At 36.9% G+C, this 230,686-nt stretch carries 207 protein-coding genes, 2 tRNA genes and 5 pseudogenes (2 of these 214 running past the window's edge); 78 read left to right on the top strand and 136 right to left on the bottom strand.

Features of this window, described 5'->3' with window-relative positions:
* Both tyrS and BELBA_RS14665 read right to left on the bottom strand, forming a co-directional pair.
* Positions 1 to 50, bottom strand: partial view of a tyrosine--tRNA ligase gene (gene tyrS, locus BELBA_RS14670; RefSeq protein WP_014773470.1) — the beginning only. It extends 1,243 nt beyond the left edge of the window; 50 of the gene's 1,293 nt are visible here — the first part of the coding sequence; the start codon lies at positions 48 to 50; its stop codon lies beyond the left edge, outside the window.
* Between the two features lie 339 nt (positions 51 to 389).
* The gene (locus tag BELBA_RS14665; RefSeq protein WP_014773469.1) at positions 390 to 2,231 is read right to left on the bottom strand and encodes a gamma-glutamyltransferase family protein; all 1,842 of its coding nucleotides are present in this window, start codon (positions 2,229 to 2,231) and stop codon (positions 390 to 392) included.
* 108 nt (positions 2,232 to 2,339) lie between these two features.
* Between BELBA_RS14665 and BELBA_RS14660 the strand changes: the two genes are divergently transcribed.
* The 3 genes from BELBA_RS14660 to BELBA_RS14650 all read left to right on the top strand — a co-directional run bounded on the left by BELBA_RS14660 (position 2,340) and on the right by BELBA_RS14650 (position 5,400).
* The gene (locus BELBA_RS14660) at positions 2,340 to 2,684 is read left to right on the top strand and encodes a DoxX family protein (protein ID WP_014773468.1); all 345 of its coding nucleotides are present in this window, start codon (positions 2,340 to 2,342) and stop codon (positions 2,682 to 2,684) included.
* Between the two features lie 13 nt (positions 2,685 to 2,697).
* The gene (locus BELBA_RS14655; RefSeq protein WP_014773467.1) at positions 2,698 to 4,113 is read left to right on the top strand and encodes a DEAD/DEAH box helicase; all 1,416 of its coding nucleotides are present in this window, start codon (positions 2,698 to 2,700) and stop codon (positions 4,111 to 4,113) included.
* 195 nt (positions 4,114 to 4,308) lie between these two features.
* On the top strand, positions 4,309 to 5,400 hold the full coding sequence (locus BELBA_RS14650; RefSeq protein WP_014773466.1) for an AI-2E family transporter: 1,092 nt from the start codon (positions 4,309 to 4,311) through the stop codon (positions 5,398 to 5,400).
* 18 nt (positions 5,401 to 5,418) lie between these two features.
* Here BELBA_RS14650 and BELBA_RS14645 read toward each other — a convergent pair whose 3' ends face one another.
* Together BELBA_RS14645 and BELBA_RS14640 are read right to left on the bottom strand one after the other, a co-directional pair.
* Positions 5,419 to 6,105, bottom strand: a complete 687-nt coding sequence (locus tag BELBA_RS14645) for a LytR/AlgR family response regulator transcription factor (protein ID WP_014773465.1) — start codon at positions 6,103 to 6,105, stop codon at positions 5,419 to 5,421.
* Between the two features lie 307 nt (positions 6,106 to 6,412).
* Positions 6,413 to 7,819 (bottom strand): sensor histidine kinase, encoded by a 1,407-nt coding sequence (locus BELBA_RS14640; protein ID WP_014773464.1) that lies wholly within the window; start codon positions 7,817 to 7,819, stop codon positions 6,413 to 6,415.
* A 393-nt stretch (positions 7,820 to 8,212) separates the two neighbouring features.
* Here BELBA_RS14640 and BELBA_RS14635 point away from each other — a divergent pair, with 393 nt between their 5' ends.
* Positions 8,213 to 9,253: a formylglycine-generating enzyme family protein gene (locus tag BELBA_RS14635; protein ID WP_014773462.1), complete on the top strand. Its 1,041-nt coding sequence runs from the start codon at positions 8,213 to 8,215 to the stop codon at positions 9,251 to 9,253.
* 150 nt (positions 9,254 to 9,403) lie between these two features.
* Here the strand turns inward: BELBA_RS14635 and BELBA_RS14630 are convergent, their stop codons facing one another.
* The 3 genes from BELBA_RS14630 to BELBA_RS14620 form a co-directional block, all read right to left on the bottom strand.
* Positions 9,404 to 9,601: a hypothetical protein gene (locus tag BELBA_RS14630; RefSeq protein WP_041779399.1), complete on the bottom strand. Its 198-nt coding sequence runs from the start codon at positions 9,599 to 9,601 to the stop codon at positions 9,404 to 9,406.
* A gap of 296 nt (positions 9,602 to 9,897) precedes the next feature.
* On the bottom strand, positions 9,898 to 11,289 hold the full coding sequence (locus BELBA_RS14625) for an ArnT family glycosyltransferase (protein ID WP_014773460.1): 1,392 nt from the start codon (positions 11,287 to 11,289) through the stop codon (positions 9,898 to 9,900).
* Complete coding sequence (locus tag BELBA_RS14620) at positions 11,276 to 12,010, bottom strand: glycosyltransferase (protein WP_014773459.1); 735 nt, start codon at positions 12,008 to 12,010, stop codon at positions 11,276 to 11,278. The genes BELBA_RS14625 and BELBA_RS14620 overlap by 14 nt, the downstream gene beginning before the upstream one ends.
* A gap of 280 nt (positions 12,011 to 12,290) precedes the next feature.
* Between BELBA_RS14620 and BELBA_RS14615 the strand changes: the two genes are divergently transcribed.
* The 5 genes and pseudogenes from BELBA_RS14615 to BELBA_RS19745 form a co-directional block, all read left to right on the top strand.
* Entirely contained in the window at positions 12,291 to 13,127 is an 837-nt protein-coding gene (locus tag BELBA_RS14615; RefSeq protein WP_280956314.1) for a tyrosine-type recombinase/integrase, read from the top strand.
* A pseudogene (locus BELBA_RS14610) lies at positions 13,117 to 14,130 on the top strand (IS91 family transposase); the annotation flags it as partial. The gene BELBA_RS14615 and the pseudogene BELBA_RS14610, both read left to right, overlap by 11 nt.
* A gap of 62 nt (positions 14,131 to 14,192) precedes the next feature.
* Positions 14,193 to 14,486, top strand: a complete 294-nt coding sequence (locus BELBA_RS14605) for a transposase (protein WP_014770860.1) — start codon at positions 14,193 to 14,195, stop codon at positions 14,484 to 14,486.
* Positions 14,483 to 15,319, top strand: a complete 837-nt coding sequence (locus BELBA_RS14600) for an IS3 family transposase (RefSeq protein ID WP_014771031.1) — start codon at positions 14,483 to 14,485, stop codon at positions 15,317 to 15,319. The genes BELBA_RS14605 and BELBA_RS14600 overlap by 4 nt, the downstream gene beginning before the upstream one ends.
* Positions 15,320 to 15,446: 127 nt before the next feature.
* Positions 15,447 to 15,590: pseudogene (locus BELBA_RS19745) on the top strand (IS91 family transposase); the annotation flags it as partial.
* 350 nt (positions 15,591 to 15,940) lie between these two features.
* Here the strand turns inward: BELBA_RS19745 and BELBA_RS14590 are convergent.
* The 3 genes from BELBA_RS14590 to BELBA_RS14580 form a co-directional block, all read right to left on the bottom strand.
* Positions 15,941 to 16,555 carry a hypothetical protein gene (locus BELBA_RS14590; RefSeq protein ID WP_014773457.1) on the bottom strand — a complete coding sequence of 205 codons (615 nt, stop codon included), beginning with the start codon at positions 16,553 to 16,555 and terminating at the stop codon, positions 15,941 to 15,943.
* Between the two features lie 183 nt (positions 16,556 to 16,738).
* Complete coding sequence (locus BELBA_RS14585; protein ID WP_014773456.1) at positions 16,739 to 17,419, bottom strand: ABC transporter ATP-binding protein; 681 nt, start codon at positions 17,417 to 17,419, stop codon at positions 16,739 to 16,741.
* Entirely contained in the window at positions 17,412 to 18,332 is a 921-nt protein-coding gene (locus tag BELBA_RS14580) for an ABC transporter permease (RefSeq protein ID WP_157466104.1), read from the bottom strand. The genes BELBA_RS14585 and BELBA_RS14580 overlap by 8 nt, the downstream gene beginning before the upstream one ends.
* A gap of 691 nt (positions 18,333 to 19,023) precedes the next feature.
* Between BELBA_RS14580 and ltrA (BELBA_RS14575) the strand changes: the two genes are divergently transcribed.
* Entirely contained in the window at positions 19,024 to 20,097 is a 1,074-nt protein-coding gene (ltrA, locus tag BELBA_RS14575; RefSeq protein ID WP_245531079.1) for a group II intron reverse transcriptase/maturase, read from the top strand.
* 389 nt (positions 20,098 to 20,486) lie between these two features.
* On the opposite strand, the gene BELBA_RS14570 is transcribed toward ltrA (BELBA_RS14575), so the two are convergent.
* The 5 genes from BELBA_RS14570 to BELBA_RS14560 form a co-directional block, all read right to left on the bottom strand.
* Positions 20,487 to 21,686 (bottom strand): carboxypeptidase-like regulatory domain-containing protein, encoded by a 1,200-nt coding sequence (locus BELBA_RS14570; RefSeq protein WP_014773454.1) that lies wholly within the window; start codon positions 21,684 to 21,686, stop codon positions 20,487 to 20,489.
* 61 nt (positions 21,687 to 21,747) lie between these two features.
* Positions 21,748 to 21,918, bottom strand: a complete 171-nt coding sequence (locus tag BELBA_RS19740; RefSeq protein ID WP_014773453.1) for a hypothetical protein — start codon at positions 21,916 to 21,918, stop codon at positions 21,748 to 21,750.
* 97 nt (positions 21,919 to 22,015) lie between these two features.
* The gene (locus tag BELBA_RS19735) at positions 22,016 to 22,180 is read right to left on the bottom strand and encodes a hypothetical protein (protein WP_014773452.1); all 165 of its coding nucleotides are present in this window, start codon (positions 22,178 to 22,180) and stop codon (positions 22,016 to 22,018) included.
* Positions 22,181 to 22,407: 227 nt separating this feature from the next.
* Complete coding sequence (istB, locus tag BELBA_RS14565; RefSeq protein WP_014770947.1) at positions 22,408 to 23,151, bottom strand: IS21-like element helper ATPase IstB; 744 nt, start codon at positions 23,149 to 23,151, stop codon at positions 22,408 to 22,410.
* A 15-nt stretch (positions 23,152 to 23,166) separates the two neighbouring features.
* Complete coding sequence (locus BELBA_RS14560; protein WP_052307640.1) at positions 23,167 to 23,931, bottom strand: Mu transposase domain-containing protein; 765 nt, start codon at positions 23,929 to 23,931, stop codon at positions 23,167 to 23,169.
* A gap of 122 nt (positions 23,932 to 24,053) precedes the next feature.
* Here BELBA_RS14560 and BELBA_RS14555 point away from each other — a divergent pair, with 122 nt between their 5' ends.
* The 3 genes from BELBA_RS14555 to BELBA_RS14545 all read left to right on the top strand — a co-directional run bounded on the left by BELBA_RS14555 (position 24,054) and on the right by BELBA_RS14545 (position 27,901).
* The gene (locus tag BELBA_RS14555; protein WP_280956311.1) at positions 24,054 to 24,890 is read left to right on the top strand and encodes a tyrosine-type recombinase/integrase; all 837 of its coding nucleotides are present in this window, start codon (positions 24,054 to 24,056) and stop codon (positions 24,888 to 24,890) included.
* The gene (locus tag BELBA_RS14550; RefSeq protein ID WP_014773451.1) at positions 24,880 to 26,034 is read left to right on the top strand and encodes an IS91 family transposase; all 1,155 of its coding nucleotides are present in this window, start codon (positions 24,880 to 24,882) and stop codon (positions 26,032 to 26,034) included. Before BELBA_RS14555 ends, BELBA_RS14550 begins: the two co-directional genes overlap by 11 nt.
* 319 nt (positions 26,035 to 26,353) lie before the next feature.
* Positions 26,354 to 27,901, top strand: a complete 1,548-nt coding sequence (locus tag BELBA_RS14545) for an IS1182 family transposase (protein ID WP_014773450.1) — start codon at positions 26,354 to 26,356, stop codon at positions 27,899 to 27,901.
* A 251-nt stretch (positions 27,902 to 28,152) separates the two neighbouring features.
* On the opposite strand, the gene BELBA_RS14540 is transcribed toward BELBA_RS14545, so the two are convergent.
* The 4 genes and pseudogenes from BELBA_RS14540 to BELBA_RS14530 all read right to left on the bottom strand — a co-directional run bounded on the left by BELBA_RS14540 (position 28,153) and on the right by BELBA_RS14530 (position 31,811).
* Positions 28,153 to 29,403 carry a hypothetical protein gene (locus BELBA_RS14540; RefSeq protein ID WP_014773449.1) on the bottom strand — a complete coding sequence of 417 codons (1,251 nt, stop codon included), beginning with the start codon at positions 29,401 to 29,403 and terminating at the stop codon, positions 28,153 to 28,155.
* 318 nt (positions 29,404 to 29,721) lie between these two features.
* A pseudogene (locus BELBA_RS20515) lies at positions 29,722 to 30,375 on the bottom strand (IS91 family transposase); the annotation flags it as partial.
* A gap of 186 nt (positions 30,376 to 30,561) precedes the next feature.
* Positions 30,562 to 30,786 (bottom strand): annotated as a pseudogene (locus tag BELBA_RS20510) (phage integrase N-terminal SAM-like domain-containing protein); the annotation flags it as partial.
* 329 nt (positions 30,787 to 31,115) lie between these two features.
* Positions 31,116 to 31,811: a DUF6624 domain-containing protein gene (locus BELBA_RS14530; RefSeq protein WP_014773447.1), complete on the bottom strand. Its 696-nt coding sequence runs from the start codon at positions 31,809 to 31,811 to the stop codon at positions 31,116 to 31,118.
* A gap of 735 nt (positions 31,812 to 32,546) precedes the next feature.
* Here BELBA_RS14530 and BELBA_RS20225 point away from each other — a divergent pair.
* Together BELBA_RS20225 and BELBA_RS20220 are read left to right on the top strand one after the other, a co-directional pair.
* A complete protein-coding gene (locus tag BELBA_RS20225) occupies positions 32,547 to 33,329 on the top strand; it encodes a reverse transcriptase domain-containing protein (RefSeq protein ID WP_342626374.1) in 783 nt (260 codons plus the stop codon).
* A gap of 41 nt (positions 33,330 to 33,370) precedes the next feature.
* Positions 33,371 to 33,646 carry a group II intron maturase-specific domain-containing protein gene (locus BELBA_RS20220; protein WP_245531080.1) on the top strand — a complete coding sequence of 92 codons (276 nt, stop codon included), beginning with the start codon at positions 33,371 to 33,373 and terminating at the stop codon, positions 33,644 to 33,646.
* A gap of 416 nt (positions 33,647 to 34,062) precedes the next feature.
* Here BELBA_RS20220 and BELBA_RS14520 read toward each other — a convergent pair whose 3' ends face one another.
* Positions 34,063 to 34,713, bottom strand: coding sequence for a hypothetical protein (locus BELBA_RS14520; RefSeq protein ID WP_014773446.1), 651 nt, complete (start codon positions 34,711 to 34,713; stop codon positions 34,063 to 34,065).
* Positions 34,714 to 35,505: 792 nt separating this feature from the next.
* Here BELBA_RS14520 and ltrA (BELBA_RS14510) point away from each other — a divergent pair.
* Entirely contained in the window at positions 35,506 to 36,579 is a 1,074-nt protein-coding gene (ltrA, locus tag BELBA_RS14510) for a group II intron reverse transcriptase/maturase (RefSeq protein WP_245531079.1), read from the top strand.
* Positions 36,580 to 36,909: 330 nt separating this feature from the next.
* Here ltrA (BELBA_RS14510) and BELBA_RS14505 read toward each other — a convergent pair whose 3' ends face one another.
* Positions 36,910 to 37,314 (bottom strand): PIN domain-containing protein, encoded by a 405-nt coding sequence (locus BELBA_RS14505; RefSeq protein ID WP_014773443.1) that lies wholly within the window; start codon positions 37,312 to 37,314, stop codon positions 36,910 to 36,912.
* Positions 37,315 to 37,317: 3 nt separating this feature from the next.
* Positions 37,318 to 37,557, bottom strand: a complete 240-nt coding sequence (locus BELBA_RS14500; protein WP_014773442.1) for a hypothetical protein — start codon at positions 37,555 to 37,557, stop codon at positions 37,318 to 37,320.
* A 690-nt stretch (positions 37,558 to 38,247) separates the two neighbouring features.
* Between BELBA_RS14500 and ltrA (BELBA_RS14495) the strand changes: the two genes are divergently transcribed.
* Positions 38,248 to 39,321 (top strand): group II intron reverse transcriptase/maturase, encoded by a 1,074-nt coding sequence (gene ltrA, locus BELBA_RS14495; protein ID WP_245531079.1) that lies wholly within the window; start codon positions 38,248 to 38,250, stop codon positions 39,319 to 39,321.
* A gap of 338 nt (positions 39,322 to 39,659) precedes the next feature.
* Here ltrA (BELBA_RS14495) and BELBA_RS14490 read toward each other — a convergent pair whose 3' ends face one another.
* On the bottom strand, positions 39,660 to 40,136 hold the full coding sequence (locus BELBA_RS14490) for a hypothetical protein (RefSeq protein WP_014773441.1): 477 nt from the start codon (positions 40,134 to 40,136) through the stop codon (positions 39,660 to 39,662).
* Complete coding sequence (locus BELBA_RS14485; RefSeq protein ID WP_014773440.1) at positions 40,090 to 41,613, bottom strand: hypothetical protein; 1,524 nt, start codon at positions 41,611 to 41,613, stop codon at positions 40,090 to 40,092. The genes BELBA_RS14490 and BELBA_RS14485 overlap by 47 nt, the downstream gene beginning before the upstream one ends.
* Positions 41,614 to 42,303: 690 nt before the next feature.
* Between BELBA_RS14485 and BELBA_RS20215 the strand changes: the two genes are divergently transcribed.
* Together BELBA_RS20215 and BELBA_RS20210 are read left to right on the top strand one after the other, a co-directional pair.
* Positions 42,304 to 43,017 carry a reverse transcriptase domain-containing protein gene (locus tag BELBA_RS20215; RefSeq protein WP_342626373.1) on the top strand — a complete coding sequence of 238 codons (714 nt, stop codon included), beginning with the start codon at positions 42,304 to 42,306 and terminating at the stop codon, positions 43,015 to 43,017.
* Positions 42,959 to 43,378, top strand: a complete 420-nt coding sequence (locus tag BELBA_RS20210; protein WP_245531078.1) for a group II intron maturase-specific domain-containing protein — start codon at positions 42,959 to 42,961, stop codon at positions 43,376 to 43,378. Before BELBA_RS20215 ends, BELBA_RS20210 begins: the two co-directional genes overlap by 59 nt.
* Positions 43,379 to 43,716: 338 nt before the next feature.
* On the opposite strand, the gene BELBA_RS14475 is transcribed toward BELBA_RS20210, so the two are convergent.
* The 9 genes from BELBA_RS14475 to BELBA_RS14440 all read right to left on the bottom strand — a co-directional run bounded on the left by BELBA_RS14475 (position 43,717) and on the right by BELBA_RS14440 (position 51,653).
* Positions 43,717 to 45,288 (bottom strand): phospholipase D-like domain-containing protein, encoded by a 1,572-nt coding sequence (locus tag BELBA_RS14475; RefSeq protein WP_014773439.1) that lies wholly within the window; start codon positions 45,286 to 45,288, stop codon positions 43,717 to 43,719.
* A 1-nt stretch (position 45,289) separates the two neighbouring features.
* The gene (locus tag BELBA_RS14470; RefSeq protein ID WP_014773438.1) at positions 45,290 to 46,177 is read right to left on the bottom strand and encodes a DUF4231 domain-containing protein; all 888 of its coding nucleotides are present in this window, start codon (positions 46,175 to 46,177) and stop codon (positions 45,290 to 45,292) included.
* Positions 46,177 to 46,680: a TIR domain-containing protein gene (locus BELBA_RS14465; protein ID WP_014773437.1), complete on the bottom strand. Its 504-nt coding sequence runs from the start codon at positions 46,678 to 46,680 to the stop codon at positions 46,177 to 46,179. Before BELBA_RS14465 ends, BELBA_RS14470 begins: the two co-directional genes overlap by 1 nt.
* 125 nt (positions 46,681 to 46,805) lie before the next feature.
* On the bottom strand, positions 46,806 to 47,228 hold the full coding sequence (locus tag BELBA_RS14460) for a tyrosine-type recombinase/integrase (protein WP_041779396.1): 423 nt from the start codon (positions 47,226 to 47,228) through the stop codon (positions 46,806 to 46,808).
* Positions 47,186 to 48,073 (bottom strand): dienelactone hydrolase family protein, encoded by an 888-nt coding sequence (locus BELBA_RS14455; protein WP_014773436.1) that lies wholly within the window; start codon positions 48,071 to 48,073, stop codon positions 47,186 to 47,188. Before BELBA_RS14455 ends, BELBA_RS14460 begins: the two co-directional genes overlap by 43 nt.
* Positions 48,074 to 48,217: 144 nt before the next feature.
* On the bottom strand, positions 48,218 to 48,559 hold the full coding sequence (locus BELBA_RS20205) for an amidohydrolase family protein (protein ID WP_052307639.1): 342 nt from the start codon (positions 48,557 to 48,559) through the stop codon (positions 48,218 to 48,220).
* A 23-nt stretch (positions 48,560 to 48,582) separates the two neighbouring features.
* Complete coding sequence (locus BELBA_RS20200; protein ID WP_052307638.1) at positions 48,583 to 49,230, bottom strand: amidohydrolase family protein; 648 nt, start codon at positions 49,228 to 49,230, stop codon at positions 48,583 to 48,585.
* A 117-nt stretch (positions 49,231 to 49,347) separates the two neighbouring features.
* Positions 49,348 to 50,565: an Nramp family divalent metal transporter gene (locus BELBA_RS14445; protein WP_014773435.1), complete on the bottom strand. Its 1,218-nt coding sequence runs from the start codon at positions 50,563 to 50,565 to the stop codon at positions 49,348 to 49,350.
* The gene (locus BELBA_RS14440; protein ID WP_014773434.1) at positions 50,562 to 51,653 is read right to left on the bottom strand and encodes a DUF2891 domain-containing protein; all 1,092 of its coding nucleotides are present in this window, start codon (positions 51,651 to 51,653) and stop codon (positions 50,562 to 50,564) included. Before BELBA_RS14440 ends, BELBA_RS14445 begins: the two co-directional genes overlap by 4 nt.
* Before the next feature lie 95 nt (positions 51,654 to 51,748).
* Here BELBA_RS14440 and BELBA_RS14435 point away from each other — a divergent pair, with 95 nt between their 5' ends.
* The 5 genes from BELBA_RS14435 to BELBA_RS14415 are packed head-to-tail and all read left to right on the top strand — an operon-like array spanning position 51,749 to position 57,549.
* On the top strand, positions 51,749 to 52,846 hold the full coding sequence (locus BELBA_RS14435) for an alpha/beta fold hydrolase (RefSeq protein ID WP_014773433.1): 1,098 nt from the start codon (positions 51,749 to 51,751) through the stop codon (positions 52,844 to 52,846).
* On the top strand, positions 52,752 to 54,002 hold the full coding sequence (locus tag BELBA_RS14430) for a DNA recombination protein RmuC (protein WP_041779395.1): 1,251 nt from the start codon (positions 52,752 to 52,754) through the stop codon (positions 54,000 to 54,002). Before BELBA_RS14435 ends, BELBA_RS14430 begins: the two co-directional genes overlap by 95 nt.
* A 34-nt stretch (positions 54,003 to 54,036) precedes the next feature.
* Positions 54,037 to 54,696, top strand: a complete 660-nt coding sequence (locus BELBA_RS14425; RefSeq protein ID WP_014773431.1) for a tetratricopeptide repeat protein — start codon at positions 54,037 to 54,039, stop codon at positions 54,694 to 54,696.
* 51 nt (positions 54,697 to 54,747) lie between these two features.
* Entirely contained in the window at positions 54,748 to 56,094 is a 1,347-nt protein-coding gene (gene trkA, locus BELBA_RS14420) for a Trk system potassium transporter TrkA (RefSeq protein WP_014773430.1), read from the top strand.
* Positions 56,095 to 56,097: 3 nt separating this feature from the next.
* Positions 56,098 to 57,549 carry a TrkH family potassium uptake protein gene (locus BELBA_RS14415; protein WP_014773429.1) on the top strand — a complete coding sequence of 484 codons (1,452 nt, stop codon included), beginning with the start codon at positions 56,098 to 56,100 and terminating at the stop codon, positions 57,547 to 57,549.
* On the opposite strand, the gene BELBA_RS14410 is transcribed toward BELBA_RS14415, so the two are convergent.
* The 3 genes from BELBA_RS14410 to BELBA_RS14400 form a co-directional block, all read right to left on the bottom strand.
* Complete coding sequence (locus BELBA_RS14410) at positions 57,546 to 59,474, bottom strand: tetratricopeptide repeat-containing sensor histidine kinase (protein WP_014773428.1); 1,929 nt, start codon at positions 59,472 to 59,474, stop codon at positions 57,546 to 57,548. The genes BELBA_RS14415 and BELBA_RS14410 overlap by 4 nt on opposite strands.
* Before the next feature lie 81 nt (positions 59,475 to 59,555).
* Positions 59,556 to 62,006 carry a ligase-associated DNA damage response DEXH box helicase gene (locus BELBA_RS14405; protein WP_014773427.1) on the bottom strand — a complete coding sequence of 817 codons (2,451 nt, stop codon included), beginning with the start codon at positions 62,004 to 62,006 and terminating at the stop codon, positions 59,556 to 59,558.
* The gene (locus BELBA_RS14400) at positions 61,996 to 63,588 is read right to left on the bottom strand and encodes an ATP-dependent DNA ligase (protein ID WP_014773426.1); all 1,593 of its coding nucleotides are present in this window, start codon (positions 63,586 to 63,588) and stop codon (positions 61,996 to 61,998) included. The genes BELBA_RS14405 and BELBA_RS14400 overlap by 11 nt, the downstream gene beginning before the upstream one ends.
* A 142-nt stretch (positions 63,589 to 63,730) precedes the next feature.
* On the opposite strand from BELBA_RS14400, the gene BELBA_RS14395 reads away from it, so the two are divergent.
* Positions 63,731 to 64,246: a hypothetical protein gene (locus BELBA_RS14395; protein WP_014773425.1), complete on the top strand. Its 516-nt coding sequence runs from the start codon at positions 63,731 to 63,733 to the stop codon at positions 64,244 to 64,246.
* 72 nt (positions 64,247 to 64,318) lie between these two features.
* Here the strand turns inward: BELBA_RS14395 and BELBA_RS14390 are convergent, their stop codons facing one another.
* The 3 genes from BELBA_RS14390 to BELBA_RS14380 form a co-directional block, all read right to left on the bottom strand.
* Entirely contained in the window at positions 64,319 to 64,750 is a 432-nt protein-coding gene (locus tag BELBA_RS14390; RefSeq protein WP_014773424.1) for a hypothetical protein, read from the bottom strand.
* Positions 64,751 to 64,845: 95 nt separating this feature from the next.
* Entirely contained in the window at positions 64,846 to 65,463 is a 618-nt protein-coding gene (locus BELBA_RS14385) for a hypothetical protein (RefSeq protein ID WP_014773423.1), read from the bottom strand.
* A 28-nt stretch (positions 65,464 to 65,491) separates the two neighbouring features.
* Positions 65,492 to 67,792, bottom strand: a complete 2,301-nt coding sequence (locus BELBA_RS14380) for a TonB-dependent receptor (protein ID WP_245531077.1) — start codon at positions 67,790 to 67,792, stop codon at positions 65,492 to 65,494.
* Positions 67,793 to 68,139: 347 nt separating this feature from the next.
* Between BELBA_RS14380 and BELBA_RS14375 the strand changes: the two genes are divergently transcribed.
* On the top strand, positions 68,140 to 69,312 hold the full coding sequence (locus BELBA_RS14375) for a S8 family serine peptidase (protein ID WP_014773421.1): 1,173 nt from the start codon (positions 68,140 to 68,142) through the stop codon (positions 69,310 to 69,312).
* 54 nt (positions 69,313 to 69,366) lie between these two features.
* Here the strand turns inward: BELBA_RS14375 and BELBA_RS14370 are convergent, their stop codons facing one another.
* Entirely contained in the window at positions 69,367 to 69,585 is a 219-nt protein-coding gene (locus BELBA_RS14370; protein WP_041779393.1) for a DUF3820 family protein, read from the bottom strand.
* Positions 69,586 to 69,674: 89 nt separating this feature from the next.
* Here BELBA_RS14370 and BELBA_RS14365 point away from each other — a divergent pair, with 89 nt between their 5' ends.
* The gene (locus BELBA_RS14365; RefSeq protein ID WP_041779692.1) at positions 69,675 to 71,075 is read left to right on the top strand and encodes an alpha/beta hydrolase family protein; all 1,401 of its coding nucleotides are present in this window, start codon (positions 69,675 to 69,677) and stop codon (positions 71,073 to 71,075) included.
* Positions 71,076 to 71,285: 210 nt separating this feature from the next.
* Here the strand turns inward: BELBA_RS14365 and BELBA_RS14360 are convergent, their stop codons facing one another.
* From BELBA_RS14360 to BELBA_RS14345, 4 genes are all read right to left on the bottom strand, one after another.
* The gene (locus BELBA_RS14360) at positions 71,286 to 71,588 is read right to left on the bottom strand and encodes a DUF3784 domain-containing protein (RefSeq protein ID WP_014773418.1); all 303 of its coding nucleotides are present in this window, start codon (positions 71,586 to 71,588) and stop codon (positions 71,286 to 71,288) included.
* 333 nt (positions 71,589 to 71,921) lie between these two features.
* Positions 71,922 to 73,622, bottom strand: a complete 1,701-nt coding sequence (gene ggt / locus BELBA_RS14355; RefSeq protein ID WP_014773417.1) for a gamma-glutamyltransferase — start codon at positions 73,620 to 73,622, stop codon at positions 71,922 to 71,924.
* A gap of 1 nt (position 73,623) precedes the next feature.
* Complete coding sequence (locus BELBA_RS14350; protein ID WP_014773416.1) at positions 73,624 to 75,987, bottom strand: S9 family peptidase; 2,364 nt, start codon at positions 75,985 to 75,987, stop codon at positions 73,624 to 73,626.
* An 83-nt stretch (positions 75,988 to 76,070) separates the two neighbouring features.
* Positions 76,071 to 76,403, bottom strand: coding sequence for a hypothetical protein (locus tag BELBA_RS14345; RefSeq protein ID WP_014773415.1), 333 nt, complete (start codon positions 76,401 to 76,403; stop codon positions 76,071 to 76,073).
* 109 nt (positions 76,404 to 76,512) lie between these two features.
* Here BELBA_RS14345 and BELBA_RS14340 point away from each other — a divergent pair, with 109 nt between their 5' ends.
* The 4 genes from BELBA_RS14340 to BELBA_RS14330 all read left to right on the top strand — a co-directional run bounded on the left by BELBA_RS14340 (position 76,513) and on the right by BELBA_RS14330 (position 78,447).
* The gene (locus BELBA_RS14340) at positions 76,513 to 77,082 is read left to right on the top strand and encodes a rhomboid family intramembrane serine protease (RefSeq protein WP_014773414.1); all 570 of its coding nucleotides are present in this window, start codon (positions 76,513 to 76,515) and stop codon (positions 77,080 to 77,082) included.
* An 87-nt stretch (positions 77,083 to 77,169) separates the two neighbouring features.
* Positions 77,170 to 77,331, top strand: coding sequence for a hypothetical protein (locus tag BELBA_RS19905; protein ID WP_169315108.1), 162 nt, complete (start codon positions 77,170 to 77,172; stop codon positions 77,329 to 77,331).
* Complete coding sequence (locus BELBA_RS14335) at positions 77,324 to 77,794, top strand: DUF2452 domain-containing protein (RefSeq protein ID WP_014773413.1); 471 nt, start codon at positions 77,324 to 77,326, stop codon at positions 77,792 to 77,794. Before BELBA_RS19905 ends, BELBA_RS14335 begins: the two co-directional genes overlap by 8 nt.
* A 5-nt stretch (positions 77,795 to 77,799) precedes the next feature.
* Positions 77,800 to 78,447 (top strand): DUF7255 family protein, encoded by a 648-nt coding sequence (locus BELBA_RS14330; protein ID WP_014773412.1) that lies wholly within the window; start codon positions 77,800 to 77,802, stop codon positions 78,445 to 78,447.
* Between the two features lie 320 nt (positions 78,448 to 78,767).
* On the opposite strand, the gene BELBA_RS14325 is transcribed toward BELBA_RS14330, so the two are convergent.
* Both BELBA_RS14325 and BELBA_RS14320 read right to left on the bottom strand, forming a co-directional pair.
* Entirely contained in the window at positions 78,768 to 79,385 is a 618-nt protein-coding gene (locus tag BELBA_RS14325) for a deoxynucleoside kinase (RefSeq protein ID WP_014773411.1), read from the bottom strand.
* A gap of 66 nt (positions 79,386 to 79,451) precedes the next feature.
* On the bottom strand, positions 79,452 to 80,342 hold the full coding sequence (locus tag BELBA_RS14320) for a 3-hydroxybutyryl-CoA dehydrogenase (RefSeq protein ID WP_014773410.1): 891 nt from the start codon (positions 80,340 to 80,342) through the stop codon (positions 79,452 to 79,454).
* A 154-nt stretch (positions 80,343 to 80,496) separates the two neighbouring features.
* On the opposite strand from BELBA_RS14320, the gene BELBA_RS14315 reads away from it, so the two are divergent.
* Entirely contained in the window at positions 80,497 to 81,324 is an 828-nt protein-coding gene (locus BELBA_RS14315; protein WP_014773409.1) for a CvfB family protein, read from the top strand.
* Here BELBA_RS14315 and BELBA_RS14310 read toward each other — a convergent pair.
* A complete protein-coding gene (locus BELBA_RS14310; RefSeq protein WP_014773408.1) occupies positions 81,321 to 81,680 on the bottom strand; it encodes an arsenate reductase family protein in 360 nt (119 codons plus the stop codon). The genes BELBA_RS14315 and BELBA_RS14310 overlap by 4 nt on opposite strands.
* Positions 81,681 to 81,787: 107 nt before the next feature.
* On the opposite strand from BELBA_RS14310, the gene BELBA_RS14305 reads away from it, so the two are divergent.
* The 3 genes from BELBA_RS14305 (at position 81,788) to BELBA_RS14295 (ending at position 84,055) form a co-directional block, all read left to right on the top strand.
* A complete protein-coding gene (locus tag BELBA_RS14305) occupies positions 81,788 to 82,276 on the top strand; it encodes a YkgJ family cysteine cluster protein (RefSeq protein WP_014773407.1) in 489 nt (162 codons plus the stop codon).
* Between the two features lie 49 nt (positions 82,277 to 82,325).
* Positions 82,326 to 83,255, top strand: a complete 930-nt coding sequence (locus BELBA_RS14300) for an ROK family protein (RefSeq protein ID WP_014773406.1) — start codon at positions 82,326 to 82,328, stop codon at positions 83,253 to 83,255.
* A 566-nt stretch (positions 83,256 to 83,821) separates the two neighbouring features.
* Positions 83,822 to 84,055: a hypothetical protein gene (locus BELBA_RS14295; protein WP_014773405.1), complete on the top strand. Its 234-nt coding sequence runs from the start codon at positions 83,822 to 83,824 to the stop codon at positions 84,053 to 84,055.
* Between the two features lie 165 nt (positions 84,056 to 84,220).
* Here the strand turns inward: BELBA_RS14295 and BELBA_RS14290 are convergent, their stop codons facing one another.
* Together BELBA_RS14290 and BELBA_RS14285 are read right to left on the bottom strand one after the other, a co-directional pair.
* On the bottom strand, positions 84,221 to 84,607 hold the full coding sequence (locus tag BELBA_RS14290) for a hypothetical protein (protein WP_014773404.1): 387 nt from the start codon (positions 84,605 to 84,607) through the stop codon (positions 84,221 to 84,223).
* The gene (locus BELBA_RS14285; protein ID WP_014773403.1) at positions 84,600 to 85,850 is read right to left on the bottom strand and encodes a sterol desaturase family protein; all 1,251 of its coding nucleotides are present in this window, start codon (positions 85,848 to 85,850) and stop codon (positions 84,600 to 84,602) included. Before BELBA_RS14285 ends, BELBA_RS14290 begins: the two co-directional genes overlap by 8 nt.
* A gap of 125 nt (positions 85,851 to 85,975) precedes the next feature.
* Between BELBA_RS14285 and BELBA_RS14280 the strand changes: the two genes are divergently transcribed.
* The 4 genes from BELBA_RS14280 (at position 85,976) to BELBA_RS14265 (ending at position 91,867) form a co-directional block, all read left to right on the top strand.
* The gene (locus BELBA_RS14280; protein WP_014773402.1) at positions 85,976 to 86,473 is read left to right on the top strand and encodes a hypothetical protein; all 498 of its coding nucleotides are present in this window, start codon (positions 85,976 to 85,978) and stop codon (positions 86,471 to 86,473) included.
* Positions 86,474 to 86,505: 32 nt separating this feature from the next.
* Positions 86,506 to 88,407 carry a DNA topoisomerase IV subunit B gene (locus BELBA_RS14275; RefSeq protein WP_014773401.1) on the top strand — a complete coding sequence of 634 codons (1,902 nt, stop codon included), beginning with the start codon at positions 86,506 to 86,508 and terminating at the stop codon, positions 88,405 to 88,407.
* A 111-nt stretch (positions 88,408 to 88,518) separates the two neighbouring features.
* Positions 88,519 to 91,143 carry a DNA gyrase/topoisomerase IV subunit A gene (locus BELBA_RS14270; protein WP_014773400.1) on the top strand — a complete coding sequence of 875 codons (2,625 nt, stop codon included), beginning with the start codon at positions 88,519 to 88,521 and terminating at the stop codon, positions 91,141 to 91,143.
* 25 nt (positions 91,144 to 91,168) lie between these two features.
* On the top strand, positions 91,169 to 91,867 hold the full coding sequence (locus BELBA_RS14265) for a TrmH family RNA methyltransferase (RefSeq protein ID WP_014773399.1): 699 nt from the start codon (positions 91,169 to 91,171) through the stop codon (positions 91,865 to 91,867).
* Positions 91,868 to 91,901: 34 nt separating this feature from the next.
* Here BELBA_RS14265 and BELBA_RS14260 read toward each other — a convergent pair whose 3' ends face one another.
* The 3 genes from BELBA_RS14260 to BELBA_RS14250 form a co-directional block, all read right to left on the bottom strand.
* The gene (locus BELBA_RS14260; RefSeq protein WP_014773398.1) at positions 91,902 to 93,776 is read right to left on the bottom strand and encodes a CocE/NonD family hydrolase; all 1,875 of its coding nucleotides are present in this window, start codon (positions 93,774 to 93,776) and stop codon (positions 91,902 to 91,904) included.
* A gap of 80 nt (positions 93,777 to 93,856) precedes the next feature.
* Entirely contained in the window at positions 93,857 to 94,465 is a 609-nt protein-coding gene (locus tag BELBA_RS14255; RefSeq protein ID WP_014773397.1) for a hypothetical protein, read from the bottom strand.
* Positions 94,466 to 94,543: 78 nt separating this feature from the next.
* Complete coding sequence (locus BELBA_RS14250; RefSeq protein ID WP_014773396.1) at positions 94,544 to 95,263, bottom strand: hypothetical protein; 720 nt, start codon at positions 95,261 to 95,263, stop codon at positions 94,544 to 94,546.
* A 66-nt stretch (positions 95,264 to 95,329) separates the two neighbouring features.
* Between BELBA_RS14250 and BELBA_RS14245 the strand changes: the two genes are divergently transcribed.
* Both BELBA_RS14245 and BELBA_RS14240 read left to right on the top strand, forming a co-directional pair.
* Positions 95,330 to 95,860, top strand: coding sequence for a HEAT repeat domain-containing protein (locus BELBA_RS14245; RefSeq protein ID WP_041779392.1), 531 nt, complete (start codon positions 95,330 to 95,332; stop codon positions 95,858 to 95,860).
* Complete coding sequence (locus BELBA_RS14240) at positions 95,850 to 96,515, top strand: hypothetical protein (RefSeq protein WP_014773395.1); 666 nt, start codon at positions 95,850 to 95,852, stop codon at positions 96,513 to 96,515. Before BELBA_RS14245 ends, BELBA_RS14240 begins: the two co-directional genes overlap by 11 nt.
* A gap of 54 nt (positions 96,516 to 96,569) precedes the next feature.
* Here BELBA_RS14240 and hrpB read toward each other — a convergent pair whose 3' ends face one another.
* From hrpB to BELBA_RS14225, 3 genes are all read right to left on the bottom strand, one after another.
* The gene (gene hrpB / locus BELBA_RS14235; RefSeq protein ID WP_014773394.1) at positions 96,570 to 99,056 is read right to left on the bottom strand and encodes an ATP-dependent helicase HrpB; all 2,487 of its coding nucleotides are present in this window, start codon (positions 99,054 to 99,056) and stop codon (positions 96,570 to 96,572) included.
* Between the two features lie 95 nt (positions 99,057 to 99,151).
* Positions 99,152 to 99,667 (bottom strand): DUF2911 domain-containing protein, encoded by a 516-nt coding sequence (locus BELBA_RS14230; protein WP_014773393.1) that lies wholly within the window; start codon positions 99,665 to 99,667, stop codon positions 99,152 to 99,154.
* Positions 99,668 to 99,782: 115 nt separating this feature from the next.
* Entirely contained in the window at positions 99,783 to 100,928 is a 1,146-nt protein-coding gene (locus BELBA_RS14225) for a Gfo/Idh/MocA family protein (RefSeq protein WP_014773392.1), read from the bottom strand.
* 204 nt (positions 100,929 to 101,132) lie between these two features.
* Between BELBA_RS14225 and BELBA_RS14220 the strand changes: the two genes are divergently transcribed.
* Both BELBA_RS14220 and BELBA_RS14215 read left to right on the top strand, forming a co-directional pair.
* Positions 101,133 to 101,591: a (2Fe-2S)-binding protein gene (locus tag BELBA_RS14220; RefSeq protein WP_014773391.1), complete on the top strand. Its 459-nt coding sequence runs from the start codon at positions 101,133 to 101,135 to the stop codon at positions 101,589 to 101,591.
* Between the two features lie 2 nt (positions 101,592 to 101,593).
* The gene (locus tag BELBA_RS14215) at positions 101,594 to 103,756 is read left to right on the top strand and encodes a xanthine dehydrogenase family protein molybdopterin-binding subunit (RefSeq protein WP_014773390.1); all 2,163 of its coding nucleotides are present in this window, start codon (positions 101,594 to 101,596) and stop codon (positions 103,754 to 103,756) included.
* A gap of 115 nt (positions 103,757 to 103,871) precedes the next feature.
* On the opposite strand, the gene BELBA_RS14210 is transcribed toward BELBA_RS14215, so the two are convergent.
* Entirely contained in the window at positions 103,872 to 104,222 is a 351-nt protein-coding gene (locus BELBA_RS14210) for a hypothetical protein (RefSeq protein WP_014773389.1), read from the bottom strand.
* A 204-nt stretch (positions 104,223 to 104,426) separates the two neighbouring features.
* On the opposite strand from BELBA_RS14210, the gene BELBA_RS14205 reads away from it, so the two are divergent.
* A complete protein-coding gene (locus tag BELBA_RS14205; protein WP_014773388.1) occupies positions 104,427 to 105,569 on the top strand; it encodes a cysteine desulfurase family protein in 1,143 nt (380 codons plus the stop codon).
* Between the two features lie 24 nt (positions 105,570 to 105,593).
* On the opposite strand, the gene BELBA_RS14200 is transcribed toward BELBA_RS14205, so the two are convergent.
* Positions 105,594 to 106,814 (bottom strand): serine hydrolase domain-containing protein, encoded by a 1,221-nt coding sequence (locus BELBA_RS14200; RefSeq protein WP_014773387.1) that lies wholly within the window; start codon positions 106,812 to 106,814, stop codon positions 105,594 to 105,596.
* Positions 106,815 to 106,999: 185 nt separating this feature from the next.
* Here BELBA_RS14200 and BELBA_RS14195 point away from each other — a divergent pair, with 185 nt between their 5' ends.
* From BELBA_RS14195 to BELBA_RS14180, 4 genes are all read left to right on the top strand, one after another.
* Complete coding sequence (locus BELBA_RS14195; RefSeq protein ID WP_041779391.1) at positions 107,000 to 108,241, top strand: protoporphyrinogen/coproporphyrinogen oxidase; 1,242 nt, start codon at positions 107,000 to 107,002, stop codon at positions 108,239 to 108,241.
* Position 108,242: 1 nt separating this feature from the next.
* Positions 108,243 to 109,625: an NAD(P)H-binding protein gene (locus tag BELBA_RS14190; protein WP_014773385.1), complete on the top strand. Its 1,383-nt coding sequence runs from the start codon at positions 108,243 to 108,245 to the stop codon at positions 109,623 to 109,625.
* Between the two features lie 69 nt (positions 109,626 to 109,694).
* Positions 109,695 to 110,648 (top strand): aldo/keto reductase, encoded by a 954-nt coding sequence (locus BELBA_RS14185; protein ID WP_014773384.1) that lies wholly within the window; start codon positions 109,695 to 109,697, stop codon positions 110,646 to 110,648.
* Positions 110,649 to 110,699: 51 nt separating this feature from the next.
* A complete protein-coding gene (locus BELBA_RS14180; RefSeq protein ID WP_014773383.1) occupies positions 110,700 to 111,629 on the top strand; it encodes a YihY/virulence factor BrkB family protein in 930 nt (309 codons plus the stop codon).
* Between the two features lie 79 nt (positions 111,630 to 111,708).
* On the opposite strand, the gene BELBA_RS14175 is transcribed toward BELBA_RS14180, so the two are convergent.
* From BELBA_RS14175 to smc, 7 genes are all read right to left on the bottom strand, one after another.
* Positions 111,709 to 113,442 carry a phospho-sugar mutase gene (locus tag BELBA_RS14175; RefSeq protein ID WP_014773382.1) on the bottom strand — a complete coding sequence of 578 codons (1,734 nt, stop codon included), beginning with the start codon at positions 113,440 to 113,442 and terminating at the stop codon, positions 111,709 to 111,711.
* A 213-nt stretch (positions 113,443 to 113,655) separates the two neighbouring features.
* Positions 113,656 to 114,750 (bottom strand): 4-hydroxyphenylpyruvate dioxygenase, encoded by a 1,095-nt coding sequence (gene hppD, locus BELBA_RS14170; protein ID WP_014773381.1) that lies wholly within the window; start codon positions 114,748 to 114,750, stop codon positions 113,656 to 113,658.
* A 93-nt stretch (positions 114,751 to 114,843) separates the two neighbouring features.
* The gene (locus BELBA_RS14165) at positions 114,844 to 115,845 is read right to left on the bottom strand and encodes a lysophospholipid acyltransferase family protein (protein WP_014773380.1); all 1,002 of its coding nucleotides are present in this window, start codon (positions 115,843 to 115,845) and stop codon (positions 114,844 to 114,846) included.
* Positions 115,846 to 115,881: 36 nt separating this feature from the next.
* Positions 115,882 to 116,778 carry a bile acid:sodium symporter family protein gene (locus tag BELBA_RS14160; protein WP_014773379.1) on the bottom strand — a complete coding sequence of 299 codons (897 nt, stop codon included), beginning with the start codon at positions 116,776 to 116,778 and terminating at the stop codon, positions 115,882 to 115,884.
* A gap of 60 nt (positions 116,779 to 116,838) precedes the next feature.
* Entirely contained in the window at positions 116,839 to 117,456 is a 618-nt protein-coding gene (locus tag BELBA_RS14155; RefSeq protein ID WP_014773378.1) for a hypothetical protein, read from the bottom strand.
* A 131-nt stretch (positions 117,457 to 117,587) separates the two neighbouring features.
* A complete protein-coding gene (locus BELBA_RS14150) occupies positions 117,588 to 118,997 on the bottom strand; it encodes a redoxin family protein (RefSeq protein ID WP_014773377.1) in 1,410 nt (469 codons plus the stop codon).
* A 137-nt stretch (positions 118,998 to 119,134) separates the two neighbouring features.
* Positions 119,135 to 122,674 carry a chromosome segregation protein SMC gene (gene smc / locus BELBA_RS14145; RefSeq protein ID WP_014773376.1) on the bottom strand — a complete coding sequence of 1,180 codons (3,540 nt, stop codon included), beginning with the start codon at positions 122,672 to 122,674 and terminating at the stop codon, positions 119,135 to 119,137.
* Positions 122,675 to 122,745: 71 nt separating this feature from the next.
* Between smc and BELBA_RS14140 the strand changes: the two genes are divergently transcribed.
* The 5 genes from BELBA_RS14140 to BELBA_RS14125 all read left to right on the top strand — a co-directional run bounded on the left by BELBA_RS14140 (position 122,746) and on the right by BELBA_RS14125 (position 126,643).
* The gene (locus tag BELBA_RS14140; protein WP_014773375.1) at positions 122,746 to 123,297 is read left to right on the top strand and encodes a hypothetical protein; all 552 of its coding nucleotides are present in this window, start codon (positions 122,746 to 122,748) and stop codon (positions 123,295 to 123,297) included.
* Positions 123,298 to 123,385: 88 nt separating this feature from the next.
* On the top strand, positions 123,386 to 123,511 hold the full coding sequence (locus BELBA_RS20365) for a hypothetical protein (protein WP_014773374.1): 126 nt from the start codon (positions 123,386 to 123,388) through the stop codon (positions 123,509 to 123,511).
* 3 nt (positions 123,512 to 123,514) lie between these two features.
* The gene (locus BELBA_RS14135; RefSeq protein WP_014773373.1) at positions 123,515 to 124,378 is read left to right on the top strand and encodes a DUF5777 family beta-barrel protein; all 864 of its coding nucleotides are present in this window, start codon (positions 123,515 to 123,517) and stop codon (positions 124,376 to 124,378) included.
* A 127-nt stretch (positions 124,379 to 124,505) separates the two neighbouring features.
* Positions 124,506 to 125,417: a helix-turn-helix transcriptional regulator gene (locus tag BELBA_RS14130; protein ID WP_014773372.1), complete on the top strand. Its 912-nt coding sequence runs from the start codon at positions 124,506 to 124,508 to the stop codon at positions 125,415 to 125,417.
* A 77-nt stretch (positions 125,418 to 125,494) separates the two neighbouring features.
* A complete protein-coding gene (locus tag BELBA_RS14125) occupies positions 125,495 to 126,643 on the top strand; it encodes a hypothetical protein (RefSeq protein WP_014773371.1) in 1,149 nt (382 codons plus the stop codon).
* A 157-nt stretch (positions 126,644 to 126,800) separates the two neighbouring features.
* Here the strand turns inward: BELBA_RS14125 and BELBA_RS14120 are convergent, their stop codons facing one another.
* Genes BELBA_RS14120 through pxpA form a run of 4 tightly spaced genes read right to left on the bottom strand, consistent with a single transcriptional unit; the run spans position 126,801 to position 130,665 of the window.
* The gene (locus tag BELBA_RS14120; protein WP_014773370.1) at positions 126,801 to 128,312 is read right to left on the bottom strand and encodes a DUF4301 family protein; all 1,512 of its coding nucleotides are present in this window, start codon (positions 128,310 to 128,312) and stop codon (positions 126,801 to 126,803) included.
* A 50-nt stretch (positions 128,313 to 128,362) separates the two neighbouring features.
* On the bottom strand, positions 128,363 to 129,250 hold the full coding sequence (locus BELBA_RS14115; protein ID WP_245531076.1) for a 5-oxoprolinase subunit C family protein: 888 nt from the start codon (positions 129,248 to 129,250) through the stop codon (positions 128,363 to 128,365).
* A complete protein-coding gene (locus BELBA_RS14110) occupies positions 129,222 to 129,932 on the bottom strand; it encodes a 5-oxoprolinase subunit B family protein (protein WP_014773368.1) in 711 nt (236 codons plus the stop codon). Before BELBA_RS14110 ends, BELBA_RS14115 begins: the two co-directional genes overlap by 29 nt.
* Before the next feature lies 1 nt (position 129,933).
* A complete protein-coding gene (gene pxpA, locus BELBA_RS14105) occupies positions 129,934 to 130,665 on the bottom strand; it encodes a 5-oxoprolinase subunit PxpA (protein ID WP_041779389.1) in 732 nt (243 codons plus the stop codon).
* A 230-nt stretch (positions 130,666 to 130,895) separates the two neighbouring features.
* Here pxpA and BELBA_RS14100 point away from each other — a divergent pair, with 230 nt between their 5' ends.
* From BELBA_RS14100 to BELBA_RS14080, 4 genes are all read left to right on the top strand, one after another.
* Positions 130,896 to 131,939, top strand: a complete 1,044-nt coding sequence (locus BELBA_RS14100) for a LacI family DNA-binding transcriptional regulator (RefSeq protein ID WP_014773366.1) — start codon at positions 130,896 to 130,898, stop codon at positions 131,937 to 131,939.
* 507 nt (positions 131,940 to 132,446) lie between these two features.
* On the top strand, positions 132,447 to 134,459 hold the full coding sequence (locus BELBA_RS14090) for an alpha amylase C-terminal domain-containing protein (RefSeq protein WP_014773364.1): 2,013 nt from the start codon (positions 132,447 to 132,449) through the stop codon (positions 134,457 to 134,459).
* Positions 134,460 to 134,706: 247 nt separating this feature from the next.
* On the top strand, positions 134,707 to 137,676 hold the full coding sequence (locus BELBA_RS14085; RefSeq protein WP_014773363.1) for a SusC/RagA family TonB-linked outer membrane protein: 2,970 nt from the start codon (positions 134,707 to 134,709) through the stop codon (positions 137,674 to 137,676).
* Between the two features lie 18 nt (positions 137,677 to 137,694).
* On the top strand, positions 137,695 to 139,071 hold the full coding sequence (locus BELBA_RS14080) for a RagB/SusD family nutrient uptake outer membrane protein (protein WP_014773362.1): 1,377 nt from the start codon (positions 137,695 to 137,697) through the stop codon (positions 139,069 to 139,071).
* 55 nt (positions 139,072 to 139,126) lie between these two features.
* On the opposite strand, the gene BELBA_RS14075 is transcribed toward BELBA_RS14080, so the two are convergent.
* Complete coding sequence (locus tag BELBA_RS14075) at positions 139,127 to 139,561, bottom strand: DUF6526 family protein (RefSeq protein WP_014773361.1); 435 nt, start codon at positions 139,559 to 139,561, stop codon at positions 139,127 to 139,129.
* A gap of 4 nt (positions 139,562 to 139,565) precedes the next feature.
* Entirely contained in the window at positions 139,566 to 140,135 is a 570-nt protein-coding gene (locus tag BELBA_RS14070) for a GNAT family N-acetyltransferase (RefSeq protein WP_014773360.1), read from the bottom strand.
* 40 nt (positions 140,136 to 140,175) lie between these two features.
* Between BELBA_RS14070 and arfB the strand changes: the two genes are divergently transcribed.
* Positions 140,176 to 140,595: an alternative ribosome rescue aminoacyl-tRNA hydrolase ArfB gene (arfB, locus tag BELBA_RS14065; protein ID WP_014773359.1), complete on the top strand. Its 420-nt coding sequence runs from the start codon at positions 140,176 to 140,178 to the stop codon at positions 140,593 to 140,595.
* 93 nt (positions 140,596 to 140,688) lie between these two features.
* On the opposite strand, the gene BELBA_RS14060 is transcribed toward arfB, so the two are convergent.
* Entirely contained in the window at positions 140,689 to 143,448 is a 2,760-nt protein-coding gene (locus BELBA_RS14060; protein WP_014773358.1) for a M14 family zinc carboxypeptidase, read from the bottom strand.
* 441 nt (positions 143,449 to 143,889) lie between these two features.
* Between BELBA_RS14060 and BELBA_RS14050 the strand changes: the two genes are divergently transcribed.
* Both BELBA_RS14050 and BELBA_RS14045 read left to right on the top strand, forming a co-directional pair.
* On the top strand, positions 143,890 to 144,252 hold the full coding sequence (locus tag BELBA_RS14050) for a hypothetical protein (protein ID WP_157466102.1): 363 nt from the start codon (positions 143,890 to 143,892) through the stop codon (positions 144,250 to 144,252).
* Positions 144,236 to 144,478 (top strand): hypothetical protein, encoded by a 243-nt coding sequence (locus tag BELBA_RS14045; RefSeq protein WP_041779386.1) that lies wholly within the window; start codon positions 144,236 to 144,238, stop codon positions 144,476 to 144,478. The genes BELBA_RS14050 and BELBA_RS14045 overlap by 17 nt, the downstream gene beginning before the upstream one ends.
* A 91-nt stretch (positions 144,479 to 144,569) precedes the next feature.
* Here BELBA_RS14045 and BELBA_RS14040 read toward each other — a convergent pair whose 3' ends face one another.
* Together BELBA_RS14040 and BELBA_RS14035 are read right to left on the bottom strand one after the other, a co-directional pair.
* Positions 144,570 to 145,223, bottom strand: coding sequence for an ROK family protein (locus BELBA_RS14040; protein ID WP_014773356.1), 654 nt, complete (start codon positions 145,221 to 145,223; stop codon positions 144,570 to 144,572).
* Between the two features lie 146 nt (positions 145,224 to 145,369).
* The gene (locus BELBA_RS14035; protein WP_041779690.1) at positions 145,370 to 146,935 is read right to left on the bottom strand and encodes a calcineurin-like phosphoesterase C-terminal domain-containing protein; all 1,566 of its coding nucleotides are present in this window, start codon (positions 146,933 to 146,935) and stop codon (positions 145,370 to 145,372) included.
* A gap of 461 nt (positions 146,936 to 147,396) precedes the next feature.
* Here BELBA_RS14035 and BELBA_RS14025 point away from each other — a divergent pair, with 461 nt between their 5' ends.
* Entirely contained in the window at positions 147,397 to 148,839 is a 1,443-nt protein-coding gene (locus tag BELBA_RS14025; RefSeq protein ID WP_014773354.1) for a protein adenylyltransferase SelO, read from the top strand.
* A 50-nt stretch (positions 148,840 to 148,889) separates the two neighbouring features.
* Positions 148,890 to 149,297: a GNAT family N-acetyltransferase gene (locus tag BELBA_RS14020; protein ID WP_014773353.1), complete on the top strand. Its 408-nt coding sequence runs from the start codon at positions 148,890 to 148,892 to the stop codon at positions 149,295 to 149,297.
* Between the two features lie 85 nt (positions 149,298 to 149,382).
* Here the strand turns inward: BELBA_RS14020 and BELBA_RS14015 are convergent, their stop codons facing one another.
* The 20 genes from BELBA_RS14015 to BELBA_RS19990 form a co-directional block, all read right to left on the bottom strand.
* Positions 149,383 to 149,820, bottom strand: a complete 438-nt coding sequence (locus BELBA_RS14015) for a hypothetical protein (RefSeq protein ID WP_014773352.1) — start codon at positions 149,818 to 149,820, stop codon at positions 149,383 to 149,385.
* Between the two features lie 4 nt (positions 149,821 to 149,824).
* Entirely contained in the window at positions 149,825 to 149,968 is a 144-nt protein-coding gene (locus BELBA_RS19725; RefSeq protein ID WP_014773351.1) for a hypothetical protein, read from the bottom strand.
* A 364-nt stretch (positions 149,969 to 150,332) separates the two neighbouring features.
* On the bottom strand, positions 150,333 to 150,740 hold the full coding sequence (locus BELBA_RS14010; protein WP_245531075.1) for a hypothetical protein: 408 nt from the start codon (positions 150,738 to 150,740) through the stop codon (positions 150,333 to 150,335).
* Positions 150,741 to 150,757: 17 nt separating this feature from the next.
* Positions 150,758 to 151,057: a hypothetical protein gene (locus BELBA_RS14005; RefSeq protein WP_014773349.1), complete on the bottom strand. Its 300-nt coding sequence runs from the start codon at positions 151,055 to 151,057 to the stop codon at positions 150,758 to 150,760.
* Positions 151,058 to 151,059: 2 nt separating this feature from the next.
* Positions 151,060 to 152,073, bottom strand: coding sequence for a DNA/RNA non-specific endonuclease (locus BELBA_RS14000; RefSeq protein WP_014773348.1), 1,014 nt, complete (start codon positions 152,071 to 152,073; stop codon positions 151,060 to 151,062).
* 12 nt (positions 152,074 to 152,085) lie between these two features.
* On the bottom strand, positions 152,086 to 152,868 hold the full coding sequence (locus BELBA_RS13995; RefSeq protein WP_041779384.1) for a hypothetical protein: 783 nt from the start codon (positions 152,866 to 152,868) through the stop codon (positions 152,086 to 152,088).
* A complete protein-coding gene (locus BELBA_RS13990) occupies positions 152,865 to 153,362 on the bottom strand; it encodes a helix-turn-helix domain-containing protein (protein ID WP_014773346.1) in 498 nt (165 codons plus the stop codon). The genes BELBA_RS13995 and BELBA_RS13990 overlap by 4 nt, the downstream gene beginning before the upstream one ends.
* Before the next feature lie 397 nt (positions 153,363 to 153,759).
* The gene (locus tag BELBA_RS13985; protein WP_014773344.1) at positions 153,760 to 154,302 is read right to left on the bottom strand and encodes a hypothetical protein; all 543 of its coding nucleotides are present in this window, start codon (positions 154,300 to 154,302) and stop codon (positions 153,760 to 153,762) included.
* A complete protein-coding gene (locus BELBA_RS13980) occupies positions 154,289 to 154,768 on the bottom strand; it encodes an NINE protein (RefSeq protein WP_014773343.1) in 480 nt (159 codons plus the stop codon). Before BELBA_RS13980 ends, BELBA_RS13985 begins: the two co-directional genes overlap by 14 nt.
* 3 nt (positions 154,769 to 154,771) lie before the next feature.
* The gene (locus BELBA_RS13975) at positions 154,772 to 155,215 is read right to left on the bottom strand and encodes a hypothetical protein (protein WP_014773342.1); all 444 of its coding nucleotides are present in this window, start codon (positions 155,213 to 155,215) and stop codon (positions 154,772 to 154,774) included.
* Between the two features lie 22 nt (positions 155,216 to 155,237).
* Positions 155,238 to 155,462, bottom strand: a complete 225-nt coding sequence (locus BELBA_RS13970; RefSeq protein ID WP_014773341.1) for a DUF6140 family protein — start codon at positions 155,460 to 155,462, stop codon at positions 155,238 to 155,240.
* A gap of 300 nt (positions 155,463 to 155,762) precedes the next feature.
* Positions 155,763 to 158,780, bottom strand: coding sequence for a sensor histidine kinase (locus BELBA_RS13965; protein ID WP_014773340.1), 3,018 nt, complete (start codon positions 158,778 to 158,780; stop codon positions 155,763 to 155,765).
* The gene (locus BELBA_RS13960) at positions 158,773 to 159,504 is read right to left on the bottom strand and encodes a LytR/AlgR family response regulator transcription factor (RefSeq protein WP_014773339.1); all 732 of its coding nucleotides are present in this window, start codon (positions 159,502 to 159,504) and stop codon (positions 158,773 to 158,775) included. Before BELBA_RS13960 ends, BELBA_RS13965 begins: the two co-directional genes overlap by 8 nt.
* 262 nt (positions 159,505 to 159,766) lie before the next feature.
* Entirely contained in the window at positions 159,767 to 160,513 is a 747-nt protein-coding gene (locus BELBA_RS13955; RefSeq protein ID WP_014773338.1) for a TerC family protein, read from the bottom strand.
* Between the two features lie 76 nt (positions 160,514 to 160,589).
* Positions 160,590 to 160,871: a hypothetical protein gene (locus BELBA_RS13950; protein ID WP_014773337.1), complete on the bottom strand. Its 282-nt coding sequence runs from the start codon at positions 160,869 to 160,871 to the stop codon at positions 160,590 to 160,592.
* Positions 160,868 to 161,386 (bottom strand): hypothetical protein, encoded by a 519-nt coding sequence (locus BELBA_RS13945; RefSeq protein WP_014773336.1) that lies wholly within the window; start codon positions 161,384 to 161,386, stop codon positions 160,868 to 160,870. The genes BELBA_RS13950 and BELBA_RS13945 overlap by 4 nt, the downstream gene beginning before the upstream one ends.
* Before the next feature lie 118 nt (positions 161,387 to 161,504).
* Entirely contained in the window at positions 161,505 to 161,867 is a 363-nt protein-coding gene (locus BELBA_RS13940; RefSeq protein WP_041779381.1) for a hypothetical protein, read from the bottom strand.
* 214 nt (positions 161,868 to 162,081) lie between these two features.
* Positions 162,082 to 163,764 carry a sodium-dependent transporter gene (locus tag BELBA_RS13935; RefSeq protein WP_157466101.1) on the bottom strand — a complete coding sequence of 561 codons (1,683 nt, stop codon included), beginning with the start codon at positions 163,762 to 163,764 and terminating at the stop codon, positions 162,082 to 162,084.
* An 86-nt stretch (positions 163,765 to 163,850) separates the two neighbouring features.
* The gene (locus BELBA_RS13930; RefSeq protein WP_014773332.1) at positions 163,851 to 164,216 is read right to left on the bottom strand and encodes a hypothetical protein; all 366 of its coding nucleotides are present in this window, start codon (positions 164,214 to 164,216) and stop codon (positions 163,851 to 163,853) included.
* A 283-nt stretch (positions 164,217 to 164,499) separates the two neighbouring features.
* Positions 164,500 to 164,727, bottom strand: coding sequence for a CNNM domain-containing protein (locus BELBA_RS19990; RefSeq protein WP_211208390.1), 228 nt, complete (start codon positions 164,725 to 164,727; stop codon positions 164,500 to 164,502).
* Between the two features lie 141 nt (positions 164,728 to 164,868).
* Here BELBA_RS19990 and BELBA_RS13920 point away from each other — a divergent pair, with 141 nt between their 5' ends.
* Entirely contained in the window at positions 164,869 to 165,327 is a 459-nt protein-coding gene (locus BELBA_RS13920) for a CHY zinc finger protein (RefSeq protein ID WP_014773331.1), read from the top strand.
* Positions 165,328 to 165,331: 4 nt separating this feature from the next.
* On the opposite strand, the gene BELBA_RS13915 is transcribed toward BELBA_RS13920, so the two are convergent.
* The 37 genes from BELBA_RS13915 to BELBA_RS13745 all read right to left on the bottom strand — a co-directional run bounded on the left by BELBA_RS13915 (position 165,332) and on the right by BELBA_RS13745 (position 209,506).
* A complete protein-coding gene (locus BELBA_RS13915) occupies positions 165,332 to 167,224 on the bottom strand; it encodes a tetratricopeptide repeat-containing sensor histidine kinase (protein WP_014773330.1) in 1,893 nt (630 codons plus the stop codon).
* A 500-nt stretch (positions 167,225 to 167,724) separates the two neighbouring features.
* Positions 167,725 to 168,159, bottom strand: a complete 435-nt coding sequence (locus BELBA_RS19375) for a DUF6943 family protein (protein ID WP_014773329.1) — start codon at positions 168,157 to 168,159, stop codon at positions 167,725 to 167,727.
* 708 nt (positions 168,160 to 168,867) lie between these two features.
* Positions 168,868 to 170,520 carry a mercury(II) reductase gene (gene merA / locus BELBA_RS13905; RefSeq protein WP_014773328.1) on the bottom strand — a complete coding sequence of 551 codons (1,653 nt, stop codon included), beginning with the start codon at positions 170,518 to 170,520 and terminating at the stop codon, positions 168,868 to 168,870.
* 30 nt (positions 170,521 to 170,550) lie between these two features.
* Positions 170,551 to 171,162 carry an organomercurial lyase gene (merB, locus tag BELBA_RS13900; RefSeq protein WP_014773327.1) on the bottom strand — a complete coding sequence of 204 codons (612 nt, stop codon included), beginning with the start codon at positions 171,160 to 171,162 and terminating at the stop codon, positions 170,551 to 170,553.
* A gap of 19 nt (positions 171,163 to 171,181) precedes the next feature.
* Positions 171,182 to 171,478, bottom strand: coding sequence for a hypothetical protein (locus BELBA_RS13895; protein ID WP_002978236.1), 297 nt, complete (start codon positions 171,476 to 171,478; stop codon positions 171,182 to 171,184).
* Between the two features lies 1 nt (position 171,479).
* Positions 171,480 to 171,827 carry a heavy-metal-associated domain-containing protein gene (locus tag BELBA_RS13890; protein ID WP_014773326.1) on the bottom strand — a complete coding sequence of 116 codons (348 nt, stop codon included), beginning with the start codon at positions 171,825 to 171,827 and terminating at the stop codon, positions 171,480 to 171,482.
* Positions 171,828 to 171,874: 47 nt separating this feature from the next.
* Positions 171,875 to 172,480, bottom strand: coding sequence for a mercuric transport protein MerTP (merTP, locus tag BELBA_RS13885; protein WP_014773325.1), 606 nt, complete (start codon positions 172,478 to 172,480; stop codon positions 171,875 to 171,877).
* Positions 172,477 to 172,854, bottom strand: coding sequence for an ArsR/SmtB family transcription factor (locus BELBA_RS13880; protein WP_014773324.1), 378 nt, complete (start codon positions 172,852 to 172,854; stop codon positions 172,477 to 172,479). The genes merTP and BELBA_RS13880 overlap by 4 nt, the downstream gene beginning before the upstream one ends.
* Positions 172,855 to 173,943: 1,089 nt before the next feature.
* Positions 173,944 to 174,633, bottom strand: coding sequence for a cytochrome c biogenesis CcdA family protein (locus tag BELBA_RS13875; RefSeq protein WP_014773323.1), 690 nt, complete (start codon positions 174,631 to 174,633; stop codon positions 173,944 to 173,946).
* Positions 174,630 to 175,016 (bottom strand): heavy-metal-associated domain-containing protein, encoded by a 387-nt coding sequence (locus BELBA_RS19120; RefSeq protein ID WP_014773322.1) that lies wholly within the window; start codon positions 175,014 to 175,016, stop codon positions 174,630 to 174,632. The genes BELBA_RS13875 and BELBA_RS19120 overlap by 4 nt, the downstream gene beginning before the upstream one ends.
* Before the next feature lie 28 nt (positions 175,017 to 175,044).
* Positions 175,045 to 177,441: a heavy metal translocating P-type ATPase gene (locus tag BELBA_RS13865; protein ID WP_014773321.1), complete on the bottom strand. Its 2,397-nt coding sequence runs from the start codon at positions 177,439 to 177,441 to the stop codon at positions 175,045 to 175,047.
* Positions 177,442 to 177,499: 58 nt separating this feature from the next.
* A complete protein-coding gene (locus tag BELBA_RS13860; RefSeq protein ID WP_245531074.1) occupies positions 177,500 to 177,988 on the bottom strand; it encodes a heavy-metal-associated domain-containing protein in 489 nt (162 codons plus the stop codon).
* Positions 177,897 to 178,223 carry a four-helix bundle copper-binding protein gene (locus BELBA_RS20540; protein WP_014773319.1) on the bottom strand — a complete coding sequence of 109 codons (327 nt, stop codon included), beginning with the start codon at positions 178,221 to 178,223 and terminating at the stop codon, positions 177,897 to 177,899. Before BELBA_RS20540 ends, BELBA_RS13860 begins: the two co-directional genes overlap by 92 nt.
* 81 nt (positions 178,224 to 178,304) lie before the next feature.
* Positions 178,305 to 178,571, bottom strand: coding sequence for a thioredoxin family protein (locus BELBA_RS13855; protein WP_014773318.1), 267 nt, complete (start codon positions 178,569 to 178,571; stop codon positions 178,305 to 178,307).
* Positions 178,572 to 178,703: 132 nt separating this feature from the next.
* The gene (locus BELBA_RS13850; protein WP_014773317.1) at positions 178,704 to 179,075 is read right to left on the bottom strand and encodes a metal-sensitive transcriptional regulator; all 372 of its coding nucleotides are present in this window, start codon (positions 179,073 to 179,075) and stop codon (positions 178,704 to 178,706) included.
* A 535-nt stretch (positions 179,076 to 179,610) separates the two neighbouring features.
* Positions 179,611 to 180,405, bottom strand: coding sequence for a cation efflux transmembrane domain-containing protein (locus tag BELBA_RS13845; protein WP_014773315.1), 795 nt, complete (start codon positions 180,403 to 180,405; stop codon positions 179,611 to 179,613).
* A 56-nt stretch (positions 180,406 to 180,461) separates the two neighbouring features.
* A complete protein-coding gene (locus BELBA_RS13840) occupies positions 180,462 to 181,868 on the bottom strand; it encodes a phenylacetate--CoA ligase family protein (protein ID WP_014773314.1) in 1,407 nt (468 codons plus the stop codon).
* A gap of 38 nt (positions 181,869 to 181,906) precedes the next feature.
* Positions 181,907 to 183,097 carry an efflux RND transporter periplasmic adaptor subunit gene (locus BELBA_RS13835; RefSeq protein WP_014773313.1) on the bottom strand — a complete coding sequence of 397 codons (1,191 nt, stop codon included), beginning with the start codon at positions 183,095 to 183,097 and terminating at the stop codon, positions 181,907 to 181,909.
* Between the two features lie 11 nt (positions 183,098 to 183,108).
* Positions 183,109 to 187,458: a CusA/CzcA family heavy metal efflux RND transporter gene (locus BELBA_RS13830; protein WP_014773312.1), complete on the bottom strand. Its 4,350-nt coding sequence runs from the start codon at positions 187,456 to 187,458 to the stop codon at positions 183,109 to 183,111.
* A gap of 569 nt (positions 187,459 to 188,027) precedes the next feature.
* A complete protein-coding gene (locus BELBA_RS13825) occupies positions 188,028 to 188,438 on the bottom strand; it encodes a Fur family transcriptional regulator (RefSeq protein WP_014773310.1) in 411 nt (136 codons plus the stop codon).
* On the bottom strand, positions 188,435 to 190,522 hold the full coding sequence (locus BELBA_RS13820; RefSeq protein ID WP_014773309.1) for a Piwi domain-containing protein: 2,088 nt from the start codon (positions 190,520 to 190,522) through the stop codon (positions 188,435 to 188,437). Before BELBA_RS13820 ends, BELBA_RS13825 begins: the two co-directional genes overlap by 4 nt.
* 4 nt (positions 190,523 to 190,526) lie before the next feature.
* Positions 190,527 to 193,640, bottom strand: a complete 3,114-nt coding sequence (locus tag BELBA_RS13815; protein WP_014773308.1) for a DEAD/DEAH box helicase family protein — start codon at positions 193,638 to 193,640, stop codon at positions 190,527 to 190,529.
* Between the two features lie 5 nt (positions 193,641 to 193,645).
* A complete protein-coding gene (locus BELBA_RS13810) occupies positions 193,646 to 194,086 on the bottom strand; it encodes a type II toxin-antitoxin system death-on-curing family toxin (RefSeq protein ID WP_014773307.1) in 441 nt (146 codons plus the stop codon).
* 1 nt (position 194,087) lies between these two features.
* Complete coding sequence (locus BELBA_RS13805; protein WP_014773306.1) at positions 194,088 to 195,200, bottom strand: hypothetical protein; 1,113 nt, start codon at positions 195,198 to 195,200, stop codon at positions 194,088 to 194,090.
* Positions 195,201 to 195,204: 4 nt separating this feature from the next.
* Positions 195,205 to 198,405: a site-specific DNA-methyltransferase gene (locus BELBA_RS13800; protein ID WP_157466099.1), complete on the bottom strand. Its 3,201-nt coding sequence runs from the start codon at positions 198,403 to 198,405 to the stop codon at positions 195,205 to 195,207.
* A complete protein-coding gene (locus BELBA_RS20360) occupies positions 198,380 to 198,670 on the bottom strand; it encodes a helix-turn-helix domain-containing protein (protein ID WP_014773304.1) in 291 nt (96 codons plus the stop codon). The genes BELBA_RS13800 and BELBA_RS20360 overlap by 26 nt, the downstream gene beginning before the upstream one ends.
* Positions 198,671 to 198,789: 119 nt before the next feature.
* Positions 198,790 to 200,685: a DUF3987 domain-containing protein gene (locus BELBA_RS13790; RefSeq protein ID WP_014773303.1), complete on the bottom strand. Its 1,896-nt coding sequence runs from the start codon at positions 200,683 to 200,685 to the stop codon at positions 198,790 to 198,792.
* Positions 200,686 to 200,688: 3 nt separating this feature from the next.
* Positions 200,689 to 201,546, bottom strand: a complete 858-nt coding sequence (locus BELBA_RS19985; protein WP_245531073.1) for a BT4734/BF3469 family protein — start codon at positions 201,544 to 201,546, stop codon at positions 200,689 to 200,691.
* Positions 201,547 to 201,595: 49 nt separating this feature from the next.
* The gene (locus BELBA_RS13780; RefSeq protein ID WP_014773301.1) at positions 201,596 to 201,892 is read right to left on the bottom strand and encodes a helix-turn-helix domain-containing protein; all 297 of its coding nucleotides are present in this window, start codon (positions 201,890 to 201,892) and stop codon (positions 201,596 to 201,598) included.
* Positions 201,889 to 202,188, bottom strand: coding sequence for a helix-turn-helix domain-containing protein (locus BELBA_RS13775; RefSeq protein ID WP_041779683.1), 300 nt, complete (start codon positions 202,186 to 202,188; stop codon positions 201,889 to 201,891). The genes BELBA_RS13780 and BELBA_RS13775 overlap by 4 nt, the downstream gene beginning before the upstream one ends.
* A 197-nt stretch (positions 202,189 to 202,385) precedes the next feature.
* Positions 202,386 to 203,411 carry a DUF6617 family protein gene (locus BELBA_RS13770; protein WP_014773299.1) on the bottom strand — a complete coding sequence of 342 codons (1,026 nt, stop codon included), beginning with the start codon at positions 203,409 to 203,411 and terminating at the stop codon, positions 202,386 to 202,388.
* Complete coding sequence (locus BELBA_RS13765) at positions 203,408 to 204,502, bottom strand: site-specific integrase (protein WP_014773298.1); 1,095 nt, start codon at positions 204,500 to 204,502, stop codon at positions 203,408 to 203,410. The genes BELBA_RS13770 and BELBA_RS13765 overlap by 4 nt, the downstream gene beginning before the upstream one ends.
* Positions 204,499 to 204,852: a helix-turn-helix domain-containing protein gene (locus tag BELBA_RS20355; protein WP_014773297.1), complete on the bottom strand. Its 354-nt coding sequence runs from the start codon at positions 204,850 to 204,852 to the stop codon at positions 204,499 to 204,501. The genes BELBA_RS13765 and BELBA_RS20355 overlap by 4 nt, the downstream gene beginning before the upstream one ends.
* A 241-nt stretch (positions 204,853 to 205,093) precedes the next feature.
* On the bottom strand, positions 205,094 to 206,473 hold the full coding sequence (gene mnmE / locus BELBA_RS13760; RefSeq protein ID WP_014773296.1) for a tRNA uridine-5-carboxymethylaminomethyl(34) synthesis GTPase MnmE: 1,380 nt from the start codon (positions 206,471 to 206,473) through the stop codon (positions 205,094 to 205,096).
* Between the two features lie 2 nt (positions 206,474 to 206,475).
* Positions 206,476 to 206,925, bottom strand: coding sequence for a thioredoxin family protein (locus BELBA_RS13755; RefSeq protein ID WP_014773295.1), 450 nt, complete (start codon positions 206,923 to 206,925; stop codon positions 206,476 to 206,478).
* Between the two features lie 369 nt (positions 206,926 to 207,294).
* The gene (locus BELBA_RS13750; protein WP_014773294.1) at positions 207,295 to 207,957 is read right to left on the bottom strand and encodes a metal-dependent transcriptional regulator; all 663 of its coding nucleotides are present in this window, start codon (positions 207,955 to 207,957) and stop codon (positions 207,295 to 207,297) included.
* 439 nt (positions 207,958 to 208,396) lie between these two features.
* Positions 208,397 to 209,506 (bottom strand): glycosyltransferase, encoded by a 1,110-nt coding sequence (locus tag BELBA_RS13745; protein WP_014773293.1) that lies wholly within the window; start codon positions 209,504 to 209,506, stop codon positions 208,397 to 208,399.
* A 41-nt stretch (positions 209,507 to 209,547) separates the two neighbouring features.
* Between BELBA_RS13745 and BELBA_RS13740 the strand changes: the two genes are divergently transcribed.
* Both BELBA_RS13740 and BELBA_RS13735 read left to right on the top strand, forming a co-directional pair.
* The gene (locus BELBA_RS13740; RefSeq protein WP_014773292.1) at positions 209,548 to 210,363 is read left to right on the top strand and encodes a 2,3,4,5-tetrahydropyridine-2,6-dicarboxylate N-succinyltransferase; all 816 of its coding nucleotides are present in this window, start codon (positions 209,548 to 209,550) and stop codon (positions 210,361 to 210,363) included.
* A 13-nt stretch (positions 210,364 to 210,376) separates the two neighbouring features.
* Positions 210,377 to 210,976 (top strand): tetratricopeptide repeat protein, encoded by a 600-nt coding sequence (locus BELBA_RS13735; RefSeq protein ID WP_014773291.1) that lies wholly within the window; start codon positions 210,377 to 210,379, stop codon positions 210,974 to 210,976.
* Between the two features lie 111 nt (positions 210,977 to 211,087).
* On the opposite strand, the gene BELBA_RS13730 is transcribed toward BELBA_RS13735, so the two are convergent.
* Positions 211,088 to 211,840 carry a molecular chaperone DnaJ gene (locus BELBA_RS13730; RefSeq protein ID WP_014773290.1) on the bottom strand — a complete coding sequence of 251 codons (753 nt, stop codon included), beginning with the start codon at positions 211,838 to 211,840 and terminating at the stop codon, positions 211,088 to 211,090.
* A gap of 141 nt (positions 211,841 to 211,981) precedes the next feature.
* Here BELBA_RS13730 and BELBA_RS13725 point away from each other — a divergent pair, with 141 nt between their 5' ends.
* The 5 genes from BELBA_RS13725 to BELBA_RS13705 all read left to right on the top strand — a co-directional run bounded on the left by BELBA_RS13725 (position 211,982) and on the right by BELBA_RS13705 (position 216,095).
* A complete protein-coding gene (locus BELBA_RS13725) occupies positions 211,982 to 212,434 on the top strand; it encodes a DUF937 domain-containing protein (protein WP_041779378.1) in 453 nt (150 codons plus the stop codon).
* 23 nt (positions 212,435 to 212,457) lie between these two features.
* Positions 212,458 to 212,865 (top strand): DUF4332 domain-containing protein, encoded by a 408-nt coding sequence (locus BELBA_RS13720; protein ID WP_014773288.1) that lies wholly within the window; start codon positions 212,458 to 212,460, stop codon positions 212,863 to 212,865.
* A gap of 95 nt (positions 212,866 to 212,960) precedes the next feature.
* A complete protein-coding gene (locus tag BELBA_RS13715; protein ID WP_014773287.1) occupies positions 212,961 to 214,499 on the top strand; it encodes a helicase HerA-like domain-containing protein in 1,539 nt (512 codons plus the stop codon).
* 26 nt (positions 214,500 to 214,525) lie between these two features.
* Positions 214,526 to 215,749, top strand: a complete 1,224-nt coding sequence (locus tag BELBA_RS13710; RefSeq protein WP_014773286.1) for a BaiN/RdsA family NAD(P)/FAD-dependent oxidoreductase — start codon at positions 214,526 to 214,528, stop codon at positions 215,747 to 215,749.
* Complete coding sequence (locus BELBA_RS13705; RefSeq protein ID WP_041779682.1) at positions 215,742 to 216,095, top strand: hypothetical protein; 354 nt, start codon at positions 215,742 to 215,744, stop codon at positions 216,093 to 216,095. The genes BELBA_RS13710 and BELBA_RS13705 overlap by 8 nt, the downstream gene beginning before the upstream one ends.
* A gap of 11 nt (positions 216,096 to 216,106) precedes the next feature.
* On the opposite strand, the gene gap is transcribed toward BELBA_RS13705, so the two are convergent.
* Positions 216,107 to 217,105, bottom strand: a complete 999-nt coding sequence (gene gap, locus BELBA_RS13700; protein ID WP_014773284.1) for a type I glyceraldehyde-3-phosphate dehydrogenase — start codon at positions 217,103 to 217,105, stop codon at positions 216,107 to 216,109.
* Between the two features lie 511 nt (positions 217,106 to 217,616).
* Between gap and BELBA_RS13695 the strand changes: the two genes are divergently transcribed.
* Both BELBA_RS13695 and BELBA_RS13690 read left to right on the top strand, forming a co-directional pair.
* Positions 217,617 to 217,688, top strand: a tRNA-Glu gene (locus BELBA_RS13695).
* A gap of 29 nt (positions 217,689 to 217,717) precedes the next feature.
* Positions 217,718 to 217,789: transfer RNA gene (locus tag BELBA_RS13690), tRNA-Glu, on the top strand.
* A gap of 133 nt (positions 217,790 to 217,922) precedes the next feature.
* On the opposite strand, the gene BELBA_RS13685 is transcribed toward BELBA_RS13690, so the two are convergent.
* A complete protein-coding gene (locus BELBA_RS13685) occupies positions 217,923 to 220,127 on the bottom strand; it encodes a B12-binding domain-containing radical SAM protein (protein WP_014773283.1) in 2,205 nt (734 codons plus the stop codon).
* A gap of 282 nt (positions 220,128 to 220,409) precedes the next feature.
* Positions 220,410 to 222,950: a M14 family zinc carboxypeptidase gene (locus BELBA_RS13680; protein WP_014773281.1), complete on the bottom strand. Its 2,541-nt coding sequence runs from the start codon at positions 222,948 to 222,950 to the stop codon at positions 220,410 to 220,412.
* Between the two features lie 127 nt (positions 222,951 to 223,077).
* Here BELBA_RS13680 and BELBA_RS13675 point away from each other — a divergent pair, with 127 nt between their 5' ends.
* A complete protein-coding gene (locus tag BELBA_RS13675) occupies positions 223,078 to 223,836 on the top strand; it encodes a 3-keto-disaccharide hydrolase (RefSeq protein ID WP_014773280.1) in 759 nt (252 codons plus the stop codon).
* Here the strand turns inward: BELBA_RS13675 and BELBA_RS13670 are convergent, their stop codons facing one another.
* Together BELBA_RS13670 and BELBA_RS13665 are read right to left on the bottom strand one after the other, a co-directional pair.
* On the bottom strand, positions 223,837 to 224,445 hold the full coding sequence (locus BELBA_RS13670) for a nucleotidyltransferase family protein (protein ID WP_014773279.1): 609 nt from the start codon (positions 224,443 to 224,445) through the stop codon (positions 223,837 to 223,839). It lies immediately after the preceding gene.
* On the bottom strand, positions 224,438 to 225,550 hold the full coding sequence (locus tag BELBA_RS13665) for an XdhC family protein (protein WP_014773278.1): 1,113 nt from the start codon (positions 225,548 to 225,550) through the stop codon (positions 224,438 to 224,440). Before BELBA_RS13665 ends, BELBA_RS13670 begins: the two co-directional genes overlap by 8 nt.
* Before the next feature lie 226 nt (positions 225,551 to 225,776).
* Here BELBA_RS13665 and BELBA_RS13660 point away from each other — a divergent pair, with 226 nt between their 5' ends.
* The 5 genes and pseudogenes from BELBA_RS13660 to BELBA_RS13640 all read left to right on the top strand — a co-directional run.
* Positions 225,777 to 226,235 (top strand): cold-shock protein, encoded by a 459-nt coding sequence (locus tag BELBA_RS13660; RefSeq protein WP_014773276.1) that lies wholly within the window; start codon positions 225,777 to 225,779, stop codon positions 226,233 to 226,235.
* On the top strand, positions 226,232 to 226,705 hold the full coding sequence (locus BELBA_RS13655) for a hypothetical protein (RefSeq protein WP_014773275.1): 474 nt from the start codon (positions 226,232 to 226,234) through the stop codon (positions 226,703 to 226,705). The genes BELBA_RS13660 and BELBA_RS13655 overlap by 4 nt, the downstream gene beginning before the upstream one ends.
* A gap of 229 nt (positions 226,706 to 226,934) precedes the next feature.
* A pseudogene (locus BELBA_RS13650) lies at positions 226,935 to 227,891 on the top strand (SLC13 family permease); the annotation flags it as partial.
* A gap of 69 nt (positions 227,892 to 227,960) precedes the next feature.
* Positions 227,961 to 229,145 (top strand): DUF4221 family protein, encoded by a 1,185-nt coding sequence (locus tag BELBA_RS13645; RefSeq protein ID WP_157466098.1) that lies wholly within the window; start codon positions 227,961 to 227,963, stop codon positions 229,143 to 229,145.
* A 363-nt stretch (positions 229,146 to 229,508) separates the two neighbouring features.
* A protein-coding gene (locus BELBA_RS13640; RefSeq protein ID WP_014773273.1) for a site-specific integrase crosses the window boundary here: on the top strand, positions 229,509 to 230,686 show its 5' portion. It continues 55 nt past the right edge of the window; the window shows 1,178 of its 1,233 coding nt (coding positions 1-1,178); its start codon is at positions 229,509 to 229,511; its stop codon lies beyond the right edge, outside the window.

Below are 230,686 nucleotides of genomic sequence, written 5' to 3'. Positions count from 1 at the left end.
ATGTCCTGAAGCATTCCTCTCCAGCGCAATTCTTCGATAAAGTTGTTCATTGTAATCGTTTTGTTTTTTTGAATTTGCAAATATAGAAGATTGTTTCGGAAGCCCGAAGAGGGGAGCACGCAGATTCCGCGGATTTCGCAGATTTAAGAATGATTTTAGATTTTAGAGCGTAGATTTTAGATTTATGAGAAATGTAATTGATACTTTGAAGTCATATCGACTTAAAGGAGATATCTCACTTTGTTCGATATGACCAATGATGAATTTTTCAATTTTAAAATCTTATAATTCTCAGATCCAAAAAAAAATTGAAAGACGCCATTCCTCAAGCGTCTTCCAAACTTTTAAACCTAATCAACTAATTCCCTAATCACTTGATCACCTAAAACCTACCAGGCAATTCCATAATCTTCCCCATGATTGCTGGAGCCGCCCCAGAAGGTACCGTGTTTCCAGTCAAACCAAATGGCATTGAGTGGCCCGGAAGTTCGGTTTTGGAAATCCATTTTGTAACCTCTTTTTTTCAAATTGTTGCGTACCCAAGATGGGACTTCGGTGTTGAGGGTGATGGAACCGGGTTTGCTTTCATGGGCGCCGAAAGATGATTGCATCTGATAACTGTGGATATTTGCAGCTTCAGCAGCTTCCTGAACAGTCATGTCAAATTCAACGATATTCAAGAACATTTGCAGCAAATCTTGATCCTGAGTATCTCCGCCTTGAACCGCAAAGGAAAGAAATGGTTTTCCGTCTTTCAGTGCCATGCTTGGTGTCAGCGTTACGCGAGGTCTTTTATTGGGTTCAAGGACATTGAAGGGGTTCAATTTTTCATCCAAAACAAAGCTTTGCATCCTTTGGCTTAAGCCAACTCCAGTATTTCCTGCAATCACAGCAGGAATCCAACCACCTGAAGGTGTGATGGAAACCACCCAACCTTCCTCATCCGCGGCTTGGATAGTGGTGGTACCTTTTAGGAAATGCTCCAAAAATGGATCATCTAAACCTTGGATGGGTAGCTCAGGTCTGTCATAAGCCAAAACATCATTTCTGGTTTTGAGCAAATTCATAAAAGGATTGCTTTCACCTTGGAATGGATACGGATCACCCGGGCCGATTTTGGGATCATTATTTTCTGTGATCAATTTTGCTCTTTCTTTGGCGTAAGCTTTTGAAAGCAAGCCATTCATTGGGCTCTTAGGTCCAAAATCTGGATCTCCATAATAAAAGTCCCTATCAGAAAATGCCAAGCTCATGGCCTGATAAACTGTGTTGATGTAATTAGCAGAATTATATCCCATTGACTTCAAGTCAAAGTTTTCTAATATGTTCAATGATTGTAGCAATGCCGGACCTTGGGTCCATTCCTGCAATTTATAAACATCGATTCCCTTGTAGTTTACAGATAATGGTTCTTCAATTTTTACTTTCCAATTGGCCAAATCCTGTTCAGTGAATAAACCACCTTGTTCTCTGGTACCTCGTACGATCTCTTTTGCAATATCACCTTTATAGAATCTCTCGTAAGCTGCATAAATAGCTTCTTTTCTACTTTTCCCAGCAGCTAAGGCTTCTTTTTCAGTTTCTACTAATTTTGATAAGGTTTGATACAAATCTTCCTGAACAAACACTTCTCCAGGGTATGGGGCTTCTCTTTCTTCTCCTAGATGGGGTAAAAATACTTTCTTGGAATAAGGCCAATCTTTGATTCTATTTTTTTGCGCTTCGATGCTATTGGCTGCTTGTGCTTCGATTGGATAGCCTTTGGCCATTTCCATAGCAGGAGCCAAAACTTCCGCCAATGACATCGTTCCGTATTCTGCCAACATGGTCATTAATCCTCCTGGTGTGCCAGGCGTGGTTGCTGCAAGTGGCCCGAATTCAGGTGGATAGTTCATGTCTTTTTCTTTGAAAAATTCTGGAGTAGCGTCTGTTGGAGCATACCCCATGGCATTGATGGCAATGACTTTTCCTGTGTTTGGATTGTAGATGAGCGCTTGTGTTTCTCCGCCCCAACTCAGCACATCCCACATGGTACAGACAGCACCGAGCATAGCACAAGCTGCATCAACGGCATTTCCGCCTTTGGCAAAGGTGGTTGCACCTGCAGTTGCTCCAAGTGGTTTTCCAGTGATTGCCATCCAATGTTTACCGTGTAATTGTGGTTTCTGGGTTTGAGAAAAGGAATTTGAAAAAATACAAAAGCAGAATAGAAGTGTAAATATCTGTTTCATACAAGCTTATTTATAGGGTTTTGGGAGTGATAATTGCTAATGTGAGAGTATTGTGATACATTTAGTCTCAATATATACATTGATCACCAAATAGCAGAACAATTCTACATGTATTCATTTTTTCTTTATTTAATGAGTGGATTATATGTTTTAGCTGGAGTGATGCATTTTCTAAAACCAAAGATGTATCTCCGCATCATCCCGCCTTATATACCCAATCCAAAATTAATGAATTTGTTGGCTGGTGCCTTTGAGATTCTTTTTGGTTTAGGTTTGTTGTTTGCACAAACAAGGACTTATGCAGCTTTTGGGATAATCATTTTATTGATAGCGGTATTTCCTGCAAATCTTTATATGTATCAAAAAGGAGCGAAAGGCATTCCAAAATGGGCATTACTGCTCCGACTTCCATTGCAATTTGGATTGATTGCATGGGCTTATTTATATACTTAAAATCATCACAATTTTGAATTTCAATAGTTTTAATTTTGAAGCGTCTTTACAAGAAGGTCTAGATGCTATGGGTTTCGAAAAACCTACCCCAGTACAAGAGATGGCAATTCCCATTATTTTGGAGGGAAGAGATATCATTGCATGTGCCCAAACTGGAACTGGGAAAACAGCAGCTTTTATTTTGCCTGTTTTGAATAAAATAGCTAAGTCAGGCGAAAATAAGCTGAATACCTTGGTTTTGGCACCAACTCGTGAATTGGCCATTCAAATTGATCAACAGATCCAAGGCTTCGCTTATTTTTTAGGGATTAGTTCGATCCCTATCTATGGTGGCGGTGACGGATTGGTATGGGAGCAGCAAAAACGTGCTCTTGAGCAAGGAGCGGAGATTGTTGTCGCTACGCCAGGAAGGTTGATTGCATTATTAGCAGGTGGAAAAATCAATTTGGACAGCTTACAGCATTTGATCCTAGATGAAGCTGATAGAATGCTCGATATGGGGTTCTCAGATGATTTGCTGACAATCGTGAATTACTTACCAAAGAACAGACAGACGATTCTTTTCTCGGCTACCATGCCTCCAAAAATCAGACAATTTTCCAAGAAGCTTTTGAATAATCCTGAAGAGATAAGTTTGTCATTAGGTAAGACAGCAGAAGGAGTGACTCAGACTGCATACTTGGCTTATGATACGCAAAAAGAAGATCTTGTCAAGCATATCCTGAGACAGAAAGATTATGAAGCTGTGATCATTTTTGCATCTACAAAAGATAAGGTGAAGAGTCTGTTTAAAGTCTTGAAAAAGGATTTTGAAGTAGAGGCTTTTCATTCTGATTTAGAGCAGGTTGAAAGAGAACAGATCATGTCAAGGTTCAAGAATAGAAACTTGAGAATCTTGGTAGGAACGGATATCATTTCTCGAGGGATTGATGTGGTAGGAATCGAATTGGTGATCAACTTTGACACGCCAAATGATCCAGAAGATTATGTGCACAGAGTGGGTAGAACTGCCCGAGCAGATAGCAAAGGAGAAGCGATTACTTTTATCAATGAGAAGGATAAATTCAAATTCAATAACATTGAAAAGTTGATTGGAATGGAAATAGAAAAAGTCCCTTTACCAGAAGGCTTTGAGTCTGGCCCGAGCTACTCGGCTTCAAGTAGCTCAAATTCTAGAGGAGATTTCAAAAAGGAAAAAAAATCTAGCTCTTCAGGATATAAAAAATCAAATCAACCTAAAACTGAACAAAAGCCTAATCGAAGACCAAGGGAAAATACTGCTCAGTCCCATGTTGTAAGAGATCCCGAAAACCCAGATACTCCGAGTGGATTCAAGCCAAGACAAAATCCAAAGGTTGAAAAAAGTCCAGAATTTCAGGAAAAACCAACCACGTCTAAATACGGTACTAGAAAGAATGTAATTGATTAATAATATTTTAGATTTTCAAAGTATTTGGTCTTTAAAATATGGATTTAAATACAACACTACTAGTTATTTACATTATGTAATAAGTAAAAAGCTTGAACGAAGATTCAAGCTTTTTTATTTAAAAAATGAAGAAAGATTATTTTTTTAAACTCGCCTGCATCGTATCTTAATGTCAGGAAATCATCCTGACCCACTATGAGCTCTATCGACATCAAACCCATACAAAAAGTAGCGTATTCTTTTCTTCTTTTTATTCTGATCATTGTCATCATGAAAGAAGGTTCTGTGATTTTGCTTCCGCTAGTTTGGGGAGCTTTTTTTGCATTTGCACTCTATCCCATTTCAAATTGGCTGGAAGAAAAACGTGTTCCAAGGTCATTTTCGATAGCAATAACCTTGATCTCCATTACAGCCACCGCAGTCGCTTTATTGTACATCTTGACAGATCAGGTGGTAGGTTTGATTAAAGATATACCCGAGATTAGGGCTTCTTTTGAGACCAAAATAAATTCTTACCTGAAAGAAATTGAAAGAGCGATTGGCTTGGGTTCAGATATTCCTCTTGAATTTTCTTTTTTGAGTCAAAAAAAACTTGAGTCAGCACTCTTTGGAGCAGGAAGATCCCTTGTGCTAGTAGGTATAATACCTCTTTTCATTTTTTTAATGCTTTATTATAGAGATTTCTTTGTAGAATTTTTAAAAAGAAGATCATCTAAAGAAAGCCCTTCAATTCTAAATTTCATAAAGGACTCTGGTAAGGTGATTCAAAATTATCTTTTTGGGATGTTGATTGTTACTTTTATTGTGAGTTTGATGGCGGGGGTTGTATTGTATTTACTTGGGGTAAAGTATTTTTTGCTTTTTGCTGTATTTGTGTCAGTGATGAACTTGATTCCATTTGTGGGCGTATTTTTAAGTTCATTATTGTTGATACTATATGTCTTACTGACCACAGACAGCCTTTTTTATCCTTTGGCTACCATGTTGCTTTTGTGGATGATTCAGCTTGTTGAGAATAATTTAATCACTCCTTTAGTCGTAGGTGCTAGAGTGAAAGTAAATGCTTTTGCTGTTATCTTGGCAATTTTACTTGGGGGTTACATTTGGGGGATATCAGGAATGATTTTATTTATTCCCATGGTAGGACTCTTGAAAATCATCTTCGAAAGGATACCAAGTTTGGCAGCTTACGGTTATTTGTTAGGGGATGATTACCCAGTGGTTGAGAAAAACGAAAACTTCTTCAAGAAGATTTTCAAAAGATTTAGTAAAAAAAATGACGTATAGCTCAATTATTACGCTACACTAAGGTTTATTTAATTTATCCAATAAATCATCATAAAAGCCATTGCTAACTGGAGCGTGTTTGCCTTGTAGTGAAACTTGATGTCTTTCTATTTTTTCTATTTTATCTGTATTTACCAAATAGGAGCGATGGGTTTTGATAAAATGGGAAGGAAGTAGCAACTCAGTTTCTGAAAGCGTCATTCTGCTGAGGATTTTATGTTCTTTCAGGTGAAAATTCACATAGTTTCCGTTTGCTTCGCAGATCAAGAGCTCATCAAAATTTATTTTCACTTGTTCCGAGCCTGTTTTGATAAAAATTGAGTCGGAAGATGGTTTTTGTCCGTTTTTCAAATCAAATAGTTCTTGTGCTTTTTGACAGGATTTTAGAAAACGACTTAAGTTAAAGGGCTTCAACAAATAATCTATAGCATCCAACTCAAAGCTTTTGACAGCGTGCTCGGAATAAGCTGTGGTGAATACGACCATGGTTTCCTTTGGAATCAAAATTGCCAACTCTAATCCTGAAATATCAGGCATTTTGATATCCAAAAATATCAAGTCCACCTGATTGCTTTTCAGATATTCCAGAGCCTTGATCGCATCTGTAAATATTTCCTTTAACTCAAGAAAAGGTACCTTGGAAGCATGGGCTTTCACCACTTCCAAAGCCATGGGTTCGTCGTCTATTGCGATTGCTGTTAACATTTAATTTTAGATTTTAGAAGTCAGATTTTAGATTGGGAATCGTTTTAAATGTTGGAAAGTTCAAAGGTTGTTAGAGATCGAAAGATCTGTGAAGTAGGTCGAGATTGAAAGAACTTGTCCGCTACGCCGTAGGCGCACAGGCGTGGCGGATTGTAAAATTTGAAGGGTTTTGGTGACATGAGGGTAATTTTCTCTTGGTTCTTGTCTCTTTTTTCTAATTTCTCGCTTCTAATTTCTAATGTCTCAAACCTATTTTATATTCTTATACTTCAAGACTAAGTCTCACGTCTCATATCTCACGTCTATTTCAAAGCTTCACACTCAAATGTACAAAATACTCCAATTCATTTTCTCTGATGATAAGTTCATGCTTGTCAGGATAGAGGAGTTTGAGTCTTTGTTTGACATTTTCTAAACCTATACCTGAGGATTTTTTCTCTGGATCTTCGTCATTGCTTCGGTGGATGCTGTTGTTTACATCAAGGTGTACAGAACCATCTAGGCAGCGTAAACCGATTTTGATCCATGATTTTTTCTGAAAGCTGATACCATGTTTGAAAGCATTTTCTACAAAAGGAATCAAAAGCATCGGAGCGATTTCTCCCGGACAGTTTTCTTCTGATTGGCTAAAGAGGATTTCAATATTCTCTTGCTCTTTGATCCTCAAATTCTGTAGATCTACATAGTTGACGAGGTATTCCTTTTCACGGATAACAGGGATTTTGTCCTGATTATTTTCATGGAGCATAAAGCGCATCATGTCTCCTAGTTTTTGGATACCCTCGGCGGTTCGTTCACCATTTTCCTGCAATGCCGTTCCATAAAGCGTATTGAGCGCATTGAAGAGGAAATGAGGATTGATTTGAGATCTTAAAAATGCCATATTAGCAGTACCTTGACCAACCTTGACAGTTAGGCTATCTAACTGACCTAGGTAGTTATCGTATTTTCTAAAAAAGAAGTTTGAAACAGGGAATATGATAGCCACAATGGCAATAATCAAGATCAAGCCAGCAATTAAAGCTTCGCCAGCCTGTTCTACTATCGCTATTGTAATAAATATTCCTGCAATGATACATAGCAACAAAACCAAATAGGCAGTTGCTTCACCTTTTCGATTCTGTTTTTGCATTCCATAAATCAAAAAGAAATTATAAAAAATCAATCCAATCAAAGAAGGGATTATAAACACAAACAATATGGCTACAAACTCACCAGCAATTCTTTGAAACTGTATAAGAAAAATGACTACAAAAATGTAGATCAATATAGATCTTAAGACATTGTAAGCATAGGTTAAGTTATTCTCTTTTTTAATCAATAGCTGATTGAGTATATAAGTTAGGGCTCCATATCCTGCATATATGGAAAGAGAGTTGAAATAAAAAGGTAAGATAAAATCATCTGTAAACCTTGCATTAACTGAAAATGCGCCAATACTTATAAATGATCCAAGAAATATTAAAATGGTGTAAATGATAAATTTTGCTGTTTTTCCATCTTTTATGTAAGTAGGAAACACTTTGATATGAAATAAGTAAAAAGTAGCAAGAAAGATTAAAGGGATGAAAATCTTGGCAAAATAAATGGCTCCTTGCTCATAATTTAGACTAAAAGTTGGAGAGGAAAGTACATTGGAGAGGATGATGCTCACAAAAAGGAAAGTGACTACCCACCATTCAATTTGTCTAAAAGGTAAAATTTTGTCTTTCATAGTTTTCTAAAATCATTGATTGATACTGGATTTGAGAGAGTTTCTTCAGAAATACTTTCTGTTATATTATTAGAAGGATTCTTTTGACTCCTAGCAAGTAGAATGAAATTGTAAAGAATGCCTAAGAAGATAATCCAATAATAAACTTGATGCTTTTTTTTCATGTCATTCATTTTAACATGATACAAGGATAGACATCACAGTATTTTCAGACAAAAAAATGTGATGAAATAGGCGGTTTTTGGGATGGAATTGAATCTGCACGATATTTTTTAATAATGAACCTTTCGAAGAAGCACTTTGATGGTTTTTAACCCTTGGAATATTTATTTGACCTTTAAATTTAGATTGCAAAACCTTACCTTTCGATTCGAGAATAGAAAATGATTAAAAATGAGATATTTCAATTTCTTCCTAGTATTTGTTTGCTGCGGTCTTTTGGCCTGTGAAAATAGTATTCAAAATGGAAATGTAGCTGTGGAAGTTTCAAACGAATCCAAGAAAATGGATGGAATGGTATTGATTCAAGGTGGCGATTTTTCAATGGGAACAAATGATCTTAATTCCTATCCAAGTGAAAGGCCGGCGGTCTTGCGAAAGGTTGAAAGCTTCTGGATGGACGAGACGGAAGTGACCAACAAGCAATTTGCAGCTTTCGTGGAAGCAACAGGCTATGTGACAGTAGCAGAAAGAAAGCCTGATTGGGAAGAAATGAAGCAGACTTTGCCTCCCGGAACTCCCAAGCCAGATGAATCTTTACTTGTAGCTGGTTCATTGGTTTTTGTAGCACCAGATCAAGCAGTAAGCTTAGATGACATCAGCCAATGGTGGCAATGGGTTCCTGGTGCCTATTGGAAGCAGCCTGAAGGCCCTGGATCCGATATTCAAGGAAAAGAGAATCATCCTGTAGTTCATATTGCTTTGGAAGATGCAGAGGCCTACGCAACATGGGCAGGAAAAAGACTTCCTACCGAAGCTGAATGGGAGTATGCTGCTAAGGGAGGGAACAATAGTCGATTTCCATGGGGTGATGAATTAAATCCTTCTGGTAGTTTTAGAGCAAATACTTTTCAAGGTGAATTTCCTTATCAAAATGAAGGTATTGATGGTTTTGAAGGAGCAGCTCCAGTTCGTTCTTTTGCTGGGAATGATTTTGGACTTTATGATATGATCGGTAATGTGTGGGAATTGACCTCGGATTGGTTTGATGCAGCCGCTTTTATGCGCGAAAAAGCCTTGGCGCCAGCATTAGACACCTCTATTTCAAAATGCTATAATCCAGAAAACCCTTATGCCATTGAGAAAGTCATCAAAGGAGGATCTTTCTTGTGTGCTGATGACTATTGTATCAATTATCGTCCAAGTGCCAGGAGAGGGCAAGATGTGTATTCAGGAACTTCTAATGTAGGTTTTAGATGCGTAAAGGATGTTTGATTTTGTAAAAAGTACAAAGTACCAAGTACCAAGTACGATGTACCATGAAGATTCACAAAAAAAGCGCCAATCAATTGCATTGAATGGCGCTTTTATAAATTCAGTGGTAAAGTATTAAAGGATTGTTTGTTTGTTAGATGGAATTCAATATCAATTAATATTCTTCTTCATTGGTAGCCTTGCATCTGTACTTGCTAGCCAATTTTTTAGCTTGTTTTGGAGGTAATTCGCTTTTTCAGATTCTATTTGGGACAAATCATTTCTTTCGCCTAGGTCAGTATCTAAATTATAAAGCTCGATTCTTTCATCCTCATAAAAATAGATCAGTTTCCAGCCCCTTCCTGACATGTATTCAGGATCTAAGAAAACAATGGTTGGGTCCAAGACATCTCTAAAGCAGAATACCCCAATTTTGGGTAGGGGATTTTATGCCTTTTCCACAAGGATTGGTCAAATAATAGTAGAAATCGTAACTAATGAAAAATAATTAAACCCATAAAAAGAGTACTAATACACCTAGCAAACACTTCACCCTCCAGTTGTCAGTCAACAGCCACTAGCAAAAAGCCCTGATAGATTTTACATCAATCAGGGCTTTTTTTCAAAGGGCTTTTCTCTAGTGGGCTTAATGTTGTGTGTAGGTTTTATTTTTTTAGGAATATCTTGCTGTTTGCATTTGAATCTATAACTTCTAATTTTTTAATTTGAGAAATATTATCTTGATTAATGTCATCATTTTCTATAATAATGGCAAAAGACTCTTGCTGTAAATTAATTGATTCAAAATTTTCATAGGAAATATTTTCAATTTTTCCTTCACTATAAAACTGACTGGAGTAACTTTTTTTATTCAAATAATACAATTTATATTGAGATAAAACGTCGTGTTCTAAAATATACTTGTCCGTATTCATGTAATATTTCACTCGATTTTCCAACAGAAATATTGCCGTCGCTATGACGACCAAGACTGGAAAAATAAGACTCAAGCGAAGCGCTAATCTTTTGTGCTTATAATTTGGCCAGTAATGGCTTATCAACAAAGCGATAGGCACAATAGATGGCAAAATATAAGTGTGAATTAAACTGCTTGAAAACGTAAAGAAAAACGGCGCCCATAATAACCATAGCAAAAGAAAAGACACCCATTTGTTTTTCAAAATCTCTTGTCGCAATTTCCAAAGTTTTACCGCTAAAACTTGTATCCAAGGAAAGGCGAATGCAAAAAGAAAAACCCAAATGATTCCCAAAGGCTGGGTTTTGACGAAACCATATTTATCGCCATCCCAACCGTCGGAGTCAAAAAAGCGTTTAAAATGTTCGCCAATGATAAAATATTCTAGAAATCCTTTGGTTTCCTGCTCCGCCAGATAATACCACGGCACGGCAATAAGCAACATTAATAAAAGCCCAGAAAATAAAGGTGTGTTTTTAAAAAAAGTCTTGAATTGTTTAAAATAAAGGGTGAAAATAAAAAGTGGTGGAATGGTTAAAATAAACACGATAGGTCCTTTAGCCAATAGACCAAACCCTAAAAATACATAAAATAAATAATGCCAATGATTAACTTTTTCAATAAGAATAGTTTGCCAAAAACTCAAAAAAACCATGGCCACGCATAAAGCTAAAAACGTATCTGTGGATACCACGCCAGCGTGTAATAAAAACTCTGGAATAGTCAATAACACAAAGGCACACACCAAACAAGCTCTGCGGGATTCTACAAATTTAGAGACGACAAAGAGTATAAAAATTGTGGCTAACAGATAAGGCAGACGCACGGCAAATTCATTCACGCCAAAAACTTCCATACTTAAGGCGGATAACCAAGTGGATAAAGGCGGTTTGGCCCAAAAAGGCACGCCGTAATCAATTTGTGGCGTAATATAATTATTGGTTTCCTGCATGATGCGGGCAATCTCTGCATAACGAGCTTCAGTTTTGTCCATTAACGGCACTATGGCATTGAGAAAGCCTCTCAAAACAATTAGTAATCCAATGCCAATCTCGTATTTATATCTTTTAATGAACCCCACGATATTGTTTTTTTATTAAATAAAATTCATACCACATTCTAAAAAAATAACTCAATTTGACTTTAGACCCACCAACATCTATCCAAGATTCTAAAGGAATTTCTCGGGCAATGTGTTTTAATTCTGTTTTGGAATAAAGATTGATAATGCGAAAAAAGATTTCAACATCAAATAGCCATTTAGATATAAACGGGTTTTCAAAGACCTTAAAAGCTAAATCACTTTTGAATATTTTACAACCACATTGGGTGTCATAAATGGCAACGCCTAAAATATTGGAAATCACAGTCGACACCATTCGCCCAGAATAATGTCGAAACGAAGAACGGATAATTGTATTATCAACTTTTGAAATTCGAGATCCGAAAGCAAAGTGTATCTTATCATTGAGATTTTTAGATAAGGCATAACATTCTTCTAAGGAAACTGCCAAATCAGCATCAATATAAGCGATTTTACTCGGCTTTAAATTTTGAGTTTTAAGATACAACACCGCCGATCTTATCGCCTCTGCTTTACCATGATTGCGATTAGAAACATAGACGTGAACGCAATTCTCATGCGAAGCTTTAATTTCTTTTAACACAGAAATTGTATTGTCAGTAGAACCATCGTCAGAAAAAACAAGATTGGCGTCTGGCGTGTGTTTTAAAAAGTTGATATAGGCTTGCTTGTCAATTCTTTGAACTTCATTAAAACAAGGAATAATGATTATCATCATAGGATGTAAATTTAACTTACACACAACGTTTTGGCGCTTGGCGAAGAAGCGGATTTCGAAGCACTAGACTGTCTGCCAGCACTGAACTTGATACGAAGCACAAAGCTTCTTTTAAGCACTGAACCCGCTTTTTTGCCAAACGCCTGTTGAACTGACACCCTACGGGTGAGCGATTTACCAAAATTATGCTTATTTTTATTTATATCAAAATCTTAGATCATGAAAACTCAAAAAAAACACGCTGGGCACTGTTGCCCTCAATGATTCCGCTAAGGAGTATTTGCTAAAACTATCTTCTTTCCTAGAAGCCAAAGCATATTCCCATATGACCATCCGCAACTATATGGCCGAGATGCGCTATATTTTCGCCTATTTCAATCACCTCAATCCTGAGCAGCTCACCCAAGATCACATTGCCTCTTACATCAATTACATCAAAAAAGAGCATGCTGTCGGTAGGGACAAATGCAGGATGACGGCTCAAAGCTGTAGCTTCTTTTTTAAACACATTTTACCTTCACCTTATGTAGTCCCCCACGCACTTTATCCCCGGAAAGACTTCAGACTTCCGGAAATTCTAACCCAAGATCAGATCAGCCATGTAATCCAATCCACAACCAATATCAAGCATAAAGCCATCATTGCTTTGTTTTATGGAACAGGTATCAGGTTGAGCGAACTTCGATTCTTGGAAATGAAACATATCTCAAGAGCCGAAATGCAGCTCAAAGTTGTGGCAGGAAAGGGTAGCAGGGACAGATTTACTATCCTTCCAGCTGCTGTTCTCCCTTTGCTTGAAGCTTACTACAGAGTACACAAGCCAAAAGTCTTTCTCTTTGAAGGACAGATCCCGGGAAAAGCTATGAACGACCGCTCCATACAGCACGCCATCCGTATGGCAATGAAACAGGCGGGCTTAGAACAATATGCTTTTTCTGCACATTCAATCAGGCATTCCTTTGCCACACATCTGCTTGATGCGGGAACAGATATTCATACCATCAAACAGCTTCTTGGACACTCAAAGATAGAGACTACTATGATCTATCTTCACCTTACCAAACAACGTAGGGAAAAACTAGTATCTCCACTTGATTTGCTAGCTGATGGAAACTGACTCTTCTTTCCAATCCCTATTCAGACATCAATCCATCCACAGCTTCAATACTTATAGCAAAGCTGTTTTTGCTGATCTTGTAGCATGTCATACCGCTGCTAAGGGCTATCACATTAGCAGATGCAATGATCAACAATGTGGCAACATCGCCCATCGCTACCATTGCTGCGGTAACAGACACTGTCCCAACTGTGGAAGTATGAAAAGGGACGCTTGGATTCAGGGAAGGATGGACGAACTACTACCTACAGCATACTATCATGTAGTATTCACTTTGCCCCATGAACTCAATGTTGTGATCATGGGCAACAGAAACAGGCTATTTAACTTGCTGTTTCAGGCAGCTTCCCAAACATTACTCAAACACGGTCGAATGCCTGAATTCCTGGGAGCTGAACCAGGTATTACAATGGTTCTCCACACTTGGGGACAGGATCTTTCTTTCCATCCACATGTACATTGTATCGTCAGTGCAGGTGGCTTCGACGGAAAGCGTTGGGTAGATGCCAAACGCAAAAACAACCGATTCCTTTTTCCTCAAAAAAGTCTGGCAAGTATGTTCAAAGCCATATTCATGGAAGGGCTGGAAAAAGACTGTTCACTCAGCTGGAATGGAAGTGAAAACAGCGTAATCAAAGCCGTCAGGTTCAAAAAATGGAACGTCTATGCCAAAGCTCCTTTCGGGTCGCCCGATAGGGTCGTCGAGTACCTTGGACGCTATACCCACAAGATCGCCATCACCAAACACCGAATCCTTGAGGTCAACGCAACACACATCAAGTTCAGCTATAAAGACTATGCAGACGGTTCCAAAACAAAACAGATGTGGCTTACTCATCAGGAATTCCTTAGAAGGTTTGAGCAGCATATCCTACCAAAAAGGTTTGTCAAGATCCGCCACTTCGGATACTTGAGAATACAGGGCAAAACTGAACGGTTGGCTATGATACGGTCTTCTCTCGATATGCAACCAACCAAACCCAAAGTCACAATTCCATTCCAGTATAATACTCCCCAAAATTGAGACCAGAGGTTAAGTTAAAAAAACCGTTTAAATTTAACCTTATGAACAAGCAAACAAGACGAAAGTTTTCTCCTGAGTTCAAGGCAAAAGTGGCCCTTGAAGCAATCAAGAATCAGTTTACATTGGCTGAATTGTCCAAGAAGTTCGATGTTAGCCCTGTGATTATCTCCAAGTGGAAGGGTGAGTTTTTGGATAATATGTCAGCTGTATTTGAAAAGGATCATTCAAAGAAAAAGGAAGAAGGCCCTGCCCTTGAGCAGCTCTATGCCCAGATCGGAGAGCTAAAAGTAGAGAATGACTTTTTAAAAAAAAGCTGCAAGAAACTGGGGATATGAAAGACCGGGCGACATTGGTTTGTTCCGATTATAAGGGGCTTTCTATAAGGAAACAGTGTGAAGTATTGGAGGTTCCCCGAAGCAGTCTATATTACAAACCAAAAGGGGAAAACGAGATCAATCTGAAACTGATGGGAATCATGGACAGGCATCTTACCGATCACCCTACTGAAGGCGTTGTGTCGATGGTCTATCTGTTGACAGGACTGGGCTTCGTTGTCGGCCCAAAGCGCATCAGGAGGCTTTTCAGGCTGATGGGCAGGGAAACCCTTTACAGGAGGAAGAACCTTACCAAATCCGGTTTGCGTGAATATATCAGGCCTTATCTTCTCAGGAACTTAAAGATTGAAAGGCCCAACCAAGTGTGGGTAACCGATATCACCTACATTCCGATGCAGAAGGGGTTTATGTTCCTGACCGCAGTCATGGATGTTTACAGCAGAAGGATACTGTCATGGGGTATATCCAACAGTCAGGACGCCAAATGGTGTAAGCAGGTAATCGAAGAGGCCATCAGAGAAAATGGTAAGCCAGAGATAGTCAATTCCGATCAGGGAAGCCAGTACACATCAGCCTTATGGATCAATTACCTTGAAGGGCTGGATATCAAAGTATCAATGGACGGAAAGGGAAGGGCTTTGGACAATGTATATATTGAAAGGTTCTGGAAGTCGATCAAGTATGATTACATCTATCTGAACCCAAGCGAGGACGGTTATGACCTGCTCAAAGGTGTCAAATGGTATATTGAATATTACAACCAAAAGGTTCATCATACCACTAGGGAGAAGCCTGGGGAAAGATATTATGGGCCAACCCGAAAAGCAGCATAAAGTAAAAGTTAGTTGTCCTATTTCCCAAGGGTACCCTTGGGAAATAGGACAACTAAAGAAGTATTAACAAATAAATAAATTAACTTAGCAACTGATACTTTTGGTCCAACAAATGGGGAGTGTTATACAGATCAGAATGCTCGAAAAATACGGCAGGGATATTTTAAAATGCCCTTGCTGCGATCACGGAAGAATGGAAACAATCTTTGATACAAGGGATAGATCAGCCAGAAAACAAAAATCTTTCAATCCAAATCCAGCCCCTTCCTGACATGTATTCAGGATCTAAGAAAACAATGGTTGGGTCCAAGACATCTCTAAAGCAGAATACCCCAATTTTGGGTAGGGGATTTTATGCCTTTTCCACAAGGATTGGTCAAATAATAGTAGAAATCGTAACTAATGAAAAATAATTAAACCCATAAAAAGAGTACTAATACACCTAGCAAACACTTCACCCTCCAGTTGTCAGTCAACAGCCACTAGCAAAAAGCCCTGATAGATTTTACATCAATCTGGGCTTTTTTTCAAAGGGCTTTTCTCTAGTGGGCTTAATGTTGGCATTTCGTTGTTTAATTCATTTTTTTAATTATAATCCCTCTTTTGCTATTCCGTAAAGAATTATTCAATTTCGTTTATTACCGTTTTTTCAGATAATTTTTCAAAAAACATACCAGTCCAATTTCCTGTTAATTCTAAAATTTCACCAGTAGAGTTCTCTTTAAATATTGCTAAAAAATTAGCTTTATTTTCTTTAAGGTATAAAGTATAGTTTGCGGTTAGAGAGTTATTTTTATTTAGGGTAATCGAATCTTTAAAACTTCGAGAAAATGGAAAAAAAGATTCTTCATTAGTTAAAGGTGCTTTTACTCCGCTAGAAAGATTTACATATTGCTCTGATAAAAGACTTAATTCTTTTGGGATTACAACTTGGGTTTTTGAAAAATTGAGTTTCTCAAAAGTTTGTAGGTCATCAAATTCAAATATAGAACTGCCTTCAATATTTTCAAGAGGTTTTATTACCACAGACATTGGTTTGTCGGAATCATTTTCAAAATAGAATTCAGGAATTTTTTTCTCCACAATATTTTGTGAATTTGTCGCTTCTAATTTCCATTTAATTTCGATTAAATCATATGATTTTAATTGCTCATAATCAGGGAAAGAGTCGTCTTTACTGCACGAGAAAAGAGTTTTAGTTAAAAATAGTCCGATAATTAGATTAGTGAATTTCATTTTATTTCTGTTTATTTTTCAATTTACATTTTTTCACAATGAATGCCAACGGTCTCGGCTATGAACAGTTGGGGATTTTTCGCCCTAACTTTTCAGTTTAGTACAAGCCTTTGTTTTTATGTTTATAATTTCGTTTTATCACTTTTGCCCCAATTGTTTATAGCCATTATTGCCAACCGTTATTTATTTCAATTCAAGTTTGTCAATTCTATTTCCAACTGTAAATTCTTTCATTTCATTTTCAAGTTTACTAAAATCTGCTTGGTCTACTTTTTTTATGATTTCTCCATTTTTCATTAAATATATTTCATCACAAGTGTCTGCTAAAGTTGAAAATATATGAGACGAAATAATTACTGTTTTTTTTAATTTTTTAAATCTTTTTATTACTTCAGTTATGATTAAATTACTTTGAATATCAACACCATTAAAAGGCTCGTCCAGAATAAATACATTATTTTCCTGTAAAAGTATGGCAGTTAGAGCCAATTTCTTTTTCATTCCAGTAGAGTAAGTCGAAGCATATTGATTTAATGGTAAATCAAATATATTTTTGTCCTCAATGTTGGTTATTTTTGTCTGTCTTGCATTGGCAAGTAGTTGTATATATTCTTTTCCAGTTATTTTAGAGAAAAAGTAAGGTTCTGTTAATAAAAGTCCTAAATGGTCTTTTAATTTGGTATAGTCAGATAATATGTTTCCTTTATAGCTTTCAAGTCCTGAAATACACCTGAAAAGAGTTGTTTTTCCTGCTCCATTTTCTCCAACAATTCCATATACTTTACCTTTTTTGAATTCTAAATCTATTGAATTTAGAACTTGTTTTTTACCATAAAACTTTGATATTTTTTCAATTTTAATCATTTAAAATGACATTTAGTTTTTTAATAGACTGAGAATAAAAAAGAGGAATAAATACCAATAGTATTGGTGGAAACATAAAACTAATTGCAATTAAAATTCCTTGTGACATATTCATTTCGTTTGGAAAAGACGAATATTTAGCAAAAATGATTGTCGTGAGATAAGTATAGCATAACAGAAGAAATACAATTAAAATATCGATTTTTCTAAAGAATGAAATACTTAAAGCTACTATTATTGGTAAGCTTAAAAATGTAAAATACATCAAGCACGTTTTCGTTTTTTCTATTAAAAATTCTTTAGATGATAAATTGTAATTCCAGACAAAATATTCGTTTTCTATTTTTGAATAATATGAAAAGCAAGTGAATCCAATTAATAACATAGAAAAAACACCAAGATTAAAATTTCCTACTGATACTGAAATATAAGTCAAGAAATAAGCTATTGGGAAAATAAAGAATGTCTTTCTAAAGCCAACGGTAAATTCAAATGGTTTTTTGTTAAATGGTGTTGGTATTGTTACATTTAGATTTGTGCTAAAATTGAACAGTGTGATAATTATTACACACAAATTTAAAAGAGCAGAAAAGATAAATTGTTTTTGATAAACTAAATAAAGATTAAAAGGCAAACAATAGATAAGATTTTCTGTTATTCTTAATTTTCTATACTTATCTTTATTGAAGATAGATTTTAAAAAATCATTTCGTTTAGGTTCACTTAGTTTTGAAACGAAACTTATTGCCAATAATCCATAAGCATAATTTGCAAACTCTGTTCTTTCAAATAGATAGTTAGAGAGCAAGATAAAAATAAATGGTAACAGTGTATATCCAATCAAAAGTGGCATTCCGAAATCAATCATTCTTCGGTTTAGCATTTTAAATTGAAGTTGGAAATATTCTTTCATTCGCAATTTTTGTCTAATGGTTGGCAACGTTCCGCGGCTTGGCGAGGTTGCGAACTTCGGAACCGATTATTTTCTGTTAAAGATAAAATTTCTTGCGAAATGTAAACGTGAATTTACTACAAAATTCGCAATCTTGCCAAACCGTTGTGTGTGCCTTGAATGGTGAATATAGGTCAAAAAGTTGACCGTTCCAACGGGTGAGAGTCCCTTAAGCGCGGGGGTAACGTCCCGAAGCCAAGCAAGTGGCAAGCTGGTTTGCCGTGAGGCATGCAGTGAAGTAAGCCAGACTGCGGTGTCTGTACTGACGAACAGAAACCATATACGGAGGCTATGAGGTCGGATGAGGTGACACAGCACACCGAAGTCCCAACCTTCCACAAGGAAGGAAGTACCAAAGTAGTAGATATGGCAGGGATAGACACAAGGATATTCATCTTACCGAGGGAGGTCTCTGGGTGTCGGGAACACCTAAGAGAAGTCAGCCGAGGTCGTAGTAGTTGCCGGTAACGAGCTGTAAGAGCTACAGAGGTCTCACTGGGCAGCGAAGGACTGAACATTGGATTACGTCCAAATTCGATAAGGAGCAACTTTTGGGGTAGCCTTATCTTAAGCAGGACCGAGCGTATAGAAATCTTCCTGTGGAAGATTTTAGTGAGGGGCCGGCATGCAGGGGAGGGTTAACAGTTTAACAATGATAGAAAAAGTACTCAACCGTAAGAACCTTTACAAAGCATACCGACAGGTGGTGCGGAACAAGGGTTCGGCAGGGGTGGACGGCATGAAGGTCACCGAACTGCTTTCCTTTCTGGAAAGCAACAGGGATAGGATTGCCACATCCATCCTCAACCACAGTTATGTACCCAAACCTATCAAAGGGGTCGAGATACCCAAGAGTAACGGAAAGACAAGATTGCTCGGAGTTCCCACAGTAGTGGACAGATGGCTCCAACAGGCGTTAAGCCAAGTGCTGATGACTAAATACGAACTTACGTTCGAGGAACACAGCTACGGCTTCCGTCCCGAAAAGAACATCCATAAGGCGGTAACACAAGCCCTGAAAAACATCAATGATGGCTATCAGGATATTGTGGACATCGACCTTAAGGGATTCTTTGACGAGGTTGACCACTCGGTTCTACTTCAATTGATCTACCAACGGGTAAAATGTCCGACTACCCTAAGGCTTATCAGAAAGTGGCTGCGTGCACCAATCCAGATCAACGGAAAACTGCACAGGCGTAGAAAAGGCGTTCCGCAAGGATCGCCACTCAGCCCACTACTGTCCAACATCCTTCTGGACTTATTGGACAAGGAACTGGAACGGAGAAACCTGAAATACGTCCGATATGCAGATGATTTCAGCATTTACACCAAGTCAAAGAAGGAAGCCAGAAAAGTGGGTAACGAGATCTACCTTTTTCTAAAGGAAAAACTCAGACTTCCCATAAACAGGGAGAAAAGCGGCATCCGAAGACCGTCCAATTTTGAAATGTTGGGTCATGCATTTGTTCCAACCTACCAAAAAGGAGTCAAAGGAAAATATCAGTTGGTGGTGAAGAAAAACAGCTGGGACTCACTGAAACGTAAGCTCAAGCAGATCACCAAGAAAACCAAACCCTACAGTTTTGAGGAAAGACTCAAAAAGATGGCAGAGGTATGGCGGGGATGGGTAAACAATTACCGTCTTGCCAGTATCTCCGCAAAGCTGAAATCACTCGACGAGTGGCTGAGAAACCGACTTCGATACTGTATTTGGTCCCGATAGCTATCGGGAGAAGAAACCCGAGCGGAAACGTAAAAACCTGATCAGATTGGGAGTGGACCAAGACCATGCATATGCATGGAAGGACTGAGCGTATAGAAAATGTCCAGTGGACATTTTTAGCGAAGGGCCAGGCCGCGGGAAGGCAGAAAGGGGGATGGGCTGTTGCCCAGAGTCCGATTCTGATCACTACGATAACTTTGTCACGACTAAGAAGAAAAGGTTATGAATCCATGCTTTCTTATTACCTCAAATCGCAACCTACAATCCAGTGAACCGCCGTATACAGCCTGCCCCGAACTTGATTCGGGGAGACCCGTACGTACGGTGGTGTGAGAGGCGCACCGTGAGCTTATGGCTCACGGCCGTCTACTCGATTATGTGCATACCATTTATTTAAAATAAGAACCAAAATAGTTATTTTTTTCAAAAGTTGAAATAATAGAATCTTCTTCGGGTGTTAACTTGATTATTGGATTATCTTTCCAAAATTTAGGTTTATATTTTGCCTTTTCAAATATTGATACATTTTCTAACTCGATACTAGGATTTCTTAGTTTTTTGAGTGTTTTGGAAAGTTCTTGATATATTAAAAAATTTGAATTGACTTTAGAAGGAATATGCTTGTTGTCAATAACAAGTTCATAAGTAAAATCTATTTGTAAATGCTTTAAGTTACCCTTAAATTCATCAAATTTTAAATTCCAAACATATTTTGGATTTTGAATTTTAATACTTTTTGAATCAAGTTCTTTGAACTGGTCAAAACCTAAGGAATGCTCAATAGTAGATCGATAATTGAGCAGTGTCTCATTTGAAAAATTATAAATAAAACTCCCATAACTCATGATTTTAAGACTATCAGGAAATTCAGGCTCAAAACCAATCTCAAAGATAATGTCTTCATTTTTTTTAAATTTTCTAATTAAATAAAATCTATAGTAATCAAAAAAATCAGAAGCAAATGGCCTACCAATTGATGTGGACATTGCCTCACCATAAATTTTATGACCAAAAGTAAGGTAAGAAAAGTTAGTATAATTCATAATTACATCACCTGAAGATGTTTTTTTTCTGGCGAATCTTGCCTGTGAAATAGAAATTTCCTCAACACCATTTAAATTATAAGATAAATTATAAAACGATTCAATAAACTCAGTAGGTAATGAATCTTGTTTTGAAATTTGTCTATAAAAACCCTTTCCATATGTTACATCCTTAGTGTTTTGTAATTGAGTAAAAATATTTTGGGCTATTTTATAGGGCAGGTCATTTACAACTACTTCATCTAGTAAGATAGTTGAAGGGAACATTAGAATTTCATTGTTTATATGACTGTTTAGCTGTAAAACAAGTGGTTCATAATTTATATGGGTAATTACTATAGATTTATCTAACTTTTTTTCAGGTATTTCAAATTCACCAAGTTCATTACTAACGGTTCCAAAATTGGTGTTTTCAACAAAAATATGAGCATAACTTATAGGTAATTTAGTAATAGAGTCAATTAATTTTCCCGAAAAAGATTGACCGATCAATTTTTCTGGGAAAAAAAACAGGGAAAATACAGCAATATAGAATCTTAATTTCATAATATTAATTAATTAATAGGTCTCCTACAGAGAAGGAGACCTATATAATAAATGGAAAAGGTTAAAATGTATATTTCACACCGCCTTCAATATACCCACCTTTTTCCTCACTATAGCCACCTTTTGTTTCAGCTGACCACTTACCGAACTCTACTCTTTCTTCGAGTTCTTCAACTTCGAAAAGTTGAGCTACTTGGAGAATATTCTCCATTTTTTCATCAATTTGTTTCATAAAGTTATTTGTTATTAATGAAATAGGGTGTAACTATAACACTCACTCGACACACCCTAAAAAAGCCGAGAGATTTTTATAATATTATTTCGAATAATCAATACTGCGTATCAATTGGTGGATTAGGATTTGTTGGTCCAGGTAATCCAGGATTAGTTGGAGGCTCCCATTTTCCAAACTCAACTCTTTCTTCAAGTTCTTCAATCTCAAAAAGAGTTGCAATTTTCAAATTTTCCTCATTTTTTACGTTGATCTGTTTCATATTATTAAGGGTTATAATTGTAGGAGTATCGGATATAATCTTATGGTCTACTCCATTTAAACCGAATTATTTTTAAGTAATATTTTATTAGAAAATTTACGAAAAATTGATAAACTTAATTTTATGCATATAGCGGTCAAAGTGACCCCCTATCAGCGCTGCAAAGTGACCCCCCGGAGTTAAGTAGTTTTTTTGGTCAGGAATAGTGGACTTACATCGCGTTAAAGTTATTGTTTTTCGGGATTAATATTACGTTTTCTTCTCAGGGATTCTCCCTTTAGTTCTATCCGGTGAGCATCGTGCACAATTCTGTCCAAAATAGCATCTGCAAGAGTTTGATCTCCGATTATTTCATACCATGCACTGACCGGTAACTGCGAAGTGATGATGGTGGACTTTTTACCATGTCGGTCCTCTATAATCTCCATCAGCAACATTCTGCTCTGAACATCTAGGGGTTGTATCCCAAAGTCATCGAGTATCAACACATCAAGTTTTTCGAGTTTGAGCATCTCTTTGATAGAAGATCCATCAGCCTTAGCCATTTTCAGTTGGGTAAGCAACTTAGTCGTATTCGCATAAAGGACTTTGTGTCCCTTGCTACAAGCCTGATTGCCCAAGGCACAGGCAAGATAACTCTTACCTGTGCCTGTACTTCCTGTCATCAGAATGTTTTCTCCTTTGTGGATGTATGCTCCGTCTGCGAGTCTCAATAGTTGATTTTTGTCCAGTTCACGCCCGGGACGAAAATCCAGTTCCTCGACAGTGGCTTTGTATCGGAAACGTGCACCACGAAGGCTTCGATCCATCCTGCGGTTTTGACGGTCATCCCATTCGTTTTCCACGAGCAGACTAATCAGTTCATCCGGTGTAAGGGATGACAGAGAGCCGGATTCTGTGGCATGACTGAAGCTTCGTGACATGCCGTAAAGCTTCATTTTTCTCATTTTTTCAATTGTTTCTTGTATCATTGGAATTGGTGTTTGTTAACTGAAGTATCTGTTGCCACGGATGTTGTGGTGTTTGGGCATCTGGGAAGACTCCTCCAGCTGTTCATCGGAAAAACTGATTGCGTCTAAATTTTTGGAAAGGATCTGTTCAATCATAGGATAGGTGTAAACACCATACTCTGACGCTCTTTTGCAGGCTCCAGTGATCCGCTGTGAACCCACTTTACGGGCAAGATGAAGGATTCCGGAGCAGGATCTATAACCTTGCTCCGGATGGGGAATAGATTCCATCAGGCTGGATAGGAATTTCCCTACCTCCTTGCTGATCTTATTGCCTTCACTTACAAAGAATTCATAACTCCAATCGGATACATACTTCTGGTTTCCGGCCAGATGATCCCTTAGTGTCGTGTACTTATGCTTCCTTTTATCGCGTTTGTGTTTGGCTATAGGATGATACTTGTAAAAGATCTCTACCTGGTCATCATTGAAAAGGACTTTGACTTTCTTTCCCATATACTGATGGGGAACACTGTAGTAGTGTTTATCCTCCCCAAGACATATGTGGGTGTTTTTCATTACAGTGCACACTTTGACACTCATCAGCTGATAAGGAAGTTCGGGAAGTGCCAGCAGACTGTTCCGCTCAAGTGTCTCAAACTGTTCCCTGCGACTTTCCTCACCTCTGAGTGCATAGTCATTGTAGTTGGATACCAAAGGAACAAGTGCTTCATTAAGGCTTTCTAAGGATAAAAACACCTTTCCCTGAAGAGCTACATAAATCCGTTGTTGAACTGACACCCTACGGGTGAGCGATTTACCTAAATTCTGCTTATTTTTATTTATATCAAAATCTTAGATCATGAAAACTCAAAAAAAACACGCTGGGCACTGTTGCCCTCAATGATTCCGCTAAGGAGTATTTGCTAAAACTATCTTCTTTCCTAGAAGCCAAAGCATATTCCCATATGACCATCCGCAACTATATGGCCGAGATGCGCTATATTTTCGCCTATTTCAATCACCTTAATCCTGAGCAGCTCACCCAAGATCACATTGCCTCTTACATCAATTACATCAAAAAAGAGCATGCTGTCGGTAGGGACAAATGCAGGATGACGGCTCAAAGCTGTAGCTTCTTTTTTAAACACATTTTACCTTCACCTTATGTAGTCCCCCACGCACTTTATCCCCGGAAAGACTTCAGACTTCCGGAAATTCTAACCCAAGATCAGATCAGCCATGTAATCCAATCCACAACCAATATCAAGCATAAAGCCATCATTGCTTTGTTTTATGGAACAGGTATCAGGTTGAGCGAACTTCGATTCTTGGAAATGAAACATATCTCAAGAGCCGAAATGCAGCTCAAAGTTGTGGCAGGAAAGGGTAGCAGGGACAGATTTACTATCCTTCCAGCTGCTGTTCTCCCTTTGCTTGAAGCTTACTACAGAGTACACAAGCCAAAAGTCTTTCTCTTTGAAGGACAGATCCCGGGAAAAGCTATGAACGACCGCTCCATACAGCACGCCATCCGTATGGCAATGAAACAGGCGGGCTTTGAACAGTATGGTTTTTCCGCACATTCTATCAGGCATTCCTTTGCCACACATCTGCTTGATGCGGGAACAGATATTCATACCATCAAACAGCTTCTTGGACATTCCAAGATAGAGACTACCATGATCTATCTTCACCTTACCAAACAACGTAGGGAAAAACTAGTATCTCCACTTGATTTGCTAGCTGATGGAAACTGACTCTTCTTTCCAATCCCTATTCAGACATCAATCCATCCACAGCTTCAATACTTATAGCAAAGCTGTTTTTGCTGATCTTGCTGCCTGTCATACGGCTGCAAAAGGGTATCACCTCAGCAGGTGCGATGATCAGCAATGTGGAAACATCAACCATCGCTACCATTCCTGCGGTAACAGGCACTGCCCCAACTGTGGAAGCATGAAAAGGGATGCCTGGATTGAGAGTAGAATGGACGAACTCCTACCTACCGCCTATTACCATATCGTCTTTACCCTGCCACATGAGCTCAATCCAGTATTCATGGGTAACAGGGCTAAGCTATTCGACCTTTTGTTTCTGGCAGCTTCCCAAACCCTGCTCAAGCATGCAAAGATGCCTGAATACCTTGGTGCTGAACCGGGGATCACAATGGTACTGCATACATGGGGACAGGATCTTAGTTTTCACCCTCACGTCCACTGCATCGTCAGTGCCGGAGGCTTCGACGGAAAGCGTTGGGTAGATGCCAAACGCAAAAACAACCGATTCCTTTTTCCTCAAAAAAGTCTGGCAAGTATGTTCAAAGCCATATTCATGGAAGGGCTGGAAAAAGACTGTTCACTCAGCTGGAATGGAAGTGAAAACAGCGTAATCAAAGCCGTCAGGTTCAAAAAATGGAACGTCTATGCCAAAGCTCCTTTCGGGTCGCCCGATAGGGTCGTCGAGTACCTTGGACGCTATACCCACAAGATCGCCATCACCAAACACCGAATCCTTGAGGTCAACGCAACACACATCAAGTTCAGCTATAAAGACTATGCAGACGGTTCCAAAACAAAACAGATGTGGCTTACTCATCAGGAATTCCTTAGAAGGTTTGAGCAGCATATCCTACCAAAAAGGTTTGTCAAGATCCGCCACTTCGGATACTTGAGAATACAGGGCAAAACTGAACGGTTGGCTATGATACGGTCTTCTCTCGATATGCAACCAACCAAACCCAAAGTCACAATTCCATTCCAGATCAGAATGCTCGAAAAATACGGCAGGGATATTTTAAAATGCCCTTGCTGCGATCACGGAAGAATGGAAACAATCTTTGATACAAGGGATAGATCAGCCAGAAAACAAAAATCTTTCAATCCAAATCCAGCCCCTTCCTGACATGTATTCAGGATCTAAGAAAACAATGGTTGGATCCAAGACATCTCTAAAGCAGAATACCCCAATTTTGGGTAGGGGCTTCTATGCCTTTTCCACAAGGATTGGTCAAATAATAGTAGAAATCGTAACTAATGAAAAATAATTAAACCCATAAAAAGAGTACTAATACACCTAGCAAACACTTCACCCTCCAGTTGTCAGTCAACAGCCACTAGCAAAAAGAGGCTGTCTCATAAGTCTCTTTTTAAAAAAAATGAAAGGCTACCAAATTTCTCGGGTAGCCTTTTTCTTGTTTAACTCAAAATTGTTATTTTGAGGTGTGGAAAAACAAGACCTAAATATAGTCTTTAAAGACTATGATCACAACCAGTTGATGCTCCTTCCCCACAATTTGGGTGACCTTCTTCCATCAGAGCATCCCGTCCGTGTAGTCAGCACGGTCGTAGACAAGATAAACATCCAGCCGATCTTTTCGCAGTACAGCAATATGGGAGCGAGCAGTTACCATCCCCGTATGCTGTTGAAGGTACTAATATACGGTTATCTGGAAAACTGCTATTCCTCCCGTAAGCTTGAGAAAGCTGTCCGTGAAAATATCGGTTTCATGTGGCTCTCGGGCATGCAGCGACCCGACCATAATACCATCAACCGTTTCCGGGGGGAAAAGCTCCGTGAAGTGATCCGGGAGATTTTTTCACAGGTAGTGCTCATGCTTTACGACGAAGGGCTTCTGGACATAAAAGACGTTTATACAGACGGGACTAAAATAGAGGCCAACGCCAACAGGTACACCTTTGTCTGGGGAAAGGCTGTCAAGAAGAGCAGGGAGAGGATTGCAAAGCAGCTTCAGGAGCTCTGGGATTACGCTGCCGATACGGCAAAGGAAGAACTCGGACAGCCCGAAGAGAAGTTTGAGAATCCCAGTCCCCAAAAAGTACTTGAAACCGTTGAGAAGATCAACACGGCACTACAGGGCAAAGAAGTTGATCCCAAAGTGAGACAGAAGCTCAGGTATGCAGAGAAAAACTGGCCAGGAAAGCTTGCCGAATATGAACAGAAGGAGAAGACCTTACTGGAACGCAACAGCTATTCAAAAACCGATGAAGATGCCACTTTCATGCGGATGAAGGAAGATCACATGAAAAACGGGCAGCTTAAACCCGGCTATAACCTCCAGCTCAGTACCCACGGACACTTTGTGGTCAACTATACCCTGCACCAAAAACCCAACGATACCACCACACTTATCCCGCATATCGATGCCTACCGGCAGATGTACGGAGCTTATCCCGAAACGCTGACTGCCGATGCGGGGTACGGAAGCGAGGAAAACTATGCTGCCCTCGAGCAGAACGGTACATCAGCGTATGTAAAGTATAATTACTTCCATAAGGAACTCAGAGAAGAAAACAAGAAAAACAGGGAATACAGACTACTTGAAAACCTGTATTACGACAGCCAAAAGGACAGGTGTATCTGCCCGATGGGACAGCCAATGGAAAGGAACGGTACCAGAACCAGGACAACAGCGACAGGATACAAACAAGAATACGCAAGATATACAGCATCAAAATGTGTGGGATGTCCTTTGGCTGCTTCCTGCAGGCCGGGAAAGGGAAACAAAACCATTGAAGTCAACAGGGCATTGGAACGGTATAAATCAGAAGCAAAACAAAAGCTGACCTCTCCCGAGGGAATCCAAAAAAGAAAGCAGCGGGCCACAGACGTCGAACCTGTATTCGGACACCTTAAGCAAAACAAGGGGATGAAGAGGTATGTGCTCAGGGGACTGGAAAAGGTGGAAATTGAAACAGGTCTTCATGCAATCGCTCACAACCTTTCCAGAAAGGCAGCAAAAGCAGCATAATTATCATTTTCGGGAAGATTTAAATCAAAAATATAAGAGAAACATCACCAAATCAGATAGAGTAATAAACCATGCTTTTTGACTAGAGTTCAAAAAATAAGAAGCCGATTTGTTGAAAACCGGCCTCTATTGCTAAAGTAGGCTGTTTTTAAAATTTAAATTTATTCAAATTTACTTTTGAGACAGCCTCTTTTTTTCAAAGGGCTTTTCTCTAGTGGGCTTAATGTTACCTGCTGGCATTTCTGTCGTTATTAAACTGTCCTTGCAATTTTCTTAAGTATGTTATGACTTTCTCCAAATTTGCAAAGTGCATCACAATGCTCTCTTAACTCCGAGAATAAAATATATTGAATTTTTGTTTGACTACTTTTTATTGATGGTCTTGAAAGCTGCATTACAACTTCCTTTTCTCTTTTGTTAGGTAAAACAATATATAGGTGTTGCTCACTTTCAGTAAAAGAGTATGATAAGTCTGTCAACCTTAAAATACCCGAATAAATGGAAGTGCTTTTTTCAACCTCAAACGCACAAATTGGCTTGTTTGTCCCTTTCTCGAACCAAACAACATCAATTAGTCCAACGGTGTTATACGTTTCTTTGCTGATGTCCATCTTAGGAAAATTAGATAAACTTAAAAATGAAAAATTATTTCCTTGGTGAGATTTAGATCGGTCATTCGATGCACTAATTACATCATAACCTAATGCTTGTCCAATTTTCAGTAAATGATACTGCATTTCGGTGTGTACATCAACTTCTAATTGCTCACTCTCTACTTCTTTCCTTCTTTTCTCTACTTGCTTTTCAAATTTAATTTTGTCTTCTTCTGTTATAAATTTTTCTTCGCCAATAATCATTTTCTTTGCACCTATTTCAAATAGTAACCCTGAAAACGCACCAAGGTCGTTAGAAAGTAAAGATTTATGTTTTTCATTTGTTTCAATTAATGTTTCTCGTAGTTTGAGATATTCATTCCAAGAACCTAATTTTTTGTTGTCATTGAATAGTGTGTTGTAACCATTGACAATTGCAGTGTTAAATGGTGGAATAGTAGTAGGATGCAAAAAATACAAAATGCTTGCGACCGCAGGACCAAGTCCTTTAATTTTAAGTTGGTCCAGTTTTATTATTTCTTTTAAAATCGCATCTTCTTTTGTGTTGTAATTAAAACAGTTTTCTAAAAATTGTCCGAAATCGTTTTTATTTTTTTCATTTTCATAAATGTCCGGAATTCTTAATTTTGGTTTCCAATAAAAGGGATGAGCGACACCAACAAAAACTTGCTTTTGCTCCGAAATACAAGATAAAACAAACTCTAAGGAACTTCCTTTAAAATCGTTTGGAAAATTTTTATCCTTAATGTCATTTATAACCTGCTGTACCCCTCTGCGAATTGAACGAAAAGCTTTTAGTCTTTCATCATTATTGGCGAACCAAGTATTGTAAACACTCTCGGGGTCTGCTTTATAATTTCTTATTAGTAGTTCAAACTTTTCTGTCATGGTTGTCTTTTTTATGCTTGCAGGTAACGTAAAGTGTTTTAAACGCAATCTACCTAAAAAAATAACTATAATAAATAGTTCTATCAAGATTGCGATTAAAACATAGTTGGACTAAGCCGTGCTACCTCTATGGGTATTTATATGCTTTTGTTTTGGTTTATTTTGATCAGTTATGCTTTTTCTCTTGAGGTGAGACTATTTTTTTGGTCTATTCTTTTGCTTTTTCTCTTTGAATCGGGCATATCTTTCCCAATAACATACTTTTCTGTTTTTGTTTTTACTTCAGTTTTTCAAAGAACTTCAATCTACCAATTTTATTTAAGGAGCTTCTCCTTTCTCTTCTCGGATACCAAATACCATCTTCCCCGATTTGCAACATGGACATTTGAACATTTCATCTCCAAAGATCTCTCTCAATACTTCATATGTACTCAAGCCCTGATAAAATGAAATCAACCTGGTTTTTTTTAAAAGCCGAAAGCATTCATCCATTTTTGTAGCGCTATTAGTAGAAGCCATTATGCCATAATATCTGATTTTGTAAAAACCTGAGGGAAGGATATGTTGCATAAACCTTCTGACAAACTCAGCACAGTCAAGTGTCAGTGTCTTGCTTTTGTTGTCACGGTAATCCTTCCACTGAAACCTGACCGTATGCCCATCAGTAGCCAAAATCCTGCTATTGCTTATGGCTACCCTGTGAGTATATCTTCCAAGATAGGAAACCACTTGGTTGGCTCCCTTGAACGTTTTCTTGACATAGACATTCCATGGCTTTTCATAAGCTTTGCTTTTTATGGATTTTATATCACCATACAATACATCTTGACTTTTCGGTATCTTCAACTCCTTTGACTGTATCGCTCCAATAAGTCTTTCCATAAACACTCCCCTGAAAATTGCAGACAGCGCTTTGATCGGTACAAAGAACTTTTTGTTAGCATGTATCCACTGCATCCCGTCACTGTCAATATCGGATGGTTTTAGACTAATCACCTCCCCAAGCCTGAGGCCTGATCCATACGCAAGAGCTATGAGACAGTAATGCTTCCTATTCCGAATACTATTAAGAATTTGAGATATTTCCTCTTTGGAAAAAACAGTAGGAAGAATTTTAGGACGTCTTGGACGCTTGATCTTCACAGGATCCCACTCTCTACCCAAAACATCTTTAAAAAGTATCTTGAAACCACTGATAGTCTGATTTACCGAGGATGCCGAAAGTTTATCTTGTTCGATTCTGGTGAATAAATAATGCTTTAACTCGGCTATACTGATCAGGTCAGGGCTTTTTCCAAAGTACTTGGAAACTATTGAAACAAGACCAATGTAAGTCTTGATACTTCTTGGAGAGTAATGCCGATAAGACATCTCTTCAAACATCCTTTGACGCAAACTTTTTTTTCCATGATGAAATAAATTAAAGATTTAACATGGTATAAATTTACGATAAACATCAAAAAATCAACCACTTGAAGGTAAGCTAAAAACTACCGACGAAGGAGGTTTGGTTCAACGGAAAAGGGCTTTGCGAGGTGCGGGCTACTGTAAACTGAAAGTCGGGAGGAGAACCAATCTCTAGCAAAAACCATTTTCATTTTTTCAAATTTACAAAAAAAAAATGAAATGGTTTTTTGCGGGTATTTTCTAGAATATTTCTGAGATTTCCTTCAACCCCGCATCTTGCAAAACCCATGTTATCGGCAGTTGCTTTATTTTTTTGTTAATTTCTCAATTTCTTTAAGTGTATATTTTTTTGAATAATCAATTCCCATTGATTTCGCATATTCTTCTATTGACATTTTAATATCCATAGAAGTTCTTAATTCATTTACTTTTTCAGGATTTTCAATTGGCCAAATAAAATTTGTCCATTCTTCCTTTTTGGTTTCGGGATTAACAAATAATCTTCCTGCACCTTGAGTTCCATAAATTTGTTCTTTACCTTGATACATAAGCATCCTATCTTTCATCATTGCGATTTGTTGTTTACTTAAATCTCCATTTTCTTGTGCTTTTATCATTAATGGAAAATACTTTTCAATAATTGGAAGTTTTGAATGTTGAATAACATACCAAACTGCATTACTTAGTTTCTCTCCGACAAGTTCCTTTCCTGGATAACCATATTTTTTGATTATTTTTTCCGTTTTTAACAAATTGATACTGTCATTTTTTTCTGTTATTTTCCATCCTTGCTTTTGAAATTCACTTTCGCTTATTTTATAAGTCTGTAAAATTTCATTTTTTCTTTCTGGACTTAAATCTGGTGTCCAAAGTTCTCTCAATTCTTGGTCAGATTTTAGAATTTGAGTTAATTCACTTTTCAGTTTGTCTTTCTGATTTTGAGTAACAGAGCAAGAGGTTAAAAGTGCTAAAAAAGTTATAATTGTCAATTTAATTTTCATTTTAAACATAATTTTGGTATGCAATTGCCGATAACGGGAAAGGGCTTTGCGAGGTGCGGGCTACTGCAACTGAAATTTCAAGATGTGACCGAGCACTAGCAAAAACTTTTTCCATTTTTTAAAATTACGAAAAAACTAAAAAATGGAAAAGTTTTTTGCGGGTATTTTCTACAAATTTTCTGAGATTTCCTTCAACCCCGCATCTTGCAAAACCCATGTGTGTGCCTTGAATGGTGAATATAGGTCAAAAAGTTGACCGTTCCAACGGGTGAGAGTCCCTTAAGCGCGGGGGTAACGTCCCGAAGCCAAGCAAGTGGCAAGCTGGTTTGCCGTGAGGCATGCAGTGAAGTAAGCCAGACTGCGGTGTCTGTACTGACGAACAGAAACCATATACGGAGGCTATGAGGTCGGATGAGGTGACACAGCACACCGAAGTCCCAACCTTCCACAAGGAAGGAAGTACCAAAGTAGTAGATATGGCAGGGATAGACACAAGGATATTCATCTTACCGAGGGAGGTCTCTGGGTGTCGGGAACACCTAAGAGAAGTCAGCCGAGGTCGTAGTAGTTGCCGGTAACGAGCTGTAAGAGCTACAGAGGTCTCACTGGGCAGCGAAGGACTGAACATTGGATTACGTCCAAATTCGATAAGGAGCAACTTTTGGGGTAGCCTTATCTTAAGCAGGACCGAGCGTATAGAAATCTTCCTGTGGAAGATTTTAGTGAGGGGCCGGCATGCAGGGGAGGGTTAACAGTTTAACAATGATAGAAAAAGTACTCAACCGTAAGAACCTTTACAAAGCATACCGACAGGTGGTGCGGAACAAGGGTTCGGCAGGGGTGGACGGCATGAAGGTCACCGAACTGCTTTCCTTTCTGGAAAGCAACAGGGATAGGATTGCCACATCCATCCTCAACCACAGTTATGTACCCAAACCTATCAAAGGGGTCGAGATACCCAAGAGTAACGGAAAGACAAGATTGCTCGGAGTTCCCACAGTAGTGGACAGATGGCTCCAACAGGCGTTAAGCCAAGTGCTGATGACTAAATACGAACTTACGTTCGAGGAACACAGCTACGGCTTCCGTCCCGAAAAGAACATCCATAAGGCGGTAACACAAGCCCTGAAAAACATCAATGATGGCTATCAGGATATTGTGGACATCGACCTTAAGGGATTCTTTGACGAGGTTGACCACTCGGTTCTACTTCAATTGATCTACCAACGGGTAAAATGTCCGACTACCCTAAGGCTTATCAGAAAGTGGCTGCGTGCACCAATCCAGATCAACGGAAAACTGCACAGGCGTAGAAAAGGCGTTCCGCAAGGATCGCCACTCAGCCCACTACTGTCCAACATCCTTCTGGACTTATTGGACAAGGAACTGGAACGGAGAAACCTGAAATACGTCCGATATGCAGATGATTTCAGCATTTACACCAAGTCAAAGAAGGAAGCCAGAAAAGTGGGTAACGAGATCTACCTTTTTCTAAAGGAAAACTCAGACTTCCCATAAACAGGGAGAAAAGCGGCATCCGAAGACCGTCCAATTTTGAAATGTTGGGTCATGCATTTGTTCCAACCTACCAAAAAGGAGTCAAAGGAAAATATCAGTTGGTGGTGAAGAAAAACAGCTGGGACTCACTGAAACGTAAGCTCAAGCAGATCACCAAGAAAACCAAACCCTACAGTTTTGAGGAAAGACTCAAAAAGATGGCAGAGGTATGGCGGGGATGGGTAAACAATTACCGTCTTGCCAGTATCTCCGCAAAGCTGAAATCACTCGACGAGTGGCTGAGAAACCGACTTCGATACTGTATTTGGTCCCGATAGCTATCGGGAGAAGAAACCCGAGCGGAAACGTAAAAACCTGATCAGATTGGGAGTGGACCAAGACCATGCATATGCATGGAAGGACTGAGCGTATAGAAAATGTCCAGTGGACATTTTTAGCGAAGGGCCAGGCCGCGGGAAGGCAGAAAGGGGGATGGGCTGTTGCCCAGAGTCCGATTCTGATCACTACGATAACTTTGTCACGACTAAGAAGAAAAGGTTATGAATCCATGCTTTCTTATTACCTCAAATCGCAACCTACAATCCAGTGAACCGCCGTATACAGCCTGCCCCGAACTTGATTCGGGGAGACCCGTACGTACGGTGGTGTGAGAGGCGCACCGTGAGCTTATGGCTCACGGCCGTCTACTCGATTACCCAACGTTTTTTCCGCAACCCAATTCTCAAAATTCCTCTTATATTCTTAAATTAACTCCTAATTGTATACCATAAGCATAAGGCTTATAGTCCTCTCCAAAATTTTTGTCACTATACATTGTTAACGCTGATTTAAAGAATCCTTCGACAAGAATACTCCAATTATCATTGAGATTTAAAATACCACCTATTTTTGGTTGTATTGCTAATCCACTTTTAAGTAGTGCATAATTTTGTGTTGGTATTTCGTAAATAAATTCATTTTCAACAAAGAGGCGGACTTTTCTTTCTGGATTTAAAATAAATCTATAACCTAAAGATAATCCGTAAAAGCTCCAACTTCGAACCGATTCAACGGTTACGAAGGTTATTCCGTCCCCAACATTCGATTGAGCTCTTTCCCAAAACCTGTAACTCGATGAACCAAAACCTATTTTCAAACTATTTTTACTATTAAAATCTCGATAAATACTCAAATTTACATTTGGTGAATTTCTAGGCTTTTGCTCTTCTGGAAAGCTGCCTTCAAGGCTTTGAAATAAGTTTACGGGTTGATTGTAATGTAAGGTTCTTGAAATACCCAAATTAAATTGAATGCTGTATTTGCTTTGCTCACTATCTTGACCGATTGCTATTTCAGCATTTGTAAATAGAATTAGTAATATTGAAATGTGTATATAATTTTTCATTTTCTTTGGTTTTAACCATTTTTAAGATGTTCATTTTAGATAAAGGTTGCGTCTGAGTTAAGCCCATCTGCATAAAAATTACATTCGAGTAAAGTCAATTCGTACAAGCCTTTTTCAATCCTATTTTTATCATAATTTTTTTTAATCTCGATAAACAGCCAGATTTTTTTAAATGTTGGGTAACGTTTTGGCGCTTGGCGCAGTGGCGGATTTCGGAGCACAAAACTGTCAATACACCACAAAAGTTGATGCGAGGTAGAATGTTCAATTAACCACTTCACCCGCCATTGAGCCAAACGCCTGTGTGTGCCTTGAATGGTGAATATAGGTCAAAAAGTTGACCGTTCCAACGGGTGAGAGTCCCTTTAAGCGCGGGGGTAACGTCCCGAAGCCAAGCAAGTGGCAAGCTGGTTTGCCGTGAGGCATGCAGTGAAGTAAGCCAGACTGCGGTGTCTGTACTGACGAACAGAAACCATATACGGAGGCTATGAGGTCGGATGAGGTGACACAGCACACCGAAGTCCCAACCTTCCACAAGGAAGGAAGTACCAAAGTAGTAGATATGGCAGGGATAGACACAAGGATATTCATCTTACCGAGGGAGGTCTCTGGGTGTCGGGAACACCTAAGAGAAGTCAGCCGAGGTCGTAGTAGTTGCCGGTAACGAGCTGTAAGAGCTACAGAGGTCTCACTGGGCAGCGAAGGACTGAACATTGGATTACGTCCAAATTCGATAAGGAGCAACTTTTGGGGTAGCCTTATCTTAAGCGGACAGGGTTAACAGATTAAGCTATGATAGAAAAAGTACTCAACCGTAAGAACCTTTACAAAGCATACCGACAGGTGGTGCGGAACAAGGGTTCGGCAGGGGTGGACGGCATGAAGGTCACCGAACTGCTTTCCTTTCTGGAAAGCAACAGGGATAGGATTGCCACATCCATCCTCAACCACAGTTATGTACCCAAACCTATCAAAGGGGTCGAGATACCCAAGAGTAACGGAAAGACAAGATTGCTCGGAGTTCCCACAGTAGTGGACAGATGGCTCCAACAGGCGTTAAGCCAAGTGCTGATGACTAAATACGAACTTACGTTCGAGGAACACAGCTACGGCTTCCGTCCCGAAAAGAACATCCATAAGGCGGTAACACAAGCCCTGAAAAACATCAATGATGGCTATCAGGATATTGTGGACATCGACCTTAAGGGATTCTTTGACGAGGTTGACCACTCGGTTCTACTTCAATTGATCTACCAACGGGTAAAATGTCCGACTACCCTAAGGCTTATCAGAAAGTGGCTGCGTGCACCAATCCAGATCAACGGAAAACTGCACAGGCGTAGAAAAGGCGTTCCGCAAGGATCGCCACTCAGCCCACTACTGTCCAACATCCTTCTGGACTTATTGGACAAGGAACTGGAACGGAGAAACCTGAAATACGTCCGATATGCAGATGATTTCAGCATTTACACCAAGTCAAAGAAGGAAGCCAGAAAAGTGGGTAACGAGATCTACCTTTTTCTAAAGGAAAAACTCAGACTTCCCATAAACAGGGAGAAAAGCGGCATCCGAAGACCGTCCAATTTTGAAATGTTGGGTCATGCATTTGTTCCAACCTACCAAAAAGGAGTCAAAGGAAAATATCAGTTGGTGGTGAAGAAAAACAGCTGGGACTCACTGAAACGTAAGCTCAAGCAGATCACCAAGAAAACCAAACCCTACAGTTTTGAGGAAAGACTCAAAAAGATGGCAGAGGTATGGCGGGGATGGGTAAACAATTACCGTCTTGCCAGTATCTCCGCAAAGCTGAAATCACTCGACGAGTGGCTGAGAAACCGACTTCGATACTGTATTTGGTCCCGATAGCTATCGGGAGAAGAAACCCGAGCGGAAACGTAAAAACCTGATCAGATTGGGAGTGGACCAAGACCATGCATATGCATGGAGTAGAACCAGGAAAGGGGGATGGGCTGTTGCCCAGAGTCCGATTCTGATCACTACGATAACTTTGTCACGACTAAGAAGAAAAGGTTATGAATCCATGCTTTCTTATTACCTCAAATCGCAACCTACAATCCAGTGAACCGCCGTATACAGCCTGCCCCGAACTTGATTCGGGGAGACCCGTACGTACGGTGGTGTGAGAGGCGCACCGTGAGCTTATGGCTCACGGCCGTCTACTCGATTACAGGGAGGTTATTTTCTTTCCAACCAGTTTTCCAATTTCAGGTTTTCTAAGTACCTAAAGTCTTTAATATTGTCAGTTACCAAAATCATTTCGTTAGCGACTGCAGTAACACCAATGATCAAATCAAATTCATCATGCATCGGTGTTCCGTTTTTTCTTAGCAAGACTTTGTTATTGGCATACTGGTCTACTATCCCAAAAATCGGTATGATGGTTAGCCCTTTCACAAATTTATCAACCGCTCTGTGAGATTTTTTGGGATCATCGCTGTTTTCTGCTCCGTATTTCAGTTCAAAAACTGTTATTTCAGAGATGAAACAATTCTCAAGACCTTCTTCCTTGATGATTTCATCTAGATGGAGTTTCCCTCTCAAAAAAAATACACATGTACTTGTGTCAAGCAAATATTGCATATATCAAATTTTCAAGTCTTTTGATCTGAATTTCCTGCTTTCCCTAATATCTTTTATGATTTCTTCGGCTGGCTTTTCTGAAACAAATCCTCCGAAAGAACTAAAAAAATCCTTTTCATTAGACTTTCTTCCTTTCCTAATAGATTTTGCAAGCCGTTCCAGCAGCTCTAATTTGCTTACCGAACTCAAGCTTTCAAAAAGCTCAGAATAAGTTTCAATGATATGGCGTTCTGCATGTGTCATAGCCTAAATTTTAATAAATATATGAAATTACATCATAAAACTGATTTGCTTTCTACTTAGTTCTTCTTCAACTTCCCTGTAACGGGATTCAGCTTGGAGACGGCGGGCTTTCGGAGCCGTTCTCTTCCAGCCTACTCCTAACATATTAAAGGTACTAATCTTTTTATTTACTCGGAACCGCCCGCTGTCTTCCAAGGTGATGTGTGTGCCTTGAATGGTGAATATAGGTCAAAAAGTTGACCGTTCCAACGGGTGAGAGTCCCTTAAGCGCGGGGGTAACGTCCCGAAGCCAAGCAAGTGGCAAGCTGGTTTGCCGTGAGGCATGCAGTGAAGTAAGCCAGACTGCGGTGTCTGTACTGACGAACAGAAACCATATACGGAGGCTATGAGGTCGGATGAGGTGACACAGCACACCGAAGTCCCAACCTTCCACAAGGAAGGAAGTACCAAAGTAGTAGATATGGCAGGGATAGACACAAGGATATTCATCTTACCGAGGGAGGTCTCTGGGTGTCGGGAACACCTAAGAGAAGTCAGCCGAGGTCGTAGTAGTTGCCGGTAACGAGCTGTAAGAGCTACAGAGGTCTCACTGGGCAGCGAAGGACTGAACATTGGATTACGTCCAAATTCGATAAGGAGCAACTTTTGGGGTAGCCTTATCTTAAGCGGACAGGGTTAACAGATTAAGCTATGATAGAAAAAGTACTCAACCGTAAGAACCTTTACAAAGCATACCGACAGGTGGTGCGGAACAAGGGTTCGGCAGGGGTGGACGGCATGAAGGTCACCGAACTGCTTTCCTTTCTGGAAAGCAACAGGGATAGGATTGCCACATCCATCCTCAACCACAGTTATGTACCCAAACCTATCAAAGGGGTCGAGATACCCAAGAGTAACGGAAAGACAAGATTGCTCGGAGTTCCCACAGTAGTGGACAGATGGCTCCAACAGGCGTTAAGCCAAGTGCTGATGACTAAATACGAACTTACGTTCGAGGAACACAGCTACGGCTTCCGTCCCGAAAAGAACATCCATAAGGCGGTAACACAAGCCCTGAAAAACATCAATGATGGCTATCAGGATATTGTGGACATCGACCTTAAGGGATTCTTTGACGAGGTTGACCACTCGGTTCTACTTCAATTGATCTACCAACGGGTAAAATGTCCGACTACCCTAAGGCTTATCAGAAAGTGGCTGCGTGCACCAATCCAGATCAACGGAAAACTGCACAGGCGTAGAAAAGGCGTTCCGCAAGGATCGCCACTCAGCCCACTACTGTCCAACATCCTTCTGGACTTATTGGACAAGGAACTGGAACGGAGAAACCTGAAATACGTCCGATATGCAGATGATTTCAGCATTTACACCAAGTCAAAGAAGGAAGCCAGAAAAGTGGGTAACGAGATCTACCTTTTTCTAAAGGAAAAACTCAGACTTCCCATAAACAGGGAGAAAAGCGGCATCCGAAGACCGTCCAATTTTGAAATGTTGGGTCATGCATTTGTTCCAACCTACCAAAAAGGAGTCAAAGGAAAATATCAGTTGGTGGTGAAGAAAAACAGCTGGGACTCACTGAAACGTAAGCTCAAGCAGATCACCAAGAAAACCAAACCCTACAGTTTTGAGGAAAGACTCAAAAAGATGGCAGAGGTATGGCGGGGATGGGTAAACAATTACCGTCTTGCCAGTATCTCCGCAAAGCTGAAATCACTCGACGAGTGGCTGAGAAACCGACTTCGATACTGTATTTGGTCCCGATAGCTATCGGGAGAAGAAACCCGAGCGGAAACGTAAAAACCTGATCAGATTGGGAGTGGACCAAGACCATGCATATGCATGGAGTAGAACCAGGAAAGGGGGATGGGCTGTTGCCCAGAGTCCGATTCTGATCACTACGATAACTTTGTCACGACTAAGAAGAAAAGGTTATGAATCCATGCTTTCTTATTACCTCAAATCGCAACCTACAATCCAGTGAACCGCCGTATACAGCCTGCCCCGAACTTGATTCGGGGAGACCCGTACGTACGGTGGTGTGAGAGGCGCACCGTGAGCTTATGGCTCACGGCCGTCTACTCGATTAGTGAAAGTGCTTATTATTATTCACATTGATGTTTGTTTTCAATGTCGTTGTTTGTAAAAGTGTAACTATATCTAAAATGCCTATCTGATATTTTTTCCTTTAAATAGTTGGATAAAACTACAGACTTCTCGTTTAGATGCGTTACACATAATTCATCATTAATAATTAAAACTTGTGAATTTCCTTCAGTTCCTCTGCCTCCATATACATCAATTAAAGGATCTTGACAACAAGTTTCAATCTCAAGTTTTTTGTCAACTCCTGAGATGTAATAAGTAAACATTGCACTTTCTGAACTTGGACCGATTGAAACTGTTTCTCTTTGGTTATTTGAATTTATTATTGAAAAACTAATTGTTTCATCCGTTTGATTTAAATAAAGTAAATCCATCGTCAAGCCATATTCAATTTCCTGAACGCATCCATTTAAGAATACGATGATTGCACTAATTCCAATGAGTAAATAGTGCTTGTAAATTACCTTCTGTTGCATTGTTATAATTGTTTCTTATGTTATTTTCCCAATCCTGCCAAGTAGATGTATTACTTAAAACATCTTCAATTTGTTTGATAGTATAACCAGTTACATTATCATTCCATAGACCAAAATTTTCATTTGCGAAAATACTAGGGAAATTTGGGTCAATCATATCAACCACCACTTGAGTATAGTCTGGCCTTATAGTAGGTCCTCCTCTATAATTTGGATACCTTAACCTTCCCAATGCCCACTGTACACCTCTTGCCCAGCTTTCTTTTACTTTGCTTTCGGTGTTATTGTCATTCCAGTTATTTCTTCTAAGTTCCCAATGTGATGCGTGCGCAAGTTCATGTATAGTAGTTGCATAAATTGCCATAGAATTACCTCCCACATTATTATAAATCCTTATTCTTGAAGAAATCCCTAAAAACCTGCAATCCTTACAGTGGCTGCCGTTTGCATCAGGGTTAGGTTCGTCCCAAACTGAAATTTTCACGGCTGTTTTCCAAAACGAATTTTGAGGAGGGCTCTTCAAACCTAATCTATTTCCGTAATAGTAGTTGTGACAAGCTTGAAATACAATCGCATACATTCGTGAAGCACCACTTCTTATTTCTAAGTTCCAATTACCCTCCATTTTAGGTCCATCATAGACTGCCTGCCCCAAGCTTCCGCTACGAATGTCAAAATCATATCTTTCCCAAGGAATACTGTAATTTGCATCTCTTTTAAATGTTCCGTTACAAGTGAAATTACCATTAATATCCGTAAAACCTTCATGTGTTGTAAACCATCTTCTAGCTCTTACCTTTACGCCATGAACACCTACAAGCCGACCTAATTCATCATCAAACAATTGAATTCTCCCAGCAGGTCGCCAACTGCTTGATTGAACTCTAGAGTTAGGCTTACTTTCTACATCATTGAGGTTTCCTGTAAGCCTTAGAGATTCTTCCACAAGCAAGTCTATTAACTCGTCCCTTGCAATTCTGCCATTAGAAATGTTTGAATCCTTTTCTTCATCAGGGATAAAAAGATTTTCAAGTATCTCGTATCCCACTCCATCTGGTATCTTTTTGTCTATTGGTATCGATACGTATTGGAAAGTCGGAGTGCCAATAGGAACCGAAGGATCGTGAAAATGAGTGCCTCCCTCTAATATTTCATAATCTAATGGATATTCGAACAAAATAAGTGTGGAATCCCTTTTTAAAATTGATAGTTCATCTTCATTTTTCGGCTTGAATTTAATGTAATAATGAGATGTGGTAATTTCAATTTCATTGCCACTTATCCTATTATTTGGACTTGCCGATTTTAGATTATCAAATGCCTTACGCATATTTTCTACCGAATAAGGGTTTTCCAATTGCTTCCCTAGCTTTGTCATCCCTTGAATTTCATTTTCAGAAAGAAAATTATCACTTTGAGGCAAAAAATCCTCATCCTTTTGGCAAGATAATGTAATTCCTAGAATTACAGCTGCCACAACAATTCACCGTAGTCCGTTGATTTTCATTTGCTTTTTTAATTGGTTAAAAGTTGAACTTTGTTTTTAGCATTTTCACTAACGGTCAAGTATAAGCGAAGTGCGGGTTTTCGGAGCGATTCACTGTCCGACTACCGCAAAGTTTCTTAGGAGCAAAAATGCTCAATTTCACCTACTCAGCCCGCATTACGCTTATACAATGTGTGTGCCTTGAATGGTGAATATAGGTCAAAAAGTTGACCGTTCCAACGGGTGAGAGTCCCTTAAGCGCGGGGGTAACGTCCCGAAGCCAAGCAAGTGGCAAGCTGGTTTGCCGTGAGGCATGCAGTGAAGTAAGCCAGACTGCGGTGTCTGTACTGACGAACAGAAACCATATACGGAGGCTATGAGGTCGGATGAGGTGACACAGCACACCGAAGTCCCAACCTTCCACAAGGAAGGAAGTACCAAAGTAGTAGATATGGCAGGGATAGACACAAGGATATTCATCTTACCGAGGGAGGTCTCTGGGTGTCGGGAACACCTAAGAGAAGTCAGCCGAGGTCGTAGTAGTTGCCGGTAACGAGCTGTAAGAGCTACAGAGGTCTCACTGGGCAGCGAAGGACTGAACATTGGATTACGTCCAAATTCGATAAGGAGCAACTTTTGGGGTAGCCTTATCTTAAGCGGACAGGGTTAACAGATTAAGCTATGATAGAAAAAGTACTCAACCGTAAGAACCTTTACAAAGCATACCGACAGGTGGTGCGGAACAAGGGTTCGGCAGGGGTGGACGGCATGAAGGTCACCGAACTGCTTTCCTTTCTGGAAAGCAACAGGGATAGGATTGCCACATCCATCCTCAACCACAGTTATGTACCCAAACCTATCAAAGGGGTCGAGATACCCAAGAGTAACGGAAAGACAAGATTGCTCGGAGTTCCCACAGTAGTGGACAGATGGCTCCAACAGGCGTTAAGCCAAGTGCTGATGACTAAATACGAACTTACGTTCGAGGAACACAGCTACGGCTTCCGTCCCGAAAAGAACATCCATAAGGCGGTAACACAAGCCCTGAAAAACATCAATGATGGCTATCAGGATATTGTGGACATCGACCTTAAGGGATTCTTTGACGAGGTTGACCACTCGGTTCTACTTCAATTGATCTACCAACGGGTAAAATGTCCGACTACCCTAAGGCTTATCAGAAAGTGGCTGCGTGCACCAATCCAGATCAACGGAAAACTGCACAGGCGTAGAAAAGGCGTTCCGCAAGGATCGCCACTCAGCCCACTACTGTCCAACATCCTTCTGGACTTATTGGACAAGGAACTGGAACGGAGAAACCTGAAATACGTCCGATATGCAGATGATTTCAGCATTTACACCAAGTCAAAGAAGGAAGCCAGAAAAAGTGGGTAACGAGATCTACCTTTTTCTAAAGGAAAAACTCAGACTTCCCATAAACAGGGAGAAAAGCGGCATCCGAAGACCGTCCAATTTTGAAATGTTGGGTCATGCATTTGTTCCAACCTACCAAAAAGGAGTCAAAGGAAAATATCAGTTGGTGGTGAAGAAAAACAGCTGGGACTCACTGAAACGTAAGCTCAAGCAGATCACCAAGAAAACCAAACCCTACAGTTTTGAGGAAAGACTCAAAAAGATGGCAGAGGTATGGCGGGGATGGGTAAACAATTACCGTCTTGCCAGTATCTCCGCAAAGCTGAAATCACTCGACGAGTGGCTGAGAAACCGACTTCGATACTGTATTTGGTCCCGATAGCTATCGGGAGAAGAAACCCGAGCGGAAACGTAAAAACCTGATCAGATTGGGAGTGGACCAAGACCATGCATATGCATGGAGTAGAACCAGGAAAGGGGGATGGGCTGTTGCCCAGAGTCCGATTCTGATCACTACGATAACTTTGTCACGACTAAGAAGAAAAGGTTATGAATCCATGCTTTCTTATTACCTCAAATCGCAACCTACAATCCAGTGAACCGCCGTATACAGCCTGCCCCGAACTTGATTCGGGGAGACCCGTACGTACGGTGGTGTGAGAGGCGCACCGTGAGCTTATGGCTCACGGCCGTCTACTCGATTGTGGTGCGTTATTATTTTCAAATCGGAAATCCTTCTCTCCGTAGTTCACTTTTTTCTTGTTCGTTAAAGTTCTTTTTTACCAAGTCCATTCTAGACTTCACTTCTCTTTTTTGTCTTACCCAACTGTATAAATCTCCCATAGCTGAGTATGTTGAAAACCAAACACCTTCTGGGTTTATAGCATTGTTGTATCTAAAAGCTTTCCATTCGTCAGTTCGGTCTTTTTGTCTTGTCCTAATACGTCCAAGCGGGCGTTCTTCTTCAAAAACTAGAAACCAAACATCAACTATGTCTTGTTGTACTTCGTCTGGTAGCTCGTCAATTCTATCTCTTATTGAGTGATTGAATCTATTTTGAAAAGAAGCTTTTTCAGGGTTTTCAGCTTCTAGAAGGTCATTTATAAACCTATTCGCTGTGTCAACTGGAGTCCGGCTTTTAGAAGATAAATCGAAAATCTCATTGATTTTCTCCATCACGTCTAATTTCTTGCCTGATTTATTGGCTTTTTTAATTCCTTGAATCCAAGTTCCAAGTCGGACACCTTTATACTCGTATCGCTGACTAAGTCCAATATTTTCGCCTTCGTCAACCGCTTCTTGTAGCAACTTTAGTTTAGTGCTGTCTTTCCATTCTTGCCATAGTTTATGAGCATCACCGAAATAGAAATGTTCTTTTTTGAGTAGTTCTTCGTGTTCAGGTGGTAGAGTTTTATTTTTGAAGTAAATCTTTTGTTTTAAGTACCAATTATATAAGGACGGATTTTTATAATCTCTTGGAACGACCACACTATATTTATCTCCTTTGTCCTTATTCTCTTTTTTGAACTCCTTAAATAGCTCAAAAAAATCAGGCCAAGAGTTTAAGTAATCCTGTGTTATCACAGGTATATAGTCAGAATCATTATTGTTTGAGGGCGGTTTTGATTCAATTTTACCTAATGAGCCTTTATCAAACTTAGATTTCTTTCTTTTAGCAAAGGCTTTTTTATTTGACTTTACAAATTCATATTCAGCATTTGTTTTTGATTCGGGCCATATAAAGCCTGAATCTTCCAAGTCTTTTAAAACTTCTTGTGTGAGTTTCTGTACGTTGTTATCTGTACCGTTCAGAATTGGCTCGAAATATTCTTCAAATTGTCTGACTAGTTTTTTCCCTTGCTGATTAGTCTTAGAAAACTCAAAAAAGGTAGAAGCTTCTATATTTTCAAAGAGTCCAAAACTTGTCAAGTTGGAAGAGCCTGTAATAAAGCGGTAATTGTGTTTGCCTTGAAAAAAATAAATTTTTGGGTGAAACATTATTTGGTCTTCTGTACAGAAAATCCAAGTTTCAATATTGTTGTCGATTAAAAATTGAAGAGCTTCTCTTGAAGTACCTTTTCTGACAATTCCTAGGTAGAACTTTAACGACTGAAATTTTTTAGAAGCTTCAAGTAGTTCTTCCTTAATTCGGTTAATTCCTGACATTTTCGTAAATGCAGAGAAGCCAACAAAAGAGTAGTAGTCGTCATTTTTAAAGGAGTCAATCATATAATGACCAACCGTGTTGGTATGGTCTTTATGAAGTCCGTGTCCTAGAAATTCTACTCTCATTTTATTTAAATAGTTCAATATTATCTCGTCTTGCTAGCCACAAAGTATGCTCTCTTGATATAGCTGTTTCAGAGTCGTCTACAAATTCCGAAAAGTCACTTTCGGTGTCCACTTGGTTAATTTTTGACTTTATTAGACTTAACTCTGTTGCAGTTATCAAGTAAGATTGACTCAATTCTTGATATCTTCTTAGTTGAAGCCAAGCGATAAAGGCAGTTGATATTGTTACTAAAATTGGTGCTATTGAAAACTCAAATTCAAACTTTATTTTCAGGATTAATGAGATTACAGCCAATACTTGTGCTAATATGATTACAGCAAAACTGATTTTGGTCCATTTTTTATTTTCCGTTGTCTTATCTGTGTACCATTTTTTTTGTTTTTCAAGTCGTTCTGTTTTGTAAATACTAATTCGTTCATCTTTTGACAGTTTACGAATATTCATAAGTTCAACTGGTAATTGCTCATTTTCTGCAAAATCACTACCTATGAGAGTGAAAAAGTCCTTTCTATGGCCTATTACTTTTTTGAAATTTTCAATCAGGAGATTTTGGGCTTTTGTTTCGTTTAGGTCAATTGAAAATGGCCTTGCACCTGTCATAAACTTCCAACACAATGTTTTTATGCTTTCAGCAACAGCGCGTCCTTCATACCATCCTTTCTCAAATTTCAATACCAACATTAGTGTACTCAGAATAGCAGAAACGAGGATTAGGGCTGTTGATGTCCAAATTGCCCAATTTTCTTGAGTTAATGAGGTAAGTACTGTTGCCACTACAAGAGCAACAAGAGTCCACTTGTTTAGATTTTTGAAATTATCTTGAGCCTTTATGGAGTAGTTGTCGGAACTCGTAAAAAGTGCAGGATATTTTATTTTATGAGCTTCCATTAAAGACCAAGGTTTTTATAAATGCTTTCTGAATAAACTCTAGGGCCTGTGTCCGTAGCTTTTCGACTTTTGAATTCAGCAGGAAAATTGTCTAAAGCATATTTGATAATTGCTAATTTAAACGGAATATGAACCACGTACTCGTCTCTGATAATTGGCGGTACTCTGTCATTATCTTGAGCTCTAAAATTGTTAAGATTTACAGCGATTATTGGTAAATCCAATCCTTGTGCAACTTCTAATTCCCAACGTATATATCGATAAAGGTTTTTGGTGCTGTCACCTATAAGAACTATAATTTGTTTAGCACTTTTAAATCTTTCCTTAAGCTTTCCCTTTATATACTGTTCGCTTCGAGCAATGCTTGTCAATCTATTTATGTCATGGGCATCATGAAAGTCAAAATCAATATTCTTATTGGCTTTCCAACCTTTCATAAACCGATAAGCCCAAATATCATTGTCTCCGTCAAAGACTATATATGTTTTGTTTCTATATCCCATGTTCTTTGTTTTTTAATGCACCACAACGGTTTTCTTCACGCAACCATTGCGCTTTTTGTTCCATATGGCATGGAATGCGCAACTGTTGCGTATATTTTTCAATTATCTAAACATAAAACTAATTTCTAAATATCCAATCCATCTAAAGGACTTTTAATTTGATCTAACCCTTTGGTGCACCTAATAATTAAAATATTTCTCTTACTATCGATATCCATTATTTTTAAATTCAATAACTCACCCCTTCGAAGTCCACAGGAATATATGAGACAAAGCATCGCCCTGTGTTTAAGATTCTGATGGCTATCTAATATGCTTTTAATTTCCTCTTTACTCAACACATTGGGCAATAATTTCTCTCTTTTTGGCCTATAGACTATTTCTGGATTGAATTTGATACCACTTCTGTTTTGAAAAAATAATTTGATACCATTCACCACTTGGTTTTGATAGGAAGAAGAATAGCCTCTAGATAAAATATATTCTTTATTAAATTTTCCAATCTCTACACTAGCTTTTCTCTGAAAAATTTCACTGTTCTTTCCCAAGCCAATTTTGCTCCTGCTTCATCATATCTTGGGGTAGAGTGGTTGTGGAAACCATGATTTAATCCTTCGTAAAAGTGTACTTCATAAGATTTACCATTGGCGTCTAATGCTGCTTTATAAGCTTCCCAGCCTGCATTTACCCGTGTATCTAATTCAGCAAAGTGGATTTGCAAAGGAGCACTAATCGCAGGGACTTCTTCTGCTGTTGGCTGCCCTCCATAATAGGGAACGGCTGCTTTGAGTCCAGGAACACGAACAGCCATCATATTGGATATCCAGCCACCAAAGCAAAACCCAACTACTCCAATATTTCCATCACAGTCCGGATGATTTTTCAAGGTTTCATAAGCTGCAATGAAATCTTCCAACATCTCGTCTCTGGTTCTCTTTGCTTGCATAGTTCTTCCTTCCTCATCTGTGCCTGGGTAACCACCAAAAGGCGTCAAAGCATCTGGAGCAATTGCAATAAAGCCATCTAAAGCGCACTGATGGGCTACATCTTCTATGTATGGGTTCAATCCTCTGTTTTCATGAACTACGACAATTCCTGGTAATTTCCCTGTCATTCCAGCTGGTTTGGTAAGCAAAGCTTTCATTTCTCCAGCTCCTTTTGGAGAATTGTATGTGATATACTCCGCATCAAAACGCTTATCCTCAAGATGGAATCTTTTTGCCTCCACGTAATTTGGCATCAAAAAATTCATCAAAGCAGAAACTGTAAAACCTCCTGCAGTATATAAAGAAAGCCTTTCTACAAACTGTCTTCTATCAATTTTACTATGAACATACTCATCATAAATGTCAAATACATCTTGGCTAATATCTTCTTTCTTAATGGGTTTCATCTTTTGTTGTGGTTTTAAAGTTCTTTTTATTGATAATTTGTAAGCTTAGAATCTTGAATCTAAGGAAATTGTTTTGATAAGTCTTAAGAAATATTTTAACGGAAATATCCTCATATAAAAGATCGTTAATCAGCGATCAATGAATTATTCTAAATCATTTTTAATGATCTTACCATCTTTAATAATCACAGTAAACTTATCTTGATATTGCGCTATAATTTCAATGTCCTCAAGGGGGGTTCCATCGATCAAAACCATATCAGCTAGTGCGCCTTCTTCAATTACCCCTAATTTTCCTTGATAGGGACTTCTTAATCCCGATAATGCTAATAATTGTGCGTTATCATGTGTTACCATTTTTAAGATTTCAAATGGAGTAAACCACTTTTGCAACATAACAATATAATCATTTTGAGTGTCCATCAGTGAAGGCTCGAAAAGGAAATCAGTTCCCCAGGCAACTTTCATTTTCAACTTTTTTGCCATTGGCCAAATCAATTGTTGACCCTCTAAAACTGGGGCACGTTTGATGATTCTGCTCGGGAAATTGGACCAAAAAACCTACTTGATTTTTCTCCCGGCAATCGCATGTCTCCATGACCTGAGGTTTGGCTGATTGTAGCTCCTGATGGCCAAATTCTAGGGCCAGGAATTTTTCCTTCATCAATAGCCTGTTTTAAGGGGAAAATTGGACCTCCTGCATCTCTAACTGATGTGAAACCACGAAGTAGCATATTCTTGGATTGTAAAGAAACATTGTTAAAAATTGTTTCTTCGCTTAAGTCAGGTGATGCCATCTGCGGAATAGACAATGAACCAAAAACCATGTGGACATGCACATCAATAAGACCTGGAATGAGCGTTTTCCCATTTCCATCTATCAAAATAACCGTTTCTCCAACTTCGATTGGATCACTTGAAATTTTTGAAATTCTATTTCCTTCTATGAATACATTTTTTGCTAAGAGTAAGTTTTTACTTTTTCCATCGAAAATATTTACATTAGAGATCAAAATTCCTTTTGATTCTTGGGCAAATACCGAATGAAACGAAAAGGTTAACAAGAAGACTAGCGCGAATAATTTGGATAGTTTTTGAAAAGAATTTCCCAACAGGATAAGGTTGGATCTAAAGTGTAAAAATCGATCTAAATTCATCTGTATATATTTAATGAGTACAAGACAATATAGAGATATTCATATATAAATCAAATTTGATTTTGCATTAATTATCATCAATGGGTTTATTGAACTGCTGTCACCAAAAAACTCAAATCAACCCATAAATATAACCTTATAGATACTCCAAACTCCTAATGTCAAAGTGATTAACCAGATCACACCTCCAAGAATATTCATCGATAAGGTATTGACATGGTCTTTCATTACAGATTTTTTATTGACTAGCCAAAGAATATAGGCACTTAAGAGTGGCAGGAGAATTCCATTGGAAATCTGTGCCCATGAAATCAATTCGATGGGTTTGATTCCCAGAGATGAAAAAACAAGACCCAAACCCAAAATGATCAAAATGCTAAGTCGCATTGCAGCGCTTTGGATTTCTGTGGACCAACCAAAACAGCCACAAATCACCATAGCCCCTGCCAAAGGTGCTGTAATAGCTGACGTAACTCCTGCTGAAAATAAACCAAAAGCCATAAAATATTTAGCATAACTCCCCAAGAGTGTTTCTAGCCCAACAGCCAAATCGGCTGCGGATTCTATACTAAGAATTTTCCCAGAAGATGCAGTTACTACAATTGCCATAGAAACTAATCCACCAACTACTACTGATACGACAGTATCAAATCTGATGTATTTGATATCAGTTGGTTTATTCCACTTCTTACCGACCAATGTCGAATGAAGAAATAAGTTGTAAGGGACAACTGTGGTTCCAATCAAGGCTATGATATTAAGAATATTTGCAGAAGAAACCCTTGGTACAAAACCACTTAACAATTCATATAAATTAGGATTCAGTAAAATAGCTGTGATTAAAAAGGCTAAACTCATCAAAATGACAAGCACTGTCAGGTAATTGGTAATTGTTTTGAAATTTCCTGTGAGTAGGAGCAATAAAGCAATGGAACCAATTAGAAAATTCATCAAACTGATTTTGAATTGACCAATATTCAAATTTGGGAGATGAAAGAAGAGTTCTGCTCCTAGAGCACCTCCAGATATGTTTCCAGCTTCATAAGCTGCATTTCCGATGACTATGGCCATCAAGACTAACGCAATAGAAAAATATCGAGCAATTCCTTTTTGAAGATATTCAGAAATCACTGCGGCGAGTCCTTTTTGTGTAAGAAGCCCAATTCTAGCTGCCATTTCCTGCAAAACTACAGTAGCTACAATGGATAGCGCCAAAGCCCATAGGAGTTCATATCCAAAAGTTACACCTGCAAGGGTACAAACAGTAACTGTTCCTGGACCAATAAATGCGGCTGCGACCAATGGTCCTGGCCCAATGTATTTCCTCCAAGTCATTTGCTACCTTGCTGTAAAGCATAGACGGCAAAACTGCCCAACCAATGTGTTCCTTCGTAATTGTCATCTACAATTGAGGGAAGAGAATAAGAAATATGAGCATTTGCTATCGTATTCAGATGACCATATTGATAAGGATAGGCCCTTGCTAAACCATAAATACACCAAGCTCGACTAAAATTCAATCCATCCAAATGAACCAATTTACCATCTGTTCGGTCACTGACTTCTCCAGGTTTTAATTCAAAGTCTTTATTTTTCAATTCGGGCATAAACTCAGTAATCCATAAATCAAACTCCTCTTTTTCAAGCACTTTTCTCATGATATCCAACTCCTGAAAACACGGGGAAAGAAAATCATATCCACTAGGTTCCCAATTCAACGGGCAATCCACATCATTCATAAACCAATCTTTTGACCGTTGGCGAATCATTTCTGAAAGTTCCTTTTCGTTGACTGTCTCTGCATAGTCAAATGCCAATGACATCCCAAAAGCTATATTACTATGTTCGCCTACTCGAATTGGGTAATTTAACTTAGGTAGAAAATCTAAGTATTTCTTTACCATTAAATCTGTCAAAGGCTGAAGGTTCTTTTCTAATTCTTTTGCTACAGGGTCATCCCAGAGATAGAGTTCTTCAGCCAATTTGAGTACCCAGGCCCAGCCGTAAGTTCTCTCAAAACTTGAATTTTGAGGTTGGAAAAAGTAATTGACCTCCGCTAAGATATTCGAGTAACTGATATTTTCTAGCAGCATTTTCTTGATTTCCTCTTTCTTCTCTAGCTCAGGAAACTGTCTGAGTAAACTTACTAACATCCAATGCCCATGAACACTTGAATGCCAGTCAAAGCAGCCGTAAAATGCGGGATGAAGTGATTTGGGACCTTTAAGATATGTTTCTGAAGCCAAAGTTTGATTCAATTTATTCGGATATTCTACTTGCATACAATGAAGTGGTAATTCAGCCAATCTATTAGCTTCTTCTAAAGTAAGTTGAAGCGTCTGAACTTCTTCTTGAGAATTATTAGGCTCGCATGCAGAAAAAATTAAGAGTAAGAATATTAACAAAGGTAAATTTCTTTTCATATGTTATCTGTTGAAATGAATTTCTGTTGACTAGCAAGGTGTCAAGTTAAAATTAATTTTTAATTTTTGTAAACTTGTGGAAACCATTCTTCAAAATGAAAAAAGTCCTTGTCTTTATTTTAAAATTACTTTTGGTTCTCCTTATTATTCTTGGACTCTCATTATCTCTGAGTTATAGAAGTGATATAAATCCTGAAATTTTAATAGAAAAATATGCTAACGAATCCTCTTACTTTATCAATGTGGATGGGATAAATATGCATGTCAATGTAAGAGGAGAGGGTGAACCTATATTTCTGATTCATGGGAGTTTTTCTTCTTTACATACTTGGGAAGAATGGGTGAATGAATTGTCACCTTATTTTATGACTATTAGCATGGATTTGCCAGGTCATGGGTTGACCGGTCCCGATGTGCAGCAGCGGTATGGAGTAGAAGCATATGCGGACTTGCTTTTTACCTTAGCAGATCACTTAGGGGTGGATAAATTTCACATAGCAGGGAATTCGATGGGGGGAGCCGTAGCACTGAGAATGGCATCAGTTAATTCTGATCGTATTCTTACTTTGAATTTGATAAATTCCTCAGGCGCTCCAAACCCTGCGGCATCGAAAACAAAAACTAAAAGTTCTAATTCATCAAAAGCCCCCATTTTTCAGTTAGCAAGTCATCCTATTTTCTCAAAAATACTTCTCAAGTGCACTCCAAAATTTCTTTTCAAAATGAATATGAATCAAGTGTATTATGATTCTAAAAAAATCGAGGATGGAAATCTCACGCGCTATTATGAATTGATGAGAAGGGAAGGAAATAGAAGAGCAACCTTAGAAAGATTGACAAATAAAAGACCGTTAAGAATTGATTTTGAAAAAATCGATATGCCTGTTTTGATTATTTGGGGTCGAGAGGATAATTGGATTCCTTTGGCTAATGGAGAAAGATTAGCAGCAGCAATTCCTGGCTCAAAATTCAAAGTATTCGATAGCGTAGGTCATGTTCCTATGGAAGAAATGCCGACAGAGACTGTCTTAGAATATTTATCATTTCTAGGCATTCAGTCTGATATAGATTACTTTTCACCTCCAAAATATTACAGTCATGCTTTTAGAAAATCCGATTTATCTCATTTTACTTCTTCAAACTCTTCTGCTTATTTATTTGATTTACAAGTTACACCAGAAGAGTCATACTGATTCAGGAAATAAGCTAGAATTTCAAGAACTCAGAAGAGAAATCAATCAACAAATGGCCTCTAATCGATCTGAGATTAGTAATGGTTTGATGCATCAGTTTGGTTTAGTTTTCGATTCATTAAGATCAAATTCTAAAGAGCAATCTGCTGTATTGAAGGACTTTGGTGTACTCTTTAGAGAAAATGTCAAGGAATTTAACGAGCTACAGAGAGAGAAATTTCAAGATTTGATCAACAAGCAAGAACGGATGCTACAGTCAACAGAGGAGCGATTGGAGAAAATGCGTGAGACTGTTGATGAAAAGCTTCAAAAAACTTTAGAAACAAGGTTAGGTCAATCTTTTGAATTAGTTAGTAATCAACTTCTTGCTGTGCAAAAAGGGTTAGGTGAAATGCAAACTTTGGCTACGGGAGTTGGCGATTTGAAACGGGTGCTAAACAATGTCAAAACCCGAGGAGTCCTAGGTGAGTATCAATTGCAAGCCATTTTGGAAAATGTCTTAGCTCCTGATCAATTTGAGTACAATGTTCAAGTCAAAAAAGGAAATTCTGAGAGGGTTGAGTTTGCAATCAAAATGCCTGGAAATGGTCAAGAAGGTCCTGTTTATCTTCCTATAGATGCAAAATTCCCGCAAGAGACTTACTATAGGTTGTTGGATGCTTATGACTTAGGAGAAAAGGCGCTTGTAGAAGCAGCAAAAATTGAACTCTTCAAAGCAATTAAAAAGTCAGCCCAAGATATCAGCAATAAATACATTATTCCTCCTTTTACTACAGATTTCGCAATACTTTTTCTTCCTATGGAAAGTCTCTATGCTGAGGTCATCCGCGATGGAGATTTAGCTCAGCAGTTGCAAAGAGATTATAAAATAATTCTTGTTGGTCCAACAACATTAGCAGCAATGTTGAATAGTTTGCAAATGGGATTCAAGACATTAGCGATTCAACAACGTAGCAGTGAAGTTTGGAAGGTTTTGGGAGCTGTAAAAACAGAGTTCGCCAAGTTTGGAGATTTGATCAGTAAAGCACAGAAAAAAATCTCTGAGGCCAGTACAGATTTAGATATTTTAGTAGGAACAAGGACGAGAGTGATACAAAGAAAATTGAGAGAAATAGAGGATCTTCCTGAGGAAGAAGGAAAAAAGCTTTTGGAATAAGTGGAAAATTCATTTCTTGTGAAAAAAATAGCTTATGAAATATATATTTTTCACTTTTCTCTTTTTCAGTTCCTTTTGGGTTATTGGACAAGAAATATATGAATTGGACGCAGAGGAGCGAAATAATTCCATAGTGGTTACAAAAACCGCAGAGGATATGATTTCCTCAGGAAAATACGAAAGTGCCGCTAAAATTTTAGAGACAGTATTTGAAAAAGATCCTACTTTTCACCCAGCCTATGTCAATTACTACAATGCAATTAGAAATATTCCGCAAAAAACAGATAAGTTGATCGAAGCATTGAATTATGCTCTTGATATTTTTGAAGAAGATGATGAATTGGCCTATTATTTAGGAAATATTTATCAAGAGCAAAAGGAATTTGAAAAGGCGATAAAAGCCTATTCTTCAGCCATAGCTTATAGTAAAATCAATGGAGAAGATTTTCCAATTGTTTGGGCCTATCATTTTAATAGAGGTAATTGTCATCTGAAAACAAAACAGTTTGAAAATGCAATAGTAGATTACACTTATGCTTTGAAACTCAGTCCGGATAATTCTGATATTTTGACAAATCGAGGAATTAGTAATTATCAAGCAAATAAGAAAATGGAGGCTTGTGAAGATTGGAAAGAAAGCAAAAGACTAGGGAGCAATGCAGTTGATAGATATATCAGTAATTTTTGTAATTAAATTCATTCTAAGTTTTTACATTTACACTATAATCAATTTTAATTCACCCTTATGGGAATGAAAATAGTCATTGCAGGGGCAGGAGATATGGGTTACCATCTTGCTGAGCGATTGAGTTTTGATAATAAGGATATCGTGATGATCGATACAGATAAAGATGTCCTAGATAATGTTTCCTCACATTTAGATGTTTTGACCATTGTAGGAGATGCTACTTCTCTTGAGATTCTACAGACAGCAGGTGTCAATGAAGCTCACATGGTCATGGCAGTTACTACCTCCGAAAAAACCAATATTGTTACAGCCGCTTTAGCAAAGCAACTTGGTGCAAAAAGAGTGATTGCGAGAGTGAGAACTCATGACTACCTGACACCTGATCACGAAGTGTACTTCAATCAAATCGGCATTGACAACATTATCTCACCGACGATGCTTTGTAGCACGGAGATCAAAAGAATGCTACAAAACTCTTCGTTTACTGATGTTTTTGAGTTTGAGGAGGGTAAATTAAATGTAGTTGGGATTACTTTAGACCAATACAGTTCTCTTGTCAACAGGGCAATTTCAGAAATGAGTCAAGACTTGATTTTTAAGGATATCAGAATTATTGCCATTGTTCGAGATCAGATTACGATCATTCCGAGAGGAAATACAATCATCAGAAATAACGATCATGTATTTTTCATTTCAAATAAGAAAGCAGTAGAATCCATTTTGGAGCTTCTTGGTCAAAAGAAAGTTACAATCAAGAATGTGATGATCATTGGTGGAGATGACATGGCTTATGCAACTGCATTGAAACTAGAAAATGATTATCGAGTAACTCTAGTTCACAAAGATAAAGAACGCTGTAAATGGCTTTCAGAAAGATTGGATAATACGTTGGTTATCAATGGAGACTATAAAAATATTGATCTATTGATTGAAGAGGGATTGGAAGAAATGGAAGCTTTTATTTCTGTAACTGAATCTTCAGAAACAAACATCATTACAAGTTTGACAGCTAAAAATCATGGTGTTTATAAAACCATAGCTCATGTAGATACCAGAGAATACATTCACATTTCTCACAGTATTGGGGTAGATTCATTAATTAACAAAAAGCTAGTTGCAGCAAACCAAATCACCAGATTTTTAAGAAAAGGAAATGTGGAAGCTGTATCTGGTATCTATGGTGTAGATGCTGAATTTATTCAGTATGTCATCACTAAAAATAATAGGGTTACAAGAAAGTCTTTAAAAGACTTGCATTTCCCGGAAACGGCCATTGTAGCAGGAGTCATAAGAGGTAATCAAGTTTATATTCCAGATGGAGACTTTACATTACAAATTGATGATAAAGCAATCGTTTTTGCTCTGCCAAATGCCAAATCATCCTTAGAAAAGTTATTTCACTAGGCAATGATTCACTTTAAAGCGATAGGGAAAATATTAGGAGCATTGTTGATGTTATTGGCATTACTAATGCTGCCAGGTGTAGGTTTTTCTTTTTATTTTGAAAGTAACGATGAAGTAGCTTTATTGGCATCTGCATTTATTTCCTTATCGGTAGGAGCGACGCTTTATTTTTCATTTTCAAAGCAGGATCAAAATATTAGGAAAAGAGAAGGTTATCTAATTGTTTCCTTAAGCTGGCTTTTTATGTCAATTTTCGGGATGCTGCCTTATATTTTAAGTGGATCTATTTCTTCGATACCTGATGCTATTTTTGAAACTGTCTCGGGCTTGACCACTACGGGAGCTACGATTCTGAATGATATTGAAGCCACTCCAAAGGGTATACTTTTCTGGAGAAGTATGACGCAGTGGATAGGAGGCTTAGGAATTATTGTTTTGACTGTTGCGATTTTGCCGCTTTTAGGAATTGGTGGGATTGAATTATTCGTAGCAGAATCTCCTGGACCAACATCTGATAAATTGCATCCTAGAATTCGAGAAACGGCCAAGAGGCTTTGGTTTGTTTATATGGGTTTAACTGTATTAGTAGGAATTCTTTATTATGTTGGAGGAATGACAGTTTTTGATGCCATAAATCATGCGCTGACGACCATAGCAACTGGAGGATTTTCCACAAAAAATGCAAGTATGGCATTTTATGATTCTGCATTTATTCAATATGTAGCCATTATTTTTATGTTTTTAGCAGGAACAAACTTTACCATTATCTATTTTGGACTAATTGGAAAATTCGATCGCGTTTTTAGATCAGATGAATTCAAAACCTATACTTTGACAATTATCTTTTTAGCGATTTGCTTTGCTTTCCCTATATATCATTACAGTGATCAGGAATTTGAAAAGTCTTTTAGAGATGGTCTATTTCAGATAGTTTCATTAATTACTACGACAGGATATATCACTGCTGATTATACAGCGTATCATGATGGATTAACTTTAATTTTCTTTATGATGCTCTTTTTAGGTGGATCAGCAGGTTCTACGTCTGGTGGAATCAAATTTGTCAGACATTTGACTTTTGTAAAAAATACTTGGTTGGAATTCAAAAGGATAGTTCATCCTAGAGCTGTAGTACCTTTAAAAATAAACGGTGACCGAGTGACGGGAAAAATCATCACTCATATTATGAATTTCCTTCTTATCTATTTGATGATTTTTGTAATAGGATCCATCATCTTAACCCTAATGGGCTATGATATTTTGACTTCTTTTGGTGCTGTTGCTACAAGTTTAGGAAATGTTGGGCCAGGAATTGGCTCAGTTGGTCCTGTAGATAATTTTGCTTTCTTCGGACCAGGAGCAAAAATTTTCCTTAGCTTTTTGATGCTGCTCGGAAGGTTAGAATTATTTACAATTTTAATTGTCTTTACTCCATTCTTTTGGAGAGCGAACTAAGCACGAGGAATCTCAAAATAAAAAGTCGAACCTGCTCCGTACTCACTTTCTACCCAAATGGTCCCTTTATTAATTTGAACAAGCTCTTTGGTCAATATCAGCCCTATCCCTGTTCCTCTTTCTTGGTGTGTACCAGGCGTTGAAAAAAACTCGTTTCCAAAGAGTTTTTCAAGATTTTTTCTCAAAATTCCAACTCCTTCGTCACTGATTTTGATTACTAAATTTGTTCCTTTAATAGATGAACTGATGATCACTTGATCATTTTTTTTCGTGAATTTAAGGGCATTCGATAGGAGGTTTCTGATGATAATGTCTAGCATGTTTTTATCAGCGCTAGCCATAGTTTTAGGTGTGATGTCATTGATCATCACTTGTCCCTTGTAATATCCTGAATGATAGAGATATTCTATGTTTTTTTGAACCAAAGCTTGAATGTCAATTTCTGTATTGACTACTTCTAAACCTTTCATTTGACTTCTAGACCACACCAGAATGTTTTCAAGAAGAATATTATTACTTCCTAGATTTTCTGCAATGATAGGAATATAGGACTCAAACTCTTCCTTGGTCAATCCATCCTCTTGAATTAATTTGATCAAGCCACTTAAAGAGTTCAAGGGCCCTTTGAGATCATGGGCGAGGATTGAAAAGATCTTATCTTTTACATGATTTAGCCTTTGTAATTCTTGCTGATGAAGTTCAATTTCTTCCTTTTGCTGCGATAAGAGTTTGAGATTGACTTTTTCTCTTTTCAATGCTCTATATACCAAAAGGTAGGCAATACTTATAACAAGCAAAGAAATGATCAAGCCTGCAGTTAGATAAAGCTTGAATTTTTCATTTTCCTTGATCAACGCCTTCTCTCTGTTCAAAAAATCAATTTGTTCTTTTTGATTTTTGATCGTTAATCCCGCAAGATAAACTTTCGTTTTTTCATTTTTAATGATATTTCTTTCTGCTTGAAGTAAATTTTGATACTTCTTTGACATTTCTAAGTCACCAAGATTGAAATAAACTTGATTCATCATTTGATAAATCTCAATCATAGACTCAGAAAAAGGCTTTTCTTCATGGAGTTTTTGGGCAAGCTCGGCATATTTAATAGCTTCTTCTTTTTCGCCTATTTTCACCTTAAGCTCAACCAATTTGGAGAGTGCATTGATGGCTCGAATGTAATCATTGGCAACACCATATTCATAGAGTTTCCAAATGTCCTTTTCTGCTTCATCATATATTCCAAGATCTAGCAATAGGTCAGCTCTATTGAATTTGGAAACCATGACTTGCCTCAATTCCCCTAACTCTTCTCTGATCAAGATCGCTTTATCAATCAAATCTACCGCCTCTTTATACCTTCCAAGTTCTCCAAGAACCAAACTCATTCCAGTGAAATTGTAGCCTAGGCCATTTTTATCATTGACCTCTTCAAAATATTTTCTTGCTTGTAAGTAGTAGCTAAGGGCTTCATCGAAATACTCCTTGTAATAATACATCTGACCAATATTATTTAAGGAATGACCAATTTGTGTTTGATCACCTGACTCAAGACTTAGCTCCAAAGCTTCCTCGTAAAGCTGAAGTGCTTCTTCTTGCAAGTTCATATTGCGATAGTACACACCTAACCTATTGATGTTTTGGGCTTCAAGATGTTTATTTCCCAACAGCTTTGAAAGTTCAATTGCCTCTTGATAATATTTGAGTGCTGTGTCAGAATAATGAATTTCTTGAACCAATTCTGATAGTATATACAGTTTATCCGTGTCTGAATCGACTTGATTATATAGCTTGAAGAGACTGTCAGCTTTGATTTTATGAATTTCTTGTTGTTTTGAAAAAACTTGATTTACTGAACTTATGAAGAGTAAACATAAGAAAACCAAAAATGAACCGATAAAATGGATAGAAGGAGGGGATTTTGAAAACATTATCGTAAAGCTTATAAAATAACTGCTAAAGATAATTTCTAATTATCGATTTTTATTTAAAACACTGCGATAATTTTATTTTTATGAAATCAAATTAGCCTTCATTTTTGCAATTCTATCTTCTAAAGATTCCGAAGAAAGTGAGGCTCTTAGTCTATCTACCATAATAGGAAAAGAAAATGGTGTGAACTGGCCTGGATTCTTGACTATAATCTTTTGCTTATTGATCTTTTGAATCGCTGAAATGATCTTGTTCTTTTCCATCTGCATTTCCAAAACCTCCCGATGTGCTTGTTTCAAAAGTAAATTGTCAGCATCATATTCTTCAAAAACTCCATAAAGAATTCCAGAAGTCGATTGAAGGTGTTTGAATTTCAAAGGTTTGCCAGGAAATCCCTGGAAAACCAAGCCAGCAATGGTCGCTACATCTCGGAATTTACGTTTTGCCATCTCACTTTCATTGATGCAGGTGGTGATGTCATCAACCAAGCCTTTCATGGTAAATAAATCTTCTTCAAGAATATCTTCAATTGGAATAGGACTATCTGAAAGCAGTTCAAATCCATAATCATTCATAGCAATGCTTAAGGAAATTGGATAACTCACACTAATTCTGTAGGCAATTAAAGCACCTAAAATCTCGTGAATCATTCTTCCTTCAAAAGGATAGAAAAATAAGTGATGACCTTCTTTGGAAATATTTTTTTCAATCAACAGTGTATGATTATCTGGAATCGCCGAGAGTTTTTGTTGCAAAAGTAGGAGAGGGGCTATAAAATGAATTTCCTCCGAGGGATAAATTCCATTTGAAGCATTTTCCAAAATTTCCCTTATTTTACTAGATAATTTAGAAGTTAAAGAAATTCTACCTCCCATGTAAGCAGGAACATTATTGGTTTTTTTCTTAGCGAGTTGAACCTGAACTACAAGGTCTTTGATTTTGATAAATTCCAATCCTCTCCCTGCAAAAAAGAATAGATCACCAGGCTTAAGTTTAGAAATAAAATATTCTTCAATCATTCCTAAAAAAGCGCCATTTCTAAGTTTGATTTTTAGCATTGGATCGGAAACAATCGTTCCCATGGATAAGCGATGACGCATTGCGGTGCGTTTGTTTGTTACTTTGTAAAAATCATTTTCCAAAATATCAACTTTAGAGAATTCATCATAACTCTGCAAACTTTCACCTCCTTGAGTGATAAATGAAAGAATCCAATTGAATTCATCGTCAGTAATCTCTGCGAAAGTATATGTGCGCTTGATGATCGGAAGAAGGTCTTTTGGATAGAATCCTTCGCCAACTGCAAGGGTGATCAAAAACTGAATCAGAACATCAAAGGTCAAAGTGGGACAGTGAATGCTTTCCATCTCTCCAGTTTCAACTGCATCTCTGAGTGCTGCGGCCTCTACGAGTTCCAGGGAATTGGTGGGTACAAAATAAATTTGACTTGGTAACCCTGGTTGATGTCCTGCCCGACCTGCTCTCTGTACGAAGCGTGCGACACCTTTAGGACTTCCAATTTGTATAACTGTCTCTACTGGCCTGAAATCAACTCCCAAATCTAAACTAGAAGTGCATACCACTAACTTTAATTTACCTAAATGTAAAGCCTCTTCCACCCAAGTTCTGACAGATTGATCTAATGAACCATGATGAATTGCTACCCAACCAGCCCAATCGGGTCTTTTTTCCATGATCTTTTGATACCAAATTTCGGTTTGAGCACGTGTATTGGTAAAAAGTAAAACTGAAGTTTTCTCTTCAATAATCGGAATAACCTTATCCACCAACTGAAGACCCAAATGTCCTGACCAGGGATATTTTTCCAATTCATCAGGATAAATGGTTTGCATATCTATCTTTTTATCAATATAGGCTTTGACAATATGAGCAGGAAATTGGTCTCCTAACAAAATCTTATGTGCCTCTTCGAGATTGCCGATGGTAGCTGAGATTCCCCAGATTTTGATTGGGTCTGATTTTAAATTCTTGATGTATGCGAGGGCAAGTTGAATTTGAACGCCACGCTTATTCCCCATCAATTCATGCCATTCATCAATCACTATGGCCTTCAATTCTTGGAAGAGCTTTCGGTTGTCTTTCTGTGCCAAAAGGATATGCAAAGTTTCAGGTGTAGTTACAAGACATTCTGGAGGGTTTCTTTTTTGAGCTTCTTTTTGTTTGCTGCTTGTATCTCCATTTCTAACTTCAACTTTCCACTTTAATCCGATCTGATCACAAACTTCTTGCATGGCCAGTGAAATATCTTGAGCCAAGGCGCGTAAAGGAGTCACCCAAATAATCTGAATTCCATTTTTTTGGGCTTTTTTCCAAGTATTTGGATTGTTATGAATATATTCCAAAATCACAGGCATCCAGAGTGCAAAAGTTTTTCCACTGCCTGTTGGAGCATTGAGAATCCCTGATTTACCAGCAAGGTAATCTTGCCAAGCTTCCAATTGAAAAGGAAAAGGTTTCCAATTCTTGGATTTGAAATATTGAATGGCTGGTGCAAGTTTTTTATCCACCATAAATTGAAAGTAAAGCTTTTAGATCCTCCAAGTTATTGGCTTCTTCTATTGGTTTATCTTTTCTCCATCTTTGAATTCTTGGAAATCGCAATGCAATCCCAGACTTATGCCTTGGACTTTCCTGAATTCCTTCAAATGCGATTTCAAAAACCAAAGCTGGCTTTACAGTACGAACAGGTCCGAATCTTTCTAAAGTGTTTTTCTTTACATATTGATCCACTTCTTTTATCTCAGCATCGGTAAGACCAGAATAAGCTTTGGCAAAAGGAACTAATTTATCATTTTCCCAAACTGCAAGAGTATAATCTGAATACAGATTTGCTCGTCTTCCATGACCTTTTTGGGCATATAAGACTACTCCATCTATTGTCAGTGGCTCAATTTTCCATTTCCACCAATTCCCTCTTTTTCTTCCAACTTCATAGGGAGATGTTTTCTTTTTGAGCATAAAGCCTTCGGCTAGCATAGACCTTGATGTTTTTTGTAAAATTATAGCTTCTTGCCAAGTCTGAACTTTCACAAAAGGAGAAATTTGGAAATTTGAAGCCATTATTTCTTTGTCAATTTGTTCAAGAATTTTGCGCCTTTCAAACATGGGTTTAACTCGAATATCATTGCCTTCAAACTCTAAAATGTCATAACAAATAAAACCAACTGGAGCATCTAGCAACAATTTTTTACTCACTGTTTTTCTACCGATTCGGGTTTGAAGAAGGGAAAAGGGAAGAGGTTTTCCATCTTTATAAGCGATGATTTCTCCATCTAAAACTGTTCCGCGAGGAAGCTTTGAACTAAATTCAATAAGCTCTGGAAATTTTTCAGTCACCAATTCTTCTCCTCGTGACCAGATAAAAACTTCATTTGCTCTTTGGATAATCTGACCGCGGATACCATCCCACTTCCATTCTATTTGCCAATCTTCGATCTCACCGAGAGATTCCAAATTATCTTCTAAAGGATATGCAAGGTAAAAGGGATAAGGCCTAGAAAGATCGTCAGCAAAGTTTTTTGCTAAAATCAATTTTTCAAAACTGATGTTTTCGGGAGTCCAATTCCCCATCAATCGATGCGCAACTTCTGTTTTTTCCATTTCAAAAACATTGGCAAGTGCCTGCGTAATCAAGTTTTGACTGACACCAACCCGAAAACCTCCAGTAATAATTTTGTTGAACACAAAGCGTTCTTGTTTATCTAAAATTAACCAAGCGTTTAATAAACTCGATTTTTTTGTGTCCTCAGGAAGGTCTTTCAAGTCTTTCAAAAATCTAATCCAATAAGCTAGACTGAAGTCAGATTTCGTTTTGGAATTGGGGAGAAGCAATGCAATGGTCTCTGCCAAATCACCAACAGTCTGATATGATTCCTCAAAAAGCCATTCTGGAATCTGAGCTAATTCTATGCACCAAGCTCTCAGTTCTTTAGTTGTAACTGCTCTTTTTGGCTTTTTATGTGTGAACAGTGCTAAAGTCCAAAGTTTATCCAAATCTGAAGCTTTTCGAAAGTACAATTCTAATGCGCTTAACTTATCAGATGTTTTGTTACTTTGATCTAGACTTGAGAAAAGTTCAGTGAAAAGTTTCATAAAAGAAGTGAGAATTAAATTTTCAGGCTGATGAATTGTGTGATTTTATTTACAATATCGAAAAGATAAATTCTATATTTTTAAAATCTTAAATTAACTATTTTAGAATTAATCCCGTTATTGACTTAGAAACATCAATCCTATGAAAAAGTTACTGTATTCTCTAATCATTTTCTTCTTAATCATGTCTTGTGAAGATGATAAAGGAGATCCAATTTATACAGGTAACGAACTAGCCTATACGCTTTATCAAGCATCAGATTTCAATTATTCAGGAAAGCTCATAGTCAAAGAAGCTTTTGGAGGTGAATTGATCTTGGAAATTGAACTTCAAGGAGAGAAAGACAATGAAGCTTACTTTTTTCCTGCACATTTGCATTTTGGCTCATATGATGAAGAGAATTCTCCAATGGCCTTTATGTTAGAGCCAATTGATATCCGTACTTTAAAAAGCAGTACAGTTTTACAAACTCTTTCAAATGGTGAAACACTGACATTTGAAGCATTCAAAAGTTTTGATGGACATATCAAGGTTCATTTGGCTGAAAGTGGCCCAGATTATTCAGTAATTCTTGCAGTCGGCAATGTTGGGATAAATGCTGAAGAAAATGCAGAATTTAAAAAAGATGAAATTTCTATTTGCTTACCAAGCTTTTAAATCTTTAAGGTAAACATAAGCACAAAAAAGCCCTCTCAACTTATTGAAAGGGCTTTTTTGTTGAACAGAATTTTAGGTATTCTCTTGATTCATCACCTCAGGAGCCATCAATCTTTTCATTCTGATGGAGATTTCTTCAATTTCGCTAAACATTACTTCTTGGAAAAGTTTATGTTCTTCGGGAGAAAATTCCTTCATTGTATTATGAATATGGTATTTTCGCTGTATTTCATCGTCATGTGAATGATCAAATCCAGGGACTTCACTGATGTCTTTATCCCAAGTTTTCAAGGCTTCTTTCAACTCTATATAATCAATACTTGCATCCTTCAATTGTTTTTCTACTTCCAATAATTCTTCGCGAATGTCGAGTGATTTTTCAAGGATTTCGTGAGCAGAAATTAAGTTTTCGTCAGTAACTTCTTCATGTTCATGTGAAGATTTACCATCGCATGAAAATAGAATCACAGCAAATAGAAATGAATATTGGATAAGCTTAAACATGTTTTATTTTGAGTTGATTTATAACTCAAATATATAAAAAAAGACTGCGCTATTAAATAGGCAGTCTTTTTAAAATTCTAAAAAGTAATCTTTGTTTAGTTGACTATAACAGGGAAAATGATATCTAAATCCGTTTCTCCGCCAGCATTTACAAAATCAACGAAGTTTGGATTATTAGCTCCAGTGAAGTTTTTATTTAAATCGTGTCTCAATACCAATCTAAATTGACCATTGTTCATTACTGGTATTTGTGCAACTGTGACATACCCTCTTAAACCAATTGGGTTTCCATCACCGTCGGCATCATCATAGACATAAGTTAAAATAGGAGTGTCAACAAAAGCTGATCCTAAGAAATAAAACTGATGCTCATCATCTTCTTCCTCTATCTCTTCAGTAATATTTTCATTTTCAAGGCTATTGAATAATTCAACTTCAACAAGATATCTTAATCCAGGACTCAAATTAATGGTTCCAATTGTAGGGCTTCCACCAAGTTCGAGTCCTTCCGTATCACTAGCAACTACTTCAAAAGTTGCGGCTAATGCTACACCTGTTTGATCTACTTGTGTGAATTTTAAAGTTACATCTGTAATCAACTCTTCTTCATTTTCTAGAGTAGGTTCTTCACTGGTACAAGCGAAGGTGAGTCCTAGTAATACTGGCAAAAGGAAAGCTTTGATTGAGTTTTTGATTGCGTGATTGATTTTCATTGCTTTTACTGTTAATATTAATAATTGGTTAAAATTCATAGTTGAGCTTAAAGAGAATATTTCTTCCCATCTCGTGAGTGTAATACCTGAATCTATTCATATAATCTTTGTAAGAAATATTCAATACATTATTGACATGAAGACCTATGCTCAGCGGGTTTTTGCCAACTTTTACTGGAGTTTGAATACCCAAATTCCAAAGGCTATAACCTTCAGGCGCAGCTGCAAAATCAAAGTCGGGCTCTCTGGTTTGTTTTGCTACAAGGAGATTGGATAAGAATATTTTTGAAAATGAACTGCTTTTTCCTTGAAGGAATTTAAAAGAAAGTCCAGTTTCAAGCCTATCTGATGGAATGAAAGGCAAATAATTATTATCTATAATGTTTTTTGCTCTGACGATCGACCCCCTTGTGAAAACTTCGAAATGAGAGTTAATTTCATAATTTGAATTTAGGTCAAAACCCCAAAGGAAAGCATCAGTTTGTTGATATTCAAAGACATTGAAGCTTCCTCTAAGTGAGACAAACTGTTGTTCTGTTGGATTAAGGTAGATATAATTATTTATCCTATTGGCGTAGCCGGTAAGTTCAATTTTTAAAATTTTGCCACTGTAATTCAATGTATTAACCCATTTGTAAGATTGCTCGCTGATAAAATCAGGATTTCCAATTTCTATTGCAGCGACTCCTTGCCGCAATCCTTGACTAAATTGCTCATTGATATTTGGAGGTCTCCAGGCTGTTCCAAAATTTGTATTGATAGTTAAAGTTCTGCTCAAAGCATATACACCACCAAGAAATGCAGAGAAGTTTGTGAAAGTAAAATCTCTTTCTTCCAAATCCCCATCATTGAATCGCGCAGCTTTTACATACCGGTAGTCATACCTTAAGCCACCTTCAAGTTCTAAGGAACCACTAGTAAACTTCTCTATGGCAAAGATTCCAGCATTGATCATATCATAATTTGGAATAAGAGGTACTACACCAGTTCCAGGAATATTTGAATTAGCTTGTTGAATCAAGTTCAAACCCACAGAACCATTCCAATTTTTTCTTGTCACATGGGTAAAGCTAAAATCAAGTGAATTTGTAAAAAGCTCAAGATCCAAAGAAGGTCTGGAATTCGCTTCACCTCTTCTTCTATCAAATTCTTGTCGTTGATTTCTCTGAAAACCATATTGGAGATTTAATTTAGCACCATTATTCAAGTGATAATGGCTTTTGAGCTTCACTAACTGATGTGCAACAACCTGTTTTGGATTGTTGATTTTATAGGTGAATTCAGATTCAGAGAAAGGCCGTCCATTTTGAATGATTGCTTCCAAATCGCTTAAATTACCCGTATGAGCATCTCTCAAAATACCGATGGTAGTTTGATAATGACTGAAATACAATTCAGTTCCCAATTTTTGAGAACTGTAGCCTATTGCTCCAGAAAAATTAAGTTCTCTGACACCAGTATTACCTTGGAAATAATCCGGAGATTGAATATTTCCCTGATATTTTGAAGAGCCTTGGAGCCTATATCCTAAACCTTTGATTTTCTCTGATCCACCTGAAAAGGATGCCGCACCATTAATTCCTCTACCGTTGGTAGAACCAATTAAATCTATTTCACCACTTTTTTCAGCTTTTACAGGAAGAGGAGATGGGTTCACAATGATAATTCCACCCATAGCCTCAGGCCCAAACCTGACTGTTTCGGCACCTTTTACCACAGCGATTTCTTTAGCAATAAAAGGGTCTAATTCAGGAGCATGTTCTGAACCCCATTGCTGCCCTTCTAGTCTAATCCCATTATTAAGAATCATGATTCTATTGCTATGCAATCCATGAATAACTGGTTTGGAGATATTTGAGCCAGTTGAATATGTATTGACTCCTGGAATCCTTCTCAGTGAATTTCCCAAACTTTCACCCCTTGCATATTTCAGTTCATCACCTCTCAAAGAATTAACAGAGGTAGTTGTAATAATTGCATCTTGGTGACCATGAATTTCTACTCCTTCCAAGTTGATATCTTCTGCATGTAATCTGAAAGTGAAGTTTGAATTTGCTTTGATTTCTATTTTCTCTATTATATCCGCATGACCTAAATAAGAAATCTTTAATTTGTATGTGCCTGGACAAATGTCATTGATTCTAAAATTCCCATTCAGATCAGAAATAGCACCAGTACCCAATTCCATTATCCACACATAAGCGGCTTCTATCGGCTCATTATTTTCTTCGTGTGAGATTTTACCTCGAATGGTGAGGATACAACTTTTTTCTTGTGCATTCACAATTTGACCAAGTAGAAGAAAATAGAGTAGTAGAATGTATTTCATAAATGTAACCATGTTGCAAAAATACAGAGATGAATTAAAAAAACGCTAATTAAATGAAACAAAGTTGCATTTAATTTTTTTATTTAAAATAAAATAATCAAATGCATGAAATTGTGAGAAAGTGCCTGAAACAAGATAAAATAATCCTTCTTCAAATATTTTATAAATTTAAAATTTGATTTAGAAGAAAATTATGATCAAATATTTTGTTTAATTAATTTTTTTTGATTTGATTACATCGTTCAAAATTTAATTTGGACAAAAATTTAAACTATAACCCTTAATTAATTATGTAAAAAAAAATCTACAGATTTATTGGGAAGAGCACTGGTACAGCAGTATTAGCTTTGGCAGTTGTTGCAATTTCTTGTCAGGACAATATTGAAGAGCCTGTATTAGAGAGCGATTTTGAAAGGCTCGAAAGCCAAAGAGGAACGATCATTCCTGGAAGTTATATTGTAGTATTAAATCCAAGTTCTATTAATTTCAGAAAGGATGGGAGTTATGCTGACGTTAATGCTTTTGCAAGAAAAAATGCAGAATCACTTTTAATGAAGTATAAAATTTCTTCTGATAAATTAGAATACGCTTTTGGATCTGCGCTTGATGGTTTTGCAGTTAAACTTTCAGATTCTGAATTTTCTGCTTTGTCTCAAGACCCAGCGATAGCTTATATTGAAGCAGATCAAATTGTTACCATTTCACAGGGCAGACCTGGTGGTGGTAATGGAGGAGGAGGAAGTACTTCTCCATCTCAAACCATCCCTTATGGAATTACTAGAGTTGGTGGTGGTCAGTCATTTACAGGATCTAAAAAAGCATGGGTTATTGATACCGGCATTCAATTGAATCATCCTGACTTGAATGTAGATCAAAACAATGGTTTTTCGGCATTTATTAAAGGTAAAGATGCTGGTTTTGACGATGGAAATGGTCATGGAACACACGTAGCTGGTACGATTGCAGCAATTGATAATGATTTCGGGGTTGTAGGTGTTGCAGCAGGTGCGGTTGTTGTGCCAATCAAAGTATTGGATTCAAGAGGTTCTGGCTCAAATGCTGGAGTAATTGCTGGCGTTGATTTTGTGGCGGCAAATGCAAGTAATGGCGATGTAGCAAATATGAGTTTAGGTGGTGGAGCTTCGACAGCTTTGGATAATGCTGTAATTGCTGCCGCTAACAATGGAGTTAAATTTGTGGTGGCCTCAGGAAATTCAGGAGCAAATGCGAATAATTTTTCTCCTGCTCGTGCAAATGGACCAAATATTTTCACAATCTCTGCGATGAATAATACAGATACCTGGGCATCTTTCTCAAATTTTGGAAATCCACCGGTTGATTATTGTGCGCCAGGAGTAAGTATCAACTCTACATGGATCAGAAGCGGTTACAGAGCGATTAGTGGAACATCAATGGCAGCTCCACATGCTGCTGGAGTATTGATGTGGGGAAATCCGAGCACAGATGGCTTTGTGAAAAATGATCCTGATGGAAATCCAGATCCGATAATTGTAAGATAAAATTCAAATGATCTATTTATAAATTTAAAAGCCTGGTCTCTGTAGATTGGGCTTTTATTTTGAGATTTTTTTGAGTTGATGAAGAATGTCTTCAAGACCATTCAACCTGATTTCATAAAGTGTATGTAGCCACATTCCCAATTTACCTTCAGGAAAACCTTGTCCATGCATCCAAACCAAATAATGTTCAGGGATATCACAAAGCAGTTTTCCTTTATATTTTCCAAACGGCATCCGCTTGGTCACTAAATCCATCAAAATCTCTTTATCCATAAAGTAAAAATAGAAGAACTTTTTCAAAAAGCACTTTACTATTCTATTTCGGATTAATGATTAACTTAGGTTATTCAAACAAACAAGATATGAAAACACTATTTTATTCTTTTTTAATGCTGCTATATTTTGTTCCACAAGTTGACGCACAAGACATTAAAGGAAGTTGGAAGGGAGATTTGAAAGTGATGGGACAAAGTCTTCCATTAATTGTCCATTTTGAGGAACAAAATGGAGAATGGACGGGGAAAATGGATAGCCCTAGTCAGAATGCGATCGGAATACCCATGAAAAAAGTCCTTGCCAACGAATTGATGGTAAGTTTTGAGATGAGCATGGGAAATGCATTTTATGAAGGTGTGCTTACTAATGATGAAATCAAAGGAAATTTTTCTCAAGGAGGAATGAAGCTTCCGCTAGATTTTACGCGAGCAAATCCTGAGGACATTCAGAAAAAAGAAATGCCCAAAAGACCACAAACTCCAAAAGCGCCATTCAATTATGAAATTCAGGAAGTAAGTTTTGAAAATAAAAGTGACAATATCACATTGATGGGTACATTGACGAAACCAAAAGGAGAAGGAAAATTCCCTGCTGTAGTTTTGATCACAGGTTCGGGACCCCATACGAGAGACCATGAAATATTAGGTCATAAACCGTTTTGGGTAATAGCAGATTATCTTTCAGAAAATGGAATAGTTGTACTTCGCTATGATGAAAGAGGAATTGGAGAATCTTCTGGAGATTTTAGCAGTGCAACTACTTTTGATTTAAAAAATGATGTTGCGTCGGCAATTGACTTTTTAAAGAAACATCCATTAGTAGATTTGGGAAAAATCGGAGTGATTGGACATAGTGAGGGCGGATTGATTTCATGGATGCTAGGTTCGGAAGAAAATGATTTGAGTTTTTTAGTTTCTCTTGCAGGTCCTGTAATACCTATAAAGGAATTGATGACTAAGCAAACTGAAGAATTAGCAAGAGTTTCTGGTTTACCGGAATCAGTTGTAAAATCTGAAGTAAATAAAAATAAGCAAGTATATCAAGCAGTAATAGACAGTCAGTCCGATGAAGAATGGAAAGCAGCATTAGAGCCAATTTTTGAAGCAAATCTTAAAGAGATGTATGTACCAGAAAATATGTGGGCAAGTCAAATGACCTCTCTTCGCAAGGCTTATGAAAGTCAATTGACACCTTGGATGGTAAATTTCCTAAAAATGAATCCTGAAAATTATATCAACAATATAGATATTCCAGTATTTGCAGCTTTCGGAACCAAAGATTTGCAAGTTGCAGCGAGTCAAAATGGAAATAGATTAATAGAGTTATTTGAAGACAAGCCTGACTTGCTTACACTCAAAGTTTATGAGAATCTAAACCATCTTTTTCAAACCGCTCAAACAGGTGGAGTAGATGAATACGGAAAAATAGAAGAAACTTTCAATGAAAAAGTACTTTCTGATATGGTGAAGTTTATTAAGGAACAGTAACCTTTATTGAATTGTAAAGGAAATAGAGTAGAAATAAAGTAGGTATTGAGTGGAAATTTAGTAGAAATAGGGTGGAAATAAAGTAGAAATATATTAGATATAAAATAGAAGATCAAGTGAAAATAACTTTTGACGGGGGGCCAATTTACTTCACCAGCGGGCTGTCAATTTAAATCGTTAGAAGGTACCAATTTTATCATTCTTTGCAAATCACCTATGATTTGCTAATAAATTTCCAAAAACAATAAATATCACCACTCCAACCAATGTTACGCTTAACTGTACTCCTGAAGTCAAATTGGGCATTTCGAGCCAGAGGGATACAGGATAAGAAATAATGCATAAAATACCCATCAGACTGAATAGAACAAAAGCAAAAAACGGTAATCCATTATTCGAAGCTCTTTCTTGATTTCTTTGGGACAAACTGTTATAACCAGCGATAATATTAGGAAAAATCCTTACCACAAAACCAATAATTAAATAAAGAACTCCTGCCATCAATGCATCCATAATTTTTGCTTATTATCTATCAAATATTCAGAATAGAACCAGAATTATTACGACTCCCATCACAACCTGTCTCACTAAAAACTCAGGTTAAAATAAGTGTAATTTTTGATATCTGCAATGTTTTATGGAACATTACCAGTCAAAGCAACTCTTTTCTCTTTTTCGGTATTTTAGAAAAAATAACCCATGACTAAATATGGGACTGAGGATCAGCTGGATTCCAGACCATTGATGAAGGGTTTTTATAATATTAGGAGTTGTATGAAAATAAAAAAATGGACCCAGCTAGGTCCATTCTTACTTTTGCATGTAATTATTTCGCTTCCCCCCTTATCAATACCCAACAGCCGTATCATCACCTCTAGGATCAGCACCACCTTCCAACTTACCGTCTTTTAATACCAAAATTGCATCGACTTTTCCGATGATGGGTGAAGGAGACTCATTGATCAGATAGCCTTTTGCTTTAAGCTTTTCCAAGGTTTCTTGTGTAAATACTTCTTTTTCAAATCTGATCTCATCAGGCAGCCACTGATGATGAAATCTAGCTGCATTAACGGCTTCTTGCATACCCATATCAAACTCGATTACATTGAGAATCGTCTGAACTACCGAAGTTATAATGGTAGATCCACCAGGCGTTCCCACAATCATTAATAGCTGCCCATCTTTTTCCACCAAAGTAGGTGTCATGGAGCTAAGCATTCGTTTTCCAGGTTCAATTTTATTCGCCTCAGCACCAATCAGCCCAAACATATTGGGAACTCCTGCTTTTGCGGAGAAATCGTCCATCTCGTTGTTCAAGAAAAAACCCAAATCATCACAAAACAACTTTGAGCCAAATGCACCATTGAGCGTAGTTGTGATGGCTAAAGCATTTCCAAATTGATCTAATATAGAGTAGTGTGTAGTCTCATCACTTTCCTGAAACTGAATGCTTCCCTGAGCAACTTCAGAGGAAAGCGTTGCTTTTTCCTTGGTAAAAGTTGACATGCGAGATTTCAGATAGGCTTTATCCAACATTTGAGCTACCGGAACTTCCACAAAATCAGGATCTCCTAAGTAGTAATTCCTATCTGCATAAGCTCTTCGTTCAGCTTCTACTAACACTTGGATATATTCTGGTGAATTATGCTCCATTGATTTTAGATCAAACTCTTCGATCATACCGAATATCTGTGCAATCGTGACACCTCCGCTGCTCGGAGGTGCCATTGAGATGATTTTATGACTTCTGTAATCGAAGACAATTGGTTCTCTCCATTGTGCTTCATAAGAAGCCAAATCTTCCATGGTGATGATTCCACCTTTTTCTTGAAGAAATCGAACCAATCTCTCTGCAGTTTCACCTTTATAGAATTCATCCCTACCATTTTTAGCGATTCTTCTCAAGGTCTCAGCTAAAGCAGGGTATTTGATCGTATCACCTACATTAAACTCTTGGGCAAAAAGGGAGTTTTCTCCACTAACTTCAGCAATAATATTTCTATTACTACGAAGGCCTGAAGCTTGTTTTTCTGTTACTGCTGCACCTTTTTCTGCAAATTGAATAACTGGTGCTAAAATTTCTTCAAGTGGAAGTGTTCCAAATTTTCTATGAACTTCCAGAATACCGGCAATCGTCCCCGGAACGCCAACAGCTAATGCTCCTGTAGTGCTTAATCTGGGGATTACTTCACCGCTTTCGTCAAGATACATATCTCTTGTAGCTGCCATAGGTGCTTTTTCTCGATAATCTATAGAACCGATACTTCCATCAGCCATTCTATAAACCATAAAACCTCCTCCTCCAAGATTCCCTGCAAATGGAAATGCAATAGCTAATGAAAGTTCTGTAGCAACCATCGCATCAAAAGCATTTCCTCCTCTCTGAAGGATTGAAAGTCCAATTTCTGAAGCCTCCTTTCTTGCAGACACGACCATGGCCTTTTGTGCAATCAAACCTCTTGTAACTTCCCTTTCTACAGGTTTATCGCAAGATGAAAGAAATAGAAGTACAACAAGAGCAAAACTGATTATAGATCTAATTTTCATCTTAATCTAAAAGGGTAGTATTGAATAATTTCAGAATACGCTTGTACTCATCAGTCCAACTACTTGGTTCTACAAAACCATGATCTTCTACTGGATAGACGGCCATTTCCCAATTGTCTTTTTCCAATTCAATTAGTCTCTGTGCAAGTCGTACTACATCCTGAAAGTGAACATTCGTATCAATCATACCGTGAGCGATCAAAAGATTCCCTTTCAATCCTTCTGCAAAATAGATTGGTGAAGAACGCTTGTATGCAATTGGATCATTGAAGGGTTCATTGAGAATATTGGAAGTGTAACCATGGTTATAATGTGCCCAATCTGTTACAGAACGTAATGCTGCACCTGATTTGAATGTATCGGGTTCATTGAAAAGAGCCATCAAAGTTATAAACCCGCCATAACTACCTCCATAAAGACCAACTCTCTCTGGATCTACACCATGCTGTGCAACCAAATATTTAGCACCATCAACTTGATCTGATAAGTCTTTTCCTCCCATGTGACGATAAATTCCTGTTCTCCAATCTCTCCCATAACCAGCAGAACCTCTGTAATCAATATCTAAAACTGTATAGCCCAAATCAGTCAAAAGATTATGGAACATATATTCTCTAAAATAACTAGACCACCATTTGTGGACATTTTGAAGATAGCCAGCACCATGGACAAAAATGACAGCTGCTCCATTGCTCTTCTCAGGGTTTGGTTTATAGAGTCTTGCAGGAACAGAAGCTCCATCTTGAGCTGTGAAATTAACCAACTCAGGATCTTTCCAATTATAAGCTTTAAATTCCTCACTTTGACCTGAAGTCAATTGCTTGGACTCTGCTTTAGCATTGTTTGGTTTTAGGAATAATTCCCAAGGCTTGTTGCTGTAAGAATAAAGGATTGCCATATGCTTTTCATCAGGTGAAAGGCTTACATCATTATTGCCAGTCATACTGGTTAATTTCTCCATTTTCCCGCCCATTAGAGGCATTTTATAAAAATGTCTTTCCCCAGGATGCACTTCTGAAGTCGTTAAGTACCACGATTTTTGATCCTTTGAAATAAATGGATTGAAAACTTCAAACTTTCCACTCGTCAGTGCTTTCTTGCTTCCAGTTGTCACATCCAAAATGTAAAGATGCGAGTAACCACTTTCTTCTGACTGGAAATAAATGTGCTTGTTATCTGGTAGCCAACCTAAAGTTCCTCCTCCATAAGCAGAACCAACACCAGGACCTGCCACCCAGGCTTCATCCCTTTGTCTATCCAGCACTTTAAGTTCAGCAGTATTCAAATCCAATTGCGCTATCCATCTGTCTTTGTTGTCCGAAGATCTGATATTGACAATCGCAAATTTGCCATCATTGGAAAAAATAGGAGAGGAGAAGGTTACATTTCTGTCTTTCACTTCCCAATTTTTCTCTGGATAATCCTTTGTGTAATCTGGCAAATCTTGGATTCCAGGTAGTGTACTCGCATCAATTATTGTTACTTTTTCATTTTGGATATCATAAAGTGCCAATTCAACTTTAGTCGGCTCGTCACCTACTTTTGATCTGGTATTGATATCTGTGGTGTATCCAGAGACATGGGTGTAGTCAGGAACGACGGTTCTTTTATTTTCAGCTCTAGTTATCAAATTAAAAGTAGTGAATTTTTCATCAGGGCTCAATTGGAGTGAAGAAGCTGATTTGTCTCCTAGGTAATAGGCAAAAGGCTCAGCTTCAGCAGTAGCTTCTCTATAAGCTCTTGAGCTTTCTCTATTTTCTTCTCGTTCTTTGACAACTTGTAACAATTCAAGATTTTCTTCTCTCAGAGAAATCTCTCTATCGTTGATTTTTGATCCTTCTCTAGAAATTCTTTTATTTCCGGAATTGATATTTGTTACTCTATTAATTTTCCCGCTATCAATATCAAGAACATATAAATTTCCTCCTGATTCAAAGGAAATTCTGTTTTCATTAGCTAAAAACCGTGGTGTACTGATTCTATCACCCCAATTCAGGAGCGAAGTTTTCTTCCCAGAAGAGACTTCAACTAGAATTATTTCTCCATTTCTAACATACACTTTCTTGGTTTGTGCTAGGTTGCTGTTGGCAAAAGAAGGAATAAATGCGCGCTGCTCTTCTAAAGTGACTTTCTCGATTTGATCAGTTTTGCTAACAGCGATTTTATATAAAGAATCAGATGGATTCCCTTCGGGGTTATAATTAAAAATGATATGTTTACTTTGATCATCCCATCGAATGTTAGAAGGGAAGTTTCCCATCCATTTGGGATCTTTCATAATTTTTTCAATGCTCAGTTCACTTTGAGCATATCCAATGCTGGATAAAAAGAATAAAATAAATACAATCGAAGTAATCTTTCTCATATGCTTATATTTTTTTTCAATAATAAGCATTCAAATAGAAAGAACAGGCAAAAAAGTATGGGTGGTTAAGAAATTATAAGAGATTAGAGTTTTTCAAGAAAATCATTCAGCTCCTTCTCAATTATTTCAATATTACTAATTAAAGTTTCATAGATTGGATATGAATTTTCTAAATCAGCTTCTATAGCTTCGAGCATTTTTCTGGTGTCTATAGCACCTATGTAGCTCATACTTGGTTTTGCTTTATGGCACTTTTTTTTGACTGTTACAAAATCTTTTTCAGAATAATGCACATCTAATTGCTTGAGGTCATGAAGATTTGTATCCAAAATTATTTGAATCATTTCTCTGATCATTTCTTTATCATCATCACCAAAGTATTGAAAAATTGTTTGTGCATTAATTAATTCGTACATAGATATTAGCCTGGGTAGTAAACATTAGAAAGTGTGTGGGAGTTGACTTTAAAATTTGAAAGAACAACTCATAAGCGAAAGTTAAACATTTTTTTTAATTTCAGATAAAATGAAAATCAAGAATAGAAAATATGTGAAAAACATCCGTGAAAGCTTGGTGGTATCCTCAAGACTTTCTCTTTTGATGATTCTTGTTTTTTTATTGGAGGTAAGTTTCAATATCAGGTTGAATTTTCTAGGGATTTTTCCATTGAGTTTGATTCATCTTCCAGGTATTATATTCTCCCCTTTTTTACATGGAAATCATATACATTTAATTACAAATTTGTTACCATTTTTTGTACTCACTACAATGCTTTATTTCTTTTATGATCATATTGCAAATCAAGTTTTTTTAAGTTGCTTGCTTATCACAAATAGTATCGTTTGGCTTGCTGCGAGACCGTATATTCATATTGGAGCGAGTGGTTTGATTTATGGATTGGTATTTTTTATGATCTTTTTGGGATTGTTCAAAGGAACTTATAAAACCTTAGCTATTTCAGCTTTTATTCTCCTTTTTTATGGAAGTATATTTTATGGTGTAGTTCCAGGAAGTGGCAGGGTTTCCTGGGAATCACACCTAGCAGGTGCTTGTGTAGGCGTTGTAACTGCATTTTGGATGAGTAGAAAAGTCTAAATGTGTCATTTTTATCTAATAGGAATCTAGTATTTTTGCATAAATTAAAACCGTTTACAACAAATAGCTGTTAGGATACCGATAAATATGAATAAAAATAAGCTCATCTTTCTGATAATCGCAGGTTTGTTTTTACTTGCCATGATGTGGATAGGTTATGACATATCTACTCGTACTACTTTTCCAGGTGCAAAGGGAAATTTAAAAGAAAGAATAGCTCCAAGTGATAGCATAAAAGCAAATGAGTAAAAAGCAAAAAATAGACGTTGATAAAATAGATTTAGATCGCATGAAAGAAATGACGGCAGAAAACCCTGGTCTTCTTCCTTATGCGCACACTTCTGGTGGAGCAATCATTCGTCCCGAGGACAAAGGTAAAATCACTGGAAGGGCAGTTTCAGCCATGCATTCGCAGACCGATATGCAAATGGCTCAAATCTATAAACAGATGCAATTACTCGCAGATCAAGCAAAGTTGATTCAAAAAAGAGTTGAAGTTTCTGAAAGAATTTATCAAGCAAGTATCAGCTTCGAGCCATTGATCAATCATATTTATTATTTGTATGAAAAAGAGGAAGGTACAGACTTTTTGAGCATGATTGCACCTGAAGAATGGGGAAGGAAAAAAGGTTTTGCTAGCTTTGTAGCTGAAATCAAACTTCTCGCTGACCACACTTGGGAAATCTTGCGAGAGGGCTCATCAAAACCCTAAATCAATTGCATCAAATAAAAGTCGATCATCTGATCCAAATTTTAAAAGATTCTGAATATCAGATAGAGGAAGATTTCCGTCTGGAAGTTAATTCTGAATATTTAAAGGGAAAAGGTGACGAGTTATTAACTGAAATTTTTGATTCTTTAGGAGGGAGTGTACATCACCTTCCTTTATTGGAAAGACTCAAATTTGATTTTAAAATCAATAGATTTTTATTCATCTATGACGATTCAGTTCACTTCAATAGATATAGATTATCTACTTTGAAATCTGATCTTTATGAAACTTTTTCATTTACTTGGTCGGATGCTTACAAGCGACTTTGCAGGACTTTTGAAAAGGATTGTTTGAAATCTGGTTTGCAAGAGCGGGTTTGGTATGGGCCACCAATTGCAGAAAAGGTTTTCGGTAAATCTGAGGAGCCTGGAGACTTATCTGGAAATGGAAGTTCAGGTTGGAAACTCAACGCTTACAATGACGCCCAATACGATTTGCTGACTAGACTTCATGGATATAAACTGATAAGAATTCCTGTTTACGAAAATATCATGACAGGAGGAAGCTTGAAGAAAATTGACGATTTGCTTCTCAATCCAAAAGAAGAGACCTTTCAGGCAATCAAAAATTGGTTATTTCGGAAGTTAGTTTAATGATTAATCTTTAAGCTTTGGATTAGTTTTAAAGACTTATTTTATTTAATAATTAGTTATTAGTTAATTCAGTGAAATAGTTGATTTAGTTATTGGTTAATTAAGTAAAATAGTTGATTGGTTTTTGAGTAGATGATTTAGTAACTAATCGACCAATAATTTAGACAACTATCAACTCATATAGCTCAATTTACTATTCCCTAATTGACTGATCACCCAATCCACCGATAACCCAATCCACTATTAACTAATCCACCAATAAATAAATCCACTATTCACTAATAACTAATCAACTATTAACTAATCACTGTTAAGTAATTTTAGGAAAACAAACCAAAAATCTCACGATCCACTTGCCCTACAATCGCAGAAAAATCTTCTTGATTGGCTACGAAATCCATGTCATTGACATCGACAATCAATAATTTTCCTTTGTCATAGTTTGCAATCCACTCTTCATAGTGGGCATTCAGGTTTTTTAAATAATCTATTCGGATAGCATTTTCATAATCTCTACCTCTTTTTTCGATTTGCCCGACGAGTTTTGGAATATCTGCTTTCAGATAAATCAAAAGATCAGGAGCTTTCACAAAATTGATCATCGAATGGAACAAGTTCAGATAATTATCATAATCCCTCTGACTGATCAAGTTTGATTTATACAAATTGGCTGCAAAAATATAGGCATCTTCATAGATCGTTCGATCTTGAATGATAGACAAATCACTATTTTGAATGACATTGATTTGATTGAATCGGCTATTCAAAAAGTAAACTTGCAGGTGAAAAGACCATCGCTTCATGTCTTCATAAAAATCAGCCAGATATGGATTGTTATCCACGGCCTCAAATTCGGCTTTCCAACCATAATGTTTCGCTAATTTCTCTGTAAGTGTTGTTTTTCCGCTACCGATATTTCCTGATACTGCTATATGCATTCTGATAAAAGAAGAGGAAAGAGACAAGTCAAAATTGCCTCTTTCTGATTTTTATTTGATAAACAATTATTTTTTGAATTGAGAAGAAACGACGACTTCTTTGCTTCCATGAGTGTATTTATAGAAACCTTCTCCCGTTTTTGCGCCCTTGTATCCTGCTTCCACCATATTCACCAAAAGTGGGCAAGGGGAATATTTAGGATTTCCAAAACCATCATGAAGTACTCTTAAGATAGAAAGACAAACGTCCAAACCGATGAAATCTGCAAGTTGCAATGGTCCCATTGGATGCGCCATTCCTAATTTCATCACCGTATCAATTTCCTCAACTCCTGCTACACTTTCATAAAGGGTATAAATAGCTTCATTGATCATTGGCATCAAAATCCTGTTCGCTACAAAACCAGGATAGTCGTTTACTTCAACAGGGACTTTTTCAAGTTTACGAGACAATTCCATGATTCCATTAGTAACCTCGTCAGAAGTCGCGTAACCTCTGATCACTTCAATCAATTTCATCACAGGAACGGGGTTCATAAAGTGCATTCCGATGACTTTATCCGGGCGGGAAGTCACTGCACCAATCTTTGTAATTGAAATCGAAGAAGTATTGGAAGCGAGAATCGTATGAGCAGGACAGATTTTATCCAATTCCCGAAAAATTTCGAGTTTGATATTTACATTTTCAGTAGCTGCCTCCACCACCAAATCTGCATCCTTTACTCCATCCTCTGTTTTAGTGAAAGTAGTAATATTTGAAAGTGCTTTGGATTTATCCGATTCTGAAAGTAAACCTTTAGAAACCTGTCTATCTAAATTTTTACCAATAGTGGCCAAAGCTTTTTCGAGTGCATTTTGATTGATATCGATCAAGGAAACTTTGTAATCAAATTGAGCAAAAACATGCGCAATTCCATTTCCCATCGTTCCTGAGCCGATTACTGCTATATTTTTCATGTATAATATGGGTTTATATGAACTGTATGATTAACAAGCAAAGTCAAAAATTGTCTTTTCAGCTTGAAGATTAATTGCTATTCAGCCTTCAAATCTAAATTGATTCACCCCCTTTTCCAATTTCTACTTCAAGTAATTTACTTACCTTTGCGACATGAAAGAATTGGGGAAAATCAATAGTCTGTTGATCAATAGGTTCACTGCTAATGGGGCATATTTGGCGCTTCACGATGGTGAAGAGGTCTTGTTGCCAAAAAGTTATTTGAAAGAAGAGTTTAAAGAAGGGCAAGAAGTTGAGGTTTTTGTTTATACAGATAGCGAAGATAGACCAGTGGCTGTGACTAACAGGCCGGTGGCACTTTTGGATGAATTTGCAGTGATGGAAGCTAAAGAAATCACGAGATTTGGAGCATTTATGGACTGGGGCTTGCCAAAAGATTTGTTTGTTCCTAAATCAGAGATGCATGTGGACATGGTAGAAGGAGCGAAATATCTTGTAAGAGTTTGCTTGGATTATAAGACAGACAGATTGATTGGGGTGAGTAAATATGAAGATTTTCTTGAATTAGAAACTAGGGGGTTTGAAGAAGGACAGGAAGTAGAAGCTTTAATTTTTGCTGAAACGGATTTGGGTTTCAAAGTGCTAATTGAAAATGCTTTTGAAGGGCTATTATACAAAAATGAAGTTTTTATTCCTTTAGAATTAGGTGATAAAATACGAGCTTTTGTAAAAAAACGAAGAGAAGACGGCAAATTGGATCTTAGAATTGAGCCAATAGGAAGAGAAAAATATGAAGAAGGGGCTGAAAAAATCCTTACTGTTTTAAAAGTGAAGAAATTCTTGCCCCTTCATGATAAATCATCCCCTGAGTCTATTAAAGAGTTGCTGGGAATGAGTAAAAAACACTTTAAGCAGTCAATAGGTCAATTATATAAAGCCAAACTAATTAAGATCTTGGATAATGGAATTGAACTCATCTAGTTCAATTTGAGGATTTGATTTGGAGAAGTACAAAGTACAGCTTTGTTTTTCATAATGGCAATTGGTGCTTTGATCAAATGTGGATAGCGCACCAATATTTGAAGCCAACTTTCATCATCCCAATTTTTACCTGCGATATGAGTTTGATAATCGGGATGAGCTCTATTCAACAAGTCCTTTGGTCTGAGATCTAATTTATCAAGAATTGATCTCCAACCTGTAGTGGTGATCTTTTCTTTCCCCATATTGATTTCATTGACATGATTGGCAACTGAATGTGCATAAGCCCTAACTTGCTTATCTACACTGTGATTGGGGTTGTAATAAAAAAACAGTTCGTTTGGATGCATTTTCATAGTTATCTGAGTTTAGGGACATTTAAGATAGGTAATTATCCTTAAAATCCAAATTTAGTACTTATTAAATTTACAGAATCGGTATATTTGAACAGTATTTTATAAAAATGGATATAGAAAATTTCAAATTATCAAGTAAGGCAGACTTCAAAAGTCATCAAAAGACTAAAGAAAAGCTCAGAAGGATCAAACCAAAATCTTTAGATTTGATGTTTGAAAAATCACATGATAAACAATTTGAAAATATAGATTGCTTGACTTGTGCGAATTGCTGTAAGACAACAAGTCCAATTTTTATCCAAACCGATATTGACCGACTCTCAAAGCTTTTTAGAATGAAGTCTTCAGATTTTATTGAGACCTACTTATTTAGAGATGATGATGGAGATTATGTTTTAAAAAATGCACCCTGTCCATTTCTCAATTCTGATAACACCTGTTTTGTATATGAAGAAAGACCAAAGGCTTGTAGAGAATATCCTCATACAAATAGAAAAAACATGCATGGAATTCTTAACTTAACATTACAAAACACTTTGGTTTGTCCTGCTGTGAATGAAATATTTAAAGACTTTGCTAAAGAATTTAGGAAGTAAAGCAAAGACTTTATTATTTTTAGCAATCTAAACCTATTGAAAAATTACTATGAATAACAAAGACGAACATTTTTTGGGAATCGATGTGGGAGGCACGCATTTGAAGATTGGGCTTGTCAATAGACAGGGAGAAATTGTTGCTTTTGACAAAGAAGATACAACTCCCTACAGAGATGACCCAAGAGGATTCAATCCATGTTTTGTGGATGTTGTTGGGAAATATTTAGAAAAATATCCTGAGGTAAGGAAAATTGGTATTGGTTTACCAGGACTTATTTCAAAGGACAGAACTACTACATTAGAAATTCCAGCAATTCCAGCTCTAAATGGTTTTAATCTGAAGCAAAGCTTATTAGATAAGTATCCGAATAAGAAATTTTTTCTAGAAAATGATGCTGCTGCCGCTGCCTTAGGTGAATATCGCTATGGAACAGCAAATCCACCCGAAAATTTTCTTTTTATCACCATGGGGACTGGAATAGGAAGTGCATTAATTATGGATGGAGAAGTTTTCAAAGGTTCACGTGGTAATGCCATGGAAATGGGGCATATGCTTTCTAGAGGGAATGAGGGGTTGGAAAGAATTATTGGTAGAGACGGAATACTTAGAATCATGGATAGGATGATCAGAGCATATCCTGATTTGGCAGGAAATGACTTGATTGGACAAGAACTCGGTACTCATCTTTTAGTAGATACAGCCAAAAAAGGCAATCAAGTTTCTATTATGGTCTTTGAAGAAGTAGCTAGAGTTTTAGGCGAAGCAATCGTATCGGCTATTCGGATTTTGGATGTTACACATGTTTATTTTGGAGGAGGAATCTCGGCTGGATTGGAATTTATGATGCCTGCTTTGGATAAGACAGTAAGACAATTCCTTACCAAATACTATGTAAATGACCTTAAGCTTGCCAAAGCAACACTTGAAAATAATGCCGGTACCTTAGGAGCTGCTGCGCTTTGTTTTATGGAGGAATAAAATGAGTTGAAGCTTAATAAAATCCCCTTGGAAGTATTTTCTATGGGGATTTTTGGTTTTTAGACTAAAGGTATATTTGTAATTAACTATTCTTATGGTATATTTCAAAAAATCTAATCAAAATGGAAGCTGCTAAGAAGAAAATCAGATCATTATTGATTAAAACCATACTAACGATTTTGGTAATTTTTATCGTCAATTATTTTTGACAAAAGAACTATAATGCTTTAAAAAAAAGATATGTAATTGGGGAGGTTTTCGAATTGTTCCTGCTTGGGGTCAAAGTCCAGATGTTCAGTTTAATTTTATTTTTGAGTCAAAAAAGTATGTAAATAACACTCCAAGAGGAATTTTCAAACCAAGAGTTGGAGAACTTTATATAGTTGAAGTTCCTATATTTAGGAAAAAAAGTCCAGAATACTACTTGATCATCCTGTTTCTGATTCAATTAAATCACCTATTGGAAGTTGGAAAGAAATCCCAGAGTATCTGAAGCCGAAGTGATGATTTCAAATATCTAAAAAAATCGTTAACTTTATTTTGTCAATAAAATACAATTCAAACACATGGATATCTCGGTAAAATACAGGATTATATCGGAAATTATCAACAGTAATAACGAACAGGTCTTGAATGCAGTCAAATCACTATTAAAAATTGAAGATGAGGTAGATTTTTGGGAAGGATTAACTACAGAGGATCAAGCTGCCATTGATGAAGGCTTAGAGCAGTTGGATAAAGGAAAGTACGAGTCTCGTGAATCTGTTCGAAAAGAAATTGAAAGTAAATTTAATTTTTAAGTTCTGTATAAGCTGTCCGCCATACCTTATCGTAATTTGCATCTAATTGGGACTTCATATAACACAGAGTGTTAAAGTAAAATTACTATTCAAACAAATTATATTACATAAAAAACTTGATCCAGCACTCAATTACCCAAATAACCAGTTAACCTAATAACCTTTTTATGGATCCAATCTACTGATAGTAACTTCGCTGACCTTATTGATTGCGTTAAGTCTGAACATGACTTTTAGCGGAGCTTCATCTGAATTAAAGTTTTCACACTTATCACTAGGGTCAAGGAAATAGAAGAAGAAGCTTTGACTTTTGTCCACAAGCATCACCCGATCCGGTCTTCCAAATGTTTTGATCAATTGCTGATTATTTGCTCCCAAAAAATCATTTTTCATTTTCTGAATTTCATCAAGCTGCTGAATTCTTAAGCCATTGCAGCCATATCTGTCATTTTTCCAGTTGACCAGGTCGATGTCGCCAACTTCTAATTTACCAGAGCAAGAATTTAATAAAAGTGAAAAAGCAATAAAAGCTAAGAAACAAATGCTACGCATGTAATTTTTCATTGTTGAGTGACTTTTGGAAATTTTTGACGACCGATTCGTTTTTCCAAAGCCAAAAGTAAGAGGAGATAGCATAGAGAAAAAGCACTATGATGATTATATTTTCCGGGAAGAAATTCAACCCGATATACCAAGCTGCAACTGAGAAAAGAGCAACGCGGACGATTTCTTGAACATGATACCAGCGACTTTGTTCAAAAATCCCCGAAAAGCTCACAGTACTCCAAATAATCAAAGCAGATAGAGCAACTTTCATCACCCAATCAAAAGAGTCTAAATTGAAAAGGAAATAGGCTGTCAAACCCATCAAAACCACATATTGGAAGAAAACATAGAAATTTAAAGGTTTTGGAACATTCGTATCAAACTTCCTGTAGTTTTCATCTACATCTTTCACTTCCCTCTGTCCACCCAAATATTCGGGCAGCCAACCTGGTTTGTTGAAGAGGTACTTGACTTTATCTGACCAATTTGGGATTTGCTTCATTTCCTGTTTCATATTCGCATAATGCGATAAATTGACCCAAACAGGATTCCAGCTGTTGACAGGAACAGTGATGCCATATGTTGGCTTTTCCTCTTCTTCTTGGAACGTTCCAAACCATTTATCAAAGATGATAAATGTTCCTCCATGATTTTTGTCAATATATTTTGGGTTTCTTCCATGATGAACCCGATGATGTGAAGGCGTATTCATAAATTTCTCCAGAAAACCCATTTTACCGATTGCCTCTGTATGAATCCAAAATTGATAAAGTAGATTGAGCGCTGACACCAAAACCAAAGAAACCGGATCAAAACCAATAAAAGCCAAAGGTAAATAGAAGAAAAATGTCCAAATCGTCTGCGTAGAACTCTGTCTCAATGCCACGGATAAATTATATTCTTCGCTAGAATGATGTACTACATGGCCACCCCAAAACAAATTAATCTCATGCGATTTTCTATGTGCCCAATAATAGCAAAAGTCATAAAGAAAAAACAGCAGGAGAAATGTCCAGATGTTATTTTCAATCTGGAAAAAGGCAAATTGCTCAAACAAGAAAGCATAAACTCCAATCGAAAGTACTTTGATAAATACTCCTGTAACTTGAGATACCACACCAAGATTGATGTTTGTGATGGCATCATTCATTCTATAACTCGGATTTTTTTGAAATCGAAGAACGATCAACTCTACTCCCATCAAAAGAAAATAAATGGGGATGGCTATTATTACAGGACTCAGATTCATCTTACTTTCAGGTTATTGGGTAATTTGTGTCTGAAAACTACTGATAAAAACTGAATAAAGGAAAAAAGCTATTCGATTTTGGTAAGCATAAATCTTTATATTAGCGGCTTAAAACAATCACCATTATGTATTACCGATTTGGCAAAGTATTCCATTTTATATCAGTATTAGTATTTATTCTATCGTTTCTTTATATCTATGCTTCCTTGTCTGATATTGTTGCATATCAGCTTGATGAAAATGGAGGTTTTTTGAAAAGTGTTCCTAAAGAGACTTTTTTCTATTCTGGGATGATCATATTCATCGTATTGAATGTCATAATGATCGTGCCTGGAAAGCTTATTGAAAATCAAAGCACTGCGAACTTAAAAAGATTGTTTCCGAAAGGGGAAAGGCTTAGTGATTTGATCATTGCATGGATTTATAGTTTCGTAGGAGTGATCAATATTAGTTTGACAATCATGGCATTATTCATCCACAGCATCAACAACCAAAATGAGATCAGTTCAGGTGAATTCAGTTTCTTCTTTTATCTCATTCCGATCTTTTTTGTAATTTGGATAGGTGGGTTATTTTGGATTTTAGGACAGAAATTCAAGGAAGTTCAATCAAAATCCATTTAATTTATTTCACAAATAGATAAGTAAAAATTGAAATGGCAGAACACGTTCAATATACAGAAGATAGTATCAAGTCCCTTGACTGGAGAGAACATATTAGGTTGAGGCCGGGTATGTATATCGGAAAGTTGGGTGACGGAAGTGCCCAAGATGATGGTATTTATGTGCTAGTGAAAGAAATTCTCGATAACAGTATCGATGAACACATGATGGGCTATGGTCGGACCATCGATATCAAAATTTCGGAGCATAAAGTAGAAGTAAGAGATTATGGTCGTGGGATTCCTTTGGGAAAAGTCATTGACTGTGTTTCCAAAATCAATACTGGTGGAAAATACGATTCAGGTGCTTTCCAAAAGTCTGTAGGACTAAACGGTGTAGGTACAAAAGCAGTAAATGCACTTTCTGACTATTTCAAAGTTCAATCGTATAGAGACGGTGAAACTAAAGTAGCTGAATTTGAGAAAGGGGTTTTGGTCAATGATCAAGCTGTTACTAAATCTTCAGATAGAAATGGTACTAAAATTATATTTTCCCCAGATGCTTCCGTTTTTAAAAATTATCATTTTATACCTGAGTATCTTGAAAATCAAATTTGGAATTATGCATTTCTGAATGCAGGTCTTACCATCAATTATAATGGAAAGAAATTCTTTTCTGAAAGAGGGCTCTATGATCTTTTGACAAGAAAAGTGGATGAAGAAAGCGCAAGGTATCCAATCATTCATCTCAAAGGAAATGACATTGAGGTAGCTATCACCCACAGTAATCAATATGGTGAAGAGTATTATTCATTTGTTAATGGACAATTCACCACACAAGGAGGGACGCATTTGGCGGCTTTTAGAGAGGCGATAGTAAAGACGGTTAGAGAGTTTTACAAAAAAGATTATGATGCATCAGATATCCGCCAAAGCGTAGTGGCGGCCATAGCAGTCAGAGTACAAGAACCTGTATTTGAATCACAAACAAAAACAAAGCTTGGTTCTCAAACGATTGGAGGAGACGGTCCTACTTTAAGAACCTTCGTAAATGATTTTTTAAAAGTAGAGCTAGATAATTATTTGCATAAAAACCCTGCAGTCGCAGATGCCTTATTGAAAAGAATCCTTCAATCTGAAAGAGAAAGAAAGGAAATCTCAGGTATCAAAAAACTCGCAAATGAAAGAGCCAAAAAAGCAAACCTTCATAATAAAAAGCTCAGAGATTGTCGCGTTCATTATGATGACCCGAAAGGGGATGAGGAAAAGAAGAATAACACCATGCTTTTCCTTACAGAAGGGGATTCTGCTTCAGGTTCTATCACCAAATCCCGTGATGTACAAACACAAGCAGTATTTTCATTAAGGGGAAAGCCATTGAATTGCTTTGGAATGACCAAGAAAGTAGTGTATGAAAATGAGGAGTTCAACTTACTTCAGCATGCCCTTAACATTGAAGACGGCATAGAAAATCTCCGATACAGAAAAATCGTCATTGCGACAGATGCCGATGTTGATGGAATGCACATCCGATTGTTGATCATGACTTACTTCCTTCAATTCTTCCCTGATTTGGTAAAAAATGGTCATTTGTATATTTTGGATACCCCTTTGTTTCGTGTTAGAAATAAAAAGGAGACGATCTATTGCTACACTGATGAAGAACGCCAAAGAGCCATTCATAAACTAGGTAAAACAGCTGAAATCACCCGTTTTAAAGGACTAGGAGAAATTTCACCAGGTGAGTTTGGAACATTTATCGGAGAAGATATTCGCTTAGAGCCGATCATTTTGAATAAAGAAACTAAAATTGCTGATCTTCTTGGTTTCTATATGGGTAAAAATACCCCTGATAGACAGACCTTTATCATTGATAATCTGAAGATTGAAAAAGATATCGTTCATAATGATCCGGAAAAGGATCAAAAAATAGATGAAGAGGATGAAGCTGCCTAAGATTCATCTATTAAACAACCTTTTTTAGGTTTTGAATTAGATTCTATTTGAAATAAATGTTTTTCTCTTGCATAGACAAGAGAGTTGACCGAAGAAATACATTGAACAAGAATGAGTGATCAAAATAACGATAATCTAGAAGACAAAGAAGGTTCTTTAAACGAGTCAATCCCTGTGACAGGAATGTACAAGGAATGGTTTCTAGACTACGCTTCTTATGTAATTTTAGAAAGAGCAGTTCCTGCAATAGAAGATGGTTTGAAGCCCGTGCAGCGCAGGATTCTTCATGCGATGAAGGAGATGGATGATGGGCGATTCAACAAGGTTGCCAATGTCATCGGACAGTCCATGCAGTATCACCCACATGGTGACCAATCAATCGGAGATGCTATTGTTAACTTAGGTCAAAAAGAATTATTAATTGAAACGCAAGGGAACTGGGGTGATATCCGTACTGGTGATGGTGCAGCTGCTTCGAGATATATCGAGGCAAGATTATCTAAGTTTGCATTAGAAGTTGTTTTCAACCCGCAAACTACTGACTGGCAACTTTCCTATGATGGAAGAAAAAAAGAACCGGTAACCTTACCGGTTAAATTCCCTCTTTTATTGGCGCAAGGTGTAGAGGGTATTGCAGTTGGATTATCAACGAAAATTCTTCCTCATAACTTTATCGAGCTAATTCAAGGTTCAATTCAAATTCTTCAAGGTGAAAGACCAAACCTTTTTCCTGATTTTCCAACAGGTGGTTTAGCAGACTTCTCAGAATATAATGAAGGCCAAAGAGGCGGAAGGGTAAAAGTTAGAGCAAGGATTGAAGAAGGTGATAATAAAACTTTGTTAATCAAAGATATACCTTTTGGTACAACAACCAATTCTTTGATTGAATCTATTATCAAAGCGAATGATAAAGGGAAGATCAAAATCAAAAAAGTTGTAGATAATACAGCGAAAGATGTAGAGATTCAAATTCAATTGGCACCGGGTCAGTCACCTGATATGACGATCGATGCCTTGTATGCATTTACAGATTGTGAAGTGAGTATTTCTCCAAATGCTTGCGTGATTATCCAAGACAAACCGGTATTTCTTTCAGTCAATGACATTCTTCAATACAATACCAAGCAGACAAAAGAGCTTCTAAAAAAGGAGCTTGAAATCCGCAAGGCAGAACTGATGGAGAAATTACTTTTCTCTTCTTTGGAAAAGATTTTTATTGAAAATAGGATTTATAGAGATATTGAAGAGTGTGAAACTTGGGATGCTGTTATTCAGACTATTGACAAAGGTTTGGAACCTTTCAAGCCAAGTTTTTACAGAGAGATCACGACAGAAGATATTGTTCGCTTAACAGAAATCAAGATTAAAAGAATTTCAAAATTCGATGCTTTCAAAGCAGACGAATTGATGCGAAAGTTGGAAGAGGAGCTGAAGGAAGTAAACTACAATTTGAAGCATCTCACCGCGTATGCGATCAAATACTATGAAAATCTTTTGACCAAATATGGAAAAGGAAGAGAACGAAAAACTGAAATTAGAACTTTTGATCAAATTGAAGCAACAGTTGTAGCCGCAAACAATGCCAAATTGTATGTAAACAGAGCAGATGGATTTGTTGGCTATGGGTTGAAAAAGGACGAGTTTGTTTGTGACTGTTCTGATTTGGATGATATTATCGTATTCCGAAGAGATGGAAAGTGTATTGTCAGTAGGATTCAGGAAAAGGGCTTTGTAGGAAAGGATATTCTCCATGTAGCAGTCTTCCGAAAGGGCGACGAACGAATGGTTTACAATCTAATCTACCTTGATGGTGAGTCTGGAAGAGCGATGGTCAAAAGATTCCAAGTTTTAGCTGTAACTAGAGATAGAGAATACGAATTGACCAAGGGAACAAAAGGCTCTAAAGTGCTCTATCTTACCGCAAATGCAAATGGAGAAGCTGAAATTGTTACAATTTACTTGACTCAAGGTGCAAAAGCTAGAGTAAAAGTATTTGATTTTGACTTTAGTACCATAGAAATAAAAGGAAGAGGTGCTGGAGGAAACATATTGACGAAGTATCCAATCAGAAAAATTCAACTCAAAATGGAAGGCGTTTCTACTTTAGGAGGGTTGGATATCTATTTTGACAGGTCTGTAGGAAGGTTAAACACTGACCAAAGAGGAGTCTTAATTGGGAATTTCTTAGGTGAAGACAGAATTTTAGTATTCTATAAAAATGGAGATTATGAATTGACCACATTTGAGCTTACAAATCGATATGAAGCTCAAGATGTACTTTTAATTGAAAAATTTGATGCACAAAAGGTGATCTCTGCAATCTATTATGATGGAATTTCGAAGACTTATTTTGTCAAGAGATTCTTGATTGAAACCTCCACGATCAATAAGAAATTCAATTTTATCTCAGACCACAAGCAATCCTATCTGAAACTTGTATCCACTGAAAAACAACCTCAAGTAAAAGCAAAAATTCAGAAAGGGAAGGAGCAAGAAGAAAATGAATATGATTTGGATATGCTGATCGATGTCAAAGGATGGAAATCGGTAGGGAATAAGTTTTCTTCACATCAGGTTCTAGAAATTGAATTGATCCAGCCAAAAAAAGTAGAGAAAACAGAGGAGGAAGAAGGGGATTCTGAAACTAATGGTAATGATGACGATTCCTTGGAAATCGGCTCTACAATCGATCTGAAAATCAGTAAAGATGACGAAGATCAATTGGGCTTGTTTTAGTCATTCTTCTATCGTAAAAATATAAATGGATAGTAAAGAGAAAGAATTTTTAATCTATCTAAGTGGGTACATCACACCACATAAGATGGCTTTGATGGAGGAAATTCTTGCTAAGAGAACGAGATATTTCACTGTTGTCTTAGAAGATATTTATAAACCACACAATGCATCAGCCGTTCTCAGGACGGCTGATTGTTTTGGTATTCAGGACGTCTATATCATTGAGAAGGAGCAAGAATACAAGGTAAATCCGTATGTCACCCGAGGAGCCGCACAGTGGGTTGATATTCATAAATACAGCAATTATGGAGGGAATGCGGTGACTTGCTGTGTTTCCGATTTGAAAAAAAAGGGTTTTAAAATCTATGCAACAAGTCCTAGGGCAGAAAGTATTTCAATTCATGATTTGAATGTCGATGAAAAGACGGCTTTGGTTTTTGGTAACGAACATGAAGGAGTGAGTGAGGAGATGATTTCACAAGCTGATGGCTTGGTGCATATTCCAATGGATGGATTTACGGAGAGTTTCAATATATCGGTAGCAGCATCAATTTTTCTACTTGATCTTCAGCGCAAAGCATCTGCTTTAGATCTTCCAGATTTCTATTTAACAGAAGCAGAAAAAGAAGTTCTCCGCTCCAAATGGTATAGAGATATTGTAAAAAACTCAGTCTTGCATGAAAAGGAATTTTTTAAGGATTATAAACAAAAAGGGGCATTTTGAATTCCAAAATGCCCCTTTTTGTTTGTATGAATTGTTATCTTTTCACTATTGGTAAAGTGATACTACTTGGATATTTGCTAGAATGATGGATGTTATTCGTAGCTACTACACCTTCCGTTTCATCATAGGTATTCCCACCAGTATTCATGTTTCTATCAAATCTAGGGAAATTTGATGAAGAAACTTCAATTCTGATTCGATGTCCTTTTTCGAAGAAATTAGAAGTTGACATTGGAGTCATATTAACTTCATAGACTTTCCCTTTTTCCATAAAAACTTCTTTTTCATACCCTTCTCTATACCTTACTCTTTGGATAGTTTCGTCAAGATTATAAGCACTTCCATCGGGGTAAACGTCAATTAATTTGATTGTTAAATCTGTGTCTTTTACATCTGTTGACAGATATAACTTAGACTCAATAAATCCACTTACTTCAATTCCTTCTTCCAAAACATCTGAAGTATAGACCAAAATGTCCTCTCTCAATTCCATTTCCTGTTGATCCCAAGAGCCTCCTTGTATGGCATTCCCAGTACAACAAACATTTCCACCATAGGAATTTACTGGATTCATTGGGTCATATTTGAAAGAATCAGGATTGTCCCTGTTTGGTCGTTTTGAACTTAATACGCCATCACCCAATCTGCTATTTGCTTTTCCTTTGCTGTCTAGAAAGAAAGTTGTCATTTGAGCTTCTTTTGGAGGCCAAGTGTCAGATGATTGCCATTCATTAGATCCCATTGTAAAGTAGCGAACTTTTGGCATCTCTTCTTTGATTTGACTTTCCTCGCCTTTCAGCCAAAAATCAAACCAAGCATAAGTCAATTCATTGTAATTCAATCTCGCATCTCCCATAGATCTTTCTCCCACAACCGTGTTTTCTGTAGCTCTAGTATAAGCACAATGAAGGGTAGGAGCGATCACCAAATACTGATTATCTCTAATTTTAGGATCTTTAGCACTACTTCTTACATGATTGTAAAGAGCCAAATTTGGACTTGTGGCCACATCATACCAGGAAACAAACCAAAAACTTGGTTTTTCGAATTCCATATCATCATGGAAAAGTCCGCCCTCAAACCATTTTGGGTCATTTGGTTTACGGGTGATCATTTCCTCGTAGATTCCTTTAGGTCCATTTACATTTTTGATGATATCTTGAATCGGTAAATGACTCAATCCTTCTTTCCAATCAACTCTTGGATAACGCGGAGCCATATCATAAAAACGCTGTAAACGTAATAAATCTTCTTGCTGAATTCCTTCTGGCAATCTTGGTGCCATTGGGTCATGCTGTGTACTGTAAAGCCAAGTGGTGAAAAGCATTTGACCTGCACCACCTCGATACCAGTTTCCTTGCTCGTAATAATCACCAATTCTTCCTACTCCAGCACCATAACCCTGTGGAATTAATGCTGCGTGGGCAGGATGATCCATAGCTGCTACTGCCATTTGCCATTCAGCTGTAGATGAACAACCGATAGTTCCGATTTTTCCATTACTCCAAGACTGTGCTTCCATCCAATCAAAAGCATCATAACCATCTGTTAGTGGAGTTCCTAAAATATCCCATTCTCCCTCTGAAAAAAATCGACCTCTTTCATTTTGGACTACGTAAGCATAACCTCTTTTGACAGCTTCCAAAGCGGTTTGAAGAGTTCGAGTTGTCAATTCTCCATCTCTGTAGGAATTGAAGTTGTAGGGAGTTCTCGAAAAAATAATTGGTACAGGTGCATCACCTTTCGGACGATAAATATCTGTAGCTATTCTAACCCCATCTCGCATAGGGATCATGACTTTTTGATCAATGATCGCAACTTCATCAAGCTGTTCTAAGATTGACTTTTCCTGTGCGAAGGCTGCTCCCCAAATCAAAAAGAGGAGTAACAATACTTTAAATTTTTTCATAGGTATGAATTTGGTGTTTATTCAAAACCTAAAATAAAATTTTATCCGCACATTACCCTAGTGAATTATATAAAAGGACTTTAATTCTTTTTAAATTTTTCTCTTAAGCCCTCAAAAAGTGGAGTTCTGTTTTTTCTACGCTTTTCTCTTGCGCGTTGTCTTCTTTTTTTATCTTGGACCTTACTTTTGACAATTACAGTTCTAACAGAAACACCTATTTGTCCTCGGTAAAACTCTTCTCTACCTGACATATTAAAATTTGGCTTGTAATCAAGAGCCACTGTTGTATTCAAAATTGTCATTTCAATCCCTCCAATTAAATCTATCCCATTTGTTGTGTTTCCGTAAGTGGTGATGATTTCCATGGTTGCAGGGTTTTTAATATTGCTTTCTTCCCAACCCAACGAATAACCTAGCCCATAATAATAATTGAATCTCTTAGAAATTATAGGTCTGTGTTTTTCTAAAAGTACATGAAGTGTGGTATTTCTGCTAAAATCTGATTGAGCGATTCCTTCTATTGTGATGTTTTGTAAAATGCGCTGTTGCGCAGTTATGCCGATCGTACGGCTGAAATCATTCGATCCTAACCTTAAGCCCACAGCTGTACCATAACGTTGAGCGAGTGATTGACTAACATTCAAAACAAAAAATAAAAGCAAAATGAAAGGAATAATTTTTTGAATCATATTATAAAATCTAAGTATTTAGATACTGAAATCACTTGAGTTCGAATAAGGTATTAAACAATTATTATTCCACATCATTTACCAATCCTCCTCGTTTTCTTCAGAGGAATGAGAAGTGCTGTCATTTACCTCTTGTAGAAAAGCTTGATAAAGGCCTTGTCCATCCTCTGTTGCTCTTATTTCTGCTTGCAAAAGAAACTTGTTGATTTCGGTCAACTCTTCAAACGTGGGATTTTGAATATGTTTTGGGATTTTGAAAATACGCTTATCATGTTTTTCAAATGGTGTGGATACTTTTCCACCATAGAAATAAGGAATAAGCGTTTCTGAACAACTTATACCAATTTTATCTATTCTAAATTCGTCAAAATGATCTTGTAATCGATGATTAATACTTTCAAAGAATTCCAAGGTTTCTTGTAATCTAATCCTCGATCCTGCTCTAGATTTTCCTTTCGTCTTCAAATGTTTGATTTGACTTTTCCCTTGTTTTTTCCGTGTCATGTATGCACGAAATACTTTGTGCTGATGGTTAATGTAATTTTCAAAAAAGCCAACAGAAGCGATTCCAGATCTAATCATGATTAAAACATAATTTTTGAAATCTGATTCAAAAAGCAAATTTTTATTCTGATCAAAATCAATATCCAAAGGAAGTCTTAATTTGAGAATGGATTCCTTATTTTTTAAAAAATTAAGTAGATGTTTTTTATTGTTATATTCGTAAGCAATTCCTTGGGATTGCATGAAAGTAACAAATCTGAAAATCAATCTTTTATCAAATTTTTCTATTTTCATATAAAAATTTCTCTCCTAAGACTTTAGAATGGTCTTATATTTGTAAAGTGCTAAAGTTAGAAAACCATGGAGAATAAAATACCATATTTACTAGAGAAAATGTGTGATAAATCAGAAGCAGAAGCTTTTGAATATGCAGATAAATTAGCTGTAATCGGTACTGAAGAAGTTGTTGATCAATTAATTGAAATAATAAAAGGGGAAGATCAAGATGCTGCCTATTTGGCGGCGAGAGCTTTGAGTAAAATAGAAAATAATCAAAAAGCTCTAGACCCTTTGATGGATATCATTCTTGATAATAAGAATAAAAACACTAATGGCCTTTTTGTTCAGGCTTTAGAAGGTTTTGATCTTAGTGGTAAATTTGTTGATTTATTGAGAATATACCTTTTCGGAAATTTCAAATCATCTAGTCTAGCAAAAGACTATTTGGATCATGTTGAGTTTGACCTCAGTCCAAGAACGATCAAAAAAGCTGAAAAACATTGGAATCATTACATAAACAATATTGACAAAGAAAGTGATGACTTTCTTATAAAAAAAGAAGAGGTTGAAAGTATTCTTCAAGAAATAAAACAATTATTTCTTGAAGAATGAACAACAAATGCATTCAAAAACAGGTTATAGGGATATGGAAATTAAAGAAATGATATATTTACAAGAAGATTTCTTAGAAGATTTTGGGTTTGAGCTAGACCCTTCACTTCTTCATTACACAAAATCCTTTTCAGAAGGAAAACAAATTTTATTTTTTCATCATATCCAAAACCCAGACGCAAATTATCTAGAAATTCAATTGGGAATTAGATTTGATAGAGTAGAAGAAATTATCAATCAGTTTCTTCCATCGTTAGGTAATTTTAGAGATAAAAGTGTCACTCATGTGATTCCTATTAATCAAATTGATAGAAATATGCCTAAGAGATTTTATCTTCAAAATGATTTTGAGGTAAATGATATTTTGAAAAGAATAGAAGCCTTTTTAGTAAAAGATGGCTTTCATTGGTTGGATAAATATACTGTTCCAGAAAATATGGAGTTCTTATTTAATAAAAACCCAGATCAAGAATTAACCACTCAGAATTTCACTTATAGATCTGCACGTGCAATTACACTTTGCAAACTTTACAATGAAGCTGAATATGAGGTTACAAAACGTGCTTATTTGGATAAATTGAAAGAAATGATGGTAACGCCATTTACACTTGCCAGTTTTTTAAATTTGCTCAACCACCTAGAAAATTTAGACTAAACCACATATTTCCAATATCAACAATGAATAAAGAATAGCCACCCAAAAAAGTGGCTATTCTTCTTTTCTTTTCACACCTCGAATTGCTTTTTCTTCTAGTGGTTTTTCTGGCCAAGTATGTTTTGGATAGCGCCTTTTAAGTTCCTTTTTTACTTCAAAATAGGTATTTTCCCAAAAGCTTTTTAAGTCAGAAGTTATCTGAACAGGTTTAAAACCAGGTGAAAGAAGATGTAGGAGAAGTGATGTGCGGCCTTCGTTTATCTTTGGAGTATTCAGCCAACCAAAAACCTCTTGTAAGCGAACAGCCAAAATAGGGGCTTCACCGTCTGCTGAGTAATTTATTTTAATTAAACTTCCACTTGGCACCTTGATTTTCTCTGGGACTAAGTCATTGAATTTGTGTTGCTGCTCAAAAGACAAAGAGTGATATAAAATAGACACTAAATCTAGCTTTTTAAAATCTTCAGGCTTGCGAATTTCTGTTAAATAGGGTTCTAATAACTCCTTTTGATTATTGATGATAGATTCAACAGACCAATCAGGCCAGTTTTCTTCTCTTCTCCATACTCGTAAGCTCCCCATTCTTGCCTGCAAATTTTGAACTTTTTCGGATAAATCAAGAAGTTTTTCACCTTCAAGAATCAAGGCGTTTGTTAAAGCTTCCTTCAAATCAGAGTCAGAAAGGTCTCGAATAGGAGTGGACCGAAGAACAATGCTGCCGATACTCAAGTCTATGCTTGCAAGCAATCCACCTTTTTTGCTATCCCAAATTACTTTTCTTTTTTCTTTAACAAATGGGACTAAATCCTTCGGGTTGAGTGGTGAAGCCAAAAATACTTTCCCCATACCTTCACGTGCATCTATATGGGAAATAGCTAGCCAAGATTCATGTGCCAAATCATCTTTGTGACCAATCATCGCTAATTTTCCATTAGCTAGTTGAAATTGAGCATTGTTACCCGGTCTGGCGAATGCGATTCTTTCTGGGTAAGCCAAAGCAATGATAGAGCCTGTTTCAAATGAATCTACAGGTGAATTATCAACCTCTGCTTTGAAAAGTCTTCGATAATTTGAAGCTATTTTTTCAATTTTATTTAATCCTTTAATTGATAAAGCTTCTTTTCGAGCTCTTCTTAGAGCTTCTATTCTGAGATTTATATCAACTCCTGTATCTGGGGGCAAGGGGTCTCTTTCTTCCAATAATCCCGCAATATCGGTTGCCAAAGCAATTTTATCTTCATCTTTTGAGACCACTAGCATGTGAGCGATTCTTGGATGTGAGGGGATTGCATGAATTTGCTTTCCATGTGGAGTTATCTTACCATTTTCAATAGCATTTAATTGATTCAAAATTTCAAATGCCTGAGCCAAAGTTCCTGCCGGAGGAGGAGTTAGCCAAGTGAGATTTCTAATATCTTTGATTCCCCATTGCATCATGTCTAAAACTAAAAAAGATAAATCGGCTTCTAAGATTTCTGGTGTTCTAAAGTTTGCCAAATTAGCTTGAGTGGCTTTTGACCAAAGCCTATAGCAAAATCCTGGCTGTAATCTTCCCGCTCTTCCTGCACGCTGATCTGCCGAATCTTTTGCAATTCTGACTGTTTCTAGTTTACTCAAACCTGACTTTGGGTCAAATTTTGAAGTTCTTCCAAATCCCGAATCGATTACCACTGTAATTCCTTCTATAGTCAAACTCGTCTCTGCAATAGAAGTAGATAAAACTACCTTTCTTTTTCCGAACTTATTAGGCATGATTGCCTGATATTGAGCAGTAGGAGAGAGTTGACCATATAGAGGATGGATGGAAAAATTTGATAATTGTTTTTTTAAAATTGCTTCTGTTTTTTTGATCTCTCCTTGTCCTGGTAGAAAAACTAAAATATCACCTTCATGTTTTTTACTGGCATCGATCACATTTTTAGCAACCATTTCAGGCATTAACCAGGGATCAGTATCTCCAGTGTAATTGATCTCAACTGGAAACATCTTTCCCTCACTAGAAATAACAGGTGCATTGAGTAGTGCTGCAAGTTGCGGCATATCCAAAGTGGCAGACATTACCAAAATTCTCAAATCTGACCTTAGCAACTGTTGTGCTTCACGGCAAAGAGCCATAGCCACATCGGCATGAATATTTCTTTCATGAAATTCATCAAAAATCACCAATCCCACATCTTCCAATGCATTATCTGAATGCAACATTCTCGTAAGAATGCCTTCAGTTAGCACTTCCAACCTAGTATGTTCAGATACTTGACTTTCAAATCGAATTCTATATCCTACAGTTTTCCCCAATTTCTCCCCAAGCAACTCAGACATGCGAAGAGCTATGGATTTGGTTGCCAACCTTCTTGGTTCTAGCATTAGGATTTTCTTTCCTTTTAGAAATGGCTGGTTTAATAAAGCCAATGGTAGGAGAGTACTTTTTCCAGCTCCAGGAGGAGCTTGGACAATTAGTGTATTTTTGGAATGAAGTTCTTGAAGAACTTCAGGGATGATTTCCTTGACGGGAAGGTCTATTGCAAATGGATCAAAATTCAAAATCTATCTATTTTTATCACAAAGGTAAAAAATCCGCCTTTTAGTCTTTCATATTGGACTAAAAAGCGGATTTTTATTATAATAACAACTTTGGGTTACTCTATGCTAGCAGCTGCTCTGCCATATTCCCAGCGGATTTCAAAACCAGTCTTTGTGATTTCATAAACCAATCTTTCTTCTAAAGATGATGTCTGTCCAGAAGGAACGGTCACTCTCAAGGCATCTTCTGATTCATCATAGGTATATGCACCCCACTGTTTTGCTACTTTATTGAAGATAAAAGTAGATTCTGTTTCACCAGGAATGACAAAGAAACTATACTTTCCAGCAGGTAACTCTTTTCCTTGAACCTTTACATTTTTGCTAAATTCAATTGTCGTCGCATCATTTGCGCCAGCTCTCCAGATTTCTCCCATAGGAACCAAATCACCCCAAATTGTTCTGCCTTTTACAGCTGGACTACTGTAGTTGATCGTGATTTTAGCACCATTGATTTCTCCTTTAGCAGTTTTTGCTGGACTAGGCTTTTCTCCTTGTGCATTCGCAAAAAGACTTACAGATGTGATTAAGACTGCCATTAAGCCAATTTTTTTGAAAATTGATTGTTTCATTGCTTTTAATTTAATTGAGTTTAAAGGTTATTTTTTGATATTAATCAAACAGAATTTATATGAAATATAAGTCTCTTGATAGGGATTTTTAAAGTTCTTTTGATTTTTTAGTTTCTTATATTTTTATCCACTTTTCGGTTCTGTGGCTTTCAATAATTCTTTCGCAGATAATTAATTCACGTAATCCATCTTTGAAAGTTGGAAAAGCAGGATTATCAGGTTGCTTGCCTTCTCTTACAGCAGCGTATACTTCTTTGAACATTTGCTTCGAAGTGTCAGGAAAACCTTCGTTGTGACCACCTGGAAAACTAATCAGTCCTGCTGCCTCTTTTGTAAATAAAGCAGGATCTTTCATTAAATGTTGGTTCGCTGTTTCTCTTTTTCCTATCCACATTTCATTTGGCTTTTCTGAGCACCATTCAAAATTGGATTTAGAACCCGCTATTTCAATATTTAATCTATTTTTTCTTCCTGCATTGACTTGGGAGACAGTCACTGAACCTTTATTTCCATTATCAAACCTCAATAAGACTGTAGCATGATCTTCGGTATTGATTGGAACTTCTTGATAATCTGAAGCATTCAGCATTTTTCCAGAATACGTTTCTATGGCTTTCAAAGGCTTTAATCTTGTCTTATGAACTGTAGAAAAATCAGCCAATACTTCAGTAATTTTCAGTCCAGTCACATATTCTGTTAAATCCAATAAATGTGATCCAATATCGGCGATTGCTCTAGAATCTCCTGATTTGTCTGGCTCTAATCTCCAATTGTAATCAGTCTGTAAAAACAACCAATCTTGAAGATAGGACCCCATGATACTATATATTTCTCCCAATTCACCATTTTCTCGCATGGTTTTCATTTGTCTGACCATGGGATAGTATCGCAAGTTGAAATGAACTGCATTTACAAGACCTTTTTCTTCTGCTAATGCAACTAGCTCTTCAGCCTCCTCGATTTTTGTAGCAAGAGGTTTTTCACAAATGACATGTTTGCCTGCGAGCAAAGCTGCTTTTGATTGGGAAAAATGGAGGAAATTTGGTGTGCAAATATGAACCACATCGATTTCTGGATTTTGAAGCATCTCTTCGAAAGTATAGGCATTTGGAATACCAAGTAATGCCGCTTTTTCTTTAGCTAAGTCAATATTCACTTCACAGAGTGCGACAACTTCAATATTTGGCAATCTTCTTAATGCTTCTAAATGGGCAGGGCCGATAAATCCAGTACCAACGATTGCTGCATTAATCTTTTTCATAATAGGTTTGATTGTTAATGTTTATCTTTCAAAATTAAATATAGCCCAATATCTTCTTTATAAAAACACTTTTGCATTCAGATGATTTATCCATTTATATTTCATTAATGCAGATCGTCACAATTAACATCAAAAATCCACTACAAGTCACTAAATGAATTAATATTTTGTTTAAATTATTATCTAAATAAAAAAACTTTAACCATGGCAAATTATAATCTTCGAATTAATGAAAAGAACTACGAAGTAGACGTAGAGGATGATACTCCGCTACTTTGGGTCTTAAGAGATCATCTTGGATTAGTTGGAACAAAATACTCTTGTGGAATTGCTCAATGTGGTGCATGCACTGTACATATCAATGGGGAAGCTACTTTTTCTTGTACACTTCCAATCTCTAGTATTGGCAATGATAAAGTGACCACAATAGAAGGTCTTTCTGAAGAGGGTGATCATCCTGTTCAAAAAGCTTGGAATGAAATAGATGTAGCTCAATGTGGCTATTGTCAAGCTGGTCAGATTATGAATGCAGCTTCATTTTTAAAGAAAAACCCAAAACCCACTTTAGAAGAGATTGACAATGCAATGAATAGAAATCTTTGCAGATGTGGTACTTATCATAAAATTCGTGAAGCTGTAGCCTTAGCTGCAAAAACTAAATAATCATGGCAAATATAACCAAAACGAACAGAAGAGATTTCCTTAAAATAGCTGCTACAGCTACTGGAGGATTGTTTATTGGCTTTTATTGGTCAGGATGTGACTCGCCTAAGATGCAAGTGCTCAGCACAGAAGAAATTCTTTCTAAAGCGACAGACTTCAATAGTTTCCTCTCTATAACGCCTGATGGAGACATTGTAATTTATTCTCCAAATCCAGAGTTAGGTCAAAATATCAAAACATCTTTCCCGATGGTTGTTGCTGAGGAATTGGATGCAGATTGGTCACGCGTGAGAGTATTACAAGCGAATTTGGATACCGAAAAGTATGAAAGACAGCTTACTGGTGGTTCAGGTGCAATGCCGCATTCTTGGGAAAGGCTTAGAAAAGCAGGAGCAACTGCAAGACTGCTATTGATCTCAGCAGCTGCAACTCGCTTAGAGGTAGATAAAAATACTTTGACTACGGAAAAAGGTATAATTTATCACAAAGAAAGTGGCAGGAAATTGAGCTACGGTGAAGTGGTACTCGATGCAGCACAGTTAGAAGCTCCCGATGAAGTGATTTTCAAAGATCCAAAGGATTTTAAGATCATTGGGACTCCAGTTAAAAATGTGGATAATAAAGATATTTTCACTGGAAAACCTCTATTTGGATTGGATTTTTACAGAGAAGGTATGCTTCTTGCAATGGTTCAAAGACCACCTTTTGGAATGAAAATCAAATCCGTGGATGATGCTTCAGCACGAGCTATTCCAGGAATACAAGATGTAATTGTCTATGACAATAATGTTGCAATAGTTGGGAATTCCACTTGGCCATTGATGAAAGCCAAAAGAAGATTGAATGTTTCTTACGAACCTGAAGGCGAAGTAGAGAGCAGTTTTGATCACGATCGTATATTCAAAGAATTGCTAGATAGCAAAGATGCCCGAGCAATGCGCGAAGACGGCGATGTAGATGCTGCTTTCAAAAATGCATCAAAAATCGTCACAAGCGAATATCAATGTCCATTCTTATCACATTCTCCGATGGAACCAATGAACTTCTTCGCCCATGTGAAAGAAGATCAAGTGGAATTAATCGGCCCAACACAAACTCCCGATTCAGCCAGAGTTCAAACGGCCAATTTGCTAGGAATTCCTAAAGAAAATATCAGTGTAGAAATCACAAGGCTAGGAGGAGGATTCGGAAGAAGGCTTCGTGCAGACTATGTGCTTGAAGCTGTAGAAATCTCTAAGAGAATGAATGCCCCCGTGAAAGTTACATGGAGTAGAGAAGATGACATGACTGGTGGAGCGTATAGACCTGCCGTAAGATATAGATTCTCAGCAGCTTTAGATGAAGCTGGAAATATGATTGGTTATAAATTGAGGGGAGTTGGCATGAATGCAGGTAATTCGGTAAGACAAGATAATTTCCCTTCAGGTGCTGTAGAAAATGTTTTGATTGAGAATGTCAATTACGCATCTTCCATCACTACCAACGCTTGGAGAGCGCCAATTACTAACTTCTTGGCATATGCTGAACAGTCTTTCTTAGATGAAGTGGCTTTGGAAGCACAAAAAGATCCAATACAATTTAGACTTGAGCTTTTGGAAAAAGCGAAAACCTCTCCAATTGGATCAGTGAATTATGATATAGATCGGATGATTGGTGTGATCAAAGATGCAGCAGAAAAATCAAATTGGGGTAAAGACAGCAATGTGAAGCAAGGCTTTTCTGTGTATTTCTCCCACAGATCCTATGTAGCACAAGTAGCCAACATCGAAATGGAAAACAATCAACCTGTCTTGAAAAAAATAATTGCAAGTACAGATTGTGGAATTGTAGTCAATCCAACCGGTGCCAATCATCAGGTTCGTGGTGGAATCGTAGATGGTATGGGCCATGCGATGTATGGAAATCTAACCTTCGAAAATGGGCTACCAAAACAAAAGAATTTTGATTCTTACCGTCTGATCAGAATGAAGGAGGTTCCAGAAGTTGAAGTTCATTACTTGGATAGTGGTTTTGATCCAACTGGTTTGGGAGAACCGGCATTACCACCAACTGGAGGAGCTATCGCCAATGCAATATTTGCAGCTACTGGAAGAAGACTTAGAAGTCAGCCATTTGTAGAGCAAAAAGAGTTCTCAGATATAAATCTAGAGATAAAGAGAGGGTAGGTGAGAAGTTAGATTCAAGATTTAAGAAACAAGAGAAGGATGCATTAAACAGAATAAATTTCTATAGCCCCGTGTGAAAAGCGAGGTTATTTGTATTTCTACTATTTGATGCATCTCAAATCTCGTCCATTCCTCTTTCAGGAATATATGGTCCTGTGAGTTTAAGTTCTTTCATATCTTTCGATAACTCAAAATCAACATTGATTTCGTCTCGTTTGGTATCATGAATATTCAGGCAGGCATTGAAATGGACTAGATCAAAATCTAAGATAAAATTACCTTGCAACTCAGAAGTAAAGTCGATTTCTCCTTTTAAAGCCACATTTTCCGTGACTGCACCTTCTCTTTTGAAATAATAAGAAAGGAAAATCCCAAGATCTTTCCGCTCCTTTTCCAAAACATCTTGAATAAGATTCTCTAGTGAAGATTGTTTTTGTTCTATTTTAAAGAGCCAAGTTTCTTGCATGTTTGGATCTGGGTTGGTTTGAAATATGATAGAAATATAGTAGAAATAAGATTGAAATATTATGTTGAAAGGAAACTTTACTTTTTCAAAAGACAATTTTATTCATCAATGTTTAAAAGGTAGTTTTCACTGAAAATCGACTAACATCAAATTCACCAATAATCAATCCGCTGTACTCAATCAACCAAATAATAACCTATTGAAATGAATTACCCCATTTACCTTGATTATAATGCCACAACCCCTTGTGCTCAAGAAGTAGTAGAAGCTATGATTCCTTATTTTAATGAGCATTTTGGAAATGCAGCTAGCAAGAGTCATCCTTTTGGTTGGATGGCAGAAAATGCAGTGGAAATGGCTAGGGAAAATGTTGCGAGTTTGATAGGTGCAAATCCTAAGGAAATTATTTTTACCTCAGGGGCTACTGAAGCTATCAATATTGCAATCAAAGGTACTTTAGAAAGGTATGGAAAAGAGAAGCAACATTATATTTCATGTCAGACTGAACATAAAGCAGTTCTTGATACTTTAAAGAAAATTGAAGAAAAGGGTGCAGAAATCACCCTGCTTCCTGTTGACAGCAATGGACAAATAGATCTTGTTGAATTAGAGTCAAGCATACGACCTGAAACCAAAATGATCTGTCTAATGTGGGCGAATAATGAAACAGGGGTGATTCACCCCGTTGAAAAAATCGCTCAAATAGCAGCAAAGCACGATATCATCTTTTTTACTGATGCAGTCCAAGTTGTTGGTAAAATCCCTATTGATGTAAATGGAATCCATTTGATGGCATTATCTGCACACAAATTTTATGGTCCAAAAGGAGTGGGTGTTCTTTACATCAGACATAATCATGAACTTCCAAAACCTATTTCACAAATAGATGGTGGTGGACATGAAAAAGGTTTCCGAAGTGGAACACTCAATGTTCCTGGAGTTGTGGGATTAGGGAAAGCAGCTGAGATAGCAAAATCTAGCTTGAATGAAGAGTCAAAAAGGTTAAAAAGCCTTCGAGATAAACTGGAAAAAGGAATTTTAAAAATCGAAGGGACTATCTTAAACGCTGGTCAAAGTCAAAGATTAAATCATGTATCGAATATATCATTTCAGGGAATTGAAGGAGAAGACCTACTTCGTGAGCTTAATCGTGAAGTAGCTGTGAGCTCGGGTTCTGCCTGTACGAGTATTTCACCCAAACCCTCCCATGTACTCGCTGCTATGGGAATAGAAGCTGACTTAGGTCGAGCCTCTATAAGATTCAGTTTGGGTAGAATGACAACAGAGGAAGAAATTGATAAAGTTATTAGAATCGTTAGGAATGTTATTGAGAAGTTAAGGGATTAAATTTCCATTTATTTATTATAGAATTTATTTCCCAATAGCCCGCAAAATCTTTTCTACCAATTCTGCTTTTTTGCTATTATCGATCCATCTACTAACGATTACTAGGTCATTTTCTGGGTCAACATAAATCATGTTAGTTCCTGCACCAAGATGGAAAAAAGCTGATTCTGGAGCAGCGGGTATTTCTTTTTTGTCGGTATTCAGAAAATAATTCATAAATCCATAATTGGTCTGAACGGGAGTTGGACTGAGGGATTTGTTGATCCATGCTTCGGAAATAATCTGTTGTCCATTCCAATTTCCTTTATTAAGTGTCAGATAGCCAAATCTTGCTTGATCGTATGCCGAAATGAACATCCCACCACCCCAGTGTGAGCCACCGGAAACAGACTGCATAATTTGACCATCAATGATTACAAAGGAATTTTCATAACCAGTCCATCTCCAAGTTGGGCTTCCACCGATTTTATCCATCACATTTTCTTTGAACACAACAGGAAGAGGTTTTCTCCATACATTCATAGCAGCTAAAGCCAGTACATTAACTCTAGTGTCATTATACTTATACACTGAACCGGGTTCATTTCTATTTCTTTCTAACCAAGTGGAAGAATTTCCTTGTGGACGATCACCCCAATCAGGTTTTCCCCAAAGTGTTCCTTCCCAATCTGAAGTTTGTCTTAATAAATGTTCCCAAGTGATTTTCTTATTATGATCTGTTGCAAATAGCTCCATGACATCTTCTTGATTAAGATGATCTGATTTGTTCATCTGCATCCTGTATGGATAATAGGGAATGATGGGAGCCATGTAAGGATAGACAAGATCTTTCTCGCTTTTAATCAGTCCTTGATCTACAGCCAATCCAACCGTAGTTGACAAAATACTCTTCGCAACACTAAAGGTAAGGTCAACGCGATATGGATCTCCCCACTCGGCAATGACATAACCTTTATAAATGACTAATCCTGTTGCGGGTCCTCGGTCTTTCATCGGACCGATCGGAAAGCCAAAAGGTTCACGACCAAAAGCACTAAGATAGTGAGCCATTTTTAGATTTTTATCTGCATTACTTTCTGTAGCTATTGCAATATCTACAGCTTCTTGAAGTTGCTGTGCATTTACTTTCAATTCGGCAGCCTCTTTCTTTTCCCAGTTGCCCATAGCAGGAAAATATCTGGATTGAGCCATCAAAATAATTGGACTTATGATGAAAATTGCAAGGAATATTAATTTAGCTTTCATGAGGTGTTTTTATTATAGCAATGAAAAGTACAGGCTTTTGATTTGTTATCAAAGAGTTTTTATTTGAAGGATTCGTAAATCAATCATAAAATATTTTGCTGTATAGATCAACAAATTTGTTAAATTAGAAAAAACAATTTGAGTCCAAATTGGTCTATTTGTTAAGAAACAGCACAGAAAAATATATGAATGTAATAGTTATAGGGGCGGGAATTTCAGGGCTGATTGCAGCTTATGAATTAGAACGTTCTGGAATTAATCCAATTTTATTAGAAGCCTCTGATCGTGTAGGAGGAAGAGTTGCCACAGATGATGTTGATGGATTTTTATTAGACCGTGGATTTCAAGTTTTATTAACAGCTTACCCTGAGGCACGTAGATACTTGGACTTTGAAGTTTTGAAACTCAAAAAATTCTATCCTGGAGCACTTATTCTGAAGCCTGGAAGTTCTTACACTATTTCTGATCCTTTACGAAATCCTTCCGAAATTCTTGGAATGGCTTTTTCACCTGTTGGATCCTTTATGGATAAGTTGAAAATATACAAGCTCACAAAATCTCTTCAAAAGAAAGAGATTGACGAAATTTTCAATTCGCCAAATATAAGTACAATTCAGTTTTTGAAAGATTATGGGTTTTCTGAAAAGATTATAACGAACTTTTTTAAGCCCTTTTTTAAAGGGATTTTTCTTGAAAATGAATTGAAAACATCTGCTAGAATGTTTCAATTTGTTTTTAAGATGTTTGGAGAAGGTTTTGCGGCTGTTCCGGAAAATGGTATGAAAGCCATTCCTGAATATTTAAAATCGAAATTAAAGCACACTGAATTAAAATTGAATGCTCCAGTAACCAAAATAGAAGGACATCAGGTCTTTTTGGAAAATGGAGAAGTTTTGCATGGGGATAAGATTATTATTGCAGGGAAATCGGATCACTTACTACCACAATTAAAAGGACAAATTCAGCCATACCGATCTGTTTACAATTTGTATTTTTCTTTAGAGAAATCATTTTTAATCAGGCCAATGATTGGCTTAATTCCAGATAATAAGTTTTTGATTAACAACATTGTATTTATGACTGATATCAGTAAAGCTTATTCAAAAAATGGAAAAGCTCTACTTTCAGTTTCAGTAATTAAACCAATTCAAAATACAGAAAAGTTAGAAAACTTAGTTGCTATAGAGCTTGAGGCAATTTCAGGTATAAAAGCTGAATATTTTAAACCCATCAAAACATATGAAATCAAGGAAGCGCTACCTGATGTAGAGGATATGAAAGCTGATTTGCCTTTTACTAACACTAAAATTTATGATCATATTTTTCTGGCAGGAGATTATCTTTTAAACGGTTCGATCAATGCTGCCATGACATCTGGTAGAAAAGCTGTAGAAGCTTTGTTACTTACAACCCAAGACCCCCGTTAAATTGAAAAAGACAATAGCGATTGCAGGTGCTGGAGGATATGTAGGTCGCTGGTGCATTGAACAACTCAAAGACAAATATCATATCGTTGCTTTAAGTAGAAGAGAGGCCATTGATAACTCTGATCCAGATGTAGAGTGGAGAATGGTTGAATTATTTTCAATTACATCTACTATTGAAGCTTTGAAGGATGTAGACTATGCAATTTATTTGATTCACTCTATGAGTGCTTCCACTAGGTTGAATCAAGGTAGTTTTGAGGATACAGATTTGCTATTGGCTGATAATTTTTCTCGTGCTGCTGAAGCAAATAATGTTAAACAGATTATTTATATGGGCGGCATTCTTCCCAAAGAGGTCGAAGAAATTGAAATGTCCAAGCATTTAAGAAGTCGATTGGAAGTTGAAAAGACTCTTGGAAATCGAGGTGTTCCCGTTACAGCTCTAAGAGCTGGAATTATCGTGGGTCCTGGTGGTTCTTCATTCGAGATGATTTATAATTTGGTTAGGAAACTTCCAGTTTTGGTTTGTCCCAAATGGACTCTATCAAATACTCAAGCCATATCTCTACGAGACACCTTGACCATCATTGAAACTTGCGTCGGAAATGAAGAGGTGTACGGGAAATCCTATGAAATAGGTAATCCTGAAATGCTCACTTATAAAAAGATGATTGAGCAAACGGCTGAGATGATGGGTCTCAAGCGTCTTGTTTTTTCAGTTCCTGTTTTCTCTGTTGGTTTTTCAAAATTGTGGGTAAGCTATTTTGGAGAAAGCCCAAAAACACTTGTTTGCCCTTTAGTTGAAAGCCTAAAACATACATTAACTGTAGATAAAGATTTAGAGTTTAAAATTAAAAAGATCAATTATTTGAGTTACAGGGATAGTGTCTCTATTGCTATTGATCCAAAGGATACGCTTCCACCTTTACCAAAATTTAAGAAACTTCAACAAGTCAAAAATACGGTAAGAAGTATTCAAAGATTACCTAATACAAGGCATCATAGTGCCTTATGGGTTGCGAATAGATATAAAGTTTGGCTTCCATTTTTCTTCAAATTTATCATTAAGGCAAAAGCAAATGATAGAGGTGATATAGGTTTTCATCTATTAAATTCAGAAAAACCGATGTTGCAACTGACATGGATTCCAGACAGAAGCGATATAAAGCGACAGCTATTTTATATTTCTGGAGGTTGGTTAGTAAAGCGATATGACTATGGATGGTTAGAATTTCGTGAAGTATTAAATGGAAAATATATGATTTCTGCTATTCACGAGTTTGTTCCAAGATTGCCTTGGTATGTTTACATTAATACACAAGCAAGAGCACATTTATTTGTAATGAATAATTTCAAGAAATATCTTGAGAAATTTAAAGATTAGATTAATCGAGACAAGAGAGAAAACATTTCGTAAATTAGAAGATATAAACTTGAATAGTATTTAAATATCATGAAAAAATTAACTTTTAGTAATGGCGATAAGATGCCAATTTTAGGTCTTGGAACTTGGAAATCAAAGCCAGGCGAAGTTTATCAAGCTGTCTTGTGGGCACTTGAAGCTGGATATAGGCATATTGATTGCGCCTATATTTACAACAATGAAAATGAAGTTGGCAAGGCATTAACCAAAGCTTTTAGTGATGGACTAGTCAAGCGTGAAGAACTCTTTATTACATCCAAATTGTGGAACGATTGTCATAGAAAAGAAGATGTCAAAAAGGGGCTCTTAAAGACGCTGAATGATCTTCAGTTAGAATATTTAGATCTTTATTTGATTCATTGGCCTATAAGTTTTAAAAAAGGAGTAGGCTTTGCAGAAAGTAGAGAGCAGTTTTATACTTATTCTGATGTTCCACTTGGTCAAACTTGGCAAGGGATGCAAGGATTGAAATCTGAAGGTTTAGTCAAACATATTGGAATGTCAAATTTTAACATATCCAAATTGAAAGAAATCATCGCTCTTGGGGGAGATGGACCTGAAATGAACCAAGTAGAAATGCATCCTTACTTGAGACAAGAAGGCTTGGTAGAATTTTGTGAATCTAATGGAATATTGATGACTGCTTATTCTCCCTTAGGTTCTGGAGATAGATCTTCTTCTGTCAAAAAACAAGATGAACCAAATCTCTTCGAAGATAAAGTGATTAGAGATTTAGCAGAGAAATATCAGGCTTCTCCAGCTCAAATTTTAATTTCATTCTCGATAAATCGAGGTATTGCAGTTATCCCAAAGTCTGTAAATCAAGAAAGGATTAAGCAAAACCTTGCAGCAGCCGAGATTAATCTGAAAAATGAAGATATGGATCAATTGATGAAAATTGAAAAAGAATATCGTTTCATTGATGGATCGTTCTTTACTGGGCCACAAAGCCCTTATCGCTTGAGTGATTTATGGGAAATGTAACTGACCCTTGAAGAAAGATTTAAGTAAAAAACTATTTTTGGTTAGTTTGATATGATTAGAAAATTAAAAAAGCTTACATTTTTTCAAATCATTGTAGATAGTGTAAAAGATTTTGGTAGTAGCGATTCTATGAGTTTCGCTGCTTCCACTGCATTTTATACAATCTTCAGTATGCCTGCTCTTTTGATAATTATTTTGAATATAGGGACTACATTCTACCAAGAATCAGAAATCAAGGATGAAATCATTCTTCAAGTAGAAAATCTAGCAGGAAAGGAAAGTGCTTTAACGCTCACTGATATCATGGAGAACTTTTCGATGGATTCAGAAGGTGTTATATCCAGTTTTATAGCATTTGGAATTCTAGCTTTTAGTGCCTCTACGGTCTTCGTGAGTTTACAAAATGCAATCAATCACATTTGGCATATCAAAGCTAAACCTGAAAAAGGTGTATTGAAATTTGTTATAAACAGACTTTTGAGTTTTTCAATGGTTGCTTCCATAGGTTTTATCCTGTTGGTATCACTTGTTCTAGATGCTTTGATTGTAGTCATATTCAATTACTTTGATCAATATTTAGAATCAATAGCCGTCGTTGTGGCTTCAATAGGTCATTTGATTATTGGACAAGGAATTTTGATGGCTGTTTTTGCACTGATGTACAAAATCTTACCAGACGCAAAAGTGAGATGGAAAGATACTTGGACTGGCGCTTTTGTAACAATGTTATTATTCGCCTTAGGTAAATACCTTATTAGTATTTATATGGGAAGTTCCAATCTTGGCTCCGCTTATGGAACGGCAGGTTCATTGGTTGTACTCTTAATTTGGGTTTATTATTCCGTCGTGATTTTTCTATTTGGGGCTCAAATCACCTATTACATTGCTGAAAAAGTAGGAAGAGGAATTGTTCCTTTAGCTCAAGCTGTAAAAGTAGAATTGCGTGAGATAGAAGTCGATGCTACAGGAAGAGAGAGTTAACTTATAAAAACACTGAAAATCAAAAGGGTTAAAAAATATAATAACCCTTTGATTTTCATTTGTATTAGTAGAAATATAATTAGCCAAAGAAACTCATTAATCCTTGAATTTTTTTATCTAAGGAAGCTTCCACAGCTTTATAAGCTTCTCTATTAGGCAATTTTTCATTTACAGAAAAATAGTATTTAATTTTAGGTTCTGTTCCAGAGGGCCTAGCAGAAATCTTACTTCCATCTTCTAGATAAAACTGAATAACGTTTGATTTATCCATTTCTAGTTTTTCTTCTTTATTATTGAGTAAATCGTAGATTACGCTTTCTTTGACATCCACTATTTTTACCACTTTGGTTCCATTAATTTCAGAAGGTTTGTCCTTTCTAAAACCAGCCATTAAAGCTTGGATTTGCTCAGCTCCATCTTTTCCTTTTTTAGTCACAGAAATTAGATGTTCTTTGTAAAATCCATATTTCATGTAGATTTCGGCTAAAACATCTTGAATTGATTGACCTTTGCTCTTGTAATAAGCAACCAATTCAGCAAAAATAGCTGCAGCAGAATTAGCATCCTTGTCTCTAACAAAATCACCAACCATGTATCCGTAACTTTCTTCACCTCCAGCAATGTATTGTTGTTTGCCTTCGAGTTGTTTGATGATCGCAGCAATGTTTTTAAATCCTGTAAGTACATTGTAACAAGTCACATTAAATCCGGCACAGATTGCATTAATCAATTCTGTAGTAACTATCGTGTTGACCATGAATTGATCCCCAGTAAGCTTTCCATGCTCTCTCCATTTGCTTAGTAAATAATATGTAATTAGAGAGCCACCTTGATTTCCATTGAGTAATTCAAAACCTCCATTTCCATCAGGAATACACGCCGCATAGCGATCTCCATCAGGATCGCAGGCTAAAACAAGTTCTGCATTGACCTTTTTACCCAATTCAATCGCCATGGTTAGTGCTTCTTTTTCTTCTGGATTTGGATAAATCACCGTAGGGAAAGTACCATCTGGTTCAGCTTGTTCTTTTACGATGTGAATGTTTTCAAATCCATAAATTTTCAAGGCTGCTGGTACAGTTCTTCCAGAAGCTCCATGAATTGGTGAGAAGACAATTGGCATATCCTTTTGAAGCATTATTTCATTAGGAGATAAACTCAATTTTTTAACTTCATTGAGATAAATTAAATCAAAATCAGCTTCAATATATTCTATGAGAGCATCGTTTTTATTCCAATTCACGTCATCTACAGAAGTGATTTTCTGAACTTCAGAAATGATATTCACATCATGTGGAGCGACTACTTGTCCACCATCTTCCCAATAGGCCTTGTAGCCATTATATTCTTTTGGATTGTGAGAAGCTGTTACCATTACACCACTTTTACAACCAAAATGTCTGATTGCAAAAGAAAGCATCGGAGTTGGTCGCATCTCTCGGTAGTAATAAACTTTGATTCCATTGGCTGTAAACACATTTGTAGTAGTATCAGCAAAAAGTGTATTGTTGATTCTACAATCGTGAGTAATTGCTACAGAAATTTCTTCATTTGGAAAACTTTTCAAGAGATAATTGGCTAAACCTTGCGTAGCCATGCCTATAGTATAGACATTCATTCGATTTGAGCCTACCCCCATAATACCTCTCAAGCCTCCCGTACCAAACTCTAAATCGCGGTAAAAAGAATCTATCAGTTCTGTTTTGTCTTCAGATGCGAGCAATTTCTGTATTTCAGATTTACTCTTTTCGTCTATGTTACTCTTTAACCAAGACTCTGCTTTGGCTATAATTATTGGATCTACATTGGTCATTTTGTAAAAAGTTTGAATGAATTTTCAATTTATAAATAATGGGTTTAAAGTGAAAGAATTGCTAAAAAATACTTCTTTAAATAGAAGAAACCTTTGCGATAAATCCTGAATAATAAAAATTTAAGTCTGCAATAAATGCAAAATAAAAAGAGAGTATTTTAAAAAAAGAATGAAAAAACTCCGAGAAGTACATTCCTCGGAGTTGATAGTTGTCTATAAATTTCCTCTCAGTTCTTGTTCTCTTTCAATTGCTTCAAACAAAGCTTTGAAATTACCCTTTCCGAAGGATTTAGCACCTTTTCTTTGGATAATTTCAAAGAAAAGGGTTGGTCTATCTTGAATGGGTTTGGTGAAAATTTGAAGCAAATAACCTTCATCATCTCTATCTACAAGGATATTGAGGTCTTTCAAAGGTTGTAAATCTTCGTCAATCTTACCAACTCTATCCAACAAATCATCATAGTAAGAAGAAGGTACTTCAAGGAATTCTACGCCTCTTTTTCTTAGTTCAGAAACAGTATGGACTATGTCATCTGTAGCAATAGCCATATGCTGAACACCAGAACCATTATAGAAGTCAAGATATTCTTCAATCTGAGACTTTTTCTTTCCTTCCGCGGGTTCGTTTATTGGGAATTTGATATATCCATTGCCATTTGAAACAACCTTTGACATCAATGCTGAATATTCAGTCGAGATATCCTTATCATCAAATGTGATTAAAAGCTTGAAGCCCATAACATCCTCATAGAATTTAACCCATTTGTTCATCTCACCCCAACCTACATTTCCTACACAATGATCTATGTATTTTAAACCAATTGATGTTGGTTTGTATTCGCTTTTTCTTGGTTTGTATCCCGGAAGGAAAATTCCATGATAATTTTTTCTTTCAATAAATGTATGGATCGTCTCCCCATAAGTTCTAATTGAAGCAACTACCACTTCTCCATTTTCATCTTTGATAGTCCTCGGCTCTTCATAAGAAACAGCTCCTCTTGAAGTTGTTTCAAGCCAAGATTTCTTTGCATCTTCGACCCATAAAGCCAGTACTTTTACTCCATCACCATGTTTTTTGATATGATCAGCTATAGGGTGATTTTCTTGAAGAGGAGTGGTCAATACCAAGCGTATTTTATCTTGTTTTAACACATAAGAAGCTCGGTCTTTGATGCCTGTTTCAGGACCTGCATAGGCTATGAGCTCATATCCGAATGCATATTGATAATAAAGTGCGGATTGTTTGGCATTGCCAACGTATAATTCTACATAATCTGTCCCTAATAGTGGGAGAAAATCTTGTTCCATTTTTCTAAGAATTTGGGTTTATAATTTCGCTTGTCAAAGATACAAAAATATACTTACTTGGATGGGGAAGTGCTAAGTCTGTTTTCTTTTTCACTACTTCTGTCCATTTTTATTAGAGAAGAGAAATATTATTGCAAGGAAAAGAAATGAAATAGCCCATGCTTTTTCCTCTAGTTCGCTCATAACAAAGTAAAAAGTAAAATACCAAATAGGTAAACCAACCAAACCAATTACAAATTTAAAAGTAGCTATAAAAGCCTCGTCTTTTACTTTTGGTGCCATCCAAAGCCAAATCCAATAAATGGGAAGATGAAATAGCTTCATCAATTTGTTACGCAAATAAGGTGTTTTTACAGACTTTACATTTATTGGCTTTTCATCCAAAAATTCTTTTACCGCACTGGGAGAGGTTAGGTCCACATTCTTGTTGATAAGTAATTGGAGATTATTTTCATATTGATTTTCAGGGATTTCTACTACAAGAGGTAATAGTGCCTTGTAAGTAACTGAAATTAGAGTTTCTGAATTTTGACTATATAATTTTGGATTGATTACTTCCCCAAAAGTAATCCTTACTTTCGATCCAGAATGATTGTGATTGCTGTAATTGATAGCAACTGGAAGAATAAATAGATCCAGTTCAGGGTTTACTTGAAGTGCTTGGACGGCAATTCTGGCGAAACCTTTCTTCATCGGTCTTAAATTTCTTTTTGTACTGTGACTCCCTTCTCCAAAAATCAGCATGGAACCTTTTTTTAAAAGCACTTGAACACTTTTATCAAATGTTTCTTGGTTTTTTTCCATATTCCTAACTCCATCACGAACTCGATAAATAGGAATCATTTGAATGTAATTGAGCATTTTAGCTACAAAAGGTTTTTGAAAAACAGAAGCTCGAGTGAGAAAATGAGGTTTTAAGCCAGATAATGTAGCAAGCAAAAGTGGATCAATCAAAGCGTTTTGATGATTACTGACCATGAGTATCGATTTACCTTTTGGAATATTGTGCTTTCCTTCAACGACAATTTCTTTGTAAAAAACCCTGAGAGCAAGTCTGACTAGAAAACGAAGAAACTCATTTACTAAATATTTCATTTCAATAGGCTGATCAAAAGTGATTCGAAAATGATTTTAAATAGATTTTTTCCAGAAGAATGCTAGACCCATCCCTGAAATGATGTGCCAAATACCCCACCAAGCAGCAATAATAGCCATTCCGCCCAAACCATCAAAATAGGTGAATATTAAGACTAAGCCCAACCCCGAATTTTGAATGCCTGTTTCTATTGTTAAAGTCTTTGTGTCAGCAAGGTTTAGCTTAAAAATTTTTGCTAAGGAAAATCCAGAGAATAAGGCCATAAGATTATGCCCAAAAACCCAAAGAAATATCAATCCAATAAATTTTATAAAAAGACTATAATTTCCTACAAATGCAATACCTACGAAGACTGCAAAAATAAAGATGCTAAGAGGTTTTAAGATTTTGGTTGCACTTTTACTCCAAACAGGAAATCTATTGTTAATTAGAATTCCAAGAATTAGTGGTACTCCAAGAATCAAAGCCACGGTTTGAAAAATATCAATATAATCAAGACTAATAGCGCGCATAAGGTCTGCAGATGGAGCATAGAAACCTGCCCATAAAGCAAAGTTAAATGGAGTCAAAAAAATTGAAAATAAAGTGGAAAATGCAGTTAAACTAACAGAAAGAGCTGCATTACCTTTTGCAAGATGACTGATAAAATTAGAAACATTTCCTCCTGGACAGGCAGCCACCAAGAACATGCCGAGTGCAACTGATGGGGGAGGAGTGATGATCAACACAAACACCCAAGTCAAAAAAGGCAAAAATATAAACTGACTAATTATTCCAGCGATAAAAGATTTTGGATTCTTGGCTATGGCGGTGAAATCTGAGATTTTTAAATCTAAGGCCACTCCAAACATGATGATTGCTAATGAAATATTCAATAACAAGAGGGAGTCCTGATCAAAATTTAATGTACTGCTATCAAGTCGTTCTAGCATGAATGCAATGTATTTGGTTTTGTCTTTATAAGGCTAACTTGATAGGGTAGAAAATTTTGATTAAAACCTAAAGGCAATGCCTGTGGAAATATTAAGCCGATTGATATTTTCGTTATTTCCTTCAAATTGATTTTGAAAATCAAGATTATTTATCCAAGAAAATTGTTGGTCAAAATGATATCTCAATGATACTCCAGCTTCCATTCCAAAATTGAAATTACTATTTGAAAAGGAACTTCCAAATTCATCATTAAATGTCAAAACATTAAAAAATCTACCTCCTTTAATTTTCATATCTAAAACTAGATCTTCCTGAATTTTAACCGAATACATTGGACCAATCATAAATGTTCCAAATGTAGATTTCAAAACTTTTCCAGAGGATCTAGAGACTTGTGATCCACCTTGTAATTTGAAAACAACGCCCCAATTTTCAGTAAAACTATACCCAATATCAAGCAAATTGATATTGAAACCTATCTGACCTTTTGAGATTTCTGGATCAGTTTGAGAAGTTGGTACTCCTTGATTTTGAAAATTATTTACGAGAGCTGTACCAGTATAAAAAGAAGGTCCCAAACTTATTCCAATGAAACCTTTTTTGAATTGAAAAGCTTCTTGGCTAAAGGATTGGAAACTTATTATCAAAACAAATGAAAGCAGTAAACATTTCTTCATTAGAATTTTGGATTATAATTGATAGGAAATTATTAAAGTTTGAAATTTGATACAACAATAGCTGCTTAATGTTAAAAATAAAAGAGTGAACCAAAAATGATTCACTCTTTATACTTATAAAACTTAGATTTTTATAAATATTTATCTACTGTTTTCCTTATATCTCCTGAAGGTCTGTCCGCAGAAGGGTCTATGATTTTTCCTTCTTTGTCAAGAAGTAGAAATCTAGGGATTGCATTTACCATAAAATGTTGCGCCAAATCAGATTTCCAAGCATTTGCTGAAAACCACTGTAATCCATCCATGTTTTTATCTTTAACCATTTTCTCCCATGGCTCTTTACTATCATCTATCGAAACAGTCAGGAAAGATACATCCTTGTCTTTATATTCTTCTTTCATTTTGTCCCAATGTGGATGTTCCGCAATGCAAGGTCCGCACCATGTTGCCCAGATATCTATATAAACAAGATTTCCTCGTAAATCACTTAAGTTAACTTCTTCGCCATTAATGTTGACAAATGAAAAATCAGGAACTTGTTGACCTGGCATGATAGGATCCCATTTCGCTTTTATTTTTTCTAATTTTGCTTGGAGCTCAGGGCTTTGATTTTCGGCAATAAACTTTTCATATGAAGATTTCACGTGAATGGGTCCTCTGTATTCCAAATTAGATTTGATATAATCAAATAAGAACTGATCTTTGACTGTTTGATTTTTTAATAATTTATCCATAGCAAGAAATCTTGCTTTTTCATATCCATCTTCAGATCCTCTAAGTGTTGTATCTTGCTTCATGATTTCAGATACCTCTTCACCAACTCTTCTGTCAATTAGTGCTTTATATGATCCTGATTTGAGGAGATCATCTTTTGTAAGATCTAGAGAGGCTAGCTTTTCCTTTACTTCTTCTTTTGGGAAATCTACAGAATCCTGAGGGATTTTATTAAGGTAAGCGTTATACATAGGGTATTGACTATCAAGTAGTAAAGGTTGATAGTTGATATAGGCTTCTTCTAACTTCACAAAATTCTTATCAATTTCTTCCTGTAATTCTAACTCTTCAAGTCTTGATTTTAATGTGGCAAAAAATTCATCTTTTTTATCAAAATATGCATTTTTCTCCATACCCATCAAGGTCATCATATCGCCCATACCACTTTCTCTAAAAAGCTTATCTCGCTCAAAAAGAAAGGTGTTTTCAGCAAGATGATCACCGTGAAATTTCAAAGATTCATTAAAATCATTTGTGTTTGCTTCGATATAAACACTATCACCTGGACTCAAAAATAAATTAAAACCTTCTCTACCTGCTCTTACATAATAGTTTTCAGTTGACTCAGATTCAAAATCGACTCGAAAGCTTCCATCTTCTTCAACAGAAGCAACAGCTATTTCTTGCTCTAAGTAAATATTGATTTCTTTGGCGTCCGTATTATCAAGTTTACCTGCGATGATAATTTTTGGATCAAACGTTTCTTGCTTTCCACAGCTTAATATAAAAAAAGCTAAGAAAGACCATAAAATTGAAGAATTTTTCATGTTAATGGTTTTTTAATATGGTTAATAAGCGTAAAATTTAGTCATCAAAACTTAAAAATCATAATTAATCCTTGTATTTAACAAATTTTTAAAATACTTCTACTAACACAAAAAAATAGAGTTTTGAGAAAAGTAAATTATGCTAATTCCCTCAAGTCAACTGGTACTACTCGAGACACGCCAGCTTCAATCATGGTAATTCCATAAATGATATCTGTACTTGCCATAGTTCTTTTGTTGTGAGTTACGATAATGAATTGAGATTCCTTTGAGAAAGTTTGAATAATGTTATTGAATTTATCAATGTTTGCATCGTCCAACGGAGCATCTACCTCGTCAAAAATACAGAAAGGAGCAGGTTTTAAGAGATAAATTGCAAAGAGTAGGGAAGTAGCTGTTAACGTTTTCTCACCACCAGAAAGTTGATTAATTGTTAATGGTCGCTTGCCTTTTGGCTTGGCCATGATTTCAATTGGGCTTTCTAAAGGGTTGTCAGGATCTACCAATTTTAAATCACAATCATCTTGCTCAGTAAATAGCGACCTAAAGACTTTTACGAAGTTTTCTTTAATCTTACCAAAAGCATCTAGGAAAGTATCCTTTGCAACTTGATCTATTTCATTTATAGTTTTTAAAAGGGAGTTTTTCGCTTTGATCAAATCCTCTCTCTGTTCCGTTATGAAAGTATGCCTTTCCTTAATTTCATCGTAAGCTTCCATTGCCATAGGATTGATTGGGCCAATTTTCTCCAATCTTTCCTTACATTTTTGTACAGTTTGACGGATTTCAGAGTCGTCTAAGCTGATATAAGCTTCATCTACCTCAGGGTTTTCTTCCATCAAGCTATCCAAATCAATTTCAAATTCTACACTCAAGCGCTCTTTCATGCTGTTGAGTTTGAGTTTGACCTCGTTGAGAGCGTTGAGCAACTCTTGGATGATGTTATCTATTCCTTCTTTGCTTTTTTGTAATTCTCTAATTTGCTTATCAGCTGTATCTATCTCTCCTCGAGAAGCATAATAGTCCTTTTCAGCTTCATTTACTCCTTTTTCAATACTTTCTTTCTCAGTGTACAATTCAATCAATTCATCATCTTTGATTTCATTGTTGTCTAATAAGGACTTTATTTCTTGATCTATTGAACTATGTTCAAGATGTGACTTCTCAATCCTTTCCTTGCTTGCGTCAAAAGCACTTTTCTTGAATTCAATTTCTTGTTCAAGACTGCTGACACGATTTAAGTGCTGATGAAATAGTATGTTTTCTTGATTGAAGGCAGCTGATTTATGAGAAAGACTTTCCGATTCGCTTTGTAATTGTTCAGTTAAGTTTTCTACTTCAGTTTCTAAATATTGAAACTTTGCGTTTTCTTCTTCTAGCTGAGGAATAAGTTGTGAAAGGCTCTCCTGAAGCTCATCGATTCTCTCTATAATATCCTCTCTTTTGTTAGCATTAGAAGAAAGCATCTCGCTGAGTTGCTCTTTTTTTGTCCTTACAGAAACATATTCCTGATTGATTTCATTAATCTCCTGCTGAAGTTGCTCAATTTTACTTTTGTAGCTGACTTCTTTGATTTTGAGCAAGTCACTTATTTTTTTATCTAAATTTGCTCTCGTTGAACTTACTTTTTTATTCAGTTCTTTGATTTCTTTTTCTAATTTTTCAAGATTCTTAGCTCTACCAATTCTTTTCCCTTCAAAAAGACCAACAGAACCTCCGGAGATACTGAATTTCCTTTTTGTGAATTTCCCACTCTCAGTGATAAAAATCGAATTTTGGTCAATTGGAAAGTCGTGATATTCTCCATTTACTATATAGACATCATCCAAAATAAAGCTAATCAGTTTGGAATATTTTTCATCAAATTCAATAATTTCAGTAGCAGCAATCGCATTTGAAAAAAGCTTGTTTTGTGAAGCTTGAAATTTGTCAAAATGCTCCAAAACAAAGAAATTAGCTTTTCCTCGGGCTGCATCACTCAATAAATTTACCGCCATAATGGCTTGATCCTGAGTATCGACTACATAATAGTTCATGTAACCTTCCAAGTAATTTTCAATCGTCACACGATATCTTTCATCTGTAGTCAGGATATCAGAAAGCAGAGGAGTGTCTTTTCCCCAATTGGAGTTTTTCTTTAAAAATTTGATGGCCTCTGGAAAACCTTCTAAATTTTCAACCAAAGATTTGGTAAGATTATATTCATTCTGTTTAGCATCAAGTTTACGGGAGGTTTGAGTTACTTCTTCCCTAATCATTTCAATGACCTTGTTATGCTCTTCTACTTTGAGATTTTGATCTTCTTCTTTAGCCTTAATTTTGCTTAGTTCGGAAGTTTTTTGATCTAATTCTTTTTTGATCAAATGTAATTTATCTTCAAAATCAGCAAGATTTGCTTCTTGACTATTATCGTCTGTGGCTGTTTTTTCTAACTCTTGCTTGAGTGTAGAAAGCTGAATTTGTTTAATTTCTTTATCCTTGGAAATCTGATAGACAATATCTTTTTTGAGAGTAAATTCTTTGCTTATTTCTTTCTGTTTTTCTTGAATCGTAGTTTGAGATGATTTTTGATTATCGTAAGCTTCCCGAAGTTGCTCGACGATGATTTCTTTTTCGGAAAGCATTTTATTAGCACTATCTAATTCTTGCTCAAGAGACCTGATGCTGAACCCTGCACGATCATTTGACTTCCGGTCAGAATCGATTTGTTCTCTGAGTTTTTGTGCCCTATCTTCCAAAAACCTCAGTCTTTCGTTTTTTATTTTCTTATCGGATTCAAACTGTCGTATTTTATTGACATGATCATTGAGTGTTTTCTGTCTGGAAGAAAGTAACTTTTCTTTTTGAATCAAATCTGCTTTACTAAACTCAAGAAAGGCTTCTTTTTCAGCTATTTTAGCATTGACCATGACTTTATTGTCATTCTCTGCCTCAATTTTATTATTCAATTGAATCAAGGCTTCGCTATTATTCGCTACAGATTTTTTAGCTAGATTGATACTAGCTTCCTTATATTCTTGCTTGATTTCAAAATATTTTGCAGTTTGTTTAGCTTGTTTTTCCAAGCTTTTGAGATTTTTTTCAATTTCAAAAAGTACATCTTGTACACGATCTAGATCTCCATCTGTATCTTCAAGTTTGCGAAGCGTTTCTTTTTTTCTTGCTTTGAATTTTGAAATTCCAGCTGCTTCTTCAAAAAGATCTCTCCTTGAATTATTCTTGTCATTGAGCAATTCTTCAATCATTTTCAACTCAATAATTGCATAACTATTGGAGTTGATTCCTGTATCCATAAATAGATTGGTGATGTCCTTCAATCTACAAGCAATGCCATTGAGCAAATATTCACTTTCGCCACTCCTGTAATATCTTCTTGTGATAGTGACGTGTGTATATTCTGTTGGAAGTAAATTTCTTGTATTTTCAAAAGTAAGCGAAACCTCAGCGAGGTTTGTTGGCTTCCTTGTTTTGGTCCCATTAAAAATAACATTCTCCATCTTATCGGAGCGGAGCATTCTTGATTTTTGCTCACCTAGCACCCATCTTATTGCATCTACTACATTGGATTTACCACATCCATTTGGGCCTACGACACCAGTAATGCCTTTGTCAAAATGAATGACCATTCTATCACCAAAACTTTTGAAGCCTTTTATCTCTAGCTTACTTAGTAGCATGCTTTATTCGGATTAATTCTTGAACAAGAAACAAATTTATAACTATATTAGAATCATCAAAAAGAAAAAACGTGGACGCAGGAAATATAATCTACATCATCGCTGTAATCATTTACTTTATTTATACAGCTATCAAGAAGGGTAAAAAGAATGAAGAAGAAAATCTTCCAGATCAAAGGAATGAAGAAGGACCAAATCAACGTCCGCCTAGTTTTGAAGATTTATTAAGAGAAATCAGAGGTGGGCAGCAAGAAAGAGAAAGAGATCTCGAGCAATCAGGCCAAGGAACTGTTATTGAAAACAGAAAACATGTCATTAAGACACCGAAAATAGATCAAGAGAAATATCAAACAAGTTCTGATAAGTTAGAAAAAGATAATTCAAGTTATAGCAAATACAATCAATACTCTGGTTCTGACCCAAATCTATCAACACCCAAATTACAAACTTTGGACGAGCAGGTTAGTATAAGTTCATCTTTAACTGGTCTAGGAGTCAGCGAAACGCGAAGTGGAAAGCGGAAAAAGCCTAAAAGCAATCGTTATCAAAAAATGCTTTCCAATCCTCGATCTGTAAAAGATGCAATTATTTTATCCGAAATTTTGAATAGAAAGCATTTTTAAATTTGTTTAATCTTTTGAAATAAATATTCCACAATATTTTTTGTTAAAGTTACAATCCAAAAGAAACTTTAACATCGTAATTGTGGATATGCAGCAAATAATAACCAACAAAACAGGAAAACTTTCAGATTATAAAATTGATATCCCTAAAGTTGTTTTTTATGAATTGGCAGAAGAACAGACTGTTACCCTTTCAGTAAATCTTAAGAAATAAGCTATGAAACTCAGAATTTTAATGTTTGTGCTTTTTCTTACTCAACCGGCTATGGCTCAGTTGGAAAGAAAATTAGCTTCTGAAACACAGGAAGTAGAATTAATTTTTCATGCACCTAGACACATCAATTTATTGACTGTGGAGCCACTAGATAAGAAAACACTACATTTTGCTATCATGCACACTTTTGGTCCATTGAATGGTGGAATTCAAAATTTATATGGACTAGATAATGGTGCGAACATTCAGTTCAGCTTTGAATATGCTTTGAGTGACAAATTCTCTCTTGCAGCTTCTCGTTCTAGCCGGGACAAATTTTACAATCTTTATGGTCGTTATCATTTATTGACTCAAACTCAAGATAATAAAATACCATTTTCATTGTCTCTGATGGGAGGAGCTGGTGTGAATACTTCGGATTACACTTTTTTACAAGAAGCAAATCCTAATTTTACAAATAGGACGAGCTATGCAGCTCAGATTATGATTGCTAGAAAATTCTCAGATAAAATAAGTTTTCAAATTTCACCAATGATGGCTTATTTTAATGATCCAAATCCTATCTACTTGATAGATGGAGATCAAAATTTATACTTAGCATTGGGTTTGAGTGGTAAGTACAAAATAACAGGAAAATCATCTTTGACATTTCAGTATATTCCAAACCTTAATAGCGATTTGAGAAACAATGTGGGTGTAGGTATAGATATAGAAGCAGGTGGACATGTGTTTCAAATGTATTTTGTGACCTCGCAAGCATTAAATGAACAATATCTATTAGCATCCAATAACGGAAGGATTGGTGAAGAGTTTAGAATAGGTTTTAATGTGAATCGTGTGTTTGCTACTGGAAGAAGAAAAAAATAGATTTTAATTAGTGGGTTTAATTTTAATTAAAGAAGATGTGTTTATCACATCATTTTTTTTGACATATAGTGTCATTTTTTAAAATGTTCATTTCGAAAGTTGTATATTTTGGCTTTAAAAGAGAATTATGGCTGAAGCATCACAAGTAGAACAACAAAAAATCTTAAGGATATTTAAGTTAATCAACTTATTAAGAAGCAATATTGGTAAGCCAGTTCATAAGTTAGCTGAAACTTTGGGAACTGATACGAGGACTATTTACCGTTACTTCAAACTATTGGAAGCACTTGGTTTTGATGTGGTAAAAGAACACTCCAAATTCAAAATCGTCGATAGGATAGAAAATCCAGATGAATACAACTTTGGGACATTCTCGGAAGAAGAAATCAATTTCCTTGCAGGCTTGATCAAGAAACAGCCTAAGAAAAATCTTTTGAAAGACTCCATTCTTCAGAAAATCACTATTCGATCAGATTTTCAACAAAGTATCAACCAGCTTTTTAATGCTAATTTGGGTCGCTTTGTAGATCTTTTGGTAGATGCCATAAAAAACAAACAGCAGGTGATATTGAAAGATTACTATTCACCAAGTAGTGATTCCATTATGGATAGACTTGTAGAACCCGTTTCTTTTAGCAAAAATTTTGACTCTATTCATGCCTTTGAGATAGAAAGTCAAATGATGAAAGTCTTTAAAATTGAGAGAATAGGGGATGTGCAATTGACTATAAACAATTTTGCCTATATAGATAAACATGAACATTTGGAACAAGGATTATTTGGTTTTTCGGGAAAAAACAATTTCCATATTCATTTGAAATTAAGTAAGCGAGCTTATCAGCTTATGATGGAAGAGTACCCTGATGCTAAACCTTATATTCAAACCAAAAACAGAAATCAATATTTCTTCGAAGGCGATATTCCACAACTTCCCGGAATAGGAAGATTTATTCTAGGTTTACCTGGGGAAATTCAAGTGATAGAAGGAGAGGAGCTAAAGGAATATTTGGAAGTACAGATTGGAAAGATGAGGTTTTAGTAATCAGAGACTTTACTGATTTAGATTTTAAGATTTATTATGTTTTTATATTTAGTGGTATGAAGTACTTTTCCAATATGAAAAATCAATACTTACTTTTCTTTTTACTGTTATTTGTTTTTGCCTGTGAATCCAAAAACGAAAAAGGCATTGAGGATGCTAATTTGCAATTAGCAATTATAGATTCCATACGAGTTGATTATTTAGGTAACCTCTTCTTGTTTGATTATAATTCAGATGTTGGATTGTATTTGGGAAGATGGAATTCCAATGATGATTATGTGCTTTTTGATGATTTAGGGACAATCCATAATAAATTTAAAATGCCAACAGAGGGTCCAAATGCGATTAACTGGGCAATGGGAATTGGTTTTTTAGATGGTAAATTCACTATCATGGAACAACAAAAAGGATTGATACAATTCTCAAATGATGGTGAAATTGAAAACCGAATTTCAATTCCCGAAAATTATTACTTTTTTAACGGGCTCAATTTTCCAGCCTACAGAATTGGGAATTCTTATGCTTACAGTCGACCTGAAAGAGAGGAAATCGATTGGGACGATCTTGTTGATTTATTGGAACACAACTATAAAAGTCCACTTATAGAAGTGTTTGATCCGGTTTCGGGGGAAGTTAGAAATACGATGAATTTCCCAAAAAACACGGTTTATGAAAAGGGGCTTTACTTTAATCTAATTCCTCCTACAATAATCAAGTCAAATGATGAATGGATAGTTTTCTTTATAGCCGAGATGAAATATTTTGTCTATCAAGAAAGAGAAGGGGAGATTGAATTTGTCAAAGAGGTAAACCTAAATATTGAAGATGCCATTCCAATGCCCGGTGTTCCAATGAAAGATTATCATGAATGGTACGAACAAAAAGGGAATATTATTTTTGGTAAAGTAGAAAAACTCTATAGAAGAAAAAATGATATAATTGTCATTTACACTAAAGGTGTAGAAGAAGAAATTTCAAGAATCTATAATCCTGAAAATAGAACTGAATGGATGGATTTTATATATAATATTCCTCGATACGCAGCTGTATTTGACAATGAACACCAGTTGGTTCAAAAGGACATCCTTTTACCAAAAGGATTAATATGGTCATCGGTAGTCAATAATGAAGGGGAAATTCTCGCCTTAAAAAATCAAGATTATTTCGAAGTTGAAGAGGATTTTGTGACTTTTTATAAACTAGATCTTGCCTCAAGTAAATGAAGATAATTTAAAGGATCTTTTCTTCGCCAAAAAACATTATTTTATATCTTTTATTTTTATTTATCCTAATCACAAGCCTACTGATCACTAATAACTATAAACCTCAAGTCAATTAGTAAACCCACTATTGACTTGAGGTTAATCTTATTTTATGAATCTATTGATGCTCATCTCTCAGAAGATCATTTACTGTTTTTACAGGATTGAAAGTGATCAATGGAACTTCAACGAACACTGTATTCCAACCTGCCATCGCACCATTCCATAAGCCTGGTAATTCTTGCGCTTTAAGATCTCTACCACCTTTGGATTTTTCTGTTACAAAACCTGTTCGCATATCTCGAAAAGCCAGCAAATCAAATTTTTTGCCTTTGTAGTCTTTTATAGAGCACACCAAATCTACAGGGTTAAAATGGGTAGAAGACTGCATGATTTCTTTTTGTGCTTCATCATCTAGGTTGATTTGTGCTGTTTCTGCAATTTGTAAGGTCAGCGATCCATCATCTTCTTTGACCCAAAAAGGTCCACCTCCAGGTTCCCCCGTATTTTTGACCATCCCACAGATACGAATAGGTCTGTTTAGTTTTTGGAATAAGTATTTCCCTTTCTCTTTTGCCTCAAGACTTTGATAATCTTCTCTCAATTTACCATCAAGATCTTGAGCAATCACTGTTTCAGCAAATTTCAAATCGGCTTCTGAATAACTATTTTCAAGTCTTTCTAAAGCATCGAAAACTTTTTCTTGAATTTCCAACAACAAACCACCAACGGCGATTTTATATTTCTTAGTTTCTTCTTTGAGTCGATCTGGAACTACATTATCTATATTTTTGATAAAAATCAGGTCTCCATCGATTTCATTCAGGTTTTCTAATAATGCTCCATGGCCAGCAGGTCGGAAAAGTATGGACCCATCTTCTTCCAAAAATGGCGTATTGTCCATATTGACTGCAATGGTATCTGTTGACTTTTTCTGTTGAGAATACGTCACTTCAAATTTTACATTGAATTCCTTCTCGAGAGGTCTTTTGATTTTCAGAACTTCTTCTTTGAACTTTGACTCATGCTCTGGTGATACAGTAAAATGTAACCTGACAAAATTATCTTTTCCCACAGCATATTGGATTCCTTCGATAAAATGCTCGTAAGTGGGCGTGCGATCATGATCTTCATAATGATGAAATTTCAGCAATCCCTTAGGCAAAACTCCATAGGCTAATCCATCTTCATTTAATAATCCTCCAACAATTGTTTTATAATCTTTCTTTTCAAGTGCTTCCTTGATGCTGCTGCCATTTTGCTTCAATACATCATCCAAATCTGAATAGAATGCAAAATTGGATAGCTTATCTATGAATTTTTGCGTAAAAGTACTATTGGACAAGTCTCCGTCTCCATCTAAGAAAGCAAAAAGATCCTTGAACATTCTTGAAGCGGCCCCACTCGCAGGAACAAATTTCACCACCTCAATTTGAGCAGCTTTTGCTGGATAGATTTCTTGAAAAGCTTGAATTTCAGCAGCACTTAAAACTTTTATACCATCACCAATTTTAGCAGCGGAAACAATCGGTAAAAATGGAAAACCGTTTTTAAAATTGTGAATTTGTTCTTTTACATTTTTAAGGGACATCCCTTGTTCCACAATCTGTTTTTCTAGTTGAGAATTCATATTCAGGTTTTTAGGTTTTATAATGATCAATATAAAGATTGATTTTGGTATTAGAAAATAATACTAAACTTTACTTTTTGACCAAAACTTTTTTGCGCAATTATATTTATAGAGTCATCGGAGAGTTGGAAAATCCTGGGGTAACCGCCCGTGACTTGTGCGTCCCGCATCAAGACGATCAATTTTCCAGCAGGAGTAAGCTGAACTGTTCCTGGATAGACTGGCGATGTTAGCAATTGATCCAATTGATTGGGAATAAGTTCCTCAAGTTGAATTCCCATGCGATTCGAATTTCGAGAAATTTTAAATGTGGTGAATAAGATTTGGGTTTTTAATCGATCTGGTAATGCTTTCCATTCAGGACCTTTGTAAACGTTAATTTTTTCATTTTCAAACCAAGAGTTTGTTAATTTGGGATGGGACAAGGTATTCACATTCAATTTTTCTTCTGAAAAATAACAAATAGTATCCCCCTTTTGAATTTTTGAAAAAGTACTGATACCTGCAAACCAACTTCTACTATCCATAAAAATTGGGGTTTCTAAACCTCCTTCGATTCCCATATAAAGCCATTGACCACGGATAATTTTGCCAACCACTATTTCATCTTCCGCATTCAAGGAGATGATTTGTCCTAATTGAATGGGATTTCCATTGTGGAAAATCTCGGCCTGAGCTCCAGTAAATACAATTTTAGTTGCCATTTCAAATACCATGGTTGGTCCAGCAATTGCAATTTCCAAAACTGCGGAATCTTCGGTGTTTCTCAATAGCTTGTTTGCGAGGGTATAGGAAAACTGATCCATCGCGCCTGAATATGGAACCCCTAAGTCAGCAAATCCAAATCTACCTTGATCTTGAACTGTGCAATATCCATTTGATTTTATAAAGTGAATATAAGATGGAGTTTTAAGCATTTTCCCAAGAATATTGTCCAAGTGAAACAAGATTTGCAATGTGATCAAATTCAATTTGATCTATTTTATTGAAGATAATTAGATCTCCTTGTTTTGGAATGACGGGATCTTGACTTTTTGAATCAAATAATTTGAGTGGTGTTCGCCCAATTACATGCCATCCACCTGGACTCTCCATAGGATATATCCCAGTTTGATTTCCTCCTATAGCAACAGCCCCATTTTGAATAATTCTATCAGGAATGGGTTTTCTTGGATGTGCAAGCAGAGGGTCTAAACCTCCGAGATACATAAATCCAGGTAGAAATCCATAAAAATGAAGTCTATATGTCTTTCTAATATGTAAATCAATTATATCCATTTCAGAAATATGCTTTTCTTCCGAAAGTTTTTTTAAATCTAAGCCAAAATTACCACCATAGCACACCGGAATTTTCCAAGTATTAGAATAAAAAGACGATTGTGAGAAGTTAAAATTATTTAAGGTTTGCCAAATAATAATCCATTCATCTTCTGAAATACTCTTGTCAAAAAGGATAGATAGTGAATTGAACCCTATTCTAATTTCTAGAATTATATCTGCATGATTTTCCATTAAAAAAGTTTTCCATGATAACTGATCAAACAAAATTTCATCAGAAATTGCTTTAGGCCATTGAATTTCTATCAAATTTGGCAAAACTTGGAAATAGGTTTTCTGCATCTTACTTTATGGAAAAGTTTGAATGAATCATTTGAAGAATTGGCAGTGCAGAAGGGTTATCACCATGGATACACAAAGTTTCTGCCTTTATATCAATTTTTTTTCCTGATATAGTTTTCACTTTCTGATCAAAAATCATAGAATGTATATGCTCTTTTACATCCACAACTTCTGTTAAAAGGGCTTTTGAATGCGACCTGTCAACTAATCTAAGGTCATCCTCGTAGCTTCTGTCTGCAAATACTTCTAATACAGTTTTTATATTAAATTGAGGAGCTAGTTGAAAAATTATTGAATTTGGCGGGGTGTAAAGTGGAATATCTTGAAAGAACTTTTGAATTAACGTTAAGAAAAAAGAAGCAAGTTTTTCATCTTTAGCCAAATCATTGTAAAGTGCGCCATGTGGTTTGATATGATGCATGTCAATATTTTGATCAAAACACACTTTTTCGAAATTGGTAATCTGATCTAATAATGATTCTTCGAGAGTTTTTAAATCTATTTTTAGGCTTTTTCTACCGAAGTTTTCTTTATCGGGGTAGGATGGATGAGCACCAACTTTCACATGATTTTCTTTAGCTAAAAGTATGGCTGATTTTATGGTCTCCAAATCGCCAAAATGTCCTCCACAGGCAATATTGCAACTCCCAAGATAAGGCATTAACATTGAGTCATTAGGCATTCCTTCCCCTAAATCGCAGTTGATATCCAATGTTACCTTTGTTTGCCTCATATATTCAAAGATAAATGGATTCGATAAGATAAAAACTATGTGACATAAATTTAAGATTAGCAACATAGAATTTCTCTATTATTTCAAACAAATAAATCGTGAAACCAAAACCTTGTTTTTTAAAAACATGTAAAACTTGAGATAAAGTCTTAAATCCTTTTGTTTATAAAAAATCTCTTTGGATCATATTTCATAAATCGATAATATTAGAGATAAGAAAATCTAAAATAATGAGCGAGAAGAGAAAGCTAACACTAAAAGACATAGGAAGGGAATTAGGAATCTCAGTTTCCACAGTTTCAAGAGCCTTAAAAGAACACCCAGATATTGCTCAGGAAACAATTAAATTGGTAAAGGATTACGCTGAAACGCACAATTATGTTCCTAATTTATTAGCTGTTAATTTCAGAAAAAATAGAACTTTCAATATTGGACTTATAGTGCCAGAGTTAGTACATCATTTTTTTTCTACGGTCATTAGTGGGGCTATTTTTGAGGCCAATAGGCAAGGTTATAATCTCATGGTTTCTCAATCAAATGATATTCTAAAAGATGAAATTCTAGCTTGTAAAGCCATGCTGAACAGCAGTGTAGATGGTTTATTAATTTCTATTTCGAATGAGACTGACGATGGAGCTCATTTATTGGAATTTTTGAATGAAGGAAAACCTGTTGTTCAATTTGATAAAATCACAGATAAATTACCAACTCCGAAAGTCATTGTAGATGATTTTGATGGTGCATACTCTGCAGTCAAACATTTGATAGATGAAGGATATACCAAAATAGCACATTTAAGAGGTCGGAAAGAGGTTAAAAATTCTTCCGAAAGATGTGATGGTTATCTTAAAGCGATTCAAGATCACAATTTAAAGACTGATCCAAGTTGGGTCAAAGATTGTCTCAAAATTACTGATCAGGAGGGATATGACTTTACCAAAGAGCTTATGGAAAGCGAAAATCCTCCCAATGCAATATTCTGCATTACCGATCTGGTAGCTTTGGGAGCATTAAGGTATTTGAAGGAATTTGGTTATGAAATCCCAAAAGATGTTGGAATAATAGGTTTTAGTAATTGGATGCTATCAAGAGTTTCAACTCCACAATTGAGTACAGTAGAACAACATGGATTTCAAATTGGAATGGATGCGACTAGTTTACTTCTGGAAATGATCAAAAATAATGATGTGGAAAATCTTAAGACTGTTGAGATAAAAACAGAGTTGGTCATTAGGGAATCTTCAGAACTGTCAAAAGTCAAACAAGCCAAATGAATGTGATTGACATTGAAAGAGATATGAATGACCTTTCTTGATATACAAATCTTTGGTGCGAGCGAAAGTGAGATTTTAATATTTCGAAATTTTTCTATTTAGGTTTATTGTACCTAATTTTTTGCTTTTTGTAAATAATATATTCTTTTCTTTTTCAAATGGTTATAAATGTTAACTTTGTTTTAACCCTAGTAATCAGCTTATGGAAACACTCTTTACACTCTCGTTTTTGACGTTAATTTATGGTTTGGCTTTTTTGTCACTAGTTCCTGAAAAATACATTAAAAAGCTCAGCCATGTATTTCATCACAAACAAGTACCAGAGTATCGAAAGTTTTCTTTAGAAGGTTCCATTTTTCTGTGTTTTTTATTTGGATATATGTGTGCTTCAGCGATGACATATTTTTTTATTTGAAAAGAAGTACAAATTTTATCGAGGATTAAGGAGGTTTATGTTGTAAGAAATTCATTTTTCTCTAAATTAGATTTCAAACAAATTCATTTTTTGTGAAAGACGCTAAAATACTTCCATTAGTTCAAGATGAATCATGGCTTAAATCCCATGCAGATGCCGTTTATGAGAGGTTTGTAAGATATCAATCAGCTATTCGAGATATAAATTCACACAGTGGAAGTATCTTAGAATTTGCGAGATCCCATGAGTACTATGGATTTCACTTTGAAAAACTCAGAAATGGATGGGTTTATAGAGAGTGGGCACCTCAAGCTCATAATTTATTTTTGATGGGTGATTTCAATCATTGGAATAAATACAGCCATCCAATGAAAAGAAATTACAGAGGTGATTGGGAGGTTTTTTTACCTTATGAAGAGTATAAAGATTCTTTTGTTCACGGAAGCAAAGTAAAAGTACATGTAGAAGCTGATAATGGTGCTTATGACAGGATTCCAGCTTATATCAGAAAAGTAGATCAGAATCCTGAAAACCATGATTTTGCAGGTCAAATATGGTTTCCCAAAAAAGAGTTTGCTTGGACGGATCAGAAATTTTCATCTAAAAGTCAGAAGAAGTGCCCATTAATTTATGAATGTCACATAGGAATGGCACAAGAAAAGGAGGGGGTTGGTACTTATCTTGAATTCGCTGAAAATATCCTTCCAAGAATAAAAGCTGCAGGATATAATACCATTCAAATGATGGCAATCATGGAGCATCCATATTATGGATCATTTGGATATCATGTTTCTAATTTTTTTGCTCCTACATCTAGGTTTGGTGATCCTGAGGATCTGAAATTTTTAATAAATAAGGCTCATCAATATGGCATTGCAGTGATAATGGATATAGTTCATTCCCATGCTGTCAAAAATATCAATGAAGGGTTGAATGAGTTTGACGGCTCCGAAAATCAATATTTTCATCCTGGACCAAAAGGATATCATGAAGGTTGGGATTCAAAATTATTCGATTATGGTAAATTTGAAGTACAACAATTTCTTCTTTCCAATATTAGGTATTGGATGGAAGAGTTTCATTTTGATGGGTTTAGATTTGATGGTGTTACTTCAGTGATATATTATCATCATGGCCATACAGATTTTGATCATCCTGACAAATATTTCAATGATGGTGTTGATCAAGATGCATTACTTTATCTCCAGCTTGCTAATACCTTAATTCATACTTTTTCTGAAAGTAAAATATCTATTGCAGAAGAAGTAAGTGGAATGCCAGGATTATGCAGAGAATGTGAAGATGGAGGAATTGGTTTTGATTTTAGATTAGCTATGGGAATACCTGACTTTTGGATCAAAACGATGAAGCATAAGCCTGATGAGCATTGGGATATGTTTGAGATGTGGCATGAATTAACGAATCGTCCGAAAAATGAAAGAACAATTGCCTATGCAGAGTCTCATGATCAAGCTTTGGTAGGTGATAAATCTATTGCTTTTTGGTTGATGGATAAGGAAATGTATTTCAATATGGGAATTGATGACAAAAACCTTGTTGTCGATCGAGGGATTGCACTACATAAAATGATCAGGCTAATTACAATTAGTTTGGGAGGTGAAGGTTATCTCAATTTCATTGGAAATGAATTTGGACATCCAGAATGGGTGGATTTCCCAAGAGAAGGAAATAATTGGAGTTATCAATACGCTAGACGTCAATGGTCTTTGGCTGACAATGAATCTTTGAAGTACAAACAACTTGGATTATGGGATAAGGCAATGATTAAACTTATTGATGAATTTAAAGTTCTAAGTGCTTCACATGCTCAACAAATTTATTTAGATGCAGAGAAAAAAATTCTAGCTTATGAAAGAGCTGATCTTATTTTCATATTTAGCTTCAATATATCTGAATCATTTTTTGGTTATGAATTGACATTGCCTAAGGTTGGAGACTATTTAAATATTCTCAATTCTGACGATTCAAAATTCGGTGGTTTTGACAGAATTGATAATAAAATTCATTATTCAACAAATAAAAACGGAGTAATAAAACTTTACTTACCCAATAGGACTTGCATGGTACTTAAAAAGATAGAATAAGTGCTATCTTACTATAAATTGCCTGATCTAGTGTTTAGATATGAGAATTATTCAATAATTCGATCAAATTCTTATAGATTATTTAGTTTATTCCTGTTTAATTGGTTTTGTATTAATATTTTTAGTTTTTTTAAAATTACGAACATATATAGAAGTAAATTTTAAAAATATAATTTTTTCATTTGCGATTTTTATAAGTGGCTTTTTGATATATTTACTTTAGTTTAAAAATTTTAATCAATAACTTATGAGAAAAGCTTACAAACTCTCGGCAGCAATTGTGCTCCTCTTCCTATCGGTAGGGTGGTCATTTGCTCAGTACACGGTCACGGGTATCGTCACCGATAGCCGGACAGGAGAGCCTCTGATTGGGGCAAACATTTTGGTAAGAAATACCACAACTGGTACAGTGGCAGACCTTGATGGAAGGTTTACCCTAAATCTAAACAGTAATGATGAAGCTGTTTTGGCTATTTCTTCATTGGGCTATTTGAGCCAGACATTCACGGTGAGTCCTTCAAGCAATTCTTTGCAAGTAGCACTGAAAGAGGACGCTACTAATCTTGAGGAAGTAGTGATTACTGGATTGGCTTCTTCTGTAAAGAGGTCCAACTTAGCAAATGCTGTTTCTTCAGTTTCTGCTAGAGAATTAACGGGTACAACAACTATTCAAACAACGGATGGTGCCTTGTACGGTAAAATTGCTGGTGCGACTATCAGATCCAATGGTGGTGCACCAGGAGGTGGACTATCTATCCAATTGAGAGGAATATCAAGTTTGTCAGGTGCTTCTCAACCTCTTATAATTTTAGATGGAGTGTATATTAACAACTCATTTCAAAGAACAGGTAGAGCTGCTGTCACAGGTGCAGGAGCTTCTAATCAGGATGATGGCTCAAACAGGTTAGCTGATTTAAACCCTGCAGATATTGAGTCTATAGAGGTTTTGAAAGGTCCTTCAGCAGCTGCAATTTATGGTACTAGAGCAAATGCTGGTGTAATCATTATTACAACTAAAAGAGGATCAGAAGGTAAAACAAAAGTTTCCCTTTCTCAAGATATTGGATTTGCTCAGCCTTTAAGGCTCTTAGGTGTTGATGATTGGAGTGAGGAGAAAATCAACTTTTTCTTTCCAACGGCAAATAATAGAAGAGAAATTGAATTAGAAAGATTCAGACAAGGTGATAGAATTGATTATGAAGATTATTTTTATAATAATACTGCGCTACTGAGTAATACAAGACTAACTGTCACAGGAGGCACAGACAAAACAAAGTTCTTTGTTTCTGGAAATATCACTTCAGAAGATGGAACTGTAAAAAACACAGGTTTTGACCGTTATTCAATAAGAGCGAATATAGATCACAAAATCTCCAACAGTATACGATTGGGTGTTTCTTCAAATTACATCAAATCACAAACAGATAGAGGTTTCACTGGAAATCAAAATAATTCTGGAGCAAGTATTGGCTATAGCATCGCTTATGTTCCAAATTACTTTGACTTAAGACCTGTTAATGGAATCTATCCAAACAATCCATACTTTGCTGAAAATCCTGTTGCATTAACAGATAATGCAATCAACTCTTCCGAAGTAAATAGATTTGTTCAAGCATTTAATTTAGATATTGATTTACTGAAGACTAGCAAAAGCTTTCTAAAAGCAAATATTGCAGGTGGTTTGGACTTTTTGCAAAACTCAACAATGGTCTATTTACCAGAGTTTTTACAATCTCAACAAGCATCAGCAAACCCAGGTGACCTTCTCGTTGGAAAGCAAGAAAGTTTCAATACTAACTTTCAAGCGGCTTTGGTATACAATTGGAATTTAGGTCAGGTAAATATGAATTCCCAAGCGGGTTTGGTAAGATTAGATTTTAATAATTCTACCTTATTCAACAGAGGTAGGGGCCTAGTACCAGGACAAACCAATTTAAGACAAGCAGCAGTTCAAGAAATTAACGAGAACTTCAATTCTGAAATTCAAGAAGCTGGTGTGTTTTTACAACAGGAAGCAAATTGGGATGATAAAGTCATCGGTACAGTTGGGATTAGATGGGATAAATCAACGCTTAATGGTAACGCTAATCAATCCTATGCTTTCCCAAGAGCATCACTTGCAGTAAATGTGGCAAACTTCGATTTCTTTAACTCTTCTGTTGTAAACCAATTGAAGCCTAGAATCGCTTATGGGGAAACTGCAGGTCCTGTGGCTTTTGGTAATATTTATACACCGTTGATTGGAGCAAATATTGGAGGTCTTTTAGGATCGGTAGTATCAGCACAAGTTGGTAATGACCGAATTTTCCCAGAAACAGCCACAGAATTAGAATTTGGGGTTGACATGGGGCTTTTCAATAATAGAGTAGGTATTGAAGCAACTTATTACATTAAAAACACACAAAATAATATCCAAAATCTTAACCTTTCTCCTGCTGCTGGTGTGAATACAACTCCAAGTAATGAGGCTGAGCTACAAAACAAAGGGATAGAGTTGGGGATATCTGGTACTATCGTGGATAAGTCTGATTTCAAATGGTTTTCCAGAGTTTTATATTGGAGAAATAGAGTCAACTTGACTCGATTAGGTATACCTACTTACACAGCAGGGGCATTCGGTTCTGGTCTTGGTACTTTCTTGTATGCAGAGGGATTTGCTCCCACTACGATTGTAGGGACTCCAGCTGACCCAAGTATTCCAGGTGGTTTTACTATCTGGGGCGATGCCCAACCTAACTTCAATATGTCTATCTACAACACTATTAGTTTAAAAAAGAATCTAGAACTTTCATTCTTAGTAGATTGGAGACAAGGTGGTGACAATATTAACCTGACTTCATTCCTAACAGACTCAGGAGGAACAACCAATGGCTGGTTTAATGATGACAATGGAGATGGTATTCCAAATGGAAGACAAAGACCACCTGCACCACACAATAATGCTGCTAGATGGGTACAAGACGCCTCTTTTGTAAAAGTAAGAGAAATAGGTTTGTATTATACCTTCCCAAGAACCCAAGTAGCAAATATGTTTGGCGGTGCATTAGAAAACATTAAAATCGGTGCTTCTGCAAATAATGTTTTCCTTTTCACTAAATATGAAGGGTATGATCCAGAGACTTCTACCTTTGGAGCTCAGTCTGTTGCGAATAATGTGGACATTGCTCCATATCCAACGCCAAGAAGAATATTCTTCCATGTTACGCTCGATTTTTAATTCTAAAATTGACAAAAAATGAAAAAACATAATTTATATATGACCCTAGCGATACTCATCAGTATGAGTATTTGGGGATGTAATCCTTTGAAATTGGATGAAATTGATGATCCCAACAACCCATCTGTGGGAAGTGTATCCAATAATGCATCTAGACAACAGATTCAATTTGTGTTGACAGGATTGGAGGCTAGACACCGCGGCTATGTCACCAATGTATCACAAGCTTGGAACACATTTGGGAGAGAAATATGGTACCTAAATGGTTCAGATCCAAGATCTCAAACTGACTGGCTCGGCCAAAATGGAAGGGTGCCTGATAGATCTTATTTTGGATTTGGAAACACAGGAGGGGGTTCTTACGCTGCTCCTTACCAAGCAATCAATCAGGCGAATGTCTTGATTCGTGCGGCAAATAACACTACCTTCTTAAATGATTCTGAGAAGAGAGCTGTAGCTGGATTTGCAAAAATGATCCAAGGCTATCAATTCATGATACCGGCAAATTTTGTTTATAACAATGGAATCAGAATTGATGTTGAGGATCCCTTGAACCCAGGGCCCTTTGTTCCATATGCACAAGCAATGGATCATGTAAGGAGTATTTTGGTAGCGGCTGATGCTGATTTCAACGCTGCTGGTTCTGGAAATTTTCCGTTGACATTGACCTCAGGTTTTGCTGGTTTTAATACCATCAGTGGACTAAGACAGGTGACGAATGCAATTCTCGCACGTGCCAATGCATACAGACAAGACTGGCAAGGTGTTTTGACGGCGCTCAATAGTTCATTTATGAATTTGAATGGCCCTCTAAATGTAGGTCCAGCACATCCATATGTTGGCCCGCCAGATGCCTTTAACCCGCTCTTTTATGTGCCAAATGCTGCTACAAACACCATCATAGTTGTACATCCATCAGTTTTGGAAGATGCCTTACCTAATGATAATCGAAGAGCTAAATTCTTCCAAAGAAATACTCCTGTAACTGTATCAACTGATGCAGGTGTCTTAACAGGAACACACCAAGATGCAAGATGGCCTTCAAATACCACATCAATTCCATTTATCAAGAATGAAGAACTGATTTTATTGAAAGCTGAAGCACATGCTAACCTTGATCAATTTGCAGATGCAGTCGCCGCAATCAATATTATCAGAAATGCTGCTGGAATTGGGCCATATACAGGTGCTACTTCTAGAGCAGCATTGATCGACGAAATTCTGTTTCAAAGAAGGTATTCTCTATGGGCAGAACCATGGGGTCACCGTTGGATAGATGCTCGACGTTATGATAGGTTAAATCAAATTCCTACAAACTTTGATGGTGGAACAATCTTTACCCAGTTTCCCCATCCTCAGGCTGAATTGAGCTGGGATCAATACACAGGGAATTAATTAAGTTTATAAATTTAGAGAGAGAGAGAGAAAGTTTTTTTCTCTCTCTCATTTTTTAAACCCTCCTCGTATCTGCCTGCCATTCTTTAATTCTTTGCTTGATCACTTTGGCCCTGAGATCATTCTTGATGGTTTCATCTATTAGTGAAAGTAACTCCTCGTCTGACGCAAAGCGAAGTGCAATAATTTGCGATAGACGTAATTTTGGTTCAAGCTCACGTAAAGATTTACCTGTCAACTCAAAATACCTTAATCTCATTTCCATACGGATGATTCTATCTTGATTTTTCAACGCATACAACCTTGACAGTATAGGAAGGATTAAAATAATCAAAGCACCAAGTAAATGATAAGTAGCATGAGCAAATAGATCAGTATCAAAAGCTTGGATCACTTTTACTATAGACCATATAAAATAGAGCAAAGTCAATGGTGTGATTACAAAATGATGTAAAGGGTAATACCGAGCGTGATTTTTATAGTTTTGCATATTTTCAAATTTTCTTTTCCATAACAATATCATCCATCACAAACCCATTTTCAAGGGCTATCACCTCACGTTTGGCTTCGTAAAATCCTAGAGCTAAATAGGCTTGTAAAGCCTGATTATTAAACCTATTGACATTCAGGTAAATGGCATCAAATAGATTTGCCTTTGCAATTTTTTCAACCTCTGAAATCAATCTTTTACCTACGCCCTGACCTTGCACATCAGGAAGAAGGTAAATCTTATGTATCTTAACTTTACCAGAATTAGCACAATTGAGCTCATAAGAGCAGTATCCTATGTATTTCTCATTTTCTTCTGCTAAAAGAAACACATGATTCTTGTCTTTTACCTGAGAATTCAAAGATTCTAAGGAGTACATCCAATCCATCATGTATTCAATCTGACTTGAAGTCAATATATCTTTAAATGTGTGGGGCCATGTAATTTGAGCTATTTTCTGAACTTCAATTAATTGGCTTTCTGTAGCTTGGTAAATCTTCAACATGTATTGTGAAAACAAATGATGTTTAAAGCTAAATCCATTTTCTGGATTTTGGAAACAAAATCCTTTCACGAAATATATTTACCTTTAAGATTCATCCTATTTGTTCGCAATGACCATTCAGCAAAAAATAAAAAATCAAGCTTTGAATTCTGAGTTTGAATTTCAGACTTCAAGAAGTAGTGGACCTGGTGGGCAAAATGTAAACAAAGTTAATTCTAAAGTTCAGTTATTTTTTGATGTAGGTAATTCACAAGTTCTCAATGAGCAAGAAAAATCAATTCTCTTGAACAAATGGGAAAATAAGCTTGACAATGAAGGCAAAGTAATGTTTCAAAGCCAAGAAAAGCGCTCCCAACTTCAGAACAAAGAGCTCGTAATTCGGAAATTTTATGATGCATTATCAAAGGCTTTTGAGAAAAAGAAGATTAGAAAAGTAACTAAGCCCTCAAAAGCAGCAATTGAAAGCAGAATAAAAGCCAAAAAAAGTGCTTCACAAAAAAAACAGAATCGAGGGAAAGTGGATTGGTAAAATCAATAAAAAAAGACTAGCAAATAGATCTGCTAGCCTTTTTTTAAGGTATCTATTGATAATACTGATTTATATCTCTGATTATTTCAACTTTTACCTCAGTCTATCCCAATTGATCAATGCATTCCAAACCATTGGCGCATCATGATGATTGAGGAATCTATGCAATGGGTCAAATGTGAAGGCTAAAACATTGCCTCGTCCGACGGGCACATTGAATACTGTACCATGGCCTATGATCTCTTGTTCATTCCTTACCATACCAGCAACTACATAAGGCTTTGATTTTTCTTCCTTAGCTTTCGTCTTCTCACTTTTAGCCTTATCAGGCATCCCAAGAATTGGACCTTCATAAGGAATTTCATCTTTCAATGGCTTACTTCCATACTGCACAAGCATCAAATCTCTGTTGTACTTGTTTGTTTGCAATAATGGACCATTCCCTCTGAAAATCGAAAACTCCTCTGGATATCCATTGACAATAGGAGAATCAGATTTTCTTATCTTAGCCATCACGATAGAACCTGGGTGAAATAAACTCCCCGAACTTGCAGCACTCAATTCGGGTGCAAGACCCAATTCCGACATGATCGCTGCACTATTTTCTAAGGCTATCAGCAAGCCTCCTTCTTGAACAAACTTCCTTAAATTCTCAATTCCTCCAAAACCTGGACCACCAGTCATATCAGTGGTAGAAGATGGAAAACCATGACTTGGAAACTCAGAAGTTTTGGTATAAGGCATCGTACCAAATTTACTATCAACACCATTGATGAAAGTTTTCGCATTGCCTCGTACTCTTGGTATTAGAATAACATCAAATTTTGATTTCAAATTTCCTGCTTTAAAGTCATCCTTATCAATGGATGTGTAAGGAATTCCTCTTTGTTCAAAAGTATATCTGGACCAACCTTCATCCTGAGTGTTAAACCAAGTATGATAAATGGCTACTCTCGGTAGATTAACTGACTTTTGGTCAATTTTTGAAAAATCGGTCGAACTTGCATGGAAATTAAGACCAAAGTTTTCGGAAATTTTCTTGATTTGATTGGAATTGCTTTTTGTAATGATGACAGATCCAGCAGGATATGATTTTCCATTGACTTCTTCTGTTTTTTTCAAAACACTTATATTAGCATTCTTATTATCTTGCTTTAAAGCATATAAGGCTGGAAGAACAGTATTTTGTGCATGATAAGGAAGAATAAAAGTACTTCCACTTCCATCAATTTTCCCTTTATATGTTGCCTCTTCTGACAAAAGTTTATAAGAAGATAGATTTTTGCTATCTATCACATCTAAAGCATCAACCTCTACACCATAAAGATTAGGTAGTGTCCATGCTATGGCATCATAAGGAGGAAATTTTGCGTCTTTTGGGTAAGACTGAGGTGTCATTAAAGAAACTAAGAGATTGCGGTAAGGCTGTTCTGAAAGGATTAAATATTCATCATCGGATTCATGAACCTCGATGCCTTGAACCATCAACTGATTCGCTAAATAAGCAGCCATAGCTGGATCACGCTGTTCCTTGGCAATCACAAATCCTTTAGGACCTTCAGTTTTTCCTTTTTCTACGCTGTTGAATCCTTTTTTGTAGAAATTTCTCAAAAGTTGCTTCCCATTAGTTGCAGCATAAGAAAGAGAAGCAATCACGCCAGTTTGGGTATAGTTGATGTTATTTCTGTAAGACCATAAAACTTGTGGTGTGGCTGGATCCGGTCTATACCATTCTTTGGAAGTTGCAAGATCACCTGCATAGCGTGAAGTTGACAGATCTCTTAAATAGGTATCGGCACCGGCATTGCCATAGGTTTCATAGAATCGACCATTTGAATTGTGGTTATTCGCTACCCATATTCCGTATCCTGGCCACCAGCCATCGTAAAAAGCCCAAGTAAAAGCGCCTGGCATTCCTTGTGCAGCCACTTCTGCTACATCATGATTTCCCATCACTTGCCATTCGCTTTGTGTTATTGGATCTACAAAATCATTGTAAGGACCAGTACCTGTAGAGATATAAAGCAAAGGAACAGACTCATGCAAATCCAACATCACTGTTGGATGAAATTCAAAAAAACCTTTAAAAATCGATTTGGTGATGGCTTGAGATACTTGTAGTCCATCTCTATTATTATCATGGAAGACATATTTCCCCCAATAAGGAACTGATCTCGGGAAACCATCATCAAACAATTCTCTTCCTTTCGTATATCTGTAGTACCAATCGACTTGTTTGTCCCATCCATCTGGTTCCGATACAGGATTGATTACTGTAATGATATTTTTTCTAATTTCTTTGATTTGCTCTGCTTCTGAAGTGACTAATCTATAAGCTAACTCCATCATCATTTCTGGAGATCCCATTTCTGTTGCATGCATGCCAGCACTGAGATAATAAATAGGCTTCGCTTTAGTAATAATTTGTTCTGCTTGTGTAGGATTAGTTTTTCGGGAGTCTGAAAGCAATGCTGTTTGTTCTTTATAAAAATCCAAATTTTTAATGGAATTCTCTTCTCCAATAACGATCAAATAAAAATTTCTCCCTTCTTCAGTTTTACCCATTTCTTGCATATGAACCATAGGGGAGGTTTCGGCAAGCTTTTGATAGTAAGCGTAGATTTTATCTGTGGTATGGACATGCCCTTCTGCTCCAATAATATGACCAAAATGTTTTAAGGGAGATGGAATAGTAGGATGATCCACCACATCTAGGAGCGATTCTGGTAAAAACCTTTTGTCTGTGGTAAAATCTTTAATTTTTTGATTGTAAGTCTGATCAAGCTGCTGTGCTTTAGCGATCCAAGAACCAACAAAAAGTAACAGCAATACAATACTATAGCGCTTTTTCATAGTGATTAAGTTTGTGATGCCTTAAGCTACAAAAAAAATGTAAAATTTTGTTCTTGAATTTCTCTGATGGTTAGATTTAAATCTACCTAACCCCTAAGATCCTAAATGGCAACAAAAATATATTTTTTACCAAATCAAATGAAAAGTTGATTGCAAATCCCAAAAGTCTAAATGGAAGGAGTAATAACCAAACTATTGGATATAGAAATAAAGCCAAGATCGCAATTGGCCAACAAATGATAAATAAAATCAACCAAAGTAAGAAAGTGAGCATAGCGTTATATTTACTGTTCAATCGATTGAGTACAAGTTAAAGACCAAATGTATAAAGACCCTTAAAATCAATATCTTATAAATTTTATTTTGATCTTATTGTTCTAATTCGAACAGCAAATCGCATTTTTTCGGACAGTAGCTACTAAAATGACAAACATCATATTTTTGACTGATTTCAGCTTTAAATTTTCCCTTTTAATATTATGTACTGATGAAATGCTGAAAAAACTAGGTTCTACAGGGGACTATTTCGAACGAATATCTGTCAACCTATACGAGATTACTAATAAACTTAATCAAAGTGAAGCTCTTTGGAACATGCTGTCCGACGAAGAGATTTCAAAAAGCATATTAAAAACACTCCAAGAACTTAAATTAGCAAGTCAACATGCATCAGCGATGACACATGCAGGCAAAGACATGATATTTGAGTTTCAAAACGGCAATGGTTTAATCCATAAAGCTTTTTCAGACTCTATTATGAGTCAACAGCTTGCAACTTCAATGGAAAATGTTGGCAACAAGTGAAAAAGCAGTTGGATTGATGGACGAAATGAAAAACTGGCTAGAATCAGTTCAAAACTCGGAAGGAACTGTACAACTTATTCTCAAAGACAGCACCTTAAGAGCAGAAATTCAACAATCCATCACTAATCTTGAAGCAGGAACAGACAATTTCAATCAGAACATGGAAGCCTTGAAGCAGAATTTTCTATTTAGAAGATATTTCAGAAAATTAGAGAAAAAAGAATAGTTAATTGATCATAAAGATCAAAAAATCAAGAGGCTCCCAAGTCTCAAATCTTGCATCTTATATCTTGGGTCTCGCTTCTTGCCTCTCAAAACTAACCTTCATTATTCCACATTCTCAAGCCGCCTTCAAATGCCATTTGATTATTTCCTAATCTACAATTTGGTAGGGTTTTAGTCAAATGCTTTGAGTTTCCGCCACCTAAGACAATTTCATCTGGGATAAAAGCAATGGTAAATCTTTTTACGACAGTATTTACATGTTTTGTCCACTTGGCTGCTCCTAGATGTTGAAAACCCTTTTTACCTAAGTAATCCTCAAAAACTCCTTTTTTATAAGTCAAATGAGCTAATTCCATTGGAACAACATGTCCATGACTTACCAATGCAGAGCCTAGACCTGTACCTAAACCTAAAAACAACATTACTCCTTTATCATAAGAACCTAAAGCTTGCATCGCAGCATCATTCATTATTTTGAATGGTTTGCCAAAGGCTGACTCAAAGTCAAAACCCATCCAACCATGTCCAAGATTTTTAGGTTCAGCAGTGATTTTTCCATCTTTAATTACTCCCGGATAACCCAAAGAAATAACTTCATATTCCCAATCTGTGGTAGTTTTTAATACTTCCTCCACCATTTTTTGAGGAGTCATAAAAGTTCCAGAAGGTATCTTTCTTCTTTCCTCTCCATTATTAACCCTAACTTTTACATTGGATCCGCCAATATCAATCACAAGTATTTTCAAAATCGCTTTTGTTTTAATTCAAAATCTAATTTAGAAGATATTAGCTGCGTAGCAAAGGTTAATTTTTCTAGTTTAGAGAATAAGATGAAAAAGAAAAAGCCACCTCGTGAAGAGATGGCCTTTTTAGCTTGTTATTTTTCTAATTATTATCTACTCCTTATTTCCATTTGAGTTGTTCCAGTGTGCTTTTGTCCATACATATCAATTGCTTCAACTTCTATTGTATGGATTCCGACTGGAAGGTTAGCAGGTATATTAGCTCTCCAGAGGTGTTTGCTTTTTTGCGGAAGCGAAGGCCTTCTTCCGTCAAGCAATTCTTTTGTAGTATCCCATTGGAATAAATCAACCAAATATTTTGGATCATACTCATCAATGAAATTCATATTGGACCAATTTCCATTATTAATTCTGAACCTGACTTGATTTCCTTCAGTCCCCATAAAGAAATTCGCAAATATTGCTGAAGTTGTTCTTTTTCCTTGTTCAAGTAACTTTGGAGCAAATACATCAATTTGATAGTCTGCTGATTTACCAGCTACTTGATATCTGGCTTTGTATTGGTTTCCATCAATATCTAAAAATACATATCCCTTTGGTGTTCCATCTCTCATAGTTGAAACTGGCAAACCTCTTTCATCCAAAAGACCTTTATACCAATCTCCTGATGGTGTACCAATGTTATAATGATGATGTGGTTTATCTTGTTTCCACCCATCTTCTTTTCCAAAGAAATCCTGTCTTTGGTAATGTGTATGGGCTGAAAAAGACATCGTATTTGGATAGTCAGCAAGCAATTCAAAGAGCTTTTCTCTGTCCTCGTCTCTAAATGAATCTCCTTCTTCAAAGAGTGGAATATGCATGGAAAGAATAATCAACTTATCCTTCGGAACATGCTTTAGGTCATTTTCAATAAATGCCAGTTGATCAGGTCTAAATCCACCCCAGTATCCAACTCCATCTCTTGGATCAGGATAGAGAATATTTTCTAGCATAATCACATGAACATCCGCATAGTTGAATGCATAAGTGGAAGGACCAAAATGTGCTTCAAAAGATTCATCTGTCAATTTATCCTCTTTAACATCATAATTTTGATCATGATTACCCATGATATTGTACCAAGGGATTCCGATTTTGGAAACTACTTCAGAATAAGCAGGAAATAAACTCAAGTCATCTCCAACCAAATCCCCCATAGAAACTCCAAATTCTACACCTTGAATTCCCTCAAGTTCTTCAACAATTGCTCTTTGGAAATATCCAACTTCTTCCATGTTGTATGGCTGAGGATCTCCAAAAATCAAGCTAGTAAACTTTTTCTTTTCTTCAGCTTTCTTTAAACCAAAGTCAACAGATTTTGGAAGTGGACCAGTTGGTTCAGAGCCTTTGTATTTTAGATCAGGTGATCCAGATGGTTTGTGGATGTAGAAATGTTGTGGGAAGTTATATTTATTTAAAGGAACGGAATAGCCCGATGGTTTGATCACAAAAATCAAATCACCATCTTTTACTTCAAGACTGTATTCCCCTTTTTCATTCGTGGTGACTACATCTTCTCCATTAGATACAGCCACTCCAGAAATTCCTTTTTCATTTCTGTCTTTTTTACCATTTCCATTTACATCTTCATAGATGACCCCCTTGGCTATTTCTTGTGCGTAAAGCGAAAAGCATAAGGTAATTAAAATTGCACTAAAGATTATTTTTTTCATTTTAAATTCAAGGTTTCTTGTTTTCTTTCTTAAAAGCTTGGCTGAGTAAAAAGTCATTTGTTATCAACTTTCTATTTTCTGGTTTTATATCATGATTCAATTAATATTCAATTTTTTATGTTTTGGAGAGAATACTTCATTATAAAGACAACTATAAGCTCTTGATCTTTGCATATGTAGCAAAAGAATTCCCCGTATTCATTAAAGATTTCATCAAATTCCTTCGGAGCATTGACCAATTGCATAATGATATTCATTATTTGGTTCCTTAAAGGTAAAACTGATGTTCCGTATGGTTGCTGATCATAAGTTATGATATCATTAACTTTATTTTTTATAATTAACACTACAGAAAAATACACGAGCTATTTCTGGCAAATAATTTGGAATTATATTTCAAGCCAGCACGTTTCAAAAACAAAAAATCTAAATACAATTGTCATCCTATATATTTTCAATTTATGAAATGGAATCTCCAACATACTTATACAGAATTGCCAGCCAAACTTTTCACACTTCAGGCGCCAGCACCTGTCAAATCACCAAAGCTTGAACTTTTTAATGAATCATTAGCTGAATTTCTTGGGATCCCTGTTGCAGATAAAGTAGAGTTATCAGAGCTTCTCTCAGGAAATAAGATTCCCCAAGGAGCAAAACCACTTGCTCAGGCTTACGCAGGACACCAATTCGGAAATTTTACAATTCTTGGTGATGGAAGAGCGATTCTTTTAGGAGAACAAATCACTCCCAATCAGGAGCTATTTGATGTCCAACTCAAAGGAGCAGGGAGAACGCCTTATTCTAGAGGTGGGGATGGGAGAGCGACCTTAAAATCCATGTTGAGAGAATATTTGATCTCTGAAGCCATGTATCATTTGGGTATTGCAAGTACAAGGGCTTTAGCTGTTGTGAAAACTGGAGAAAATGTACAGCGGGAATGGGAAAATGAAGGTGCTATCCTAACAAGAGTAGCCAAAAGCCATATTCGAGTAGGTACTTTTGAATTTGCATATCAGCAACTTACTTTGGTAGAGCAAAAGGAACTGACTACCTACACAATCCATAGAGAATATCCTGAAATTAAAAATTCTTCTAATCCTGCTTTAGATTTACTCAAAGCTGTGATGGAAAAGCAAGCTTCTCTAATTACAGATTGGATGCGGGTAGGATTTATTCATGGTGTGATGAATACGGATAACATGAGTATTGCTGGAGAGACGATTGATTATGGCCCTTGTGCTTTTATGAATGTCTATCATCCAAAAACAGTTTTTAGCTCAATCGATAGCACGGGAAGATATTCCTATTCAAATCAACCCTTGATTGCGCACTGGAATTTATCAAGGTTGGCTATTGCTTTACTCTCTCAAATTCATGAAAATCAGGAAGAAGCAGTAAAATTGGCACAAAGTACTTTAAATGAATTTCCTGAAATTTATCAGAAAAAATGGGAATCTATGATGAGCAAAAAACTTGGCTTGGAAGGAGAGCTGCCAACAGATAAAGCACTTATTGATGATTTGTTGAAGATTATGGAACAACATGCTGCTGATTATACCAATACATTTTTAGCAATCCAATCAGGAGATTTTCCAGAGGAAAGCCTTTTTCAAAGTGATGCTTTCCAAGATTGGTATCTCAATTGGATTAGAAGAGCCACGCAGAATGGAAAAAGTATGGAGGAAGTTCAGGAAATAATGGGGAAGTATAACCCGCAGTACATCCCTAGAAATCATAAAGTAGAGGAAGCACTGTTTCAAGCCACTGAAAATCATGATTATACCATTTTCAATGAAATGCTTGTGCTTTTAAAAACACCCTATCAGTTTAAAGATGGACTTACCGCTTATCAAGTTCCTCCCAAAGATGGTGATGATGGATATCAAACATTCTGTGGAACTTAAAAAAAGTACTATTTTTACAGTCTAACCCAGATTAACACTTATATCATATCATGTTAATAAAAGAAATAACAGTTTCAGAAGCTTTACCAATCAGACAAAAGGCTATGTGGCCAGACAAAGATTTAGATTTTGTGAGAGTTCCGGGTGATGAGGATGCTTATCACTTAGGATTATTTACAGATAGAAAATTGGTTTCGGTAGTTTCTGTTTTTCAAAAAGAGGGAGGAGCTCAATTTAGAAAATTTGCAACTTTGCCAGAATATCAGGGAAAAGGTTTTGGTAGTAAGTTGCTCGTCTACATGATTGGTTATGTTCAAAAAAAGAAAATTTCCAAAATCTGGTGCAATGCCCGAGTAGCAAAAGTAGATTTTTATTCAGGCTTTGGCTTAACCACAACCAAACAAACCTTTCAAAAGTCTGGAATGGACTATGTAGTGATGGAAAAAAATTTGATATAGAGATTGAAAAGAAACAAAAAAGAGCCTTTTGAGCTCTTTTTTGTTTTCTACATATCCTTATTCTTTAAATGATATTAAAGACAGATCAAGTATTCAAGTATTTTTCAGCAGCTTTGGAAATGGCTGTTTTGGCTGAATGAATACATCTTCTTGCCAAAGAATTATCCAAGTCAAAAGCCTTCATCTGCTCTTCTTGGGCGAGCCAACTTTCAGGATCCTGCTCTTGAAGTGATTCTAAGATCACACTCAAGCTTACGATCACATTTGCAGTACAATTGACAATCTCTGCAATTTGATCTGCTGACAGCAAATCCTTATAAGTATCGTAAATCTGAACCGGACTATACACGTATCCAAACTCAAAAGGATCACCACTCCAAAGAATCTTACCCGTAAAAGCATCCATGTAAATGGCTTTGCCACCACCTTGATTGATTGCACGTGTCAAGAGCTTTGCTTTTCTCAAAGAAAAAGCTTCCGAAATCTTCTCACAAATGGCACTATCGTTTTGAGAATGCTCCATCAAGTCATAAGTACTTATTGATTTTTCTAAACAGTAAATAGTCAGTCCATTCGATCACTTTGTCTGCAAGCTTTCCCACGAGAGTATGATAAGTTTGCTGATCTTCTTGGTAATCTTCTGCAACAATGGTAAAAGTCTTTTTTTCCATATCAATTTGAATTAAAATGAGTTGAAAACATGCTATTTTTTTTGAAACCTTAACTCAAACGAATCTTTTTGAAACACCTGGTTTTGATTTTGCTTGACGATTTTAAAATTACATTAGATAATGATATGTATTTCTGAGAATTTATATTCGTACTACTTCAGTTATTATTCGCTAGGAAATTGAGGAAATTTGTTTCTTGAAGAAAAGGTTCTCGTAAAAGTAGCAGTAAGCTTAGTAGGTGTATCAGTTGGTAATTGAAAGGCTTGTTAAGTGTTATCCGTTAATGCATGACTTTAGAAGTGAAATTTATAATTCTCCACCGCTTAACGCTTAACGATTTTAACAATTAACGCTGAACATTTCCTCACCGAGTCAATTCCTTAACCTTTTTCTCGATTCCTACTTTGGCTTTTTTGATATTTGAAAGAGCCAGCTTGAGGTCGATCCGATGGTTTTCAATATTTCTAGGATTGGCAAACCAAACTTCAGGATCCGTTTTTCCTTTGGACTGATTGATAGCTCGGCTGGTGATGGCTACATTCTCGGGGCAGTTGACTACTAGCGCAATTTGTTCATCAGTCAGGAGATGCTTGTAAGCCGAATGTACCCACTCAGCACCATAGATATGCTCATAGTCATACGACTCTCCTCCATTCCAAGTCTGCCCAGTATAGCAATCCTGATAAAGCGCACGGCCATAGCCTCTTTTCATAGCTTCCGCATGCATGGCAGCTTTGACTAAGTTAAAGACTTTATCAATTTCAAATCGCATATAGGGTCGGAGGGGGTTCATGGAGTTTCACTACATTCTTTATCGAATTCTAAATCAAAACTATATGATAAACTAAAGTCATTTATAGATCTTACATTAAAAATAAGTTTATTAGAATTTGATGGTTTTGATTCATCATTTTTAATAAATGTGTAAATTTCAAGGATATCCTCAGAATTTATTTCCAGATTAATTATCTTATCATTTATTGTTATAAAAGCACGAACAAAAGATTCTTGAAATAAACAATTAATTTTAAAATCATCAACTTTGGATGGCTCATCACAACTTTCAAAAACGTTTTTTATGAAGTTCATTGTCAAAATTTATTATTATTGAATAATTCTGTAAACCGCTCTCCACCTATTTCATATGATACTTTTATATAGTCTGGTCTTTTTGATTTTGAATTGTAAATTGGTTCAATATTATAACTAACCTTTTCACCTTTATCTATTGCTTTTGCCCATCTTTTTTCCATTTCAAACCATCCTCCCCCTGATCTATTAAGCTTTTTTGACATTGGAATATAATTGTACATCTCTGATCCACCACCAAATCTATTCGCAATAAAGTGTCCTCCATCATCCTTGTAGTTAGGATAGCCAGCTTTAACATTTACAATTTTTCCGTTATCCATTAAGGGTATAGCGTCTTTATATTTTTTTGACAGACCTTGCTGAATATCATTTCTCAAGGGTAGCGGCTTAGCGATAGGTGGAATGAGAGTCCCGTTTACTGATTTATATTGCCCCAAATCATTAATTAAATACTTATGAGTTCCAACTTGATAGGGAATATTTGGGATCATTTCTCTTTCTGCCAAAAAATTGTTTAATTCAATTCCTCCTTTACCTGGATTTGCGACGATTTTAGAATTGGAAATTTCCGCAAGTGTTTTTCCACTATTTTTGTCTTTTAGGAACAGAAAGTCCCTAGAGGATGTGAAAATATATTTTTCATTAAAAGCAAGCTCACCGATGTCATCAATAATACTAGTGAAATATTTCACTACAGCGACATTACCCCTTATATTAGTATTTCCAAATGAATACATTATTTTTATTGCATTCGGGTTTTCTTTTACAAAATTTGTGAGAGTTGGATTATCACTTAAAATTTTCCCGATTTCTTTCAAAAATTTATCGTCATATTTTTTTGACAAACTTTCAAAAAGATCATCTCCAAAAACATTCACTAAACTATGATTACTCGGAGCTAAATTATCCAATTTCTTTACTGCTTTTTCTAGCATCTCTCCACCAATTTCTCTTGAAGCTTTTTTACAAGAAATTGTGATAACCAATATTAAAAACAATAAAACTAATCTCATATTTTAAAACTATTATAAAACATCTAAATTTTTATAAAAATTCTCTGAATTATCATTTAAAGCAGGCAATACAATTAAATTATTTTCACTTGTATCCTTAAATGATTCAATAAGATATAACTCCATATTTCTACTTAATTGTATACTTTTATATAGTGGGTATATAATTAAAAAAGCCATTATAATGATTCTAAAGTAATTATATACACTAGAAAAATTTGGAATTATCAACAATATTAAACTTGAAATTATCGGAAAAATTACTAAAGGAGCTAAAATTAAATCTATAATTTCTGGAATAACTTCATATAAAACCATCTCTTGAACCTTCGCAATAATTTCATTTAGAAATTCATTTGAAACGATTACAGAGTCTAAATTTTCTATGATTAAATTAGACTCTTTTACCTTTTCTACTCCTAAAACATCTTTTCTCTGAATATTTAAATTATTTAAGTACTGGTCTAAATAATTCTGGATTAATGTTTGGTAAGCAGTGTTTTTAAGGTAATAACCTATTTTCACCTTCCATCTCCCTGCCTTTTTTTCCTTGCTTTCAAAGTACTTGAAAGCTTCTTTCCAAATTCCAAAAAAGCCGGTTTCTTCATCAACAAACTCTAAACTCTTTAACTCAAAATACTCTAAACTAACCCTATATAACTTTTCTTGAAACTCTTTATGGCTTCTTAGTTCATATTGGTATAAAAGCTCAGCTTTTTCTGAAGTTGAAAAACATAGATGACTATTTACAACCCAAATTAAAATAACCAAAATAGACCTGCTGATTATCATCATATTAACACTTCAAATATTGGATTAATATTCTCTATGTAAAGCCATTCTGGATTTTGATATGGCCAGATTTTGAGGATACCGAAAACAAATAAATAACTCAAAATAATAAGGACAATATTGAATAGGTTTATTGTTCCAACAAATGGTACAACACCCTCGGAGTAGTCTCCGCCTGAGCTGCCTACAGATGCTCCAATTAAAACACCTAATATTACAAGACCTCCAGCCCAATATATATACTTATTAAGAAAATTTTTATATTTAATTATCCAATAATCATTTCTTGGATCATTCTCTTTGAGTATATTTTTTCCATCAATTTTAACAGCAAAAAGAAATTCTTTGAACTCAGATAAAGCCTCTACAGTTAAAAACGTCTCTTTGTTTAAAACTCTTTTCAAAGTAGAAATAGAGCACCCAAATATCCTAGCTAGTTGCTCTATATCACCATCATTTTCTATTAATAATTCCTGAACGGTTTCATGGCCAGTCATTCCATTTATTTTATCATGGATAATTTCAGACTTTACCTCATCGTTGTTTGAACATGATATTAAGATGAATAATATTGAAATTAATAGTCCAAATCTATTTAAATTTTTTTCATTAATTTTTAAATTTTGTTTCTACTTAACTTAGAGTAATCTAGACATACTTTTAATAGACCATTTATATCGTTATCAAAAGTTTCAGGAATATTCAAAGGCTTATTTCTTATTTCATCCCAAAAAACCATCATCAAATTCTTTGGATATATCACCTTTAAAATTTCATCATAATGAAATTTAAATACTTGATTACTTTTATTTAGGACTAACGCCAATTCTATTGATTTTTTAATATTCAGATTTATTTCAGGATAATTTTTCTGGATTACATTAATTGCATCTGTTATTTCAATTTTTTATTTTGTACTGCCTGTCTTTTTTCTCTTACCTCATCATTTAAATCTACTAGCGCTTCAAAACCAGATAATAATGCACCCACTCCAATCATTACTCCGTGAGCTATTAAATCTTTTTCATTTATATTTCCATTTTTCTTTTCTAACATATTTGCCGAAGTATTAATCAAATCAAAAAAATCAGTTCCTACGTCATCAAAAGAAGAATTTAACTCAGTATTGTAGATATTCTTTTTGGATTTAACCTTAGGAGCTTTGATTAAAAAGTGTTCATCAATTAATACATTCTTTTGATTGTCCCCTACACGTTTTTTCACTTTTAAAACAATGGTTTTTGCTAAATACAAATTTTTAGAAGCAATTTTTCTTTGCTCTTGCAATAGGTCAGTAACTCTGTTCTGAAGCTTAATAATTTGAGTGAAATCTGGAGAAGCTTTTTCATATATCTCAACTAATTTTTGTAGCTCCTTTATTTCATTTTCAAGCTTACCATATTTTCCAAGTGTGAATACGTTTTTAAAGAATCCCATCTGTTTTAAATAAATTAGTTAACCTAAAATTTATATTCCCTAAGTCTTCTTGACATTTCCGTAATTCAAACTCTATATCTGGTTCTTTGTAAATTTTTTCAGAATAATTACTTTTAAATACCCAGAATGGCATTAAAATTAAATCAATTAAAAAGATAAAAGCCATAATTATTAGACTGTAAGTAAATGCTTGATTATCTAAAAAGTAGTTTATAGAGTAACTTTTTTCTCTAAAAAATATAATCATAACAACTGGAACAAGGACTACCAGCGAATGAAATACATACTTAAGCTCATATTTTAAGTATAAGTTGTGCAATCCGAAAATCCCGAAAAAGAAAAAAATAATATATGCTCTTTTTGTACTTTTCCGATCATAATCTTTAAAATCCACAAATGCAATAAATAAAAACCCCACAATAAAATAACCTAAAATGATAAGACCTGACAATAAATAAATATTCATAGTTTAGAAGTCTAAATAAAGTGTTTCATTTGGATCATTTAAAATTCTTTTGAATTCATCAAAATTCCGAATTGGACAATTTGAAGCATATTCAGTCATTGTTTTCATGCCCATTAACATTAATTCTGAATTACCACTCCTTATTCCTTCATCAATCACCTTAAATTGTTGAGATAATACCTTGTCCCTCTCTCCAAAAACCTTTTCTAGAATTAATTGACTTTTCTGAAAATCAAGAGTCATCTTTTTAATGTGAGCATCTATTAATTTTCCTTTAATATCAAGTTCTTTATTTTGATTATAGGCAATAATTAACCTTTCTGCTGAATTAGCAATCTCTAATAAATCCTCTTTTGATTTTATAAAACCTCCTCCCAAATCATCAAACCTTTGAGCTAGTTTGTTCATATTTTGGGATACCTCTGTAATTCTTTTTAGTGCATTCATATTATTATATTTTTAATTATCCCTACCCAACCTTCACCACATCCAAATGAGCTGAATTTACTGCATTGGCTTTGCGGATATCCACATCGTACATGCGCTTGAAAGCATCGACTACGCGTTCACCTCTTTCGTGATTGAGAGGATAGTGGGCTGCATGATCCATGACCACATCTACTGACATGCCCTTTAGAAGACGGACTCCGTTGCGGAACATGGATTGCTTAACAGTGATTTTGAATAAAGCCATTTGGGTGAAGTTTTATCTACTTCAAATATATTTTTTTGAACAATACCAATCCGAAAGAATATATATCTGTCAGGATCTGATGTATATCTGTAGGTATTTCGATTAAAAGTGTTGAAAAATACCTGCCTTCTTTAAAAGTTGCGCGAAAGGGAAAGAGGAAGTAATCAATTAGAAAAAGATGAGTAAAGTTGTTAAGGGTTATTCGTTAATGATTAAAAAGTGACTTAGAAGTGAAATTTATAATTCGCCGCCGTTGAACGCTTAACAATTTTAACATTTAACGCACTTATTGATTAGCTTTTATGAATTTATCGATTTATTCGGAATCTGGATCTGAATCTCGGTCCCTGACTCACTAGAAACAACCTCTATAAACTGTTTTTCTGCTCCAAAAATCAAAGCAATCCGTTTGTTGACCAATTCCATGCCTTTTGATTCACGAAGTTGGTTGGTTTTTACCTTTTTGATGCCCACTCCATTGTCCTTTACAGTGCAGCGAAGCATTTGCTCGTCTTCTTTGCTAAATATAATCCGCAGGACAGGGTTCGGATGGTTGTGTGGAAAAGCGTGAACAAACACATTCTCTATTATAGGTTGCAACAGCATAGGAGAGATGTCAACATTCTTGATTTCCAAGCCCTCCTCAACTTCTATAGACCAATCCACGCGGCCTCCCATGCGCTCGTTTTCGATCTCAATATAAGTTTCGAGGTAGTTGATTTCTTCTGACAGGGAAATGTAAGCTTGAGAACTATTGGAAAGTGTTTTTCGGATCAATTTTGAGAATTTCCCGATAAACTCTAAAGCCAAATCCACATCATTATTCAATATATAATACTGAATGGAATTGATGGCATTGAAGATAAAGTGTGGATTCATCTGACTTCTCAAAGCCTCTAACTTCGTCTCGGAGAGTTGCATTTGAATGTCAAGCCTTATAGCTTCTTCCCGCTTTAGTTTTCTAATTCTTGCTTTGTATATCAAAAATGCAAGACCTATTATGAGCATGATAAAAAGTGAGATTACCCATGGGTTTTGATAATAAGGTCTGAGAATTTGTAAATCAAATAGCGTAAATATGGAAGTTTGACCTGTGTATTGGTCATAAACTTCTACTTCAATTTGATAGGTTCCTGCTGGTAAATAAGAAAGAAAAAATTGCGGTTCAGGACTGAAAGGACTCCATTCATCATCATACGTCAAGCGATAGCGATACATGAGTTTCTCCGGATATTTGCTTCCTACTGCTTTGAATTTCAATAGAATCGTATTTTTGTCATGCGGGAGTCTAAGTTGATCGTATTTATAGGTAAACCATGAATAATCTTCTTCAGGGACAGGCTCTTGATTGATTTCAATGTATGACACTGCCAATTGAAATTGATTTGTTTCGGGCTCCAAAATCGAAGGTAGGTGAAGTGTATAATAGCCACGAGTTGTCCCTATGTAAAGCAAATCATCAATCACTTTCGCTGTTTTGAAAAGCATATGAATCAAGCCTTGTTCATCATCGAGCACACTTACATTTCCTTTATGGTAAATATTCAGCCCTTGTTCGGTACCGATCAGCAAGTGATCCTGATAAGATTCAAGAAATAGAACCGTCTTTCCGAGAATTTTATTCCTATCGATGGTTTCTAGAATTTTTAGCCCATTTCGATCCTCAGCCACATAAATCGAATCAAATTCCGTTGCTAAAATCAACTTCCCTTCTTTGGTAATGTGCATTTGCTTGATTTTGGATATCTCAAGTTTTCCAGAATTTTTGTAAGAGTAGAAACCTTCTTTATCATAATGAAATAATCCTTCAAATACTGAAGAGAAATAGGTTTTTCCTCCATATTCCAAAATACGGGTTACATTGGTAGGGGTGTTGGGCTGGTTTTGATAAGGAAAATAGCTGTAATCCATTTGACCTAAATTCTCATAAATACGGACTCCACCATAAGGGTTGGTTTCTATAAATTTCCCTTCTGGGGTAAATCCCATTTTGAATGTATGAACAGGGACGTAAATAAGAATTCGACCAGTAAGATCAATTTGAAAAACCCCAATATTGCTACTGACCCAATAGCTATTTTGATTAAACTTCAATTCGTAAAAAAGGACATCTTCAGCAGCTGTCTGATAGTCCAATTCATAAAAATCATCTTCGTACTTCGGAAGCTTGCTTTTGTTAAGTTTGACATATTCATCTACTACTTTTTTGAGCTCGGATTTACTTAGACTTTTGATCGGCTTACCATCAAAACTTGTGATAGAAAGTCCACCTTCATGGAGAATCGCTTTTTGATTTTTTTCGAATGAAAAATCTAAGACCTCTTTCTCTTCAAAGTTATGATAAATGATATTTTTATCAAGGTTCACAGCATATACCCCGCTATTCAAGGATCCGAGATAAAGCTTCTGTTTATCTGCAAGATATGTCATTGAATTGATGTCTGTTGCATCAACACCGAAAATTTGCGACATGGGTTTCAAAAATTCTTTTTCAAGGGTATAAACGCCTCCATTATTGGCATAAATCCCCCAAGCAGCTAGATAAAATTGATTTGTCCCTGCATTTAAGTAATCCCAAACGATGGACTGACCGAAAGATCGAAGTGGTTTCTTACCCGCAATTAGATCTTTGATTTCAAATTCATCAATATGACCTTTATTACTTAAGTAAATTTGAGACCCATTCAATCCTATGGCATAAATCAATTGATGTTCACTGACTTTCTCGATTTGCGGTTCGATCAATTCAGGATCTAAACGATAAATCCCCATTCCATAGGTCGTATAGTAGAGCATTCCTTCATGCAAAAAGAAACCTGAAATATAACTTTGAGGACTATTTAAGAGACTTTTCTCTAAAGGTTTGATCTTGTCTGTTTCGATATCGATGATAGAAAGACCGTTTTCTGTCCCGACAAAAATCTTTTCCTTGTATGGGAAAAAGTGTCTAATTCTAGCGTCAATTAGACCAGAATCTAATGGAAAAGAAGTGAATCTTTCTCCATCAAATTTGGAAACTCCACCGCCATAACTTCCAAACCACATTTGACCTTTACTATCTTCAGCTATTGCCCAGCAGCTTCCAAAAGCCAAACCATCATCGGTAAAGAAGTTTAGAAATTTACCATTTTCCTTTACGGAAATCCCATTTTCTGTACCAACCCAAAGCAAACCCCTTGAATCTACATATAGCGCTCTGACTGCATTATTTGGCAAGCCATTCAAAGTGGTGTATTGATATGTCGGGTATTGCTGCGCCGTGCTCAAAAAGGGGAGGAGCAGGCAAAGAAAAAAGAAGAACTGAATGATTCTATTCAAAATATTTAAAGATATTAGTCCTCATTCGGATAGAAACTGATATTTTTTCCTCGTTTTTTAAATGGAGGAAGTTATTCTTCTTATCATATTTATCAATAAATTTCCCATTGACCAAGAAACTTTGATGGACTCTTATAAACCGTTCATCGGCCAACTGCTCTTCAATACTTTTTAGGTTTTTGGATATTAAAATTGTTTTAGCGTTTTCGAGATATATATAAGAATAGTTTTTCTCTCCTTTTATATATAAAATTTCATCCTTGTGCAGAAAATGCTCAAATTCTAGTGTAGTAAATTTGACAAGATTGTTATCTTTTTTTTGAGGAATAACCTGATCAAGTTTTGATGACATAGCGGCTTCTTCCTGCCTTGTCTCGAATTTGATCAAGGCTGATTTTAATTCTAGTATTTCTATAGGCTTCAACAAATAGTAAAATGCATCATGTTTGATGGCGCGAATGGCGTGATCGTCATGGGCGGTAGTGAAAATCACTTCGAAATCAAAAGAGCCCAATTCATCTAAAAGATCGAACCCATTTTTTTGAGGCATATTGACATCTAAGAATAGTAAATCAGGCTCTTCATTGCGAATTTTCTCTACAGCTTCATCCACAGAATGACAAGTAGCGATGATATCATACTTCCCAGGAAAAACATGATGAATCATCTTACTTAGCAAATCTTGCGCATGTGTTTCATCATCCACTAAAACAACTTTGTACATCTACATTCCAAATTAAATAATCAATAAAAGAATAGTCTTTTGGGAGTTTTAAAAGCTAAAAAATAAAACTCGCCAGAAACAATGAGCAATTTATAAATTAATAAGTTAAAAAGAATTAATTCAGGTGTTTTTTAGGCCCATATCAATTGCTCCAAAATCTAACCTAAGAATAAAAATAGGTCAACTACTGATATTCAGTTGTTGACCTATTTCTTCTAAAAAAATCTTATATAAGATTTATAAATGGGGATTTTAACAAAAATTATTTCTGCGTAATTCTCGGATTCAACTTTACCTTTTTACCATCCACGTTTCTTCTCATACGCATGTTGATCAACTCTACACTAAGTGAAAAGAAAACAGCAAAATAGATGTAACCTTTTGGAACTTCTACATGAAACCCTTCGACTAACAGCATAAATCCTATCAAAATTAAGAAGGACAAAGCCAATACTTGAAGGGTGGGGTTTTTATTGATAAACTTGCTGATTCTACCTGCAAATACCATCATGACAATCATGGCGATCACAACTGCTATAATCATTACAATGACTTGATCAACCAAACCGACAGCAGTCAAAATACTGTCAAATGAAAATATCACATCCAATAAGATGATTTGAAAAATCACCTGTGAAAGTCCTTTGGCAGAGTTTGCTTTCACCTCTTCTGCTTTTCCTTCCATTTTATGATGGATCTCAAGTGTAGATTTGAAGAGCAAGAACAATCCTCCAAATGCCAAAATCAAATCTTTGCCACTGAGATCAAAATCAAAAAGAGAAATCAAAGGCTCGTTGAATTTGATGATGTAGGAAATTCCTAAAAGTAAACCAATTCTAAAAATCATTGCAAAAGCAAGCCCTAGAACCCTGGCTTTTTCTTGTTGGTGCTCAGGGAGTTTATTGGAGATAATAGAAATGAAAATGATGTTGTCCACGCCTAAGACAATCTCAAGAAATGTCAAAGTAGCTAGCGCTATCCATGTTTCAGTTAATAGGAAAATTTCCATTTAAGAATAAATTTGAATTTTTGATTATGTCTTTAAAACTAAGGAAATTCATTCTGAACTTCCTTAGTTTTTTAAATTAAATTATGCTTAAAACAGCTCGCTTGGGCAAGAGTAAATCCCCTTTCAAGCAGATGCTTTCATCTGTCAAAGCCCAAATTGTTGTTTCAATTTGATAGATATTGCAACTTAAATCCAAAAAGGTCAACTTAACCTTACCGTGTTCTAAGTTACCAAGTGAAAGGGCCTTTTCGAGTTCTCTATCGCGGATTTTGATTTCCAAATCACTTTGAAGAACTTTATCTTTGGGAAACCGAATTTGAATCAGATCTTCTTTCCGAATTATGATAGGTTGACTCATATTGCAATCCGATTAATTTTATGGTGATTTTTTACTATTGACTGCAATGTTGCTTCCCATTTCTTTATGGTAATTGGTTCTCCAACCAAGTCTGAGAAAATTTCCCCATCATAGAATTCCAAATCCCCAATTACTTTTCCATCATAATTGACTAATTGTAAACTTAAAGTATCAATAATTTTTCTGCTGCTACCTTTTGTTCCGATCACTCTGGAAACCTCATGAATTTTCACATGATTAACTTTGTATAAATCAATCAAAATTGGATTGATTTCATTTAAGTTTGAGATATAGATCAGTTTATTTTTTTGTGTATCTATGCCGACAAAATAGCGGTTTCTCCACTCTTCTTGCTCACTTAGATTGAGGTCGTGATTTTTGAGGAACTCAGTTAATTTATTCGACTTTTGAGCCTTTTCTTTTTTTACTTTTTGGCTATTGAGATAAAAGGGGATAGCGAAAGCGATCATGCCAGCTACTGCCATAATTAGTGTAATTATATCGATTTCAAACATTTTCGTAAGAGTTATTGACAGGACGTTTTGCCCATCTTGTTTAGGATTTAATAAAATCTAGTCAAATGACTAGTAGATTGGATCAAGCTTTTAAGCTCAACCGATAGGAAAAATAGGCTTACCAAAAGTAATGCGTAGGAAACTTCAATGCTTTAATATCAAAAATCAAATCAACCTTTTGGCTGATTTTAAAAATTGATTCAATTTGATTTTCATAATGAAAAATATAAGATTTGTAGACATTCCCAAAAAGATCACCACCAGTAAGTGAGCCTTTTGAAGCAACTATCACTAAATGATCGGAGCCAGAAACCAGCAACAAATCACCAGCGTATTCTCCTAGATACGAATTTGAATATAACTCAGCAGACTCTTCAGATTGAACATTTTCAGCAATAGAAAAATAGGGCATTACCATTCCTTGAATCATCAAGGAAATCATAAGTGTAATCCCAATAAATTGCTTAAAATATGGACTCATTTTTAGATGCACTAAGCTTTAAATTACTACTCAAATTAGATACCAATAATCAATATTTTTCGGATAGTATTAAACTATTTTTTTTGCCTTAATTTTTAGCGTTAAAAACTGAGATCAGAATTATTTTTCTGGAGTTCTCAACACCTTGATAAGGAAATATAAAGTAGCTGAAATGACCAATCCTTGAGTGACCACCAACATAATCAACGCAACGCTATTCATAATTTTTCCTTCCTTCTTTTAAACGTTTTTTGTGAGATAAATAGACCAAATAGCAGATAAAGGCAAACAAACTTACCAATAGAACTCTAGCCATATTGATAAAGAAAATTTTCTTTTCAAGGAAATCTATATCTGATTGATTAATAGCAGATTGTAATTGTTCTTTTAAACCATAATTTGTTATGTTTTTGATCAATGAACTGTTGTCCAAAACCCATGTTCCACCATTCAAAACATTTGAAATGCTATCCATCCATTCATTTTGATAGGGTGTGATTAAAGCACTCAAGAATACCATCAACAATAACAAAGGTGTGATGTATTTGATAATGAATTTGTATGCTTGTGGAATCTTAATATCTGAGCCTTCATTGATTTCATTCCAGCCTTTATTGATCCCAAAAACCCAAGAAAACAAAACTGCTTCCAACAAAGCAAATACCACCAAACTGACGGTTCCAGCCCAGTAATCATATTCATCAAAAACGCCATATTGGTAAAGTAAAACGGTAGGTAAACCCATGATCAAAGCCAAAGCTCCAAATGACCAAGCACCTCTCTTTTTACCCCAACCAAATTCATCTTTCATAAAACCCATCCAAGGAGTTCCCATCGCAAGCGAGGATGTTATACCCGCGAAGAATAATAGCCCAAACCACAAGACTCCCGAGAATGCAGCAGCTACCTCACCCCATTGCTGAAAGAGAAATGGCATAGTTTGAAAAGCCATCCCAAAGCCCGCATTTTCCAAAACCCAATCCAATCCCAAGTAACCTGCTGCTATTGGAATCACAATGCTACTTCCAAGAACCACTTCTACAAACTCGTTCATAAAACCAGCAGAAACAGCATTCAAAGCAATATCTTCGTTGGCTTTGATATAGGCAGCATAACATTGAATAGTCCCCATTCCCACTGATAGGGTAAAGAAAATCTGTCCTGCAGCAGCTAGCCATACTTTTGGATTTGAAAGGGAATCAAATTGTGGAGTCCAAAGGAAATTTAAACCGTCCCATGCATTGGCATCGGGAAAAAGCTCAGATTTTCCTGATTCTCCAAGTGTCAAGCCTCTGACAGCCAAAATAACACCGAATAGAATGAGCAAGGGCATTCCAATTTTGGCTACTTTCTCGATTCCTCCTAATCCCTTGGAAAGAATAAATATATTTAATGCTAAGACTAAAATATAGAAGAACACAGCTTCAAAAGGAATTCCTGTACTTGTCGTAAAGATATCAACATAAGAAGTGAAGAATGTGGCTACATCTGATTGGGACATCCCCTCAAATGTTCCGAATACAGCATGTAACACATAAACTAAACTCCAAGATTCTATATAAGTATAATATGCCACCACAGCGATGTTGGTGAAGATTCCAAAAACACCCACATATTTCCATATTTTGGCTTTTCCCATACCATCCATGATGTATGGTGTGCTGTGATTATTGAATTTTCCACCAAATCTACCGGAGGACCATTCGATCAAAAGAAGCGGAATTCCCATCAACAAGAAGCAAATCAGATAAGGGATAATAAAAGCTCCGCCGCCGTTTTGAACAGCTTGAACAGGAAACCTCAGGAAGTTACCCAAGCCAACAGCATTTCCGGCCATCGCCAAGATTAGTCCCAACCTAGAGCCCCAAGCCTCTTTTGGCATTAACTTATTTTCCATAAAGGATAAATTTGAATTGAATCAGATGAAACGATGAAAATTGAGATAAACAAAACCTCATTAGAAATATTGAGGTCTGATAAAACTCAATAAAAGAATAAGTAGGGATGTAAAAAATCAAGAATACTTGAAACAGCCAAAGAGAAAGAGTCAATGACGCCAGAATAAAAGTTTTGTAAAATAGTTTCTCTATGATCAGGATTTACTATTCCTAAACCCTGACTATCAATTCTGTTTTTGGAAAGAAATGAAAATGAATTTACTGCAGGTACAAAAGTTTCTACACGTCCTAATTCAGATTTTATTTCGGACTTAATTAAAAAAAATATTGCGGATTCAGAGCTTTCTAAAGGACAGACTTCAGTTTCATTTTTTGAAACAGTATTTAAAGCCAGTGCTTGAACTCCAAAGAGGACAAAGAGGAATAAGAAAGCGAATTCTGATTTTTTCACAAGTAGCCTATAAATAACCGCATCAAATGTAAATGAATTTTTGACTTATTTATTAAAGTAGAAAAAATATTTCTTAATAGATTTTAAATCTGTTCGATAACAGAATATTTTTAATAAAAAGCCTATTTCGTGTTTTTAAGCATTTCATATTTCTTCTGTTTATCCTTCCATCTTTTCATGGCGTATTGTTGCATATCTTCAACCCGATCTTTTTCATCTACAATTTCAAATCCAAGCAAAGATTCAATGATATCTTCCAGCGTGGTAATCCGAAGATCCCTTCTTACAAACCGATACTCGCTAAAGCTGATATTTCCTCTCTACTCGTAGTAAATTCTGCTTTTTCTCTTGAAAGGAGTTTTGTCAAGATAGAAGAAAGCCAAACCAAAGGATAAGTTATAAAAATCATTGCTTTGATAATTTTAGAGGAAATGCCAACTAATTCTCTGCTATAATTTGCTCCCAAGGTTTTAGGTATAATTTCAGTAAGTACTAAAATCAGTATTGTCAAAACAGGATATCCTTTTAAACTCGTGTGAATCTTTGATTCTTTTAACTGAGTAGGTCGTAGAAATAATTAAGTATATTTGACACTGTAAACAAATCTAGATTTTGTTTTTGCCTAATGCCCAACCAAGTCGATTAATATACAATGAAACTAACTTACTTATTCATCACCTTATCAATATTACTTTTTTCTCAAAATATTTTTGCACAAGAAAAAACAGACCAGCCTTTTAATATCATTGAAATAGGGGAGGTGAGGGTTTTTGGTAAATCGATTGATAAACAAACTCGCTGTGTACATTGGCATTCTGACTTGGATATTATTGCCATCAAATTCAAGTGCTGCGACAAATACTACCCTTGTTTTTCTTGCCATGAGGAAGAAGCGGACCACAAGCATGCAGTTTGGCCAAAAGGAGAATTTGATGAAAAAGCAATTCTCTGTGGTGTCTGCAGACATGAATTAAGCATCAAAGAATATATGGCTTCAGGTAATACTTGCACAAATTGTAAATCAAGTTTCAACCCAGGCTGTAGCAATCATTATCATTTATATTTTGAGACTGATAAGAAAAAGGTCGGTAGGAACGAGTTAAATCCATAAAAACTCACCCTTGATTTTCAAAGGTTAATGTAATTTTAGTTCCAATTCCTGCTTCACTTTCAATTTCAAGAAAGCCTTTATTTTTTTCAACATATCCTTTGCAAAGCGATAAGCCTAGCCCTGTGCCTTTTTCGTTGTTTGTACCAATCTTGGAAATCAAAGTCTGTTCATTAAGTCTTTGAAGCGTTTCGGAATCCATTCCAATACCATTGTCCTCTATAGAAATGATAATTTTACCTTTGTCTTTTGAAGCGGAACAAGATATTGCCCCACCTTTTTTTGTGAATTTAATGGCATTAGAAATCAGATTTCTTAGTGAGATTTCAATCATTTGCTTGTCAGCGAACAATTCTAAATTTTCTTCAACATCTAGCTTAAAATCAAGTTGCTTGAAATCTATAGCATACTGTAAACTTGCCAAAATTTCATTAAATAATTGCTTCAAACTAAACTTATTAGGTTGAATGGATTCTCCTTCTTTTTGGCTCAGCGCCCAGTGCAAAAGATTTTCTAAAGTGACACCTACTCTTTTGATTTCAGTACTCAAGTGCGGCATGATTTCACTCAGTTCATCGACATCTAACTGTTTTTCAGTGATCAATTCAGTTGTAGAAATCAAGGAATTAACTGGTCCTCTTAAGTCATGACCTATTACGCTGAAAATCTGATTTTGATGATCGTTTAGTTCTTTAAGGTTTTTTGCAAGCTTTTCAATTTCTTTATTTTTTGAAGATAGAATTTGATTTTTTTCTTTTGACTTTTTTAGATTTTTAGAAACGAAAACAAATAAAACTATTACGGTTAGGATCAAAAAAATGAGCTGTCCTATAATCAAGCGCTTCTGTTGATTACTTTTTTCAATATTCTCCAATTCCAAATCGAAAATTGCCTTTTCATTTTCAAGTTCTTTTTTTGCTTCAATTCTCGCTATTTCAAGCGTTTGTTCTTTTTGTCGCAAAGAATCTTTGTAACTATAGTGTTTCTTTAAATTACTTAAAGCACTCTTTAAATCGCCAGTATCTTCTTGAAGTGCCGCAACGGTATGATAAGAATCTGAAATATTAAAAATAGAGCCTGAAGTCAAAGCATTGGAAAGCGATTTTTCACCAAATTCAAGAGCTAAAAAAGGATTTTCTGTGACTACATAATATTTAATTTGACTGGTATAAGCATAAGATAGTGCTTCAAAATCAGTGGTCTTTTCGGCAGCTAAAAGCCCTTTGTCAAAATATTTTTTTACAGAATCAAGTTGTCCATTAGCACCAAATTGATTACCAAGATTTAAGTATGCATTGGAAATGTAGGCATGCTCCTCTGTTTTTTCAAGGTCTCTAATTGCTTCATAATAAATTGGTAAAGCAGCCGAAAATGATTCAACCCGGTTGAGTGCAATGGCTTTATTTAATTTATAATTTGCAATATTCGATATACTTTCATTTTCATCAGAAAGATCAATTGCCTCTTGATGATATTCTAAAGCCTTTTCAAAATCCTGCTCCCTAAAGTATATCAAACCAATATTATTGCTTGTGCTAGCAGATTTATTAAAAAGCTTTTCCTTTTTGTAAATTTCTTTTGCTTGCAAATAATAATCAATCGCTTGACCATGATTTGATTTTTGGTAATGGTAAACCCCAAAATTTGTCAAGCTTTGAGCAATACCTTCTTGGTAGTTTATTTTTTTACTTGCCTGCAAGGCTTTGCTTGCAAAGATGAATAAAGAATCAGGGTAGCTCCCTTTCAAAGAAAAAGCATGATTATTCACAAAATCAATTTCTTCTATTGTTTGAGGGACTTTTGTCTTTAGTTGAATTTCATTTTGGATAGAATTTGCTTCTGAATCATAATTTGAAAAAAGAAGGAGCAAACAAAATAGGGAAAAGATTTTCAAAGTCATTTGGAGGAGAATATTATCAAAAAACTAAACTACAATAAAATAAGTAGTAAACTAAAATCAGGGAGGATATTTGTGGAATTTCATTATTTCGCAAAGGTCGCACTATCCCTTACTTTGGTACTACTTTGATACTACTTTGCTACTACTTTGGTACGGCTTTGCTATAGGGGGACGGTAAGGAAATTGATAGTGGGATTCTACAATTAAAACATCTCATGCGTTTAAACTAGAAATTATATTTTTTCAATATTCTTGATCAAACAGCGTTCATTTTTGTTCATCCGTGGGAATTCAAAAAAATACCTTGATTAATTTTTCCCATCTCTTTACGATTTTTAAGGAGTTAAACATTTGCTTGGACTTGACACGGACTTACCATGGATTTGCCCTTCGCCAACTAAATTACTTCAAGAATTAGGCGGTAGTTCTCTCTTGGGTGCTGTTGCGGTGGTGTGCTTTATTTTGCTTTTGTTGCCCTGTTTTTTTGGCAGGGCAGGAATCTATCCTGCACCTGCTTCTTTCATCAAGTTATAAAATATGGCTTGTCTGGCAGTATCAATCATCTTTAGTGTGACTTTGATTTTTTGCTCGTTGGTATCGAGTAGTTGAAGGGCTTGAATTGCCTTTTGAAATGCCTGGGGTTTGCAGCTTGCTTTGGTAGAGCTTTCACGGATCAGCTTTCGGATTTCATCAATAGTCACAAATGGAATTACAGAGCCTTTCAGGAGATAGTGAAATGATTTTGACCTCCACAATCCAAAGCAAAGCCAAAAGAGAAATTCCCTGTCCTCTTGGTTGTCGGTGAGGCAAACAAAGCAATTCGGGCGAGCGTTGTTGAGCGGTTTCCCGCTGTTCAATCCTTTATTCAGGATAAAGAAGTGCGGCTGTTGGTAGCTGCTTTCCAGTCGGTGGGTTTTGATGCGAAACGATTTCATACAGTGAGCCATTAAAGTTTTGCTCGCTGCGCTTCGCACACATTTTTTCAAAAGAGAAAAGAAAAAAGGGAAAAAAAGAAAAGAGAAAGCTCTTAAAAAGGCGGGCGGAGGTCGGCTGTCAAGGTTTTTGGAAAAAATACTACCCGAAGGGTGGAGATTTTTTTCAAAACCCGTAGGGCTTGACCTTGACTGTCCGAAAGTGCGGTTGGCATGTGCTAACCCGCCTATCTTTGCTTTTCTCTTTTTAAAATTTTCCCTTAACGAGTAAAAAAAAGAGCCCCCTAAAAAGGAAGCTCTGAAAGGCACAACTCGAACCAAAAGACACGCAGCGTATAATCAGTGATACCGAAACGCTGGACGCCTGCATGGAACGGACGACCTGAGGTGCGAACGCCCGCCAACAACCACCGGCTGCCGAAACGGACTCTGAATAATAACTTAAACATAATGCCCTCACACTACAGGACGGTGCGATTGATGCAAGGGCTGTGGGAAAAAAATACTACCCGTAGGGTGGAGATTTTTTTTCCAAACAGGCGTAGCGAACCCTTGCAGCTCTCGCATCCGCACGCCTGTACCTTTGCTTTATGTTTGAGTGATTATTGACTATTTATGGCTGTTAAATGCCAATACTTTGCACCAATAATATTCGACTTATAAGTCAATACATCAATAGGAATCAGAAAAAGAGAATTGAAGGATTTTAATTCAGCTTGCACAGCAACTCAATTTCGATACGTCTTTTCCGAAAGTTATTGCTGCTAATTTTATGCCTTCTCCCAGAGTCAAATAAGGGTAGAAACTGTCTGCTAAGTCTTTCACTGTTATTCTGTATTTGATTGCCATACTTAATTGTTGGATGAGTTCTCCACCTTCGGGTGCGACTACTCTTGCGCCTATAAGTTTGTCAGTTTCCGAGTTACGAATGAGTTTGATGAAACCCCTTGTGTCGTTGGCTGCTATGGCTCTCGGTACGTCTTTCAATTCCAATTTTGACACTTCAAACGGAATGCCTTTTGATTCTGCCTGTGCTTCATCTAAACCTGCCCCTGCAATTTGTGGGTCAGTAAACACCACCCAAGGTAAAGAAGAATAATCGGCTTTATTATCTGTTCCTGAGAACGCATTTTCAACGGCAATTTTACCTTCAAAAGCGGCTGTATAAACAAATGCAGGGGTGTTGGTTACGTCACCTGCTGCGTAAATGTTAGGTAGATTGGTTTCCATTTTTTCATTTACAGCGATATGTCCGCTTTTGGTGAGTTCCAAACCAATGTTATCTAACCCTAATTGGCTTGTATTGGCTTTTGTGCCTGTGGCAATTACTACCTTACCTTTTTCTATAATTTGCGTAAATGAACCGTCAGGACATTTACAGTGAATGATGGTTTCATTCCCTTGTTTCTCGAATTTCACGGCTCTGAAATTAGGTAAGATTTCAATGCCTTCTTTTCGCATTTGGGTTTCCAATGCTTCACTGATGTCTGGGGTTTGTGTCCGTAGAACACGGTCGGTAAATTCAATGATTCGGACTTTAACGCCTAAACGATTGTACGCCATTGCAATTTCCAAACCTATGTAACCTGCTCCCATAATGGTCAGGCTTTCGGGTTTTTCTTCCAAGTCGAAAAGGGAAACGTTGGTCAAGTAGTCAATTTTGTCCAATCCTTCAATAGTCGGAATGTTGGTCGTAGCTCCCGCAGCAATTAAAAATTTGAAGGCTTTGTATTCCTTGCCGTCAACCAAAATGGTTTTGTTGTCTTTGAATTTTGCCCAACCTTTTAGCATAGTCAGGTTTTCAAAATCGCTTACCACATCCATATATTTTTTCTCTTGAAGTGTGGCTACTAATTTTTTCTTGTCTTTGATGATTTGAGCGAAATCAATATCAACTCCTTTTGGCTTGATGCCTTCAAAGTTGGAATGTGTAGCGTGATAAGCCGACTCGCCTGCACGAATAAGATTTTTAGAAGGCACACAACCCACGTTGACACAAGTACCGCCAAAGTCCAAACCACCGTTTACCATTAAGGTCGTTAAACCTAAACTTTCGGCTTTTATAGCTGCCGAAAATGCAGCCGAACCGCCACCGATAATGATTAAATCAAATTGATTATTCCTACTATTTCCATTTTCAGAAATTTCACTTTTTACACGATAGTTTTTTGTGCCGTTAATGGTATTGATGATTTCTTCTTTACTTGTTTTGGTAGGGTCAAAAGAACATTCACAAGTAGCTTTTGGGTAGCTCACATTGGCTTCTTTAACACCCTCATTTTGTGAAAGCATTTTTTTTATTCCTGTGGCACAATGGTCGCAGGTCATACCTGCAATTTCCAATTTTATTTTTTCTTCTTTCATCTTATTTTTTTAATTTATTTAGGACTATACTTAACAACATTTCATTCCTATGTTTTTAGGCTCAAAGAAATCCTCAAGCGTCAATATTTTTCCATCAGGATTATTTTTTAACCATTGTTTTGCTGTTCTTTCGCTTGCAAAAAATGAAACGTGATTACATAGCGACCCTTTAATATTGCAGGTGTCAACAGATTCTAACCAAGAAATAAATAAAGGATAAGGAGTTGTCCATAATAGCTGACCTCCGTTTATTTGTAATTCGATGGGAGAGTTATCAATCGGGTCAGTTGAATGAACATTGGCTTCTACACCTAACCATTCAGCAAACAGAATGGCATCTACTACACACCATGTGTATAACATCTTACCATTTACAATAAAGCGATGTTTGGTAGGAACTGTAGATAGACCAGAAAATGCAATAATATTTCCTTGTACATCGGTTTCGCCCAGTTTATTCAAAATAGCGTCCGCTTTATCTTTGGACACTTTTATTAGTTTATAAAATCTGTTTTTAGATATAGAACTGCCTTGCATCAATTCTTGAAATATTCGTAAAATAAAATCGCTATTCTTTATCTTAAATTCAGAAAAAAGAATGTCGTTTAATTGACCGTCAATATATTTTCGTTGATTTTTCATAAGTTTTCTATTTGGGGTTTTACTGCAAACATGCTTTACTTCCTATAATATCGCCATCTGATGCACTCCAGATATAAGAAAGACCATCTCCTGTTGCTGTAGCTGTTACTTTTGTGGTTGCCCCAATCGCAATGGTGCTTTGTTCCGCACTCAAATCTGTGTAAGAAATGGTCGAAGTACCTGTTGGGGTGGAAGAATTAGTACCGGGAGTTGAAGAATTTGTTGGTTTTACTTCCGGTTCCTGTACTTCTTTATTACAACTAGCTACTATCATCCCGATAGTAACAATGCCTAAAATTAATTTTACAGTTTTCATATTATTTAGAATTTTCTTTAATGATTTCGGCTTTATAACCTGTTTTTTCAATTACTTTTATGATAGCTTCAGGATTTGTTTTGCTTGGGTCGTACTGGATAGTTGCCAAATCGCCCGGATATTCCACTTTGTGTTCTATAATGCCGTCCACTTCTTTGAGGGCATTTGAAATGTGGTTGGAACAACCTGCACAAGTCATTCCCGTGATTTTCAGTTTCAGGGTTTTACCTTCTTGCTGGGTTGTATATGCCGTTTGTGCTTTACTGTCAGTCGGTTTGCAACATTTAGCATTGACCTGAGCTATTCCAATTAGAAACAAAGCACTCAATAGAATTAAATTCTTTTTCATTGTATAATTATTTAATTAAGTTCTTAAATACGAGAAGCAAAAAAATACTATTTCTTGCCAACCACTTTATAACCTGTACCGTTGATGGCTTCTTCAATTTGAGCAACGCTCACTTTGGTTTGGTCAAATTCTACTTTGGCAGTCGCTTCTTCATAAATTGCATCTACCTTAACAATGCCTGGTAATTTGTTCACGTCATTTTCTACGTGCGAAGCACAACCATTGCAAGTCATTCCTTTTACATCAAAAGTTACTGTTTGGATGTCAGAAGCATTGACGATTACAACTTCCTTGTTGTCGTTTGAAGGATAGAAAATGTGTGCGTAGTTCGGAAAAGCGAGCATCAAGGCTGCAAATACGGTTACAATTCCCAAGAATGTTTTGGTCTGCATAAAGGGTTTCTTTTCGTCTTCTTCGCAATCACATTGAATTTCTTCGGCTGTTCGTGGTTTAAGTTTCTGATACCAAGCAAAACCCAACACCAAAACAGTGATACCGATTAGATAAGGTCTTGCTGGTTCCATACACGAAAATGTAGATGCCACTCCTGACGCTCCTGAAATAAGAGCCAATACAGGTGTAATGCAGCAAAGTGATGCTGCTACTGCCGAAAGCACTCCCGCTCCGACAAGTCTGTTGTTTTTCTTGTTCATACTGTTTCCTTTTTTGAATTGTTTATGATGTGTTTAAAAAATGGACGAAGTAAAGTAAGTTGCTCCTGTTTCAAAGAGTAGAAAATGGTTTGTCCTTCTCTTCTACCTTCAATGATGTTTCCGTCTTTTAGTTTTCTGAGGTGTTGCGAAACGGCAGGGATGCTCATTCCGAGAATGTCTGAAAGGTCGCAAGGACAAAGTTCGTTTTCTTCTTCTAAGAGAAATAAGATTTTCAACCTTACTTCGTTTCCCGCCAATGCTAAAAGTCCACTCAGTTGGCTGAATGCCTTGTCATTGGTTTGAAGTATTTCTCTACAATTGTCTATTTGAACCTTGTCGGCAAACACTCTGATACACGATTGATTGTTTTCCATAATCTTCCTGTTTGGGATTTAATAACGCAGCAAAGATACAAATAGTTTTCTTATTTAAGCAAATACTTAATAATTACTCTATGAGCCTTTGCTTTTCTCGGGAGAGGTGGAAACGCAGGTAAACCAAGGCGAAGCCATTTCTGCGAGCCGCCTGCGAGCGGAGCAAGGGTGGTGGCTGCAAAAGCCCGAAGAATGAGGGCGGCAGACGCCTACCGTTTACGGCAGGGCTGGCGTGTTTTTTTGCATCAGGGTCGGCAAAGGCAAGGGTAGCGACTGAACGGAACGAAACGATTGTTGGAAAGGAATGGAGCAATAACTGCCTGCAATAGCATTGGTAGGGTTTGTATTTTTTGACTGTAGTACAAACCCATTGGAGGAGGATTGCAGGCAGATTGCGGAATGACGGTGCGATGGTTCGTGTAGTGAAGTGAAAGAGCTACTCTTGCGAGCGGTGCTGAAAGTGGCTGAGTTGAAGGAATGAGGAACGAATGACTGAAATGAAGCGACTGAAAGCACATTGGGGAAAGCAAAAAACATGACAGCCCGATCAGCCCGCAGCGACCCGCAGGCGAGCAAAAACAATAAGCAGCGGCAGACCCCCAATTAAAAATATTGTGAGTGTAGCGAACACCTTAGAAGGGGTTTGGGGGGATGAAGTAGCTGCGAGTGAGGAAGGAGAGAGTGTGTGAAGCAAAACAAGTGAACGGCAGGTGGCGAGCACCCACTGGAGCGCAAGACACCTGGTAAGTGAACGGTATATGCAAGGAGGATAAAGCCAAGCCCACGCTTCAATCAGGCTCCTTCGCTAAAACAATTCACTGAATTGTTTTTTAACGCTCGGCCCTCCTTGCAGATATGTTTTGCGGAACAAAACGGAACGACTGACGAACACCGCTTTACCTGCGTTGGGGGGTGCGTTGGGAAAAGCAAGTGTGGCACGGTATGGAATGTATCCCGATAAGGATCGGGAGGAATGGAATAACGGGCTACTCTTGCTGTGCGGTGCTGGAAGTGGGTGAATGAAGAGAGTGAGGCACGAACGAACGGAATGAACCTACTGGAAGCACATGGGATTAGCAGGAGGGGTTTTTAGGGCATCAGTTCTATAAAAACCCTTCCGTAATAAAAAGCAACAAACAATAAAGCACTTCCACTGATAATTTGAATGCTGCGTCTGAGCCATGTAAGCTGAGCCAGACGTGATACTGCACCGGCAAACAATCCAACTAATAAAAATGGTAAGCCTCTTCCCAAGCCGAAAGAAAAAGCGAGGGTAAGCCCATAAAAAGGATCTGCGGTAGCGGCAGCAACGGATAACAACAGTAGTAACGGAGCAGCAGAAGTACCGAGGCTAAAAATAAAGCCATATAACACGGAACCTCCTATTCCTGGCTTCCGAATCGATGCCAGTTTTGTCACATTTAATCGGGGGCCATAGAAAGCGGCAATAGCTGCGATAATGGAAATAATAACCATAGCTAAAGCCCAATAGAGTCCAAAGGTTTCGGATAATATAACTCCAAACCTGCCTGCCAAAGCACCTAATAAAGTCAGGCTTAGTACAATTCCAAAGAAAAAAGCACCTGCAATTAAAAAACCATAGCTAGCTCTTTTTTCGGAATTGCTGCTAACTAAACCTGCCATGCCCAATCCTACAGGTAGCGTACAGGGACAAACCCCACTGGACACGATTCCTGCCAAAAAAGCAATGGTAAAGCTTAATAAAGATACTTCAGAAAGATCTCCTCCAAAATTTTCAAAAAAACTTTCCAGTGTCATTTCGTATCCTTTTCAGTTATTGGTTCACCTGCTTTATACCCAATTTCATTGATAGCATCCCGAATTTGTTGGGGAGAAATTTTACCTTCCTCATAAAAAACAGTGGCATTTCGATGCTCAAGGCTTACTTCCACTTCCTCTAGGTCTTCCATGGAATTAAGCTTCTTTTTTATACTTGCAACACAAGCATTGCAGGTCATACCTTCAATAGGGATAGTCGTTTTAGTAAGGTTTTGGACAGAACTTTTTTGCTCAGTCTGTTCCTGCTTTTTTTCGTTTTGCGAGTTACAGGCAGAAGCAAGGAGAACAAACAAAGAACAAAAGAAAAGTAAATGGATAAACCGATTGATTTTCTTTGCTTTTAGGTCGTTAATTTTATACATAATAATAAAGGTTAATTTTAATCCACTATTAAACTTCTACGGCAGTAAAACCTGCATTACCGATAGCATCCTTCACCTCCTGCTGCTGTAGTTTTCCGGATTCATAGCGTACATACACCTGTTTTTGAAGTACTTTTGGCTTAACCTCTTGTATACCCGGCAAACCTTTGAGGGCTGATGTTATTGTTTCTGCACAACCCTCACAGACCATATTCGGAATTTTAAATGTTATCTCTGCAACTGAAGCAGCATGCTCTTCCTTTGAAGTTTCAAGTTTCAAGGTTCTAATCCTTAATGTATTTAGCAGAATTGCAAAAATGCTTAAGATCATAATAATGATAGCAAACATAGGAGTGATAAACCCAAAAGCGGCCAATCCCATACCAACAATATTAAATAAAACAGCTACAATCACATTGCCTGTCATTATTCTATAACTTGCCTTGCCAAGAATAAGTGCATTCAGAACATCCATCAATTTATCACCAATAAGAATCACTCCTGCAGATTCTATGGCAACATCCGTACCTGCTCCAATGGCAATCCCTACATCTGATTGTGCCAGTGCCGGAGCATCATTAATACCATCTCCTACCATAGCTACTTTTTGCCCATTTCTTTGTAAAGCTTCAATAGCCGACACTTTATTGGCAGGAAGGAGTTCTGCCTGCACCTGATCTATACCCAACTGTTTACCAATGGCTTCTGCTACCGGACGGGAATCGCCTGTTAACATTACAGATTTTATATTGCGCTGATTTAATTTTGTGATTACTTCTTTGGCACCCTTACGTGGTGTGTCTTGAAGTGCTATTAAGCCAATCACTTCATTTTGCCTGCTGAGTACAACAACAGTTTTTCCATCTTTTCCAAGGCTGTTTATTTTATCCTTTACAATATCTGAGAGGTTAATATTATTTTCTTCAATAAATGAAGGTTTGCCAATCAATACCTCTTTATCTTTAACGGAGGCTATTATTCCTTTACCCGGAACAGCACGAAAACTTTGTGTTTTAAATTTTCCAGCTCCTTCCCGTTGGGCAAAAAAAGTAATGGCCTGTCCTAAGGGATGTTCGGACTGGCTTTCAACAGTGGCGGCCAGAGTAAGAACTTCTACAGACGATGCATTAAAGGCTTCCACATCTGTAACGGTAGGCCTTCCATATGTGAGTGTGCCGGTTTTATCAAAAACAATAGTATCTATTTTGGAGAGCCCATAAAATACTTCGCTTGCTTTTACCAAAAGTCCAATTGAAATACCTTTCCCGCCTGCAATAGCTGCCAACATCGGAGTTGTTATTCCCAAAGCGCAAGGATATCCCATGATTACTGTGGTGAGCAAAACCAGAGTGGCTGCCGTGAAATCTCCTGTAGTAAGTGCCCAACCTGCAAAGGCAAGCCCTGCCACTATAAAAACGACAGGCCCATAGTAATTCATCAAGCGGTCAGCCAAAAGTTCAATAGGAGGTTTACGTTCTGATATTTGGCTCATGAGCCGGACAATCTGGTTAAGAAAACTATCCTGACCAACTTTGGTCACCCTAACCTGGAGAGCACCATCTAAATTTAACGTACCGCCAATAACAGGAGAGCCATTCTCTTTTGTGACAGGAGAGGATTCTCCCGTAAAGCTGGATTCATCTACACTCGCAATCCCTTCCACTACTTCTCCATCAAGCGGTATGCGCTCTCCAGGACGAATCTCCACCATTTCTCCCACTGCAACATCTTTGGTCAACACTTCAATGGATTTCCCGCCCCGAATTACTCTTGTTTTTGGTGGCTGAAGGGAAAGGAGCTTTCGAACAGCTTCTGATGCTTTCTTACGGGTGTCCAGTTTAAAATAGGCAAAGAAAAGGTGCAATGACATTAGCCAGGATGCCACGGGCAAGAAGTTTGGCCAGGCAGGATAAAAGAGAGAAAGCGTGCCAATAATAAACGAACCCCATGCCCCGGCCGATAGTAACACGTTGGCATTAATCACCCGTTGACGAATAGCCATCAGTGTCTTACGCAAAATAGGGTACCCGACCCATAAAAGTACTACTGTTGCCACTGCGAAACTGAACCAGATCGTGTAAATAGCTGGCAAGCCAAATATATTCAACGGGTCTACCAAAAGGACAATGACAGAAAGGATCATACCGATGGTTCCTCTTTGCTTTACCAGTTGAAAGACATCTTCATCCGTTTTGTATTGCTGCACTTCTGTGGCCGACACACTATAGCCCAATTTCTCAACTGCCTGCGCAAGTTCTTCGCGGCTCATTCGTGCCGTATCTGCCTCCACCAGCACAATGCCATGAACGAGATTTACGAGTACGTTATTCACTGCCGGATACCTTTTTAGTGCTTTCTCCACACTCATTGTACAAAATGAGCACATCAGACCGGAGACTTTCATTTGGACTGTTTCGGTTGCCATCTTCTATGTTATAATTGTTATAAATCACTGAAGGAGAGCTTTGATAAATCGAACTGATTTACTTTTGCTCTTCTTTTATTTTTGTTTTAAAACCTCTTTTTTCAATAAGTGCAATTATCTGCTTTTCTGAAATTTTACTTTTATCATAATGAATTTCAGATGAACTGGTATCAAAAATTGTTTTACTTTTAATAATACCATCCTGCTGCTTTAGCAAATTATCAATGCCATTGGCACATCCCTCCTGGCAACTCATTCCTTCTACCGTTAGTTGAAGAACCTGTGTTTTAGCTTCTGTATTTTCCATATTTAGTGAATTTTGTTTCTCCTGTGACTGTGCTCTTGCTTCAAAATTTATCAGCAGTATGCCGAAGCCGAAACATATTAGGAGGACAGCCTTTGATTTTTTTATCATGGAATTCATAGTTTTGTTTTGTAAAACCCTTTTTATCGGCTTAAGCAGCCATTTTTTTACATGTTTCCGCACATTGGCGGCATTTTTCTGCACATTGCTTGCAGGCCTCGCTATCGAATTTATCACATTCATCTGCGCAAGCATTGCATAGGTCGGCACAAATAGCACAAACGCGGCTTGAATAGTCTGACTGTGATGCCATCATTTGGACACAGGCCGCACAAAGTGTAGTGCAATCCAGGCAAAGCTGATGGCACTTCTTCATGTCTGGTTCGCCCAAATGCTTGTCAAGGCAAATACGGGCAGCGGTGATACATCCATTACAGTTGTCAATACACGCTTGTAATTCTGAATTTAAAGATTTCATAGCAAGTATTTTTTAATGATTATCCCCACCTGGTATGGCAGGAGGGAATTTATTTAAACAAGCCATACCTCGCATGGTATTCTATTTACCAACCCCTGCTGCAACCAAACTTTCTTTCGTAGGAGCACTGATTTGGCAACAATCCAGCAATTTTCCGTTCACGGCTATTGCGGGCAATCTCTTTACACCATATTCTTCTACTTTGCTCAGGCAGGTTTTGTCTTCGCATTGTTTCACTAAATCGTAAGTGGTAACTTCACAGTTATCACAAACCAAGTCATTTACCATTTGAACGACAGGATCGCAAACAGGACAATTGGCAGTAAATATTTCTATTTGGCGTTTCATAATATTCCTTCTTTTATTGTTTATTAAATTGTTTAGGTTCTTATCCGGAAAAGAACAATTCAAAAGTAGGGGTGGGACGGGGGTGGTCTCCAAAAGAAAATTGAAGATTTTTTGTAGGAACGTATGAGCGGGTTAAGAACTCTGCTCATTGCGAGCATCAATACGCTTCTTGAGTTCTGCTATCTCCTTCATCTTTTCGGTGAGATCGTCCATTTCCAGGTTAGGAAACTGCTTTCTGATGAATTCAATCCGGTCTTCGTTACCACAATTTCCGGGACAAGCGTCCATTGTCTCAACAATTTTTATAGCCAGGGCCTTTCTATATGCCTCGTCAAGCAGTAAAAAGTGGGATTTGTCCAAAGCCTTCTGAATGGCTTTAAATTGTGTTAGTATCTTTTCAGGGTCTTTATCCTCTTCCAGCATGGCTATCAATCCACGGGTTTGGCCTTCAATGCTCTTGAGCCTGGTGATAATGTCCTTTGTTAAGTCTTTCGGTAGGTTCATTTCATTCTTTTTGTTTATACGTTACAAATTTACCTCCAAAGCAGGGTGGTAGGCAAACATTAATATCTTGTCCAGTTTCATAATTTTCATCGGGGCCTGCGTTGGAAACGGCAAGTGTGGCACGGTATGGAATGTATCCCGATAAGGATCGGGAGGAATGGAATAACGGGCTACTCTTGCTGTGCGGTGCTGGAAGTGGGTGAATGAAGAGAGTGAGGCACGAACGAACGGAATGAACCTACTGGAAGCACATGGGTGCAGGGAGGGTTATGGAAAATCTAATACGCAAATTTCAAAATCCTGACTGCTCCTCGCATTACGAAGGCGAAAACAATACCACCAATGGCAAAAGGGTGGGGAGGTAAAATCAAATTAGACTTTAGCCCTGCTATTGCTCGGTATTTTTTTATTTTCAGAAAGGAAGGAAATTTTTTAATTCAATTTTTTGGGGTTGGAAATAAGCACACTCTTTATGCAGCTTTGGTTCGTGGGTAGAATTGAGTGGCTGCAAAATGGGTGTGCTTATGAGGGTTGGCTATTTAGCAAGTTGTAATATTCTGTATGCTCCCCTTGCTACAATGATAAATACAATTGCTCCTATGATTAAGTCAGGATAGGATGAATTGAGCCAATTCACTAAAAGTCCTGCTGTTATTACTCCTGTGTTAATGATTACATCATTTGAAGTAAAAATCATACTTGCTTGCATATGTGCTTCTTTGCTCTTGCCTTTTTGCAGCAAAAACAAGCAAATTACATTCGCAATCAAAGCGAAAATTGAAACGATAATCATTGTCTGAAAGTCAGGCATTTTTTCTATGCCGATAAACCGTCTGACTACTTCCGTAAATCCGATAAGAGCAAGAACGATTTGAAAATACCCTGCAAACTTTGCAATGTTCTTTTTTCTTGCAACTGTTCCACCCACTGCAAGTAAGGCAAGTCCGTAAACGATACCATCTGCAAGCATATCCAAACTGTCGGCTACCAAACCCATTGAATTGGTAATGAAACCTGTTATTATTTCAATGACGAAAAAAGAAATGTTGATAATTAAAACTGTCCAAAGTAATTTTCTTTCTTTTTCGTGCGGTTCGTTTTCTAAAATCGCTTCGGTTTCCTCTGTTGAAATTAATGTGGTGTCAAGGTTTAAACTTTTTAACGCAGAAAGTATCTGATCTAATTGCCCATTGTGATATACTCCTAACTTTCTATTTGGAATATCAAATTCAAGAGTTTTTATCTGTTCAAAATTTTGAAGTTTCATTCTCACCATTTGCTCCTCACTTGGGCAGTCCATTTTTTGGATTTTGAATATTGTCCTTTGCATCATCCTAAAGTTTTAGCTTAATTCCTACGTTGATTTAAAAACTATCAAGCGGTGTTTTAAATGTTTTTTAATGGTATGACCTCCCTGTACTTGCCACCGGATGTCTGTTCAGGCAGTTCTTCCGCTTGTTCTAGGGTGATATTATCAAGTCTATTCTCTTTCAGCACACCAGTTAGCTCTGCGAGTACTTTTTGCCAAACCAGCTCAGGTTCTGCACCTGCCGAAAGCTTCAGACGTACACGGAGATTTGTCGGACTGGTCTGCACAAGCTGGAACAAATCAATTCCGGAAATATGTGCAGCTACAGCGCTGAATGCCAAAGGCGCAATAGTTACTTTTTCTCCATCCTTAGGAAAAGTAAGCACATCAGAAGAGCGGCCTTGTACACGAATAGCCGGAAGCGGGTTTCCGCATTTACAGGGTTCGGGTTTCTGCAAAACACTATCTCCAAGATCATAGCGAAGTATGGGCTGTATTTTATTAGCAAGATTGCTTATCAGTACCGTGTACGACTGTTTCCCAGGAGAAACGGGCTTGTAGTCTTTATCAACAGGTTCAACCACTACCCAATCACTGTCAACATGCAGCCAGCCATATCTGCATCTATAACTTAGAAAAGGGCACTCAGTAGCGGCATAGCTATCATATACTTTTGCTTTAAATGCTTCAGAAATACGCACGAACTCTCTTTCAGGAACGCCTTCTGCGGAAAGTACGATAAGTGCCGGATTAATATGCAAGCGTCCTGCTTCCTGTTCGCTGGCAAGAAGTGAACCCATACTTGCATAAGGAGCAAGAAGGATGGGTTGAAATTGATTTAGTTTTTCCACCATTTCATGCATAGGCATACTTACAGGTAAGACAAGGAATCTTTTGCTACGTTTCTTTTGTAAGCGCACAGCAGCTATTGCCGAAGCAAAATGGCCGCCCATAGCATTTACCATAGCTAAACGTCCTCGACCTTTGAGAATGCGAAGGAGGTCACTAAAACTCAGCCAGGAACTCAATGTACGAAATCCAAGAGCGCCCGCTACTTTAAAACTCCTATTGTCTATTAGAAATATCCCCTTTTTTCCAGTAGTTCCGGAAGTAGTGGCCACCGTATACTTGTCTAAAAAATACTCACCAATGAATTCAGGCTTATCAACAAAAGCCTGGACTTTTTCAATGGTTGCCTCAGGATCGGTGACGAAATCATTAAAATGCTCCATTAACTCCTTTTTGTTGGTAACGGGCAACAGCTTCGTATCTTCAACATGCACTGGCAAGTGTTTGTATAATTCACGATAGTAAGGTGAGTTAGCCCGTGCGTAATTCACCATCTCGGTAAAGCGCTTTTTTTGCCGTTTTTCGATTGCATTTTTTCCTTGCTTTAAGGTTATAACTGTATCCACGAGCAGCCACAGAATATTGTCTTTTAATCCTAACTGGCCTTTGTGATTCTCTTTTTTTTGATTTGCCATTACTTTACTCGTTTAATGTGGCACTACCTTTTAAGCTATCAGTCGTCATCTCCTGTTTCCCCCTTCTTCATTTCGGAAATCAGGTAATAGGCATTGTTTATAGCAAACAATGCCCCGGCCGGAATTTCCTGAAGGAACTTCACTGCTATCCACCCATTGCTTGAGATGCCTGTTACTACTTCTATTGGGGTAAAAATCCAGCGCCCGCTTTCGCCTTCTGTTTTCCGTTCGGCCAGGAAAGCGAGGAATTGATCCCCTTCACGTATGATTGCACTTTCAGGCAGCGCATACGTTTCCGCGCTGTCGGTTAGTACCTGACCTTTGATATACATGCCAGGTATTAGATTGCCGCTCTTGTTTTCAATCTCTGCATGTACGTGTACCGCCTTGGGATCTTGCTCAAATTTTTTGCCTACGGAGTATATCTCAGCGTAAAGTTCTTTTCCTGGTAAAGTCGCTACAGTAAACCTTACCCGTTGACCTTCTTTTACCTTGTGCACATCTTTTTCAAAGATCATAAGGTCTGCATGGATGTGGTCAATGTTTACAATTTCAAAAAGAACTTTTTCAGGCTGTACAAACTGACCTGTTTTAACTTCTACGCTTACTATTGAACCATCAATCGGGCTTATTACCGACACCTGGTCATAAAAATTGCCTTCCTTGATCCGGACAGGGTTCATCCCGAACTGGCGCAATTGGGATTCCAGGCTTTTTACCATTCCCTGGGTGGAGCGGAAATCTGCCTGTGTTTGTTGAAAGGTTTTGCCTGAGCCCACTTCTTCTTCATAAAGCCTTTTCTGTCGCTGATAATCCTGCTCCAGGAACTGGAGGTTATTCCAGGTTTCCAAATAATCGCCTTGCAAGCGGGTGAGGTTTGGATGCGTGAGGTAAGCCAATACCTGCCCTTTCTTTACCTCATCTCCCTCGATCACTTTTATGGAAGAAACATTGGCCCCGATAATGGCCGTTACGGTAGCTTCATTTTGAGGCGGCACTTCCAGTTGGCCATTGGCCTGCACCATTGAGGAGAGATTTTTAAGTGGCAGTGTATCCACTTTCATATCCAGTGCTTCAAATTGCTCAGCGGACAGTTCTACAATTTCACTACCTTCTTCGTGTTCGTGATGGGCGGCTTCTTTTTCACCTGATTCTTCTTTTCCACCACAGGCCACGGTGAAAGCAACTGCAGCGAGGACTATTATAAATTGTGTTATATTAAATTTCATTTTTATGCTTTTTATTTGTTAGATGTATTGAGATAGTACTCCAATTGAAACTTTGATTCCAGGTATTGATTCAGGGCTTCCTGTGCCTTTACTTCTACCTGCACGGCTTCCTTCAAATTTTGAATAAAAGAGACATAATCAATTGCCCCTTCTTTGTAAGCCAGAACAGCTCCCTGCCTTTGCTCACGGGCCAATGGCAAGGCTTCGTCTTCATAAAAACGCCAGGAGGCCAGCCATTTCCGATATTGCTGCAGCAGCGATTGGTATCCTGCCTGCAACTCAAACTGTGTCTGTCGGTATTCCTGCTCTGCGATCTGCTGTTGGATTTTAGCAGATTGTAGCCTGCCTTGTTGTGGTAAAAAGGACAAAGGAATGGAAACACCAATCCGGAACTGATAAAATCCTGATTGCCCTTCTATCTCCTGAGCTCCATACTGAGCGTTTAACTTTGGCAGGAGGTTTGCTATAGCGACCTTTCTTTCTGCATCCGTCACCTTGATCTGTTGTAATGCTATTTGAAGAATGGGATGGGTACTTATCGAATCATTTAACAGGAGAGGCATAGTTAAAGACTCTTGTCCGGAAGAGGTAACAGTGTATAAGGTATCACTCACCAGCCAAAGGTTAAGCTTGCCCACAGCAGTGATATATTCATATTCCATCTGTTCTTTTTGCAGGGTTACCTGTTTCACCTGATTGCTTGCTGCCAAATAAGCGAGCCTGGAGGTTTCTTCCACTTCATAGCGGATCTGCGCTGCCTTTTGAAATTCCTGGTAAACCGAATCTAATTGATTATATAGTTCCAGGTTCTTTCTTGCAATGTAAGCTGCAGCGTAAGCTTGTTTTACCTGTTGCATTAGCTCAAGTTCACTGAGGTTCAAAGCTGCTTCCGCTAAAACCACTTTTTGCTTTTGAACCTTCAACTTGGGAGCTATACTAAAAATATCTATGTTCTGCTGCTGTATACCAATGGTGGTGTAAACGCCCCGGCCGCTTTTTTTTTCGATCTCTTCGCCTTCAGTAAATATCTGTGTGTTACCTAAATTCCAAGCTGTTTTTTTAAGGGTTTCTTGCTGTTCTATCTTCAATCTTGCGGACTTTATTTTTGGATAATTGGCTATGGCCTTATTTACCGCTTCTTCTATGGTAATAGCAGGCAGGCTATCTGCCTGCTGTGCTTTTAAAGGCACAGCGAACATGCTAAACCCACCGATCAACAATACAATAACCGCACTCTTGCCAATTGATGGCGTGAAAGACCGGGTTTCTGTCCACCGGTACAGAATTGGCAAAACAAAAAGTGTCAATAAGGTTGCGCTTATCATTCCCCCAATAACTACTGTGGCCAGTGGCCTTTGTACTTCAGCACCTGCAGAGGTGGAAATGGCCATTGGTAAAAAACCAAATACATCTGTTAATGCAGTCAGCATAATAGGCCGAATCCTGCGCCTGGCCCCTTGTCTTATCCGCTCGCCCAAATCAGTTACCCCTTCTTCTTTAAGTTCGTTCCATCCACTGATCAATACCAATCCATTAAGAACAGCTACCCCAAAAAGGACGATAAACCCAATCCCTGCCGATATACTGAAAGGCATGTCCCTGAGCCAAAGTGAAAATATACCACCAATAGCTGCTAAGGGAATGGCGATGTAGATCATGGTCGTTTGCTTAAAAGAGCGCAATGCGAAAAAGATCAGGATGAAGATCAATGCTAAAGCAATAGGTACTACAACCTTTAAGCGGGCGGTTGCCCTTTCAAGGTTTTCGAAAGCCCCTCCATACCTGATGTAATATCCTGCAGGCAGCTCTAACTGATTGTTTAGCTTTTGCTGAATTTCCTGTACCAATGACTTTACGTCCCTGCCACGTACGTTTATTCCCACATAAATCCTCCTGTTCGTATTGTCCCGGCTGATCTGCATTGAACCGGGTTCATAGCTAATATTGGCTACTTCTCTTAAAGGTATTTGTGTGCCATCAGGTGTGTTAATGTATAGGTTCTTGAGATCATCTATATTGGTACGATGTGCCGAATCCAGGCGTACTACCAGATCAAAACGTTTTTCACCTTCAAAGATCACTCCGGCTTTGCCGCCCGCAAAAGCAGTTTGGATTAGGTTGTTGATATAACTTATATTCATTCCATACTGCGCAAGTTCGTCTCTTTCATACTTGATTGTTATCTGTGGGAGACCGGTTGTCGCCTCCACACGCATGTCCCCGATGCCCTGAGTTCCTTCTATTATTTCAGAAACTTCCTGTGCTTTTTCCGCCAGTATACTTATATCCTCCCCATACAATTTAATGGCTACATCTTCCCGGACGCCTTCGAGCAATTCATTAAAGCGCATTTCTATAGGCTGCGTAAATTCAAAATTTACACCAGGAATCAGGCTGACCTTTTCCTTCATTTTCTCAACAAGCTCCTCTTTTGAACTAGCAGAGACCCATTCATCTTCAGGTTTGAGAATCACAAAAACATCTGCAAAGTCAAAAGGCATGGGATCGGTTGGGACTTCTGCAACTCCAATTCGGCTCACGATTTTTTCTACCTCCGGGAAATTGGATTTTACGATCCGCTCTATTTTGGTAGTAGTTTCGATAGTTTCTGAAAGGGAACTGCCGGGTTTAAGGATAGCATGAAAAGCAATATCCCCTTCATCGAGCTGTGGGATGAACTCACCACCCATTCGGGTAAAAGTGAAAATAGCCAGGGCAAAAAGGACTACCGAAGAGCCGATGATAATTGCGGTTCTTTTTAGGACACCACCCAGTGCTTTTTCATATTTATCTTCCAGCCAAATAACAATCTTATCGCCCCATGATTTTTTCTCTTTTTTGGGAACTCGAATAAAAAGACTGGAAATCATAGGCACATAAGTAAGGCAAAGGATCATGGCACCCATCATGGCAAACATGAATGTGAAAGCCATGGGCTTAAACATTTTACCTTCTACACCTTCTAGAAAGAGTATGGGTATGAAAACAATGAGAATGATGAGTTGGCCGAAAAAGGCAGCATTCATCATTTTGCTTGAAGCTGTGTAAGTAGTCTCGTCACGCTCTTTGGCGTTGATTTCCTTTCCCTTTCGCATCCGTTGATACAGGAAGAAAACCGTGCCCTCTACAATGATCACCGCTCCATCGACTATTATTCCAAAGTCAATTGCCCCAAGGCTCATCAGATTGGCCCATACGTCAAAAATATTCATAAGAATGAAGGCAAAGAGCAAGGACAATGGAATAGTTGAAGCCACAATCAATCCACCACGCCAGTTGCCAAGCAGGAAAACCAACACAAATATTACGATCAACGCTCCTTCAATAAGGTTAGTGGCCACTGTACCAGTTGTATCAGAAATTAACTCGCTTCTGTCAAGGATCGGTTCTATAACAACCCCTTCAGGTAATGACTGCTGAATTTGTGCCATTCGCTCCTTTACATTTTCAACCACTTCATTGGAATTTGCACCTTTGAGCATCATTACAAGACCTCCAATCACTTCTCCTTCTCCGTCCTGTGTTAGTGCACCATATCGAACCGCTGAACCATACTGGACTTTAGCCACATCATTAATTTGAATGGGAATACCATCTACCGTCTTTACAACAATTTTTTCAATATCCGAGAGGCTTCGGGCTAATCCCTCTCCACGGATAAAATGGGCTTGGTGGTTTTTCTCTATATAGGCTCCGCCTGTATTCTCATTATTGAGCTCCAACGCTTCAAATATGTCTGTAATCGTTAAGTCAATGGCTTTAAGTTCATCGGGATTGACCGCCACTTCATATTGCTTTATAGTCCCTCCGATGGCATTAACCTCTATTACTCCCGGCACCATTGCCATCTGTCGTTGTACAATCCAATCTTGCATGGTGCGCAGATCACTAATGCTGTATTTGCCCTTAAAAGCGGAATCAACTTTTAAGGTATATTGATATACTTCTCCTAAACCGGTAGTAATAGGCCCCATAGAGGTTTCCCCGAATCCTTCGGGTATTTCTTCTTTTACTTCAGTGAGTTTTTCACTCACCAGCTGTCGCGGCAAATAGGTTCCCATGTCGTCTTCAAAGACAATGGTCACTACTGAAAGGCCGAACCTGGATATGGATCTAATTTCTATGACCCCAGGCAGATTAGATACAGCCACTTCTATCGGGTAAGTAACAAACTGTTCTATATCCTCGGTACCCAAATTGGGTGCTTGTGTGATAACCTGTACCTGGTTATTGGTAATGTCAGGCACAGCATCAAGCGGTACCTGGGTCATGCTCCATATTCCTCCAACAATGAGGGCAATGGTAAGCAAGCCTATAATTAGCTTATTCTTTATTGAGAATGATATTATCTGATTGATCATATTTTACTTTTTATCAGGCTTTTTGAATGAAAAAGCTCCAATGCTTTTAACATAGGTAAATGTTAGTTGAATGAATGACCTGACCTTCTGTGATATATAATAAGGTTTGAGATCAATGATTATTGATATTGTAGTTCGATAACCAATAGCTGTTAAACCATAGGGTTAATAGCCTATGGTTAAAGCATATCAATAACTTGTTAAGAAATTTTTGGAGGATGCCAGATAGAATGAATTAAGTCAAAAGAAGTGCCCTCGCTGTAAGTTTCTGGGAACTTTATATTATTAACTAGAACCGGATTGCTAACCATTCTGCTGCTGGTAATAGAAATCAGGTATCTATGGCCACATTGGCAACCGCAAAGGAGGGGGCAAGTTTCGTCCCCTTCAGTTTCATTATCTTCTTGATCTGAATTTATCTCAATATTAGTTGTCCAATTTGAAACATTACAATGAACACCTACTATGGGAGTAATTGATAAAATCAAGATAATTCCAACTAATATGCAGGTAAATAATTTCATCAGCCGCAAACTTACCTAAAAGGGAGTGCAATGCCATTGCAAAGTTTAGGCACATGCCGAACAAATGCCTTCAATCAGATAATTGGCAAAGTTTGCTTTAAAGCCATTCGGTAAAGTTGGAGTTGCAATAGGGGTATCCTTTAGGCAATAGGTTTTTTCGCATTTAGTACACAAGAAATGAATGTGGTTATCTTCCAAACTGCAAATACAGTCATCATCACAAAGGGCATATTTGATTGCTCCACTACCGTCATTGATTCTGTGTACCAAGTAGTTTTCTTGAAATGTTTTGAGCGTCCTGAATATGGTTGACTTATCAGCATTTTCGAAAAGCACTTCTAGTTCATTCAAACTTAATGCACGGTTTTGCTCCATTAAGTATTGTAAAACCAAAAGGCGCATGGCCGTTGGTTTAATGGATTTCTTTCTAAGTTTTTCTTCTAGTGAGGTGTTCATAAAAACCAAAGATTGTCTTTTCCGTAATCAGGAATCTCGTTGCCTTCAAAGTAGGGGAGCATTTCTGCCACCATTTCAGGGTACTTGATTGTTACGGGCAAATTTTGTTGTCTTACTGATTTCCAGTACATGCGACTGAATTGATACACTTGATCGATAAGCTCTTTGACTGTTTTGTAATCATCCACCAATTCAGGATTGGAGCAATTAATTTTGAGCTTTACCGGAAATGAAAACCCGTCATTGAAATTGAACTCTGATGCTGAATACCTGGTATTGTTGAAAAGTAGAAATCTGTTGTAACCTAATTTGATAAAAGTGCCACTTACAGGCATCAAATCTTTCCAGTCTAAATCAAAGGCAACAATATCGGAAGATTCCGTTTTGTTGATGGTGACGATAAAAACCGGAATATTCAATTCTAATTCTTTCAAGCCGTTCTCAATCGGTTCTACTTCTTCTCTGCTCATGTCTTTGTAGAAGTGAATTACAAGCCTTCGGATTCCTGTATTTACATTCACATAGTCTTTAACTGCTCTTAGGATTGAACCTGCCAACTCTTTTGTTTGGTCTTTCTGAAAGCATTCAAAGCGGTTGAATTTCCCTGTATTGGAGAAACTGAAAGCACTGCCGATGTATGGTACGCCAAACTCTTTTGATTTAAACGCACCTACACCAACTACCAATTCATCACGTTCGGTAGCTTCAAGTTTCCAAGGTACTCCACCAGTTTTAGCCAGAATTGCTGCGGCAATGTTGATATAATAGAATTTTTTGAAATCAGGAGAGAATATATGTTCCTTGTATATGGCCTGAGATGTAATGTCGTGCTCAATCAAGGTTTTCTTCACCTTGTAATAGACAGCTCTTTTTTCCTTATCGGTTTCATTTTTACTAAATGGACTCAGGTAAATCGCAACATAGTTGAACTTTTCATTGTCAATCGGATGGTTATCCAAATATTCTTGGATAGCATCAAAAGGATTCATTTCATCAGTAAAGAGAATGCTGTTTTCTCGATCTAATTCAAAGCGAATGCGGATTATATCGTACAAGGAAACACCAAATTTATCTTCCATGAAAGAGCCATCTGGTCTTTGGTATCTCTTTTTCATGATTTGAACTAAGCGATTTGCATAGTCTCTATCATTTTCATGAAGTATCATGATAAATTTTACTTGGTTCTTTTTGGGTAAGCTGTAGGGACCAAATTCCTGAAGGTTTTCTTTTGGAGTATATACCTTGTGTTTTTCTTCTGTACCCAATTGCAATAAGCTGCTTGACTTCTTGGTAGTATGAATTTTACTACTTGGAACTCGCATAAAATCAGTATTGCTAAGATTCAAGACTGTTTTGAAATCCGTTGTATTGATATGGTCGGACAAAAAAGTGTTTAAGCTCTTCCATTTCCGATCGTACTTGTTGCCGTATGGATTATTTGTAGGCTTAAATCCGAAGTGGGTTTCTAATGATTTATTAACGATTGGAAATACTTCCTGATAATTAGACTTGCCTTCATCTGATAGGTTTTTGATGTGGTAGAAATTCTTTCGGAAAACTACTACCGTAAAGGTGTCTAAATCTATATCTGGAAGGTCATTTATTGATTTGTTTAAGAGGCGTGTAATACCATTGTCGTAAATGACCAACTCAAATCCTTCGCTTATCTCAGCATATTGCACCCGAAGGCTGAATACCTGATAGGTTGTAAAGAGCTTGCTTGGTTGGTTTGGTGATTCAAACCAAACTTCAATATCTCTAATGAAGTTATTACTGACCAACGCAGCCTTCTGTCTGAAATGCTTTCTGATAAGATGACTGAAATAGTGTTTGGCAAAACGAGGACTTTTGGACAGGTCTATTTGGATGTTTAAGTCTGCATCAGCATCATCTGAAAAGAAGGTATAGAAGTAATGGGTCTTTTTTCTTTCTTCGGTCGAATAGGTCTCTGCAATCTCTAGAGGACATTCTGAAAGGTGAAGCGGTAGGGCATCAGCTCTTTTTTCTTTAAAAAAAGACAGGTCCACATACTGCTGTACCGGTGAAAAAGGAATGATATTGATTTTGAGATCCTGACCGTGCATAAGCCTATTCTTTCATGTTGAGGTTTTCAAATATTTTAGACAAGTACTCCTCATTGTTTTCAATGAAAAGCACTTTATTCTCAGCAAATTCATCCTTGGTTACCTTTCCATCACTCCAAACCTTTTGCACTTTGGCAAAAGGCGTAACTGACAAGATAAAGGCTGATATATGCACTTCAATTTCTTTCTTATCCTTATCTAAATCTGATTGAATTTTTGCTTCCAATATGGAAGCATCGTCTTTACACCAAAGTACTTTTGGATTGTTGAAGTGTGTTTCTCCTAATAATATCCCTTTGGGATCAAGAAAGTAGATGAACTGTTTAGCACCGTCCACTACCCAAAGGATAAAATCTGGGTAAAAGGAGGAGCTTTCCATGAAAAAGCCAATACCCTTTACAGATAAGTTTCTGAGGACAAAAAGCTTTTTACCTTCAAATTGCTTTGACTCCCTGGCATATTCTCTAAGGTGATTGATAAAATCTCTTTCGCCTTCATTTAGCCGTACTGGAACCGTCTTTATTTCTTTGAATTTTTTACCGTCTGCTATGGATGCAATAGGTGAGTATAGGTGCTTGTCAAAATGAATAGAAGGGAGTGTTTTGTCGTCCTTTTCATATATCTCCTTTATTCTTGATTCTAGCTCTGAAATAAATGTTTCGTGCTTTTTGGGCACTTTCACAATCATGGTATGCGATGCAGGGAACATGGCTGAATGGGAAGCATGATCCAGCATATCGTAGGTTAAGTATTTTGAAAGGAATGCTTTTTCCTTGTCAGCATAAAACTTATTGATATAGTCTTTAACCAAACTTACTGCGACTGCTTGTACCTTTCCTGAAATAGCTTCATTTATCTCGAACTGACCTTTGTGACTGAAAAGGTTGAAGTTCCCTTCTTCGATCAATTGAGAGAATATTTCTCTATTTATAATTAAGTTTTGGTAGCCCTTCAAAAGTTTATACTTATTGGCTTCCATAGTAAGGGCATTGAAATCGATGAAGCCCCTGAAACCTTTTAGAAAGTTTTCATTGTAATCTGCGGCATCTTCTGCAAACTGGCTATTGAATCCACCTGAAGCAATGCTTATCTTGTTACGCAGATCAATTGTTACACGCTTTGCAACATCGGCATTGTACTCCAATTCTATGATTTCATCCTTGAAGGATTTATCGTTTTGCTTGCGGAAGGTCATTATCTGGCCATTCCATTGCTCTTCATGGTTGAGCTTAATTTCAATGGAATAGTTGGTGTAATCCGGAACTTCTTTTTCAATTTCAGTTAAGAATCGGTTCATGTAAGATGCATTTAAGCCCATAATTGAAATGGTCTGCAAGGCTCTTACATGGTAAGGTGCATTGGCTTCTTCACGCTTTAGCGAAAGGTTCTTTCCTTTCAGACGAACACCACGGCCAAATAGCTGAATGATTTGAGCGCCTTCACTTTTACCCATATTCATTAATCCCATACTGGAAACACGCCAAGAGTTCCAGCCTTCAATAAACTTCTTGGAACCAATCAAAATATTGATGGTGGAGTCCGTTTCTGAAATGGCCTGAAACAATGATTTAGTAAAGCTGTCGTCTTGGATAGTTAACTCTCCATCTGTGTCAGCTTCCAATGTCTTGGCATACTTAGGTACATCACCAATATTGATGACAGCAAAATATTGATCAGCCGTTTTTGTTTTGAGTGCTATTTCTCCATCTGCTTGCTTTACCTGATAGGCTTCAATATTGCCAATGCCATTGAAAACTTTTGTGAGAATAGATTCAGCAATGGGTGTTTCCTTTTTCAAATACTCAAAACGACCTTTAAAAATATCATTCCCATCAGCATCACGTAAGCCTGTGTCGCCCTTTAGAATCTTATTTATATCCGATTGCAGTGCTGTAGGAGAAGATAGGGCATACTTAAAGAATTTGACAATTCGTGATACATCTGAAATGCTTTCTTTGTCACCTTGTGTTAAAGTGCTTGATGATGAACTGATTACCCTGCTACCTACAAAAACCCATAGTGGTTTTTCGATATTGTATTGCCGTAAATCCTTTTCATATTGCTCGTAAAGGGCTAACTGTTCATAATATCCTAAAAGGCTGGCAGTTAGTAGTAGTTTGTTCTGTTCTGCGCTATACTCGTTTTTCGCATCTAAATTGAATACACTGAAGTCTTTCCCATAGCCATCGGTATAGAAGTGCCGATAGGAATAATCAAAAATGATGGACTTGCCATATTCTTGAAGTAAATCCTTTGTACTGTTGGTGATGATCTGCCCAAAGGTGGCTGAATACTCAAAGGTGAATGATCCATCGCCACGGGTTAAATGTTCTCTTAGGTTTTTCCAGGCACGTTCTTCTGACTTTTGCCCTTTGTGGCCTTCGTCAATAAAAACAAGGTTCTTGGATTCTGAGAAATAGTCAACGTCCACACTAACGCCTTCACCTTCCTTTTCCTTTACCAACTTGGTGATTTCCAATATCAGGATTTCACCTTCTTTGGTTTTTAGGCTTTCTTCACTTCCTGAGTAAAGTTTTGCAGGAATGCCACTTTCTAGGCAGCTTTCGTAATGCTGTCGGCTCAGACCTTCATTTGGCGTTATGAGAATGATGTTTTCCCATTCCTTAAAATATTTGGTGATCTGCCAATAGTTGCAATGCATCAGGAGGGTTTTTCCACTGCCTGTTGCCATCCAATAAGCTAATTTTTTTAAATCCTTCTCCGTGTAGGCTTCTATATCCTTGAAGTCCCGGCTATCCTGAGCATACTGATTGAGCGAATTGATTAAAACCGTTGGATTGTTGCTGTAAACATCAAAGAAATATTCTGTGAAGAGTAATGAAAACCACTGGTAATATTTGAAGGTAAGGAAAGGCTCAGCTCGGTTTTCCCTTAACTTTTTTTCATAACCTTGAATAGCTTCATCATATTGTTGGATTGCCCGATCTTCAATCAGTTTTTCCGAATTGGCCATTAAAGCACTGGCAAAAAAGGTATATCCGGTAGAGCTAGTGCCAGACTCTTTGTTGTTAAATTCATCCCGCAAGTCTTCAAAGGCTTCATAACCCAACTGAAGCAAGATGTATCTGAATAGTACAAGTTGTTTTTCTAATTGCATAATGCTTAAATTTCTTCGGTACTTGTGGCTTCTATTATCTTCAACCTGAGTTCTTCACTAAAATCATCTTCATTGATAACCGAGTAAATAATTTCAAATAGCAGGTCTTTATCAATTCTGTTGTCTGCCACATGCACGGCAATATTTTCCATTTCAATAATAAACCGATCGATGCAGTAATCGAGTCCGTTTATCTCTAAGAAATAGGCTCCAAGAGCGATACTACTTCTTTTATTTCCATCGCTGAATGCGTGGTTCTTATTTACCGAGAATACCAAATGGGTAATCTTGGCTTCAAACTCTGGATAGTAAAAGTCGTTTTGGATATGCTCCAATACGCTTTCCAGTAAACCCAAATCATTTTCTCCATGAGAACCACCTGATTCATTGATGATGAAATCATGGGTTTTGATAGCATATTCTATATTGAAATAGTTAAATGCCATATTACCTGTCCTTTAGTCTCTTGAAGACATCAATATTTTCTTTCAGTCGCTCTTCTAGTGCCATGCTCTTTTCTCCCAGAAATTTTTCAAATTCATCAGCAGTCAAGTGTGTGACATAGCTTTTGAGTTTTTCATGTAAGGCGTCCCTGAAAACCATATCTCTGCTCGCCATGAGCGTTCGTACTTTTTCCAATAGTGGCCTAAAAGCTGCTCCGTGGAACTTTTCGAATTGGTCAAACATCAATTTGGCTTCCGGCATGGTAAGCCTTCTGCCAATCTCTTCTTTTTTATTGCATAGAAACTCCGCAAAGCCATTTTCATAGGCTGCTATCAGATCCAATACTTCTGAGTACATGGTATCTCTTGCAGAATCCTTTGCTTTTAGATTCAGTATTTGTTTGTACTCTTTGGCGTTTTCATGAAAGATGGATTTGTACACAGCATCGGTAAATTGGGCGTACTTCCATTTGTTGTCCACAATGCAGTCGTCTAAGGCGTTGGTAAAAGCCTGTCGGTAATTGAATTCCCGAATAGCACTGGGCAAAAATTCTTCTTCCCGCTGGTTGATGTATTTGGTATTGCCACCAATCTTTGCATTGATGGTATCAATTACAATATCCAATATCAATGCTCTAAGCTGTTTGGCTCTGCTGCTTTCGGTCAGGAGCATTCCAATGTTTAAGAAAGTGCGGAAGGTAAAAACGCCTACTTTTGGTGCTTTGGATATGTTGGCGACATCCATGTCGGTAACATCCGAATCCGTGGTACCGACACCTGTGTCGCTACCATCGGGCATGTTCGGGACATTCATGTCCTTAACATCCGATAAGTCACTGATATACTGCTCGTATGCTTCCTTAAAGGCTTTAAGCCGCTTGCCGATCAATACTTCATATCCGCTTCCTGCAAATTCTGTTTCATTTTGTTCCAAATAGCGTTCTACGGTTCTTTCATCAATGTCATAGAATTGCGCTATCTGTCGCTTGGTGTAGCGTAAACTGCCTTCGAACAGAATACCGGGAAAGCCTACTTCCTTCTCTATTTCCTGTAAGGCATACCGATTATTCAGTATGTTTTTGCGGTGTATGTCTGATGTAGTTAAATCCTTTGCCATGACTTTACGATAGCATTTTGTTTCTGAATACTTCTTCTATGGGCTGGTAGCCTTCTATATGTGCCTGATCGTTGATGTAAAGCAGGTCGTAGGCGAATGCCTTGAACTCTTCTTTAAGTGCTGCTGCATCTGCTTTGTAATCTTCCAAAGACCAAGCTTTGACCGAACGCCATACTACCAGAATATTTTTGTTGGCGTTATTATGCCCATAGACAAACTGATACTTCTTGCCATTGATCTCTTTAGTGATGCATTTCTGCATGTGAAGGCCAATTAGGTAGTTGAAGGTTTCTACCAAATCAACGGCTTGCTCGGTATCGTAGGTGAAACCGTCCCAAACTTTGAGCTTGTAATCCCAAGGATCTTGCATGGCGGCTGTGTTTACCAGCGACTGACTGCCTTTGGTCTCAAACTCCAAAAAGTATTTGGGAATATACTGATCAAACTCCAGGGCTTTCTGCAAAGTATCTTCTGATGCTTTGAAAGCAATGTTTTCTAAGGCTTCTTCATACTGCTCTAAGCGTTGGTATTTGAAGAATACCCCAAGACCATTCATACTAGATGTGCCGTCTTTTGCTGAAGTTTTAGGTAAACCATCTTTCCAATCAAAAGAATATGCAATTTTTTTAACCCGAGGAATTATAGTATTGTGTACATATGCATTTTGCTCCCCTAAAATAAATTTTAGATTTTGAGTATTTTCATTCTTTCGCATAACTGCTTCAGCTGTTGTACCCGACCCACCGAAAATGTCTAATACTATACTTTCATCATTCGTAACTAAATTAATTGCATCAATAACTGAATTTATTGACTTTGGATAACTGAATTTTGGATTTGAGAAAAGCTTTTTTATGTGTTTGGTTCCATGACTGGACGCATCATATTGAGCACCTACCCAAACTGATTTCGGTCGTTTCCCTAGTTTTATTCTGTCTTTAATCTCCACTTTAAACTTTGTTTCTTTTCGAGTTACTTGAATATCTCCAATATCAATATGTTTTTGTAATGATGGTGGAGTCTTTCTCCAAACACGATTTTTGCCATTTGAATCAACTGGGAAAATTATTTCATAACCTTTTAACTCCTTTATACTAATATGTTTTGTCTGTTCATTGTAGTATATTGGATAAAAGGAATTCGGTCTTTCTTCTGGAGTTGAATACCCACCAGTTCTCAGAAAATCTCTCCATTTATATTTAGAGATGGTGTCTTCATGTTTATATTCTTCCTTTTGAGAATCCGTGAGTTCTTCAAAGTTGACTTTAATTTGCGTTGTATCTAAAGCATAGAATAAGTTGTATTCGTGAGAGGTAGCTAAAAAATCATCGTTTGTCCTACCGGATGGCTTTATTTCAACAATAAGATTACCCAATAAATTATGACTGCCATAAATTTTGTTTGATACTTGAGTAAGATTGAAAAGTTCGTAATCATCAATCGCTATTATATTTACTCCTTTATCAGACAGAAGATCTTTGGTTAACTCAAGACGATTGTCCATCATTGATGCCCATGATGAATGTTGAAATGTGTTTTTATAAATAAATTCAGACCCGCCTGTATTATATGGTGGATCGTAATAAGCACAATCTATGTTTCTTCCGTGTAATTCCTTTATTGCAGTAAGTAAATGGTAGTTTTCGCTTTCTATAATACTACCTTCACAATAAGTATCTAACTGTATATTTACAGAAAGAATATTAAGCAAAGTTGATTTAAATAATGATGTGAAGTTTTTCGTGTCAATTGGCAATTTTCTCCAAGTGTGTAAATCAGCCTTAAAATCATCTTTGTTTTTTGGAACAGCTTTCTCCCCAAACAACTCCTTCCACTCTGCAACCTGCTTTTCATTTTTAATCACTTCTTCCAAAATGGGCTTGGCGGCTTCTTCACCAATGTACTCCACCAGTCGGTCAATGGTAATCACCCACTCTGTACTGAGTACAAACTTCTTTTTCTCCCATAGCTTTTTCTGAAAATCTTCGATCTGGCTTACAAAGGCTATGATGGTATCGGCTATGGATTTGAATACCTTAATGGTTTTCAGGTTGTGCTTGAGTCGGTCAAAGTGGGTGTCAGAATCTGTTACATAGAGGTCGTCCACATTGACCAATTCACTTTTGATGTAGTAATCCAGCTCTCTTTCCAAAAAGCTTTTTAGGTTTTTATGGATAAAGAAATCATGCTTGTTCTTGCGGGTGTAGTGTTGCAGCTTTTTGAGTAGTAGGGGCTTTCCTTCCTGCTCCCTGCCTGCCGGGGCAGGTTTCCATAAATTAGCAAAGAGCGGATTGGTGCTAAATTCCTTCTTCAAATACTCAAAAGCTATTTCATCCAGCGTGTCTTGCTTACTGTTGCCTTTTACCTTTTTCTTTTCATCATCAGCCAGAGGTCGGTATTCGAAGTAGATGGTAATTTCCTTATCGTTGATGGCTGGCTGTTTGTTGGCCAATATAAATTGTAAATCACTGTCGTCTTTCTCTTTGATTTCGGGTGATTTATCAGCCAACATGAAGAAATTGGTTTCTTCTGCTTTCACATTCCCTTGTTCTAATTGTGCATCATGCAGTTTGAAATTAACCACCAGGTTGCCATCAGCCGTCTGCACCTTGAATGCGTAGTGGTTAAAGGTTTCAGATGACTTGATGTAATACTGGTCATGGTTTGCCCAATGGAAGTGTGTTTCTTCACCATTGTAGGGCACCATGTATTTTTCGTTCTTTCCAAATCTACGCTTACTAATAAAGTCGCCCTTATCGTAATAGCGAGAGAAGAACAATGTCAGATGGTTGTAAATCTGGTTTTCGGTTTCTACAGAAACGGTAGCTTCAGTGGCCTTTGCTTTGAGTGCTGCGTATTGGTTGATTTTGTCCTTGCCAAACTTCTCTAAGGTTTTCTTTTCTTCCGCTTCTGCTTCCAGCCAACCTTTGATGATGTCGTCCTTTTCGAGATCGGCAATTTGTTCTTTGATCTGCTTGGATTCATCAGCCGATAGTGTTTGGAGTTGTTCCTTTACCTTATCCACCAATAGCTGGTCAATGAAGTTGGCGATTTCCTTCCTTTTGTAGTGAAGGATTTTGTACACGCCAAAGTCTAGGTCCTGTGAATCAAACTGAAACAGTTTGTTTAGGAAGCCTTTGAGTTGGTCAAGTGATGTATTGTTATTAGCCATTGTGCCTTTATTTCTTATCTTTCTTGAGTTCATCTATTACTGATTGAAGGGCAGCAGCTGCCACTTCTTCGTCCTTAACAAGGTCATGTACCTGATCTGCAAGCCAAGCCGTGAGAAGATCATTTACATCAGCTTCAAGTAATTCTGCCAAAATGAGCACCTGTTCTCGCTTTGCACGTCTGTCTCCCCGTTCAATCTTACTAAACATGGGAGTGTCTATTTCAAGACTGGCAGCTAACTGTCGTTGTAAAAGTTCCTTGCTTTCCCTTAACTCCCGAATATGTTCACCAAAGTGCATGGCCTGTTAATTTATGACTTGTCAATATTTGGCTAATATAAGAAAAGAAAACGATAGTAAAAGCAAAAAGTAGTGGTAAACTGATTTCAGGATTTTGAGGAAATGGAGGATGCCAAGGATCATAAGTCCTCAGCATCCTTAGAATCCTTAACTTCCTCAAGTGTGGTGTTGATATAATTGTCCTGAGATTCACGGTGAACCAATCCCGATTTGGCAAAAGCGGTGATATAGCCTTCAGCTGTCTTTGCCGGAATGTTCATGGCCTTTGCTACTTCGAGATACTTCTGACGGTTGAAGGTGTGTGGCAAGGCATACAGAAACTTCTCCTTCTTATTCATGCGAGACGGCTTAGGCTCTTCTTGTGGAAGTTCTCCAAACACTTTACTGGAATGCTTCACCAGTACTTTGACCATTGAAAGCGAAGCTTGAAAATCCCTTTCTTCACAAATCAGCTTATGGGAAGTGTCGCCTGTTTGACAGCTTTTGGATAATATCTCTCCAGTGGTGCTGTCGAATGCGCCAATATTTTTATCGTATTTAATGTGGCGCATTTCCATGATCCGCAAAGCGGAGAATATCATGCAGATTCGGTAAGCAATTAAACCTAATCTTCTGATAGTGGCCATATAGTCCAACCCTTGAAGATTCATGTACTTTCCCTGTATCTGCCCGAAGAACTGGTTGAATTGTTCCTGCTGGTCTGCTGTAAGGTAGAACTGACGGGGTTCATCCTGCATGATGACTTTGTAGAGTTCATAGAACTCATTGCCCAGGGCTTCAAAGTAATCGTCCAATCCGTTATCCGTTTGACTGGCAAATACATTTTTCCATACCGGGCGCACGTTCATAAAATAGAATATGAAACGGCTGAATAAGCCGTTTTCAGCGTTGGGTATCAAAGCCGAAACTTGTTTTGGCGTTCCTGAAAGGACAGTTGAAAGGCAAGGGCTTTCTATGTCCACAAACTCACGGTCGGTTCTGCGATAGTAGGAAATGGTTTCATGGTGAAAGGCTTTTCTAAAGCCGTCACTGTAGTTTCCGTAATCACTTTTGAAGGCATGGGCTAAAGTATCACCTTCGGTCTCGAAAATTAGCCCTTTTCCATCACTGTCACCTAACAATTGGTAAGCTCCTGTTGAACTGTTATTGGCCGGAATGAAAAGCATCTTTTCAGGTGGTTTGGCTGGTTTCTCGATACCTTCTTCCTTGCCCTTCTTCGAGTTGTATTCTGCCATTTCCAATTCATAGTGTTGTTTGTGGAGTTTGGCTTGTTCCCTCAATTCTTTATGAATGGGATTGACTAATTGGCGGCAATGCACCAATCGGCCTTTTCCTGCAGATGCCTGAGCGGTAATGAATAGGAATAGATTTGGGAATACTCGTTTGCCATCATAGATGCCCGATACTTTGGGCAAACATGCGCTTAGAGCTCCGAGGGAACCGAGGAGGAGAATATCTCTTTCCTCATTGGAAGTGGCAACCGCCACAACCTTTTGCAGAAATTCAGGAAGTTCAGGAAACAAGGAATCTGGAAGGGTTGGCATTTGTTCAGGTTCCTCCTTCACGGGCTGGTAGTATTCAGATTGACTACCATTCAACTTTTCACTTTTGAAAGTTCGTTGATCCTGTTTTTCTGACCGTGGAGGTGCTATGTCAATTCCTGCATCTTTGGCGAGGTAGAAAAAGGTCTTTAGTGAAACGCCATGACCTTTTGATTTCAAGCAATTGTCAAATTGCTTGTCGCACTCCGGGGCGGAATAGCCTGGATAAAACTGGCTAACCCTATGAAATAGGGTGCGGCCATTTTCTCCAAACTCATCTGAGAAAGCAAATCCGATATTTACCCAATCGCTATACGTGGAGGTAATGTCTGTTCGGTTGGCCTCAATGCTTTGGATGATGCGTTCTACTTCGTCTGGTTGAGAATCTGTATTGAAAGTTTGTTGCTCTGTAACTTTCGGTTGCGGGGTTGGCTGATTAAGCCAATCCTGCGGATTGAATGTTTTTCTTTCCATGTCCTACAAGTATTTAGGATTGATGAATATTTCTGAATCATGTGGAAGGAAACAGGCTCTTGAAATGTCCTTTCCGGATTGGTCTATTTCGAGTTGGTAGGTGTGGGAAACGTAGTTTGCCACTGCCTTGAAATAGTCCTGGTGTTTTGCCTGCGTCAAGTCGATTGGAATTACCCATTTGAGGCCATCACCTGAAGGAGATACAAACAATAGCTCCGTTTCAAAGTAGTGGTCGTTGAGTAGTGCTACCTTGAGTGAAGGAATGTCCTGAATGTGGTCAAAATCGATTGTGAGCAAACCTGAATATCTTTGAAGGTTTGCATCATTTCTCTTTGAGAAAGTGCCTGAGAAGGTCACATAATCGAAATTTTGAGCCTTGTACTTTCTGGCTTCCTTTGGTCCGGGAATGTTGCGGAGTGTACTTGTACACGAAGCAAATTCATTGCCTTTGATAAGGTGGTACACCTCAACCAAGGAGGCTTGCCGACTTGGTGTTACGTTGGTGACAGGCTTATTGAAATAGCTGAAAACTGGCGCAGCCGGTTTGACTATTTCAGGTAGAGCAACCGTAGGTTGCGATTCTGCCTGAGCGTAAAAACCCTGTTGCTTACCGATGCGCAAATGCAATTCTTCATTCAGCTTGTCGAGAAGGGCTTGACCTTCGAGGCTGAAATGCAGTGCTGCAAAATCAAAGACATTGCCTTGTGCAATGGCTTCTTCTGAATCGGTGTGCGTAGCACAACCGTCAACGACTTTTACTATCAAGGTTGGTTTGTCCGCATTGAAAGGATTCTTTGCGGGCTTGCAGTCCCTTCCCGAAAGGGAAAGGACTGTTTCACCAGTATAGTATTGCCGCAACACGTAGGCGTAGATATTCAAGCCGTAATGTGTTTTGTGTAAAATGGCTTCTCTACTTACTTCCATGACCTACAGATTTTGAAGGTTGGTAGTTGGTTTCAAGCATCTTTTCGATGTCCGAAACTTTGTAGTAGAATTTGCCATTGATTCGGCTGTAAGGCAACACTCCATTATCCCGCAGGGATTGGAGGGTTCTCTTGCTGATATGCAGCGTTTGCATCACATCCTGCCCATCAATCCACTCTTCTTTAAAATTCTCTAAGCGTGATTTATGGTAGTGCTGCAGGTATGCTTTTATGGTCTTAATCTCCTGTGAGAGTGACAGGATTAGTTCAATAATCTCTGTCATAGCTTTACTCTCCCTTTTTTGATTAAGTAATCCGCTGCTTGCTGTTCTACTTCTTCAGCAGACATAGAGCGGTTGCGAAGCAACCAGTTCTCTAACTCTGTTCTTTTGAAGTAGAGCTTCTTACCGTTTGGCTTATAGTGCGGTACATTACCCGCACTTGTCAGTTTATAGAGGTGTGATTGAGACAGCTCTAAATACTGGCATGCTTCATTGAAGTTTAATACTTCCTTACTGTAAATCCCCTGGCTCTCGATTAGGCGTTGGAGATTTTCGAGACGTTTTAATATTTCGTCCATTTTAAATCTGTTAAGAATTAATGAATGGACTTCAGCGCTAAAGTCATCCTTGATTGTCAAGGACATAGCAAATGTCAGAAGAGGTGTCTGGAAGTATTGAAAATGGAAATTTCAGCCCGTGCAACAGGCTGAAATACAGACACTTTTGAAAAAGAGTGGAAATTTGAAATGGTAAATTGACGGAAAATTACCGCAATTTAACCGAGGGGTAATTTGGTCAACCAGTACTGAGAATCGATGTATTCGGCTAATTGTTCCGGGTTTTGTCGGTAGGTTCTGAACTGCTTGTCAAGATTTGCTTGATAGCGGTGGTCAAGGAACTTCCGAATATCAACATCTTTTATTTGCTTGGTTGGTTGGAAGGTTCGCTGATGGAAATAGCCTTTATTGATCAACTGGTGGTAAATGGCAGCCATTTCATTTTTCATGCCATGCTTGTCAACAAACTTGTAGTTCTCATCAATGTACCCGTTTTGAAAAAGTGACTCTTCGAAGCTGGCAAAACGAGTAGGAGTTTTTATGATGGCTACATAAGAAAGAATGCCTTTACTCGTATCTCTAAAGTCATTGGTAAGTGCCTTAAAAGGCTTAGCTGCTTGTGGTATTGCTTTTGGGTTTGAAGGACTTGCTATTTGTATTGGCACTGCTTCTGAAACATGTGATGGATTTGGTGCAGTGTGATTAAAGTAAGTCAGATAAATATCGTCTTCCGTAAGCGGTACTTCCTTTAGCTGCTCCGGATAGCATTCTTGAACTTCCATGAATAAACGAACAAGCTGGTGCTTTAGATAGAATAGAATGAAAGCTCCATCACTGGCAGTGTTATTCCCTTTCAACGCCCCAAACTGCGGGTCGTATTGTTCGGGAGTGTAGTTCTGTTCTTGAATAACTTGTGCAATCTCTCGGAGCTTTTCGTTGAGAGTTCTAGTTAGCGCCATATGTACATGGTATTTCCTTGCATTGGCATTGATACTTTCGCCTACATTTTTGTGAATGAAGTTTAGGTATTCTATTGCTGCTGAATCTATCAATGCCTGGAAATACTTTCGCTTGTTGCTAAGAGCCTTTGAAAAGGATATTTCAAACTGTGGCTGTGTCTGGTAAAAAACCTTTGGAAGGTCGTTTAAATCTTGCTTGAACTTCAGTTCTGAAACTCCCGACAATAACCACGGGCGAAGATCGAGAAACAGAATGCGGTTGTATATTTCTAAAGATGCGCTCATAAGTTCAGTTTGATTTTGTTGGCTGCTTCCTTCTTCTTGTCGTCAATGATTTTCGCATAGACTTGGGTAGTTTTCAATTCCCTATGGCCTAAGAGCTTTGAAACTGTGTAAATGTCTGTTCCTGCCGTAAGCTGCAAGGTAGCATAGGTATGCCGGGCGCAATGAAAGGTAATGGTTTTGGATATTCCTGCCTTCATCATCCATTGTTGCAATTTCAAGTTGTGCCATGCTGAGTATTTCAATCCTTTAAACACTCGCTCGTCTTTATCTTGGCGTTCGCCAAGCAAGCCAACGGCTTGTTCTGAGATTGGGAGTGTTTCTGCTCCTTTGGTTTTCTTCTGTCTGAATCGGATGTAGTAACCCCGATCATTTGAATGTTGTACTTCGGACCATAAAAGTTTATTTATGTCTGACCAGCGCAACCCTGTAAGGCAAGAAAATATGAATGCCGTTTTCAATTGGGTGTTTTCACATTCGGTATTCGCAGCTGCTTGCAGTTCTTCCAGTGTCAAAAATTCTCTTTCCGGCTCTCCTTGTTTAAATGCTTCTGCACCTTCAGCGGGATTATGCGGTATGATGCCATCCTTTACGGCTTGCTTCAAGGCAGCCCGAAACTTGTTAAAATAGGAGTATTTGGAATTTTGAGATAGCTTCTGCACTCCATGGGCTATGGCCTTTTTGTCCAGGTATTCTTTGAAGTCCTGCACGAACTCTCGATTCACAAATTCAAAAGAAATGTCTTGAGGCATGAACTTCTTGAAATGCTTGATCATGCTATCCCAATTCCCGTAATTTCCTGCGCTGTCCTTGCGTTTATTGGCAAGCAGTTGCAGGTAGGCAGTGAAACTCCCTTTTAGTTTTTCACTGTCACGAAAACCGTAAGTGCCGTTTTGAATTTCAATCTGCCTTTGCGCTCGGATGGTTTCAGCCAATTGCTGGGTCTTCTTATTGATTTCCTTTTGCTCCTTAGTTTTCGGGTTAGGCTCTAGGTAGAGATTTAGGTATTCTGTTTTCCTTTTGCCCTTGTTGTAATAATCAAGGTACAGGCTGGTCTTTCCGCCCTGGTTCCTTTGTCTGAGTGTTACTTTCATGCCTGAAACAGTTTATCGATTTCGGTTCTCCTTATTATGGTTCGTCTACCAAGTTTGGCCGCTTTGATTGTGCCGGACTTGATTTGACGGTAGATAGTCATGCGACTTGCTCCAAGTAGCTTGCAGGTTTCTTCGATGCTTAGAAAGTCTTTGCTTCCTAACTGATCTTCTTGGAACTCTAAACGTTGGTGGGAGACAGGAGCGACTTCTTGTAGCTTAGCATCCCGCTTGCGCTTTTTATAATTTCGGGATGCACAAGTATGGCTACAGAATTGGGTAACCGTAGTCTTTGCGATGAATGACTCACCACAGTGCTGACAGATCTTCGGTATCTCAATGTTGCTGCTCACGTGTTTCCTTTTGTGGGCTTGTTTCTGTCACTGGATGTATCTGATTGTATCAGTATGTATCCTGATGTAACATCATCTCGCCATTGCTCAAAAAATCTGTTGCTACCAACAAACTTGTTTCTAGTAACAACTGATTAGCAACGAATATACGGAAAAAAGGGAAAATTAGCAACAAGTAAAGGAAATAAAAATAGTCTAAATGATAGTAAAAGAAGGGTTTAGGGTATAAAGGGAAAGTAACTTACTTTCCGATACAAAACTTACTAAAAATATTATCCAACAAATCATCAGTCGTAATCTCCCCAGTAATCTCGCCAAGATAATGAAGCGATCTTCGGATATCCATAGCCAAGAAATCATTTGTAATTTCATTGTCTAAGCCTTCCAACACATCAAGTAAAGATTGACGTGTTTTCACCAAAGAATCGTAGTGCCTGATATTGGTAACGATGGTATTTCCAGTTCTAAATTTATCCAGATTAACCAATTCTAAAATCCTGTTTTTCAAGGCATCCAAATTCTCTTTCTGTCCAGCAGATATAAAAACTGTATCCGGATATTTCCTGTTTAAATCATTGATAAATTGATCATTAGCCTTATCGGTCTTATTCGCTACTTTAACAAATGGAACGCCTAGATTTTCTAGCTTTTCTACATCTTGATTGATCTCTTCCATGTTGGTATCTGTCAAATCAAACAAGTACAGAATCAAAGAAGCTGTCTTCATCTTTTCATGTGTACGGCTAACACCAATAGACTCAATCACATCTGTAGTTTCTCGCAAACCTGCAGTATCGATAAACCTAAATATCACCCCGCCGATATTGATTTCATCTTCTATAAAATCACGGGTCGTACCTGCAATTTCAGAAACTATGGCTTTTTCTTCATTCAAAAGTGCATTGAGTAGGGTAGACTTGCCTGCATTGGGTTTACCAGCGATTACAGTTGGAACACCATTTTTGATCACATTTCCCAAGTCAAAACTACTGATCAACTGTTCCACCACACGGAGTAATTTCTCTACCAAGATTCTTAAATCATCTCTGCTGGCAAACTCTACATCTTCTTCGGTAAAGTCTAACTCTAACTCTATCATGGAAGCAAAGTGAATCAATTCTGCACGAAGCTTTGAGATTTCTCCACTAAACCCACCTCGCATTTGATTTAAAGCGGCTTGGTGAGAAGTTTCTGAATCGGCGTGGATCAAGTCAGCTACAGCTTCAGCCTGTGCCAAATCAAACTGTCCATTTAAAAATGCCCTTTGGGTAAATTCCCCTGGTTTGGCGGGTCTTGCCCCGTTTCTTACCAAGAGTTTGATGACTTGATTGACGATATAAGAGGAACCATGAGTTGAGATTTCCACCGCATTTTCCTTGGTAAAGGATTTAGGGGCAACAAAAAGTGAAACCAATACTTCATCAATAATGCGCTCACCATCTCGGATAGTACCAAAGTGGATGGTGTGGGAATCTTGTTTTTCCAGATCTTTTCCCTTGAAAACTTGATTGCAAATCCTTATCGCATCCTTACCGGATAATCTTATCACTGCAATCGCTCCAACACCCTGAGGGGTAGCCAATGCGACAATCGTATCTTCTTTCTCGTGTAAACTGAACATGCTTATTTGGTAAAACGCTTCACAATGCCTTCCAATCCATCAATAAAAGGCTGTGGCTGTCTATATCCTGGCAATTGGGTAATATTCTCCATAGTGGCATCCATGATCACAAAGTTAGGGTAGGAGGTAACCCGCATTGTTTTGGCCATACTTGCTTCAGTATATTCTTTACCTTTAAAAGTAAATTTTCGGTCTTCTTTTTCTGCATGAAGCTTTACTGCATAAAAATTGTCATTAACATAGGCAATGACTTGATCATCAGTAAATGTCTCTTTATCCATTTTTTTACACCACCCACACCAATCAGTATATACATCCACTAAGATCATTTTGGGATTGTTCTGCGTCGCAGCAGAGGCCTCCTCAAAAGTCATCCAATTGATTTTCTCCTGTCCAAAGGCATTAAATGATAAAATCAATCCGAAGAATAATAAAACACTCAATCTTTTCATATTTCAAATTTACACATTTCTCAAGACTTCTTTTTCAAAACCACTTCACCACGCAGTAAGTTCATAGAAAGTTAACCGTTCATCGTTAAACGTTAAACGAAGAATATTAGTAACCTGACATTAACTCCACGTCTACCTGACGTAGACAAGCTTAATGCATTAACATTTAACGCTTAACCTTTAACGTCCACTCCAAATAACCGATTTCTATATAACTCAACAAACCCCAACTTTCAAACCTTTAAACATTCTAACCCTTTAACCTTTTTTCATCCTTCATCCCTCCTAATTTATCCTTTCTTAAACCTTCCAAACCCAACTTTTTAACACAAGAAGCAAATCTAAAATCTACCCTCTAAAATCTAAAATTTAAAGCATCACCAATATATTCCCCGCCACATCCTTCGACATAAAGATCGTTTTTTTGTTGTCAACAAGGATTTCTATAGAACCGTCAAACTCTACTTTTTCCAAGACTTTTATCCTTGCACCAATGTAAGCTCCGACCTTATCCAAGTATCTCAAAAAGGCAGCGCTTTTGTCATTGACAGCGACGATCTGACCAGTTCCGTTTAGCTCAATTTCGTTAAGTGGAAGACGGGGACGAGAACGGACATCACCATACTCATCAGGTATCGGATCGCCGTGTGGATCGAACTTCGGAAAGCCCAAATATTCATCCAGTCTTTGGATCAAAATAGGGGACTGAACATGCACCAATTCATTGGCTACATCGGCCACTTCGTCCCAAGAAAATCTGAGTTTATCCACTAGGAAAACTTCCCATAACCTTTGCTTTCTGATCGTTCTCAAAGCTAGTATTTTTCCTTCTTCTGTAATGTGAACACCGTAGTATTTTCGGTATTCTATCACCTCTTTTTCGCCAAGTTTCCGAAGCATATCACTCACCGAAGCAGGCTTGGTGTTCATTTCTCCGGAGATGTCATTTGTGGAAACACCCTTCTTGCCAGCATCAGAAAGTTGGTAAATGGCCTTCAAATAATTCTCTTCCGCGTGTGTCAATTTAATCATAAGTCTTTTTTGAATTCGAGAACAAAGGTAGGGTTTTAGTCGACACTAAAAAATAATTTACTTTAGTCTAAATTGGTTGTGGATAACTCAATTTTAAATGTGTTTAGTGTTTTAGACCTGTCTTATTTTAAATTTAGATATACCTTAAAAAAGATGTAAAATATTATTGATAAGCTATTTATAATGAAATAAAATAAGCTTGAGTCAAATATTTTCAAATTTCACGAAGTTTCTTTATCCCAAAAATTAGTTTCCAAAACAGTCCAAAAACATAAGTTTCCCACATGCTTGTGGATAAAAAAATCAAATCATAAAAAGTTACTTTTTGTGTCAAAGCCTATCCCGTGGAATCACGGGCACAAAAAGCAAGCGAAAGAGATATAAATTTTTGCATCAAATTATATCACAACCATCAAACTTACTACTCACAAAAACAAACTTAAAACTGATCTTCAATCAATCGAATAAAGCTCTTTCTATCAAACTTTACTTCATCACCCGGACGCTCACTATAAAAAGTTTGCTTCAAAAAATCATCAAGATTTAACACTGCATTTTCAACATCTCTAAACTCAAACCCAAGACCTGATTGGTATCGATCTGCCATGCGTTTCCAGTTTTTGTTTGGTGTATAAATATAAGGCTTTCCGAGCGCCAAGCATTCATACATTTTACTAGGAATCTTTGGGCTGATACTTGACAGTTGATAGTATGGTAAAAGGACAATATCACAAGTCTTGTAAGCTTCTAAAATCTGCTGATAATCCATGGGATTTTCAGAAACCTCTAAGCATATCTGAGGAACAGTGGAAGCAAGTTCTTTCAACTCTTTACCGTATGAAGGTATCGGATAATGCCCAACAATTTTCAGTTGAAAATTAGAATATACTTTCAGGATTTCAACAAACCATTTTATGGCTTCTACCACCCCATAAACTTCCGTAAGCGTACCAGAAATTAAAAAAATGATTTTCTGATTTGGCTCAAATTTAACAGGTGAAACTGATTTGATTTCATCAAAAAATTTATTCTCTAAAACAGTGAAATCGGTAATACTTGGAAATTCTTCTTTATAACAAGCCTCAGCAAAAATATAGTGATCAACAAAAGGTTTACTGCTCTTTTCAATTAATCCAATCCATAAAACAGCAAGAATTTGCTTCCATTTTGGAAGTGTTTTGTTTTGCTTGACATTCAAGATGTAGTTTTCTTGAAGATCATAGATCAGCTTGTACTTATAAAAAAACTTCATTAAAACAGCAGCTGGAAGCAATTCATATGTAGTAACTATGAGGACCTTTGGCTCGATAAATTTAAGAATCCCGAGGAACTTTATATTGACAAAAAACCTTTTCCAAGTTGATCTTTCTTGATCAAAAAGTTTGAAATAGCTGATATCTTCTTCTAAACGTGGATTTTTTAGTGAAAATCCTATGATGTTAAGATGGTATTTATTTGTTTCACGCAACGAAAGTCCTAGCCGATAAAACGCACGGGCATCCTGAAGTGGTTTAAGTACTGAAGCTATGGCTATCTTTGGCTTTTCCACAGTTTATTTCACATTGAACAAAAGCGAAACTAATAAAAAAAATGGATTTAAAGACAATCATTGAGAACGCATGGGACAACAGAGCGTTGTTGAAAGAACAAGATGTACAGAACGCCATCAAATCTGTTATTGCAGACCTAGACTCAGGTAAACTTAGAGTTGCGGAACCACTAGAAGATGGTTCATGGAAAGTGAATGATTGGGTAAAAAAGGCTGTTATTCTTTACTTCCCGATTCAAAAAATGGAAACCATAGAGGTTGGCCCATTTGAATTCCATGATAAAATGGCTTTGAAAACCAATTATGCAGCACAAGGTGTAAGAGTAGTACCCCATGCAGTTGCAAGATATGGCGCATTTCTCGCCTCTGGTGTAGTAATGATGCCTTCTTATGTAAATATAGGAGCATTTGTCGATAGTGGAACGATGGTTGATACATGGGCTACAGTCGGGTCATGTGCTCAAATAGGAAAAAATGTTCACTTAAGTGGTGGAGTTGGAATTGGTGGAGTCTTGGAACCTGTTCAAGCCGCTCCCGTAATTATTGAAGATGGAGCATTTATTGGTTCTAGAGCAATTGTCGTAGAAGGTGTCAGAATTGGAAAAGAAGCAGTGATAGGAGCAGGGGTAACCTTGACCGCAAGTTCAAAAATTATTGATGTGACAGGAGCAGAACCAAAAGAATACAAAGGATACGTGCCACCACGCTCAGTTGTAATTCCAGGTTCCTTATCTAAGAAGTTTCCTGCCGGTGAATTTCAAGTTCCTTGTGCCTTGATCATTGGTCAAAGAAAAGCCTCTACAGACCTTAAAACATCACTAAATGACGCGCTAAGAGAAAATAACGTAGCAGTATAATTAAACCAAACCTATGAAATTTAAATTTCAAATTTATTCAAGCCTATTCGTATTCTTATTATTGATTTCTTGTCAAAGCTCTTCAAATGAAGGGGACGATCTTTTTGCAGCTGGAAAATATGAAGAAGCAATCAAAGCTTACGATGAATTCCTTTCCACTAATCCCAGAAATATCAAAGCCTTATATAACAGAGGAAGATCATACGAGGAGTTAGAAAATTTTGAACAAGCAGAAAAGGACTTTATTACTGCATTAGATAATGACAGCAAGAATGTCCAAGTGATGCTAAGTTTATCAAACTTGTTCCAAAAGCAAAAAAATCACAGTTCCGCTCTTCTTTACGCAGATAGAGCTGTAGAAATCCCAGGAGCTCCTTCAATGGCTTACTTTATGAAAGCAAGAGCGCTGCATCAACTGGGAAATACAGATGAAGCACTCAAAGAATATAGTGCAGCAATCAAGATGGATACTGATTTTGGCCAAGCTTACTACAACAGAGGTCTTTTAAAATTGGCAACTAATAAAAAAACTTCCGGCTGTGAAGATTTAACCATGGCCATGAAGTTAAATTACGAAGCTGCAGCCGAAGCCAAAGAAAAATATTGTAAATAAACTTTGATATAAAAACAAGAGGAGCCAATTTTAGCTCCTCTTGTTTTTATTACCTTTAATCTATTTCTAAAACAAGTCAAAACATAAATCTTTTTTAAACTATTACAAAAATCAATGGTTCTTCATTCTATTAAAAACCGCTGAAAGGTGTCTCGGCTCTTCAGCTTGATGATTACAGATTTGATCGGATTGAAGGCGACCCACGCCCTGACAGGTTCTACAAGCGCTAGTCTCAAGTTTACTGCCTTCACAAGTTGGACAGGTCAACCTTCCCTGACCAGCACATTTTTCGCATTCAAAGTATTCCACAATATTGAAAACATTTCTTTTGGTGATTAAGCCACTTCCTACACACTTACTACATCCTACGATTCCTTTTGCCTTACAATAACTACAATCCTGTTCTAATTCTTTTGCTCCATCGCAAGTAAAGCAAGCCTGAAATCGATAACCCCTTCTATCGCAAAGTTCACATGCCTTGATATCATTTAGTGGCTTCTCAAGCATTCCTTCTAGTGCTTTTGCTCTTTCATAATTATCCCCTTTGAAACCATTTAATTCTAAGTATTTATTTAGAAAATTAGCACTGTTGTCATATTGCTTCAATTGATAGAGGATCTCTGCAAAGTAGTAAGGCATTTCTGGAGGAATAGGAAGATTAGTATCAATTATTTGTCTAAAATATTCATTAGCTTTTTGATAGGATCCTCGCTCCATCTCAGCTAATGCATTTGTCATCAGTCTAGATGATCCTCCTAAGCTAGGCTGAACTTGGGCATTGCTAATATTCACATGCAACAAAAATAATATTCCAAAAAGAGATATTATTTTAGAAAAGGCTAGATATTGGGTTATTGAATTCATTCTTATTTTTTATAATTGAAAGACAAATTAATCAGGATTGCTTCATAAAGCAACTTTAATTGTCGATTCAAGAATTATTCAATTTTACGAATAAAATAATTATATTTGAAACTATTCAATTGTTCACTTTACTACCAAAGCATGATACAGGAAATTTTCAGTAAATTATCGCCTGAGTTGATATCAAATCTTACCAATTCTTATGGATTATCTAACGATCAGGCTTCTAAAACCATATCTACAACCAAAGAAAGTCTTATAAGTTCTCTTGGAAAGGAAGTTTCATCGGGCAACATCGATGGAATTTTGAATATGGTAAATAATTCTTCCAACTTAAGTTCGAATCCCATGTTTAGCGGATTAATAAACAAGCTGGCACAGGATTATGGTTCAAAATTAGGATTGTCATCCGATAAGACGATTCAAATCGCCTCTTTTATTTTACCGAAAATAATTAAAGCCATCTCGGGAAGCAAAAGCGGAAATATTGAAAAAACTGATTTGATGAGTATGATGGGGTCTGCCGCTGGTGATGCGCTGAAAAGTAAAGCCTCAGATGCTTTAAAAAAAGGATTAGGAAATTTCTTTAATTAACATATAATTTAAACCAAATAACAATGTCAAAAACAATTTCAGAAATCGAAGGTATCGGACCAGTTTTTAAAGAAAAACTTGGAAATGCAGGCATCACAACAGTAGAAGCTTTGCTATCTAAAGGTGCTAGCAAAAAAGGTCGAAAAGAAATCGCAGAAGCATCAGGAATAGATGAAGGTAAAATTTTGGACTGGGTAAATATGGCTGATCTTTTTAGAATCAAAGGTGTGGCGAGTCAGTTTGCTGAATTATTGAAGGCAACTGGTGTGGATACTGTGAAAGAACTAAGAACAAGAAATCCTGAAAATCTACATAAAGCCTTAACAGAAAAGAATGCAGAAAAAAATCTGACAAGAGTAGTTCCTGCTCTTTCTCAAGTAGAAGGCTTTATCAATCAAGCTAAGGAATTAGAACCTCTTGTAACACATTAATAAATTCCCCTTCTTCATAAAAAACCTTAATACAAGTTTACGTATTAAGGTTTTTTGTTTTAGATTGTATTTCTCATCTCTCTTGAACTTTTCTTATGAACCAAGCAGATTTCAAATCACACCTTGAACAAGGTTACACTTTCAAAAATGATTATTTTATTTTAGGAACAGGGATTCTTAATCAAGAACCTATACAAAATGCTCAAGTTAAAATACCGCTCAAAACCTTAAATAGGCATGGATTGATCGCTGGAGCAACAGGTACTGGTAAAACAAAAACATTACAAGTCATTGCCGAGCAGCTTTCATTAAAAGGGATACCATCTGTACTCATGGATCTGAAAGGTGATTTATCTGGACTGGCAATGCCAGGGTCAAATAATTCACATATTGAAAAAAGGAGCACTGCAATTGGAGTTGACTATAATCCAACTGGACTACCGGTTGAATTGATGTCTATTAGCCAAGAAAAAGGAGTTAAACTTAAAGCAACTGTTTCTGAATTTGGTCCTGTTTTGATGTCTCAAATCATGGAGCTGAATGATACCCAAAGAGGTGTCATGGCTTTAGTTTTTAGGTATTGTGATATGCAACATTTACCACTTTTGGATCTCAAAGACCTTAAAAAAGTACTTCAGTATATCACAAACGAAGGAAAAGAATCCATCACCAAAGAATACGGCTCGGTTTCTTCTGCTTCAGTTAATACCATCATGCGTAAAATCATTGAACTGGAACAACAGGGAGCAGATCATTTTTTTGGGGAATTATCCTTTGACGTTGATGATTTTGTCAAAACAAAGGATGGAAAAGGTGTGGTATCAATTATTCGATTGACCGACATTCAAAATAGGCCAAAACTGTTTTCTACCTTTATGCTGAGCCTTCTCTCAGAGATTTATGAAACATTTCCTGAGCAAGGAGATTCAGATAAACCAAAACTTTGTCTTTTTATTGATGAGGCACATTTGGTGTTTTCCAATGCAAATAAAGATTTGATTGATAAAATAGAATCCATCGTCAAATTAATCAGATCTAAAGGAGTAGGTGTGTTTTTTTGTACGCAATCACCAACGGATGTTCCAGATGCAGTCTTAGGTCAATTAGGATTGAAAGTTCAGCATTCCCTACGTGCATTTACGGCAAAGGATAGAAAAGCCATAACCAAAACAGCAGAGAATTACCCTATTTCGCCATTTTATAAAACCTCTGAGGTATTGACTTCCATGGGAATTGGTGAAGCTTTGGTAACTGTTCTTAATGAAAAAGGTATCCCAACTCCTTTAGTGCATACTTTATTGAGAGCGCCTGTTTCAAGAATGGATATCTTAGATGATTCTGAGATCGATACATTAACACAAAATTCAGACCTGGTTAAAAAATATGCCAAATTGATCGATCGGGAAAGTGCATTTGAAATTCTTGATATGAAGATTACTAGGGCAGAGCAATTTGCAGAAAATGAAGAAAAAAATCTTCCAAATCAAAACACTCTTAGAGGTCGAAAAACCACCTCTGAGCCAAGCTTATTAGATGATTTAAGTAAAAATACCATGATAAGACAAATTGGAAGAACAATATTCAGAGAATTAACGAGAGGAATATTAGGTTCTATTTCTGGCAAAAAAAGGTAATCTTTGCGCTGAAGATCTTATCAATAATGTTAGAAGTAGGAGTAATAGGAGCAGGCGCAGCTGGCTATTTTGCGGCAATTCATGCGAGTGGCAATCATTCAAAAGTCACTATTTTAGAAAAAACATCAAAATCCCTATCAAAGGTCAAAATCTCAGGAGGAGGAAGATGTAATGTGACACATGCAGCGTTTGAAAACTCCCATTTGATCAAAAACTATCCACGCGGAGAGAAATTTCTCAAGAAATCTTTTGTTCACTTTTCAGTAAAAGATACAATTACATGGTTTGAATCCAGAAATGTATCCCTCAAAGTAGAAGCGGATGGCCGGATGTTTCCTGTTTCGAATGATTCAGATACCATTGTTCAGGCTCTGCAAAATGAAGCGAGACTAAAACAAATCAAAATTATCTACAATTGCGGAGTTGAAAGTATCCTTTATATAAACAAAAAGTTTATCATTAAATGCAAACAAAATAGTTTTGAATTTGATAGGTTGATTATTTGTACTGGAGGATCTCCAAAAGTATCTGGATTCAATATGATTCAGGAATTGGGACATCATATTTCAGAGCCAATACCATCACTTTTTACATTCAATACGCCTAAAGAACCTATTCGTGAATTGATGGGGATATCAGTTCCAGACGCCCATATCAAACTTGAAGGAACTAAATTAGCCTACAAAGGTCCGCTTTTGATTACTCATTGGGGATTAAGTGGTCCTGCAGTGTTAAAGCTTTCTGCATTTGGAGCTCCTTGGTTATTTGAAAAAAATTATCACGCTAATGCACATATCAGATGGGGGAATGATTGGACTGAACAGGAACTACAAACAAACATAGGAAAATTTAAATCAGAACACCCGAAAAAGAAAGTCAAGTCTAATCCATTGTTTGGCATTCCGACAAGACTGTGGGAGCATCTAGTTGAAAAATCTGAAATCAATTCAGACAGTTTGTGGCACAGTTTATCAAAAAAGCAATTGAATAGACTAATACAGAATCTTTTTTGCTATATTGTCGCCATCGAAGGAAAGACCACTTTCAAAGAGGAGTTTGTAACTGCAGGTGGAGTAAAATTGGAAGAAATCAATCCTGAGACGATGGAGAGTAAACTTTTGCCCGGTTTATTTTTCGCTGGTGAGGTTTTAGATATAGATGGTATTACTGGTGGCTTTAATTTTCAAGCTGCATGGACTACCGGATATCTCGCTGGAATAAATGCTAATCAACCCCATGATAATGAGTAATACACCACCAATTAACTTCGAGAATATCGATGAAATGGCCGATGGAGATGCTGATTTTAAAGCTGAATTAGTAGCAGCTATCTATGCATCTTTGATCGAATTAAAAGAAAAATATCTAGAAGGAGCTGAGGATCAAAATGAAGAAACTATTCACCTGATCAGACACAAAGTAAAACCTACCTTAGCCCTTTTTGAAATTGATAAGCTAAGCAATATCATTCAAGAGGGTAAAAATATCATAGCTGAAAAGGGTTTCAAAGATGACTTTATAGAACATCTAGACGCTTTTTTAGATGCTTGGCAAGAAGCTTTTGATTATATCAGTGAAAAAATAAAAGAGGAGTAAACCACAAAGGTTTACTCCTTTAATTTTAGCACCAAATCCACCAGTCTGTTGGCGTAGCCTGCTTCGTTGTCATACCAACCTACGATTTTAACTAGATTGCCTTTAGCTGAAGTTAAACCAGAGTCAAAAATACAGGAATGGGGATTTCCAATAATATCGATAGACACTATTGGATCCTCCATATACTCTACAATTCCTTTCATTCTTCCGTTTGCTTCTTGTTTGAAAACTGAATTGATTTCCTCAACGGTAGTATCATTTTTCAATATCACAATCAAATCTGTCAAAGAACCATCTGGTACCGGTACCCGCATCGCTGATGCTTCTATCTTTCCCTTTAGCTCTGGTAACACAAGTTCCATGGCTAAGGCTGCGTGAGTTGTAGTCGGAATTATAGAATAAGCAGCAGCTCTCACTCTTCTCAAATCCCGATGAGGCGCATCATGTAGGTTTTGATCATTGGTATAAGAATGGACAGTAGAAACATATCCCTTTTCAATTCCAAAATACTGATCTAATATCTTCACCATGGGAGCTAAGCAATTGGTTGTGCATGAAGCATTTGAAATTATTTGCTCTTTGCCTGTCAAAATATGGTCATTTACTCCTAATACTATTGTAGGAACTTCCTCACTTTTAGAAGGAGCGGTTATGATTACCTTTTTTGCTCCGGCTTTAAGGTGTTGAGAAGCACCTTCCAAATCTGTAAATTTCCCCGTTGACTCAAGTACGATATCTACATTGAGTGATTCCCAAGGGATCAAAGCTGGATTTTTTTCAGCAAAAATCTTGAGCAGCTTCCCATTAATTATCAAATCACCATCTTTTTCTTCCACTTTGAAAGCGTATTTTCCGTGAATTGAATCATATTGTAATAAATGGGCTAGAGTAGAAGGATCTGTTAAATCATTGACAGCCACCAATTCAATATCTTCTTGCTCTAAAAGTAATTTAATGGTAAGTCTACCAATTCGGCCACAACCATTCACTGCTACTCGTTTTTTAGTCATATCGGGTAATTATTTTTCAATTGCGAAGTTACAAAACCCGCATTATAAAGACTACAAATCAGGTTTGATATGAAAATGTTTCTCCAATTAACTGAAAACTCAATAACCCAATCAACTATTAACTTAATCAACCAATAACCCCAGTGGTGTACAAAGTACCAAGAATACAATCAACCCTACTCAATTCACTAATAAATTGGTAACCCAATTAACTAATAGCTCAATCAACCAATAACCCTAGTGGTTTACAAAGTACCCAGTACCATGAACAAAGAATGCAATCAATTTAACTCAATTCACTAATAAACTGATAACCCAATTAACTAATAGCTTAATCAACCAATAACCTAATTAACTGATAACTTTATGAACCAATCAACAAATATTTTCCGCTTATATTCAAGCTTTTGGAAGCTAGAACCAAATATTTTTTTGCGAGGTTTTGCATTATGAATTTAACCCTCTATATTTGCATCACCTTACGGAAAAGAGGTTAATTCGATTCTAAAATGGTCCGTTCGTCTAGGGGTTAGGACGTATCCCTTTCACGGATAAAACACGGGTTCGATTCCCGTACGGACTACAAAATCAATTAACCTTTTTTCTATTTCTGGTCCGTTCGTCTAGGGGTTAGGACGTATCCCTTTCACGGATAAAACACGGGTTCGATTCCCGTACGGACTACAAACAATTTGATGTTTTTCATCGTTCAACATACTTAATTATCTGTTTATCAGATATGTATAATGAATTTGTTTTATGGTTGTTAGTGGTTAAAGTGAGTAAAAACCCGATCTTGTAGATCGGGTTTTTTATTTTATACCAGTACTAATCCCGCATCCAAAAGATCTATCCATAGTTTAGAATTGATCAAATTTTCAATTTTTCCAATTCCATCATTTTCGTACTTTTCTTGAAATTCTGCAAAGATTAGTTCCTTTTGATCTTTTTTCAACAAGATCAAATCGAATATCGAAATCAACCATTTTCCTTCTAGCTTACTGACATTTATTTCTGAGGTGAAATTTTTGTTTTCAACAACCATAATTACGCCTTCAACTTTCTTTCCTTTTTTATTGAAAGTTGTACTTTTTAATTCAGGCTTATTTCCAAGCCATACCATTTTTGAATTAGGTTTGGGGAGCATTTCATCTGCAGCATTAATTGCCTTATAGATAAAATTGGGAGAGACAGTTGTTTTCGGGATTTTAAAATCAAACCACTCTTGCAACGGAAAATCAAAACAGATTCCATGCATGTAATTGAACAAAGCTTTTTTCAAACCTGCACTGAAAAGTTCATGATCAGCACCCTCTGGATCTTCATGACTTAAATCATTATCCGCAAATAGACCTTTTTCTGGCCCGATCTTTACAACTCTGAATTTTCCTGGGTCTATTCCAATAGGTGCATGGGAAGTCATTGCAAACAAATGCCAAAAACCTGACTGAATTACATTATTTTCAAATAATTGCCTTACAATTTCTAAACTATCTATGGTCTCTTGAGCAGTTTGGGTAGGGAAGCCATACATCAAATACGCATGAACCATGATTCCTGATTCAGTAAAATGATGGGCAACTCTTCCCACCTGCGCAACATTGACACCTTTTTGCATCATCTCCAAGAGTCGATCAGAAGCTACTTCTAGTCCACCTGAAACAGCAATACACCCTGAGGCTTTTAGTAGTCTACATAAATCAAAGGTAAATCGCTCCTCAAATCTAATATTTGTCCACCAAGTAATTCTCAGCTTTCTTCTCAATATTTCAATAGCCACTTCCCGCATCAAGGCAGGTGGCGCCGCTTCATCCACAAAGTGAAATCCAGTCTGCCCAGTTTGTTCTATCAATTCTTCAATCCGATCACAGATTAAAACAGCTGAAACCGGCTCATAATTTTTAATGTAATCCAGAGAAATATCACAAAAAGAACACTTCCTCCAATAGCATCCATGTGCCATAGTAAGCTTATTCCACCTTCCATCAGACCAAAGCCTATGCATAGGATTGACAATTTCAATAACTGATAAATACTTGTCTAACAATAATCCTCGATAATCCGGCGTCCCCGTCTTACTAAATGGAATATCACCTTCTCTAGAGCCATTGTAATACACTACTGCTCCGTCAATTAAGGTAAAAGTCCTCTTCAAATCAATTTTTGCTCTTTTTCCCTCCAGATATTCTATCAAATTGGTCAAAGGTCTTTCACCATCATCCAAAGTAATAAAATCTACATATTTAAAAATTCTTGGCTCCTTAAGACTTCTTAACTCTGTATTTGGATATCCGCCACCCATGACAATCTTGATATTGGGATGTTGGGCTTTGATATATTGTCCACATCTCAATGCACCATACAGATTTCCTGGAAAAGGAACGGAAATACAAACCAAACTCGGATTTGTTTCAGCAATGCTTTTTTCTAATTCCTCAAATAAGTACTTATCCACAAAAGAAGGCTCAGAATCCAAATATTCCTTCAAAGGATCAAAAGAAACTGCTGATCTTCCCAAGCGTTCGGCATAACGACTAAAACCAAAATGTGGGTCAAGTGCTTCTTGAATCAAATCTCCCAAATCTTCCAAATAAAGTGTTGCAAAATGCCTTGCCTTATCCTGAATACCCATCGTTCCAAATGCCCAATCCATCTCCTCCAACTGAGCAAATCGGGAAGCCTGTGGTAAAAAGTCTCCATCACAGATATTGTAGGCTATCGTTGGATTATTAAACTGAAGAAAATTTATAACAGGGGTGATGGTTTCTAGATAATCAGTCTTTAATTTCAATATCCTTTGACTATTCGGGGATAGCTTTTTAACATCCTTTTGTTCAATACTTTGAAACAAATCAGTTAAACCATCTTTTGAAAAAATTCTAAGAATAACATTTAAACCAAGGTCAAACTGAAAGGATTTTTTCTCCAATAAATTAAGATAACCTTTGATATAAGCCGTAGCAGGATAGGGGGTATTTAGCTGAGTAAATGGGGGAGTGAGAAGAAGAATCGATGCTGACACAATTAATTATTTTGCTCCAAATTTCGGCATTTTCTTCGAGATACAAACTTTCTATCTCATCTCTTTGAAAATAAAGGCCTAAACAGTTTCAATTGAATGAAAACATTTAGGCCTTTGTTAACTTGCAAATTCTTTATTATTGAAAATATATGATTTCATATTTCCAATCAGAAGAGCAAGCACTGTGATTAGGTGCACTGACAACTAATCCACTGATAACTTGATAATAATTATCCGCAATCATTTATCTAACAAATTACATACAAGCGCAATTGCGGATAATCAAATTTTATCTCCATAGAAAATAGCATTGAAGAATAGCTTGTTGGTTCCAAACCAAGTTCCTCTGAAGTTTGGATTATCGATGAAGTTAATTACTTTTCCTCTTCCTACAGGAGATACAAGCACACTGGCACTTTGCTTCACTTTTTCAAGATTAGAAGGGGAGATGTAACCTCCCAAAAGTGGGTTTTCTGTATACCTCACGGGAGTTTGATAAGGACTTTTTGATGGTTTGAAAAAGATGCTCGTGTTTCTATAAACTGGTATTTCCGTCATTCTGTAACCGTATCCAAGTGGATGTGTGTTGTCTAAATATGCGTTATAAATACTTCCACCAATGGCTTGCGCACCTGATTCATCTCTTCTTGATGCGTATAGCTTGCTCGCTGAAGTAGTTTCCTCATTTATAGATAAGTATTCTTCCTGAATAACCCCTTGACTTTGGAGCCATTGAGAAGCAGATCTCAAAGCGATGATCGTTCCTCCTCGGGACAACCAATCTTTCAAATGGGTCAATTGTCCTGAAGATAAACTAGAATAATTGCCTGAAGTCATGATCAGGGTCTTGTAATCAAAAAGATTTAGCCTTCCAAATGCACTCAAATCGACTTTTGAAATAGGCATTCCTACTTTGGTATCCATCAAATGCCAAATTTCGCCTGCTTCATACTGCGACGTCCCTTGCCCTACAAGCATCAAGACTTTTGGAACTTGAATAGCGGAGATATTATTACTCCCCAAGTCAATTCCAGCTTTGCTAAAACCTGTTGTGCTTGCAAATACATGTTGCCCAGATTCTTTTGCAGCAGCTTGGATTATATTTCTCAAATCAGCTTGATTCATTTTTTGAAATGCTGTAGGAATTATCAATGAACCCGCGGGGAATTCTTTTTCTCCTTGATCGGTCAAAGAAGTGAATGGTAAGGCATTGGATTCAACGTGAACTCCTGCATTTTGTATAGCATGAAGGAATTTTGGAGCAAAATAATCAGACCAATCAACCATATATGCAACATAATTTCCTATTTCTGGAAAAGCTAATTCTTGTGTTTCTAAACTGCTCAATTCTTTCCCTGCTGAAAATCCAGATTGACTTTCAAAAGGAACATTGTAGGCTAAGGCCATTGTCCATGAAGAAGCATCATAGAATACGGAATCTGCAAACTCTGTCACTTTCTCAAACATGGTTCTCACCATTCTATATTGTGGTTGAGAAGTGGGAACTACCCATGATTTTCCTTTCTTAAATTGCTTTCCTTTTACACTTATATCTCTATCATTATCATATACTTTTATTTTATGATCTAAAAGTAGCTTTAGGAATAATCTGTTTTTTGATTCATCATATTCATCACCAAAAACATAAGATTTGACAGAATTTTTGGCAGCTTCATCCATTCCTGTTTTAAAGAATTCTCTCAAATACTGATGCATGTAAATCCGCTCTTTTACACCAGCTTCCATGGTGGCCATGGATATTTTTAGCTGATTCCTGATGGTAAATTGAAACGTGATATCACCTCTTTGAGAGCTTTGGATATGCCCTCTTGAACTCCCTTGTTCAAACACCAATCCCAAGCCTCCTTGAATATCAGGATAGGTAGATCCGTATCCTGGGTAGCTGTTATCAAAGGTCTCTTTAGTCCAATACAAACTACCAATTTCATCTAATGCCTTGGAGAAATAGCCAGCGAATTTATTGTTGATCTCATCATAGTTCTTTCTAGGAACAACAGGATTTTCACTTCCAAATGGTTTGGTAGGTTCGAAGAAATAAGTGCTATTAGTTCCCATTTCATGAAAATCGCCGACCACATTTGGATACCATGAGTGATACCAAGCAATCTTACTTTGGGTCTCTACTTGTGCTAATGGCAGCCAATCTCTATTCAAGTCAAACCAATAGTGATTCACACGACCACTTGGCCAGATTTCGTTGTGCTCTCTATCCAATGGATCAGCCACAGGAGGGAAGCCACGGTGCATATTCGCCCAATTGGTATGGCGGTCTCTTCCATCAGGGTTGATAGCAGGATCAATCATAACTACTGCATTATCACGTATTCCTTTGGCCTTGTCACTTTGAGAAGCCAACAACCAATAAGCAGATAAAATAGCTGCTTCACCTCCAGAAGGTTCATTCCCATGGACGCTATAAGCCAAATTGATAATTGCAGGCATAGTGCTCACATCAGGCATATCCACTTTCGGGTCAACAAGCTTCAAATGATTATTTCTGATATTTTCCAGATTACTGATATTATTTGCATTGCTGATTACCAAAACGACGAGTGGTCTGAGTTGATTGGTATATCCCACAGTCTTCAATTCTGCCATATCCGATGATTCCGCTAATTTCTCCAAATAACCGACCATGCGGTCATAGCGGGTATGCCATTCACCAACATGGTATCCTAAATAAGAATAAGGCGAAGGGATGTCATCTGTGAATGTTTCTCCAGGAAAATAATAATCCTTTTGGGCAAAGGAAAGATTGGAAAAGGTAAAGAGAAATAGGAATAGGAGTAGAATATTTTTCATATATTTAAATTTAAAGAAATTTAAGCCTTTGAATTGACTTGCCAAAGTTAAAATCCATCAGCGGTTTAAGAATCTAAAATTAATAGAGACCAATAAAAAGAACCTATTTATCAAACCAAAAAGCCTTATGAAAATTCAATTAAGTACTTTATCTGTCCTCTTCACATTTATTTTAACTGTTCCTCTTTTTGCCCAACAAAAAGACATCAAGTTACCGCCTGAGGCAACTGAGTTTTGGGAGCCAATTCCTAGAAAAGTTGAAGCTGGAGCACAAAATCATCTTGCACCAAGTGATGCAATTATCCTTTTTGATGGACAGAATCTAAATCATTTTGTTAGCGCAAGAGACGGAGGAGAAGCCAAATGGACTGTAGAAAATGGTGCAATGACTGTACTTCCAAGAACTGGTGATATCAAGACGAAGGAAGCATTTGGAGATATGCAACTTCATATAGAATGGGCGTCGCCTACAGTAGTAAAAGGAGAGGGGCAAGGAAGAGGAAATTCAGGGGTGATCATTATGGGATTTTATGAAATTCAGGTTTTGGACTCCTTCGAAAGCAGAACCTATTCCAATGGCCAAGCAGCGAGTGTTTACAAACAATATCCACCATTAGTAAATGCCACTCGTGAACCGGGAGCATGGAATACTTATGATATATTCTTCACAGCTCCAAGATTTAATGAAGATGGAATGATCGTTTCTCCTGCAAAAGTTACCGTTGTTCACAATGGCATTCTCGTTCAAAATAGTGTAGAGCTTAAAGGTCCAACTGAATACATTGGAATCCCAAATTATAAAGTCCATGCAGCTGAATTGCCTTTTGTCCTACAAGATCATGGAGATTTGGTGAGTTTTAGAAATATCTGGGTAAGGAAGCTTTAATCAAGCTTTCTTACCTAAAAGTTGATCATAATCTTCTTGGGTATCGATGTCAATTTTTCCACGCTCAAAAACAATGATTTCACAATCTTCCAAATGATTGAAGATTACTTTTTTAGCTCCTTCTTTTTCTTTCAATTGCATTAATTCCTCAAAATATTTCTTGGTATACAAGACAGGAACTCCCAATGTATCCCCGTAGCGACAGGCTACAATTCCTTTTCTACTTTCTAATTGGGTCTTGATCATTAGGTTCAATAACTCTTTAGTCACAAAAGGTTGATCAGAGAGCATGATTAGAATTTGATCTACAGCATAATTTTCAATCATCGCAGAAAGACCTACTTTCATGCTGCTTGATAAGCCCTTTGACCAGTTTTCATTCGTAACGATTTCACACGATTGAAAATCAATCTCATTTTTGATTTGCTCTTTATAGGCTCCAAGAACAACTAGATTCACATCAGAAAGACTATCCTCAGCAATATCAATAGCAATTTGCAAGAGCTTCTCACCTTTAAAATCTAAAAGCTGTTTTGCTTGACCTAGTCGAGAGGAATTTCCTGCGGCCAAGATGATAATGCCTGTTTGTGGATAATTGGAGTTAGTCATGGATTGAGCCTTTTTTATCTCTTAGGGAATAAGGTTCCTTTTGCATCAAGACGGTTTTGATCTCTGCCAAAATAGATAAGGCAATTTCCTCAGCACCTTCAGCACCGATATTTAAACCAACAGGCCCATAAATATGCTCTTGATTCACATTTACACCTTGATTTTCTAACCTTTCAAAAAGCTTTAGACTTTTTTTCTTTGGTCCCAAAATCCCTATATAGGGCAATGAAAATGGAAGAAGCTGTTCCAGAACTTTCACCTCATATTCAAAATTATGCGTCATCAGTAAGGCGACCGTATTTTGATCAAACTCTAACTGAGAAACCACTTCATCAGCTGGCCCAACTACAATTGCTGAAGCATGTTCAAACCTTTCTTTTGTAGCATATTGTTTTCTACCGTCGATTAAAACTACTTCCCATCCAAGAAAACTCGCCATTTTACAAAGTGGAATCGTATCGTTTCCAGCTCCAAATAGACAAATTCTTATCGGTGGCTTGATCACCTCAAAAAATACATGCAAGTCATCAAAAGCCTTGTAAATATGAACTGCAGAATCAATTTGATCAACTGAATGATTTAGATCAGATAAAACTCTTGTTTTTATTGAATCATCAAGTTGATTGAAATCACCAAAAAGTTCTTCGCCTTTTCTTAAACCTATTGTTCCAATCTGAGCAGATCTTGAATTTTTAATCGAAAATATACTGATCAATGTGCTATCTAATCTTTCCTCAAAAGCTTTTTCGAGCAATAATATGGGGTTTGATTTGTTTTGATAATCGATTGGCTCCATCAGGATTTGGATTATTCCATTGCAACCCAAACCAATTCCAAATTTCTGATCATCTTCATCTGTTGTGTCATAAGTAACTAGCATGGATTGATTTTGAAAAATAACTGATTGCGCTTTTCTTAGAGCATCGCCTTCTAAGCATCCTCCGCTAATCGCACCTGTCAAATCCCCATTTTCTGAAACCAACATTCTCGCTCCAGGTCTTCGATAAGCAGAACCATCAACTTTAACCACAGTTGCAAGGGCAGACTTGATATTTGTTTTTTCGTAGATTTTGTATGCTTCCAAAATCAATTGAAATTCCTTCATTTTACTTGATTCCTTAATTAGACATTCAAGCTATGAAAAATTGACCTTTATATATCAAATCTTTTTTAAAAAGTATATTTTTCAATGCTTTCTATCTCAAAATCAGCAGGAAAAGATCATTTAAAAAAGAGAGGTAAATATTCTGAAAGAAAATTTATTGAAACATTTAAAAATACTTCTTAAGATAAAATAGGAATTCTTCGAAAAAACTTGGTATTTTGTAGATATGACAAAATCAAGAGAAACCTTTAACAAGAAAGAAAAGGAAAAATTAAGACAAAAAAAGAAACAGGAAAAGGTAGATAAGAAGGAAGCACGTAAATCAAGTGAAAAATCGACAGATTTTGAAGATATGATTGCTTATGTTGATGAATTCGGAAACATCACCTCAACACCACCTGACCCAACCAAAAAGAAAAAAGAAATCGATGTGGATAGCATCGAAATCGGTGTTTCTAAAGCTGTAGAAACGGAAGATGATGGCGGTGGACGTAAAGGAAAAGTTACTTTTTTTAATGATTCAAAAGGATATGGTTTTATCAAAGACGAACAAACTCAAGAGAGTATTTTCGTTCATGTAAATGGTTGTATTGACCAAATTCAGGAAAATGATAAAGTCACGTTTGAAACAGAGAAAACAGCAAAAGGATTAAGTGCAATAGAAGTGAAGCTAGTTGAAAAATGAAAATAGCTAGTTTAGCAGAACTTAAAAAAGAATTGAAGTATCTGAATGAAAAAGAACTTCAAGACATAATTATTGATCTAAGTAAGTTCAGCACTGAAAACAAAGCATATTTATTCTTCAAATTATTTGAAAAAGAAAATCCTAGGATTTTTGTCGAAATGGTGAAAGAGGAGTTGGAACTTGAATTTCAAAAAGCCAACACCAGGAATTACCATTTCGCCAAAAAATCTGCACAATTGATCAGAAGAAAACTGAACAAAAACCTTAAACTTTCTAAAGACAAAACAATTCATATTGAATTGATTATTTTTTTCTGCCAAAACTTAAAGGATTATGGCTATTTACAATATAATCATCCTGTAATCTCTAATCTCTTCGAAATTCAAATTGGCAAAGCCCAAAAGCTAATTGAAAAACTTCATGAAGATTTGCAATACGATTATCAATTGATTATTGACGAATTGATTTAAGAAAATTATTTTTCTTTCTTGCTGTATTCCTACTTAAGTGAAAAAGTACAAATTCTCCACGTTATTTTTTGCAGAAAATAAGTTAAGCATGATTTCAATAATTTAAGTAGAATAGCTGGGATGATAATATTCCAGCTATTTTTTTGAACGTATTTAGAATATAAAGTTATATAATTTATATTATGTTAAATAGTATTTTCAAATAACCGCTTACCTATTGAAAGATTGTAAAATTGGAAAAGCCTTACTCCTAGGCGTTGCATACAGTGCTTCAATTGGTGGTTTGGCGACCTTGATTGGTACACCGACAAATATCATCTTAGCGAGTATCGTCAAGGAAATTTATCAATATGAAATCACATTCAACCAATGGATGCTTTTTGGATTACCAATTTCAATTCTATTACTCTTTTTGACCTGGTATTACCTTACTTATTTTGCATACAAATTTGATAAAAATCAAAGTATACTTGCTGGAAAGCAAGAAATTGACAAGCAATTGCAAGCTATTGGGCCAATGACAGTTGAGGAAAAACGTGTTGGTATTGTCTTTGGATTAGTGAGTTTAGCATGGATTACGAGAACTGCGTATTTGCAAAAACTTTTACCTGGGTTAGATGATACCATTATAGCACTTTCAGGAGTCTTACTTTTGTTCTTAATCCCCTCTTCTACTCCGAAAACTAAGCTATTAGATTGGAAAACTGCTGAAAAAATCCCTTGGGGAATCTTACTTCTCTTTGGCGGCGGATTATCATTGGCCGAAGGTTTTAGCGCAACACGTTTAGCTGAATGGATTGGCAATCAATTTGTCTTTTTAGATTTTATTGCTTTTGGTTTATTCTTATTAATTATCATCATTTCTGTAAACTTTCTCACTGAGATCACCTCCAATATGGCGACAGCTTCTATGCTATTGCCAATTTTAGCAGCTATCTCCTACTCTATGGATGTTCACCCATTTAGCTTGATGGTTGGCGCCACGATGGCCTCTAGTTGTGCCTTTATGCTTCCAGTGGCTACACCACCAAATGCTGTCGTGTTTGGTTCAGGCTATTTGGAAATGAAAGACATGATCAAAGCTGGATTTTGGTTGAACATCATTTCGATAATTATTATTACAGTTACAACTCGGTATTATTTGCCCAATATTTGGAATATTGATTTATTGAAATATCCATTTTAATAAGTGTTTTATAGTTTTGTTCCAAAAATAAATACCATATTTTTACTTAAATCAAATCCTTAGATGCTTATGGAAGTAAAAAAGTTTTTTCGAAAAAAGATCCTTAAGTCGAATTCTATCTTTGCAACCATTCTTGCAATTTCATTATTCTCTTGTGGCAATCATTCTGAAAAATCGAATGAAACCTCAGAAGTAGTCATTTCAAAGATCGATACGGTAATTGTCGATAGCCAAAATGAAGCATTATTTTTAAATTGGGGTCTTAGCAATGCAAGCCTTTCTACTGACAGTCGATTTCTTTACAACCTAAACATTGATGAAACATCTCTTGAAATAATTGACTTAGATCAAGTAAGCTTTGTTAATAAAATTAAATTAGAAAAAGAGGGTCCTGATGGTATAGGAAACAATGGTCGTGGCGGAATCATCAGTTTGAATGACTCCCTAATATATTTCTCAGGCTATCCTGCCTCTATTATTATGACTACAAGAGGAAAAAAATCTCCTTTACTCAATAATCTTCCAACATTAAAAAAGAAATTCACCGATTTGGGAAAGGATTTACTGTACGAAAAAGTTAATCCAAAAAATTTACAAAGTATATACGGGATTTTAGTAAAATTTCCTGGATTAGCGCATGAACTAGGTATGTTAAATCTCAATACCGGAGATACTAGCAGAATAGAACTTCCAGAATGGGAGAACTTGGAAAATTTTTCGATGATTTTAAATAACCCTGACTTTTACGATGTCTATGAAGCAAGGATTTTCTTGAAGTATCTCAACGATAAAGTGATTTTGGGCACCAATGTCAAAAGTCACCTCTATGTTTTTGATATTACACAAGGAAAATTGGATTATGTTAAAATCGAAAATACAGTTACAAGTCCAGAAAGGGTTGCAAAGCTTCCAAAAGAAGTAAGTGATCCTGACCAATATTTTTCGTTATGGAAAAAAACAGAAAGCGAAATCACTTTTCACGAACCTGTTTGGGATAATGAAAACCAGTGGTATTATCGCCTTGCTCATGTAAATAAATTTGATGATGATATAACTGGATATCCCACTCCAAACTCTGCGGACGTTTATATAAACATACTAGATAAGAATTTCAAACTCGTGTCGGAAATACCGCTAACTCAACTCAATACAGCACCAAGCTTTTATTTTGCTAAAGATGGAAAACTTTGGTTGTTTAAAAATATTGATGATGAGATGGCTTTTATTAGGATTGAATTTAGAAACAAGAATTAAAACAAAGTTCCAATTCTTTTTTTCAACAAAGAAAATAGATTCATCCAAATCCCCCAACTTTTAAGATCGATCCTTGGTCTCAAAAAATCATTCAAAAAGGTATAAAAACAAAAAAGGATAACATTTCTGTTATCCTTTTGAGCCTCTTATCGGGATCGAACCAATGACCTACTGATTACAAGTCATAATTTTAACCTTCCTTTATCTTCTCTTGGTTTCAAAAAGTGCCATTTTTAGCTAAAAAAGCCACTTTTTATTCCTTTCTTTTCTCTTATTATGTTGTTTTTAACCCTCTCTGTATGTATATTGTATGTATCAAATCAGAGTCAAATTCGATTTTAACATACTGTTTTTCAATGTAATATGATTGGAGTTACCACAGCTATAATACAAGATAGGCGCATTAAAAGAAAAGATGGCACCTACTCCATTAAACTCCGGGTTACTTTCAATAGGGAGCAGAAATACTACCCCCTTAATATTTCTTTAACCCCAGAGGATTGGGAAAAAACCAATATCCAGAAGCCCAGGAATGAAGCCAAAGAGCGTAGAATCTATTTCAATAAGATTGAACAAAGGGCTATAGAAATCATCAAAGAACTTCACCCCTTCTCCTTCCAGTCTTTCGAGAAGAAATTCAACCAAAAAACAGATCGTAGCAAGGATGTTCTTAGCTATATGGAGTCATACATCAAGCAGCTATCTAAAGACGGAAGAAGTGGCACAGCCGATAGCTATAAATGCGCTTCCAATTCTTTTTCAAAATTCATTAAGACCCGAAACCGAAAGAAACTTCAGTTTGCAGATATTACCCCAGATTGGTTAAAAGACTACGAAAAGTGGATGGTTGACACTGGCAAAAGTTTAACCAGTACTGGCATCTACCTGAGAAGCCTCCGCACCATCATGAATATTGGAATTGAGGAAGGCATAATTTCACAAGAGTTCTACCCTTTCGGCAAACGTAAGTATCAAATTCCTGCTGGTCGCAATATCAAGAAAGCCCTCACTCTTGCAGACATTAAGAAGATAGTCACTTACGAGCCAACTACAGAACCTGAGCAAAGAGCCCGTGATCTTTGGATATTCAGCTATTTATGCAATGGAGCAAACATTAAGGACATTGCACGGCTGCAATACAAAAACATCGATTCCAAAAAGATCACATTTGTGAGGGCAAAAACCGAGCGAACCACCAAGCAGGATTTAAAGCCCATAATGGTCGTACTCCTTCCAGAGATACACGCAATCATTGATCGATGGGGTGCAAAGCCGGCTTTACCAGAAACCTACGTTTTCGAATTGCTTAAGAAAACAGACACCCCAGACCAGATACTTGCCAAAGTTCGACAGGCTACCAAAACAATTAACAAGTACATGAAGCGAATTGCTAATCACCTGGAGCTAGACATAAACCTGACCACATACACTGCTCGCCATTCATTTGCTACCGTCCTCAAACGATCAGGAGCACCCACTGAATTTATCAGCGAAAGTCTTGGGCACAAAGACCTGCGAACAACTGAAAACTATTTGGATAG

This window comes from Belliella baltica DSM 15883, assembly GCF_000265405.1.
Lineage (GTDB): Bacteria > Bacteroidota > Bacteroidia > Cytophagales > Cyclobacteriaceae > Belliella > Belliella baltica.
The sequence above is the reverse complement of the archived record's forward strand: the minus strand, read 5'-3'. Positions and strand labels throughout refer to the sequence as shown.

Excerpts from the sequence above, each read along its gene's own strand:
- BELBA_RS14640 (WP_014773464.1), bottom strand. The coding sequence starts at position 7,819 with ATGAAAGACAAAATTTTACCTTTTAGACAAATTGAATGGTGGGTAGTC.
- BELBA_RS13860 (WP_245531074.1), bottom strand. The coding sequence starts at position 177,988 with ATGAATGTGATAAATTCGATAGCGAGGCCTGCAAGCAATGTGCAGAAA.
- BELBA_RS13665 (WP_014773278.1), bottom strand. The coding sequence starts at position 225,550 with ATGAAGGAATTTCAATTGATTTTGGAAGCATACAAAATCTACGAAAAA.
- BELBA_RS14255 (WP_014773397.1), bottom strand. The coding sequence starts at position 94,465 with ATGATTCAAAAAATTATTCCTTTCATTTTGCTTTTATTTTTTGTTTTG.
- BELBA_RS14530 (WP_014773447.1), bottom strand. The coding sequence starts at position 31,811 with ATGAAAATTAAATTGACAATTATAACTTTTTTAGCACTTTTAACCTCT.
- BELBA_RS13755 (WP_014773295.1), bottom strand. The coding sequence starts at position 206,925 with ATGAAAAGATTGAGTGTTTTATTATTCTTCGGATTGATTTTATCATTT.
- BELBA_RS14465 (WP_014773437.1), bottom strand. The coding sequence starts at position 46,680 with ATGGGATATAGAAACAAAACATATATAGTCTTTGACGGAGACAATGAT.
- BELBA_RS13840 (WP_014773314.1), bottom strand. The coding sequence starts at position 181,868 with ATGGCAAATCAAAAAAAAGAGAATCACAAAGGCCAGTTAGGATTAAAA.
- BELBA_RS14345 (WP_014773415.1), bottom strand. The coding sequence starts at position 76,403 with ATGTACGAATTAATTAATGCACAAACAATTTTTCAATACTTTGGTGAT.
- BELBA_RS14435 (WP_014773433.1), top strand. The coding sequence starts at position 51,749 with ATGAAAAAAGTCCTTGTCTTTATTTTAAAATTACTTTTGGTTCTCCTT.
- BELBA_RS14130 (WP_014773372.1), top strand. The coding sequence starts at position 124,506 with ATGGCTGAAGCATCACAAGTAGAACAACAAAAAATCTTAAGGATATTT.
- BELBA_RS13710 (WP_014773286.1), top strand. The coding sequence starts at position 214,526 with ATGTTAGAAGTAGGAGTAATAGGAGCAGGCGCAGCTGGCTATTTTGCG.
- BELBA_RS13845 (WP_014773315.1), bottom strand. The coding sequence starts at position 180,405 with ATGCAAAGGACAATATTCAAAATCCAAAAAATGGACTGCCCAAGTGAG.
- BELBA_RS14300 (WP_014773406.1), top strand. The coding sequence starts at position 82,326 with ATGAATAACAAAGACGAACATTTTTTGGGAATCGATGTGGGAGGCACG.
- BELBA_RS13865 (WP_014773321.1), bottom strand. The coding sequence starts at position 177,441 with ATGGCAACCGAAACAGTCCAAATGAAAGTCTCCGGTCTGATGTGCTCA.
- BELBA_RS14590 (WP_014773457.1), bottom strand. The coding sequence starts at position 16,555 with ATGAAATTCACTAATCTAATTATCGGACTATTTTTAACTAAAACTCTT.
- BELBA_RS14540 (WP_014773449.1), bottom strand. The coding sequence starts at position 29,403 with ATGACAGAAAAGTTTGAACTACTAATAAGAAATTATAAAGCAGACCCC.
- BELBA_RS13990 (WP_014773346.1), bottom strand. The coding sequence starts at position 153,362 with ATGACTGGCCATGAAACCGTTCAGGAATTATTAATAGAAAATGATGGT.
- BELBA_RS13920 (WP_014773331.1), top strand. The coding sequence starts at position 164,869 with ATGAAACTAACTTACTTATTCATCACCTTATCAATATTACTTTTTTCT.
- BELBA_RS20210 (WP_245531078.1), top strand. The coding sequence starts at position 42,959 with ATGCAGATGATTTCAGCATTTACACCAAGTCAAAGAAGGAAGCCAGAA.
- BELBA_RS14180 (WP_014773383.1), top strand. The coding sequence starts at position 110,700 with ATGATTAGAAAATTAAAAAAGCTTACATTTTTTCAAATCATTGTAGAT.
- BELBA_RS14410 (WP_014773428.1), bottom strand. The coding sequence starts at position 59,474 with ATGTTTTCAAAATCCCCTCCTTCTATCCATTTTATCGGTTCATTTTTG.
- BELBA_RS14570 (WP_014773454.1), bottom strand. The coding sequence starts at position 21,686 with ATGAAATTAAGATTCTATATTGCTGTATTTTCCCTGTTTTTTTTCCCA.
- BELBA_RS19735 (WP_014773452.1), bottom strand. The coding sequence starts at position 22,180 with ATGAAACAGATCAACGTAAAAAATGAGGAAAATTTGAAAATTGCAACT.
- BELBA_RS14320 (WP_014773410.1), bottom strand. The coding sequence starts at position 80,342 with ATGAAAAATATAGCAGTAATCGGCTCAGGAACGATGGGAAATGGAATT.
- BELBA_RS14060 (WP_014773358.1), bottom strand. The coding sequence starts at position 143,448 with ATGAAAAAGCGCTATAGTATTGTATTGCTGTTACTTTTTGTTGGTTCT.
- BELBA_RS13850 (WP_014773317.1), bottom strand. The coding sequence starts at position 179,075 with ATGAACCTACCGAAAGACTTAACAAAGGACATTATCACCAGGCTCAAG.
- BELBA_RS13960 (WP_014773339.1), bottom strand. The coding sequence starts at position 159,504 with ATGTACAAAGTTGTTTTAGTGGATGATGAAACACATGCGCAAGATTTG.
- BELBA_RS14500 (WP_014773442.1), bottom strand. The coding sequence starts at position 37,557 with ATGACACATGCAGAACGCCATATCATTGAAACTTATTCTGAGCTTTTT.
- BELBA_RS14325 (WP_014773411.1), bottom strand. The coding sequence starts at position 79,385 with ATGCATATAGCAGTATCAGGAAATATCGGTAGCGGAAAAACAACACTT.
- BELBA_RS14275 (WP_014773401.1), top strand. The coding sequence starts at position 86,506 with ATGGCAGAACACGTTCAATATACAGAAGATAGTATCAAGTCCCTTGAC.
- BELBA_RS20360 (WP_014773304.1), bottom strand. The coding sequence starts at position 198,670 with ATGCACTTTGGTGAACATATTCGGGAGTTAAGGGAAAGCAAGGAACTT.
- BELBA_RS20200 (WP_052307638.1), bottom strand. The coding sequence starts at position 49,230 with ATGAATTTAGATCGATTTTTACACTTTAGATCCAACCTTATCCTGTTG.
- BELBA_RS14585 (WP_014773456.1), bottom strand. The coding sequence starts at position 17,419 with ATGATTAAAATTGAAAAAATATCAAAGTTTTATGGTAAAAAACAAGTT.
- BELBA_RS14660 (WP_014773468.1), top strand. The coding sequence starts at position 2,340 with ATGTATTCATTTTTTCTTTATTTAATGAGTGGATTATATGTTTTAGCT.
- BELBA_RS14075 (WP_014773361.1), bottom strand. The coding sequence starts at position 139,561 with ATGCAAAACTATAAAAATCACGCTCGGTATTACCCTTTACATCATTTT.
- BELBA_RS14360 (WP_014773418.1), bottom strand. The coding sequence starts at position 71,588 with ATGGATGCATTGATGGCAGGAGTTCTTTATTTAATTATTGGTTTTGTG.
- BELBA_RS13955 (WP_014773338.1), bottom strand. The coding sequence starts at position 160,513 with ATGGAAATTTTCCTATTAACTGAAACATGGATAGCGCTAGCTACTTTG.
- BELBA_RS14020 (WP_014773353.1), top strand. The coding sequence starts at position 148,890 with ATGTTAATAAAAGAAATAACAGTTTCAGAAGCTTTACCAATCAGACAA.
- trkA (WP_014773430.1), top strand. The coding sequence starts at position 54,748 with ATGGGAATGAAAATAGTCATTGCAGGGGCAGGAGATATGGGTTACCAT.
- BELBA_RS19375 (WP_014773329.1), bottom strand. The coding sequence starts at position 168,159 with ATGAAATCGTTTCGCATCAAAACCCACCGACTGGAAAGCAGCTACCAA.
- BELBA_RS13800 (WP_157466099.1), bottom strand. The coding sequence starts at position 198,405 with ATGAACTCAAGAAAGATAAGAAATAAAGGCACAATGGCTAATAACAAT.
- BELBA_RS14085 (WP_014773363.1), top strand. The coding sequence starts at position 134,707 with ATGAGAAAAGCTTACAAACTCTCGGCAGCAATTGTGCTCCTCTTCCTA.
- BELBA_RS13660 (WP_014773276.1), top strand. The coding sequence starts at position 225,777 with ATGACAAAATCAAGAGAAACCTTTAACAAGAAAGAAAAGGAAAAATTA.
- BELBA_RS14245 (WP_041779392.1), top strand. The coding sequence starts at position 95,330 with ATGGAGAATAAAATACCATATTTACTAGAGAAAATGTGTGATAAATCA.
- merTP (WP_014773325.1), bottom strand. The coding sequence starts at position 172,480 with ATGAACAAGAAAAACAACAGACTTGTCGGAGCGGGAGTGCTTTCGGCA.
- BELBA_RS14165 (WP_014773380.1), bottom strand. The coding sequence starts at position 115,845 with ATGAAATATTTAGTAAATGAGTTTCTTCGTTTTCTAGTCAGACTTGCT.
- BELBA_RS13805 (WP_014773306.1), bottom strand. The coding sequence starts at position 195,200 with ATGGCAAAGGATTTAACTACATCAGACATACACCGCAAAAACATACTG.
- BELBA_RS14220 (WP_014773391.1), top strand. The coding sequence starts at position 101,133 with ATGGCAAATTATAATCTTCGAATTAATGAAAAGAACTACGAAGTAGAC.
- arfB (WP_014773359.1), top strand. The coding sequence starts at position 140,176 with ATGACCATTCAGCAAAAAATAAAAAATCAAGCTTTGAATTCTGAGTTT.
- BELBA_RS14195 (WP_041779391.1), top strand. The coding sequence starts at position 107,000 with ATGAATGTAATAGTTATAGGGGCGGGAATTTCAGGGCTGATTGCAGCT.
- BELBA_RS14385 (WP_014773423.1), bottom strand. The coding sequence starts at position 65,463 with ATGAAAATCAATCACGCAATCAAAAACTCAATCAAAGCTTTCCTTTTG.
- BELBA_RS13735 (WP_014773291.1), top strand. The coding sequence starts at position 210,377 with ATGAAATTTAAATTTCAAATTTATTCAAGCCTATTCGTATTCTTATTA.
- BELBA_RS14185 (WP_014773384.1), top strand. The coding sequence starts at position 109,695 with ATGAAAAAATTAACTTTTAGTAATGGCGATAAGATGCCAATTTTAGGT.
- BELBA_RS14350 (WP_014773416.1), bottom strand. The coding sequence starts at position 75,987 with ATGAGAAAGATTACTTCGATTGTATTTATTTTATTCTTTTTATCCAGC.
- BELBA_RS14665 (WP_014773469.1), bottom strand. The coding sequence starts at position 2,231 with ATGAAACAGATATTTACACTTCTATTCTGCTTTTGTATTTTTTCAAAT.
- BELBA_RS14205 (WP_014773388.1), top strand. The coding sequence starts at position 104,427 with ATGAATTACCCCATTTACCTTGATTATAATGCCACAACCCCTTGTGCT.
- BELBA_RS13670 (WP_014773279.1), bottom strand. The coding sequence starts at position 224,445 with ATGACTAACTCCAATTATCCACAAACAGGCATTATCATCTTGGCCGCA.
- BELBA_RS13715 (WP_014773287.1), top strand. The coding sequence starts at position 212,961 with ATGAACCAAGCAGATTTCAAATCACACCTTGAACAAGGTTACACTTTC.
- BELBA_RS13675 (WP_014773280.1), top strand. The coding sequence starts at position 223,078 with ATGAAAATTCAATTAAGTACTTTATCTGTCCTCTTCACATTTATTTTA.
- BELBA_RS13810 (WP_014773307.1), bottom strand. The coding sequence starts at position 194,086 with ATGGCATTTAACTATTTCAATATAGAATATGCTATCAAAACCCATGAT.
- BELBA_RS13825 (WP_014773310.1), bottom strand. The coding sequence starts at position 188,438 with ATGAACACCTCACTAGAAGAAAAACTTAGAAAGAAATCCATTAAACCA.
- BELBA_RS14305 (WP_014773407.1), top strand. The coding sequence starts at position 81,788 with ATGGATATAGAAAATTTCAAATTATCAAGTAAGGCAGACTTCAAAAGT.
- BELBA_RS14645 (WP_014773465.1), bottom strand. The coding sequence starts at position 6,105 with ATGTTAACAGCAATCGCAATAGACGACGAACCCATGGCTTTGGAAGTG.
- BELBA_RS14010 (WP_245531075.1), bottom strand. The coding sequence starts at position 150,740 with ATGCGATTTGAAATTGATAAAGTCTTTAACTTAGTCAAAGCTGCCATG.
- BELBA_RS14520 (WP_014773446.1), bottom strand. The coding sequence starts at position 34,713 with ATGAAAAATTATATACACATTTCAATATTACTAATTCTATTTACAAAT.
- BELBA_RS13855 (WP_014773318.1), bottom strand. The coding sequence starts at position 178,571 with ATGAAACGCCAAATAGAAATATTTACTGCCAATTGTCCTGTTTGCGAT.
- BELBA_RS13950 (WP_014773337.1), bottom strand. The coding sequence starts at position 160,871 with ATGAGTCAACCTATCATAATTCGGAAAGAAGATCTGATTCAAATTCGG.
- BELBA_RS14175 (WP_014773382.1), bottom strand. The coding sequence starts at position 113,442 with ATGACCAATGTAGATCCAATAATTATAGCCAAAGCAGAGTCTTGGTTA.
- BELBA_RS14295 (WP_014773405.1), top strand. The coding sequence starts at position 83,822 with ATGGATATCTCGGTAAAATACAGGATTATATCGGAAATTATCAACAGT.
- mnmE (WP_014773296.1), bottom strand. The coding sequence starts at position 206,473 with ATGTTCAGTTTACACGAGAAAGAAGATACGATTGTCGCATTGGCTACC.
- BELBA_RS13790 (WP_014773303.1), bottom strand. The coding sequence starts at position 200,685 with ATGGAAAGAAAAACATTCAATCCGCAGGATTGGCTTAATCAGCCAACC.
- BELBA_RS13970 (WP_014773341.1), bottom strand. The coding sequence starts at position 155,462 with ATGGCTTTATTCAAAATCACTGTTAAGCAATCCATGTTCCGCAACGGA.
- BELBA_RS14000 (WP_014773348.1), bottom strand. The coding sequence starts at position 152,073 with ATGAGATTAGTTTTATTGTTTTTAATATTGGTTATCACAATTTCTTGT.
- BELBA_RS13895 (WP_002978236.1), bottom strand. The coding sequence starts at position 171,478 with ATGAAAACTGTAAAATTAATTTTAGGCATTGTTACTATCGGGATGATA.
- smc (WP_014773376.1), bottom strand. The coding sequence starts at position 122,674 with ATGCTACTAAGTAAGCTAGAGATAAAAGGCTTCAAAAGTTTTGGTGAT.
- BELBA_RS13645 (WP_157466098.1), top strand. The coding sequence starts at position 227,961 with ATGGAAGTAAAAAAGTTTTTTCGAAAAAAGATCCTTAAGTCGAATTCT.
- BELBA_RS20225 (WP_342626374.1), top strand. The coding sequence starts at position 32,547 with ATGCAGGGGAGGGTTAACAGTTTAACAATGATAGAAAAAGTACTCAAC.
- BELBA_RS13915 (WP_014773330.1), bottom strand. The coding sequence starts at position 167,224 with ATGACTTTGAAAATCTTTTCCCTATTTTGTTTGCTCCTTCTTTTTTCA.
- merB (WP_014773327.1), bottom strand. The coding sequence starts at position 171,162 with ATGAAAAATCAACGAAAATATATTGACGGTCAATTAAACGACATTCTT.
- BELBA_RS13995 (WP_041779384.1), bottom strand. The coding sequence starts at position 152,868 with ATGATGATAATCAGCAGGTCTATTTTGGTTATTTTAATTTGGGTTGTA.
- BELBA_RS13820 (WP_014773309.1), bottom strand. The coding sequence starts at position 190,522 with ATGCACGGTCAGGATCTCAAAATCAATATCATTCCTTTTTCACCGGTA.
- BELBA_RS13765 (WP_014773298.1), bottom strand. The coding sequence starts at position 204,502 with ATGAAAGTAACACTCAGACAAAGGAACCAGGGCGGAAAGACCAGCCTG.
- merA (WP_014773328.1), bottom strand. The coding sequence starts at position 170,520 with ATGAAAGAAGAAAAAATAAAATTGGAAATTGCAGGTATGACCTGCGAC.
- BELBA_RS19905 (WP_169315108.1), top strand. The coding sequence starts at position 77,170 with ATGAATAAAAATAAGCTCATCTTTCTGATAATCGCAGGTTTGTTTTTA.
- BELBA_RS14160 (WP_014773379.1), bottom strand. The coding sequence starts at position 116,778 with ATGCTAGAACGACTTGATAGCAGTACATTAAATTTTGATCAGGACTCC.
- BELBA_RS14260 (WP_014773398.1), bottom strand. The coding sequence starts at position 93,776 with ATGAAAAAATTTAAAGTATTGTTACTCCTCTTTTTGATTTGGGGAGCA.
- BELBA_RS13935 (WP_157466101.1), bottom strand. The coding sequence starts at position 163,764 with ATGGAAAATAAGTTAATGCCAAAAGAGGCTTGGGGCTCTAGGTTGGGA.
- BELBA_RS13975 (WP_014773342.1), bottom strand. The coding sequence starts at position 155,215 with ATGAATGCACTAAAAAGAATTACAGAGGTATCCCAAAATATGAACAAA.
- BELBA_RS14405 (WP_014773427.1), bottom strand. The coding sequence starts at position 62,006 with ATGGTGGATAAAAAACTTGCACCAGCCATTCAATATTTCAAATCCAAG.
- BELBA_RS14335 (WP_014773413.1), top strand. The coding sequence starts at position 77,324 with ATGAGTAAAAAGCAAAAAATAGACGTTGATAAAATAGATTTAGATCGC.
- BELBA_RS14340 (WP_014773414.1), top strand. The coding sequence starts at position 76,513 with ATGAAAATCAAGAATAGAAAATATGTGAAAAACATCCGTGAAAGCTTG.
- BELBA_RS14395 (WP_014773425.1), top strand. The coding sequence starts at position 63,731 with ATGAAAAAGTTACTGTATTCTCTAATCATTTTCTTCTTAATCATGTCT.
- BELBA_RS19725 (WP_014773351.1), bottom strand. The coding sequence starts at position 149,968 with ATGGAAAAAAAGACTTTTACCATTGTTGCAGAAGATTACCAAGAAGAT.
- BELBA_RS13815 (WP_014773308.1), bottom strand. The coding sequence starts at position 193,640 with ATGCAATTAGAAAAACAACTTGTACTATTCAGATACATCTTGCTTCAG.
- BELBA_RS19740 (WP_014773453.1), bottom strand. The coding sequence starts at position 21,918 with ATGAAACAAATTGATGAAAAAATGGAGAATATTCTCCAAGTAGCTCAA.
- BELBA_RS14365 (WP_041779692.1), top strand. The coding sequence starts at position 69,675 with ATGAAAACACTATTTTATTCTTTTTTAATGCTGCTATATTTTGTTCCA.
- ltrA (WP_245531079.1), top strand. The coding sequence starts at position 35,506 with ATGATAGAAAAAGTACTCAACCGTAAGAACCTTTACAAAGCATACCGA.
- BELBA_RS14310 (WP_014773408.1), bottom strand. The coding sequence starts at position 81,680 with ATGAAAATGCATCCAAACGAACTGTTTTTTTATTACAACCCCAATCAC.
- BELBA_RS14035 (WP_041779690.1), bottom strand. The coding sequence starts at position 146,935 with ATGAAAAAAATAATCTTTAGTGCAATTTTAATTACCTTATGCTTTTCG.
- BELBA_RS13985 (WP_014773344.1), bottom strand. The coding sequence starts at position 154,302 with ATGGGATTCTTTAAAAACGTATTCACACTTGGAAAATATGGTAAGCTT.
- BELBA_RS20365 (WP_014773374.1), top strand. The coding sequence starts at position 123,386 with ATGCAGCAAATAATAACCAACAAAACAGGAAAACTTTCAGATTATAAA.
- BELBA_RS14215 (WP_014773390.1), top strand. The coding sequence starts at position 101,594 with ATGGCAAATATAACCAAAACGAACAGAAGAGATTTCCTTAAAATAGCT.
- BELBA_RS13835 (WP_014773313.1), bottom strand. The coding sequence starts at position 183,097 with ATGAAATTTAATATAACACAATTTATAATAGTCCTCGCTGCAGTTGCT.
- BELBA_RS14635 (WP_014773462.1), top strand. The coding sequence starts at position 8,213 with ATGAGATATTTCAATTTCTTCCTAGTATTTGTTTGCTGCGGTCTTTTG.
- BELBA_RS14155 (WP_014773378.1), bottom strand. The coding sequence starts at position 117,456 with ATGAAGAAATGTTTACTGCTTTCATTTGTTTTGATAATAAGTTTCCAA.
- BELBA_RS14600 (WP_014771031.1), top strand. The coding sequence starts at position 14,483 with ATGAAAGACCGGGCGACATTGGTTTGTTCCGATTATAAGGGGCTTTCT.
- BELBA_RS14440 (WP_014773434.1), bottom strand. The coding sequence starts at position 51,653 with ATGAAAAGAAATTTACCTTTGTTAATATTCTTACTCTTAATTTTTTCT.
- BELBA_RS13875 (WP_014773323.1), bottom strand. The coding sequence starts at position 174,633 with ATGACACTGGAAAGTTTTTTTGAAAATTTTGGAGGAGATCTTTCTGAA.
- BELBA_RS13740 (WP_014773292.1), top strand. The coding sequence starts at position 209,548 with ATGGATTTAAAGACAATCATTGAGAACGCATGGGACAACAGAGCGTTG.
- BELBA_RS13940 (WP_041779381.1), bottom strand. The coding sequence starts at position 161,867 with ATGAGTCCATATTTTAAGCAATTTATTGGGATTACACTTATGATTTCC.
- ggt (WP_014773417.1), bottom strand. The coding sequence starts at position 73,622 with ATGAAAATTAGATCTATAATCAGTTTTGCTCTTGTTGTACTTCTATTT.
- BELBA_RS14230 (WP_014773393.1), bottom strand. The coding sequence starts at position 99,667 with ATGAAACAATCAATTTTCAAAAAAATTGGCTTAATGGCAGTCTTAATC.
- BELBA_RS13830 (WP_014773312.1), bottom strand. The coding sequence starts at position 187,458 with ATGATCAATCAGATAATATCATTCTCAATAAAGAATAAGCTAATTATA.
- BELBA_RS14370 (WP_041779393.1), bottom strand. The coding sequence starts at position 69,585 with ATGGATAAAGAGATTTTGATGGATTTAGTGACCAAGCGGATGCCGTTT.
- BELBA_RS14025 (WP_014773354.1), top strand. The coding sequence starts at position 147,397 with ATGAAATGGAATCTCCAACATACTTATACAGAATTGCCAGCCAAACTT.
- BELBA_RS13750 (WP_014773294.1), bottom strand. The coding sequence starts at position 207,957 with ATGATTAAATTGACACACGCGGAAGAGAATTATTTGAAGGCCATTTAC.
- BELBA_RS14630 (WP_041779399.1), bottom strand. The coding sequence starts at position 9,601 with ATGTCAGGAAGGGGCTGGAAACTGATCTATTTTTATGAGGATGAAAGA.
- BELBA_RS14285 (WP_014773403.1), bottom strand. The coding sequence starts at position 85,850 with ATGAATCTGAGTCCTGTAATAATAGCCATCCCCATTTATTTTCTTTTG.
- ltrA (WP_245531079.1), top strand. The coding sequence starts at position 38,248 with ATGATAGAAAAAGTACTCAACCGTAAGAACCTTTACAAAGCATACCGA.
- BELBA_RS14430 (WP_041779395.1), top strand. The coding sequence starts at position 52,752 with ATGCTTTTAGAAAATCCGATTTATCTCATTTTACTTCTTCAAACTCTT.
- BELBA_RS13780 (WP_014773301.1), bottom strand. The coding sequence starts at position 201,892 with ATGACAGAGATTATTGAACTAATCCTGTCACTCTCACAGGAGATTAAG.
- BELBA_RS14380 (WP_245531077.1), bottom strand. The coding sequence starts at position 67,792 with ATGAAATACATTCTACTACTCTATTTTCTTCTACTTGGTCAAATTGTG.
- BELBA_RS20220 (WP_245531080.1), top strand. The coding sequence starts at position 33,371 with ATGTTGGGTCATGCATTTGTTCCAACCTACCAAAAAGGAGTCAAAGGA.
- BELBA_RS13890 (WP_014773326.1), bottom strand. The coding sequence starts at position 171,827 with ATGAAAAAGAATTTAATTCTATTGAGTGCTTTGTTTCTAATTGGAATA.
- BELBA_RS13945 (WP_014773336.1), bottom strand. The coding sequence starts at position 161,386 with ATGTTTGAAATCGATATAATTACACTAATTATGGCAGTAGCTGGCATG.
- BELBA_RS14315 (WP_014773409.1), top strand. The coding sequence starts at position 80,497 with ATGAAAGAATTGGGGAAAATCAATAGTCTGTTGATCAATAGGTTCACT.
- BELBA_RS14390 (WP_014773424.1), bottom strand. The coding sequence starts at position 64,750 with ATGTTTAAGCTTATCCAATATTCATTTCTATTTGCTGTGATTCTATTT.
- BELBA_RS14475 (WP_014773439.1), bottom strand. The coding sequence starts at position 45,288 with ATGAGAGTAGAATTTCTAGGACACGGACTTCATAAAGACCATACCAAC.
- pxpA (WP_041779389.1), bottom strand. The coding sequence starts at position 130,665 with ATGAGGCAAACAAAGGTAACATTGGATATCAACTGCGATTTAGGGGAA.
- BELBA_RS14280 (WP_014773402.1), top strand. The coding sequence starts at position 85,976 with ATGTATTACCGATTTGGCAAAGTATTCCATTTTATATCAGTATTAGTA.
- BELBA_RS14135 (WP_014773373.1), top strand. The coding sequence starts at position 123,515 with ATGAAACTCAGAATTTTAATGTTTGTGCTTTTTCTTACTCAACCGGCT.
- BELBA_RS14080 (WP_014773362.1), top strand. The coding sequence starts at position 137,695 with ATGAAAAAACATAATTTATATATGACCCTAGCGATACTCATCAGTATG.
- BELBA_RS14400 (WP_014773426.1), bottom strand. The coding sequence starts at position 63,588 with ATGAAACTTTTCACTGAACTTTTCTCAAGTCTAGATCAAAGTAACAAA.
- BELBA_RS14015 (WP_014773352.1), bottom strand. The coding sequence starts at position 149,820 with ATGGAGCATTCTCAAAACGATAGTGCCATTTGTGAGAAGATTTCGGAA.
- BELBA_RS13730 (WP_014773290.1), bottom strand. The coding sequence starts at position 211,840 with ATGAATTCAATAACCCAATATCTAGCCTTTTCTAAAATAATATCTCTT.
- BELBA_RS14200 (WP_014773387.1), bottom strand. The coding sequence starts at position 106,814 with ATGAAAGCTAAATTAATATTCCTTGCAATTTTCATCATAAGTCCAATT.
- BELBA_RS20215 (WP_342626373.1), top strand. The coding sequence starts at position 42,304 with ATGATAGAAAAAGTACTCAACCGTAAGAACCTTTACAAAGCATACCGA.
- BELBA_RS14425 (WP_014773431.1), top strand. The coding sequence starts at position 54,037 with ATGAAATATATATTTTTCACTTTTCTCTTTTTCAGTTCCTTTTGGGTT.
- BELBA_RS20540 (WP_014773319.1), bottom strand. The coding sequence starts at position 178,223 with ATGAAATCTTTAAATTCAGAATTACAAGCGTGTATTGACAACTGTAAT.
- BELBA_RS20205 (WP_052307639.1), bottom strand. The coding sequence starts at position 48,559 with ATGGCAAAAAAGTTGAAAATGAAAGTTGCCTGGGGAACTGATTTCCTT.
- istB (WP_014770947.1), bottom strand. The coding sequence starts at position 23,151 with ATGATACAAGAAACAATTGAAAAAATGAGAAAAATGAAGCTTTACGGC.
- BELBA_RS14550 (WP_014773451.1), top strand. The coding sequence starts at position 24,880 with ATGGAAACTGACTCTTCTTTCCAATCCCTATTCAGACATCAATCCATC.
- BELBA_RS14005 (WP_014773349.1), bottom strand. The coding sequence starts at position 151,057 with ATGAACTTCATAAAAAACGTTTTTGAAAGTTGTGATGAGCCATCCAAA.
- BELBA_RS13775 (WP_041779683.1), bottom strand. The coding sequence starts at position 202,188 with ATGGACGAAATATTAAAACGTCTCGAAAATCTCCAACGCCTAATCGAG.
- ltrA (WP_245531079.1), top strand. The coding sequence starts at position 19,024 with ATGATAGAAAAAGTACTCAACCGTAAGAACCTTTACAAAGCATACCGA.
- BELBA_RS14470 (WP_014773438.1), bottom strand. The coding sequence starts at position 46,177 with ATGGAAGCTCATAAAATAAAATATCCTGCACTTTTTACGAGTTCCGAC.
- BELBA_RS14265 (WP_014773399.1), top strand. The coding sequence starts at position 91,169 with ATGGATAGTAAAGAGAAAGAATTTTTAATCTATCTAAGTGGGTACATC.
- BELBA_RS13880 (WP_014773324.1), bottom strand. The coding sequence starts at position 172,854 with ATGGAAAACAATCAATCGTGTATCAGAGTGTTTGCCGACAAGGTTCAA.
- BELBA_RS13770 (WP_014773299.1), bottom strand. The coding sequence starts at position 203,411 with ATGAGCGCATCTTTAGAAATATACAACCGCATTCTGTTTCTCGATCTT.
- BELBA_RS14270 (WP_014773400.1), top strand. The coding sequence starts at position 88,519 with ATGAGTGATCAAAATAACGATAATCTAGAAGACAAAGAAGGTTCTTTA.
- BELBA_RS14110 (WP_014773368.1), bottom strand. The coding sequence starts at position 129,932 with ATGCAGAAAACCTATTTCCAAGTTTTGCCAAATTTGATAGAAATTCAA.
- BELBA_RS14455 (WP_014773436.1), bottom strand. The coding sequence starts at position 48,073 with ATGAAACCCATTAAGAAAGAAGATATTAGCCAAGATGTATTTGACATT.
- BELBA_RS13725 (WP_041779378.1), top strand. The coding sequence starts at position 211,982 with ATGATACAGGAAATTTTCAGTAAATTATCGCCTGAGTTGATATCAAAT.
- gap (WP_014773284.1), bottom strand. The coding sequence starts at position 217,105 with ATGACTAAAAAACGAGTAGCAGTGAATGGTTGTGGCCGAATTGGTAGA.
- BELBA_RS13980 (WP_014773343.1), bottom strand. The coding sequence starts at position 154,768 with ATGAATATTTATTTATTGTCAGGTCTTATCATTTTAGGTTATTTTATT.
- BELBA_RS14650 (WP_014773466.1), top strand. The coding sequence starts at position 4,309 with ATGAGCTCTATCGACATCAAACCCATACAAAAAGTAGCGTATTCTTTT.
- BELBA_RS14250 (WP_014773396.1), bottom strand. The coding sequence starts at position 95,263 with ATGAAAATAGAAAAATTTGATAAAAGATTGATTTTCAGATTTGTTACT.
- BELBA_RS14620 (WP_014773459.1), bottom strand. The coding sequence starts at position 12,010 with ATGATGATAATCATTATTCCTTGTTTTAATGAAGTTCAAAGAATTGAC.
- hppD (WP_014773381.1), bottom strand. The coding sequence starts at position 114,750 with ATGGAACAAGATTTTCTCCCACTATTAGGGACAGATTATGTAGAATTA.
- BELBA_RS13680 (WP_014773281.1), bottom strand. The coding sequence starts at position 222,950 with ATGAAAAATATTCTACTCCTATTCCTATTTCTCTTTACCTTTTCCAAT.
- BELBA_RS14490 (WP_014773441.1), bottom strand. The coding sequence starts at position 40,136 with ATGCAACAGAAGGTAATTTACAAGCACTATTTACTCATTGGAATTAGT.
- BELBA_RS13655 (WP_014773275.1), top strand. The coding sequence starts at position 226,232 with ATGAAAATAGCTAGTTTAGCAGAACTTAAAAAAGAATTGAAGTATCTG.
- BELBA_RS13705 (WP_041779682.1), top strand. The coding sequence starts at position 215,742 with ATGAGTAATACACCACCAATTAACTTCGAGAATATCGATGAAATGGCC.
- BELBA_RS14125 (WP_014773371.1), top strand. The coding sequence starts at position 125,495 with ATGAAAAATCAATACTTACTTTTCTTTTTACTGTTATTTGTTTTTGCC.
- BELBA_RS14415 (WP_014773429.1), top strand. The coding sequence starts at position 56,098 with ATGATTCACTTTAAAGCGATAGGGAAAATATTAGGAGCATTGTTGATG.
- BELBA_RS14150 (WP_014773377.1), bottom strand. The coding sequence starts at position 118,997 with ATGAAAAATTCTTCAATTTTATGGTCTTTCTTAGCTTTTTTTATATTA.
- BELBA_RS14290 (WP_014773404.1), bottom strand. The coding sequence starts at position 84,607 with ATGCGTAGCATTTGTTTCTTAGCTTTTATTGCTTTTTCACTTTTATTA.
- BELBA_RS14505 (WP_014773443.1), bottom strand. The coding sequence starts at position 37,314 with ATGCAATATTTGCTTGACACAAGTACATGTGTATTTTTTTTGAGAGGG.
- BELBA_RS14045 (WP_041779386.1), top strand. The coding sequence starts at position 144,236 with ATGTTGGCAACAAGTGAAAAAGCAGTTGGATTGATGGACGAAATGAAA.
- BELBA_RS19120 (WP_014773322.1), bottom strand. The coding sequence starts at position 175,016 with ATGTATAAAATTAACGACCTAAAAGCAAAGAAAATCAATCGGTTTATC.
- BELBA_RS14100 (WP_014773366.1), top strand. The coding sequence starts at position 130,896 with ATGAGCGAGAAGAGAAAGCTAACACTAAAAGACATAGGAAGGGAATTA.
- BELBA_RS14445 (WP_014773435.1), bottom strand. The coding sequence starts at position 50,565 with ATGACTTGGAGGAAATACATTGGGCCAGGACCATTGGTCGCAGCCGCA.
- BELBA_RS14210 (WP_014773389.1), bottom strand. The coding sequence starts at position 104,222 with ATGCAAGAAACTTGGCTCTTTAAAATAGAACAAAAACAATCTTCACTA.
- BELBA_RS13720 (WP_014773288.1), top strand. The coding sequence starts at position 212,458 with ATGTCAAAAACAATTTCAGAAATCGAAGGTATCGGACCAGTTTTTAAA.
- BELBA_RS14605 (WP_014770860.1), top strand. The coding sequence starts at position 14,193 with ATGAACAAGCAAACAAGACGAAAGTTTTCTCCTGAGTTCAAGGCAAAA.
- BELBA_RS14120 (WP_014773370.1), bottom strand. The coding sequence starts at position 128,312 with ATGAATTCTCAACTAGAAAAACAGATTGTGGAACAAGGGATGTCCCTT.
- BELBA_RS14580 (WP_157466104.1), bottom strand. The coding sequence starts at position 18,332 with ATGAAAGAATATTTCCAACTTCAATTTAAAATGCTAAACCGAAGAATG.
- BELBA_RS14225 (WP_014773392.1), bottom strand. The coding sequence starts at position 100,928 with ATGAAAAAGATTAATGCAGCAATCGTTGGTACTGGATTTATCGGCCCT.